General features: G+C 70.0%; 163 protein-coding genes and 17 pseudogenes. 96 read left to right on the forward strand and 84 right to left on the reverse strand.

Annotated features, from left to right (window positions below; genetic code table 11):
• Positions 1-613 precede the first annotated feature (613 nt).
• A complete protein-coding gene (locus ABKA17_RS42975; protein ID WP_353697865.1) occupies positions 614-868 on the reverse strand; it encodes a helix-turn-helix domain-containing protein in 255 nt (84 codons plus the stop codon).
• Positions 869-952: 84 nt separating this feature from the next.
• Here ABKA17_RS42975 and ABKA17_RS42980 point away from each other — a divergent pair, with 84 nt between their 5' ends.
• The 5 genes from ABKA17_RS42980 to ABKA17_RS43000 all read left to right on the forward strand — a co-directional run bounded on the left by ABKA17_RS42980 (position 953) and on the right by ABKA17_RS43000 (position 7,392).
• Positions 953-1,831, forward strand: a complete 879-nt coding sequence (locus tag ABKA17_RS42980) for an AAA family ATPase (protein ID WP_353697866.1) — start codon at positions 953-955, stop codon at positions 1,829-1,831.
• Between the two features lie 302 nt (positions 1,832-2,133).
• Positions 2,134-3,894, forward strand: a complete 1,761-nt coding sequence (locus tag ABKA17_RS42985) for a S8 family peptidase (protein ID WP_353697867.1) — start codon at positions 2,134-2,136, stop codon at positions 3,892-3,894.
• A gap of 287 nt (positions 3,895-4,181) precedes the next feature.
• Positions 4,182-4,652 carry a hypothetical protein gene (locus ABKA17_RS42990; RefSeq protein WP_353697868.1) on the forward strand — a complete coding sequence of 157 codons (471 nt, stop codon included), beginning with the start codon at positions 4,182-4,184 and terminating at the stop codon, positions 4,650-4,652.
• Between the two features lie 229 nt (positions 4,653-4,881).
• Positions 4,882-5,643, forward strand: a complete 762-nt coding sequence (locus ABKA17_RS42995) for an SDR family NAD(P)-dependent oxidoreductase (RefSeq protein WP_353697869.1) — start codon at positions 4,882-4,884, stop codon at positions 5,641-5,643.
• Positions 5,644-5,826: 183 nt separating this feature from the next.
• Entirely contained in the window at positions 5,827-7,392 is a 1,566-nt protein-coding gene (locus ABKA17_RS43000; RefSeq protein WP_353697870.1) for a hypothetical protein, read from the forward strand.
• 76 nt (positions 7,393-7,468) lie between these two features.
• Here ABKA17_RS43000 and ABKA17_RS43005 read toward each other — a convergent pair whose 3' ends face one another.
• The 4 genes from ABKA17_RS43005 to ABKA17_RS43020 form a co-directional block, all read right to left on the reverse strand.
• The gene (locus ABKA17_RS43005; RefSeq protein ID WP_353697871.1) at positions 7,469-7,924 is read right to left on the reverse strand and encodes a hypothetical protein; all 456 of its coding nucleotides are present in this window, start codon (positions 7,922-7,924) and stop codon (positions 7,469-7,471) included.
• A 173-nt stretch (positions 7,925-8,097) separates the two neighbouring features.
• Positions 8,098-9,042, reverse strand: coding sequence for a tetratricopeptide repeat protein (locus ABKA17_RS43010; RefSeq protein WP_353697872.1), 945 nt, complete (start codon positions 9,040-9,042; stop codon positions 8,098-8,100).
• 106 nt (positions 9,043-9,148) lie between these two features.
• Positions 9,149-10,636, reverse strand: coding sequence for an APC family permease (locus ABKA17_RS43015; RefSeq protein ID WP_353697873.1), 1,488 nt, complete (start codon positions 10,634-10,636; stop codon positions 9,149-9,151).
• Between the two features lie 79 nt (positions 10,637-10,715).
• Positions 10,716-12,371, reverse strand: coding sequence for an amidohydrolase (locus tag ABKA17_RS43020; RefSeq protein ID WP_353697874.1), 1,656 nt, complete (start codon positions 12,369-12,371; stop codon positions 10,716-10,718).
• 152 nt (positions 12,372-12,523) lie between these two features.
• Here ABKA17_RS43020 and ABKA17_RS43025 point away from each other — a divergent pair, with 152 nt between their 5' ends.
• From ABKA17_RS43025 to ABKA17_RS43050, 6 genes and pseudogenes are all read left to right on the forward strand, one after another.
• Positions 12,524-13,135 (forward strand): TetR/AcrR family transcriptional regulator, encoded by a 612-nt coding sequence (locus ABKA17_RS43025; RefSeq protein ID WP_353697875.1) that lies wholly within the window; start codon positions 12,524-12,526, stop codon positions 13,133-13,135.
• A 324-nt stretch (positions 13,136-13,459) separates the two neighbouring features.
• A complete protein-coding gene (locus tag ABKA17_RS43030; protein WP_353697876.1) occupies positions 13,460-14,707 on the forward strand; it encodes an MFS transporter in 1,248 nt (415 codons plus the stop codon).
• Between the two features lie 177 nt (positions 14,708-14,884).
• Complete coding sequence (locus ABKA17_RS43035; RefSeq protein ID WP_353697877.1) at positions 14,885-15,217, forward strand: hypothetical protein; 333 nt, start codon at positions 14,885-14,887, stop codon at positions 15,215-15,217.
• A 223-nt stretch (positions 15,218-15,440) separates the two neighbouring features.
• A complete protein-coding gene (locus ABKA17_RS43040; RefSeq protein ID WP_353697878.1) occupies positions 15,441-15,866 on the forward strand; it encodes a hypothetical protein in 426 nt (141 codons plus the stop codon).
• 225 nt (positions 15,867-16,091) lie between these two features.
• Positions 16,092-16,292: pseudogene (locus tag ABKA17_RS43045) on the forward strand (MMPL family transporter); the annotation flags it as partial.
• Between the two features lie 443 nt (positions 16,293-16,735).
• Complete coding sequence (locus tag ABKA17_RS43050; RefSeq protein WP_353697879.1) at positions 16,736-17,791, forward strand: WD40 repeat domain-containing protein; 1,056 nt, start codon at positions 16,736-16,738, stop codon at positions 17,789-17,791.
• Positions 17,792-18,087: 296 nt separating this feature from the next.
• Here ABKA17_RS43050 and ABKA17_RS43055 read toward each other — a convergent pair whose 3' ends face one another.
• The 9 genes from ABKA17_RS43055 to ABKA17_RS43095 form a co-directional block, all read right to left on the reverse strand.
• Positions 18,088-19,107, reverse strand: coding sequence for an LLM class flavin-dependent oxidoreductase (locus ABKA17_RS43055; RefSeq protein ID WP_353697880.1), 1,020 nt, complete (start codon positions 19,105-19,107; stop codon positions 18,088-18,090).
• Positions 19,108-19,229: 122 nt separating this feature from the next.
• Positions 19,230-19,739 carry a flavin reductase family protein gene (locus ABKA17_RS43060; protein ID WP_353697881.1) on the reverse strand — a complete coding sequence of 170 codons (510 nt, stop codon included), beginning with the start codon at positions 19,737-19,739 and terminating at the stop codon, positions 19,230-19,232.
• Positions 19,736-21,076 (reverse strand): NtaA/DmoA family FMN-dependent monooxygenase, encoded by a 1,341-nt coding sequence (locus tag ABKA17_RS43065; RefSeq protein ID WP_353697882.1) that lies wholly within the window; start codon positions 21,074-21,076, stop codon positions 19,736-19,738. Before ABKA17_RS43065 ends, ABKA17_RS43060 begins: the two co-directional genes overlap by 4 nt.
• Positions 21,077-21,358: 282 nt before the next feature.
• Positions 21,359-22,102 carry an NADPH-dependent F420 reductase gene (locus ABKA17_RS43070; protein ID WP_353697883.1) on the reverse strand — a complete coding sequence of 248 codons (744 nt, stop codon included), beginning with the start codon at positions 22,100-22,102 and terminating at the stop codon, positions 21,359-21,361.
• A 139-nt stretch (positions 22,103-22,241) separates the two neighbouring features.
• Positions 22,242-22,835 carry a TetR/AcrR family transcriptional regulator gene (locus ABKA17_RS43075; RefSeq protein WP_353697884.1) on the reverse strand — a complete coding sequence of 198 codons (594 nt, stop codon included), beginning with the start codon at positions 22,833-22,835 and terminating at the stop codon, positions 22,242-22,244.
• Between the two features lie 154 nt (positions 22,836-22,989).
• Entirely contained in the window at positions 22,990-23,601 is a 612-nt protein-coding gene (locus ABKA17_RS43080) for a DUF998 domain-containing protein (protein WP_353697885.1), read from the reverse strand.
• 142 nt (positions 23,602-23,743) lie between these two features.
• Positions 23,744-24,727 carry a hypothetical protein gene (locus ABKA17_RS43085; protein ID WP_353697886.1) on the reverse strand — a complete coding sequence of 328 codons (984 nt, stop codon included), beginning with the start codon at positions 24,725-24,727 and terminating at the stop codon, positions 23,744-23,746.
• A gap of 274 nt (positions 24,728-25,001) precedes the next feature.
• Positions 25,002-25,529: a S1 RNA-binding domain-containing protein gene (locus ABKA17_RS43090; protein ID WP_353697887.1), complete on the reverse strand. Its 528-nt coding sequence runs from the start codon at positions 25,527-25,529 to the stop codon at positions 25,002-25,004.
• A gap of 64 nt (positions 25,530-25,593) precedes the next feature.
• Positions 25,594-25,887 (reverse strand): hypothetical protein, encoded by a 294-nt coding sequence (locus tag ABKA17_RS43095; RefSeq protein WP_353697888.1) that lies wholly within the window; start codon positions 25,885-25,887, stop codon positions 25,594-25,596.
• A gap of 96 nt (positions 25,888-25,983) precedes the next feature.
• On the opposite strand from ABKA17_RS43095, the gene ABKA17_RS43100 reads away from it, so the two are divergent.
• Together ABKA17_RS43100 and ABKA17_RS43105 are read left to right on the forward strand one after the other, a co-directional pair.
• Positions 25,984-26,223 (forward strand): hypothetical protein, encoded by a 240-nt coding sequence (locus ABKA17_RS43100; RefSeq protein ID WP_353697889.1) that lies wholly within the window; start codon positions 25,984-25,986, stop codon positions 26,221-26,223.
• 33 nt (positions 26,224-26,256) lie between these two features.
• Positions 26,257-26,694 (forward strand): annotated as a pseudogene (locus ABKA17_RS43105) (MmyB family transcriptional regulator); the annotation flags it as partial.
• 93 nt (positions 26,695-26,787) lie between these two features.
• Here the strand turns inward: ABKA17_RS43105 and ABKA17_RS43110 are convergent.
• From ABKA17_RS43110 to hisD, 4 genes are all read right to left on the reverse strand, one after another.
• Entirely contained in the window at positions 26,788-28,575 is a 1,788-nt protein-coding gene (locus ABKA17_RS43110) for a thiamine pyrophosphate-binding protein (RefSeq protein WP_353697890.1), read from the reverse strand.
• Between the two features lie 36 nt (positions 28,576-28,611).
• Positions 28,612-29,280 (reverse strand): ThuA domain-containing protein, encoded by a 669-nt coding sequence (locus ABKA17_RS43115; RefSeq protein ID WP_353697891.1) that lies wholly within the window; start codon positions 29,278-29,280, stop codon positions 28,612-28,614.
• Positions 29,277-30,887 (reverse strand): APC family permease, encoded by a 1,611-nt coding sequence (locus tag ABKA17_RS43120; RefSeq protein WP_353697892.1) that lies wholly within the window; start codon positions 30,885-30,887, stop codon positions 29,277-29,279. The genes ABKA17_RS43115 and ABKA17_RS43120 overlap by 4 nt, the downstream gene beginning before the upstream one ends.
• 95 nt (positions 30,888-30,982) lie before the next feature.
• Positions 30,983-32,308, reverse strand: a complete 1,326-nt coding sequence (gene hisD / locus ABKA17_RS43125; RefSeq protein WP_353697893.1) for a histidinol dehydrogenase — start codon at positions 32,306-32,308, stop codon at positions 30,983-30,985.
• An 82-nt stretch (positions 32,309-32,390) separates the two neighbouring features.
• On the opposite strand from hisD, the gene ABKA17_RS43130 reads away from it, so the two are divergent.
• Complete coding sequence (locus ABKA17_RS43130) at positions 32,391-34,043, forward strand: PucR family transcriptional regulator (RefSeq protein ID WP_353697894.1); 1,653 nt, start codon at positions 32,391-32,393, stop codon at positions 34,041-34,043.
• 20 nt (positions 34,044-34,063) lie between these two features.
• On the opposite strand, the gene ABKA17_RS43135 is transcribed toward ABKA17_RS43130, so the two are convergent.
• A complete protein-coding gene (locus ABKA17_RS43135) occupies positions 34,064-35,650 on the reverse strand; it encodes a GMC oxidoreductase (protein ID WP_353697895.1) in 1,587 nt (528 codons plus the stop codon).
• 172 nt (positions 35,651-35,822) lie between these two features.
• On the opposite strand from ABKA17_RS43135, the gene ABKA17_RS43140 reads away from it, so the two are divergent.
• Complete coding sequence (locus ABKA17_RS43140) at positions 35,823-37,403, forward strand: GMC family oxidoreductase (protein WP_353697896.1); 1,581 nt, start codon at positions 35,823-35,825, stop codon at positions 37,401-37,403.
• Positions 37,404-37,419: 16 nt separating this feature from the next.
• Here ABKA17_RS43140 and ABKA17_RS43145 read toward each other — a convergent pair whose 3' ends face one another.
• Positions 37,420-38,181, reverse strand: a complete 762-nt coding sequence (locus ABKA17_RS43145; protein WP_353697897.1) for a DeoR/GlpR family DNA-binding transcription regulator — start codon at positions 38,179-38,181, stop codon at positions 37,420-37,422.
• 90 nt (positions 38,182-38,271) lie between these two features.
• Here ABKA17_RS43145 and ABKA17_RS43150 point away from each other — a divergent pair, with 90 nt between their 5' ends.
• From ABKA17_RS43150 to ABKA17_RS43160, 3 genes are all read left to right on the forward strand, one after another.
• Complete coding sequence (locus ABKA17_RS43150) at positions 38,272-39,510, forward strand: MFS transporter (RefSeq protein WP_353697898.1); 1,239 nt, start codon at positions 38,272-38,274, stop codon at positions 39,508-39,510.
• Positions 39,511-39,616: 106 nt separating this feature from the next.
• Positions 39,617-40,603 (forward strand): LLM class flavin-dependent oxidoreductase, encoded by a 987-nt coding sequence (locus tag ABKA17_RS43155; protein ID WP_353697899.1) that lies wholly within the window; start codon positions 39,617-39,619, stop codon positions 40,601-40,603.
• Positions 40,604-40,639: 36 nt separating this feature from the next.
• Positions 40,640-41,251 carry an HAD family hydrolase gene (locus ABKA17_RS43160; RefSeq protein ID WP_353697900.1) on the forward strand — a complete coding sequence of 204 codons (612 nt, stop codon included), beginning with the start codon at positions 40,640-40,642 and terminating at the stop codon, positions 41,249-41,251.
• 307 nt (positions 41,252-41,558) lie between these two features.
• Here the strand turns inward: ABKA17_RS43160 and ABKA17_RS43165 are convergent, their stop codons facing one another.
• Positions 41,559-42,665 carry a ricin-type beta-trefoil lectin domain protein gene (locus tag ABKA17_RS43165; RefSeq protein WP_353697901.1) on the reverse strand — a complete coding sequence of 369 codons (1,107 nt, stop codon included), beginning with the start codon at positions 42,663-42,665 and terminating at the stop codon, positions 41,559-41,561.
• Positions 42,666-42,747: 82 nt separating this feature from the next.
• Positions 42,748-44,160 (reverse strand): non-reducing end alpha-L-arabinofuranosidase family hydrolase, encoded by a 1,413-nt coding sequence (locus ABKA17_RS43170; protein WP_353697902.1) that lies wholly within the window; start codon positions 44,158-44,160, stop codon positions 42,748-42,750.
• Positions 44,161-44,708: 548 nt separating this feature from the next.
• Between ABKA17_RS43170 and ABKA17_RS43175 the strand changes: the two genes are divergently transcribed.
• The 9 genes and pseudogenes from ABKA17_RS43175 (at position 44,709) to ABKA17_RS43215 (ending at position 54,147) form a co-directional block, all read left to right on the forward strand.
• A complete protein-coding gene (locus ABKA17_RS43175) occupies positions 44,709-44,891 on the forward strand; it encodes an RICIN domain-containing protein (RefSeq protein WP_353697903.1) in 183 nt (60 codons plus the stop codon).
• Positions 44,851-44,991, forward strand: a pseudogene (locus tag ABKA17_RS43180) (RICIN domain-containing protein); the annotation flags it as partial. The gene ABKA17_RS43175 and the pseudogene ABKA17_RS43180, both read left to right, overlap by 41 nt.
• Before the next feature lie 56 nt (positions 44,992-45,047).
• Positions 45,048-45,667 (forward strand): annotated as a pseudogene (locus ABKA17_RS43185) (WD40/YVTN/BNR-like repeat-containing protein); the annotation flags it as partial.
• Positions 45,668-46,124: 457 nt separating this feature from the next.
• A complete protein-coding gene (locus tag ABKA17_RS43190) occupies positions 46,125-46,265 on the forward strand; it encodes a hypothetical protein (RefSeq protein ID WP_353697904.1) in 141 nt (46 codons plus the stop codon).
• A gap of 471 nt (positions 46,266-46,736) precedes the next feature.
• Complete coding sequence (locus ABKA17_RS43195; RefSeq protein WP_353697905.1) at positions 46,737-47,588, forward strand: MBL fold metallo-hydrolase; 852 nt, start codon at positions 46,737-46,739, stop codon at positions 47,586-47,588.
• A gap of 383 nt (positions 47,589-47,971) precedes the next feature.
• A complete protein-coding gene (locus ABKA17_RS43200) occupies positions 47,972-48,208 on the forward strand; it encodes a hypothetical protein (RefSeq protein ID WP_353697906.1) in 237 nt (78 codons plus the stop codon).
• 241 nt (positions 48,209-48,449) lie between these two features.
• Positions 48,450-49,112 carry a DUF7019 family protein gene (locus ABKA17_RS43205; RefSeq protein WP_353697907.1) on the forward strand — a complete coding sequence of 221 codons (663 nt, stop codon included), beginning with the start codon at positions 48,450-48,452 and terminating at the stop codon, positions 49,110-49,112.
• A 5-nt stretch (positions 49,113-49,117) separates the two neighbouring features.
• Positions 49,118-53,434, forward strand: a complete 4,317-nt coding sequence (locus tag ABKA17_RS43210) for a WD40 repeat domain-containing serine/threonine protein kinase (RefSeq protein ID WP_353697908.1) — start codon at positions 49,118-49,120, stop codon at positions 53,432-53,434.
• Positions 53,431-54,147, forward strand: a complete 717-nt coding sequence (locus ABKA17_RS43215; RefSeq protein WP_353697909.1) for a hypothetical protein — start codon at positions 53,431-53,433, stop codon at positions 54,145-54,147. Before ABKA17_RS43210 ends, ABKA17_RS43215 begins: the two co-directional genes overlap by 4 nt.
• Before the next feature lie 273 nt (positions 54,148-54,420).
• Here the strand turns inward: ABKA17_RS43215 and ABKA17_RS43220 are convergent, their stop codons facing one another.
• Positions 54,421-55,635 carry an RNA-guided endonuclease InsQ/TnpB family protein gene (locus tag ABKA17_RS43220; RefSeq protein ID WP_353697910.1) on the reverse strand — a complete coding sequence of 405 codons (1,215 nt, stop codon included), beginning with the start codon at positions 55,633-55,635 and terminating at the stop codon, positions 54,421-54,423.
• Between the two features lie 51 nt (positions 55,636-55,686).
• On the opposite strand from ABKA17_RS43220, the gene tnpA reads away from it, so the two are divergent.
• Together tnpA and ABKA17_RS43230 are read left to right on the forward strand one after the other, a co-directional pair.
• Positions 55,687-56,115 (forward strand): IS200/IS605 family transposase, encoded by a 429-nt coding sequence (gene tnpA / locus ABKA17_RS43225; RefSeq protein ID WP_353697911.1) that lies wholly within the window; start codon positions 55,687-55,689, stop codon positions 56,113-56,115.
• 134 nt (positions 56,116-56,249) lie between these two features.
• A complete protein-coding gene (locus ABKA17_RS43230; protein WP_353697912.1) occupies positions 56,250-56,705 on the forward strand; it encodes a barstar family protein in 456 nt (151 codons plus the stop codon).
• 211 nt (positions 56,706-56,916) lie between these two features.
• On the opposite strand, the gene ABKA17_RS43235 is transcribed toward ABKA17_RS43230, so the two are convergent.
• Together ABKA17_RS43235 and ABKA17_RS43240 are read right to left on the reverse strand one after the other, a co-directional pair.
• Entirely contained in the window at positions 56,917-57,606 is a 690-nt protein-coding gene (locus tag ABKA17_RS43235; protein WP_353697913.1) for a response regulator, read from the reverse strand.
• 42 nt (positions 57,607-57,648) lie between these two features.
• On the reverse strand, positions 57,649-58,977 hold the full coding sequence (locus tag ABKA17_RS43240) for a sensor histidine kinase (protein WP_353697914.1): 1,329 nt from the start codon (positions 58,975-58,977) through the stop codon (positions 57,649-57,651).
• A 188-nt stretch (positions 58,978-59,165) separates the two neighbouring features.
• On the opposite strand from ABKA17_RS43240, the gene ABKA17_RS43245 reads away from it, so the two are divergent.
• From ABKA17_RS43245 to ABKA17_RS43270, 6 genes are all read left to right on the forward strand, one after another.
• Positions 59,166-59,372 (forward strand): hypothetical protein, encoded by a 207-nt coding sequence (locus tag ABKA17_RS43245; protein WP_353697915.1) that lies wholly within the window; start codon positions 59,166-59,168, stop codon positions 59,370-59,372.
• A complete protein-coding gene (locus tag ABKA17_RS43250; protein WP_353697916.1) occupies positions 59,369-60,088 on the forward strand; it encodes an ABC transporter ATP-binding protein in 720 nt (239 codons plus the stop codon). The genes ABKA17_RS43245 and ABKA17_RS43250 overlap by 4 nt, the downstream gene beginning before the upstream one ends.
• A 3-nt stretch (positions 60,089-60,091) precedes the next feature.
• On the forward strand, positions 60,092-62,632 hold the full coding sequence (locus ABKA17_RS43255; protein WP_353697917.1) for an FtsX-like permease family protein: 2,541 nt from the start codon (positions 60,092-60,094) through the stop codon (positions 62,630-62,632).
• A gap of 216 nt (positions 62,633-62,848) precedes the next feature.
• Entirely contained in the window at positions 62,849-63,610 is a 762-nt protein-coding gene (locus ABKA17_RS43260) for an isocitrate lyase/PEP mutase family protein (RefSeq protein ID WP_353697918.1), read from the forward strand.
• 879 nt (positions 63,611-64,489) lie between these two features.
• The gene (locus ABKA17_RS43265) at positions 64,490-65,149 is read left to right on the forward strand and encodes a hypothetical protein (RefSeq protein ID WP_353697919.1); all 660 of its coding nucleotides are present in this window, start codon (positions 64,490-64,492) and stop codon (positions 65,147-65,149) included.
• Positions 65,150-65,191: 42 nt separating this feature from the next.
• On the forward strand, positions 65,192-65,659 hold the full coding sequence (locus tag ABKA17_RS43270) for a hypothetical protein (protein WP_353697920.1): 468 nt from the start codon (positions 65,192-65,194) through the stop codon (positions 65,657-65,659).
• Positions 65,660-65,664: 5 nt separating this feature from the next.
• Here ABKA17_RS43270 and ABKA17_RS43275 read toward each other — a convergent pair whose 3' ends face one another.
• The 4 genes from ABKA17_RS43275 to ABKA17_RS43290 form a co-directional block, all read right to left on the reverse strand.
• The gene (locus ABKA17_RS43275) at positions 65,665-65,946 is read right to left on the reverse strand and encodes a hypothetical protein (RefSeq protein ID WP_353697921.1); all 282 of its coding nucleotides are present in this window, start codon (positions 65,944-65,946) and stop codon (positions 65,665-65,667) included.
• A 111-nt stretch (positions 65,947-66,057) separates the two neighbouring features.
• Positions 66,058-68,931, reverse strand: coding sequence for a LuxR C-terminal-related transcriptional regulator (locus tag ABKA17_RS43280; protein WP_353697922.1), 2,874 nt, complete (start codon positions 68,929-68,931; stop codon positions 66,058-66,060).
• 225 nt (positions 68,932-69,156) lie between these two features.
• A complete protein-coding gene (locus ABKA17_RS43285; RefSeq protein WP_353697923.1) occupies positions 69,157-71,073 on the reverse strand; it encodes a pentapeptide repeat-containing protein in 1,917 nt (638 codons plus the stop codon).
• A 79-nt stretch (positions 71,074-71,152) separates the two neighbouring features.
• The gene (locus ABKA17_RS43290; protein WP_353697924.1) at positions 71,153-71,329 is read right to left on the reverse strand and encodes a hypothetical protein; all 177 of its coding nucleotides are present in this window, start codon (positions 71,327-71,329) and stop codon (positions 71,153-71,155) included.
• Positions 71,330-71,503: 174 nt separating this feature from the next.
• Here ABKA17_RS43290 and ABKA17_RS43295 point away from each other — a divergent pair, with 174 nt between their 5' ends.
• The 6 genes and pseudogenes from ABKA17_RS43295 to ABKA17_RS43320 all read left to right on the forward strand — a co-directional run bounded on the left by ABKA17_RS43295 (position 71,504) and on the right by ABKA17_RS43320 (position 80,933).
• Positions 71,504-71,953: a hypothetical protein gene (locus ABKA17_RS43295; protein WP_353697925.1), complete on the forward strand. Its 450-nt coding sequence runs from the start codon at positions 71,504-71,506 to the stop codon at positions 71,951-71,953.
• A 237-nt stretch (positions 71,954-72,190) separates the two neighbouring features.
• The gene (locus ABKA17_RS43300) at positions 72,191-73,054 is read left to right on the forward strand and encodes a DUF4132 domain-containing protein (RefSeq protein ID WP_353697926.1); all 864 of its coding nucleotides are present in this window, start codon (positions 72,191-72,193) and stop codon (positions 73,052-73,054) included.
• On the forward strand, positions 73,051-78,033 hold the full coding sequence (locus ABKA17_RS43305; RefSeq protein ID WP_353697927.1) for a DNA-binding protein: 4,983 nt from the start codon (positions 73,051-73,053) through the stop codon (positions 78,031-78,033). Before ABKA17_RS43300 ends, ABKA17_RS43305 begins: the two co-directional genes overlap by 4 nt.
• Positions 78,034-78,075: 42 nt before the next feature.
• A pseudogene (locus ABKA17_RS43310) lies at positions 78,076-78,501 on the forward strand (hypothetical protein); the annotation flags it as partial.
• Between the two features lie 724 nt (positions 78,502-79,225).
• Positions 79,226-79,756 carry a hypothetical protein gene (locus ABKA17_RS43315; RefSeq protein ID WP_353697928.1) on the forward strand — a complete coding sequence of 177 codons (531 nt, stop codon included), beginning with the start codon at positions 79,226-79,228 and terminating at the stop codon, positions 79,754-79,756.
• 535 nt (positions 79,757-80,291) lie between these two features.
• Positions 80,292-80,933 carry a hypothetical protein gene (locus ABKA17_RS43320; protein ID WP_353697929.1) on the forward strand — a complete coding sequence of 214 codons (642 nt, stop codon included), beginning with the start codon at positions 80,292-80,294 and terminating at the stop codon, positions 80,931-80,933.
• A gap of 2 nt (positions 80,934-80,935) precedes the next feature.
• On the opposite strand, the gene ABKA17_RS43325 is transcribed toward ABKA17_RS43320, so the two are convergent.
• On the reverse strand, positions 80,936-81,691 hold the full coding sequence (locus ABKA17_RS43325; RefSeq protein ID WP_353697930.1) for a hypothetical protein: 756 nt from the start codon (positions 81,689-81,691) through the stop codon (positions 80,936-80,938).
• A gap of 397 nt (positions 81,692-82,088) precedes the next feature.
• On the opposite strand from ABKA17_RS43325, the gene ABKA17_RS43330 reads away from it, so the two are divergent.
• The gene (locus ABKA17_RS43330) at positions 82,089-82,658 is read left to right on the forward strand and encodes an SMI1/KNR4 family protein (RefSeq protein WP_353697931.1); all 570 of its coding nucleotides are present in this window, start codon (positions 82,089-82,091) and stop codon (positions 82,656-82,658) included.
• A gap of 757 nt (positions 82,659-83,415) precedes the next feature.
• Here the strand turns inward: ABKA17_RS43330 and ABKA17_RS43335 are convergent.
• The 9 genes and pseudogenes from ABKA17_RS43335 to ABKA17_RS43380 form a co-directional block, all read right to left on the reverse strand.
• Complete coding sequence (locus ABKA17_RS43335; protein ID WP_353697932.1) at positions 83,416-84,114, reverse strand: hypothetical protein; 699 nt, start codon at positions 84,112-84,114, stop codon at positions 83,416-83,418.
• Positions 84,115-84,191: 77 nt separating this feature from the next.
• A complete protein-coding gene (locus tag ABKA17_RS43340) occupies positions 84,192-84,968 on the reverse strand; it encodes a hypothetical protein (protein WP_353697933.1) in 777 nt (258 codons plus the stop codon).
• A gap of 179 nt (positions 84,969-85,147) precedes the next feature.
• Positions 85,148-85,639, reverse strand: a complete 492-nt coding sequence (ybiA, locus tag ABKA17_RS43345; RefSeq protein WP_353697934.1) for a riboflavin biosynthesis intermediates N-glycosidase — start codon at positions 85,637-85,639, stop codon at positions 85,148-85,150.
• Positions 85,640-85,768: 129 nt separating this feature from the next.
• Positions 85,769-86,623, reverse strand: a complete 855-nt coding sequence (locus ABKA17_RS43350; RefSeq protein ID WP_353697935.1) for a YwqG family protein — start codon at positions 86,621-86,623, stop codon at positions 85,769-85,771.
• 102 nt (positions 86,624-86,725) lie between these two features.
• A complete protein-coding gene (locus tag ABKA17_RS43355; protein ID WP_353697936.1) occupies positions 86,726-87,268 on the reverse strand; it encodes a hypothetical protein in 543 nt (180 codons plus the stop codon).
• A 388-nt stretch (positions 87,269-87,656) separates the two neighbouring features.
• On the reverse strand, positions 87,657-88,136 hold the full coding sequence (locus ABKA17_RS43360) for an HIT family protein (protein ID WP_353697937.1): 480 nt from the start codon (positions 88,134-88,136) through the stop codon (positions 87,657-87,659).
• A gap of 909 nt (positions 88,137-89,045) precedes the next feature.
• Positions 89,046-89,738, reverse strand: a complete 693-nt coding sequence (locus tag ABKA17_RS43370) for a hypothetical protein (protein ID WP_353697938.1) — start codon at positions 89,736-89,738, stop codon at positions 89,046-89,048.
• 354 nt (positions 89,739-90,092) lie between these two features.
• A pseudogene (locus ABKA17_RS43375) lies at positions 90,093-90,230 on the reverse strand (IS5/IS1182 family transposase); the annotation flags it as partial.
• 80 nt (positions 90,231-90,310) lie between these two features.
• Positions 90,311-90,688 (reverse strand): MerR family transcriptional regulator, encoded by a 378-nt coding sequence (locus ABKA17_RS43380; RefSeq protein ID WP_353697939.1) that lies wholly within the window; start codon positions 90,686-90,688, stop codon positions 90,311-90,313.
• Between the two features lie 75 nt (positions 90,689-90,763).
• Between ABKA17_RS43380 and ABKA17_RS43385 the strand changes: the two genes are divergently transcribed.
• Entirely contained in the window at positions 90,764-91,492 is a 729-nt protein-coding gene (locus tag ABKA17_RS43385; protein ID WP_353697940.1) for an SDR family oxidoreductase, read from the forward strand.
• 244 nt (positions 91,493-91,736) lie between these two features.
• A pseudogene (locus tag ABKA17_RS43390) lies at positions 91,737-92,132 on the forward strand (integrase core domain-containing protein); the annotation flags it as partial.
• 119 nt (positions 92,133-92,251) lie between these two features.
• Here the strand turns inward: ABKA17_RS43390 and ABKA17_RS43395 are convergent.
• Positions 92,252-92,596, reverse strand: coding sequence for a DUF2750 domain-containing protein (locus tag ABKA17_RS43395; RefSeq protein ID WP_353697941.1), 345 nt, complete (start codon positions 92,594-92,596; stop codon positions 92,252-92,254).
• Positions 92,597-92,784: 188 nt separating this feature from the next.
• Entirely contained in the window at positions 92,785-93,234 is a 450-nt protein-coding gene (locus tag ABKA17_RS43400; RefSeq protein ID WP_353697942.1) for a carboxymuconolactone decarboxylase family protein, read from the reverse strand.
• Between the two features lie 83 nt (positions 93,235-93,317).
• Here ABKA17_RS43400 and ABKA17_RS43405 point away from each other — a divergent pair, with 83 nt between their 5' ends.
• On the forward strand, positions 93,318-94,196 hold the full coding sequence (locus ABKA17_RS43405; protein ID WP_353697943.1) for a sigma-70 family RNA polymerase sigma factor: 879 nt from the start codon (positions 93,318-93,320) through the stop codon (positions 94,194-94,196).
• Between the two features lie 215 nt (positions 94,197-94,411).
• On the opposite strand, the gene ABKA17_RS43410 is transcribed toward ABKA17_RS43405, so the two are convergent.
• The 4 genes from ABKA17_RS43410 to ABKA17_RS43425 all read right to left on the reverse strand — a co-directional run bounded on the left by ABKA17_RS43410 (position 94,412) and on the right by ABKA17_RS43425 (position 97,438).
• Positions 94,412-94,615 carry a hypothetical protein gene (locus ABKA17_RS43410; RefSeq protein WP_353697944.1) on the reverse strand — a complete coding sequence of 68 codons (204 nt, stop codon included), beginning with the start codon at positions 94,613-94,615 and terminating at the stop codon, positions 94,412-94,414.
• Between the two features lie 75 nt (positions 94,616-94,690).
• The gene (locus ABKA17_RS43415; protein WP_353697945.1) at positions 94,691-95,020 is read right to left on the reverse strand and encodes a hypothetical protein; all 330 of its coding nucleotides are present in this window, start codon (positions 95,018-95,020) and stop codon (positions 94,691-94,693) included.
• Positions 95,017-96,273, reverse strand: a complete 1,257-nt coding sequence (locus ABKA17_RS43420) for an MFS transporter (protein ID WP_353697946.1) — start codon at positions 96,271-96,273, stop codon at positions 95,017-95,019. Before ABKA17_RS43420 ends, ABKA17_RS43415 begins: the two co-directional genes overlap by 4 nt.
• A gap of 52 nt (positions 96,274-96,325) precedes the next feature.
• On the reverse strand, positions 96,326-97,438 hold the full coding sequence (locus ABKA17_RS43425; RefSeq protein ID WP_353697947.1) for an ArsR/SmtB family transcription factor: 1,113 nt from the start codon (positions 97,436-97,438) through the stop codon (positions 96,326-96,328).
• 992 nt (positions 97,439-98,430) lie between these two features.
• On the opposite strand from ABKA17_RS43425, the gene ABKA17_RS43430 reads away from it, so the two are divergent.
• The gene (locus tag ABKA17_RS43430; protein ID WP_353698026.1) at positions 98,431-98,967 is read left to right on the forward strand and encodes a GNAT family N-acetyltransferase; all 537 of its coding nucleotides are present in this window, start codon (positions 98,431-98,433) and stop codon (positions 98,965-98,967) included.
• Between the two features lie 60 nt (positions 98,968-99,027).
• Positions 99,028-100,121 (forward strand): IS630 family transposase gene (locus tag ABKA17_RS48035; protein WP_502994537.1). Its coding sequence is split into 2 segments (ribosomal slippage): positions 99,028-99,489 and positions 99,492-100,121, totalling 1,092 coding nucleotides; the frame shifts between segments, so codons are not numbered across the junction.
• Between the two features lie 227 nt (positions 100,122-100,348).
• Here ABKA17_RS48035 and ABKA17_RS43445 read toward each other — a convergent pair.
• The 6 genes from ABKA17_RS43445 to ABKA17_RS43470 all read right to left on the reverse strand — a co-directional run bounded on the left by ABKA17_RS43445 (position 100,349) and on the right by ABKA17_RS43470 (position 107,024).
• Entirely contained in the window at positions 100,349-101,422 is a 1,074-nt protein-coding gene (locus ABKA17_RS43445; RefSeq protein WP_353697949.1) for a DUF6879 family protein, read from the reverse strand.
• A 16-nt stretch (positions 101,423-101,438) separates the two neighbouring features.
• Positions 101,439-102,404 (reverse strand): SCO2521 family protein, encoded by a 966-nt coding sequence (locus ABKA17_RS43450; protein ID WP_353697950.1) that lies wholly within the window; start codon positions 102,402-102,404, stop codon positions 101,439-101,441.
• Positions 102,401-103,366 (reverse strand): SCO2522 family protein, encoded by a 966-nt coding sequence (locus ABKA17_RS43455; protein WP_353697951.1) that lies wholly within the window; start codon positions 103,364-103,366, stop codon positions 102,401-102,403. Before ABKA17_RS43455 ends, ABKA17_RS43450 begins: the two co-directional genes overlap by 4 nt.
• Positions 103,363-104,280, reverse strand: a complete 918-nt coding sequence (locus tag ABKA17_RS43460; protein ID WP_353697952.1) for an SCO2523 family variant P-loop protein — start codon at positions 104,278-104,280, stop codon at positions 103,363-103,365. Before ABKA17_RS43460 ends, ABKA17_RS43455 begins: the two co-directional genes overlap by 4 nt.
• Positions 104,277-106,142: an SCO2524 family protein gene (locus ABKA17_RS43465; RefSeq protein WP_353697953.1), complete on the reverse strand. Its 1,866-nt coding sequence runs from the start codon at positions 106,140-106,142 to the stop codon at positions 104,277-104,279. Before ABKA17_RS43465 ends, ABKA17_RS43460 begins: the two co-directional genes overlap by 4 nt.
• Before the next feature lie 69 nt (positions 106,143-106,211).
• A complete protein-coding gene (locus ABKA17_RS43470; RefSeq protein ID WP_353697954.1) occupies positions 106,212-107,024 on the reverse strand; it encodes an SCO2525 family SAM-dependent methyltransferase in 813 nt (270 codons plus the stop codon).
• A 211-nt stretch (positions 107,025-107,235) separates the two neighbouring features.
• Between ABKA17_RS43470 and ABKA17_RS43475 the strand changes: the two genes are divergently transcribed.
• Positions 107,236-107,721, forward strand: coding sequence for a GNAT family N-acetyltransferase (locus ABKA17_RS43475; RefSeq protein ID WP_353697955.1), 486 nt, complete (start codon positions 107,236-107,238; stop codon positions 107,719-107,721).
• 1,390 nt (positions 107,722-109,111) lie between these two features.
• Here ABKA17_RS43475 and ABKA17_RS43480 read toward each other — a convergent pair.
• A pseudogene (locus ABKA17_RS43480) lies at positions 109,112-109,294 on the reverse strand (IS5/IS1182 family transposase); the annotation flags it as partial.
• Between the two features lie 88 nt (positions 109,295-109,382).
• Here ABKA17_RS43480 and ABKA17_RS43485 point away from each other — a divergent pair.
• A complete protein-coding gene (locus ABKA17_RS43485; protein WP_353697956.1) occupies positions 109,383-109,910 on the forward strand; it encodes a GNAT family N-acetyltransferase in 528 nt (175 codons plus the stop codon).
• A 211-nt stretch (positions 109,911-110,121) separates the two neighbouring features.
• Here ABKA17_RS43485 and ABKA17_RS43490 read toward each other — a convergent pair.
• Positions 110,122-110,430, reverse strand: a pseudogene (locus ABKA17_RS43490) (aromatic-ring hydroxylase C-terminal domain-containing protein); the annotation flags it as partial.
• 398 nt (positions 110,431-110,828) lie between these two features.
• Between ABKA17_RS43490 and ABKA17_RS43495 the strand changes: the two are divergent.
• The 3 genes from ABKA17_RS43495 to ABKA17_RS43505 all read left to right on the forward strand — a co-directional run bounded on the left by ABKA17_RS43495 (position 110,829) and on the right by ABKA17_RS43505 (position 113,355).
• A complete protein-coding gene (locus tag ABKA17_RS43495; RefSeq protein ID WP_353697957.1) occupies positions 110,829-111,440 on the forward strand; it encodes a TetR family transcriptional regulator in 612 nt (203 codons plus the stop codon).
• Between the two features lie 90 nt (positions 111,441-111,530).
• On the forward strand, positions 111,531-112,097 hold the full coding sequence (locus ABKA17_RS43500; protein WP_353697958.1) for an MFS transporter: 567 nt from the start codon (positions 111,531-111,533) through the stop codon (positions 112,095-112,097).
• Positions 112,098-112,116: 19 nt separating this feature from the next.
• Positions 112,117-113,355: an MFS transporter gene (locus ABKA17_RS43505; RefSeq protein WP_353697959.1), complete on the forward strand. Its 1,239-nt coding sequence runs from the start codon at positions 112,117-112,119 to the stop codon at positions 113,353-113,355.
• A 230-nt stretch (positions 113,356-113,585) separates the two neighbouring features.
• Here the strand turns inward: ABKA17_RS43505 and ABKA17_RS43510 are convergent.
• Positions 113,586-113,813 (reverse strand): annotated as a pseudogene (locus ABKA17_RS43510) (response regulator transcription factor); the annotation flags it as partial.
• 38 nt (positions 113,814-113,851) lie between these two features.
• Between ABKA17_RS43510 and ABKA17_RS43515 the strand changes: the two are divergent.
• Positions 113,852-114,085, forward strand: a pseudogene (locus ABKA17_RS43515) (DUF4265 domain-containing protein); the annotation flags it as partial.
• Here the strand turns inward: ABKA17_RS43515 and ABKA17_RS43520 are convergent.
• Positions 114,077-114,166, reverse strand: a pseudogene (locus tag ABKA17_RS43520) (IS5/IS1182 family transposase); the annotation flags it as partial. The pseudogenes ABKA17_RS43515 and ABKA17_RS43520 overlap by 9 nt on opposite strands.
• An 86-nt stretch (positions 114,167-114,252) precedes the next feature.
• Between ABKA17_RS43520 and ABKA17_RS43525 the strand changes: the two are divergent.
• Positions 114,253-114,765, forward strand: a complete 513-nt coding sequence (locus tag ABKA17_RS43525) for a hypothetical protein (protein WP_353697960.1) — start codon at positions 114,253-114,255, stop codon at positions 114,763-114,765.
• Positions 114,766-114,799: 34 nt separating this feature from the next.
• On the opposite strand, the pseudogene ABKA17_RS43530 reads toward ABKA17_RS43525, so the two are convergent.
• Positions 114,800-115,076 (reverse strand): annotated as a pseudogene (locus ABKA17_RS43530) (transposase family protein); the annotation flags it as partial.
• On the opposite strand from ABKA17_RS43530, the pseudogene ABKA17_RS43535 reads away from it, so the two are divergent.
• Positions 115,068-115,672, forward strand: a pseudogene (locus tag ABKA17_RS43535) (transposase); the annotation flags it as partial. The pseudogenes ABKA17_RS43530 and ABKA17_RS43535 sit on opposite strands and share 9 nt — an antisense overlap.
• 187 nt (positions 115,673-115,859) lie before the next feature.
• Positions 115,860-116,642, forward strand: a complete 783-nt coding sequence (locus tag ABKA17_RS43540; RefSeq protein WP_353697961.1) for an IS5 family transposase — start codon at positions 115,860-115,862, stop codon at positions 116,640-116,642.
• Here the strand turns inward: ABKA17_RS43540 and ABKA17_RS43545 are convergent.
• Positions 116,608-117,102 carry a hypothetical protein gene (locus ABKA17_RS43545; protein ID WP_353697962.1) on the reverse strand — a complete coding sequence of 165 codons (495 nt, stop codon included), beginning with the start codon at positions 117,100-117,102 and terminating at the stop codon, positions 116,608-116,610. The two genes, ABKA17_RS43540 and ABKA17_RS43545, sit on opposite strands and share 35 nt — an antisense overlap.
• A 280-nt stretch (positions 117,103-117,382) precedes the next feature.
• Here ABKA17_RS43545 and ABKA17_RS43550 point away from each other — a divergent pair, with 280 nt between their 5' ends.
• Together ABKA17_RS43550 and ABKA17_RS43555 are read left to right on the forward strand one after the other, a co-directional pair.
• Positions 117,383-117,826: a hypothetical protein gene (locus tag ABKA17_RS43550; RefSeq protein ID WP_353697963.1), complete on the forward strand. Its 444-nt coding sequence runs from the start codon at positions 117,383-117,385 to the stop codon at positions 117,824-117,826.
• 264 nt (positions 117,827-118,090) lie between these two features.
• Positions 118,091-118,882, forward strand: a complete 792-nt coding sequence (locus ABKA17_RS43555; protein WP_353697964.1) for an IS5 family transposase — start codon at positions 118,091-118,093, stop codon at positions 118,880-118,882.
• Here ABKA17_RS43555 and ABKA17_RS43560 read toward each other — a convergent pair.
• Positions 118,839-119,390: a hypothetical protein gene (locus ABKA17_RS43560; RefSeq protein ID WP_353697965.1), complete on the reverse strand. Its 552-nt coding sequence runs from the start codon at positions 119,388-119,390 to the stop codon at positions 118,839-118,841. The two genes, ABKA17_RS43555 and ABKA17_RS43560, sit on opposite strands and share 44 nt — an antisense overlap.
• 182 nt (positions 119,391-119,572) lie before the next feature.
• On the opposite strand from ABKA17_RS43560, the pseudogene ABKA17_RS48040 reads away from it, so the two are divergent.
• The 4 genes and pseudogenes from ABKA17_RS48040 to pflA all read left to right on the forward strand — a co-directional run.
• Positions 119,573-119,775, forward strand: a pseudogene (locus ABKA17_RS48040) (transposase); the annotation flags it as partial.
• 1 nt (position 119,776) lies between these two features.
• A pseudogene (locus ABKA17_RS43565) lies at positions 119,777-120,058 on the forward strand (pyridoxamine 5'-phosphate oxidase family protein); the annotation flags it as partial.
• 186 nt (positions 120,059-120,244) lie between these two features.
• On the forward strand, positions 120,245-122,521 hold the full coding sequence (gene pflB / locus ABKA17_RS43570) for a formate C-acetyltransferase (RefSeq protein WP_353697966.1): 2,277 nt from the start codon (positions 120,245-120,247) through the stop codon (positions 122,519-122,521).
• A complete protein-coding gene (gene pflA, locus ABKA17_RS43575; protein ID WP_353697967.1) occupies positions 122,518-123,264 on the forward strand; it encodes a pyruvate formate-lyase-activating protein in 747 nt (248 codons plus the stop codon). Before pflB ends, pflA begins: the two co-directional genes overlap by 4 nt.
• A gap of 694 nt (positions 123,265-123,958) precedes the next feature.
• Here the strand turns inward: pflA and ppdK are convergent.
• Entirely contained in the window at positions 123,959-126,655 is a 2,697-nt protein-coding gene (gene ppdK, locus ABKA17_RS43580; protein WP_353697968.1) for a pyruvate, phosphate dikinase, read from the reverse strand.
• A gap of 314 nt (positions 126,656-126,969) precedes the next feature.
• Here ppdK and ABKA17_RS43585 point away from each other — a divergent pair, with 314 nt between their 5' ends.
• The 3 genes from ABKA17_RS43585 (at position 126,970) to ABKA17_RS43595 (ending at position 130,713) form a co-directional block, all read left to right on the forward strand.
• Entirely contained in the window at positions 126,970-127,662 is a 693-nt protein-coding gene (locus tag ABKA17_RS43585; RefSeq protein WP_353697969.1) for a response regulator, read from the forward strand.
• A gap of 140 nt (positions 127,663-127,802) precedes the next feature.
• Complete coding sequence (gene gap, locus ABKA17_RS43590; protein ID WP_353697970.1) at positions 127,803-128,828, forward strand: type I glyceraldehyde-3-phosphate dehydrogenase; 1,026 nt, start codon at positions 127,803-127,805, stop codon at positions 128,826-128,828.
• Between the two features lie 115 nt (positions 128,829-128,943).
• Positions 128,944-130,713 (forward strand): GAF domain-containing sensor histidine kinase, encoded by a 1,770-nt coding sequence (locus ABKA17_RS43595; RefSeq protein WP_353697971.1) that lies wholly within the window; start codon positions 128,944-128,946, stop codon positions 130,711-130,713.
• Between the two features lie 105 nt (positions 130,714-130,818).
• Here ABKA17_RS43595 and ABKA17_RS43600 read toward each other — a convergent pair whose 3' ends face one another.
• A complete protein-coding gene (locus tag ABKA17_RS43600; RefSeq protein ID WP_353697972.1) occupies positions 130,819-131,028 on the reverse strand; it encodes a universal stress protein in 210 nt (69 codons plus the stop codon).
• Between the two features lie 264 nt (positions 131,029-131,292).
• Between ABKA17_RS43600 and ABKA17_RS43605 the strand changes: the two genes are divergently transcribed.
• The 6 genes from ABKA17_RS43605 (at position 131,293) to ABKA17_RS43630 (ending at position 135,173) form a co-directional block, all read left to right on the forward strand.
• Positions 131,293-131,652 (forward strand): zinc ribbon domain-containing protein YjdM, encoded by a 360-nt coding sequence (locus ABKA17_RS43605; RefSeq protein WP_353697973.1) that lies wholly within the window; start codon positions 131,293-131,295, stop codon positions 131,650-131,652.
• A 165-nt stretch (positions 131,653-131,817) separates the two neighbouring features.
• Positions 131,818-132,156: an ArsR/SmtB family transcription factor gene (locus ABKA17_RS43610; RefSeq protein ID WP_353697974.1), complete on the forward strand. Its 339-nt coding sequence runs from the start codon at positions 131,818-131,820 to the stop codon at positions 132,154-132,156.
• Positions 132,156-133,889: a SulP family inorganic anion transporter gene (locus tag ABKA17_RS43615; protein WP_353697975.1), complete on the forward strand. Its 1,734-nt coding sequence runs from the start codon at positions 132,156-132,158 to the stop codon at positions 133,887-133,889. Before ABKA17_RS43610 ends, ABKA17_RS43615 begins: the two co-directional genes overlap by 1 nt.
• Complete coding sequence (locus ABKA17_RS43620) at positions 133,886-134,293, forward strand: pyridoxamine 5'-phosphate oxidase family protein (RefSeq protein WP_353697976.1); 408 nt, start codon at positions 133,886-133,888, stop codon at positions 134,291-134,293. The genes ABKA17_RS43615 and ABKA17_RS43620 overlap by 4 nt, the downstream gene beginning before the upstream one ends.
• Positions 134,293-134,718, forward strand: coding sequence for an ATP-binding protein (locus ABKA17_RS43625; protein WP_353697977.1), 426 nt, complete (start codon positions 134,293-134,295; stop codon positions 134,716-134,718). The genes ABKA17_RS43620 and ABKA17_RS43625 overlap by 1 nt, the downstream gene beginning before the upstream one ends.
• Positions 134,719-134,765: 47 nt before the next feature.
• A complete protein-coding gene (locus ABKA17_RS43630) occupies positions 134,766-135,173 on the forward strand; it encodes an STAS domain-containing protein (RefSeq protein WP_353697978.1) in 408 nt (135 codons plus the stop codon).
• Positions 135,174-135,421: 248 nt separating this feature from the next.
• On the opposite strand, the gene ABKA17_RS43635 is transcribed toward ABKA17_RS43630, so the two are convergent.
• Positions 135,422-135,607 (reverse strand): hypothetical protein, encoded by a 186-nt coding sequence (locus ABKA17_RS43635; protein WP_353697979.1) that lies wholly within the window; start codon positions 135,605-135,607, stop codon positions 135,422-135,424.
• 214 nt (positions 135,608-135,821) lie between these two features.
• Here ABKA17_RS43635 and ABKA17_RS43640 point away from each other — a divergent pair, with 214 nt between their 5' ends.
• On the forward strand, positions 135,822-136,172 hold the full coding sequence (locus ABKA17_RS43640) for an ArsR/SmtB family transcription factor (RefSeq protein ID WP_353697980.1): 351 nt from the start codon (positions 135,822-135,824) through the stop codon (positions 136,170-136,172).
• Between the two features lie 159 nt (positions 136,173-136,331).
• Here the strand turns inward: ABKA17_RS43640 and ABKA17_RS43645 are convergent, their stop codons facing one another.
• From ABKA17_RS43645 to ABKA17_RS43665, 5 genes are all read right to left on the reverse strand, one after another.
• Positions 136,332-136,907, reverse strand: a complete 576-nt coding sequence (locus ABKA17_RS43645) for a hypothetical protein (protein ID WP_353697981.1) — start codon at positions 136,905-136,907, stop codon at positions 136,332-136,334.
• A gap of 171 nt (positions 136,908-137,078) precedes the next feature.
• Positions 137,079-137,417 carry an ArsR/SmtB family transcription factor gene (locus ABKA17_RS43650; protein WP_353697982.1) on the reverse strand — a complete coding sequence of 113 codons (339 nt, stop codon included), beginning with the start codon at positions 137,415-137,417 and terminating at the stop codon, positions 137,079-137,081.
• A gap of 5 nt (positions 137,418-137,422) precedes the next feature.
• Positions 137,423-137,608 carry a hypothetical protein gene (locus ABKA17_RS43655; RefSeq protein ID WP_353697983.1) on the reverse strand — a complete coding sequence of 62 codons (186 nt, stop codon included), beginning with the start codon at positions 137,606-137,608 and terminating at the stop codon, positions 137,423-137,425.
• 175 nt (positions 137,609-137,783) lie between these two features.
• Positions 137,784-140,447 carry a bifunctional acetaldehyde-CoA/alcohol dehydrogenase gene (gene adhE, locus ABKA17_RS43660; RefSeq protein ID WP_353697984.1) on the reverse strand — a complete coding sequence of 888 codons (2,664 nt, stop codon included), beginning with the start codon at positions 140,445-140,447 and terminating at the stop codon, positions 137,784-137,786.
• Between the two features lie 316 nt (positions 140,448-140,763).
• Positions 140,764-141,489, reverse strand: coding sequence for a CBS domain-containing protein (locus tag ABKA17_RS43665; RefSeq protein WP_353697985.1), 726 nt, complete (start codon positions 141,487-141,489; stop codon positions 140,764-140,766).
• 552 nt (positions 141,490-142,041) lie between these two features.
• Between ABKA17_RS43665 and ABKA17_RS43670 the strand changes: the two genes are divergently transcribed.
• The 7 genes from ABKA17_RS43670 (at position 142,042) to ABKA17_RS43700 (ending at position 152,176) form a co-directional block, all read left to right on the forward strand.
• Positions 142,042-145,737, forward strand: coding sequence for a nitrate reductase subunit alpha (locus ABKA17_RS43670; protein WP_353697986.1), 3,696 nt, complete (start codon positions 142,042-142,044; stop codon positions 145,735-145,737).
• Between the two features lies 1 nt (position 145,738).
• A complete protein-coding gene (gene narH / locus ABKA17_RS43675) occupies positions 145,739-147,265 on the forward strand; it encodes a nitrate reductase subunit beta (protein ID WP_353697987.1) in 1,527 nt (508 codons plus the stop codon).
• Complete coding sequence (gene narJ / locus ABKA17_RS43680; protein WP_353697988.1) at positions 147,262-148,077, forward strand: nitrate reductase molybdenum cofactor assembly chaperone; 816 nt, start codon at positions 147,262-147,264, stop codon at positions 148,075-148,077. Before narH ends, narJ begins: the two co-directional genes overlap by 4 nt.
• Entirely contained in the window at positions 148,074-148,847 is a 774-nt protein-coding gene (narI, locus tag ABKA17_RS43685; RefSeq protein WP_353697989.1) for a respiratory nitrate reductase subunit gamma, read from the forward strand. The genes narJ and narI overlap by 4 nt, the downstream gene beginning before the upstream one ends.
• 152 nt (positions 148,848-148,999) lie before the next feature.
• The gene (locus ABKA17_RS43690) at positions 149,000-149,464 is read left to right on the forward strand and encodes a Crp/Fnr family transcriptional regulator (protein WP_353697990.1); all 465 of its coding nucleotides are present in this window, start codon (positions 149,000-149,002) and stop codon (positions 149,462-149,464) included.
• Positions 149,465-149,523: 59 nt separating this feature from the next.
• Entirely contained in the window at positions 149,524-150,222 is a 699-nt protein-coding gene (locus ABKA17_RS43695; RefSeq protein WP_353698029.1) for a CBS domain-containing protein, read from the forward strand.
• Positions 150,223-150,946: 724 nt separating this feature from the next.
• Positions 150,947-152,176 carry a PP2C family protein-serine/threonine phosphatase gene (locus tag ABKA17_RS43700; protein ID WP_353697991.1) on the forward strand — a complete coding sequence of 410 codons (1,230 nt, stop codon included), beginning with the start codon at positions 150,947-150,949 and terminating at the stop codon, positions 152,174-152,176.
• Between the two features lie 424 nt (positions 152,177-152,600).
• On the opposite strand, the gene ABKA17_RS43705 is transcribed toward ABKA17_RS43700, so the two are convergent.
• Genes ABKA17_RS43705 through ABKA17_RS43725 form a run of 5 tightly spaced genes read right to left on the reverse strand, consistent with a single transcriptional unit; the run spans position 152,601 to position 156,848 of the window.
• Complete coding sequence (locus ABKA17_RS43705; protein WP_353697992.1) at positions 152,601-153,764, reverse strand: PAS domain-containing sensor histidine kinase; 1,164 nt, start codon at positions 153,762-153,764, stop codon at positions 152,601-152,603.
• Positions 153,765-153,777: 13 nt separating this feature from the next.
• Positions 153,778-154,809: a SpoIIE family protein phosphatase gene (locus ABKA17_RS43710; protein WP_353697993.1), complete on the reverse strand. Its 1,032-nt coding sequence runs from the start codon at positions 154,807-154,809 to the stop codon at positions 153,778-153,780.
• A 13-nt stretch (positions 154,810-154,822) separates the two neighbouring features.
• Positions 154,823-155,251 carry an anti-sigma regulatory factor gene (locus ABKA17_RS43715; protein WP_353697994.1) on the reverse strand — a complete coding sequence of 143 codons (429 nt, stop codon included), beginning with the start codon at positions 155,249-155,251 and terminating at the stop codon, positions 154,823-154,825.
• On the reverse strand, positions 155,248-155,610 hold the full coding sequence (locus ABKA17_RS43720; RefSeq protein WP_502994539.1) for an STAS domain-containing protein: 363 nt from the start codon (positions 155,608-155,610) through the stop codon (positions 155,248-155,250). The genes ABKA17_RS43715 and ABKA17_RS43720 overlap by 4 nt, the downstream gene beginning before the upstream one ends.
• Before the next feature lie 20 nt (positions 155,611-155,630).
• Positions 155,631-156,848: a PAS domain S-box protein gene (locus tag ABKA17_RS43725; RefSeq protein WP_353697996.1), complete on the reverse strand. Its 1,218-nt coding sequence runs from the start codon at positions 156,846-156,848 to the stop codon at positions 155,631-155,633.
• Positions 156,849-158,126: 1,278 nt separating this feature from the next.
• Here ABKA17_RS43725 and ABKA17_RS43730 point away from each other — a divergent pair.
• Both ABKA17_RS43730 and ABKA17_RS43735 read left to right on the forward strand, forming a co-directional pair.
• Positions 158,127-158,465: a cupredoxin domain-containing protein gene (locus ABKA17_RS43730; RefSeq protein WP_353697997.1), complete on the forward strand. Its 339-nt coding sequence runs from the start codon at positions 158,127-158,129 to the stop codon at positions 158,463-158,465.
• A complete protein-coding gene (locus ABKA17_RS43735; protein ID WP_353697998.1) occupies positions 158,465-158,911 on the forward strand; it encodes a hypothetical protein in 447 nt (148 codons plus the stop codon). The genes ABKA17_RS43730 and ABKA17_RS43735 overlap by 1 nt, the downstream gene beginning before the upstream one ends.
• Positions 158,912-159,153: 242 nt before the next feature.
• Here the strand turns inward: ABKA17_RS43735 and ABKA17_RS43740 are convergent, their stop codons facing one another.
• On the reverse strand, positions 159,154-159,597 hold the full coding sequence (locus ABKA17_RS43740; RefSeq protein ID WP_353697999.1) for a hypothetical protein: 444 nt from the start codon (positions 159,595-159,597) through the stop codon (positions 159,154-159,156).
• On the opposite strand from ABKA17_RS43740, the gene ABKA17_RS43745 reads away from it, so the two are divergent.
• A complete protein-coding gene (locus ABKA17_RS43745) occupies positions 159,578-159,865 on the forward strand; it encodes a hypothetical protein (protein ID WP_353698000.1) in 288 nt (95 codons plus the stop codon). The genes ABKA17_RS43740 and ABKA17_RS43745 overlap by 20 nt on opposite strands.
• Before the next feature lie 59 nt (positions 159,866-159,924).
• Here ABKA17_RS43745 and ABKA17_RS43750 read toward each other — a convergent pair whose 3' ends face one another.
• Entirely contained in the window at positions 159,925-160,347 is a 423-nt protein-coding gene (locus tag ABKA17_RS43750; protein ID WP_353698001.1) for a pyridoxamine 5'-phosphate oxidase family protein, read from the reverse strand.
• A gap of 583 nt (positions 160,348-160,930) precedes the next feature.
• Here ABKA17_RS43750 and ABKA17_RS43755 point away from each other — a divergent pair.
• Positions 160,931-162,178 carry a nitrate/nitrite transporter gene (locus ABKA17_RS43755; protein ID WP_353698002.1) on the forward strand — a complete coding sequence of 416 codons (1,248 nt, stop codon included), beginning with the start codon at positions 160,931-160,933 and terminating at the stop codon, positions 162,176-162,178.
• Positions 162,179-162,195: 17 nt separating this feature from the next.
• On the forward strand, positions 162,196-162,747 hold the full coding sequence (locus tag ABKA17_RS43760) for a hemerythrin domain-containing protein (protein WP_353698003.1): 552 nt from the start codon (positions 162,196-162,198) through the stop codon (positions 162,745-162,747).
• 115 nt (positions 162,748-162,862) lie between these two features.
• Here the strand turns inward: ABKA17_RS43760 and ABKA17_RS43765 are convergent, their stop codons facing one another.
• From ABKA17_RS43765 to ABKA17_RS43785, 5 genes are read right to left on the reverse strand one after another with little or no spacing between them, the layout of a single operon-like run.
• Positions 162,863-164,038 (reverse strand): ABC transporter permease, encoded by a 1,176-nt coding sequence (locus ABKA17_RS43765; protein ID WP_353698004.1) that lies wholly within the window; start codon positions 164,036-164,038, stop codon positions 162,863-162,865.
• Positions 164,035-165,204 (reverse strand): ABC transporter permease, encoded by a 1,170-nt coding sequence (locus tag ABKA17_RS43770; RefSeq protein ID WP_353698005.1) that lies wholly within the window; start codon positions 165,202-165,204, stop codon positions 164,035-164,037. The genes ABKA17_RS43765 and ABKA17_RS43770 overlap by 4 nt, the downstream gene beginning before the upstream one ends.
• Positions 165,205-165,210: 6 nt before the next feature.
• Positions 165,211-166,179, reverse strand: coding sequence for an ABC transporter ATP-binding protein (locus ABKA17_RS43775; protein ID WP_353698006.1), 969 nt, complete (start codon positions 166,177-166,179; stop codon positions 165,211-165,213).
• A gap of 9 nt (positions 166,180-166,188) precedes the next feature.
• Complete coding sequence (locus ABKA17_RS43780) at positions 166,189-168,522, reverse strand: heavy metal translocating P-type ATPase (RefSeq protein WP_353698007.1); 2,334 nt, start codon at positions 168,520-168,522, stop codon at positions 166,189-166,191.
• 27 nt (positions 168,523-168,549) lie between these two features.
• Positions 168,550-169,437: a universal stress protein gene (locus ABKA17_RS43785; protein WP_353698008.1), complete on the reverse strand. Its 888-nt coding sequence runs from the start codon at positions 169,435-169,437 to the stop codon at positions 168,550-168,552.
• A gap of 307 nt (positions 169,438-169,744) precedes the next feature.
• On the opposite strand from ABKA17_RS43785, the gene ABKA17_RS43790 reads away from it, so the two are divergent.
• Together ABKA17_RS43790 and ABKA17_RS43795 are read left to right on the forward strand one after the other, a co-directional pair.
• Positions 169,745-170,623: a universal stress protein gene (locus ABKA17_RS43790; RefSeq protein ID WP_353698009.1), complete on the forward strand. Its 879-nt coding sequence runs from the start codon at positions 169,745-169,747 to the stop codon at positions 170,621-170,623.
• A 2-nt stretch (positions 170,624-170,625) separates the two neighbouring features.
• Positions 170,626-173,319: a cation-translocating P-type ATPase gene (locus ABKA17_RS43795; RefSeq protein ID WP_353698010.1), complete on the forward strand. Its 2,694-nt coding sequence runs from the start codon at positions 170,626-170,628 to the stop codon at positions 173,317-173,319.
• Between the two features lie 60 nt (positions 173,320-173,379).
• Here the strand turns inward: ABKA17_RS43795 and ABKA17_RS43800 are convergent, their stop codons facing one another.
• The 3 genes from ABKA17_RS43800 to ABKA17_RS43810 all read right to left on the reverse strand — a co-directional run bounded on the left by ABKA17_RS43800 (position 173,380) and on the right by ABKA17_RS43810 (position 175,105).
• Entirely contained in the window at positions 173,380-173,703 is a 324-nt protein-coding gene (locus ABKA17_RS43800) for a response regulator transcription factor (RefSeq protein ID WP_502994538.1), read from the reverse strand.
• 256 nt (positions 173,704-173,959) lie between these two features.
• The gene (locus ABKA17_RS43805; RefSeq protein WP_353698011.1) at positions 173,960-174,610 is read right to left on the reverse strand and encodes a CBS domain-containing protein; all 651 of its coding nucleotides are present in this window, start codon (positions 174,608-174,610) and stop codon (positions 173,960-173,962) included.
• 30 nt (positions 174,611-174,640) lie between these two features.
• Positions 174,641-175,105 carry a Crp/Fnr family transcriptional regulator gene (locus ABKA17_RS43810; RefSeq protein WP_353698012.1) on the reverse strand — a complete coding sequence of 155 codons (465 nt, stop codon included), beginning with the start codon at positions 175,103-175,105 and terminating at the stop codon, positions 174,641-174,643.
• 211 nt (positions 175,106-175,316) lie between these two features.
• On the opposite strand from ABKA17_RS43810, the gene ABKA17_RS43815 reads away from it, so the two are divergent.
• The gene (locus ABKA17_RS43815) at positions 175,317-176,240 is read left to right on the forward strand and encodes an amino acid kinase family protein (RefSeq protein WP_353698013.1); all 924 of its coding nucleotides are present in this window, start codon (positions 175,317-175,319) and stop codon (positions 176,238-176,240) included.
• Positions 176,241-176,250: 10 nt separating this feature from the next.
• Here the strand turns inward: ABKA17_RS43815 and ABKA17_RS43820 are convergent, their stop codons facing one another.
• Positions 176,251-177,963 carry a SulP family inorganic anion transporter gene (locus ABKA17_RS43820; RefSeq protein ID WP_353698014.1) on the reverse strand — a complete coding sequence of 571 codons (1,713 nt, stop codon included), beginning with the start codon at positions 177,961-177,963 and terminating at the stop codon, positions 176,251-176,253.
• 234 nt (positions 177,964-178,197) lie between these two features.
• Here ABKA17_RS43820 and ABKA17_RS43825 point away from each other — a divergent pair, with 234 nt between their 5' ends.
• Genes ABKA17_RS43825 through ABKA17_RS43835 form a run of 3 tightly spaced genes read left to right on the forward strand, consistent with a single transcriptional unit; the run spans position 178,198 to position 181,029 of the window.
• Positions 178,198-179,103, forward strand: a complete 906-nt coding sequence (locus ABKA17_RS43825) for a universal stress protein (protein ID WP_353698015.1) — start codon at positions 178,198-178,200, stop codon at positions 179,101-179,103.
• Positions 179,104-179,128: 25 nt separating this feature from the next.
• Positions 179,129-180,151, forward strand: coding sequence for a zinc-dependent alcohol dehydrogenase (locus ABKA17_RS43830; RefSeq protein ID WP_353698016.1), 1,023 nt, complete (start codon positions 179,129-179,131; stop codon positions 180,149-180,151).
• Positions 180,148-181,029, forward strand: a complete 882-nt coding sequence (locus tag ABKA17_RS43835) for a universal stress protein (protein ID WP_353698017.1) — start codon at positions 180,148-180,150, stop codon at positions 181,027-181,029. Before ABKA17_RS43830 ends, ABKA17_RS43835 begins: the two co-directional genes overlap by 4 nt.
• Before the next feature lies 1 nt (position 181,030).
• On the opposite strand, the pseudogene ppk2 reads toward ABKA17_RS43835, so the two are convergent.
• Together ppk2 and ABKA17_RS43845 are read right to left on the reverse strand one after the other, a co-directional pair.
• Positions 181,031-181,735 (reverse strand): annotated as a pseudogene (ppk2, locus tag ABKA17_RS43840) (polyphosphate kinase 2); the annotation flags it as partial.
• Positions 181,736-182,047: 312 nt separating this feature from the next.
• Entirely contained in the window at positions 182,048-182,617 is a 570-nt protein-coding gene (locus tag ABKA17_RS43845) for an Rv1733c family protein (protein WP_353698018.1), read from the reverse strand.
• Positions 182,618-182,907: 290 nt separating this feature from the next.
• On the opposite strand from ABKA17_RS43845, the gene ABKA17_RS43850 reads away from it, so the two are divergent.
• The 6 genes from ABKA17_RS43850 to ABKA17_RS43875 form a co-directional block, all read left to right on the forward strand.
• On the forward strand, positions 182,908-183,909 hold the full coding sequence (locus tag ABKA17_RS43850; protein ID WP_353698019.1) for an Acg family FMN-binding oxidoreductase: 1,002 nt from the start codon (positions 182,908-182,910) through the stop codon (positions 183,907-183,909).
• Positions 183,910-184,140: 231 nt separating this feature from the next.
• A complete protein-coding gene (locus ABKA17_RS43855; protein WP_353698020.1) occupies positions 184,141-185,211 on the forward strand; it encodes a zinc-dependent alcohol dehydrogenase family protein in 1,071 nt (356 codons plus the stop codon).
• Between the two features lie 22 nt (positions 185,212-185,233).
• A complete protein-coding gene (locus tag ABKA17_RS43860) occupies positions 185,234-185,914 on the forward strand; it encodes a helix-turn-helix domain-containing protein (RefSeq protein WP_353698021.1) in 681 nt (226 codons plus the stop codon).
• A gap of 178 nt (positions 185,915-186,092) precedes the next feature.
• Positions 186,093-186,530, forward strand: coding sequence for a pyridoxamine 5'-phosphate oxidase family protein (locus tag ABKA17_RS43865; protein WP_353698022.1), 438 nt, complete (start codon positions 186,093-186,095; stop codon positions 186,528-186,530).
• A gap of 22 nt (positions 186,531-186,552) precedes the next feature.
• Entirely contained in the window at positions 186,553-187,383 is an 831-nt protein-coding gene (locus ABKA17_RS43870; RefSeq protein WP_353698023.1) for a universal stress protein, read from the forward strand.
• Between the two features lie 317 nt (positions 187,384-187,700).
• Positions 187,701-189,980 (forward strand): phosphoketolase family protein (locus ABKA17_RS43875; RefSeq protein ID WP_353698024.1); only part of this gene is annotated, 2,280 nt, incomplete at its 3' end.

Genomic DNA, 189,980 nt, shown 5'->3' on the forward strand with positions numbered 1-189,980 from the left:
CCTGCGCTGCTCGGCGGTCAGCCCGCCGCCGTCCGGATACCGCATGCCTCCGGCGTAGCAACCCTGGCGGACCGTGTCACCGGTCCCGACATAAATCCAGACCCCGAAACGCAGAAGTCAGTAACGGAGCGACTCTGACCGGGAGCTGCTTTGGGGGAGGGATCATGGCCCCTTAAGCTTCCAGCGAGTCGGGCAGTCTGAGGCCCCGGGCGTGGGCTCGGTCCGGGTCACCGGCATTTGCTTCGATCTGCAGCTCTTCCAGGGCCCTGTGACTCTCGATCAGGTCGTTGCGGCCGGCGAAGTCGCCATGGCGTATGACTCGGCGGGGCAGGACGGAGAAGAACAGTTCGACCTGGTCGAGCCAGGAGACATGCGGAGGCGTCCAGTGGACGCGCCAACGCGTATGGGCGGCTGGCCACGCCTTGGTGTACCGGTCGGACCCCTGCCGACCTGGACCTGAAGCCACACAAGGTCCGTGGCTGGCTCACCCACCGGGACACCCCGAGGGGATCGCCCGCAATGACGCGGCAGCCTTCACCGCCTTCCTGAACCAACTCGACCGGGCGATCCTTCCCGGCAGGGAGATCCACGTCGTTCTGGACAGCGGTTCGTCTCACACCGCCATGCTGGTCGCGGTGGCCACGATCACCACGCGAACCTCGGGCCCGTAGGACCTCGGCGCCCCTGACCGTTTGGCGTCCCGCACGCCGTCCGGCCCCAGGGCGGCGAAGCATCCCCGGCACGTGCGCACCGTATTCACACTGACCTCCAGCTTCCTGGCGATCGCGCCGTTGGTGAGTCCGTCCGCCGCCGCGAGCACGATCCGTGTCCGCACCAGCCGTTCGCGGAGCCGCGAATCGATCGCCAACGCGACCGCTGTCCCCACCCACCGCTCACCACGCACAGACAACGATCATGGTGACCGCCGCCGCACCGGGGGCAGGATGGGCCTGTGCCGAAGAACCCTCCGGATTCGATGCAGCACCACCTGCGCCTGCGTCTGAACCGTCACGCCCGCGAACGCTGGCCGCACGTGGACACCATCACGGTCCGCTTCCGCACCGGATTCGCCTACGTGGCAGCACAGTTACCCAGTGGCGAGAACCTGCCGCTGTTTCGCCTGCGCTTCACCGGCGTGCTGCACACCTGCGGTTTCGCTCTCTACCTGGTCGGCAACGACAGCTACCGGGACACCATCCTGCCCAGCGGACTGCCGACCGGCTCCCCGGAGGAAGCGCTCGACTGCGCAGGCGACCTCTGCCTCAACGCTCTCGCACCGGCCATCCGGATACCGGCGGGACTCGTCGTCCTCGTCGGCCCACCAGCCTCGGGCAAGACCAGCTTCGTCCGGGCCCTGATCGCGCGTCGGCAGATCGACGCGGAAGCCGTGGTATCGAGCGACGAGATCCGCGCGGAGCTCTTCGGCGCCTCACCCGTTCAAGGGGAATCCGACGCAGCGGACGCCCGGATCTTCGAGGAACGCGACTGCAGGATCGTCGCCAGACTCACTGCCGGCCGCAGCGCAGTCGCCGAGTCGACGAACGTCACGTCGCAGGCGCGCGCACGACTCATCGCCATCGCCCGGCGCTTCAACGCCCCGGTGAGCATGCTGCGATTCAACCCGGACGTCACCGACCTCCTCCAGCAGTACACAGAGAGAGGCCGCGCCGACCTCACCGTCGCAGACGTCCGTGCCTATGCCGCGATCATGACCCGGGAGGCCAGTGCCGACCGACTCCGCTCCGAGGGCGCAACCACCGTCCACGATGTCCCGGGACGTCGCGAGGCAACCACGCCCGCCGAAGCCGCCGCGCTCTTCTCCTTCGCCTGACGCAACCGACGTGTCCGGACTCGCCCTCCGACGCCCCTCTACAAACGCTGTGCCCAGGTTCGGGAACGCCGGCCGCGTGGGTCCGGTGGATCTCTGCCTCCCGATGCCCGGAGTACGTCGCTTTTCAGCCATGCCTCTATAACGTCCCTGCACGGAAAGGTACTTCCGTAACGGGGCATGCACCTGACATCTTGCATCCACCACTCGTTTCGTACGGTCGGGCCGGTGCCACCAGCACAGCCGGGCCGTCTCCGGAGGACGCATTGATACCCCACATATCCAGCCGATCCAGACGCACGCTCGTGCTGGCGGCCACGCTCGGCGCCGGTCTCGTGCTCGGCGCCCCGGGCGCTCTCGCGGGCACACTCCCCGTCGGCCACTCCACCGCGCCGGCCGCCAAGGCCCCCGCCGCGGCTGCCGTGTCGGCATCCCAGAGTGCGTCGTGGGTTGCCGGCACGCGCGCCTACCTCGTGATCACCGCTCCGGGTGACAGTTCGGCGGTCCGCTCCGCGATCGAGGCCAACGGCGGCAGCGTCTTCTCGAACTTCGACGCCATCGGCGTGATCGTCGCGCACTCGGCGTCCAGCGGATTCGCCGCCACCATGCGGGGCGTCGCCGGCGTGCAGCAGGTCGGCGCCACGCGCACCTCGGACGTCCCGGCCGACGCCTACAACCCGGCGCTCCCGGCCAACCCGTCCCAGGCCTCCACCCCGGCCGGCGAACCGGTCCGCGCCGACATGAGCCAGATCAAGGCCGACCAGGCCTGGGCCGTGAACCCGGGCTCCGCCTCGGTCAAGGTCGGCATCCTGGACACCGGTGTGGACGACCAGCACCAGGACCTGGCGCCCAACTTCGACGCGGCCGACTCGGTCTCCTGCGCCTACGGCAAGCCCGACACCCGTGCCGGTGCCTGGCGCGACGTCGACACGCACGGCACCCACGTGGCGGGCACCGTCGCCGCGGCCAAGAACGGCAAGGGTGTCGTCGGCGTGGCCCCCGGGGTGAAGATCGCCGCGGTCCGGGTCGCCGAGCCGGGCAACGCCTTCTTCTTCGCCGAGAACACCATCTGCGGCTTCGTCTGGGCCGGTGACCACGGCTTCAAGGTCACCAACAACAGCTATTACACGGACCCGTGGCAGTTCAACTGCCCGGACAACATCGACCAGGCCGCCATCATCGAGGGCGTCAAGCGCGCCCAGGAGTACGCCGAGAGCAAGGGCTCCCTCCAGGTCGCCGCCGCGGGCAACGAGAACTACGACCTTGCCCACAAGACGACCGACTCCGCGAGCCCGAACGACTCGACGCCGGTCACCCGCACCATCACCAACGCCTGCCTCGACATCCCGACCGAACTGCCGGGCGTGGTCACGGTCGCGGCCAACGGCACGGGCGTCACCAAGGCCTCGTTCTCCAACTTCGGGCAGGGCGTCATCGACGTCGCGGCGCCGGGCAGCAACGTGTACTCCACCGTCCCCGGCGGCGGCTACGGCAGCAAGAGCGGCACCTCGATGGCCACCCCGCACGTGGCCGGCGTGGCGGCGCTCATCGCCAGCGCCGACCCGGGCATCACTCCGGCGCAGATCCGCGCCAAGCTGGCCACCCAGGCCAACGACATCGCCTGCCCCTCGGACAGCCGTTGCACGGGCACGACGGCCAACAACTCGTTCTTCGGCGAAGGACAGGTCGACGCCCTCAAGGCCGTCGGGGCCACCCCGCCGCCCGGCAAGTACTTCGAGAACCTCGCGGACTTCGCCGTCAACGACAACGCGACCGTGGAGAGCCCGATCGCCGTCACCGGCGTGACCGGCAACGCCCCGGCCACGCTCAAGGTGGGTGTGGACATCAAGCACACCTACATCGGTGACCTGAAGGTCGACCTGGTGGCGCCGGACGGCACCGTCTACACACTGCACAACCGCTCCGGCGGCAGCGCCGACAACATCGCCCAGACCTACACCGTCAACGCCTCCTCGGAGGTCGCGAACGGCACCTGGAAGCTGCGCGTCAACGACAACGCCGCCTCCGACACAGGCAAGATCGACGCCTGGAACCTGACCTTCTAGCGCAGAGCCCGGCAACGCCCGCGCACAGCACGCACAGCGTCGGCGACTCCTCCTCGCCCGCAGCCGCGGACAAGGCGAGGTGCGGTCTGTCCGGCCAGGACTGCGAACTGCTGGGCGGCAGAGGGCACATGGGCCCCGGCGGCGGTGTAAGCCGCAGCCGGGGCCACATGCCGGAGGCCTCCAGGAAAGCCGCGCGGAGGCGGCCTCAGGAGGCCGAACGTGGGGGAGGCCCGGCACCGAGTCGATGCTCGATGACGCGGTCCGGGCCGGCTTCATCCTGGTGTTGAATGACGGTCATGTTCAGTATCACCGTGTCTCGGTCGCTGACCGTTGACCATGTGGTCGGCTTCTTCGAGGAACTGATCCCGGCCGGCCTGCAGTTGGTGGTTCAGCCCGACGACGCTGACATTCCGGACGACACGGGTGACCTGTGGATACGCCTGGTGGGCAACGGAGATACGGCGTGGCCGCTTTCCTTGGACGTGGTGGGCGCATACGACTGTGGACTTGGGCCGCACCCTGACCTCCGTGTCGCAGAGCACATCGGAGAGCGACTTGGTGTCGATGTCCTGTGCGGCGTCGATCCGTCCGTAAGCGATGTCGACCCCTCGGATCCGTACTACAGGCTGGCGCTGATCGGTGGCCAGTGGTACCTGGCCAGCGTTGCTTTCACTCGGCTCATGGGACCGGACACCGACGGCTCGCTGCACGGCGAACCTGTAGAGCTCATCCGGCCGGTAGTGGTTGAGGCACGTTGACTGGCCTGCCAAAGCCCAGGCAGCTCTGACGCTGACCGGTTCGCGACCTTGTGATGTCAGCGTCGCAGAGTTCCGCGACTCAGGTCTTGATGCTGTCCGGCCACCCGCGTACTTTTGGATGAGATCGCCATTCTCCGATGCTGAGAATTGCAATCTCTTCATGTGGATGGGGTAGTTGCGGCAGGTGTCGGCGTCGCCCGAGGTGGCACAGGGAGCGGAGGCGGACAGTGTGGACAGGCTGAAGGGCAAGGTGGTCCTGGTGGCGGGTGCCGCCTCCGGGCTGGGTGCCGCCTCGGCGCGGCGGTTGGCGCAGGAGGGAGCCAAGGTCGTCGTCGGTGATCTGAATGCCGAGGGTGCGGAGAGGACTGCGGCCGGCATCCGTGCCGAGAGAGGTGAGGCGGTCGCAGTCGAGTTCGACATCTCCGACGACGCCTCTGTCGGGCATCTGGTCTCGGCTGCGGCGCGGACTTACGGAGGGCTGGACGCCGTTCATGTCAACGCAGGGGACATGAGTGCCGTACAGAAGGACACCGACGTGGTCGATATCGACCTCTCGATCTGGGACCGCACCATCGCCGTCAACCTGCGTGGCCACATGCTGGTCTCCCGTCATGCCGTGCCCGAGCTCCTCGCCCGCGGTGGCGGCGCGATCGTCTACACCTCCTCCATAGCCTCGTTCACCGGTGACGCCAAGCGGCCGGCATACGCCGCCACCAAGGCGGGCATCAACGCGCTCGCGAGGCACGTGGCTTCGCGCTGGGGCAAGGAGGGCATCAGGGCCAACGCGGTCGCGCCGGGACTGATCCTGACGCCCGAGATCGAGCGCGGTGCCCCTCCCGAGATGCTGCGGTCCATGCTCGGCCGGACCCGTAGTACTCGCCACGGCCGCGCCGAGGACGTGGCCGGGATGGTGTCCTATCTGATCTCCGATGAGGGAGCCTGGATCAACGGACAGGTCCTGAACGTCGATGGCGGCACCGTACTGCGGTGACGTGCACAGCTCGCGGAGCAGGCGCGGGAAGTAAGGCTGACACTTCCCGGAACGTCATTCTCCATTACCTCTGTTAGAGATCTCGTTCAGAGAGAGCCTCCCAATACTGAGCCTCGCCGTAGGCCACCCCCACCAACCCGCGGCAAGCGCGCCGCCATTGCTTCATGGAAGCGAGGTCCTTTCATGCATGCGAGTACGAGACTTCCCACCCGGCGAGGCCTGTTGGCCGGAGCGGCCGCCTCGCTGCTGGCGGTGACGTCAGTCCCGTCCGTCGCGGCTCAGGCGGCCGAACCCGCCGACCCCCTGTCCCAGGCTGTGGTCTCGGTTGACTTCGGTTCGCGCGAGGGCCAACTGCCGCGCCCGGAACGGCTGAACAACTTCGGCAATGTGACGGCGTGGCCCGACCAGCGCGCCGGCGACGTGAAGTTCCTGAACAAGCAGGGCTTGCACGGCGACGTCTACCGCATCTGGCTCAGCAGCCCGAACGCGGCGGACGGCCTGGACGTGTTCAACCTGTGCGACCTGAAGACTAGGCGGTGCGATCTGTCCCCGCTGGACGCCTACCTCACCGAGGCGAGCACGGTGTCCGACTCGGTGCTGATCAACCTCAACCCGACGGATTTCGTCGAGGGCAAGCGCCCCATGAAGGACCTCGAGCCGATGCTCGAACTGATCGTGCGGAGCGTCAAGGCGAAGTACCCGCGCGTCAAGTATGTGGAAGCCTTCAACGAGCCGGACTGGCAGTTCTACGGTCAGGAGCGCAGGCAGGGAATCCCGCCGGATAAGACGACCTTGCAGCCGGGTGACCTGTACCGCTTCTACGAGCCCTTCTACGAGGCAGTCGGCAAGGTCAACAAGGGCCTCGCACGCACGGACCGTATCGAGCTCGGTGGGCCGGCCCTGTCGTGGCTGGACCCGAAGTGGATGAAGCCCTTCCTCGACGACTTCGCCGCCGACGGCAATCCGCGCAAGCGGCTGGACTTCCTCGCCTACCATGCGTATCTCACCTGGGGTGACGACACGTATCAGGCCCCGACCATGTACAAGGGTGACCTGAGGGTGGTGGCGTCGCAGCGCGAGACCCTGCTCGGCTGGCTGAAGGAACGCCGCATCCACCAGCGCATCCCGAGTTATGTCACCGAGACGGGCATCTACCCCGGCCCGGCGTACGACGACCCCGACCCGAAGAAGGACTACGTCCGGCAGGCGGCCGGCATGGCCACCTACAGCTACTACTTCGCGAACCAGCCGGACACCTACATGTTCAACTGGTGCGTCCGGCACCGGGTCGAGGAGCGCAAGGACCAGTTGGTGACCCGCACCCCGAACGGGCCGCTCAAGGACACCTTCACCCCGTACGGCAACATGATGCTGATGCAGTCCAGGATGAAGGACACCAGGGTGTCCGCCGTCGCGGATGACGCTCTGGAGGGGGACAACGGCGTCTACGCGATGGCGTCGAAGGACCGGACCGGCGCGTCACTGATGGTGTGGAACTGGCAGCACGTGGGCGACCGCAGCTACCGGGCCACCATCGACATGTCCCGGATGCCGGCCGAACTCAGGAACCGTCCCGTCCGCCGGCTCATATACCGGATCGACCAGCACACCAGCAACTACTTCTCCGACCCGGCCAAGGCCGGACTGCAACTGGTGGACAAGAAGATCGTGAGGCCCGGTAGGGCCTACACAGCCACCGTCGATCTCGCGCCCAACGCCATCTATCTGATCGTGCTGGAACGCGCCTGAGCCCGAGGGCGGTGCCGCTGCGTGCCGACGGTCACGGGCCGGTGCCGCAACCACGGATTTCGCGAATCATCGGGAATCAGGAGTCGGTCTCTGAGTCGTGCGCCCATTCCTCTCGCGGTCGGAGCTTCGCCAGGCTCTGCAGGGCTTCATCGCGGACTCCGGGGTCTTCGTCCGTCGCCAGCGTGCGCAACTGCTTGATCAGCCGGTCCGCGCCTTCAGTTGTCATCCACTCGGGGTCGCAGTCCAGGGCGGCACCGAGATGATCCACCGCGTCGTGGGTGTCCGCCTGGCTGTAGGCCAGCAGGACACAGCGCAAGCCGATGGTGTCTTTGCGCTCGAGCAGAGCCTCCGCTGTTTCCTGGATGACCCAGGTGTCCTGGGCGTCCAGGAGAAGGCGGTGAAGGACATCCGCAACTTCCTCGATCTTGTCCGAACTCGCGAGCTGCCGACCGGCCGCCCCGCGGACAGACCAGCTCGGCGAGGCGGCACTCTCAATCGCTGTGCTCAGTTCTTGGTCACCGAGGGGTTCCATGCCCTCAGCCTGCCAGGGAACGTGCCGTGCGCCAGGCAATTTTTCGCGAGCCTCGTTGCCGCCGCGGTCAGGGCAGGCGTGAGCGAGACATCGCTCAGCACCAGCCATGCCTGTGCCGGGGGGCGGAGAGTGGGTTCAGCGGAGCCGGAGCGGATGTGGCTTCGTCCGACTGGTCAGTGGCTTCCCTCGGCTCGTCGCTGAGCGGCGGTGAATGCGAGGACCGGGTCCTGGCCGTCGTACCCCCAGGGGAAAGCGGTGACTACGCCGGCGACACGTCGGAAGACGAGGGCAGCGCGCGACTGCTCTCTGGCGACGCTGAGCGCGTAGGCCAGGAGGTTGAGGTCGGCGAGAGCCGCCGCATGGGTCGAGCGACCCGGCTCGGCCCAGTCGTGCTGGGCTCGGTCCAGGATGCGGGCGGCTTCAGGCCCGCTCCACAGGCGGTCCGCGGTGAGTGCCTGGACTCCGCCCTGGGACAGCGCGGCGTGGTAGCGGTCGATCAGGGCCAGCAGCGGTAGTCCTGCCGTCGGTGCGTTGTTCGGTGCTGTGGCCCTCACCTGGTCCACGAAGTCCATGGCCTGGGCGTGCGAGCCGCATTGCCGGGGTGAGAGGTAGCCGTACATCTGCACGTGCGCCTCGCGGTGCCAGGGGTCGCGTTCGACGATCTCCTTCCAGATGGGGAAAACCTCCGTGCGCGGCCTGCGCCATTGACGGAGAAGTCCGAGGCATGCCACCCAGGGGTTGGGGTCGTAGGGGTTCAGGCGGGCGGCCGTCGCGCAGGCCTCGACGGCTTGCTCGAACTCGGCGCCGGGCGGCGGGGTGTGGGAGCCGCGCGCCATGATTCCCCAGGCGAACAGTGTCTGTGCGTCGGGATGTCCGGGTTGTTGGTCCAGCCAGGAGCGCTGGGTGGCCGGGCGGGTCACGGCGGCGAGGACGGCCAGTCGATGGGCGCGACGGTCCCAGTCCTGGCCGGTGTCCTTCAGCAGCCGTTCGATGACCGCGGCCGCCAGGGTCCGTGCCGTGCCCCGGCCGGCCAACTGGCGGCACACCCTGCCCAGTTCGGTGTCGTCGAGCTCGGCCGCGAGGCGCGGGGCCGGCTTCCTGCTGCGACCGAGGATCATGGTCGTGCACCTTCTGCGTGGACCGTCTCGTGGTCGGGTGTACGGGCGCGGGGCGGTCCCGTGCCGGGGAGTCGGGCCGGGCACGGGACCGCCGTACGGCGGGGAATCAGGCGGCGTCAACGTCGGTGGTGGCGAGCCTGGCGTAGACGTCGGGCCGGGTGCGGCGGATGCGCGCGGCGAGGAGCATGCCGGCCAGGAACACTGCCGGAGTGAGCGCGACCAGTGACCAGTTGACGCTCGGGCCGGCGCCGGTGAACAGGTCCAGGCGCTTGCAGACCAGCACGGTGGCGGCGGTCAGGAGGACGCCGGCCGCGGCGGGCGCGAGGAGGGTGCGCAGGCGTCCCTCGCCGTGCTCGGCGGAGTTGCGGCGGAAGAAGGCGACCACCGCGAAGGCCGCCAGCGCCTGCAGGACGAGGATGCCGATCACACCGGGAGTGTTCACCCACAGGAAGAACTTGGTGTAGGGGTCGACTCCGATCACGGCGAAGACGGCGACGACCACGACCGCCAGAACACTCTGGGCGATGCCGGCCACCCACGGCGAGCCGTGCCGGGGGTGTACTCGGCCCAGCGCCGCGGGGGCGACACGCTCGACGGACAGGGCGTAGACGTACCGGGTGATGGCGTTGTGGAAGGCGAGCAGGGCGGCGAGCACGCTGGTGACGATCAGGACGCGTTGGACGTCGGTCGCCCAGCCGCCGACGTACTGGGTCATGGCGGTGAAGAACATCTCCGCCGGGTTCTTCGCGGCGGCGGCGACGGCCTGGTCGCTGCCGAAGGCCTGGACGATGACCCAGGATATGAAGGCGTAGAAGAGGCCGAGGAAGCCGATCGCGAGGTAGGTGGCACGGGGGACGGCGCGGTCGGGGTCGCGGGCCTCCTCGCGGTAGATGGCGGTGGCCTCGAAGCCGATGAACGCGGCGACGGCGAGACCCAGCGGTCCGCTCATCCCTGAGACGAAGACGTTCGAGGGGGCGAAGGAGTCGAAGGTCAGGCCGCTCGCGCCGCCCTTGACCAGGACGGCGCCGGCGAGCAGCACCAGGATGGCGGTCTCCGCGATCAGCAGCGCGGCGAGAACCTTGGCGCCGAGGTTGATGGAGCGGAAGCCCAGGAACCAGACGACGGCGATGCCGGCCAGGGCGTACACCGGCCAGGGCAGGTCGATGCCGAGGAGGTCGTTCGCCGTGGTGGAGGCGAAGAAGCCGAAGGCGCCGAACATGCCGATCTGGAGCGAGTTGTAGGAGAACACCGCTAGGAACGCCGCCCCGAGCCCGGCCGGACGTCCGAGCCCTCGGGCGATGTACGAGTAGAAGGCGCCGGCGTTGCGGATGTACGGCGTCATCGCGGTGAAGCCGACCGCGAAGAGGACCAGCACCACGCCGACGGCGAGGTAGGCGACCGGGGCGCCGATGCCGCCGAAGAGGATGGCGAGGGGAGCGACGCCGGCCATCACCGTGAGCGGGGCGGCCGCGGCGACGACGAAGAAGACGATGTCGGCGACGCCGAGGCTGCCGCGCTGGAGCTGAGGGCTCTGATCGGTCGCGGCGGCCGGTGGGGGCTGCTGGGGAGCGCTGGGGACGAGGGGCTCGGTCATGGAGGTCTCCGCGTGGTGTGAGTCGGGGAGCGGGCGGAACGTCCAGGAGACGCAGACCGGTCGTGAGGACGACGTGGGTCTATCGTCTCCCGGCACGCGAGCTGCGGGGGGTGGTGGCGTCGTGAGTACGCCGGCCGGCGAGCCAGGTGCCCAGGACGGGGAGATGCGCGAGGTCACCGGGGGCGGTCTCGGCCGGGTCGGCGGCGAGATGCACCAGGTCGGCGCGCATTCCGGGACGCAGCGCGCCCCATTCCTTCTCCTCGAACGCCTGGTGGGCGCATCCTGCGGAGTAGGCGGTGAGAGCGGTGTCGATGTCTATCCGCTCCTCGGGGAGCCAGCCGCCCTCGGGAATACCCTCGGGCGTCTGGCGGGTCACGGCGGTGGCGATGCCCCGCAGTGGTTCATGGGCGGTGACCGGCCAGTCGCTGCCGAACGAGAGCCGGGCGCCGGAGGCGAGCAGGGCGGCGATCTGGTACTGCCGCCCGCCGCGTTCCGGGCCGATCCTCGGCAACGTCAGCTCGGTCATCAGGGGGTCGGCCTGGGCCCACAGCGGCTGGAGGTTGGCGACCACGCCGAGTGCGGCGAACCGGGCCAGGTCGGCGGGGTCGATCAGCTGCGCGTGGGCGATGACCGGACGGCGGTCGCGGGCGCCGTTGGAGCGGGCAGCCGCCTCGATCGCGTCCAGGGCGGCTCGCACTCCGCCGTCGCCAATGGCGTGCACGTGCGCGCGGAAGCCGAGCGCGTCGACGGCGGTGACGGCCTCGGCGAGTTCCTCGGGGGTCCAGTTGGCGATGCCGTGGGAGTGCGGACAGTCGGTGTAGGGCTCCAGGAGGGCGGCGGTGCCGGCCTCGATGACGCCGTCGGCGAAGAACTTCACGCTCCGCGCGGTCAGCAGCCCGGGAGCGGAGCTCTCCACCTTCTCCCGGTCCGCCGTGAACCGGAGGACGCGCTCGCGCCAGCCGTCGGGTTCCAGGATGAAGGCGAGGTCGGCCCGTATCGGGAGCCCCGGCTCGGTGGTCGCGGCTGTGACCCAGACATCGGCCTGGTGCGGTTCGACCCAGGCGTCCTGCACCCAGGTCACGCCGCCCGCGGCGAACCGGGCGGCGGCTTCGCGCAGCGCCGCCACCTGTGCCTCGTGGGACGCCCGGGGGATGAGGGCGAGCACCGGGCCGAGTGCGCCGAACTCACGCAAGGTGCCCAGCGGCTCGGCGGATCCCTCCCGGCGCAGGATCTCGCCGCCGACCGGATCGGGGGTGCCGGTGGTGTAGCCGGCCCGGCGCAGGGCCTCGCTGTTCACCCAGGCGGTGTGGTGGTCCATGGTGCGCAGGACGACGGGACGGTCGGTTACGGCGGCGTCCAGCCACCGGGCGTCGAACCGGCCGTCGGGGGCGAGCCACGGGTCGAAGCCGTCACCGGTGATCCACTCCGTCTCCGGGTGTGCGGCGGCCCAGTCTCGTACGGCCGCGACGATCTCGTCGACGCTCTTAACGTCCCGGACCGGCACCCCGGCCAGCCCCAGTCCTCCCATGACCGGGTGCACGTGTCCGTCGCCGAAGGCCGGCAGCAGGGCCCCGCCGGCCAGGTCGACGACAGCGGTACGCGGTCCACGGGCGGCCAGCGCCTGCGCGCCGAGGGCGGTGATCCGGCCGTCGGTGACAGCGAGGGCGTCGTGGACGGGGGCATCTGCGGCCCCGGTCCGGACGGTCCCTCCAGTGAAGACGATGTCGGCGTGCATGGCGTGTGGCGGTGCCTTTCCTTCGGCCGACCACCTAACTGAAAGGTGTTCGGTTTCCGGTAATGTAGGCGCCGTCCGGACGGCTGGGAAGAGTTTTACTGAAAGCCATTCGGTAACTTCTGGGTTACGGCGCACGAAGAAGAGGAGCCACCGTGGGACGGCCGCGCACACCCCTGCTGGACCGCCGGCGCATCGGTGCCGCGGCACTGCGCCTGGCCGACGAGAAGGGCGCCTTCTCCATCCCTGCCCTGGCCAAAGCCCTGAGCGTCGCCCCGTCCGCGCTCTACCACCACGTCGCCGGGCGCGACGAGATCATCTCGCTGATGCGCGAGGAACTGGCCCTGACGACCGGGGACGACCAGGACTGGTCACAGCCCTGGGACAAGGCCCTGGAGGGCTGGGCCCGCTCCTACCTAGCCGCCTTCGCCGCTCACCCGGGGGCGGTACCCCTGCTCGCCACCGCCCCGCTGGCCGAACCCTTCATGCACGCGATGTACGAGAAGGTCGCGGAGCTGCTCCTGGACGCTGGCTTCGCCGCGAACGAGGTCATGCCGCTGATCACCGCACTGGAGAGCTTCGTCCTCGGCTCCGCCCTCGACCTGGTGGCGCCGCCCGTGATGGTCTCCGACGTCGCCCGCGACACGGCTCCACACCTCAGCGCCGTACTCGAACAGACCCCCGCCGACCGCAGCCGCGCCACCCTGGCCTTCGACCTCGGACTGCGCGCTCTGCTCACCGGATTCCGCGACTTGCTGAACCGCTGACGGCGGTCGTGCACGCCGCCAGGCCAGGCCGGTCAACGCGGCATCCTAGGGGCCGGCCGGAAGCGTCGGCCGCTACTGGACGCCGGAGTACGCTCGTACGGTCGCTGCCTATGGACCGAACCCCCACGGGTCGGAGAGCCACGTACACGCCTACCCGCGCTGGGAGCCGTCCACGGGAGAATCCGGCGGGTCCGCTTGGGGGCACCGCGTAACGGCGTGGAAGCGCTCTCTGTCGTAGTGAGATGGCATGTACATTTATCCAGGCCATGCGGCCGTGCACGACCCGTTGAGGGCCGACCCCACTCCGGACGGAGAAGTGTTCTGATGGACCAGCCCGTGCGTCGGCGGCGTCACGCGCTGTTCCTCCTCTTCCTTCTGGCCGGGATCACGATGTCCTCCTGGGTGACGCGCACACCCGCGATCCGGGACCGGCTGGAACTCTCCACCGCGCACATGGGGCTCGTACTGTTCGGGCTGTCGCTCGGCTCGATGGCGGGGATCTCCTGTTCGGGACGGCTGGTGTCCAGGTTCGGGACGCGGCCCGTCATCGTCTGGGGGACCTGGCTCCTCATCGCTGGGCTGGCCACGGTCTCCTGGGGAAGCGCTGCCGCCTCGGTGCCGATGGTGACCGCCGGACTGTGCGCCTTCGGTGCCGGGCTGGGCGTCGGTGACGTGGCGGTCAACGTCGACGGCACCGACGTCGAACGGATCGGGGGCAGGACCACCCTGCCCGCGCTGCACGGCTGCTTCAGTCTGGGTACCGTGCTGGGCGCCGGGGCGGGCATGGCGGCGACAGCCGCCGGCATACCGGTGTCCTGGCACCTCGCGGCGGTCTCCCTGCTCGCCGTCGGACTCCTCGTCCACGCGATGCGCGCCATCCCGGAGGGCACCGGTCGCACCGCGTTCGAACAGTCACACGAGGCCCAAGCCGACAAGCACCGCCCGGCGCTGTGGAAGGACCGACAGCTCGTGCTCATCGGCGCGATCGTCCTGGCGATGGCGTTGGCCGAGGGGTCGGCCAACGACTGGCTGCCGCTGTTGATGGTCGACGGCCACGGCATGGGCGCCACGGCCGGCTCCCTCGTGTACGCGGGCTTCGCCGCCGCGATGACACTGGGCCGCTTCGGCGGCACCTACTTCCTCGACCGCTTCGGCCGCACCGCCGTCGTACGCGCCAGTGCCGTCTCCGGTGCGCTCGGCCTGCTCGTCGTCATCGTCTCGGACAATGCCGTCATGGCCGGAGCGGCCGTACTGCTGTGGGGACTGGGTGCCTCACTCGGCTTTCCCCTCGCGCTGTCGGCCGCGGGGGAGTCCGGCCCGGACCAGACGGCCCGGGTCAGTCTGGTCGCCGTCATCGGCTACATCGCGTTTCTCGTCGGACCGCCCGGACTCGGTTTCCTCGGCGGCCAGGTCGGCCTGCGCCCGGCCATGCTGGTGGTGCTGGCCTGCGTCGTATGCGCCGCGTTCCTAGCCCCGGCGGTGGAGACCAGGGCGGGCCATAGCGGGCAGGACGTGAAGGGCACCGCCGATGCCGACGTACCGGCTACCGCCGACGACTCGGGCTCGGCGTAGACAGACAGCGACCGCTACGCATCTCCCGTCTCAACGGTGGCAGTTACACCCAGGAGCGGACGCACCGGACCTGGCAACGATGACCACGCGTGTCACTTCGACAACAGGGCTTCTTGCTTCTCGCTGGACCCACAACCGCGAGCTACCGAGAGGCCTTTCCCACCTACACGTAGACGCGTGATGAAGGACAAGGGCGGCCTGGACGATCACGGTGACTTGGTTGCTGCTGCAACAGGGATTCCGCAGGAGGCGCCAGCCCCTGAGCGTGGCCATGGCCAGGTCGCCGAGGCAGCGGATATTGACATGCGTGCTGTTGCGCCGGCGCTGTCACCGCTTGAGATGGCGGCACCGGAACGGCACCCGGAAGAAGCCGCCGGCACCCTGATACGCCTTGGCGGCCCAGAACTTGAGGCTTTTCCGGTTCTCCGACCGGCGGTGGACCGCCGCGCTGGCGGTCCGCGTCCGTTTGTCCGGTCCGTCGAGCGCGGGGCGTTCGGGACGGGAGCCTAGGCGTGTTGATGAGCATGCGCTACCGGTCCGCGGTTTCGGACGCGAGGGGTGAGGCGTCTGCGATGGTGAGGCGTCGGCGATGAGGAATGATCAGGAAAGGGCTCCTGCCCCTGGCCCAAGATCAACCTGTTCGCTAGCATCCGTTCGTCCCCAATTCACTTGCGGCGTCGCCGGTGCACTCGCCGACCGCAGGTGTGACACCGTCAAGCCGAGGACCGCCAGGATGAAGAAGCACTCCAAGCTCATAGGCGCCGCTGCCGCAGGCATGCTGGCCATAGTCGCGTCGGCCACTCCCGCTTCCGCTTCCACTCTCACCGTGACTTATCCCGGCACCCACACCGGCGACCTGTGCACCGATGAGCCGAACTACTGTGACGGGTCGGCGTCGTTCGTCCGTGACGGTGACCATCTGCTGGTCTGGGACAACAATTCCGATGGCCACTCGGTGATGGTCATGTACTACCGGTCCGACAGCGGCGACACGCTGATCAAGGACTGGAACCACTATGGATTGGGATCCCGGCTCGACATCAACATGGACCTCCCGGAGTCCGGTTGGGTCGAGTACCGGGTCTGCCTCGGTGAATACGGCCCCCGAACGCACGACATGAACTCGTGCTCGGGCTGGCTGCACGAGAACGCCGCCTGACCTTTTCGCCCGCCGGCCGTGGCGAGCGCCGGCTGCCGGTCCGTGTGACCGGCAGCCGGTCGCGGTCTGCACTGTCACAAGGTGCCGCCACCAGCGGGCTGAGGCCGAACTGGGCGGTGGACAGCCTTGGCGGGACTGCTGCAGGGCGAGCTGATCGAGGCCTGCGCCTCGGCGCGCGCCTGGCTCGCAAACCGCTTGGAGTGAAGAGGTAGTGAGCCTTTCCCGTTCGTCCTAAGCACCGACCGCATGCTCCAACAGTTCGGACTCGGCCTGGCCGTCGCCATCCTGCTCGACGCCGTGGTCGTCCGATGCCTCATCGTCGTCCCCGCCGCCATGCAGGTGCTCGGCAAATGGGCCTGGTGGCTCGCTGCCCCGCTGGCCCGAAAGCTGCCCAAGGTGTCCATCGAACGCCCTGAGCAGCACTGACCTCACCGCGACGTAGCCTCGGATCAGCGCAAGCCGAGGTGGCCTCCGCACCGAGCGGCAGTGGCGTTTGGGGGAGTACTGGCGCGGCAGGCAGTTGGTGTTCTCGTTCGTGCCCCGTTGCCAAGGGCTGTGCGCGTCGGCGAAGTAGATCTGCACAGCCCCTTGTCGATGCGGAGTTGGGCTGCTGCTCGCGGAACCGGCAGCGCACGCCCGGTGTGTAGGCAGGCGACCAGTTCGAGCTCTCGAGGGCCGCCTCTGTAGAGCAGCGCATGGGTTCTTCACGCAGTCATTGCGGACCAAGTAGCTGGCATTCCCCAAGGGTTCGCGTCAACGATCAGTGAGTTGGTCGCGGAGATGGACTGCGACCCGCTGGTGGGTCGGTCAGATCGTGGGGCGCGGTATTTGCGCTTCTTCTCGGGGGAGGGGCGGTTAATGTCCCGGTCATGACGGAGCCTGTGCGTGAGGGCGGTGCCTGCAGCGAGCCGGAGGGGACCTGGGTGGTGGGCCCGGGGTCGGGGTGGCGGCTGGAGTGGGCTACCGGTGGTCTGATGGCTGGGTCCGTCAAGGCCGTGGTGGGCCACGCTGATTGGGTGCGGTCGGCGGCGACCGCGGTGATCGACGGACGCGCGGTTGTCGTGACCGGTGCGGACGATGAGTTCGTGCTGGTGTGGGATCTGGCGACAGGTGAGCGGATCGGTGCGGTCCTGCCTGCTCGTGGCTCGGTGTGGGCTGTGGTGACGGAGATGGTGGACGGGCGCCCTGTTGCCGTCGTCGCCGACCCATCGGCGTTGGTGGAGGCCTGGGACCTGGCCGATGGCCGCCGCCTGGCGAGCTTGCCCGGTGGGGTGTGGGCGGCGGCGACCGGCAGGGTGAACGGCCGGGGCGTGGTCGTTATCGGCAGGCAGCGTGATCCGCGGTTGCTGTTGTGGGATCCGGCCACGGGCGAGACGGTGGGCGACCTCGTCACGGACTCGGCGGCGGGGCGCATCGGCTCCGTCGTGGCGGTGGCGACGGCTGTGGTGGACGGTCACACCAAGGCCGTCACCCTTCACGACGACAGCACCGTCGTCGCATGGTGCCTGACGGAGCGTCGATACCACGGTCAGGTCGCGCCCTCGACCGGGGGCAACAATCAGCGGGTGTCGCTGACCGCCGCCGTGACGTGCGGCCGCCTGGTCGCCGTCACCGGCAGCTGGGACGGGCAGGTGCAGGTGTGGGATGTGGCCGCGCGCAAGGAAGTGACGGAGTGTGCGCCGCTGACGGCTCACACCGGTCCGGTGTGGGCGCTGGCCACGGCCGTAGTTGGCGGCCGTCCTTTCGTTGTCACGGGCGGTGATGATCGCACGGTACGGGTGTGGGACCTGGCCACCCACCATCAGGTGGGCTCGGACCTGGTCTTTCCCTCGGAGGTGACCGCCGTGACCATGGCGTCCGACGGGCGGCTGGTGGTGGGGCTCGACGGCGACATCGCGGTGCTGGCACCGCAGCCAGGCGCCTGAGCAGGCCCTTCGCCAGCGGTGACCAGTCCATCCTCGGCCTCCGCTCGACCTGTCGAACCCCCGTCGCCGAAAGGAGCCCCTCTGCACGTCCCGGTGGGTGATCAGGCAGACGGCGAGCGCGAGCAAGGCACCGTGACACCCGTAGCCGGCGGACACACTCGTATCGATCCTGCACGCGGCAAGATCCGTCGTAACAACGGTCCCTGGGTAGTGCCCCTCACCCCCGGCAGGCGCTCCACGCTATGGAGACGTGGCCCCGTCACACGCTGGGCCCGACTTCGCCTGCAGGGGGGTCGTCAATGAGCGGCGACGCCGAGGGCTTGGGCCAGCAGGGCACGCGAGTGCACTCGGTCCGAGGGGTCCGCGATGATGTCCTGGATCATGACTTCATCGACGCCGGTGGCCTTCGTCATCTGCTCCAGCTGATCCCGTACGGTCTGCGGGCTGCCCGCGAGCTGGCGAGGCCAGCGGCCGTCTGTGATGACGGTAGGGGTGTCCTTCTGGTCCTGGCTGAGTTCCCGCTCGGCTTCCTCGACCGTGGGAACCTGGGCCGCAGGCCCCTGCCGGGCCAGGCGTGCCATCAAGGCGGTCCTGGACCAGTTCAGCCGCCTTGCCTCGGCGTCGGTGTCGGCGACCACGGCGCTGATGGAGAGGATGCCGCGACCTCCGGCCGGTCCGCCCGCCACGGGTGCGGAGAACGCGCCGTGGCGCAGCAGAGCGCGAGGGGCGCCGTCCGGATTGATGAAGCCAGCGAAGGCGTATCCGAGGCCGAGTTCGCCGGCCATTCGGGCGCTGGTGCCCGAGGAGCCGAGAATCCACACGTCGGGTCGTGAGGCGACACCCGCGGCGGGGTTCAGCCGTGCGAAGGGGTGGTCCGCGGGGAAGTGGCCGTGGAAGTAAGCGAGTACTTCCTGTACCTGCTCGGCGAAATCGTCGGCGGGCGGCACGTCGCGGTCGCGGCGCAGGGCGAGGTCGACCAGGGGGCCCGCGGTGGCGCGGCCGAGGCCGAGGTCGATGCGGCCCGGTGCGAGGGCTTCGAGCTGGAGGAAGGTCTCGGCGACTTTGTAGGGGCTGTAGTGGTTGAGCAGTACCGCGCCGGAGCCGACCCGGATACGGGAAGTGGCAACCGCGGCCAGGGCGATGAGGATCTCGGGTGCCGAGGAGGCGGTGCTGGCGGCGTCGTGGTGCTCGGCGTACCAGATGCGGTGGTAGCCGAGGTCCTCCGCCTGTTTCGCGGCGTCGACCGAGTCCTTGAGAGCTTGGGATTTGTCGCCGCCGGGGACGACGGTGGAGAGCTCGACGAGGGAGAGTTTCACGGTGTTTCTGTCCTTGCTGGCAGGCCAGTTGAGAGCCGCTGGGTAGAGGAGTTGGCTTGCGCGCACGACGTGAGAGGGGATGCCCGGCAGTCGCAGCGCGGGCCGCGGTAAGACCGGGCCGCTCAGGTGTTTAGCGGCGTGTGCGTGCCGAACGAACGGTGGTGGTAGGTAAGGGGCTTGAGGCCCTCCTTGCCGGGTTCCGCGGCGCGGACGTGGGCGAGCAGGACGGTGTGGTCGCCGGCGGTGATGTACTCGTCGACCTCGGCAGTGATCCACGCCGTCGTGCCGGGCAGGCGGGGCAGGTTCGCGCTGGGCGACCAGATGACGTCGTCGAACTTGTCCGCACCCGGCCGGGCGAAGGCGGTGGCGAGTCCGGCTTGGTGGATGCCGAGGATGTTGATGCCGAAGCAGCCGGTGCGGCGGATGATCGCCAGGAGTTGGGAGTGGTTGTCGAGGGACACCAGGACCATGGGCGGGGTCAGGGAGAGGGAGGCGAAGGCGCTGACCGTGGTGCCGTGCGGGCGGTCGCCGTCCATCGCCGTGACCACGGCGACGGGGGAGGCGACGGCCGCCATCGCGTCACGGAACTGGCGCATGGGCGCGGCGGTGGGGGACTGGGATGTGCTGGTCATGACCGGGCCGGTTCCGTGACGCGCGGGTCCAGGCCGTACTGCTCGCGGGCGCCCATGTTGTCGCGCAGGGTGGGGCCTTCGTAGTCGAGGTGGAACAGGCCGCGTTCCTGGAGGAGGGGGACGACCTGGTCGACGAAGGCGTCGACGCCGTCGTGGTATCCGTCGATGGCGAGGGAGAAGCCGTCGCAGGCGCCGGCCTCGAACCACTGCTGCATGTGGTCGGCGATGTCGGCGGCGGGGCCGCCCACGACCGGGTGGTAGTCGATGACGCCGTGGGCGAGGACGTCGCGCAGGCTCCAGCCCTCGCGGGCCACTTCCAGGGCACGGAAGGAGCGCCGGTCGTGCGGGCTGGGCTCGGCGTCGGCCAACTGGCGTGCGGTCAGCGGCTCGTCGATCTGGTCGTAGGAGAGTGGCAGCCCGATCATCGCGCCGAGGTACTGTACGCGCTGGCGCAGGTCGACGGACTCGTCCAGGAAGCGCCTGCGCTCCAGGGCGGCCTCGCGGGTGGCGGCGACGGCCGGCATGAAACCGGCGAACATCTTCACCTCGTCCGGGTCGCGTCCGGCGCGCTTGGCGGCATCCCGCAGTGCCTGGCGTTGGGCCTGGGCGTCCTCGAGCGTCATCGGGTTGGCGTAGACGCCGTCGGCGAAGCGGCCCGCGAGTTCCAGGCCGTAACTGCCGCCGCCCGCCTGGAAGATGACCGGCTGGCCCTGCTCGGACGGCGGAATGGGCAGCGGGCCACGGGACGCGACGTGGCGGCCCTGGACGTTGACCGGCTGGAGCTTGTCCATGTCGGCGAACCGCTTCGCCTCGACGTCGCGGACCCAGGCGTCCTTCTCCCAACTGCCCCACAGCGCCTGCACGACCTGGACGGTCTCGTGCGCGCGCTCGTACTTCTCCGCGCGCGGCGGGATGCGGCGGCCGAAGTTCGCCGCGGCCGCCGGGTGGGAGGTGGTGACGGCGTTCCAGCCGACCCGGCCGTGGCTGATCACGTCCAGGGCCTTGAACTGGCGGGCGATGGTGTAGGGCTCGTTGAAGGTGGTGGAGGCGGTGGCGACCAGGCCGATCCGCTCGGTTTCGCGGGCTATCACGGTGAGGACGAGGAGCGGGTCGATGGGGGTGTGTGGGTGCTCGGTCTCCAGGTCCACGTCCAGAACCGGGGTGTCCGCGATGAACAGCAGCTGGATCTTGCCGCGCTCGGCGGCCTGCGCGTAGCGCACGAACTGGTCCATGTCCGTGTAGCTGGACAGGTTCGCCCCGGGCAGCCGCCACGCCCCGGGCTCGGATCCGTAGCCGCTGGTGAACTGCATGGCCAGGAGCATCTGCGGGCTTGTCATGGGGACGCCTCCAAGCGGCCGGGAAGAAAGCGGAGGATGCCTCCGATTACCTTCCCGATAATACGGAGGCATCCTCCGTATTGCAAAAAGGGTGGTGCTCGATGGCCGGGAATGCCGGGTGCGGTCGGTACTTCTGGGCCGTTGCGCCTGCGTGTCCGACGGGCAGCCGTGCACCACAACCGCGCGGGGCCGCGGCGTCGGAGGCACCCGGACGTTGGTCACGTCCTGTCGTGTCTCCGGTGCCGCGGCCCCGCGCGAGTGCCGCTCTAGGGGTCGCGGGCGTCAGCGGTGCGCGGCGCGGTTCATCTCGACGATGTCGTCGAGGGTGGGGTTTTCGGGGTCGGGGAGGGCGGCCCTGCGCTCGAGCATGCTGTCGCGGACGGCCCTGTCCTTGACGAGGTCGGCCGCGGCCAGGGCGGCGGGCAGCTCGTCGAGGGTCAGCTCGGTGCAGTAGGCGGGGCCCATCGGCTGCTGGCGCCAGGAGTCGGCAAGGGGGCCGGCGTCGTAGGGGTCGAAGCCGGTGTCGTCGACCAGGCTCATGGCCACCTTCTTCGCCATCTCGGAATCGCCGGCCACCGGGATCGCGATGCGGCCCGGAGCGCCCGCCGGAAGGCCCCGGGTGCGCTGGGTCTCGGCCAGGGCGGCGTTCCACGCCTTGATGACGGGCCGGCCAAGAAGCTCGGAGGTGTACACGCTCTCTGTCTGACCGTTGTCCACCGCCTCGATCGGCCCGCTGAGGACGCCCGGGTAGTAGTTCGAGGTGTCGATGACCACGGCCTCGGCGGGAGCGGTGGCGATCAACTCCGCCAGCTGCCCGTGCACCCCGAACGGGATCGCCAGGATGATCGCGTCCCGGTCCTGGACCGACACGTCCAGGGCCACCGCGCGGGCGCCCGCCTCCAGTACCTCGGCCGAGACGACCTCCCGCCCCCGGGCGTCCGCGACCTGGACGTCATGACCTGCCAGGCTCAGCTTGCGGGCCAGGTTTCCGCCGATCGCCCCAGCACCAATAACGGTTATTTTCATGATTTGTCCCTTCAAGGATTGTGCCACCCCTGCGGGCAGCTCGATGTGATGACGGTGTGGTGTGATCGCCGGGCCGTCGCCCGGCCCGGTCGGGCGCGGGAGCGTTCCCGTGGCCCGGCCCTGAGTGAAGCGGCAACCGCTAGGCGCGGATCTCCGGCTCGCGGTAACCGTGCGCGATGAGCGCCCGCAGTCGGTCGACGGACTCCGCGGTGGCGCCGTTGCCGGTGATCCAGGCGACCGAGCAGGCCGCGAGGAACAGGTCGTAGCCCGTCACCGACGGGCGTACGTACCCTGCGCGCTGCGCGGCTCCCACGTACGCGTCGGTCGTCGCGATGAGCTCGTCGCAGGGGACGGTGAGCGGATTGTCCGGGTCCTGCGCCCGGGTCGCCGCCATGAGGGGTTCCGGCAGTCCGCTGTAGGCGCTGAGGTACTCCTCCATCGCCCGCAGCCACTGCGTCAGCGCCGCACCGGCGTCGTCGATGTCGGCGATGTCCTCGCGGCGGGCCACCAGTTCCGCGGTGCGGGCCTGGAGGAGGGCCGCCAACAGCGCCTCACGGGTGGGGAAGTGCCGGTACAGCGTTCCCGGCCCGACGCCCGCCTCCTTGGCCACCGCCTCCAGCGACGTACCGACCCCGTCCCGCAGGAAGTGGCGCTGGGCGGCCTCCAGGAGGGCTGCGCGATTGCGCTGGACGTCGGCGCGGGGCTTGCGCCCCCGTGGCTCCGTGGCGTTCATGCGCTCTCCTGTGCTCTCGATGCGGCGACCCCATAAAAACGGAGACTGTCTCCGAATTATCGCTACAGTAAACCGGAGACATCCTCCGGTCAATTCGGAGGCGGCTGCCCCGAACGAGGACGCGGGCCCTGCGTCAGTGGGCGTGGTGCCGGCGTCAGAAGCCAAGAACGCGCACGGCGAGCAGCGTCTGCCAGGTCCAGCCAATAGTGAGTGACACGCGCTGGACCAGCCCGCCCAGATCCACCCAGCGTCGATGCTGGCTGAACGCGGCGCTCGCCAGCGCCATCGTGATTGCGAAGAGCACACCGCTGGCGATCGAGTAGAGGGCCCATCCCCGCGAGTTGGACAGGGCGAACACGAAACAGGCCACGGCAAGAGCGAGGAATCCGATGAGAGAGAACAGATCATGCAGCGTCCCTGCACGGGTGGGGTGTTGGAGCTGATCGGGGGTGCCGACGGGGTAACCGCTCACCGGATCCGTGCGGCAGGCACCTGCGCCCAGCAGGCCGATCGCCCAGACGCCGATCAGCAGTGCGCCCCAGTGTGAAGGCCCAGCGCGCCACAGGCCCACGGCGAAGATGAGCGACAGCAAGCCCGTGGAGAGGAAGTTGACGGTCTGCGCCCACCCGGCGGGGCCAAGGGATAGCGAACTGACGGGATGACGAAACGGCTTGTAGCCCACACGGCCGGCGCCTTCCAGCAGGTACGCGACGGTGAAGAGAGGGCCGGCGGCCATCCCGCAGGCGAGCAGCGTTTGATTACCCACCCTGTCAACTTATGTTGACAGGGTGGGCGCGTCAACCCTCGTTGACATGAGGGTGGGTACCAGCCATCAGCCGAAGCGTGCATTCCCAGCCCTGACACCCACTCATGCCCTTGCTCTGGAAGATCGATTGCGGGGACAGTCCTTAGCCTTGCGGGACGTCCTCGCCGTTGAGACCACTCGTGTCGATCTCGGCATCGCTCAGGACCGGCCCGCCGAGGAAGCCGTTCATGAGGTCGTTCAGGTCCAGTGTCGTGGCGCCGGCCGGTGCACTGGGCAGGGTGCCCTCACGCATCCGCAGTGTCAGGCCGAGGTTCTTCACCTTGGCGTTCTCGGCGAGCTTGGCGAGGTCGATGTCCACCTGGGCCAGCTCGCCGTTCTTGAGCGTGAAGTCCGCCGTCACCTTGGCATTGGGAGCGTCCTTGAGATCCTTGGCAGTCGGCAGCTCCATGCCCGGCGGCAGGTCCTTCACCACGGGCCGGATCTCACCGAGCAGCTCGGTGATCAGCGTGCGGAAGGGGGCCGTGGCGGTCACATGCTCGGTGCCGTCCCCGCCACCCGTGGTCTTGAACTCCACCTCACGGGCGACGACCTTGCGAAGGGCATTCACGAGCTTCTTCTGCGTCTTGGAGTCCAGGGACGACGCGGGACCGTCCTCGGCGCCGGCCCTGTCCATCTCCTTGGTGTTGAACTTCACCCACTTGCCCTGCAGGACATCCTTCATCGCCCCGGCCTCCGGAGGCAGATCGTCCGCGTCCGGCAGAGGGCTGCCCGTCGTCTTGCCCAGGGCGTCCATGTCGGCACGGATGTAGGTGTAGTCGCCGATCACCCGGTACTCGACAAGGTCCCCGTCCGAGGTGCTGACCTTCATGGCCGTACCGACAAGGTCCTTCTCACCGGACTTCTCCAGCGGCTTCTTCGACTGCACGGTCACCGTGATCTTCGCCCCGCTGAGCAACTCGGCGACCTCGTCCGGGATCTCCTCACCGGGCTCAGGGTCGGACGCGGCATCCAGCGCCTTCAAGGACGCGACATCCGCGTCCAGATCGACCTCGAAGGAGAGCGTCTTCTTCTTGCCGACCTCCTCGAAGGCCTGGTCGAGCTTCCTGCCGGCGGACAGCTGCTCCACCGTTCCGCAGGCGGCGGAACCCGCGAGGACGGCACCGACGACGGCGGTGGCGGTCAGGGTCTTACGAATGGTGTTGATGATGGTCTCCTCGTGGGTCCGACCACAACGTGATCGATCAGAAGACTCACAACTCGCCCTGAGGGTTGTCCTGTCCGCCTCACGACCTGTTTCGACGGCTGAGCCCTGCACCGCGGTGGCCGCATGCCGCATGCTCAGGCTGCCGTCCATCCGCCCAGCAGCTCGCCGACCTCGCGGCGGCGCCGGGTCGCTGCGGTCAGCGCACGTCGCGCAGCAGTAGCTTGACGCGGCGCCTGTCCAGGTTGATCTCGGCGACCTCGACCACCAGCACATCCCCGACAGCAAAAGACTGGTCGTCACCCTCCCCCTGAGGCAGCTCCGAGGTCGGCAGCAGCCCTTCGACGTGGTCGTGGACACGAACGAAGACCCCGACCGAGGCGACCTTGGTCACCCTGCCCGAAACCACATGTCCAAGATGCGTCCGGGCGAACTCGCGGAACGGATCATCCCGCAGAGACTTCAAGGAAACGGTGAGCCAGTCCCGATCGGCGTCCACGTCCAGGACCGTGACGGTCACGTCCTGTCCCACGCGCAGCACCTGGTCCAGCGGCACCTCGCGACGCTTCCAGGACACCTCAGGGGTACGCAGCAGCCCGTCGAACCCGCCAAGATCGACGAGGGCATCGACATCACTGACCGAAGAGACCGTTCCTCTGCGGACCTGCCCCTTCTCGAGCGTTCTCAGAAACGCCTTGCGAGCCTCACCCGCGGAAACATCCGCCACCCCACCACCCCCTCATCAAGGATCACGCTCTCATGCCCCTGCCCCCAGGACCTTGTCGTTTTCCTCAGGCGTTCCGTGGGGACGCGGCAACGGTGACCTGTGCTGTCCATGACCCGGGATCCAGAGGCGGATCCCAGGTCACGTCGACGTCGACTTCGTGGAAGTCGTGTGCGAGCCCCACCACCATGGAGGCCACGGCGGCCTGGGCCTCGGCTGGGTCGGCGTTGGCCGGCACGTCGGCAAGACGCCCGCAAAGCATCGCGCCTTCCCCGGTGAGGACACTGTGACGCCAGCCTTCCGGCGTCGCCAGCAGGGCAATGCTCTTCGGCATGCCGAAGGAAGGCCGTCTCTTCTGCACGCGCTCTCGTCCCACCACGGAGCTATCCAACCTCGTCGGGTTCCTGGCGGTTCACGCGGGCGGAAGTTTGCTACGGCGGGGTTCGGTGCCGCCCTTGTGACGGACTGGTCGGACGTATGCCTCACCGGTGGCGAGGACCAGCCGACGCCCTGGTTCCACGCGGACCGTGTGACGTTGCATCGGTTGGCCCGGGAACACGGCGAGGGCAAGCACTTGTGCCAGGCGGTCACCGCACCGCCGGAGCGCACGGTGTGCCCTGGCTTGCGGGCACTCCTGCAGAGTCTGGAGCCCGAGCCGGCCGTCCTGCTCGACCGGATGGGAGACATCGTCGCCTGAACACAGGACTACGAGCGGTATGCCCGTCCCCTCGGCCTGCTCGACGGGGACCCTCCCAACATGGTGCGGTACCTGTTCACCGACGACCGCTCCCGCGCCGCCTTCCCGGGGTGGGACCGGCTGGCCGACGAGCAGGTCGCCCATCTGCGCAACGAGTCCTCGCTGCACGACCCTCATGTCGCCGTCCTGGCCGACGAGTTGACGGCGGCGGGGGAGCCGTTCAGCGACCGGCTGACCTTCGCTGGGGGATCCAGCGCTCTCGCCCCTGCCGCCTGGCCCGTACCCGTGCGGATCTGCGCAGTCTCGGCCATCAGGGTGTGCAGGAGGGGCCCGGATCGGCGTGCGAGCAATCGAAGGCTTTTCCACTCCCGGCAGACCACGGCCGACTACGCGTACGGTCGGCCCGATCCGTCAACGGCACTACCCGCCGTCGGCCGCCCGCCGACAGAAGCCGACTGCAGCCATCCGTAGGGCCTGGGGACTTCGTTGGCTCTGACAGAACCTGCCCGTGCGGCCGGGTCTCGGCTGCACGGGCGGTCATCTGCGGGCGGGCGCGGGGCCGTCTCAGAGGTGCTGTTCGGTGGCGCGGGTGCGGTGGTACTCGTCCTGGCGTTCGTCGGTGATGTACGCCGGGATCGGGAAGTCCCACCAGCCGGGGACCCAGGGGCCCGCGGCGTCGCGGTCCGTGGGGACCTCGATCACGGCGGGGGCCCCGGACTGGACCGCCTTGCGCAGCGTCGGCTCCAGGGACGCGGAGTCGTTGACCTTCCACGACTCGATCCCGAAGGCTCGGCCCATGGCCGCGAAGTCGGGGCTGTACGGCGAGCCGTCGGGGTGGGAGAACTCGGTGCCGATGTGCCGCGAGGTCTGCTTGCGCTGCCCGCCGCGGATCGACATGTAGCCCGCGTTGTTCTGGACCACGAAGATCACCGGTGCGCCGGCGGTGACGCTCAGGGCGATCTCCTGGGAGGTCATCAGGAAGTCGCCGTCGCCGAGGACGCACACCACCGGGCTGTCCGGCCGGGCCAGCTTGGCGCCGACGGCCGCCGGGATCGCCCAGCCCATGGAGGAGAAGCCACCGGAGGTGAGGTGAGTGCGCGGGGAGTAGACGGGGAAGGTCTGCTTCACCGCTCCCTGGGTGTTGCCCGAACCGGCGACGATGATCGCGTCGCGCGGGAGCACGTTGCGCAGGGCGCCGAGCGGGCGCTGCGAGGTGAACGGGAAGCGGTCGCTGTCGCGGCGGCCGGCGAGCTTCTCCTCCCAGTCCTGCTTGAGGCGGGCGAGTTCGGCGAGGTACTCGGAGCGGTCGACGCCCTTGGCGGGCAGGGAGTCGACGATGGCGGCCACGGCGCGCTGCGCGTCCGCGACGATGCCCACCTCGGCGGGATAGTTCTTGCCGATCTCGTGGGGGTCGATGTCGATGTGGATGAGCTTCGCGGGCGGGATGGAGAAGCTGATGCCCTTGGCGTAGCTGGAGGCGGACCAGTCCGTGAAGCGGCAGCCGACCGAGATGACGACGTCGGCGGAGCTCGCGATCGCGTTGCCGGTCATCGTGCCGGTCTGGCCGACGCTGCCGGCGAACAGCTCGTGGTCCTCGGGGAAGGCGCTCTTGCCGTTCCACGTGGTGACGACCGGGATCTGCCACCGCTCGGCGAGAGCGAGGACCTGGTCGGACGCCTCGGACGTGATCGCCCCGCCGCCGACCACGATGACCGGCCGGGTGGCCGCCCGCAGCACGTCGACCGCGCGGTCGACGGCCTCCGGGTCGGGGTGCTGGCGGCCGACCGGGATACGACGCTCCAGGTCGTGGAGTTCGACGTTCGCCGCCTCGGCCTGTACGTCCATGGGGACTTCGAGGTGTACCGGGCCGGGGCGGCCGGTCAGCATGGAGTTGAAACAGCGGTGCAGGACGAAGGGGAGCTCCTCGACCCGGGTGACGACCCAGTGCCGTTTGCTGACGGCCTCGGCCACCTTGGGGAAGTCGTTCGCCGTGTAGCGGTCGAGTTCCTGCAGCAGTCCGTGGCCGCGCATGTGGGTCGGCGGGCCGCCCGTGACGACGAGGACGCTGGTGGAGTCGGTGAACGCGGTGCCCATGCCGATGACGGTGTTGCTCGCGCCCGCGCCGATGGAGGTCACCGCGGCCTGCGGGCGGCCGGTGACGCGGTAGTAGCCGTCGGCGAGGTGGACGGCGCTCTGCTCGTGGAACGTCTGGATGAAGGGGATCCTGGACTCGTCGTCGAGGAAGGCGTCGGTCAGTGACCAGATGCCGTGGCCGGGGATGCCGGCGACGACGTCGACCCCGTAGTTGCGCAGGGTCCGCGCGACGATCTGGCCTCCGGTGAGGACGGGCATGGTGGGTTTCCGATCAGCTCGGGTCGGACGGTGGGGTCAGGCGTTCTGACGGGCGGCCCAGGCGAAGCCCTGGGTGCACAGGCGGGTGACGTCCGGGTTCTGGAGGTCGTCGAGGTCATGGCCGACCGCGCTGTAGAAGACGCGGCCCTCGCCCCAGCTGCGGGTCCACGCCTGAGGGATGGTCTTTCCCTCCAGCCAGGGCAGGTGTTCGCCGGTGAAGGTGGACTCGGCCAGGACGTGGTTGTTGGGGTCGACGGACATGTAGTACTGCTCCGAGGCGACCCGGAAGTCCTTCACTCCGGCGGTGATCGGGTGACCGGTGTCCGTGAGGGTGACCTCGTAGGGGTACTTCACGCCTTCGCCGGCGGGGTGTTCGAGGAAGCTGCCGCCGAGCAGCCAGTGGTATTTGAGGCTGGTGCGGAACGCGGCGGCCGCGCCGTGCCAGGCGGCGATCCCGGTGCCGTTCTCCACCGCCCCCAGCAGGTTCGACTCCTGGGCGGCGGTCAGCCCCTCGGACAGCAGGGCGTTGTTCCAGTTGAGCGCGATGAGGTCGTAGCCGGTGAGGTCGGCGTCGAGGGAGAAGATGTCGTTGGTCTCGTCGACGTCGAACCCGAGGTTCTTGAAGATCGGGAGGGCCCATTCCTCGGCCACCTGGTAAGGCTTGTGCCCCGGCCAGCCTCCGTACAGATACAGAACGCGAGTCATGCGGTGCTCCCTGAGGTCGTACGGGCAAGGGCTTCGGCGCGGCTGCGCAGGCGCTCGGCCACCTCTATGGCGTCACCCTCCGGCGCGGTGGACTTGCGCTCCGGCTTCGCGGTCAACAGGTAGACCAGACCCGCGGCCGAGACGACGAGGAACCCGATGAGTGCGATCCACCGGTCCACGAAGGGGGTTGCGGAGTCGCCGGTGGGCCAGGCGAGGAGAACCATCCCGAGCACGCCGTAGGTCAGGGCCGCCACGGTCACCGGGAAGCCCCAGCGGCCCAGCGTCCAGGCTCCGGCGGGGCGCCAGCCCTTCATGCGCATCCGCAGCGCGGCCAGTACGACCATCATGAAGGCCGCGTATCCGGCCAGCATCTGGAACGCAGCGATCTTGGTGAGGGAGTCGGGCGAGTAGTAGACGAACACGAAGAGCAGCAGCGGCAGGACGTTCACGGCCAGCAGCGCGTTCAAGGGGACGCGGTGCTTGCGGGTGATCTGCGAGAAGACGCGGGAGCCCGGGAACATGTCGTCGCGGGCGAAGGAGAAGACGATCCGGCTGGCGGCGGCCTGCTGGCTCATCACACCCGCGATGAAGGACGTCATGATCACCGTGAGCACTGCCTTGGTGCCGACGGTGCCGACCGAGCTCTGGAGGATCGAGGGGATCGGGTTGGTGTCCTTGCCGGAGAGGATCGAGGCGAGGTCGGGAGCCGCGAGTGCGTAACCGACGAAGGCGAAGAGCGCGGCCACCCCGCCGACGGCGACGGTCAGCTGCATGGCCCGCGGGATGCTGCGGGAGGGGTTGGGAACCTCTTCCGCGATCTCGCCGCACGCCTCGAAGCCGTAGAAGAGGAAGAGCCCGACGAGGGAGGCGGCGATGAAGGCCATGACGTAGTTGTCGTGGGTGGAGCTGCTGGTCTCGAAGAAGATCGAGACGGAGTTGTGCCGTTCGAAGATCAGCAGGTAGAAGCCCACGAGGACGATGCCGATCAGTTCCGCGGCGAGTCCGATCTTCGAGATCAGAGCCAGCGTCCTGGTGCCGAAGCAGTTGCAGATCAGGCAGACGACGGTCACGGCGATCGCGATCCACAGGCGCTGGGCGGGAGTGGAGCTGATGGCGGGTTCGGCGGCGGTTCCGGCGAAGAGGCTGGCCGCGAAGTCCGAGCTGAACAGTGCGGTACTGGTGATGCCGATGGTGATGCAACAGATGTATGTCCAGGCGTTGAACCAGGCATAGCGGCCGTTCCACAGTCGTCTGACCCACTGGTAGAGGCCGCCCGCGAGCGGGAACTGCGAGACGACCTCACCGAAGACCAGTGCGACCAGGAACTGCCCGGCCCCGACGATGCCGATCCAGAAGATGGACGGTCCGCCGGCGGTCGCCAGACCGACCGCGAACAGGGCCACGACACCCACGAGGGGCGAGAGGTACACGAAGCCCAGGGCGAAGTTCCCCCACAGGCTGACCTTGCGGTCGAATTTCTGCTCGTAGCCGAGTACGGCGAGCATTTCCGCGTCCGCGGCCGAGGAGACAGGGCTCTGGGCCCCGCCTGAGCGGCCTACGGGGGTGGATGTGGGCGCCGTGTGCGCCTCGTTGTCCGTAGCTGACATGACGATCTCCGTGAGTTGAGGGGGACGTGCTCCTTGTCGAACGGCTGCCGGGTTGCTTCAGTGGTCCGGCATAAGTCGCGATCCGTCATCGCGGATCAGCTCTGCTCGAAGGTGTGGTCGGTCCAGTTCAGCTGGGCCGATCCGTACCGCGCGGCGCGGACGTCGCCGGAGCGCGCGTGTCCCTCGAAGTTCTCGATGCGTGAGGCCCTGCCGCAGATCTCGCCGAGCCGGGCACTGGACCCGGCGTCCCTGATCTCCTGGTAGGTCATGGTCTTGAGGTACTTGCCGACCCAGAGACCGCCGGTGTAGCGGGCCGCCCCCAGGGTGGGCAGCACGTGGTTGGTGCCGATCACCTTGTCTCCGTACGCGACGCAGGTCTTGTCCCCGAGGAACAGTGCGCCGTAGTTGCGCATGCGGTGCAGCGCCTCGCGGGGCTGGGCCGTGAGGATCTGGACGTGCTCGCTGGCGTACTCGTCGGCGAGTGCGTAGGCGCTGTCCAGGGTGGGGACCACGATCACCTCGCCGTGGTCGCGCCAGGCAGGACCGGCGACCCCGCCGGTGGGCAGGCCGGGCAGGAGCTTGTCCACCCAGGCGATGGTCTGCCTGCCCACCTCCTCGGAGGTGGTGATGAGGACGGCTGGTGAGTCGGGTCCGTGCTCGGCCTGGGACAGCAGGTCCGTGGCCACCACGAACGGGTCCGCGGTCTCGTCGGCGACGATCAGCACCTCCGTCGGTCCGGCGAAGAGGTCGATCCCGACCTCGCCGAAGAGCTGGCGCTTGGCCTCAGCCACGTAGGCGTTGCCGGGCCCGGCGAGCATGTCGACCGCGTCGATCGTCTCGGTGCCCAGCGCTAGGGCGGCCACCGCCTGGACGCCGCCCATGACGTAGATCTCGTCGGCCCCGGCCAGGTGCATCGCGGCGATGCTGACGGGCGGCGGGGCGCCCCGGTCCGGCGGGGTCGTGGCGGCGACCCTTCCGACACCTGCGACCTTGGCCGTCAGGACGGTCATGTGGGCCGACGCGGTGAGGGGGTAGCGGCCGCCGGGGACATAGGCGCCGGCCGCGCCGATGGGGATGTTGCGCTGTCCCAGGAACACTCCGGGCAGCGTCTCCACCTCGAAGTCGGTGAGGGAGTCACGCTGCGCCTGGGCGAACCCGCGGACCTGCTTCTGGACGAAGCGCAGGTCGTCGAGGACTGTCTCGGGGACGCCGGAGACGACGGAGGCGATCTGGTCGGGACCGAGCCGGTAGGACTCCGGCCCCCAGTTGTCGAACTTCTGCGACCAGCGGCGCACGGCGGCGTCGCCGTTGGCCCGTACGTCGGCGATCACGTCCGCGACGGTCTCGACGATTTCCGGACGGCTGGTCCGTGCCGTCTTCACGGCGACAGGAGCCTTGATGGTCTTGTGTTGAGCTGACACTCTGCACTCCTTGCAGGGGTCGTGCGCTGCGGGCTTGCCCTGAAGTCTGGGGAAACACGGAGGGGGACGACAGGCACAGTGTGTGCAATATTGGCTGCCGAACCTGCACACACCGAGGTGGTCGCTCATCGCTGAAGTCCTGACGGTTCGCGCCGCCCTGGAACTGGAGGTGTTCACGCGCACGACCGTGCGTGTGTACGCCGGGGAGAGAAATCTCGACCGTCCCGTGCGCTGGGTGCACACCGGCGAGATCCCGGACATCCACCGCTTTCTCACGGGTCAGGAGATGCTGCTGACCGCCGGTCTCGGTATGGGCGCGACACCGCTCGAGCAACGGGCCTTCATCCGACGGCTCGCGGACGCCCACGCGGCCGTCCTCGTCATCGAACTGGCCGGGCGTGTGTTCGACTCCATGCCGGAGGCCGTGATCGAGGAGGCCGAGGAGGTCGGCCTGCCCCTGGTAGGACTCGCCGACGAGATCCCCTTCGTCGAGACCTCGGCCCAGGTCCACGAAATCCTGGTCGGGATGCGCGTCAAGCAGCTGATCGCCGAGGAGGCCACCAGCCAGGCGTTCATGGACCTGCTCCTGGCGGACGAGGACTACGTCGGCGTGGTCAGGGAACTGGCCCGCCGCACCGGGCACCCGGTGGTGCTGGAGGACGTCACTCATCAGATGCTGGCGTACGGGGGCGCGACACCGGAGGCCGACCGGGTCGTGGACGAGTGGACCGCGCACTCGCGGGCGATCCACGAACGCCATCCTTCGCTCCTGGCGCAGGACGCCGGCGTCCCCACCGCCCCGGCGGCCTCGTTCCGCGAGGTCGCGCCATGCGCCCGCCAGCCCGTGGTGCTCCGCGGCGAGTCATGGGGCTGGCTGCACCTGCTGCACGGCGGCCGGCGGCCGAGCCCGCCCGAACTGCGCACCCTGGAGCGGGCCGCCGCGGCCGTGGCGATCTCGCTGCTCAGCGAGCGGGAGAGCGGCGCCCGTGCCTCCCAGCGCCAGACGGCACTGCTCAACCGGCTGCTTCTCGGCGACATCACCGGAGAGCGGTTCGTCACCCTCAGCCTCGCCCTCGGTCAGGACCTACGCGGACGGGACCTGATCGTCGTCACGGCCTGGGCCGGGGGCGACGAGGCCACCAAGGACCACCTCCTCGCCCGCCTGCTGCAGGAGGTCGGCTGGCCCGCCGTCGTCGGCGACACCGGAGACTTCGACGTGGCGGTGGTGGGCCTGCCCGCCCGCGCCGACGCCACCCATGTGCAGACCCTGCTGACCGATCACGGGACACGGGCCGGCATCAGCCGGATCGTGGAGCCGACTGCCCTTCCGCTGGCTCTGCGTCAGAGCCGCAGCGCGGCCTCCGTCGCGGCCGCGGCGTCGACCACGGAGGTGCGTCATTTCGACGATCTGGGAGCGCTGCGCCTTCTCGTCGCGCTCTCCGAGGGCCCCGAGCTCAGACGGTACGTCGAGGACGAACTCGGTCCGCTCCTGGAGCACGACGCGCTGGTGAAGAACCCGCTGCTGCCCACGCTCCGCACGTTCCTCGACTGCGGTGGCAACAAGGCACGGGCGGCGGAGGAACTCTTCATCCAGCGACGCACCCTCTACCACCGCCTCGACAAGCTCTCCGAGATCCTCGGCCTCGATCTCACACAGGTCAGCAACCAGCAGCGGCTGCAACTGGCCGTGCGCGGGCATGACTTGCTGCGCAAGCCGACGCTGCGGCGGACCTGACCGCCCTCGCCGGCACAGCGTCAGCCCTTCGTGGCCCTGGCGAGGGACGGGGCGATCCGCAGGGCGTTCGCACCGATCGTCAACGCCGGGTTGAGCGCCGCCGAGGACGGGAAGAACGACGCGTCGGTCACCCAGAGGTTGTCGACGTCATGACTGCGGCACATGGGATCGAGCACGCTCTCCGACGGGTCGTGGCCCGCCACGGCCGTGCCGCACATGTGGGAGTTGGTCTCGATGCCCATGCGCTGGGTGAAGATCAGCGGATAGCCGGCCTTGCGAACCGCCCGGGTCACCCGGCGCACGAGTTCGTGGTGGGGCGCGAGGTTGGTCGGCGTCCAGTCGATGAGGATCCGGTCGCCGTCCACGCGGACCCGGTTGTCCCGGGACGGGAGGTCCTCGGTCGTCAGGTAGATGTCGAGGCTCCTGGCCGCCATGAGCTTCAGGGCCCACGTCGGTGCCCACGGACGCGCGGGCTTGAGCATGGGTGCCTGCAGCTTGCCCAGCATCTGGAGGTTCCCGAGCGGGAAGCGCGTTCCTGGGCCGGCTTCGTAGAAGTCGTTCAGGCCGAGCGTCTTCTGCCACTGTGTGGGATTGGTCCGCAGCGGGTTGACCCCGACGAAGAAGGTGCTGTTGTGGACCATGTAGTTGCGGCCCAGCAGTCCTGACGAGTTGCCGAGGCCCTGAGGGTGGTGTGCGTCGTCGGCCGAACGGAGCAGCAGCGCGGCCGAGTTGACGGCACCTCCGGCCAGGGCGAAGGACTTGGCGTTGATACGGATGATGCGGCCCTCGTGCCGTGCCTCGGCGGCGACGACCTTCCGGCCGTCGGGCGAGGTGATCAGGCGGGTGACCTCCGCACCGGTGAGGATCCTGACGCCGTCGCTCAGCGCGGGGAGCAGGAGCCGGTTCTCGGCGTCGGACTTCATGCCCGTCTCGTCCGGACAGCCGTCGGCGGTCGTCACGGCGGCGCGGTCGGCCTGCGTGCTGATGTTCAGGGCGTTCGGTGTGTGGAACGGGTGCAGGCCCTGCCCGCGCAGCGACCGGGCGAACCGCTCGATCTCCGGTTCGTGCTGGAGCGCCGGATACGGGTAGGGCTTGGAGCGGGGCGGCTCGGTCGGGTCCTCGCCGGTCTGCCCGTGCACCTGGAGCAGCTGCTCCATGGCGCTGTAGAAGGGCTCCAGGTCGTCGTACTCGAAGGGCCAGGCGCGCGAGACACCCTCGTGGTGTTGCACCTCGGTGAAGTCGCTGCGCCGGAAACGGGGCAGCATGGCGCCGTAGAAACGGGTGTTTCCGCCCACCCAGTAATAGACACCCGGTGCGAACGCCTTGCCGGTACTGCCGTCGTACCAATAGCCCGCGTTCTTGTACCGGCCCTTGAGATACATCTCGGCCGGCTGCGAGTTCTCGGGTTCACGTGGAAGGAAGTGGCCCCGCTCCACGACGAGTACGTCGAGACCGGAGTCCTTCAGCGCCCAGGCCAGCGAGGATCCGCCCATGCCGGAGCCGATGATCAGCACATCGGTGCTGATCTCCTCGGCGGATCCGGCTGGAACGAGGGCATCGGGCCGGAGCTCCGGGGGTGTGTAGTCATGACGGACCGGGTCGGACATGAGTCGGGGTCTCCTCTTTTCCACGGTATTTCGAAGAGAGCCTAAGCAGCGGCCCGAATACGGCACATGCACGGAATGGGTAAAGACTGCCGACCGAGTTGCTCACTTCGTGCATGTGCCGAGCATGTCCCGCGTCCCTAGCCTCTTCCGAGGACCAGCTTCTGGAGGCGAAATGGGCAGGGAATCGTACGACTACGTCGTCGTCGGGGCCGGATCGGCCGGCTGTGCGGTGGCGGCCCGGCTGTCCGAGGATCCGGAGGTCACGGTCGCGTTGATCGAGGCGGGGCCGCCGGCCCGGGGCCGCCTCTTCGAGATCCCCGCACTGTTCTCGCAGCAGCTGAAGACAGCGTACGACTGGGACTTCGAGACGGAACCCGAGCCGCAGCTCGGCGGGCGCCGCGCCTACCTGCCCCGCGGCCGGGCGATCGGCGGCACCAGCTCGATGAACACCATGCTGTACGTGCGCGGGCACCGCTACGACTACGACACATGGGAGCGGCTCGGCAACCCGGGCTGGGGGTACGACGACGTCCTGCCGTTCTTCAAGAAGTCCGAGGACAACGAGCGCGGGGCCGACGGCTTCCACGGCGTCGGCGGCCCTCTCACCGTCAGTGACCCCCGCTCCGTCCACCCGCTGCTGACAGCATGGGTCGAGGCCGCTCAGGACGCGGGGTACAAGCACAACCCGGACTTCAACGGAGCCGATCAGGAGGGCGTGGGCTACCACCAGGTCACGCAGCGGGGCGGCCTGAGGTGCAGCAGCGCGATCGCGTTCCTGGAGCCGGCCGCGGGCCGTCCGAACCTCTCCGTGCTTCCCTCGACGACCGCCCTGCGCCTGAGCTTCGACGGCTCGCGGGCAGCCGGACTGGAGGTCGACCACCTCGGAACCGTCCGGACCATCCATGTCGACCGCGAGATCGTGCTGTCCCTCGGGGCCTACAACTCGCCCCACCTGCTCCTGCAGTCCGGTGTAGGGCCGGCCGATGAACTGACCGCGGGCGGGATCACCCCGCTGCACGACCTGCCGGACGTCGGCAGGAACATGCAGGACCACACCGGGTGCTTCATCAGCTTCTTCAGCGACACCGAGCCACTCCTGGGACCGGACACCTCGGCGGAGGAGCAGCTGCTGCGCGGGCAGGGCACCGGCCCGATGGCCTGGAACGAGACCGGTGGCTTCTTCAGCTCCAGCGACGACGTCCCCGCCCCGGACATCCAGGTCCACGCCGCTCTGGGGATCGTCCGCGACGAGGGTCTCGCCGCGCCGCTGGAGCCGGGAATGTCGTTCGGGCCCTACGTGGCGCGGCCCGCGAGCCGCGGCTCGGTGCGGCTGCGGCACTCCCACCCGTACGCCAAGCCGCGCATCTTCCACAACTACCTCGACGACCCCGACGACCGCCGACGCCTGCGCGAGGGTGTCCGCCTGTGCATGCGCATCGCCCGTGAACAGCGGCTGACGTCCCTGCTGCAGTCGGACCTGCGCGGTGCCGCGGAGGCCGGACTCGCCCCGCTGTCGGACAGCGACCGGGACATCGACGACTTCATCCGCACCCAGTCGTTCTCCTTCTACCACCCGTCGGGGACCTGCATGATGGGCAAGGTCGTGGACCATGAACTGCGGGTGCGCGGGCTGGAGAACGTCCGTGTGGCGGACACGTCGATCATGCCGACCCTCGTCACCGGGAACACCAACGCCCCAGCCATCATGATCGGCGAGAGGGCCGCCTCGTTCATCCGTGCGTCAACGGGCTGACGTCCGGGGCGCAACGTCACACGGTCCGGACGACGGTTCCGCCGGCTTCGAGCGCGGTGACCTCGCCGGCGGCCGCAGAGGCGTCGGTGACCAGGGTGTGCACCAAAGCGGCGGGGCCGACGTGGGCGTAGGCGGTGTGGCCGAGCTTGCTGCCGTCGGCGGCGGCGATGACGCGGCGGGAGGAGGCGATGCCCGCCTTCTTCACCGCGGCGTCGTCCAGGTCGTAGGCGGTCAGGCCGTCGGCCGCGGTCAGTCCGCAGCAGCCGACGACGGCCGTGTCGAAGCGCAGGGCGGCCAGAGAGGCGAGGGTGAGGGGGCCGGTGAGGGCTCCTTCCGCGGCGCGGGGCTGGCCGCCGGGCACGACCAGGGTGGCCGGGCCGGGTGCCTCGCCGAGCAGGTGGATGGCCTGCAGGGACAAGGGCATCACGGTGACGGGCCGCTCGCGCAGGAGCCGGGCGACCTCCAGACAGGTGGTGCCGCTGTCCAGCAGGACGCTCTCACCGTCGGCGATGAGCGCGGAGATCTCGGCGGCGATCCGGCGTTTGGCGTCGACCGCCTCGTGGGCGCGCAACCCGAAGGGGGGCTCCTCGCCCCGGAGCAGCAGGGTGCGTGCCCCACCGCGGACGCGTTCGAGGACACCCTGGGCGGCGAGGGAGTCGAGGTCGCGCCGGATGGTCATCTCCGAGGCGCCGGTCAGCTCCGCGAGTTCCTGGACCGTGGCACCCCCGGAGTCCCTGACCACCTTCGCGATCAGCCCGTGCCGGTCTGCGTTGTTCATACCGCGATTGAACACCACCACGGAATGAACAACGAAACTGTTCGTTAGAGCGATTTCCGAACGCTGAAAATGTTCGTTACACTGTTCGGTATGGACCGTTCCCTGCGAGCCGCCCGCGTGGCGACCTACGTCTACTTCGTCCTGTGCGGCACCTTGATGGGCACCTGGGTGGTGCACATCCCCGCGATCGAGGAGCGCGTCGGCATCAGTCACGCCGCGCTCGGCGGCCTGCTGGTGGTGCTCGGCCTCGGGGCCTTCGTGGGCATGCAGGTGGCGGGCCCCCTGACCGACCGCCTCGGCACCCGCACCGTGGTGCCCGCCGGCGGCGCACTGTGCGGCACGACCCTGTTTCTGCCCGGGCTCGCCCAGGACCTGTGGACGCTCGCCGCCGCGCTGCTGGTCTTCGGGTTCTGCAACGGCTGCCTGGACGTGAGCATGAACGCCCATGCCGTACATGTGGAGAAGGCGTACGGCCGCCCCGTCATGTCCGGCTTCCACGCCACGTTCTCCGTCGGCGGTGTCCTGGCCGCACTCGCCGGAGCGGGGGCAGCGACCATCGGCCTGAACCCCGCCGCGACCATGGCCGCCATGGGGACCGCGGGCGTCGTGGTCGCCCTGGCCGCCAAACGTGCCCTGCTGCCTGCCGCTCCCGCCGTCGGGTGCCCCGGCTCCGTGAAGGAGAGCGGCACGTCACCGGCCGTCGAACGCCGCGGCAGCACGGGCCGGGTCTGGCTGCTGGCCGTCCTTGCGCTCATGGTCATGCTGTGCGAGGGCGCGGCCAACGACTGGAGTGCCCTGCACCTCAAGGACGTCCTGGGCGCCCCCGCCAGTACGGCGGCCTTCGCGTACGGCACCTTCGCCGCGGCCATGACCGTCGGCCGACTGCTCGCCGACCGCTTCGCCGCCCGGTTCGGTCCCACGGCGATCCTGCGGTACGGCGCGGCCACGGCCGCCGTCGGCATCACCCTCGTGATCCTCTGCCCCTGGATGACGGCCGTGTTCACCGGCTGGGCGCTCTTCGGCCTGGGGCTGTCCGGCTGCATCCCGCAGCTGTTCAGCGCGGCCGGGCATGTCGACCCCTCCGCAGCCGGGGCCAATGTCTCCCGCGTCGCCGGGCTCGGCTACGTCGGCATGCTCGCCGGCCCCGCCGCGATCGGCTGGCTGACCCACCTCGTCTCCCTCGACCACGCCTTCGTCCTGTTGACGCTGCTGTGTGTGACCACCGCCGTGGGCGCCGGCGTCCTGCGCACCGACCCCGTCGTCGTCCGCCGGGGCGAGAAGGCGGACGACCTCACCCGCGAGCGCGAGACGGCAGCCAACACCCACTGACCGCTTGTGCGGCACGGTCCCTGACAACCGTGCCGCACAAGCCCATGTCTCCCCGGTCATCACGGACCGGGGAGGGAAGACCTCAGCCGACCGAAGGAGTCACTCGATGTCCGAGTCCCCCGCAGCGCCCACCCGCGGCAACGTCGGTGTCATGCTGCCGCTCGATCTCCCTGTCGGCGAGGTACTGCCCTATGTGCGGCGTGCCGAGGAGCTGGGGTTCGACCAGGTCTGGGTCGTGGAGGACCTCGGCTGGCGCGGCGGCGTGGCCCAAGCGGCCACGGTCCTGGCCTCCACCACGAACCTCACCGTCGGGATCGGCATCATGCCCGCCGGCGCCCGCAACGTGGCCTTCGCCGCGATGGAGCTGGCCACCCTCGCCCAGCTCCACCCCGGCCGGCTCATCGCGGGCATCGGCCACGGCATGCCCGGCTGGATGCGCCAGGTCGGGTCCTGGCCCGAAAGCCCCCTGACGCTCATCAAGGAGTACGCGAGAGCACTCCGCCTGCTCATCGCCGGCAAGCCGGGTCCCGAGAACGGCCGGTACGTACGCTGCGAAGGCGTGGTCCTGACCGAGACCCCGGACATCGTCCCCCCGGTGATTCTCGGCGTCCGCGGCCCCAAGTCGCAGGCCGTCGCGGGCGAGGTCGCCGACGGACTCCTCCTGGCCGAGCCCGCCGCACCCGGTTACATCACAGCCTCACTGCGCAACCTGGGCTCCTCCGCGCACCCCCGGGAGATCGTCGTCTACGACGCCGCCGCCGTGGACGACGACGAGGAAGCCGCTCTGGCCCGTGTCCGCGCCGTCCTGGAGTCGGTCGGTGAACCGCAGTGGGCCGCGCACATCGACCCCCTGCCCTTCGCCGAGGAACTGCGCGCACACCGCGCCGCCAGCCGCGACGCCCGGCACTTCGCCCAGACGATGCCCGCCGACTGGGTCCGTGCGTTGAGCATCGCGGGCACCCCGGTCCAGGCCCGCGCGGCGATCAACGCCCGCCACGCGGCCGGCGCGACCAGTGTCGTTCTCGCCCCGGTGGGCCCCGACCGCCTGGCCGCACTGGACTCACTCACCCGCGCTCTGCCGCACCGGGACTGACCCGAACGCCCCCGTCCCCCAGGAGAACGGACCCGCATGTCCACCGACCGCAGCCGTATCGTGCTCTTCGACCTCTTCGGCGTCATAGCCCGCCACCAACGTCTGGGCGCCATGGAGAAGATGGCGGCCCGCTGCCACACCTCCACCGACGCCTTCACCACGGCCTACTGGACGCACCGCCCGCCCTACGACGCCGGCCGGCAGACCGCGTCCGCGTACTGGACCGACGTCCTGCACACGCTGTCCCGCGCCGCCGACGCCGACACGATCGAGGAGCTGCGGCTCACCGATATCGGCAGCTGGTCCCGCGTCGACGACCGCATGGTCACCTACGTACGGGATCTGCGGGACCGTGCCCGGGTCGCCCTGCTGTCCAACATCCCGGCGGACCACGCGGACGCCTTCCTCGCCGCCCAGCCCTGGCTCCATGACCTCGACCACCTCGCCTTCTCCGGAAAGATCGGTGCCGCCAAGCCCGACCCGGCCGCCTTCCGGCACTCCGTCGTCGCCCTGCAGTCCGCACCCGCTGACTTCCTCTTCGTCGACGACCGCGAGGAGAACGTCCGCGCGGCACAGGCGGTCGGCATGAACGGGCACGTCTTCCAGAGCCAGGACGGCCTCGCGGCCGCCGTCGATGCGTGGCTGTGAAACCGATGAGCGGCGCTCCCCGCCTCTCGTGAAACCCGGACATCCTTGCCACGAGCAGCACATACGGCGTGTCCCCGCAAGCTCCACCACCGGCCCTCCACCCGATTCGAGCCGGTCAGATGTACCGCTACCACTGCGCCAGAGAGTTCGTCGGCGACGGCCGCCGCCCGGCCCGCACGCCGCTGCGCGAGGTCCAGGAGCACGCCGGCGTCCCCGCCGGGCGGTGGCCGGGCTGCGACCTGGCCGTGCTCGGACTGACGCCGGCTCGCCAAGGGCGACTCCCCGAAGAAGGAGCCAAGGCCGTCGGTTATCCGGCGGTCAGAGTGGTCCACTTCTGGTTGGTGCCGCCGTGGCAGTCCCACAGCTGGAGCTGCGCGCCGTCGGCTGTGGATGAGCCCGGAACATCGAGGCAGCGGCCCGAGGCGGGATTGCGGTAGCCGCCGTTGTAGGGCTGCCAGACCTGGTTGGCGCCGCCGTGGCAGGTCCAGAGCTGCGTCTTGGTGCCGTTGGCGACGGCGCCGCCTGCGGCGTCGAGGCACTTGCCCATGGAGCGCAGGGTGCCGTCGGTGTAGGCGGACCAGTACTGGTTGGCGCTGTCGCCGCAGCTCCATGTCTGGACGGTGGTCCCGTTGGCGGTGCCGGCGCCGTTGACGTCCATGCACTTGCCGGCGATGCCGGACTGGATGTGTGCCGGGGAGGGGGCGGGGTTTTTCAGCCATCCCGCGCTGTCCGCGGCCTGGATGCCGCGGTGAAAGGCGTCGGCCATCTTCTGGTAGCCGGCGTCGTTGGGATGCAGGGGGTCGGCCAGGTCGGCTGTGGTCAGGCTGCTCATGTCGACGAAGGTGACTCGTTTGCCCGTGGCCTGTGCGTCGCCGGCGATTTGCCGGACGGCCTGGTTGTACGTGCCCCGCCACCGTTCCTCCGAGCTGCTGGTGGACACGACCAGGGAGGCGACGAGGACTGTCGCGTCGGGGACGTCGGCGGTGACCTGGTTGACCAGTGACCTGAGCCGGGTGATGGCGCTGTCGACCTCGGATGCCCCCTGGAGGTCGTTGGTACCGATGTGCAGCGTCACGACGTTGGGCCGGTAGCGGGTCAGCGAGGCGTCGGCGAGGGCGGCGATCTGGTCGATGCGGTATCCGGAGTGGCCTTCGTTGTCGGGGTCGGACATCGAACCGCCCCGTACCGTGCCGACGAAGTCCAGCGGGTGGCCGTCCGCGGCAAGCCGGTTCCACAACGGACCTCGGTAGCCGTCACCCGTGCTGCTCCCCACCCCCCAGGTGATCGAGTCGCCCAACGGCATGAGCCGTAAAGGGGTGTTGGGAGCGGCGGAGGCAGGGGCCGCACCTGCCGCTGTCACCCCGAGCGTGGCAGCGACAAGGGTGAGGAGGGGCAGGAGCCAGGGCTTTCTCATGCGGGCGTCCTCTTCTGCGAGTGGTGGCTGAATCAGCGGGCTTGGCGGGCACGGCACCAGCTTGTGATGCCGTGCCCGTGGGTCAGCGCTGCAGGGTGAGCAGGCCCGGTCGGTACGGCAGTTGGATGTAGGGGGTGCCCGGGGGTGTGTTGGGGGACAGGCCCTGGTAGAGGAACTGCAGGTTGCAGGGGTCGACGGTCATGGTCTGGTCGGGGTTGTTGCGGACCAGGTCGCCGTGGCTGATGTCGTTGGTCCAGGTGGCGCCGCTGTTGGCCTTGCCGGCGAAGGGGTTGGACTCGGTGGCGGCCTGCGGGGTCCACGGACCGTTCAGGCTGGTGGCCGTGAACGAGCGGAAGAAGCGTTGCTCACTCGCCCCCCGAGCCTCGACGATCATGAGGTACTGGTCTTGGCCCTGGACCTTGTAGACCTCTGGCGCCTCGAACAGGTTCTTCACGGTGTCGCTCATGATCGTCGTGTACGACGAGCCGAAGCTTGCAGGGAAGTTCCCGATCGGCATCGTCGACTTGTAGATCTTGCCGTTGTCACCGGCGAAGAACATGTGCATGTTCTGGCCGTCGGCGATCATGGTCGGGTCTATCGCGCTGCCGTCGGGCAGGACGCCGGTGAACAACGGCTGCGCCGCTGACCAGCCGTTGGGGTTGGTGGGGTCGCTCGACGTGCGGTAGACGAAGGGCCATTGGGTTCCCCACCCGTTGGAGGTGAGCACCCAGATGTTCTTGGGCGCGAAGTAGAACAGTTTGGGAGCCACCGCGCCCTGGGTCATCTGGGTCTGGCCGGCCGACGCCATGTCGGACCAGTTGGTGAAGGGACTGAACCCCATCGATTTCCACGACGATCCGTCGGAGGCGGTCGCGTAGACGAGGTGCTTGCCGTTGTACGTCACGGTGGTGAAGTCCTTCAGCGCGGCCCACCCGTTCGCCGGCTGCGCCAACGGGCCGGTCGAACTCCACCGGTACGCGGACGGAAGGGCACACGTGCCGCCCGGTACCGACAGACCGGTCCACTTCTGGTTGCTGCCGCCGGTGCAGTTCCAGAGCTGCACCGCCGTGCCGTTGGCCGTGGCGCCGCCCGACACGTCCAGGCACAGCCCGGACTCCACGGCGACGACCGTGCCGTCCGAGTTGACCCGCCACTGCTGGTTGGTCCCGCCGTTGCAGGACCAGATCACCGGCCGGGTCCCGGCCGTGGTGGCGTGGCCCGGTACGTCGAGGCACTTGTCGCCGTACACGGTCAGCTGGTTGTTGTCGGTCAGCGTCCACTGCTGGTTGGTCCCGCCATGGCAGTCCCAGACCTGCAGGTTCGTGCCGTCCGTTCGGCCGGCGTTCGGCACATCGAGACATCGGCCGGAACCAGTGCCGCGCAAGGCGCCGCTGGTGGCCGCCTGAGCGGGGTTGGCGACGAGCGTCGCCGCCGAGGCGACCAGGGCCGCGAGCACCACGGGCAGATGCTTGCGGCTGAACGTACGTCTGTGCATAGGGACCTCATTCCTTGAGTGAGCGGTTCCCTGGGCCCCGTCAGGGGGCTGCTGGACAGGCGTGCTGCGACGTTCCTTGATGTTCGATATATCGGGCATTGGTCGAAGGGCTGGGCGGACGAGGACTGAGACACAGGAGGCTCGGTCGGCAGCCCGCCTACGCAAGGGGACTTGGCGTGCACTGGGGTCTCAGGCCCGTCGTCCCGCTCCATCGACACATGGGATGGATTAACGGGCATGAACATTGCCTGTGTCTAGAGTCGCGACACAAAACACCGGCTGGGTCCGGAAGTATGGCCGGTCGATGCCTGGCATCGAGTCAGACATGGGATGTTGGGCGGCTGAGCTCGCCTGAAGAAATCTTGGATCCCACGGCAACCCTGTGCGGTTCCGTGGCCACTAGGCAGCGGGTTCGATCATCAGGGTGCTCGAATCCGCGCTTCATCTGCTGAACGGCTGCAAGGAGCACACCCCCCATGCCGTATCTGCTGTTCGCGCAGGAGGACTCGCAGGCGGCGACGGTCGACGACGACGCCTAATACCGGCTGGTGTCGGTGAGCAGTGGCAAGGTGCTGGATGTCGACGGGTACTCCACGGTTGACGGCACCCGGATCCAGCAGTGGACGGACCGGAACACCGCCAACCAGCAGTGGCGGATCAAGCCCGCAGGGGGGCGGCTACTACGAGCTGGTGAACCGCAACAGCGGCAAGGCGCTGGGCATCACGGATAATTCGACCGCCGAGTCGGCCACTGCCGAGCAGCAGACCGACAGTTCGGCCACCTCGCAGGAGTGGCGGATCGACGAGGTGGGCGGCTCGGGAGCCGTGACCCTCACCTCCTGCAGGAGCGCCCAGGTTCTGAGCGTCGCGGGTGGCTCGGCGGCCACGGCCGCATCGCACTCGCCCCGGACGGCTCCGCCATCGTGTGGATCGAGGACGGCCAGGCCCCATACCGCTCGACTGACACGGGGTCGAGCTGGTTGCGGGGCGGCGGTCTGGGCGCCGACGCCGTGGTGATCGCCGACCGTTCCTCGGCGAAGACCTTCTACTCGCTGTCCGGCGGCACGCTCCACGCCAGCGGCGATGGTGGCGCGACGTTCACCGCGCGGGCCGTCAGCCTGCCCGACGGCCCGCTGACGGCCGTCACCGGGTGTCGCCGGCGACCTGTGGATCGCCAGCAGTGCCAAGGGCTGCCGCACTCCACCGACGGTGGCCGTACCTTCACCACGCTGAGGTCCGTGCAGGGCGCCTCCGGCCTCGGCTTCGGCAAGGCCAAGCCGGGCACCGGTTACCAGGCCCTGTATCTGATCGGCACCGTCAAGAACGTCACCGGCGTATTCCGCTCCACCGGCAAGGGTGCCACTTGGGTTCGCGTCAACGACAAGGCCCACCAGCGGGGTGCCATCGGCGGTGTCGGCGTCAGCACCGGCGACCCGGACACCTACGGGGCCGGGTGTATGTCGGCACCAACGGCCGCGGCCTGCAGTACGGCACCCCGTCGTCTTGACGCATGACGGCCGTCTTCCGGCGCTGTCCTCAGCACGCTGACGGAATGAGGGTAGGCCGAAGGCCGAGAAGGAGGCAGTACGCGAGCTGTCGGACGGCTGTGCGGTGATTCTCATGTGCCGTCGGGCCGTCGGGCCGTCGGGCCGTCCGGTGGCACGGCTCCCGTCGTGGGCGCCGTGCGGCAAGGATGGCGGGTCATGACGATCGTGTTCCGGGTTGCTGCCGGCGGTGCGGAGCGGGGGTGTGCGCCTACTCGCCGACGATGGAAGCCGTACTGAGTGTTGATGTGCTGGTGGAGCCCGAGCGCCACCCCGTCTGGCACGGCTGGGTGCGGACGATGCTCGATTTCGCCGACGGGCTGGCCGCCTTGCGTCGGCGGATTCGGAGCTGGTTCGGCCAAGTTCGCCGTCCCGCTGCTCTCGCCCTGGCCGGGCGGCGGCACGGGCCAGGATCCGCGCGTGCTCGACGAACCGGCCGTACGTCGCCTGTTGCGGGAGCGCCCCGCCCGGGACAGTGGCAAAGCGACCGCCGCGGTGCTCCTCGACGAGCTCCGCGCCCTGCTCGAACTCCTGGCGGAGAGCTGCTCGTTGAGATGGTGACACTGATCTGTGAACTGGGGACATGCGGCGTTGCGTGTGTCCGGCGGTCGGCATGGCTGCAGCGCGTCGGCCGGAGGGGCTCTCATGGCGGCGGCACTCCTGCCCGTGGTCGCCACCCGTCGAACACTCAGAGTCACCAGGACGACAGCATGACCGGCTGCACGGAAAATCTCGGACGAGGCATTCACAGCGACCGTTGAACCCCGGACCGCCCCTGGAACGACAGGAGCACCCGTGCGATCGAGCAGCGCACTGCCGTGCCGACACGGGAAGGTGGAACGCGGCGCCGACCCGAGGTGACAAACGGGCCGTCGACCTGCCCCAGCGCCGAAAGGGGCCGCACGCCACCGACGTGGTGTCCCCGCAGCGGACCGACGGGGACACGTGAACGTTCTGCGTTTGACGATGGGCTTTCATGGGGCTGCACTGGATTTATAGATGCTGCGCGACTCCGTTCTAGGGAGAGCAGCGATGCACACCATGGAAACGTTCAACCTTCTGCAGCCTTACAAGATCGCCGAGGAGACGTTCGTCATCCCGTGGGCCCTTGAGGCGCCGCCGGTCGGCCACTTTCCGATGAACTCGATGGTGATCCGGGGAGCCGAGCCGGTCCTGGTGGACACCGGGGCGCCCGCGGTGCGCTCCCAGTGGCTGGAGGCAGCCTGGTCCATTGTGGACCCTCTGGACGTACGGTGGATCTTCCTCACCCACGACGACCGCGACCACGCCGGCAACCTCCTGGCGGTTCTCGCCGAATGCCCGAACGCGACCCTGCTGACCACGTGGTTCTCCATCGGCCGCATGGCCGAGGAGTGGGAGACTCCCATCAACCGGTGCCGCTTCATGACCGACGGCGACACGATCGACGTGGGCGACCGCACCCTGGTCGCCAAGCGACCGCCCCTGTACGACAACCCCACAACGCGTGCCCTTTTCGATTCGAAGACCAGCGTTTTGTGGGCTGTCGACACCTTCGCCACGAACGTACCCACCCCGATGCCGGATGTGGCGGCGTTGTCCCCGGACGAGTTCCGCGACGGCCAGTTCTTCGGCGGACGGCTGGTCTCTCCGTGGGTCGCATTGCTGGACGGCGAGAAGTTCGGGACGGTCGTGGACGACTTCCAACGCCTGAACGCCGAGGCCGTCGTCGGCTGTCATTGCCCGGTCCTCCAAGGCACCAGGATCTCCGAGGCCTATGCCTTCCTCCGTCGGCTTCCCGAGATCCCCCCGTGGACGGAGTTCACCCAGGCCGACCTGGACCAGTGGATGGCGATCGCCGAGAGCTCGGTACCACGGGAACAGCCGAGGCCGTCGGGGACGTGACTGCGGCCCTGAGGCGTGGCCTTACTCCGCGTGTGAAGCGCGAAGGTTGACGCCCTGGATTGGGCAGCCGACAAGTGAACCGCTTGCGACCCATGGCCGCTCCCGGCGCGTCAGGCGAGGTTTCGGCGTTTTTCCGGGCCTGCATCTCCTCGTCGGTCAGGATTCCTTCTGCCTTGAGGTCGGCGAGCTGCTTGAGCCGGCCGATCTCGCTGGTCATTGCGTCGCCCGCGCAGGACGGTGCCGCTGGCTGGGGCGGGCCGGTGGTCGGGCGGCAGCGGGCTGCTCGTACGCGAACCGCCGCTGCTGCTCTGCCCAGCGGCCGGACCGACGCCTGGAGACACGGTGGGACACCGCTGTGGCAGTCCCGGAGATCACGGCGGTCCGTGCGATGCCTCGAAGAAGTCCTGGCATGTCGGCCGTGGGCACCTGTCCGAGGTCGCGGCCGCGCATGTGGACGCCGGTGGGCCGGCTGCCGCAAGCCGTACGACCTCGGACTGCTCGCCACCGGCCGCTGCTTCGTCATCAGCGGCCTCATGCCGAACACCGTCGCCGGGTTCGGCGTGTTCCTCGTGCTGACCCTCGGCCACTCCAGCATCGGCGTCTTCAGCCTGAGCGGATGACGCACGATGACGCTCGGCATCGCGATCACTGCTCTTGCAGGCGCCCGGCCGGCTCGCCGGCGCGGTGTGTGAGGCCCACGATCTCGCCGTGCACGTGCCCCCACGCCCGCTCCGGCAACCGCCTGGGTGGCGAGGACGTCGTCGCGCCGCACCGCCCAACTCCCTACGCCCGCGCACCCCATGGCTCACGAAGGGTCGTGATCGATAGGCTGGGAAGGTCGAGGCCTGGGAGGATCCGGCAGTGTCGTTGAGCTACTACGTGTACATCTCCGACAGCAAGGTCGACATGCTGTTGCCGCAGATCGACCCCGGGTTCGGGGCCAAGCGGCAGACGGAGGTGGGCGTGAACCTCTCCGTGCTGTCGGCGAAGCGCACCACCGACGGCCCGCCGAACGACCGGATCACCCGTCTCGAGGCGGTCGTCCGCTACCTCCGCGACCACGGTGACCTCGGCACGGTGGACGCACCGGGCCAGTACTTCTGGGGCTCGCTGCGGATGCGCTGGGGCGCGTTCCGCGACGACCCCGCGTCCTCCCTGGTGTTCTTCGGCGGGCGCAGCGAGAACACCGTCCTCGCCCTGGGCGGCTCGTACCGGCACGTGTACGACTACGTGCCGAACGCCGAGGCCCACGGCGTGGGGCGCTCGATGATGTCCTCCATGCTCGACGGCCTCGGGATCACCTCCGACCTGGAGGACGAGTACGTCGCCGACGCGGTGGACGGTGACCTCGACCGCGTCGATCGCGCGGCGCTGGGCCGCGTCGAGCGGGCCGTCGCGCGACTGCGCTGGCCGGCGCAGAACGTCGAGTTCGTGGCGAAGCGGCTGCTGCACGGCGAAAGCCCGGACGGCACTGGCAGGTCGGTGCTGCTGGGAACACCCCTGTATGCCGCAGTGGTGGACTGACGACGATGGCCACTTGGCGCCGCGGGGACGTCATCCTGGACCTGTACGAGGTCCTGGACGTCGTGCGCACCGGGGGCCTGGGACTGGTGCACCGGGTCCACCACCGCGGCTGGGACATCGACTTGGCGGTGAAGACCCCGCGCCCGGCCGTCGTCCGCTCGCCGGACGGAATCGGGGACTTCGAGCGCGAGGCCGAGGTGTGGGTGGGGCTGGGCCTGCACCCGCACATCGCCAACTGCGTCTACGTGCGCACCCTGGAGGACGTGCCCAGGGTCTTCGCCGAGTGGGCCGACGGCGGCAGCCTCGCGGAAGCCGTCCGTAACCGGACCCTGTACGGCGACGACCCCCTCGCGGCGCTGCTGGACGTCGCGATCCAGTCCGCCTGGGGCCTGGACCACGCGCACGAGAACGGCGTCGTGCACCAGGACGTCAAGCCCGCCAACGTGATGCTGATGCGGGACGGCACGGTCAAGGTCACCGACTTCGGCCTGGCACGGGCCCGCTCGGCAGGGGACGCGGAGCCGTTCGTCAGCCGGGGCGGCCTGGACCCCGCGTACTGCTCGCCCGAGCAGGCACGGTCACCGTCCGGGCTCACCCCGGCCACGGACGTCTGGTCCTGGGCGGTCACCGTGTTCGAAATGCTCCTGGGCAGACCGCCGGTACGGGACGGGACCACCGCGGGCGCCGCCTTCGAGGGCTACACCCGATCCGGGACGCCGGGCGCGATCCAGCGGGTGCCGGTCGAGATGCTGGACGTACTGCGCGAGTGCTTCGCGGAGGACCCCGCCGCACGCCCCTCCCGGCTCGGCCCGCTCGCCGAGCGGCTGGTCGAGGTGCACCGGCGCGAGGTCGGCCCCTATCCCCGCCGCGCCCCGTCCGCGGCCACCCTGCTCGCCGACAGCCTCTCCAACCACGCGCTGTCGATGCTCGACCTCGGCCGCCGCGACAGCGCCGAGGAACTGTGGACCCGCGCCCTGCGGGCGGATCCCCACCACGCGCACGCCCGCTACAACCGCGGACTGCACCGCTGGCGCACGGGTGTGATCACCGACGCCGAACTGGTGGACGAGCTGGAATCCGTCCGCTTCGGCGATCCCGACAACGGCACCTACCTGCTGGCACTGGTGCACCGCGAGCGGGGCGACGCGCCTGCCGCGGCCGAACTACTGCGGGACGCGTCCGCGCGGATGCCCGACGACCCGCAGATCGCCGCCGCCCTCGCCTCGGTGCAGAACGCGCCCGCCCCGGCCCAGTCCGTACTGCCCGGGGAACACGACGACTGGATCACCGCCCTCGCCCTGACCCCGGACGGCACGAGGGGAATCTCGGCGGACGGTTCCGGCGGACTGCGGATCTGGGACCTCGCCGCGGGGGAGTGTCGCCAGGAACTGAACCTCGACACCTACCGCGCCTCCGCACTCGCGGTCAGCGACGACGGACGCGTCCTGGTCGTCGGCGGGGGCACCCGGCGCGCGCTGGTGCTCGACTTCGAAACCGCCACCGGGTTCGAACTCCCCGGCCACCCCGGCTGGGTGCTCGCAGTCGCGCTGACGGAGGATCAGCGGCACGCGGTCACCAGCGGGGACGAGGGAGAGGTCGTCACCTGGGACGTGGCGACCGGCGAACCCGTGGACGTGCGGCAGTTCGAGAGCAGGGTCGACTTCCTGGGCGCCCGGGGCACCCTGTGCTGCACCGTCGACCACACACGCCGGACGACCTCGGTGTACGACGTCCGCACGGGCGCACTGGTCCACCGGTTCGACCACGCCTGCCTGAACGTGGAGTTCACCGACGACGGCCGACTCGTCGCCGTCACCGGCGGGAGCGCCCACGTACGACTGGCCGACCTCGGCTCCGGTGATGCCTCACGGGTCCTCAAGACCGAATACGGCCGGACAGCCCTGAACTCGGACGGCACGGTCGGCTTCTCCAGCGGCGGACGCGCCGAGCCGTCACGGGTGTGGGAGATCGCCACGGGCCGCTGCCGTCTCTCCCTGGATGCCACACCCGCCGCCAAGGAGGTCGCGCTGAGCGCGACCGGGCACCGCGCCCTCACCGCCGAGGGCAAGACCGTGCGCGTATGGCACCTGCCGCCCGCCGGACCACCGGCCCCCTGGAGCTACGTCCGCCCCCACCAGGCCGGGGAGGTCACCGCCGCTGCCGCCCGAGCGGCCGAACTGCTGGACCACGCGGTGACGCACGGCGCAGCCGGACGGCTGGAGGACGCGGCCGAACTGATCCGCGCCGCCCGCGCACTGCCTGGGCACCGGCGCCACACCGAGCCCGTACGCCTGTGGCGCCGACTCGGTGCCCTCGGCCGCCGTACCGCACTCGTCGACGCCTGGTCCGCGGGCCGGATCACCCCCGACGGCGACCGGTCCTGGGCCCTGGCACTCAGCGGGCGCAGCCCCACCGCGCTCGCCCGGGCCGGGAACTCCGAAGCCTGGGTCTTCGACGTGGAGACCGGGCAGCTGCTGCACACGCTCAGCCTGCACACCGGACACCTCAGCGCCCTGGCGATGACCGCCGACGGCCGGCTCGCGGTGTCCGGCGGAGAGGACGGCCGGGTCGTCGCCTGGCAGCCCCGCGACCGGCGCATCGTCCAGCTGTTCACCAGCCCCCGCGACCACGTGTACTACGTCGCCGTCAGCGAGGACGGCCAGGTGGCCCTCTCCGGAACCGCCGACGGCGTCGTCGCCGCCTGGGACATCCCGAGCGGCCGGTCCCTCGGACGCTGGGAGGCCCACCCCGGAGCCGTGCTGGACGTGGCCGTCAGCGCCGACCACCGCTACGGGCTCTCCCGCGGCCAGGACGTCACCGTGAAGATCTGGGACCTGCGCACAGGCCAACTGCGGTGGGTGCTGGGCGGACACGAGGAGTGGATCGGCGCCGCACGGCTGAGCGAGGACGGCCGCTACGTCGTCACCGGCGGCGCCGACGCGACCGTACGCGTCTGGCGAACCGCCGACGGACAGTGCGAGGCCGTGCTGACCGGACACACGGACGCCGTGGTCGACGTCCTGCCCGGCGCCGACGGCCGGCACCTGCTGTCCTGCTCCGTCGACGGCACCGTCCGCCTGTGGGACGTCGCCGCCGCCCGCTGCGTCCATGTGCTCACCGGACACACCGCCGCCGTGCGCAGCCTCGCCGTCACACCGGACTTCCTCCTCGCGGCGTCAGGCGGCGAGGACCGCCAGGCACGCCTGTGGGACCTGAAGACCGGCAGGGAACTACGGGCCTTCACCGGCTTCTCGACCGCCGTCACCGACGTCGCCCTGGCCCCCGACGGTGCCCTGCTCCTGGCCGGCGACGAACGCGGCCGCCTGCTGACCTGGGCCCTGGACTGGGAGTACGACTTCGGCTCGGCGACCGGAGTGCTGCGCGCGGAGGCCGAGCCGGTGATCGAGGAACTGCGTGCCGAAGTCGCCGTCGAGCTGCCGTCCCGTGACGACACCCGCCCGGCGCTCATCGAGGCGATGGCCCGCATCGGCGAGCGGCAGCGGCACGCGGTCACCCGCACCCTGGAACTCGCCGCCGAACTGGACAAGGTCCCCTCGCGCAACGACACGGGCTACCGCCTCTACATGCACTCCGTGGCCGAGGACCTGGCGAGCCGGGAGCCCGACAGGACTCCGGGCACGGCCGAGGCGCTCACGCTGCTGCTGAGACCGGAGGAAGAACTCAACCGGTCCGAGACCTTCTGGGCCAACCACTTCGCCGGCCTGCTCCAGGACGACCTCGTCACGCTCGCCGAGGCCGCCCCCCTCCTGCACAGCGAGGGCGATCCGGTCGCGGCCGAGCGGACCTGGCAGCTCGTCGTCGACGTGCGCTCCCATCTGTGGGACGCCGGGCACGTCGACACCCAGCGCGCGATGCTCGGCTGGGCCGCGGTACTGATCGATCTGCGCCGGCAGACGGAAGCCCTCGCCCTGATCCGGGCGGTGACCGCGGAACGCGAACGGGACCTGGGACCGGACCATCCGGCCACCCTGGAGGCGATCACGTCACTCGCGTCCCTGCTCACCGACAAGGGCGAACTGGACGAGGCCGAGCGGCTGTACGACATGCTGCTGCCACAGCTCGTGAGGCGCCTCGGCCCCGACGACCTCCAGACCCTGGAGGTGCGGGTGGGGCTGGCCCGTGTGCACGGCCGGCGCGGACGGCACAGTGACGCGGCGCAGGCCCTGCGCAAAGTGCTGGCGAAACGGCGGCTGCGTCTGGGCGAGCACCACCCGGACACCCTCGCCGTCCAGGCCGAACTGGACAGTCTGCCCGGGCCGGTGCCGCCCAGGCCGCGGAGGGGATGGAGGAGACGGCGATGAATGCGGACGGGTCCAGCATCGGCGCCCTGATCACCGGCAAAGCCTTCATGGCGGAGGTCGGGGCGTACTTCCCCGTGAGCATGGCCCTGCGCGGGGATGTGTTCGAGGCCGTGTTCATGATGCGGGAGGGCGACCTCGGCCACCGCACCAGCGGGCCCTACTCGCCGGAGCGGCTTCCGTCCGACGCGATGGGCTGGGCCCAGCTGCGGACGGGGATGGGCATGGCGGGCTACTTCCCCTCCTTCCGGATCGAGGCCGGCGGACACTGGCCGCGTATCCACATCGCCCTGTCGGGCACCTCCGTGCGCGGACTGATCGTGATGCCTGAAGAGGTGACCGCGGAGGCGGTCAACGCGCCCTACCTCGGCAAGTGGCAGGACCAAGCCTCCTCCGACGTACGGATCGGGCTGGACTACCTCGCCGGCTGGCTGGGCTCCTGCCACCACGAGGCAGGCGGCCCGGCACCGTCGATCGACCTCGACCTGGTCTACCGGCCGTTCGACTACGAGGCGAGCCTCGCCAGGTACGACCAGCGGATGCGCGAACTCATCCCTCCGGTACGCCCGGTCCTCGAACTGCGATGGCGCTCGGCGACCCCGGCCCAGCGCAGGGCCTTCGTGAAGAACCTGAAGGGCGCCCGGAAGACCGGCTCCCGGCTCGACCGGCGCTGGAACTACCCTCTCGGCGGCATCGAGGTGGAAGTGCCGCGCTGACACGGCGCCACACCCTCCCGGCGCCCGCGTCGTACCTCCTCCCAGTCCGTGGCCCTGCCCTTGCGGGCGCCCTCGACGAACTCAAATCGCTCAGCTGAGCCGACGAACACGGAAGTGCCGTTCGCCGTCGTAGGGGAAGATCGAGGGCAGGTCTTGCGACCAAGAGAAACGGGTGCACCTGCGTTACGGCACCGACAGGTGGGCGTTGCCGAACGCCGGTCGGGGATCATGTGGGTCGTGACTCCTCCCCCGGCTGAAGCCGGGGGCTTCTCGCTATGCCGGGTTGGCGTTGCGACGGACCAGCCCGGCCCGTAGAACGTTGGTGGCACCCACGGTGTCGGCGTGCGCGTGGTGGCCGCAGGCCACGCAGTGGAATTTCTCTTGTGTGGGCCGGTTCTCCTTGGCGGTGTGCCCGCATGCGGGGCAGGTGCGGGAGGTGTTGCGGGGGTCCACGGCGATCACTTCTCGTCCGGCGCTTTCAGCCTTGGCGTGCAGGATCGTCAGGAACACCCCCCATCCGGCATCGTTGATCGACTTGTTGAGCCCGGCCTTCGCGGCGGCCCCGTTGGGCAGGAACAAGCCTGCCCGGTCGGGGTCGGGTTTCGGTACGGGGGCCTTGCTCATGTTGCGGATCTTGAGGTCTTCGTGCGCGATCACATCGTGTGCGCGGACCAGGCCGAGGGCTGTTTTGTGGGCGTGGTCAAGGCGCTGGCGGCGCACCTTGCCGTGCAGTTCGGCGACTTTCTCCACAGCGCGCTGGTGGTTGGCGGTGCGGTCCTTGGCCTTGCGGCGCGGGAAGCGGGACAGGGCCTGCTGTGCGGCTTCGAGTTTCGCGGCGGCCTTGCGTCCGTGTCGCGGGTTGGGGACGAACCCGCCGTCCGAGTCGGCGAGGAAGTTCGCGATGCCCAGGTCGATGCCGACCACGCTGCCGGTCGCGGGCAGCGGTTCGGGCTGGTCCTGTTCGGCGGTCAGTACGACGAACCACTTTCGGCCCTCGCGCTTGACCGACACGGTCTTCACCCGACCGGCCACCGGGCGGTGCTGGTTGACCTTGACATGTCCGACGCCCTGGAGGCGGACGCGGGTGGCCGCATCGTGCGGGGTGGAGTTGAACCGGCAGCCGTCGCCGTCCTTAGGAAAGTCCACCGTGTCGAACCAGTTCACCCCGCGAAAGCGCGGGTAGCCGGGCGTCTCACCGGACGTGACCCGGCGGAAGAACGCGGCGAACGCCTTGTCGAGGCGGCGCAGGGTGGCCTGCTGCGAGGAGAACGACCAGCGGCCCTGACGCTCAGGGTCGAACGCCCGGATGTCCTTGAGCTGCGCCGACTGCATCCCGTACCTGACGCTGGTCTTCGACGGATGCCGCCAGGCGTCACGCCGCTCCTGCAACGCCGCGTTGTACAGGGAGCAGTGATCCCGCAGCATCTCTGCGAGTGCCTGGGCCTGGCGGACGGTGGGCCGCAGGAGGAACTTGTACGCACGGATCATCTCAGCCCACCCCCTCCGGTCGAGTTCGCTTGATCCTACTACACTTGGTGTATGTCACCACGCTGGGAACCAGATCCCGATGTCCGACGAGGAAATCATGTCGTTTTCAACCTTCACGCACACTTGGTGTTTGTCACGAAGTACCGGCGGGAGGTCTTCAACGACGACATGCTGACGCGTTGCGAGGAGATCATGCGGGACGTGTGCCAGTCCTTCGAGGCCGAGCTGCGGGAGTTCAACGGAGAAGGCGATCACGTCCACCTGCTCGTCCACTACCCGCCGAAGACCGCCCTGTCCAAGCTCGTCAACAGCCTCAAGGGCGTCAGCTCCCGCTACCTCCGCGCGGAGTACACCGGCCGGATCAACCGGATCGGAACGGGCTCGGTGTTCTGGTCCCCGTCCTACTTCGCCGCGTCCTGCGGCGGCGCACCCCTGAGCATCGTCAAGGACTACATCGAGAGCCAGAAGCGCCCAGCCTGACCGTCACCACACACGCCGCAGAGAACTCCGGCGCTTCGCGCCTCCGGGCCGAGGATCGCATTCCCGCCCGGCCTGAAGGCCGGGATTCCCTGCGAAGAACAAGGGATGGATGAGCGTGGTGAGGGGCGGAATCAGTGACCGTTGAAGATGAGTTCCTGGACGCCTGGGTTGATGTGGAGGAGGCACTTCCCTGGCTGCCGGCGGCCCCGTACTTTGTCGCCGATGATCAGCGCGGCTCTCTGCTGAAGGCGTTGGCCGGGTCCGGCTTGTCGGTACTGGAGATCGATTTGGCGGACGTGCGGCGGGAGGCTGATCTGCAGGCTGCGCTCGGACGAGCCCTGGCAAAGCCCGACGAGTACGACGACAACTGGGACGCGCTCCGTGACCTTCTCCGGGAGCGCGGCGCGAATACGCCCTGGGCCATGGCCGTGGTGTTCTCCTCGGCTCCCGCGTTCCTCCGCGCCGATGTCCACGGATTTGTGCGTGCGGTGTCGATCCTTGAGAACCTGTCGCTCGAGCTGTCGGACGTTGACGAGCCCTACGGCCAGTTGGAGCTCTTCTACGTGGGGGAGTGGCCGTCGGCTCGGTGAGGCCGGAGTCGGGCTTCGGTCCTGCGGCGCAGAAGGGCCGAGTGGGGAGTGCGTCCCTATCCTGTGGATGGCGTCCACGTTGTCCTGGAGGCTGCTCCGGAACGTGGCCGGGGGCTGTGAGGCGCTTGCGGTGGGCACCGTGGGAGCGCGCCGGGCGAGGTTTCTCCGTACGCCCACCGCGCACCGCACGCCAGGCGACGTACGTCCGTACTCACGCCAGTCGGCGTACGTCCTCCAGATAGCGCAGGACGGCGGCGACCCGCCGGTCCACCTGGTCGGCGGGGGACAGGTCGAGCTTGGCGAAGATGCTGCGGATGTGTTTGTGGACGGCGCCCTCGGTGACGACGAGGCGTCCGGCGATGGCGGAGTTGCCCAACCCCTCGGCCATCAGGGCGAGTACGTCCCGTTCGCGGGGGCTGAGCCGCTCCAGGCGGGGGTCCTGGCGGGAGCGGGTGAAGAGCTGGGCGACGACTTCGGGGTCGATGGCGGTACCGCCGTCCGCCACCCGGTGCAGGGCGTCGAGGAACTCCTGGACGCGCCCGACGCGCTCCTTGAGCAGATACCCGAGGCCGGTGACACCGCCGGCCAGCAGTTCGGTGGCGAAGCTCTGCTCGACATAGGCGGACAGGACGAGGACAGCCAGGTCGGGCCGTCGGCGCCGTGCCTCGACCGCCGCGACGATGCCCTCGTCGGTGTGGGTCGGGGGCATTCGTACGTCGAGGATCGCCACGTCCGGTTTGTGTTCGTCGATGGCGTCCAGCACCCCGTCGGGGGTGCCCGCGGTGGCTGCCACGTCGAGGCCCTCCGCGCGCAGCAGCAGGGCCAGGCCCTCGCGCAGCAACGGGTCGTCCTCGGCTATGACGATGCGCAGTTCACGGTCCATCCGCAGTTCACGGTCCATCCGCAGGTCGGGGCCATCGGCAGCACGGGGCCCGTCGGCGGGTCACAATCCGCAGGGGAGATCCACTTCGAGGGTCGTGGGCCCGCCGGGCGGGCTGGCCAGGGTGAGGCTACCGTCCAGGGCCGCTGTCCGGCGGCGGATACCGGTGAGTCCGGAGCCGCTGTGCTCGTCGGCTCCGCCCCGGCCGTCGTCCTCGACGCGCAGGTGCAGTCGGCCGCCACGGCTGTGGGCCGTCACGGTGGCGCTGCGGGCGCCGCTGTGCTTGGCGATGTTGGTCAGCGCCTCGGCGACGACGAAGTAGGCGGTCGCCTCCACGGAGGCCGCGCAGCGGTCGGGGATGTCGACGTCGATTCGGCAGGGCACACCGCTGTGCGCCGCCAGTCCCGAGAGTGCTCCGGCCAGGCCGCGGTCGTCGAGTACCGGCGGCAGGATGCTGCGGGAGACCGTACGCAGTTCGGCGAGGGCCTGTTCGGCGGCGGACTGGGCGCGTTCGAGGAGTTCGTCGGCGCCGGCCGGGTCGCGGGCGACCATCCGGCGGGCCGCGCCGAGCAGGACGGTGACGCTGACGATGCGGTTCTGTGTACCGTCGTGCAACGAGCGCTCGATACGGCGCAGTTCGACGGCGTGCGCGTCGAGCGCGGCGGCGCGGGTGGCGGTCAGTTCCGCGACGCGCAGGGAGAGATCGGCGTCGGGTCCGGCCGCGAGGAGTTCCCGTCCGGGCCGGGCTTGCAGTCGGGCCATGCCGGGGGCGAGGCCGAGGATGATGATGACCCAACCGAGGCCCAGCAGACACACGGCGAGGGCTTCGGGCCAGGACCGTGCCAGGCCGACCCCCAGGGAGGTGGCGGTCGCTTCCTCGGGCAGGAGTTGCCAGTACAGCGGAAAGGCGCTGTCCCGCACGGCGAGGACCGGCAGCAGGACTCCGAGCACTCCCAGAAGCAGGCCCAGCGTCGCGTGCCGGACCAGCCAGCGCAGCTCTCGTCGGGTGGTGGGGTCGGCCAGTGCGAGCCGCAGCTGGGTCGGCGGGGGTTGTGGGGCGATGACCTCGTGGCCCCGGCGGGCGAGCCGCGCGCGTTCGTGTCCGGCCAGGGCGTGCAGCGCGCGCAGCAGGGCGGGCGTCATGAGCAGCCCCGCCCCGACCAGGCTCGTCACGGCGGTGACGGCCGTCCACAGCAGCACCAGCAGGGCGAGCAGGGCTGTGTTGAGGCCGGACGCCAGTTCTCCGAGCGCGGTGCCGGCGGCGCTCAGGGTGCGTACGACGGTGTCCTTGACCTCCGTGCTCCGGTCGGCGGCATCGGTGACAGTGCCTGCCGTGCTGACGGTGCCGGCCGTGCTGACGGTGCCGGCAGCGCGGTCTTCGTGTGGTGTCATCCAGCCTCCCTCGGTCGCGGACGACCTTATGCCGCACGCCGGTTCGCGGAGGGCGTCGGGGACCGGAAGTACAGCCTGCTGTACCTGGAGGGGGCGGGCTGCGGGATCGGCCGCGAAGGGTGCTGATCCATAGCGTCGGTGACGACAGCGCACGAGTGCGGACACGCACGGATCACAGGAGCGACGCCATGGGGAACACGACCACCGACGCCGACAGCCTCACCCGAGGGGAGGTCGCCCGCACGCTGCTGTGGTCCGTGGTGGTGATCAGCGCGGTGACCAATATGGCGGCCTCCCTCGGCGGGGCCGACACCTGGGTCCACTTCGTCTGCGGCATCGTCACGGTGCTGTGCGGCGGCGCCCTCGCCGTGCGCAGTCTGCGAGGCCGTCGATGACCTCCGCCATCGCGCTGACCCAGGTCAGCAAGGAGTACGCGGCAGGTGTACGCGCCCTCGACGACGTGTCGTTGACCGTGGAGCGCGGTGCGTTCGTCGCCGTGATGGGGCCTTCGGGCTCCGGCAAGAGCACACTGATGCACTGCGCCGCCGGGCTGGACTCGCCGACGTCCGGGAGCATCCGCATCGACGGCCACGAGATCGGCGGGTTGAACGAGACCCGCCGGACCGAACTGCGCCGGGAACGCGTCGGGTTCGTGTTCCAGGCGTACAACCTCATCCCCTCGCTCAGTGTCGAGGACAACATCACCCTGCCGCTGCGCCTCGCGGGACGGGCCCCGGATAGCGACTGGCTGCGCACACTGGTGGGACGGGTCGGTCTCGCCGACCGGCTGAGCCACCGGCCGGCCGAACTCTCCGGCGGCCAGCAGCAACGCGCCGCCGTCGTACGGGCGTTGGTGGCCAGACCGGCCGTCGTGTTCGCTGACGAGCCGACGGGCGCGCTGGATCTGCGCAGCGCCCACGAGGTGCTGGACCTGCTGAGGGACCTGGTCGACGAGTTGCAGCAGACGGTCGTGATGGTCACCCATGATCCGGCCGCAGCGGCCCGCGCACACCGGGTGCTGGTGATGGCCGATGGCCGCGTGGTCGAGTCCCTGGAGGCCCCTACCGCCGTTCAACTGGCCGATCGTCTCGTCGCGTTGGGAAAGGTGTGAGCCGTGTTCCGTCTCGCGCTGCACATGGCCGCCCACCGGATCACCGCCCTGATCGCTGTGGCGTGCGCGGTCCTGGGCGGGGCCGCTCTGATCACCGGCACCGGCGTCCTGGCCGAGTCCGGTGTCCGTTCCCACCTGCCGCCCGGCCGCCTCGCCGGCGCGGACGTCGTGGTCGCGGCCGACCAGGAGTTCCGGCCGGCCGGGGACCTGCCGATCGCCCTCCCGGAGCGCCGTAGGGTCCCGGCCGCCCTGGTCGCCGACCTGTCCGGGCTGCCGGGGGTGGAGGCGACGGTCGGTGACATCGCCTTCCCCGCCGCGCTCGTCGACTCCCGCGGCCGGGTCGTACCGACGAAGGATCCCGCGTCGGCGGGTCACGGCTGGTCGTCCACCGAGCTTCTGAAGGACCAGGCGGTGGACGGTGACGCGCCGGCCGGTTCCGGCGAGGTCGCCGTGGACAGCGCGACCGCAGCCGCCGCGGGGGTCAAGGCGGGCGACCGGGTGCGGGTTGTCGCGAACGGCCGTCCCGCCGCCGGTTACCGCGTCTCGGCGGTGGTCGACGCGCCGGACGCCGGTGTGCTCTTCGCCGACCGGACGGCCCTACGGCTGTCGGGCCGTGCGGACGGAGCGCTCGCCCGCACCGTCGACCTGATCGGTCTGCGCACCGCGCCGGGGGCCCAGGAACAAGTCGCCGCCGACGTCCGTACGAAGCTGAAGGACACCGGGCTCGAGGCAGTCACCGGCGTGGACCGCGGGGACCTCGTGTCGCCCGGCGCGGGTGCGAGCCGCTCCCTGCTCATCCTGCTCGCCGGGTCCCTCTCCGGGATCATCGTGCTGATCACCGGGTTCGTCATGGCGAGCGCGCTGGCCGTGTCGCTCGGCGGGCAGCGCCGCGACCTGGCGCTGATGCGGGCCGTCGGCGCGACCCCCCGGCAGATACGACGGCTCGCCGCGTCCCAGGCCACCCTCATCGCGGCCGGCGCGCTCGTTCCCGGAGTGGCGGTGGGCTACCTCCTGGCCGGACAGTTCCGCGGCCTGCTGGCGGACCGGGGCGTCATCCCCGCCGAACTCCCCCTCACCTACAGTCCGTTGCCCGCGGTCGCGACGATCCTCCTGACGGCCCTCGCCGTACAGCTCTCGGCGCGGGGCGCGGCGTGGCGCACCTCCCGCATGCCGGCGACGGAGGCGGTCGCCGAGTCGCGCAGCGAACCCCGTGACCCGTCCAGGATCCGTACGCGCTCCGGTCTGGTGGTCATCCTCGCCGCGACCGCCCTGTCGGCTCTTCCGCTCTTCTCCCGCACCGTCCTGGGCGCCACCGCCACCTCCATCGCGGGCATCCTCGGCGCGATCGGTCTGGCGCTGGCCGGGCCGGCCCTCGTCCGGGGCGTCGGCGCCGCCGCGAGCAGGCGCACCCGTTCCGGCGCCTCCGCGCCGACCTGGCTGGCGATGTCCAATCTCCGTGCCTACGCCCTGCGCAACGCGGGGATCGTCAGCACCCTGGCCATGGCGGTCGTGTTCGTACTGACGTACACCTTCGCCCAGACCACCCTGATGGCCGCCACCGACCAGGACACCCGCAACGGCACCCTCGCCCAGCAGCGGCTGAGCGCGCCCGGCCTGGGCGGACTGCCCGAGGGCACCCTGGCCGCCGTACGCAAGACGCCCGGGGTCCGGGCGGCGGCTCCGGTTGGCACCACGGCAGTGATCTGGACGTACAAGATGCTCGACGACACGGTGTCCGAGGCCGGCTCCGCGACGATCCTCCCCCCGGACGCCGCGGGCGTCCTCGACCTCGACGTACGGGACGGTGACATCGGCCGCCTCTCCGGCGCCACGGTCGCCGTCAGCGGCGACGTCGCCCGCTCGCGGTCGGCGGGCGTGGGGCGGCGGGTGCAGCTGGTCCTCGGCGACGGCACACCGGTCGACGCCAAGGTCGTCGCCGTCTACGACCGCGGTCTCGGTTTCGGCCCGGTCGTCCTCTCCCACGACCTGACGGCCGGACACACCACTACGGAGCTCGACCAGTCCGTCCTCGTACGCACCGACGGCACGGCCGCGGCCACGAAGAAACTCGCCGCCCTGGCCGCGTCCCGCCCCGGCCTGACCCTGGAGAAGGCGGACCCGGCCTCGACCGGCGGCCTGGAGGACGCCCCGCCCGAGGTGTGGATCAACCTGGCCACCATCGTGGTGCTGCTCGTCTACCTCCTGTTGAGCATCGCCAACAAGCTGGTCGCCGCGACAGCCCAGCGCCGGGTCGAGATGGCCGCGCTGCGCCTCAACGGCACGACCCCACGTCAGATCCGCGCGATGATGCGCCGTGAGGCCGCGGTCACCGCCGCCACCGCCCTCACCACGGCCCTGCTGCTGTCCGCGATCCCCCTCGCCCTTCTGGGCCAGGCCTTCCTCGGCCGCCCCTGGCCCGCGGGCCCGGTGTGGCTGCTCCCCGCCCTGGTGGTCACGGTCACCGTCACGGCGTTCCTCACCATCGAACTGCCCACCCGCCAGGCCCTGCGCACCTCACCTGCCGACGCGGTCCGCGCATCGTGATCCGACGCCTGAGCCGCTGTTCCGCCGCGCCGGCCACACCGGTGTGGCGGAGAGCGTCGATTCGCTTCCACGGGGCGGCGGTTCGAGGTTCGGTCGGGGATGGCCAGGACGTCGGCGCCGGCGGCAGAGGCCGATCGGCCCCGCACTCCGTCGGGCCGGCGGCCGCATGCCCGATGTCAGGCCGCTTCGCCCGGTGGTCCGGGTAGTGTTCCCGACATGGACTTCGATACCACCGTAGAGCGAGCTCAACGCCTCAAGCAGCTGCAGGCCCAAAGCAAGCCGCTCGTGCTGCCGACCGTGTGGGACGCCTGGTCCGCGCGTGCAGCAGTGGCCGCCGGGTTCCCCGCGCTGACGGTCGGCAGCCATCCCCTCGCGGACTCCCGAGGGGCAGCCGACCACGAGGGGCAGACCTTCGACGAGGTACTCGCCGCCGTCAGGCCGATCATCGCGGCGGTCGACGTCCCCGTGTCCGTGGACCTGGAGTCCGGATACGGGCAGAAGCCCGCTGATCTCGTCGCCGGGCTCATCGAGGTCGGCGGCGTCGGCCTCAACATCGAGGACACCGTCCACTCGGACGGCGGCCGGGTACGCAGCACCGAGGAGCATGCGAACTACGTCGCGGGCCTGCGTACGGCGGCGGACGAGTCAGGCGTCGCGGTCTGGGTGAACGGGCGCACCGACCTCTTCCTGCACGCGCAGGACGCTTCCGGCGTCCTCCGCGAGGCGATCGAGCGACTGCGAGCTCTGGAGGAGGCCGGAGCGGACAGCGTCTACCCGGTAGGAATCCAGGACAACGATGAACTGCTCACCGCGGTGATCGGGGCAGTGAACATCCCCGTCAACTCCACGGCCCACCCCGTCAAGCACGACCTCGAGCGTTTCCGCCGCCTCGGCGTAGGCCGGATCACCTACGGCCCGCTCCTGCAAATCGCCCTGACCGACACGATGAAGGATATGCTCAAGCCCTGGGCACCTTGAGACGCCGTATCTCAACCGACCATGGCGCGTGCGAGTCGAACAGGCTTCTCGCTGGGGGTGACCTTCTGAGGGTCGGCCTCCAGCACCGCAGCCTGTTCGACAAACCCCGCGTTCCCCACCGAACTCACCGCTGCGGCTGCGTGCCTGCCTTCGTGTGAGGCGAAGGCCCAGAGGTATCCGTGTGGTTGAGCCGGTCGTTCTTCACTCAGCGCCGGGTGACGGATGACTTCTTGCCGGAGGCCCTGGTGATGGGCGAGGCGCCCGAGTATGCCTTCAGACCGGGGGCGTCGGCGAAGCGGGTGCGGTCGTCCCCGATCCCCAGCCGGCCCGCGGTATCGGTGCTCCGAGTGAGGCTTGGCGTACCTGGCCGGGTTATCGCAGGTCACGGTGGTGGAAGGTGGGAGCAATTCGCGTCGGGAGAGGCGGACGGCTGTACGCCGCAACTGCTGATGTCCTCGCAGAAGTTGGCTGGGGCAGAAGGGCGGAGCAGGTTGCGGTGGTGAGGGTCGCCGTGGAGGGGTGCGTGAAGGCGTCGTAAGTCGGCGCAGCGTCAGTAGGACTACGTAACTCTCCACGGAAAAGTGGGGCAGCGGACCTGTGAAAGGTGGGCTGGCGTTCGCGGGTATCTACCATTTCGGTCATGTCTGATCACACTGTCCTGACTGGTCCGGCGCTGGGGACCGCTGCGCCGACCCTCACAACTGAGGCGTCCGGTGGGCTGCCCCCAACCGAGGACTTGCTTACCGCCGTGTCTGTACGGCGGGCCGACTGGATCGCTGCCTGCGAGGGCGGGCGACGGTCGCTCGACATCCACCGCACCCCACCGCCCGCGCCAGGAATCGACGGTGCGAATGACGTGAACTCGGATAGGGGCTTGTGGTGATCAAGGAGTTGCTCCAGGACCTCATGCAGACCGCGTTCGGTGCTTGGACTCTTGACGACGGATGCGCTGGTGGCGAGATCACGGCCGCCGAGGACCGCTTGGGGATCAGCCTGCCGGGCGCCTTGCGTGACTACTACGCCGCGGCGGGCAGGCATCCGGAGTTGATGGGTATGGGAGGTCACGAGCGAACCTTCCGGCTGAGCGCGCCCAGTCTTCTGAGCCTTGAGGACGGACTACTTGTCTTCCTGGGGGAGAATCAGTGGCCCGCGCAATGGGGCGTGCGCCCGGACGATGTCGACTGGTCCGACCCCAGGGTCCACGGACGGGCCGAGCCGGGCAAGAAGTGGTACAGCGAAGCCCGGCGGCTGTCGGCGTTCCTGATCAATGTCGCCGGCGTGCAGGCGGTCAGGGCGCTTCCGCACCAAGCCACGTGTCGGCTACGCCAGGATCAGTTGAAGGCTGTCGAGCCACTGCTGGAGTACATCGGGTCTCGCGAGATGCAGCAGGGCGGTGACTGGCTGAGCTTTATCGACCGATCGAGCCGCGTGGTGGCCCACTATTCCTACATCACCGACACTGTGCGCATCGGGGCAGTGGACCCCGGCGCACTGGAATCCCTGCGCGAACGTTCAGGACTTCCGCTCAGAGGTGTCTGACATGGCCAAAGGATGCCGTCGTGGAGTGAAAGGTCTGAACACATGGATTCCCTCAATGTCGAGCACGAGTGCGTGATCGACATCATGTTCACCGGCCCTGAGCGGCCCAGCTTCGGCGATGTCTTCCTTCTCTGCGGTGACGACAACCCGAACTTCCCGCCCACGGACCCCCGTTGGGGATCCCTGGACCACTTGCGATTCGAACAGGTCGACGACTATTTCGCGGTCCTTGACGAAAGCACGGACGAACCGGTCATCTGGCTGTATCCCCTGGTGCGGGGATCTGTTGTGCACCACCATCCGGGACCTTTCGAGGGCCTGCGACTGCACTACGACCCTGAACTGGACAGCTCGGGCCTGGTTGCCCACTTCGTCGACGTCATCGAATGCCTCGCAAACCTTCTGCCAGCACAAGCCCTGTGGGGACAACAACGCGAACCCATTGGGCCGCCCATCGCCACCGACGCCCTTGCGGCTCGCGTCCAGCAGTTCATCGACACCGCCGATTGACGGCATCAGGTGCAGGTTGAACCGCTCCGGGATCGGTACAGGCCCAGCCCGGTCAGGTCCCATACTCGTACGGTTTTGTCGTTGCCGCCGGTGACGGCGACGGGCCGGCCGTCCACCACGGCAGTCGCCGCTCCCCAGACCATGCCCTTGTGACCCTCCAGGACTTCACCGATCGGCCGGCCGGTGACCGGGTCCCAGATTTGTACCGTTCCGTCTCCACTGCCGATCAGGGCAACGAGACGGCCTCCTACCACCGCTGTCGTCACTGAGCCCACCGCGGAGTGCACTTGACCACCTCCCTGGGACGGTTGTTACGACACCTGAGCCGAGCGATGCGTGCTGCCGTCTGTCTCTGAGCAGGTGGTCACATCGGTTGCCCACTCGCGCGCGACCCCGTGCTACCCGCTCCGCCGCAGGAGGTCGGAGAGTGCGAGCCGGGACGGGACCTCGAGTTTGCGGTAGATGCGGGAGAGGTGTGTCTCCACGGTGCGGGGGCTCAGGAAGAGCCGCTCGGCGATCTCCCGGGTGCGCAGGGTCGTCGCCGCGAGTTCGGCGATCTCCCGTTCGCGGTCGCTGAGCAGGCCGAGGGGGTGTGTGCCGAGGGTGTTCCCCGACAGCTCGGCACGTGTGCTGGTCACCCGCTCCTGGACCAGCAGTGCGCCGTAGGCGCGGGCGACCGCCTCGGCCGCGTCGAGGTGGCCGAGGGCGGCGGCCGGGCCGTGGGCCTCGTGGAAAGAGCGGGCGCCGGTCGCCAGGGTCCAGGCGTACTGCACAGGCATGTCGGCCGACCGGAAGGCCTCCGCGGCGAGGTCGAAGAGCTTGGCCGCCGCGTCGTGCTCCCCGTCGGCCGTGTGGAGCTGGGCACGGGCGCAGTGAACGTAGGCCTCCTGGATGGGCAGTCCGAGGCGGTCGGACTCCGCCTCGGCGGCCCGGACCAGTCGGTGCGCCTCCTCGCGGTCCCCGCAGTCCAGTGTGGCCGTGGCCAGCAGGGTGAGCAGGAGGGGGCGGGAGAAGGGCCGGACCCGGGGGAGGCGTTTGCCGCCTCCGCCCTCCAGCAGGGTCCGTCGGGATCCGGCGGCGTCACCGGCGAGCAGCCGGGCCTGGGCCAGCAGGCCCGTTGCCGAGGCGCTCCACCAGCCGTGGCCGGGCGGGAGCGTGCTCGTGACCTCCTCGACGAGCGTGACGGCCTCGTCGGCACGCTCCCGGCCATGGGCCCAGACGAGTGCCGTCGCGCGGATTGCCTGCGCCAGGGTGACGGCGGGCTGGACGCCGAGGGGGCGGGCCAGGTTCTCCACTTCCCGGGCATGCCGCTGGGAGGCTTCCAGGCGTCCGGTCCACAGCTCGGCCGTGGCGAGTCCCAGGAGCCGGTGCAGCAGGATGGGCCGCTGAGGGCCCGAGTCGGCGGGCGCCAGCCCTCGGCTCAGGTGGCGGGCCGCGTCCGCGAACCGTTCCAGGTAGAGCTCGGCGCTGCCGAGCAGAGCCAGAGTCTCCGGCGTACGGCCCGCGAGCGGGTCCGGAAGGGCGTCCACGAGGCGGGCACAGCGGGTGACTTCGTCGGCGGCCTCGTCCAGATCTCCCGCGTGGGTGGCGCACAGGGCGTTGAGGACCCGCAGGACGGTGCGATCCGCTCCGTCCGCCTCACTCGGCGTCCGCGCGGCCTCCCGGAGCAGATCGCGTGCCTGGTCGTGCGCACCGCTGAGGACGTGGACCAGGCCGTACTCGATGATCAGTTCCACGGCCTCGGCCGGCAACGGATCGGGCAGCGGCCTGGGCAGCAGGCCGAGGGCGGCTCCTGCGATGGCCGCCGCCTCCGCGTACCGGCCGAGCTGCCGCTCTGCGTTCGCGCAGACGGCGTGGGCCTGGAGCGACTGCCGCTCGCCGAGAGCCGCGTGCCGATGCGCCAGCAGTTCGTGCGCGCGCGTGCGAGCCTCATGCAATCGGCCCGAGGCGATCAGCGCACGGCAGCAGGCGAGTTCCATCTCGGTCCGGGTAGGGGATTCCCCTTCCCCGTCGTGCCCTTCGGGGAGGGACTCCAGGGCCGAACGGAGCCAGCGCGCCGCGGTCTCCGGCTCCCGTACGGCGAGCTCCGCGGCGCCCTCGGCCAGCACCCGCGCGGCGAGAGCGGCGTCCGCGCCCAGCAGGTGCTCGGCGTGGCGGGCCCGTTCGCGAGCCCGGCCGCCACGGCCGGTGATCAGTTCCAGGGCGCGGCGGTGGGCGCGCAGCCGGAAGGACACGCCGGCCCTCTCGTGCGCGACATGGCCGATGACGGGATGGCGGAAGGCCAGACCGCCCTTCCAGTCGGCCGAACGCACCAGCTCCGCCCGCTCCAGTTCGGCGAGCGCGTCGAGGGTGCGGTCCAGCCCAAGCCCGGAGACCTGTGCGACGTCCTGCGGCCGGAACGGGCTGCCCAGCACGGCCGCTGCCGAGGCCGCGACGGCCGCCTGCGGCGTCAGCGCGTCGAGTTCGGCGATGAGCGGCTTCGCCTCGCGGAGCAGGCCGACGGCGTCGGTGCCGGGGAGGTCGGGCCAGTGCTCGGGCTGCCAGTTCGCCGCGGCGAGCAGACGCAAGTACCGCGGATTTCCTTCGGCCGCCGCGCACAACCGGGCCGCGAATTCCTGTAGTTCGGCGGAGTAGCGCAACGGGGCCGCGAGTTCTTCTAGTTCTGCCGGGGTGCGCGGTTCGCGAGCAACGGGCGTGCCCCAACGGGCGAGCAGCGCGGCCACGGCCTCCGCGTCGAGCGGGCCAGGTTCGATACGGGTGACGGTGTCGGCTCGTACGCCGTCCTCCAGCGCCTGACGCAACTCGGGCGCCGTCTGTCCAGGGCGGTGCGCCAGGGCGAGGAGGAAGGGTCTGGGCGCCACGGAACGGGCCAGCCGCACGAGCACGGCCGCCGAGTCCGGATCGCACCAGTGGATGTCGTCCAGCACCAGGACGCAGCCTGCCGCCCACTCGCCGGGCAGGTCACGGACCTCGTCGAACGGCTTCCCCTTGGCACCGCCGGCCCGCCGAGCCTCCCAGGCGTCCCGCAACACCTGGAACGGCGTGGTGTTTCCGCGTACGGCGTGGGCGCGGATGACCGGGACTCCCTGCTGTGTTGCCAGGTCGACGAGTGCCGTGGCCAGGTGGGTCTTGCCGATGCCCGGCTCTCCGGTGATTTCCACCACCGAGCCCCGGCCGTCCCGGAGCGCGGCCACAGTTCGCGCGAGCAAGGAGAGTTCGGTTTCCCGTCCGACGGGGTGCTCATGGGTAGCCGTTATGGGCACTGCGGTCATGGGTGCCGTTCTCCCTCACACAGGGCACTGTCATGGCAACCATACAGACGCAAAAATGGATGATCGACTTCGGATTGTGAAGCAGAGGGTGTGCTTGAGCATTGCTTCCGACGTTGCCGAGCAGCGCCATGACGGGCAGCCTCAGTTTTGGTGGGTCGATGGCCGCGGCGACACCCGCGTCATCCGCGCAGTACCCCGCGTTGCGTCAGCCGTGCGGTCCGTCGGTCAGTCCGCTTCGAGTGCGCCCAGGAGGAGGGTGATGACGCGGGTGGCGGCAGACCACTGCTCGGCGGTGAGTTCGGGATGGTCGTCGGCGACGGAGGCCGGGATGGGGGTGTCCTCGATACGCCACGCCAGGTCGGAGACGAGGATGTCGGTGCCGGTGATCTTCACTCCTGACCTCTCCCGCTCAGGGGCGTGCGGGGGTCCCGGCACCGTGCCGTACTCCAGGAGCTGGGCGCAGGCGAGATTGTCGGGGGTCTCCGAGCCGGCTGTCAGCAGCGCCTTCCGGAATCCGGTCGTGATGTCGGTGGGGGCCGTGGTGTCCCTGGCTCCCAGCAGCATCCGGACCAGGTCCTGAGCGGTTCCGGTCGCGCGTACGGAGTCGTCTGTGTGGAAGAGGCAGTGCCGCAGCGTCCAGCGGGAGAGTTGGGCGTCCGAGAAATCGACCGGGCCGTGGAAGGAGGCGCGACCCTCGCGCGCGTAGGGCAGGCTGAACGACACGTCGCCGAACGATGCGCCCGCGAACGTCGTGCGCCCGTGGAACTGCGTACCGGTGAAGTCCGCGTGGGCCAGGCGACATCCGCTCGCGTCGAAGTCGATCAGTGTGGCTCCGGAGAGCCGCAGCTGAATGTCCTCCCAGATCGGCCGGTCGGCGGCCGGGCGCGTGCGGTTCGTGAGCAGCCGCTGAGCCTCCCGCCGCGTTCGTACTTCGGCGAACTGGGAGGGGGTGAGCGCGAAGACGTCGGCAGAGATGTCGAAGGCCAGCGGCACCCGCAGATACGCGCAGACGGTGTCCACCACACGCTGCCTGAGCTCGGGCTCAGCGTCCCCGAGTTCTCCGAGGACGCGCAGCCCGGTGAGGCGTGCGTCGGGGTCGGGGTCGGCGAGCTGACCGTGATACGGCGTAACGGACTCGTCAGGAATCAGGCGCGCGTCGCTCCCGTCACCGGTTCCCGGCGTGGTCGCTGTCCAGCCGAGGGGCCAGACCTGCTCTTCGGGACGGGCGGTGGCGGAGAGTCTGGCGTCGGTGAGGTCGGCTGCGGGCTGCAAGAGGTGGACCCGTCCACCGAAGACGGCCTGCTTGAAGAGCGCCTCGCTGCCGAAGCGCGCCTTCCAGAACCAGGCGGCCCCCTCGAACCATGCGTCCGTGAACGACACGCGGCCGTTGAAGCGTGCTCCGTCGCCGCCCTCCTCCCAGTCCTGGTAGTCGCCCTCCAGTACGGCCAAGGGCCAGAGTGGGTCGTCCTCGTTGACTTCCTCCCAGGCGACGGGACGCCATGCCTCGGCCTCCTCCCACGCCGGTTCGTCCTCGGGGAGGTCCTCCTCGCCCCGGCCGAACCAGGCGATCCCCTGGAAGCGGGCGCCCGAGAAATCGGCGGCCGCCCGGAACCTCGTACGCCCGAACACGGCCGTTTCGCCGAACCGTGCGCCCGCGAAACGCGCGTCGTTGTCGAAGACTGCCCTCTGGAACAGTGCCTCCCTGCTGAAACGGGTGCCGTCGAACACGCACGCCCCGTGGAAGTGGGCGTCCGCGAAGCCGGCCCGGCCGAAACGGCAGCCGCTGAAGTCGACGTCCGGCAGTACGGCGCCGGTCAGGTCGATGTCGAGGCAGTCCTCGCAGTCGGCACCGCACCCGGCATCGGCCGCTGCGTCGGCCGGGACCTGATCGGTGTCCGGATGCCGACGTGCCAGGGCGGCGATCATCGCGGCCGCCGCCCGCACTCCCACGCAACCGTCGGCAGCCCGCACGACCGGGCTACGCAGATAGCGGCAGACGGCGTCGGCCACGTGTTGTCGCTGCGCGGGATGAGCCAGGGCCAGTGCCTCCAACTCCCGCAACGCGGCGCCGTGGAGACTGACGTCCGGTCCGGCCAGGCGGCCGGCGGCACGCTGAAACACCTCGGAGGCCTGCGGCCGCATCCTGGTTACCCCTGTCGCCGATCTACCTGATCAACGTACCGAACGCAGGTCCGACTGAATGTCTGCGTCGGATGCGGCATCAGGTGAGCGTGAGCGACAGCGGCACCACGGGCCGACCGCCGACATCCCGTCGCTGCCGCCACAGCACCGTCCCGTCCGACGCGCGCAGTGCCACCAGCTCACCGGAGTTGAAAGCGACGCAGACGGTGTCCTCGTACCCGTCCAGAGCGGTGGCCGGGAAATCGGCGGTGAACACCCAAGGTGGACGTAGCAGCGGAACTCCCTGATGGCTGAGGGTGATTCTCGGGTTCAACCGTATCCGGCGAGCCCGGCAGCACCGGTCGGCTCACGGAGGCCATACGCTCGGCTGAAGACGCGGGGCTGGGGCTATCGTTCGCGCACTCGAAGCCCGAGAGGAACGTACACGCCCATGTCCCTGTGGTTGACCTTGGCGAAGATCGCACCCCCTGTGCTGGCGGAAGCACGCCAGAGCCCCGCACTGATCGACGCGCTCTTCTCCGGCGGGAAGGGCGGCAACGACCCCGCGCTTGTCCCTCACGGCTTCCGTCCCGGGGCGGACTCCCACGGCGAGGACTTCCGCGCGCTCGGCGACACCGCCGAAGGCCGTGCGGAGGTCGAGGAGGGGGAGTCGGACTGGAGACCCGTCTACCCGTGGCTGGCGCGGGCGACCGGTCACGGTTGTGAGGTCGTCGAGGAGTACGAGGTCGGGTACGGCCCCGTGTTCGTCCTGGCCCCGGACGAGGTCCGCGAGGTCGCGAAGGGACTGGTGGCGGAGGGCTGGGCGCGCTTCGTGGAGCTGGGCCCGTTCTACGCCTCGGCAGCGGCGGAGGGCAAGGGCGTGATCGGCGGGGTGAACTGAACGAGCCCTGGGAGCGGATGGGGGTGCTGGTGACCGGTCGGTAGTACGTACCGCGATTACGTGGTTCCCCGGATGCGTCGCCCCAGGTCACAGGGCTTGACTCGATGTACGCCGGAGAGATTCGCCCGGGCGATTGTCAGTGGCTGCTCCTAGCGTTCCGCTCATCGTCACACCGAGTGTCGGATCCCGGCGCACGGTGTGACGATTCGAGCTCTTTTGAGGCGGAAGGCGGGGCCGGTGGGCTGGCTGGCGGCGGGCGACGCGTATGAAATCGCCCTGGTGGAAGGCCGGGTGGCGGCCAGGGCCACGTCCGGCCGGTCGGCGGGGCGGCAGTTGAAGTCGCTGCCCAAGGCGCTCAAGGACCATCCGGAGGTGGAGCGGCTGCGCCGGTTCGCCGAGTGGCTGGAACGGCACGCGGCCGCCTGCGTGGCGCAGGTGGACACATGGATGGTGTCGTCGCTGCCGGTACCCACGGAGCTGATCGCCCGCGTCTGGCCGGACGAGGCCTGGCGGTCGGTGCTGCGCGACCTGGTGGTCGTCGGCGACAACGCGGACGAGGTGGGTTTCCTAAGGGACGCCACTGAGGCCGGTGAGCTGCGCATGGTCGACCTCGATGGCGAGACCGTACGGCTGTCCCCGCAGACCGTGAGCCTTCCGCACCCGGTGCTGCTGCCGGACCTGGAGGACTTGCGCGAGTTCGCGGCCGAGGTGGGGATCGCGCAGCGCGTCGAGCAGCTCCATCGGGCGACCTGGCGCAGGCCGGCGGACCTGGATGCCAGGGTGACGGCGGTCTCGGAGTTCGCCGGAGGGCGGTTCCCGACGCGTTCCGCGCTGGCCGCGCGAGCTACCTCCCTCGGCTATCGGGTGTCCGGCGCCCGGGCCGTCTGCCGGGTGCGCGACGGGCAGCGCACCGTCGAGGCCGCGGTGTGGATCGGGGAGCCCTGGGACTACGAGGCGTCCACCGGCCCGCTGTCCTGGCACGACCCGGACGGCAGGACACTGCGGCCGACCGACGTCGGCCCGGTGGCCTGGTCGGAGGGCATGCGGATGGCGGCGGCGCTGTATGCCGGGCGCGTGATCGAAGAGGGGACGGGCGCGTGAGCGGGGGAGCGCAGGTGTCGTACGACGAACTGCTGGCGGCCGGAGCGGTGCTGCCGCGCGGCACGCGGAGTGCCGGTGAGCGCGCGGTACCGCTGACGGCACGGTCGTACACGCACCCGGGGCTGGACGACCGTGTGGTGGTGCGGCTGGTCGCCGGGGAACTGGGCGCGGCCGAGGACCAGGCGGCCGGTTACCTCGGTCTGGCACCGGCCGCGGAACCGGTCGAGGTCGGACTGGGGGCGCGGAAAGCGCTCGGCTTCCCGGCGTGGGTGCTCGTGCACCACCCCGAGGACGGGCAGCACGCGCTGGGCATCGTCGCCGAGTTGGAGAGGATCGCGCGCCAGGCGAAGACCAGGCCGAAGACCGCCCTGGACGCCTACCGGGAGACCGCCCGCCAACTGGCCGCCGCCGTACCGCACTTCCTGCCCACCTTCTACGAACAGGCCGGACGCGTCTTCCTGTCCGTGGACAACCCCACCTACGCGGCGCAGATGTTCGGCCGGGCCCGCGACGCCGAGGCCGAGTACGGGCTGATGGTCGACGAGGAGCGACTGGACGCCGTCTTCCTGGAGTTCGCCCTCGCCGGGGCGCTCACGGCGAGCGCGCTGTCGGGGTACGCCAAGGAACTGGCCGCACGGCTTCCGGCGGCCGAGGCCCTGGAGCGCTTCACCCGGTTGTGTGTACGGCGCACTGCGGGCGGACTCGTACCGTCCGCCCAACTGGCGACCGACGTGCGCAGATTGGCCCGCGCGGCCGCTGCGGCCGGTGCGGACGGCGGCGAGGTCGAGCAGGCCTATCTGGCCGACCTGCTCGTGCTGCCGGCCACGGCGAAGGCGGCGCCGGGCTGGTGGAAGAGCCACCGTGCGGCCGTCATCGCGCTGGCCCGGCGAGAGCCGGAGGTGCGCGGCACGCTGCTGAACGTCATGCCCGACTCCGGCGACCGCACCGTACTGCTGCTGTGGATGGACATCCTGGAAGAGTCCGGGGCGCTCGCGGGGCTCTGGGACGACACGCTGCCCGACGAGGAGCGGCCGCAGGACGGCACCGTCGGCTGGTTCGCCCGTTTCCTGGAGTTCCAGGCGCGGTCACAGGACTACTACGAGCCCACACAACTTCCCGCCCTGTACCGGATCACTGAACTCTCCGCTGCCCGTCTGCGCGCCGAACTCGCCGAGTCGGGAGGGGAGTTGCAGGCGGGGCACGATCTGGACCTGCTGGATCTGCTGCTCACCCTGGACGTGCCCGCCGGTGTCCACCACCGGATCGAACTACGGCGCTGGGCGAAGGGCGAGGACCGGCGCGACCTGCTCGCCTTCGCCGCCGACGAGCGGTTCCGGCCCGCCTTCCACGAAGCCGCCGACACCTTCGGCGACGACGAGGACGACCTGGACACGATCCGGGTCCTGGCCCAGTCGCCCGGCGGCCGGCCGATGCTGGCCGACTGGGTGCGCGAGGTGGCGCGCCGCTCGACCGCCACCGGGCTGCCCGACCTCCCCGAGGCGATGAGCCGGCTGAAGTGGCTCCCCGGCGAGGCCCTCAGGCTCGCCGGGGACGCGATGCGGGAGGTGGCCGCCACCGACCTCGCCCCGCTCCTCGCCCGCACGCTCAGGGCCGGGCTGATCGACGAACTCGGCTGGCCCGCCTGGGAGGAGGCGGCCCGCGACCTCGTACGCGGGCAGAACGTCGAGGATCTGTACGTCGCCGACGCGTGGCCGTATCTCATCACCGCCGGTGCCTCGCAGGTCCGCGTGATCGGTCCCGAGGGCACCGTGCTCACCCATGACCTGCGGCTGCCGGATCAGGGCACCTTCGGTCACCCCGGGTTCCACTTCGTGGACGGTGAACTGCTCGTGCACTGGCTCACCCACGACTACGGGCTGCGCGGGTACTGGCACCACAGCCCCGACCGGGTGCTGTCCCTACAGGGCACCCGTGTTGTTCGGGGCTCCCGGATTCACTGGTACCTGGAGGGTGTCGGTGTCCCCACCCTGCCCCTGCCGGGCGGCGGACGGAGCACCGGCGCCGGCGTCCTGCACCGAGGCGACACCACCGTGCCCGCCGAGGCGGGTCTGATCGGGGACGGCACCTCGTACTGGGCCTGGGGAGGGGAGTGGTTGGAGTACGACCCGGTCACCGGGCAGCTCGGCCGCCCGAGCGTGCCCGCCTTCCTCGCCGACCCCCGCGAGGACGGCTCCCGGCTGCCGGGCTTGCTGGCTCCCTACCCCTACGCCGAGGTCACTCCCGCCGGTGTGCCGGTGGACGGGCTGCTCGGCTGGCGTGCGGTGCGCCTGCCCGACGGTTCCTGGCGCGGCGAGGACCTGGCCGGCCGCCAGGTCACCGTGTCGGAGGAGCGGGACATGCCCTACGCCGCGCTGCGGTTCCCGGGTGCCGACCGGCTTGTGGCCGTCGTCGGGGACGGCTGGCGCGTCGAACTCGTCGACCCGGACGGAATCCTGAACGCCTCCGCGAGGGTGGACGGCCCTCCGGGCGACTTCGCGGCAGGCACTCCCATCCTTCCGCCACTGCGGTACTGGCACTGCCTGCGGCCCCGGGACACGCGGGGCTCCGAGGCACTGCGCCGGATCTCCGAGGAGACGGCGCGAGCACTGCTCAAGGCGCCTGAACCCAAGGCCGCCGTACGGGAGTTGCTGCCCGAGGTCACCGACGAGGTACTCCGCGCGGGTATCACTGGTGTGCTGCGGTACGCCGTGGAGCAGCAGAAGGCCCTTGAAGCGGCGGCGACGCGGCTGACCGAGGAACTCTCAGGCGTCCACGAGGAGGAGGGCCCCGCCGGACCGTCCGACCGGCTGCTGCGCGAGGCGCTCAGCGGCCTCGACGGCTCCCGTGGGAACTGGTACCACTACACGGCCGACCGGGACAACGTCTTCCGGCGGCTGCGGGTACTGCGGCGGGCGCTGCGCCCGGCCGACGTACCCGTGACGTCCGTACACGCCGCCGACGGCCTCACACGGGCATGGCTCGCGGCCGGTGACCCCGTTACGTCCGCGCTGCCGGACGGTGATTCCGCTACGGCCGCGGCGACGGCCGGTGGCCCCGTCGCACCGCCCGCAGGCGTGGCCCACGAGCCCGCCCAGGCCGTACGCCTGCTCATCGAGGGCCGTGAACTGCCCGGCGGCTACCTGGCCGAGGAACCCCTGGCCGACTTCTTCACGGCGACGGCGTTCCGGGTCGCGTCGCCCACCACCCCGTCGGAGCACCGACAGGCCCTGGTGATGCTGCTGCGTGAGTTCGATGCGCTCGGACTGAGCTCGGCCACAGGGCCCTGGCGCTTGGTCTCCCTTCACGTCGAGGCGCGTCATCTGCGCGCCCCGGACGGCGAGTGGCGCGAGGGAAGTTGGAGCGGCGTACTGCCGTTGGACGGCGGTGCGTTCCTCGCGGTGACCAAGTGCACCTCGCGCCACGAGAAGCACGGCTGCGACTTCGATGCGCTCTTCCACGACCCGTCCGGCCGTTTCGAGGCCCCCGCCCCCTTCACCGTCGAATCCACCTACATGGTCGGCGAGGACCGCCAGGCCGACTGGCTCACGGCGTTCCTCGCCGAAGTGGACGAGCGCGGACCGGCCCCATGGATCCCGGCGGCGGCTGAGGAGTTCGCCCGGCTGACCGGCGTCACCCCGACCATGGCCCGGCTGATCGTGGCCGGACTGCCGCAGGTGGACAGCGATGAACGGTCGTTCCTCGCCCCCGAGGCGCGAGCCGTGCTCCGCGTGACGGTGACGGACGCCGCTCTGGCCAAGGACGAACTGCGCAAGACCGGCTCCCCGGTCCTCAGGGCCGTCGTCGCCGCACTGCTGCCCACGGACCCGGCCCGGCTGTGGACGGACGGCCCCGACACGGCGGCCGCCGCGGAGGTCTGGAACAGCGAGGTCGGCAAGCGCAGAATCCTCCCCGAGGCACTGCTCGGTGAGGCGCAGCGCGTGCTGAACGCCGAGCACTCGACGCTGGCCGCGCTGCTCGACCCCGCCTCCGCGCCCTTGTTGAGCCGGGACTTGGAGTGGGCGGTCACCGGGGACCGGGTCAGACCGGTCGACGAGGACGCCGTCGGGTTCACCGCGGCCACCCTGATCGACTCGGTCGTCGTGGCCGCCTGGCTGGCACACCGGCTGCCCGCCGGCGACCCGATCCGCGCCGCGCTGCCCGCCGCCCTCGCCGCGATACGGGACCGCCTGGCCCACCCCGGCCTGCTGCTCGACCTCGTCCACTACGTCCACCTGCCCGACTTCCGCAAGGCGGCGGGTCAGCCCGCCGAGATCGCCACGGGATGCGAGCGGTACGGCGCGATCATCATGCCCACCCACGATGACCGACCCGCCCCCGCCCTGCACGTCGCCCTCCTCGACGCGGACGGCCAGGACCCGTACCTGCCCGCGCTGCGCCTCGCACACGACGGGGCCCTGTTCCCGGCCGAGGTGGCGCTGCGCCTCGCCCGCTCCCCGCGCTTCGCGGCCCTCCTCGCCGACCCGGGCGACCCGGTCGCGGGGGAGCGCGGCAAGGATGGCACCTGGTATCCGCAGGACCCCACCCGGTCCGTGCCGGAGCTGGTGAGCGAGGTGGCCAGTGCGTACGGCATCGGCGAGGACACCGCCGCCCTCTACTTGATGCTCCTCGCGATGCCCGACCCCACCGACCGCAACACGGCCCGCTGGACCGGCTGGAAGCCCGCGCGCCTCAAGGCCGCCCGCACCGAACTGGCCGCCACCGACCTGGTGGTGGAAGCGAGCCGCACCCGCGCCGGACGCTCGCTGTTCCTACCGGGCGCCTGGGAGGCCCTGCCGTCCCCGCGCCTGCCCCTGGAGAAGTGGAAACTGCCGCTCTACGGCGAACTGGCCGAGGTCCGCGTGGGTCAGCTCGTACCGACGGAACCGGCCCCCGACCTGTACCGCGGGGCCTGGCAGCGGGTCAGGGAGGGCGATGGGCCGCGCTTCGAGCAACTGAAGGTCAAGAGGGGCCGCCGCTGAAGACGGGGCTTCCACAGCTCCGACAGCTCCACAGCTCCAACAATGAGGGAATGCAAAGTGGTTGAGGTGCCTGTGTCCCGGCGGCCGCTGGACGGCGATCAGATCGACCGGCGGCCGGCCCGGATACGTGATCTGCTCGCGCGGTGGGACGCGTTGCGGCCGGGCGACGGTGAGGCGTGGCGCGGGGCGTTCGTGCCGTTTGCGGAGGCCGAGGCGGCCGGGTTCGAGGCCCGCAACGGGCTGCGGCTGCCGCAGAACTACCGCCGCTACCCGCTGGAGCTCGGCGATCCGGGGGACGGGCTGATGCGGTACGCCGCGCCACCGGTCCTTGGCGTCTGCCGGGAACTGGTGATCAGCGCCACCGGCTACGGCGGTGGCGTCACCCACCTGGTCGGCGAGGACGGCCGCTGTTACTCCGTCGCCGACGTCAAGCCCGGCGGCCCCGCCCGCGCCCGAGCCGCCGCCACGCTCGGCTCCAGCGGGCGTCGGTGAGGGCGACGTGGTGAAGCGCGCCCACCGGGTGGCGTCGCGGGCGACCCCGCAGCGACTACACCGCCAGAACGAGGGGTCCACAAAGGCAGGCTCGCGAGGCGTGTCCGTGTGGAAGTCGTGCTCGGACTCCGAGTCCCAGGCTTCCTCCTCCTCGCCCAGCCGCTCGACCATGTCGAAGTACCGGCTCTCGACCGGCCGCAGAGCGGCCACCGTGTCCGTCAGATCCCGCTCGGAGACGAACCGCGCCCCGTCCTCGCCGACCGACAGCACCGCGAGCCACCGCTCGTCGTCGGCGCCCCAGAGGCTGCCGCCGGTCTCGGCCCAGAACAACACCGGGTCTTCGGTTCCACTCTTTATAGCCGAAGTGGAACACATAAACCTCCGGCACTTTCTCGCGATACAACACAAGGCGGCGGTCCTGGGATTCACCGGAACAGGCGTCCTCGATTATCTTGGAGAAGAATTCCCGGGACGCGATCCCCCCTCGGTTCACAGAATCCCATTCCCGGTCCGCACGCTCACCGTTCCAGCCCCACCCGTCGAACATGCCGGCCGGGTTCGCGATCCTGCTGCTCACATCCGGTATCGGCGTGCTCAGTCACGCCTCGAAACCCTCTTGTGACATCGGTATTCGGGCAGCTACCAGAAAAGTGTCCGACACGGTTTCCCTGCCCTCCTTCTTCGCTCCCTCGGAGATCCAGTGCACATTACATACTCACCCGTCGAAGAACTCAACCTGCTCAAGGAATTCCAGGACGAGGTCGGCTACGAGAATTTCGCACGGGGATTCGGCCTGACCGAATACGGGGATATCTCCGGTCTGTCAGCCTGGTCGGAGGACCCGGAATTCACCGGCCGTCTGATCCCCTTCGCGCAGGCCACCGCTGGCGGCTCCTTCTACGCGTTGTGGCGCCTCGACGACCGGGAGGACCTGGCGAGCCTGCCCGTGGTCGTCTTCGGGGACGAGGGAGGAGAGCACGTCGTGGCGCGAGGAGTGCGGGAGCTGTTCCAACTCCTCGGCTTCGACGAGGAGATCAGCGTCGAACACGAGAAGGCCTACTTCTACCGCGACGAGGACGAAGGGCACACCGACTGCCACGACGCGTACGTGGCCTGGCTGGAGCGGCACTTCGGCCTGCCGGTGGCTCAGGACCCAGACGCAGTCCTCGCGGCGGCGCAGGCGGAGTGGGGACAGCGGTTCGCGGACTGGATCCGCCCCTTCCTCGACTGAAGCCGCCCCTGAACTCCCCTCCGAACACACGCAGGGAGGCCCCTGCGAGCTCCTGGAGTCGTCGTCCACGTCCCGCACACGCCACGCGTCCCTCAGCGCCGTGAACTCGGTCAACGCGGCGAGCGTTTCTCGACGTTCCCCGTAGTCGGGATGCTCGACCGGCGGGAAGCGGAAGGTGAAGCCCCGCCGGAGCAGTATGTCCATCACCCGGAAGTGCGTGAACGAGCAGTCGTACCGGCCCTGAACCCGGTGCAGAGCGCCGATCCAGTTCCGCACCCGCTGGTTCTCCACCGAGTGACGGGCGTCGAGGAGACGTGTGGGACTGCTCCACCACGTCCTCGACCCAATGATCCGACACGTGTGTACCTCCCGAGCCCGGGCCCCACGACCTCTTTACCGAACGGAATACGGTCTGCCGTACAAGGCACCCTCGCTCCGGACGCCCCCGCAGAAGCTTTCCCGGCAGGAAACTCAGTAGCGAATTACGTGGTTCCACCGACCCGCCGACAGCGGACCGGGTGACAGGCTTCGGTCTATGAACGAACGCACTCTTCACGACTGGGCCGAGACCGTGGCACTGTTCGAACGCCGGGCCCTGCCCGAGTCGTCGTACGAGAACCTGTACGACGAGTCCTACGACATACACACCGGCCCGCTCGTGATCCGGGGCCTGCTCGACTTGGACGAGGAGGGCTGGTCGTCCGCCACCGGTGTCGTCGTCGACGGTGACCTGACCGTCGAGGGCAACATCATCAACGTGGACGACGGTTGTCCGGCGCTCGTGGTCCTCGGCGACCTGAAGGCCGCCAACGTCTACCTCGAAGGGGATGTGAAGCTCATCGTGGCGGGCAATGTCACGGTGGATGCCTTCGTCGGGAACATGACCGACAAGCTGGTGATGATCCACGGCGATCTGAAGGCCGCCGTGACCGTCCTGTCAGCCGAGTTCAGCCCCGACCTCATCGGCGGCACCCTCCATGGCGCCGTCATCGCGCCCGGTTACCTCGACCTTGCCCAGGATGTCGACCCGGCGACCCTCCTCGTGGCCGAGGTGCTGTGCACCGACAGCGACGACGACCCCGACGACCTGCGCGGCTTCGACGCCCCGAAGGTGCACGGCGGCCGGCTGCTGCAGCGCGTGGAGGAAGGGCTCCCCATCGCCCTGGCCTCGCGCTGACGTCATCGCCGTGTCCTCATGCCGAACTCAGGGATGGCCGACCGTCCCACCCGCAGAGGCAGAGGATTGTGCAGCCTGCCTACATACCGCCGGTACGCCCGCGCCTCGGCCGAGGTGTCCTCGACGACGTCAAGACGGTCGGGGAACATCGCACTTCCCGCGTGCAGTACCGCGTTCGCCCCGAACTGGTTGCCCTGCAGGCGGCCGGTCAGCAGTCGGCCCCGGGCCCAGGGAAGTGGTTTGTTCCGGCCGGTTGTCACCGGGCCGCGGTTGACCTGGAACCAGACTTCGCGGTGGTTGCCGAACAGCACGACACTCTCGCGGAGATCGCGCACGTCGGTGTACACCTCGAAGTCCCAGTCACCAGGAGCGCCCGCCGAGGCGTAGTGCGTACGGAAGTGGTGCATGAACCGGGGCAGGTCGACGGCGGCGCCGAACGGAATCACCGCGTCGGCATAGGGCTCACCGGCGATGAAGTAGATTCTGAACTCCGCGCCGTACAGCCGTCCGTGGACCTTCTTCTTGACGCGCAGCGAGAACGTGTCGGCATCGTCATACGTCCAGTGGTCCCCGGCACGGACTCGCTGACTCAGATGCTTGAACGACAGCGTCTCCCGGTCAACCAACAGTCCAGGGATCCGCTCGACCGAGCCATGCAGCAGGTAGAGGCACATCAGGTCCACCGGTTGCGTGTCGTGCGCCATCCGCGTAAAAACGCCCCTCAGAAAAACCATCCCCTCAGTCTCATCACCAGACATGAACCACACGGTAGAAGCCACACACGCACTGCGTGTCCCTCGGTCGCTCGTCGCCGAGCACTTCCGTAGTCAATCAGCGTTTCGAGGCTCGCCGCTCCAGGGTGCGGACGGCCTTGGCGACTGACGTCAGGTGGTGGGGCTGATGCCTGCTCCGGCCCACTGGGCCGGAGCCTCAGAGGAACTCGGCAAGAAGGCGCGGGAACAGGGCCGTTGGGCCGGTGTACTCGACGGCCTCGCCAGGCTGGCTGGTGTAGCGCTTCGGGCCGGAAGGCGGTCTTGGGTGAGGGCAGGAAGCCTGCTCGGAGTACCATCCCGGCGAGGTTCTCCGGTCGGCGCTCCGCAATTCTCGTAGGGGCGCGGTCATTTGGAGGCATCCGCGTAGAGAGGGCAGATGAGAATGAGCGTGGCGGAGAGCTGGTCCCGCGTGATGAATCTCCTTCGGCAGCACGCGCCGGCCGATCACGCGGATCTGCCGGGGCCCGCTACGGAACAGATGCTCGCGGCCGCCGAGGAACGGATGGGTGTTCCCCTCCCTCAGGATCTGCGGGCGTGGCTGCTGCAGAACAGTCTTGATCTTCCTGAGGAAGATGTGGACGCCGATGTGGCATGTTGCGGCTTCGCGGGGTTCCCGGATGAAGCAAGCTTCTTTCTGGGGATACGGGCGATGGAGAAGCTCTACGCGAACCACTTCATGCCTGGTGGATTCGACCCTCCGGACCAGCCGGACAATCCGTTCTGGCGTAACGAGTGGATCCCGTTCCTGTCGGACCAGGACGGCTGGACGGGAAAGTTCATCGACGCGCGGGACGGGCGCGTCGGCAGGTGGGTCGTAGGTGAGCCCACGATCACGGGCGAGTACGGCTCGCTGGCTGACTATTTCGACTCCGTGGCGGAGATGCTGACGAAGATCGCCGATGGAAGATATTCGGTCTGTGAGGTCGCCGAAGGGCGACTCGTCTGGCTGTGAAACAAAAGACCCCTCGTCATTGGCAACTGGAGGACCGTCATCGCCGCAGCGATGGCCGTCACGCGGTTGGGGCTGACGCGGACTTTTACAGAAGACGTGCCAGGACTGCACTCTCGCGACGCTCCGTACAACTGGTGCTCGTGCCGCTGACAGAGCTTGGTTCACCGTCCGCTGGGTCGGGCTGAGGGGTGCCGACCGATATGCCGAAACTGGCGGCAATCTGCGCGAGCGTGTTGTGCCGGCGCAGGTCGTTCGCCGTCAGCGCGTGGCTGCGACGCACCGGGAGAAGGCCATCAGGCCCGATAGGTGAACCGGCCGAGGTAGTGCAGCGAGGTGCCGTGCGGGTTGGCGACCACGTTGGGGGCGAAGACGCAGATCGCAGCGTCGGCTGGCTCGGTCGACTGCACGTGTGGCAGCCACTGGTCAGCGTACGAGGCCCCTCGAAGGAGCACCTCAGGGGCAATCGGAACGAGGTGGCCGTCGTCCTGGGCATGGATGGCTTCGACACACGTCGGTCGAGCTCGGCGATCGCGGCCTCACCCATGAAAGCGGACGGCTCCGCATCCCCGTTCTCCGACCACGTCTCATCGACGTAGTCACGTATGTCTTCACACGAGGAGAACCGGCCGCGCGAGAGGAAAACGTGCACCACGTCCACTTCAGTCACCCCAGGATTGTCCCGTGACGGTCACGTTCCAGCAGTTCGTGATCCGGTATCGCAACAGCCTTTGATGGGCGACTTCAGGCCTGCGGAGAATCACTGGTCTGTCATGGGGAGTGAGGGCCGACACGCGTGCGCGGTGGACACGGCGCTCAAGTAGGCGTGGAACGCGGGGTCGAGCAGGCCCGGGGAGGGCTGGGCCGGAGGTTCGTCCTCGCCGTAGTCGGTCGCGGTGATGAAGTCGGTCTCGATGGGGGTCAGGTTCGCGATCAGGGTGTCGAGCGGGTAGGTGTCGACGAAGCGGGCTCGGGTGCGAGTGACGAGCATGATCGCCCGGGGCTCGTCGCCGGGCATCGGGAGGCCGGGGTGGATGTCGCCGCCCCAGTACATGACCGGCGCCTCGGCGCCGGGGTGCGCGAAGCGGCCCGCGCCGGCCAGCATCAGCAGGTCGGTCTGGGTGCTGGTCTCCTCGCCGTGGTAGTCGTACAGATAGGCCTCCAGCGCTTCGTCACGGTGGCGGAGCAGGCTGAAGCCCTGGGCGGCGCGGGCGGCGAACAGGTGCAGGGGGGTCTTGTCCCGGTCGGCCCGGATTGCGGCCACTGCCTGTGGGTAGTGGGCGGCGGTCTCGGTCAGGTCCCAGTTCGCGGCGGCGGCCCCATCGATGGCCCACCCCGCGTACATCGCGGACGGGTTCTCGATGATGTCGAGGCCTGGCAAGGGCGTGTGCAGCCACTCGTCGAAGCCGTCGCACGACATCGGTATCCGTGTCGCCAACATGAACGAACGAGCACCCATCAAGTGCCTCCTCGGGGCAACAGCAGCGGACCTGACCGGCATACGCCGACAACCCGGCCTGGAAACCACCCAGTTGCTCAGACGGTTGACGGCAGATGGCTGACAGTGGCCAGCAGCTGCGCCGTGTAGATGCTGCCGAGGTCGTCCCAGTCGTCATCGTTTGCAGGTTCCGGAATGGCGAGTGCATCCACTGCGGCGTCATAGTCGATTTCCTCGATGCCGCCGGTGACCCGTGTGGCGACGTCGACACGGTCGAATTGCGCCGGCCACATGAGTCGACGAGCACCCCACCGGTGTACAGGGGCGCGATCGAGTCGTGGTGGTCCGAACTGAGGAAGAACGTGCCGGGGGCAGCGGATCGACCGCAACGCCATGATGGTCCTGCCGGTCACCCCGTCGCGACACTCGATACTGCCCGCGGCCACCAGGGAATAGCTGTCTGTCGGAGCGATGAGGGACCCTGCGACGGTCAGCTTGCCCAGCACCATGACCCATGCTCCGTCCTCCAGGAGGAGGTCACCGTTGATCGTGACATCACCGTCGACGATGCGGACCTGCCTCTCGGGCACCACGATCCGGCCGGTCAGTTCGACCGAGTCTTTGCCGGGAAAGATCTCGGCCATCAGCCGAAGTCCCACCCCTTCAAGCGGCAGATGGCCCCCAGGCCATGCGTCAAAGGCATCGGCATCGGCCAGGTCCTCCGGGACGGGCCCCAGGGAGGTGTCCAGGCCATCCGCGTCGACACTGCCGACCTCGGCAGCCAGCGTTTTCCGCAACGTCCGATACGCCGTCTCCACCTGCTCGGATCGAAGCGGAAACGCTCTGGCCGGCCACATGACGACTTCGCCCGCCATTACCGCTTCCTCCTCCGGCCGACCCCGACCGATCAATCAGACATGGTCGAAATCGTATAGGCCCGCAAGCGGCGGCACGCTTTCCGCGGACGTGCTGCTGCTCAATTGCGTGGAGAGTTACGTGGTTCCACTGACTCCGACTACCGGGTGGTTACGACGGCTGCTCCACGCGGCACCGCTCATGTTCTCCGTTGTCGGCCGGGGCGGCCATCACCGTCGTCAGCTTCGGCGAGTTCGGCGCGGAGTCGGGTGCGAGTGCGCATCAGGATCTTCCCGAGCATGTTCTTGCCGGTCCCGGTCCTGCCACGACCCCAGTAATGATCGGCAGTGGTGTCCTCGACGATCTCTTCGTCACCGGTGGACAGCAGCACCTCGCAGATGTCGCCGTGAGCACGGAACTTGGCCGCCACCGCACGGCGCATCACGTCGTCCTTGACCCGCTCCCAGTCCCTCCGCAGAGGCCTGGACGCATCACGACCCAGCTCGGCCGCCCGCAATGGCGTACGAGCGCGCCGTACGAGATCGGCATGGCGGGTACCGGCAAACTTCTGCGCCTGGAAGTAGTGCTCCGAAGTTGGCCACCACACCCCGTCGAGGTCGAAGCCGTGATCGGAGAAGTTCGAGAAGCATCCGTACGGGACCTCGTCGGCGCCGTAGAAGTAGATCGTCATAAGGACCTCGAGGGAGTCACTGAAACCCCCACAGTGTCAGAGGCACTCCCGCCGCCCGCAACCAGGTTTCCTCGTCCGACCAGGCCCTCATCACACCGATCAGACCGGTGTACCCTCGCGGTCCTCGCACTAGCCCTGCACGGTGAGCCTGGCCTGGTCGAAGCGTAGGGCGGCGAGGTCCTCGGGGCGAATGAGCCAGTAGAGGGTGCCCTGTTCGCCCCACGCGGTCTTGGCGTCTTGGTCGCTGTCGAACTGGGCGAACAGGACCCAGCGTTCAGCTTCCTGGTCCAAGGGCTGATCGCCCCACGCGTGCACACCACCGAGCATCGCGTTGGCGATGTCGTACTCCACCGGTCCCTGGACGGGCACGGCGTGGCCGCCGACCTGGTGACCGATTCGGGTGCGCAGGCGGGCGAAGGCACGGCGAAACGACCTGAGTTCAGCCGGGGTCTCCCGGGGGTGAGGCCAGTGCCGGGAATCGCCGAGCAGGGACTGCCGGACCTGAGGCAGCCACAGGTCCGGGGCGCTCTGCTCCGTGTCCGCGGTCAGCTCCACCCGCGACAACGCCTCCAACTCCAGCGGCGTGGCTGCCGGGACGACGGGGATGCGCTCCGGGACGTACAACACCCGCGCCCCAGCCCGGGTTTCGGGGTCGTCAGCCGACACGAAGACGTCGTCGTCGACCTGACCGTCGAAAAAGAAGAAGAGCAGGGTCCCGTCCTTCGGGAACTGCTCGGCAAGTCCCTCGCGGGGGAGTGCGGCACAACGCACCGAGGCGACGAAGGACAGAGGCCCGCGTCCGGGCCACTCCGGCCAGCCGATCCCTGCCGGAAGTTCCGGGTCCCCACCGAGAACAGCCACGATCTGCTCGCCGTCCGCCGCCCGACGAAGGCGTATGCAAGGCCGTAGAAGCGCTGTCCAGCGCTGGGCAAGATCGCTGGGAAGGTGCTCGGCGGCAAGCCGGGAGTACTGCTCGTCAGTCATGCGGTCCATCATCTCCGCCCCCACTGACAACACGGACGACTGCCCGACGTGGCCGCCGTCGCCCCGGGAACCGGCACTGTCATGTCGCCGCCGTACCGGGTGTCACTTGCGGTCCTTGATCACAGCGAGCCGGGCAGCCCACTCGCGTTCGGCGATGGCGAGGCTGTGCTCCAGCGTCTCGACGAGCACCGTTCGACGCACCGACACCACCGTCGGCTCGTGCCGGGCCTCGGTACCCCAGGCAGGGCCGCCTCCATCGCGTACCCGACAGACGAGGTGCACCCGGTCCCCATCGGGGAACGCGAACGCCAGCACGCCATCGGTGCACTCGCCCCAATCCAGGAACCAGTACCTCCAGAGCTCCGACCCGGCCTCGGATGCCGCTCCCGTACCGGCGTCGTCGCGCATCGAGTCCTCGGCAAGGCGAAACGCCTCGAGCGGCGAGACGAAGCCCGTCGGCGGCGCAGTCGGCGTGCGAAAGCGGCTGAGCTCGTCCTTGAGCTTCTTGACCAGTAGGGGCGGATAGAACGCGTTGTCCCACGTGTTCACATGGAGTCCGCCGACGAAGATGTCGACGCACAGCAGTTGCGGATCGTGTGCAACGTGGAACTCCAAACCGAACCCGGTCCGCGACCCGAACAACACGACGCCCTCCCCGACGCTGGCGCTACGCCCGTCACGACTCAACCCTACTGATCCACTTTCGATACAAGCACCCGGCTCACGTGGGTAACGACAGGGTCAGCCCGGTAGGTCTTCATACGTGACGCGAGTGCAAATCACGGATGCGGATGGGGAGCTCACCAGGTGCTGCCTGTCGAATCAAGCATTCGGGCCTCACCTTGATCACCATCCAATATCACCCTAGTCCCACACGAGTGACAGGAAATGGTGCTGCTTTGGGATGGCAGGAATCACTGTGAACCATGGACCGGCTCTCACGAACCCGCAACCGCACCCCAGTCGCCCTGGGCATGCTGATCATCCACGGAGAAGGCCAGTGACCTCGGCGATCTCCTTCGTCGGCTCGCCGTCAGTGCGCCGAGCGCAGACGGTCCAACTCGTCCTCGATTGCCTTGCGCAGTGGGTCATGCTGCGGACCGAGTGCGAACTGATCGTCGGTCCATCTCTCACGGGGATAGAGCCACACCGGTTTGCTGACCAAGTCGGTTGGCTCCCACCCGAATCGCGGCCATACGTGCGCATGCAGGAACCCATCGGCGTTGCCCAGGATCTCCAGATTGACCCTCCGGAAGGCTGCGTCCATGCGACGGGATACTCGCTCGACTGCTTCTCCGAGAGTGTCCATGTCGGACAGAAACGACAGCCGCCTGGCCTTGGGCAGTTCCGACAGTCTCTCCACCTTCGGGTCGTCCACCAGGAGCACCGAGTAGCCCGGCAGGAACTGCACATCGCCGATCACTGCGAACCCTGCGTCCAAGCGCCGCAGCACGGCCGGGTTTTCACCTCGCAGAGCACTCCCGATCCGGTCCATTCGCCAGTCATCGACCATGACCAGAACCTATCTGATCGCGACCGCCCGCCCCTCGGTCAGCGTCTCGGAGAACCGCGCCGACCGGCACTTCGTCAGTACGGAAAAGCTCAATCAGTAGAAGAACCACGAGGCAATCACCGAAGGGGCCTGAAACGCTCCGGCATGACCGACGGTTACGATTCCCCTGGGTCGCTTCGCTTCCTGGCCGGAGCCAACTGCCATGCCCCCCGCTGTTCGCCCCGGCCCTGGACCGCCCCGACGACATCGGACCCTGCCCCAGTACATCACCATGCACCCGGGCTTCGGCTACGAGTCCGGCACCACCCGCGCCCTGCTCACCGGACGCGGGCTGCACGGTCAGATCGCGCACACGCGGGAAGGCGCCCTTCAGAGGTGGCACGTGGAGCACCCACGTCTGGCAGAACGCCTTCCACGCCTCATGAACGCTGGGACACCGCCGTCAGCGCGTTCTTCGACCTCGCCGACACCATCATCACTGTCCGCAGCACGATGTGCCGCGCATGGACGACTTACCGTTGGGACAATCGCCCGCACCGCCGCCGGTGGAAACGCACTCGCGCCCGTAGGCTGCCCAAGGTTGGCTTCTGCCCGGCACGCACTCCGGGTGCTGAGCCGTGACCTGACCAGCAGCGGGCAAACAAACATCGCCATTTCCCGGTCGAGCCCCACCATGAGTCGGCCATCTGCGGCGATGGCCACCGCCTCAACCCGCGCGGGGAACACCAACTCCGATCCATTTGCTGTCCGATGATCAGATCCCACACCCGCACGGTCATATCGTCGCTGCCAGAGGAGGCGACGAGTCGACCTCAGAGGGTGCGCGGCAGGTCGGTGCCTGAGCCGAGGGTCCTTGCGCCTCGTAGTACCGCCTCTGTGGCGGCGGACCCCACGGCCCCTTGGGAGGTGCTACTTCCGGTCGTCGTCGAAGAGTTCCGCTGTGGCCTGCGGCAGGTCGATGATGTCAGTCAAGGTCCACAGACCGTCGCCTGCCTGGGGATTGCCTCCGTGCGGGGCCTTGGAGTGCTGCGCGGCCAGTGCCACCACTTGATGGGCGGGATCGGGCAGGAAGGTCAGGCCCACGACCCCGAAGCGGGCCTGGCCTCCTGCTCGGGCCGCCGGTCGGTCTGCCAGCTGTTCCATGGTGGGCGGCTGGGCGAAGGAGCCGGCGTAGAACTCGATTACCGGGAACTCGTTCGCGTCGTGCAGCTCGTGGACGAAGGCGGCGTGGAAGCGGTCGCCGAGTTGGATGGTGACGACGTCGCCGGGGCGTAGGAAGGTGACCGTTCGGGGAATTCGTGGCCGGCGCGTCAGCGGTGTCGGCGCCGACTGCAGCAATGCCTTGATCGCCGGAGACTGCTCTTCGAATGCCACGGACAGGACGACCTGACGGTTGAGCTCGTCGACCGAGGCCAGGGCCCTCGCGGTGACGGCACCGTCGTGGAACCCGTACTCGTGCAGCAGAGTGGCCAGCGCCACCCGCCCGACGTGCTTGGCCGCCGCCGTCGCGTCAGCGGCGTCGAGCAGGCAACGCCAACGGGTGAGGAGCGGCGCCACCACTGCCTGCTCGACCTCGGCATGCGACCGGCCACGGTACGACATCTGGTGGGCGGTTCACCGGGCCACCTCCTCGTTCATCGCCTGGACGATTCCCCGGGCCGCGAGCTTGTCCAGGATGTGCTGGTGCTTCACTCCCAAAGCATGGCAGGCCGCATTGGTGCAGAGATTGGGTACCCCTCGGTCAGTGCGATCAGTTCGCTTCGCCTGCCGTATCGAGCCGGAGGGCTGGCCACTCCGTAGCGTCCGCCGCCTTTGAGGAGGTCGAAGGCGTGGCTCCGGTGTTCCGCGAAGAGCCGGAGAGCGCGCTCGGAGTGACTCCAGGACATCGGCCAGTTCTCGGTGTTCAACTTCGATCTGCTGGGCGTAGTCGTTCTCGCCGAGGCCCAGGCGTATCAAGCAAGGTGGCAGAGCGCGCCATGCGGAACTGCCGGCCGGCACGTAGCCGGACGCCGCGAACAGCGTCTCGTCAGGCGTGTCCTGTGTCCCGCCGCCCTGCGGACGCGCCTTCGACGGCGGGATCAGCGGCGTCGCGATCTCCTACAGGCCGTCCCGAACTATCCAACTCCACGTACCCCGGCCCATGAACGGACCAGCGTCCGCCTCACCGACCGCGCCTACGGGTGGGTGTCCGTGATCGCGATGACCTCGTCGAGGCGGTCCAGGGCACCCTGCAAGTCGTCGACCCTGGCCTTGATGCGGTCCCGCTCGGCGCGCAGCATGGCTCGTTGCTGTGCGTCGGTGTGCCCGGAGTCCCAGCACGGAAGGAGTTCCGTGATCCTTCGGCTGGTCAGGCCGGCGGCGAACATCTGCTGGAAGAAGCGCACCAGGGTGACGGCGTCCTGCCGGTAGAGGCGCTGGCCGGATGGGCTGCGCTCCGCGATGAGCAGCCCCTGCTGCTCGTAGTAGCGCACGGCGCGTACCGAGACGCCGGCCCCACGCGCGACCTCGCCGATACGGATGAGCCGCTCGGCGCCGGCCTCTGTGACGGTCATGGTGATTCTCCTCATCCCGGCCCTGACGATCAGCGCTTGCCTCTGACGTTAACGTCAGGTTTTAGCGTACGGGGCATGGACATCAACAACTCAGTTGCCCTGGTCACCGGAGCCAACCGCGGCCTGGGCCGCGCTTTCGCCCAGCGTCTGCTCGAGCGAGGCGCCCGCAAGGTCTACGCGACGGCTCGCCGGCCCGAGACCGTGGACCTGCCCGGGGTCGACGTGCTGCCCCTCGACATCGCTGATCCCGCATCCGTGAGGGCTGCAGCCGAGGCCGCCCAGGACGTCTCACTGCTCATCAACAACGCGGGAATCAGTACGGGCACCGACCTGGTGACCGGTTCGCTGGACGCCGTACGGCGCGAGCTGGAGACCAACATGTTCGGCCACCTGGGAATGATCCGGGAGTTCGCGCCGGCCCTCGCCGGGAACGGCGGCGGCGCGATCGTCAACGTCCTCTCCGCCATGTCGTGGTTCGGGGGCAAGGGCGCCAATGCCTACCACCTGACCAAAGCCGCCGCCTGGGCCATGACCAACGGCGTCCGCCTGGAACTCGCCGAGCAGGGCACGCTCGTGACAGCGGTGCACCTCGGGCTGGCCGACACCGACATGGCCGCGGGCTGGCCCGTGGCCAAGCTCGCACCGTCGGAACTGGCCGGCGCGGCGCTCGACGGTGTCGAGGCGGGCTCGGCCGAGGTCCTCGCCGACCAGTGGAGTCGGGACGTCAAGTCCCGCCTGCCGCTGGCGCCGGAAGAGTTCAACGCCGCGATGGACCGCGCCCTGGCGGCACTCACGGCGGCATGAGGAGCCCCTCGCTACTGGCGCTGCACCCGCCGGTCGCGTTTCCCTTCTTCCGTCGCCGGTCTCGTCGACGAGGAGAACCTGCTCAGCGCCGAGATGACCGACGACGTACTTGTGCAGATCATGGCGGACCGCGTCAGCGTCCCGCTCGGCTCGCTCCAACAGATGCGGTACGCCGTCCGGCATTGATCACTGGTGTCCGTACCCGTTGCCACCAGCTCATTGAGATCAAGAGGGCGCCGGGCCGCTGGACGACCACTCTCGGCTTGCGTATACCGAGACTCTGGAGGACGAACGCGCGGTCACGCCGCTGCCTTCTGGCACCGGGCGGCAGCCTTCTTCGCTACCTACGGCATCACGCCGATACGCCGCGTACTGACGGACAATGGCTCGTGCTACCGCTTTCACGACCTGGGCCAACGCGCTCGCCGCGACCGGTGTGAAGCACAAGCGCACCCGGCCCTACACGCCTCGTACGAACGGGAAGGTGGAGAGGTACCAAGGGACACTCACCCGCGAGTGGGCATATGTCCGCGACCACAGCTCCGAGCCTGAACGCGGCGGCGCGCTCGCCGAGTTTGTGAACTACGACAACCACGAGAGACCGCACGCCGCACTCGGCGGTCAACCGCCCATCCGTAAGCCGGACCGCCGGGGGCGCCTACCGCATCGCCTTCGACCAGCCACCCGAGCTGCTCGCGGACATCCCGCAGCAGCTCACCTTCGAGGACATCGTGCAACCAACCTGGTGAGACACGACATCTAGTCGGCTGCCGCCAGTCGGTAGACGACGTCCCTGGGGGTGAAGCTCCAACCGACCAGACGCGGTCCGCTCCAGTTGATGCCGATCATGATTCCGTCCCGGGCGGCATCGGGCAGTACGTGATCGCACCAGATATCCAGGGGCATGGAGGCGACGCGCAGCCCGGCCCCCCAGATCTTCGCGGCCCTCTGGGCGCGGGCCGAGGTCGACCAGAAGGGAAGACTGCGGGTCCCGTCCGCGGAAAGGTGAGTCGGACTTCCGTCATCATTCCGGACGAGCCAGATAACGCTGTTTCGGCGGACGTCTCGGAAGAAGGCCGCCGCTTGCGAACCGCTCTGACTCATGGTCACCGACCCTAACGTTCCCCGCCCGCCACTTCCGTACGAGCTCCCTTTCGCAGGAGAAATGGTCACGGCCTGTGTATCGGGGTGCCTGTCACGAATGCCTCGGACCCCGGAGTTTTGGTCTGTGGGGGCGTCATCCCTTGACGCGAGGCAGCGACGCGGCCGCGGGGGATGACGCCCCGCCCGGCTCACCAGGCCTTGCCGGCCTGCTCCCGGATCGTGCGGTTGATCCGGTTGAAGAAGTTGGTCATCGCGATCTCCAGGGTGATCGCGCCCAGTTGCTCCTCACTGAAGTGGTCGGCGGCCGCGTCCCAGATCTCGTCGGTCACACCCGGTGCGCCGTCCTGGAGCCGGGTGGCGGCCTCGGTCAGGGCGAGGGCAGCCCGTTCCTCACCGGTGTAGAAGGACGTCTCGCGCCATGCGACTACATTGTGCAGCCGCTCGTCCGTCTCACCGGCCTGCTTCGCCGACTCGATCGAGGCGAAGACGCACGGGCTGCAGCCGTTGATCTGGCTGACACGCAGATGGACCAGCGACAGCAGGTGCTTGTCCACGCCCCCGGCGTGAATCGCCTTGTAGAGGTGCTGGATTGCTGTGATCACGTCGGGATTGGCCGGGCTCTTCACACGTGCTTCCATCGGTCTGACTCCTTCATCGGTTACCTGCGCCCCTCCGGGCCCGTCATCACCCATGACGGAGCAGAGCCGAGGAAGGTAACAACATGTCCGACACCAGCCCGAGGGACCCGATAGCCGAGACGTTCGAGGCCCAGCGTGACCGGCTGCGCGCGGTTGCACACCGCATGCTCGGGTCGCACGCCGACGCCGAGGATGCGGTCCAGGAGGCCTGGCTGCGGCTCTCCCGCCAGGACACGGCCACCATCCACAACCTCGCCGGTTGGCTGACCACGGTGGTCGGACGGATCAGCCTCGATGTCCTGAGATCGCGCCAGGCCCGCCCGGAGGCGTCCTACGGCGACGATCTGTCCAAGCTTGTGGTGACGCTCGACGACAATCCTGATCCCGAGGACGACGCGGTGCTCGCCGACTCGGTCGGGCTCGCGCTTCTCGTCGTTCTGGAGTCGCTCGGGCCGAGCGAGCGGCTGGCGTTCGTGCTGCACGACCTGTTCGCGGTGCCGTTCGGCGAGATCGGTCAGATCCTCGGCAAGTCCACAGCCGCCACCAAGATGCTCGCCAGCCGCGCCCGCAGGAAGGTCCAGGCGAGCGAGCTGCCAACCGGCGTCGGACGGGAACAGCGAGATGTGGTCCAGGCCTTCCTGGCAGCGGCACGCCGCGGCGACTTCGAGGAACTGCTGCGGGTACTCGATCCGGAGGTGAAACTGACCGTCGACACCCCCTCCGGCGTGGTCGTCACTCTCGGCGCCACCCAGGTCGCAGCCGGCGCGCAACTGTCCGCCAGCGCAGCCACGCTGGGGCGGGCGGTGCTCGTCAACGGCCTCCCGGGGATCATTTCCTGGCGCGAAGACGGCACTCCGCTCTCGGTCCTCGCGTTCACCGTCATCGACGGCCGGATCACCGACATCACGGTCGTGATCGACCCGGCCAAGCTCGCGCTGATGGACCTGCCGGATCCAGGGTGAGAGCTGTCAGAACCGGTGAGAGGTTCCTGGAAGAGTTCCCGGAGGGCTTCGGGTTCATGGACGATGCATCCTGAACGATTCAGCTTGCCGTGCAGGGCAGGCGCCGAAGCACGTCACGGCGGTTGTAATCCTCCGCCCAGACTCGTCTCGCTGTCACCTTGATGGCGATGCTCGGCCTTTCGGCGGCTGCGGAAGCCACCTACCTTGCGCAGAGTTCAGGAGGATTGCCGCCGTGAGCTCTGCGCCACCGTGAAAACGATACCGAGGATTCCGCCTGCACCGCTGCCGAGCGTCAGGCCGATCGCCATGTTGGCGAAAACGGATACCCCGAGCACGACTCCGATGACGATGCCGATCAGCATGCCGACAACGAGCCCTGCGCTGAGGGACAACGATCGAACTTCCTCAGTGTTTGCCACGCGCTCATTGTGCTGGAGAGCGCTCAGAGGAGGCTCCACCGCCGATCAGATACGGCCAGCCGCAAAAGCCGGCAGTCAGCCCGGGGCTTCACATCGGCCAGTGATCCCAAACCGGGCTACATGCCTCGCCGTCAAGGCCCGCAGAGCCGGCGCCAGGCGCTCCAGCAACTGCCGGAGCCGTTCGGCCTCTTCGTCCGTGCCGAGGTACCGGGCATCGGCCTGGCTCAGGCATCCGGTGAGCAGTTCGCCGAACACGCCGCGCAGCTCAGTGAGTTCGCGGCGGCAGGCACTGAGCAGGGCGAGGTAGTCGTCGACGGGCCAGGAGGTGAGGACCCCGGGCGAGCCTTGCTCGCGGCGGGTCGTGCGGAATCGAGGCTGGCTGGACGACAGCTGGGGGTCAGTCATCGGGCGGATTCCGGCGCGACTGCCGGTTGTTCGGCCTCGGAACCGGACAGGCTGATGCGTACCTGTAGGGGCCGCTGTGTTCTGGCTGTGCGGGTCAGGGTGAGCGCGGCGGTCGTGGCCAGAACGACGAGGGCGGCGCCGGAGAGCAGGAAGGCGTCCTGGACTCCGGTGAGTGCGATGGTGGTCGAGGCGACGAAGGGGGATACGGCCAGGGCTCCTGCCACTCCGGCTTCCCACAGGCCCAGTGCCTTCGCGAGATGGTGGCTCGGTATGCGCTGCTGCACCAGTGCGATCAGCGGGATGTCCGTGAGGGCCGAGGCCAGCCCGGTGGCGATCAGGAGCACTGCGGCCCCGGTGGTGGAGGTGACGATTCCGAGCGGGGCACGGAAGATTCCGAGCAGGGCCCAGGCCAGCACCGCCGCCAGGGCGAGTCTGCGCATCCGCAGGCCGGCCAGCAGGAGTGCTCCCGCCACTTCCGCGACCCCGGCGATGCCGAGCAGCAGGCCGTAGCGGCCGCCCTGTCCCACGACGGCGATGAGCCCCACCGTCAGGAAGCCGCTGGTCAGAGCGAGGGCGAGCACAAAGGTCACGATGACTACCAGCACGTCGGGGGCGGCCCGCACGGCCCTGAGTCCGGCGGCGAGATCGGCCCACAGGCCCGCCTGGTCCGCGGCCGGGACGGGGCGGGTCACGCGGATGGCGGCCACGGCTGCCGCCGAACCGAGGAAGGTCAGGCCGTTGACCGCCAGCGCCGCCCGCATGGAGCCGTAGGCCAGCAGCGGCGCGAGCATGAGCGGGCCGACGAAGAAGGCGGCCCGGAAGGCGACTTGCAGCAGCCCGTTGGCCTGCTGCAGACGGTCGGCCGGGACGATCTGCGTGACGATGGCGTTGCGGGCCGGGGCGAACGGGGCGCCGATCAGGGCCAGCAACGCCGTCGTCACCACGAGCAGGGGCAGGTTCAGCAGGCCGAGGGACAGCAGCGCCGCGGCCACCGCCACCACGGCGACCCGGGCCAGATCGGTGGCGATCATCAGTTTGCGGCGGTCGTAACGGTCGGCGTACGAGGCGGACACGAACGTGGCCAGGAACGCGGGTGCGAACGCGGCCACGCTGACCACGGCAACGGCCGTCGGGTCCTTTGTCAGTGACCAGGCCAGCCAGGCGGTCGCGGCGGTGTACAGGCCGTCGCCGAAGCGTGAGATGGCCTGGCCGGCGAAGAGAAGCAGGAAATCGCGGTCCCTGAGCAGTGACATGCCGCCACTGTCGGATCCCCTGGCCCGCCTGATCCACTTATTAGGCAGATGGCTAATCAATGGGGTCGGTGGTGTGCAGAAAGCTCTCCAGGCTGGGAGCGAGACCCGCCACCTGTCCGGGAACGAGCCGGTACAGGACGTAGTAGCCCTCACGGCGGCGCTCGAGCAGGCCCACGTCCGCCAGGACCCGCAGATGTTTGGACAAGGCTGCCTCGCTGACACCGACGAGCGGGGCCAACTCCTGGGTGCTGCGCGGGCGTTCGGCGATCAGCCGGAGGGCCCGCAGTCGGGTGTCGTCGGCGAGCGCGCGCAGCATGCCGACGAGCTGCGCGGGAGGAATCCTGGGGCGGGCCTCCCGGGCGATCGACGAGACGGGAAAGACGAGGCCGAGTGGCCAGGGACCGTCGCAGTTGACCCGCACGTGCGGCCACACATAGGTACTCGGGGCGAGCAGCAAGGTGTCGTCCGGGCCGATGACGACCTCGTGGTCGTGCGGGCGCTCCAGCCAGAAGCGTTCGGCCTGCCGGTCGCTGCGCACCTCCGGCCACAGGCCGCGGAGCATCCCGTACAGTCCGCGCTGTTCGATCTGGTGCCCGGCCTCGGTCACCCCGGCGGCCAGTTCCGGTTCGATCCGGGCCCACTCCTCCTCGAACGCCTCCCGCCAGTAGCGTTCCAGCATGCTCAGAAACCGTTCGAGGAGCGCGCGGGGGTCGTCGAGGAGCATCGCGGCCATCGCCTTATCGCTCTCCCGTGTGACACGCTCCCGCAGCAGGGCGCGTACGTCCGGTTCCCGCAGCGCCTGAGGATCCCTGCCCTCGCCGCCGCCCGGCCACGGCGACAGCAGCGGGACGGCGAACTCCAGCCGGACCAGCTCCGGATCCGCCGTATGCAGCCCGGCCAGCTCGCTGCCGAAGTCCGCCAGCCCGCCGGTCGGCCGCGGAAAGAGGAACTCGGGAAAGTACGAGCGCACCGCGTAGGAGAACGCCTCGATCTCCCGCTTCAGCGCCGGCGACAGCTTGCGCATCGCACGCACCCAGCCGTGCTGGACGGGGTGGTGCTTGGGCTCCACCAGCACATGAAGACTCAGTACGGCTTCCATCGCCGGCGAGTAGGCGAACCCCACCCGCTCCGCACCACCGGCAGGCACCCGGAACACGATCGTCATGACTCGCCATCCTCGCCGTTCGACGTCCCGGGAGGGAGCGTGCCGCGCGAGACGGCGGCCGGTGAGGGTGACTCGACGGTGACCTGCGCGTCGTTCTCACCGCGGGCCCACCCCGCGGTTGTGAGCGTTGCACCACGTCTGACCAGTGGGCGCGTGCTCCTCGTCGAAGATCACCACCCTGGGTTTTTCAACACGGTTTTCAAGTCCCGCCGCCAAGAGGCCCATCTCAACGGCCGCTCATGCCATAAGGACAGAGCCCGTCACGGCTCAGCGGACTGATTACCGCGCGCTGGTCGAGGTGACCAGGAGGCCGCCGACGAAGGTGTGCACAGGGCGGGATCCTGGCCCCAGACGGTGAGGTCGGCGAGGCGGCCCGGAGTGAGGGTGCCGCGCAGGTGCGCCTCGCCGGTCAAGCGGGCGGGCGCCCGCGGTGTGCAGGGTGAGGGCTTCACCGTAGGTGATGGCGTGCTCGGGGCCCTTGATGCCGATGACGGTCTGCCGGGTGGATCGCCAGACCTACCTGGGAATGGGGCAGCTACTCGCTGACAACGCATCATCAGGGGGGAGCTCTCCGAAGTGGCTGTGACGTCGTTCGTCGGCCCCGGCATGTTGGCTTGGGTTCTATAGGTCGTTGCAACACCCGTCCTGAGGGATGTTGCGATGACCAAGTCGCGTCGGACCGGCGGATTCCAGCGAGCGTCGCAACACGTGATCATTCCAGTGTTGCGACGAGCCTAGCGAACAGTTCCGAGGGCGTCTGCCAGCTGAGGGTCTTGTGGGGGCGGTCGTTGAGTTCGGCTGGGTGCGTGGGCGGGCAGTGTTTGTCGATGGTTTCCGGCAGCGCTTGGCGATCATGTAGGTCGGAAGTGTCGATGAGGAGCTGACGACACCGGCGCGACCGGTGGTGGAGGCCGGCGGCAGAGCCTGTGGTGGTGTGGGTCACGAAGCCAAATGGCTCGCGGATCAACCGTTTGGTTCGTAGCCTGATCTCCGTGATCACCCTTGGGCTTTGTGACAGGGCGGGGCGGCGTGTGGTCCTGCATGAGGTGAATGACGAGAACTGGCGTGCTGTCGCGGACATCGCTCCGCTGGACGACCAGCGCCGGTACGTGCCCGCGTTGGCGGCTCGCTACCTGCTTTTGTCACTGCGGGAGGGTATCTGGCATTCGATGGCGGTCTGCGCCGATGACATGGTGGTGGGTCACATCATGTGGGGTCGTGATGAAGACGGCTCGTATTGGCTCGGGGGTATGGTGATCGATGGCGCCGAGCAGGGCCAGGGGGTCGGGCGGGCGGCGGTGCGGACCCTCATGAAGTGGCTGGCCCAACGTGAGGGCTGCCAGGAGCTTCGTCTGTCGTATCACCCGGACAACGCTGTGGCCGCGGGCCTGTACGCCTCGGTGGGCTTCCAGCCGACGGCAGTTTCTTCCGGTGACGAGGTCGTTGCCAGTCTGTCTTTGCTCGACGGCCATCCGAAAGCCCCGAACGACACCGCGTTCTCCGACACTGCAGCAAAGAACTCCTACTGACTTCTTCGGGGTGTTGTCGGGGGTGGTGACGGGTGGTGATCCCTGCGGTAGTCCGGTGGTATGCGGTACGCGCAGGGTGGCGGACTAGCTGCCGAGAGGCGGCGGTTACGCGAACGGATCCGGTACGAGGCGGGCGAGCGGTTTGGCCGCGGTGAGAGAAACGCGCTGATCGCGAAGGATCTGCGGGTGAGTGAGCGGTCGGTGGAACGCTGGCGGCGTGCCTGGCGGGAGGGCGGAGTGGAGGCGCTCGCCTCCTCGGGGCCGCCGATACTGCCCAAGCTGTCCGATGGCCAGTTCGCCGTACTGGAACAGGAACTGGCGCTGGGGCCGGCCGTGCATGGCTGGGAGGACCAGCGCTGGACCCTGGTCCGGATCAGAGAGTTGATCGCCCGGAAGTTCCGATTGGACTGCTCCTCGGCGGCGGTGTGGCGGCTGATGCACCGGCACGGCTGGTCCTGGCAGTCGCCGGCCCGCCGGGCACTTGAGCGTGGCGAGCAGGCGGTGGGCCTGTGGAAGGAGGATGTGTGGCCGCGGGCGGAATGACTGCGGCGGCGCTGGGCGCGTACATCGTCTTCGAGGACGAGGCCGGGTTCTCGATGACACCGCCGCGCGCTCGCACCTGGGGCCGGCGTGGGCACACGCCGGTGGTGCGGGTGCGGGGCCGCTCCTGGCGCCGCTGGTCGATTGCGGCGATGTGCTGTTACAAGCCGGGCGAGACGTCCCGGCTGATCTACCGGCCGCGCCGCCACCGCAAGCACCGGGGCAAAGGTCGCGACACCTTCGCCTGGAGCGACTACCGCGATCTGATCGTCCGCGCCCACATCCAACTCCAGGCCCCCATCGTGCTGATCTGGGATAGTCTCAACACCCATCGGGCCGCCGGGATGCGTGAGTACGCGGCCGCACACGACTGGCTCACGATCATCCAACTGCCCTCTTACGCACCGGACTTGAACCCGGTCGAGGGTGTCTGGTCGCTGTTACGGCGCGGGCCGCTCGCCAACGTTGCCTTCACCGACGACGAGCACCTCGAACGCACCCTTCGCCGGGGCTTACGCCAAATCCAGCTCCGGCCCGACCTCATCGATGGTTGCCTGGCCGGCACCAGACTGACCCTCACCCAACAGCCGACAACAACCCGAGGAAGTCAGTAGGTGTAGTGCCATCACCCCGGTGGGGTGACGGCACCTGTGCTGGCAGGGTTCCGCCTCGGTCCTTCCTGTGTCTGGCCGTCGTACGGGCAGGTCCACCGTGTGGCAGTCAGGCGAGCTACGCGAGCGCCGTATCCCGCCCGGACAAGTAGCCTCACTGGCACCTGTCGGGGGTCAGGAAGCGTGCAACAGCGCTCCGGATTCCGGATGGGTTCAGCCAGCTGACCGCGTCAGTCCGATCCTGCTGGGTCGGGCTGCGGAATGCCCTGGTCCGGCAGGCTCGTTGTGGCGTCCCACAGGCGGGTGAACTGCCTGAGTCGGTGTTCGACGTGGGCGGGGCGGGCGTTGAGTGTGGTCTTGGCGTTGACGTCCTTGGTGTCCTGGTCGATTTCGTAGCTCAGTTCCCGGTCGAAGATGATGAAGTCGCACTGGGTGCCGAGCCGTGCCCAGGGCGGCAGTTGGGAGAGGGCCACCACGCGGGCGTCGAGTCCGAGGGCTCGTTGGTTGGCGCACAGTGCCAGCACTTCCGCGTCGATCTGCTGTTCGTCGTCGACGAGGAACAGCCGGCGGACTTCCACACCTCGCGCCAGGGCGTCGCTCTGCGCCTCCAGATAGCGGGCGGCGGGCTCGCTGCCCCAGAAGTGCCGGTCGACGGAGGTGCTGGTTGCGTCGAGGCTGTGCTTGATGCAGCGGGTGAGATCGATCAGCCAGTCCTGGTTCTCTCCCAGGCAGTCCGCGCTGCGGTTGCTGAGGTTCTCCAGCAGCCCGGCCAGGCGCTCGATCTCCTCGCTGGCGAAGGTCTTCACGGTCTCGTTGTTGAGCTCGCCGCACTCTGTGGCCCGGCGGGCGAGTTTGATGACCGCGTCCGAGCGCAGCACTGAGCGGTCGACGTTGCTGAACAGTTCGGTCGCCGCGTTGATCTGCCGGAACCGGTCGTCGACCAGGGTGGTGAGGGAGACATGATGGCTGATCAGGTTGTTCTTGACGTCGCGGATCAGCTCGGCCTGGCTGCCCTCGATCTCCACCAGACGTTTCTCGAAGTCGACGAGGTACTGCACGATGAGGGCCGCGCCGCCGATGACGATGGAGGCGGTCAGGTTCCACACGTCGCCCGCACCTTGGTGCGCGTCGACCGCGTTGGTGACGAGCAGGGCGATGACGAAGACCACGGAGGTCACCAGGGTCTTCATAAGGACTGGCGGGATCCGCAGTCCCCTGTTGTCGGGCCGCTGGGGCGTCGGGTCGGGGGACGGTGGTGCCGGGTTCGCGGGTGTGGTGGTGGTGGTCGCTGGTGCTCCGTTCATGTCGTCTCCCCCGTCGTTAAGGGCCTATGGGTTGCCTCGTCAAGGCGTTGAGCAGGGCAAGGCGGTCCCGGATCCGCTGGACGAGGTTGTCCCACTGGCGGGTGAATCCGGGGTTTTGCTCGAGGACGTTCCACAGTCCCCGAAGCACGTGGTCGCCGCGGGCTGCGGGCATCCACAGGTGGATCAGGTGCTCGACGGCCGGTCGCAGTGCGGTGAGCGCGTCGGGGCCCTCGGCCGGGCCGAGTCTGCCGTCGAGGAGGCGCACGACGGTGGTGAGGAGCCAGTCGTGCAGCGCCAGGTCCTCGCACAGGGCGGCGACGGCGGCCGGGGCGGTGCTGGAGGGCACCCGTAGCCGGACCGTGCGCAGGTCGTCCTCGGCGAGGGTGAATTCCTCGATCACCGGTCCCTGTCCCGGTTCGGTCTGCCGGGCGGCCCAACGCAGCCTGGTGTGGCGGGACTTCAGGGGGGCCTTTTGGTCGAGCAGCGGGTGCCGGAGCAGGGGGGTGAGGATGCCGTCCGCGATCAGGCCGAGGTCGAGTTCGCCGCGTCCGGCACCGTCGAGGACACCTTGAGCCGCCTCGTGTTCGGGAAGCCGGCCCAGGGGTTCGAGCACTCCGGGATGGATGAGGTAGTGCCCCCAGGGGCGGCGCCGTTCGGGGCCTCGGGCGAGGGCCCGAACATGGGCGCTGCTTTGCAGGATCCGGCCCTCGGTGAGGGCGGCGCGGGTGGCGACCGTGCCGACGACGCGTACCTTGGCCCCGTTGGAGGTGGGCATCCGGCAGTCGACGCCGGTGAGGGTCTGCGGGGAGCGCACGTAGAGGTTGGGGCGTTCGGAGACCAGGACGCGTTCGTCCGGGCGCAGCCGCAACAGCTGGGCGGCGGCACGGGCGTCCAAGGGGTTCAGCGAGGGCAGCACGCAGGTGCGGATCTCCCCGCAGGCGAGGACCGGGAGGGCCGGGGGCGTGTCCGGCGGGGCCGTCACCTGGACGGCTCCGGACAAAAGACGTAGGACACCCGGTCGGCCACCGATTCCGGGGGTGTGATGCCGTCCGCGCGTGCACGGGCGGCGATCTGCTCGACGGATCCGGTGTCGACGTCGGTCTGGTCGAGGATGATCCTCACCGCGTGTTCGACAGGAAGGAACCGGGCGGGCAGCACGGAGCACGTGCGGTAGGCGCTGAAGGGGGCGGCGGCGGGGTTGAGCTGGGTGAGCGGCGGCAGTTCGTCCCAGCTCCGGGGGTGGCCGCGTGGGCTCGCGGAGCGCGGGAGCAGGACCGGTTCGCCTTCGTTGCGCAGGAGGCCGAGGCGGGCGAGCTGCCAGACGGCGGCGAGGAGGGGGCAGGACCAGGTGCGGTTGCCGTCCTTGTCGTCGTCCCAGAGTTCGACGTCCAGGAAGACGGAGTGGCGGCGGGCTGCGGTCTCGCTGGGCGGCTGCCAGGGGGCCGTCCTGCGCATGGCCTGGGATCGCCCGGAGGGGGTTCGCTGTCCGTTGGCGAGCCAGCCGGACTCACTGACGGGCGGGCGGGCGCCGTAGCTGCCCGGGGGCGGCGATTCGACGAGGCGGTGTGCGACGGACTGGGCGAGGGGGACCTTGTCGGCGACCGCGCAGGAGGATTCGCGGGCCAGATAGTCGATGACGAGGCCGGCCTGCTCGGCCGCGTCGACGACGAGGGGGAGGAGTTCGGCCGGAGTGGAGAACCGGCTGAAGTAGTCGTCGACGAGGAAGCAGGTGCTGATGCGTGGCCGGGCGACGCCGGTGCGGGCGGCGGTGTCGGCGCGGGCCGCGTCCGCCCAGGGCCGGACCCGGGTGAAGAGCTCACGCAGACGATCCGGGCCGCCTTCCAGGTCCTCCATGTACAAGTGGCCGAGTTCCAGGGAAAGATGGGAGAGCGGTACCGCCGTGGTGCGGCTTTGTGCGGTGGTCTCCCGGAAGACGTCGGTCACGGCTTCCCCCAGTGGGTGTCGTCGGTGAGGCGCCCGGCGATTGCTTCCAGCGCGTCCAGCGTCTCCTTGTTAGCGATCTTGGTGGCGACGACCTCTTCCTCGGTGATCAGCTGTTCCTGCCACAGCAGGATCGGCTCCAGCGGTACGGTGCCCAGCAACACCGTGTCACCGACGCCGAGTTCGGAGGCGAGACGGCGCAGTCGTTCGTCGTACATCTGCATCCAGGCGGACTGGGCGGGCGAGACGTGCGACCACAGTGAGGAGTCGGGGTCGGGTACGGCAGCCCGGACGAAGCGGATCACGGCCCGCAGCGCGTCCTTGTCGTGGCCGAGTTCCGCACCGCCCTCCAGGAGGCCGCGAGCGGCGTAGACCAGCCCTGCGGCGGCGATGACGTGTTGTCGGGTCCAGCGGTGGAAGACCACCCAGCGGTGCGGGACGTTGCGCAGTTCAGGCCGTGCGGTGGCTTCCAGGACCATGTCCATGGCATAGCTGCGTCCGGCACTCAGGTCGACCAGGATCACGTCAAACTCGCCGTGCAGGCGCAGGAAGAGGTCCACGCATCGCTGGACCGAGTCCTCGTCCGTGACGAACTCGCCGCCGCTGACGTCGCCGGGGAACAGCATCAGCCGTCCGGTTCCGATGGTGTTGCGTCGCAGTACGGGGTGTTCGGTGCGGCGCCAGACGTCGACCCGGGCCGGTTCGGGGGCGGTGCCCTCCAGATAGGAGTGCAGGCCGCCCTCGCCCGTGCCGCGCAAGATGTCGGGGACGTCGAAAACGGCGGGTGCGGTGGGTGAGCCGAAGTCGAAGTCGACGTAGGCCACATGGTCACCGGCGAGGGCTCGCTGGTAGGCGAGGTTCGCGCTGGTGACGGAACGGCCGGTGCCTCCCTTGTCGGAGGCGGCGAAGACGATCACCGCCACACCTCGCCCGCGGCGGCGCTGCGGGCCTGGGCGAGCGTGTCGAGTTCACCGAGCACGGACAGCGCGAGCGCGCCGGCGGTGCCGGGTTGGTCGCCGACGAGTTCACGTGCTCTGCGGAGCCGGATCTCGATGGTGCGCAAGGACTTGGCGTGGTCGCTGTCGGAGAGCACGGCGGACCGCATCTGCTCCCGCCCGAAGCGGTGGGTGGCCTCGCTGAGCAACGCGGTGGCGAAGGAGCCGAGTTCGGGGCTGCCGACGGGCTTGCGGTCGTAGAAGTTGTACGCGGCGACCATGCACTCGGTGAGGCGCTCGGTCATGCTCCAGGAGGGTGAGCCCTCGCGTTTGGGTGCGGTGGGGAAGACCGCCTGGGCGTCGTCCCACAGGTCAGTGCCCTCGCCGTCGGAGATGCGCCGCTGCCAGAGGTGGTCGAAGGTCTCCTCCGCCAGCGCCAGCAGTTTGTCCTGGATGGCGGCGCTGCGGGAGTAGGTGGCGAGTTGGACGGTGCGTTTGAGCAGGTGCGCGGAGAAATCGGTGACCGTCCACTCCAGCGGCGGGCCCAGCTGCTCGCTGCCCTGGAGGGGGAGGACGACTCCGGGGCTGTGCAGTTCCAGAGCGGAGTCGTCGCGGGTGAGCGGGCTGGTGATGCGGCCGCGCTCGGCGAGCCGGGTGAGGACCTCGGCGGTGCGGGCGAAGTCCTCGTCACCGGCCCGGCTGCGCACCAGGTCGTGGACGACGAGGGACGCCACGGAGAGGGAGAAGTACTCGGATTCGAGCTTTTGGTGGGTGACGCGCCAAGGGATGTCCTCCAGCGGCCACCGGTCGGTGCTGAATCGGGCGAGGGCGGACCAGTACTCCCGGGTGACGGTCCAGCGCAGCCGCAGGGCCTCGGCGAGTGTCTGCTGCTCCTGGTCGAGAAGGCCGAGGGCGAGGGTGCGGTCGGAGGACAGGTCCTGGATGCCGTCGAGGGCGACCACGGTGAAGTACAGATAGGGAATGGGGTCCGCCACGCCGACGCTCTGGCGGCCGATGTGCTGTTCCGTGCCGTCCTTGTCGGTGCGGGTGACGGGCGGGGCGTCCTTGACGACGCCCCAGGCCCAGCCGCATTCGAACATCATCCCGGGGTCCTTGAGGCCGTCTTCGACGTCCACGCCGAGCGTGATGCGGTTGCCGATGGTGGCGCGCAGGGTCTCGAAGCGCTCCTGGAACTGACGCAGGACCGCCCGCTCGGAGAGCCTGCGCTGGCCCAGGGTCCGGCTCAGCCGCCGTCCCGGGGTGGTGTCGGCGTCGAACACGCTGACGGTGAAGGACCGCAGTAGACCGACCATCGCTGCGGTGAGCCGTTTGCTCGTCGCTTCCCTGAGGTCCTTGACTGCTGCACGCAGGTCGGATCGGACGGTGGGGCCGCTGAACTTGTCGAGGAAGCCGAGTGTGGCGAGGCAGAGAGTGACGGACATGGAAAAGGAGTCGACTACGCCTAGGTCCCGCTGCTCTGTGGTGATCTCCGCGTCGGGGTCGGGGGTGCTGAAGTAGTAGCCGCCGCCGAAGGTGGGAGTGCCGTCCTCCTCCGCGTGGTTGCGCATGAACTCGCTGAGGGCCGCGATCAGGGCCGCGGGGATCTCGGTGCGCCCCCCTGCCAGGCGCAGGGCGCGCTGCACGTCCTTTTGCGTGGTGTCCGGCTCGTCGAGACGGAACTCGGGGATCTCGGTGGCCGGATACATGAGGCTCAGCAGCCGCTCGGCGTCCGCGACGCTGCTGCGCCCGCCGGAGTCGCCCCAGGCGAAACGCCCGTCGTCGAAGGAGTGCCGCGCGATCGCTTCCCAGATCTGGAGCAGATGAGCTCTCGGCTTGATCTCCATTCCCAGCCCTTCAACCAGGTCGTCCCGCACACCGGCCGTTCTTTGCCACCGGCGGACGGAAGGGGAGGTTCACTTCCCGGAACGCCGCACTCCACATGCGAGGATCATTCCCGTGTGACCGGGCCGCACCAGATGGTCCGCATCGCTCAGGCGCACCATCTCCGGCTTACGCGCGTAGGGGGCGAGCGCGTTCTCGACCTGCTCTTTGTCGACATCGCAGGCCGGGAAGTGCTCATCGCCCACGTCGTACCCGCGTGAACCTTCCATGAACGCGGCGGCGAAGGGGGCACCGGGCGCGAGAACGCTCATAAAGCAGTCGACAGCCTGCTGAAACTCGTCCAGCGAGGTGGAGATGGATTCGGCCACGAAGAACATCGTTCCGATCTGGTATTTGCCCGCCGATCTCCGAAACCCGAGCCGGTTCCGCCGTCCCATCTTGAACAAGTTTCCCTGCTCTACGCGGGCCACATCGCGGAAGTCATTCTTCCATTTCGAATCCAGATCGGCGTAGACCTTCTCATGGCACAGTACTTTCCAGAAGGCATCCCAGTTCTGGTCCATCCGGTCGCGCTGCTTGCGCAAATATTCGATGTTCTCCGGAGCCCGTTCAAAAAGGGTGATCCTTCTGCACCACGGAAGCATCGCCAGCGCCGGGTAGAGATTCCCGCCAGCGCCCATGTCAATGCCCAGAACCGGACTTCCCGCACCCTCACCCCTGTTCTCGAAGTGACGGCTGAAGTGACTGCCCACCATGGAAAGGATCTCTGCATCCGCAGGCAGGAGATCAAGATAGTTCTGTGCAACATAGGCCTTGTTGTCGAATTTATTCCAGGGCGCCTGATCATTTCGGACAGACGCGTCGACCGGGGCTGGGAAATGCATCGCACCAGCGTACATGGGGCAGCGCCAGGGAACAAAGGCAGAGTGTAAGCGGAGCAGTGGCATCCTGGCCGGAAAATACGCATATCGACAAGCAGACTTGGCCTTGAAGTCGCTTGTTGCATCGGCAACGTACCATCATCCTGATCGAACGCTGAGTCGATTCATTCTCAAGTGGTCAATGAGCACCTCATTTTTCACACCAGGGGGTGAAATGGCCGCGGTGCCCTCCCGTCGAACATCAAGGCGCCTCCGAATACGCCATGTCCGAGAAGAGGATCTCCAAGAGCTGTCCCTCCTCGACCGGGTGTCGTTTCCCGAGGAGCCCTACCCCTACTTCGTGCTCCGCCAGATGTTCGACGTCTACCCCGACCACCTGCTGGTTCTCGACGACGGCATCGCTCTCATGGGCTACGTCCTCTGCGGGACCGCACCCGACTTGAGCCGCAGCTGGGTCCTCGGCCTGGGGATCACCCCGGACGAGCGCGGCCAGGGCTTCGGACGCCTGCTGATGGAAGAAGTGCTGTGCAGACTCCGAGGCCTCGGGGTACGGGAAGTCGTCCTCACCGTCGCTCCCGCGAACAAACCGGCGATCCTCCTCTACGAGAACCTGGGCTTCGTCGGCGAACCCACCCTGCACGAGAACTACTTCGGCCCGGGGGCCGACCGCCTGCTGATGCGGCTGTGGCTGAGCGGCTGAGCCAACCGGTACTCGACTGACGGACGAGCACAGCTGGATCGGCAGCCCGCGACAGGAGCACTTCAGCGCAGAAGGGCTGCTTCGAGCGAGAACACGAGGACACCGAACCCCTGCCGGCAGCGCGCGCTGCTCATGACGCCGGCTCAGGATCCGCAGCGACCTCCTGAGCCCGCACCCACAGGGCGTTGAACCATCTGACCTGGCGGTTGACCCTCTCGCGCTGCGCGTCGAGTGTGGTCTTCACGTTGACTCCCAGCTGGTCCGGTTCGAACTCCAGATACAGATCCGTGTCGAAGATGACGACATCCCGCGAGGCCGGCCCGGGATGCGGCTGCTCCACGGGGGAGGGCGGGAGAACGAGGTAGCGCACGATGATGCCCACACTGAGCTGAGCCTGGCACAGCCGGGTGAACCGGTCCATGACCAGCGGGTCGTTCGCCTCGGACTCCTTGACCATGAAAAGACGGCGGATCGTGACCCGGCGCACCCCCATCGCCTCGGTCTGGGCGTCCAGGTACGGCCCCGCCGAGTCCGTGCCCCAAAAGCGCTGGTCGACGGAGCTGCTTGTGGCGTCGATGGTCCGCTGGGCGCACTGCGTGAGCCGGATGAGCCACTCGTTGTTGTCCCGTGGCCAGTGCGCGCTCATCCCGGTCAGGTCGGTGACGACGGAGGCGAGGCTCTCGACCTCAGAGCGGGCGAACGCCTTCACAATCTCCGGGCCCTGCTGACCGAGCCGCCTCAGGTTCTTGATCAGGCGTTTGGCGTCACTGGTGCTCATTCCTGCCTCGTCCAGATCGCTCAGCACGGCGGCTGCGTCACTGAGGTGGTCGAAGTGCTCCTCCAGCCGGCGACTGTGCTCCACATGACTGGTCTCGACCGCGCCCAGCCGCTGCTCGAAGTCGACCATGTACTGCACGATGAGAGCGGCCCCACCGATGACGACGGCCACCGCGATCTTCCACAGCTCGGCGCCGGACTGCTTCACCAGGTTGGTCAGAGCGTACGCGACCATGCTCACGACGACCGTGATGAGGATTTTGAGTACGAGCGGAGCGACGTGCATCCCGCTGGTGGCCGGTCCTGGTGTGCCAGGATCTCCCTGCATGTTTTCTCCCCCGTCAGACGCCCACCGGATGATGCCCGTTCGGCCCGACGCCGGCACCTCCCGCCCTGAACGAAATCCGAGAAACGCCAACCGGCCCTTCAGTCTTGCGAAGACACCCCGAAGCAGACGGCAACCGGCATCATCCCGGCCGACGGGGGCGGGCTGTTGGGCGCGGCCTACCCCGTCTACCCGGACGTCCGGGCCGTGCCGGCCGCGCGACGGGCCGCTCGCGAGCGGCCCGCCGCGCGAGAGACGGCTGGCGGCCCGGAAGATGGCGTGGGAGCCTCGCCAGTACGCGGTTACCAGCAGCACGCGGTCCTCCAGCGGCAGGCTCCACGGTCGGCCCTTGCACACCGGATCCGCATCCTCGCGCCGCAACGCGGTGATCAGCTTGCCGAACTGACGTGGGCTCAGCCCGGTGAACGGGGCTATCCAGGACGGATCCGACGCCGTGATCACACCAGCCACACCAAGATCATCCTCTGTGGTGGTGGCTCTGTGCGACCCCCGGCGGAATCCGATGGCGCGATGCAGCTCCGGTGTCAAGAATCGCCGGATGCATGAAGTGAAGCTGTCCGACGGGATCATTGCTCTGTCCCCGCTGCGCTTGGACGATGCGGAGGCGCACCTCGCGGGGGAGGATGAGCCGCTGGTTCGCTGGCTCAGCGGCGGTCCCGGCACACGCAACGGCGTCGAAGAGTACATCCGGCACTGCCGGGAACAGTGGGAGACCGCCGGGCCACTGCGCGCTTTCGGCATCCGGGTAGGCGCCGACGAGACGCTCGCGGGGACGATCGATCTACGGTTCGCAGCAGAGGGCTTGGCTCCCGGCCAGGTGAATGTCGCCTACGGCCTCTACCCGTCCTGGAGGGGGAGCGGCCTGGCCACCCGCGCGGTCCTCCTGGTCTCGCGGTACGCGGCAAGTGAGGGCGGGAAGGAGGCGGTGATCCGGGTAGAGCCGGAGAACGCCGCCTCTGCCGCAGTCGCCCGGCGGGCGGGGTTCATCCCCGGCAAGCACACACACGGCGAGGACGGGACACGTCTGGACTGGTACATCCGGGACCTGTGCATCAAGACCCAATGACGACCCCGCTGACCCCAGCCGGCATGAGGGCGTTTGGGTAACGCGTGACCAGCGATTACGGGGCAACTCTGAGGGACAGAGTTGGCCGCCTCCCACTTCGCGTCAGTACTGGTCAGTGGCCTGGAGCGGGTACAGCGTCCCCATTGCGAGTGACAGCTTTGCGTACCTGCTCTGTCCGGGCAGGCTCGGTGGACTTTCGTGCGCCGAGCGCTCAGTTGACCGCAGCGCCGAACCACTGGGGAAGCCGGTGGAGCAGATCCTGCTGATCCTCACTGACCCATGCCACGTGGCCGTCCGGCCGCAGCAGCACCGCGGGCGCGTCCAGTTCCTCGCTGATGTCGGCGACGTCGTCGACTCGATCTGTCCAGCCTGCCACTGAGAGGCGGCCGGTCTGGTCGAGTAGCAGCCCGCGGCCGCCGTGCATCAGCTGGTAGAGGCGACCCCGCTTCAGCCCCATGTCCCGCAGCCGTCGGCCGAGCAGTTCAGGCCCCACGCCGAAGTCGTAGCGGATCCCGATCGCTTGGGGTCAGCGACCCCAGCAGTCGGCGTCGATCGGCGGCGGCGCCTTCGCGAGGAATACCGCCCACCAACTCGGGTGCCCCTCACCGGGAGCGGGGCGATGCACGGACACCTACCTCCCTCGCCAGCGCGCTCAACTCCGCCAGCCTCGAGAGACGGGCCGTGCGGCTTCGCCTCCGGCAGCGCTTGGATCTCTACGCCACATGGCTCGGCGCCGCACGTGATCGAGGTCGCCGTCGCCATGCAGGAGGCCAAGCACCCTCTGATCGCGGTCAGCACGCGGGTGCGCGGGGCTTCTGCGCGTCCGTGACGCCCGCCCAGTGACGCCGCCCAAATTCATGCACGATGTGCAATTATTGCACGCTGGCTAAAGTTTGCACGTCATGCAAGAATGTCCTCATGGCTAAGAAGACCGAGAGCCTGCGCGAGCGCAGGAAGCGCGAGACGCTTCAGGAGATCCACGCCGCGGCCCTGCGCCTGGCCTCAGAACACGGCTTCGAGAAGATCACCGTCGAGATGATCAGCGAGGAAGCAGGCGTATCGACGCGGACCTTCTTCAACTACTTTCCCAACAAGGAATCCGCGGTCGTACGCGGTCTGCCGACGCTCAGCGCTGCAGGCGTGGACGCCTTCGTGGCCCCCGGGCCAGGCCATCCGCGCGAGGTGCTCGCAGACCTGACCGAGTTCCTTGTCACGGAACTGGCCCAGAATCCCCCCGAGCGCGCCGAGATGCATGCCGTGCGGCAGCTGGCACTGCAGAGCCCGGTCGTGCGCACCGCTCTCCTCGCCGGCATCGAGGCATTCCAGCAGGGGGTGACCGCCGCAGCCGCACAGCGCCTCGGCGTCGATGAACACGACGAGGTGCCGAAACTGATGTCCTCCCTCGCGATTGCGGCTGTGCGCACGGGACTTGAACGCTGGTCGGCCGCCGAACCGGGCCACGGCGACGACTCGATGGTGCCCTACATCCGCAGAGCCATGGACCTGATGCACACCCTGTTGACTCCCTGACCTTGGAACGCCTCAGGCCCCTGGTCGCCCACCCCACCCGTGCCCGGCACTTCCGTACGTTTCCTGAGAACCTTGGAGCACCCGATGCCCATGAGTGAAACCGTCACCCCGTCGCCGCCCTCCAAGGCCGCTTTGCCACCCCACTTCGGCCTCATATACGCGGGCCTGATGGTGGCCATGCTGCTCGCCGCGCTCGACCAGACGATCATCAGTACCGCGCTGCCGACCATCGTCGGCGAGCTCAACGGCGTCAGTGACATGGCCTGGGTCACCACCGCCTACATCCTCGCGGCCACTATCGTCATGCCGGTCTACGGCCGCCTCGGTGACCTGATCGGCCGACGGTCCCTCTTCCTCGGCGCCGTCGCGATCTTCATCTCGGGATCGGCGGGCACCGGCGTCGCGCAGGACATGACCACCCTCATCGTCGGCCGCAGCATCCAGGGTCTCGGCGCCGGCGGACTCATGATTCTGTGTCAGTCGATCATTGCGGACCTGGTGCCGACCAGGCAGCGCGCCAAGTACATGGCGCCGATGGGCGGCGTCTTCGGGCTCGCGTCGGTGGTGGGGCCGCTGCTCGGCGGCTGGTTCACCGACCACCGCCGTCTGCTTCTTCACCCTCAGGCTGCCGCGGCCGGCGACGAAGGTGTCCTTTGACTGGCTCGGCTTCGTTCTCATGGCCGCCGCTGTGACCTGCACCGTCCTGGTCGCCGATTTCGGCGGCACCGAGTACGAATGGACCGACCCGGTCATCCTCGGGCTCGGGGGCGGCGCGGTGCTCGCCTGGGTGCTGTTCATCCTCTCCCAGAGCCGCGCCACCGAGCCGATCATTCCGCTGCGCCTGTTCCGCAGCAAGATTTTCAACATCGCCACCCTGCTCGGCATGATCGGCATCGGAATCGGGATGTTCGCTCTGATCGTCTACATGCCGACGTACATGCAGATGGTGTACGGCAAGAGCGCCACCGAGTCAGGTCTGCTGCTCATCCCGATGATCGTCGGTCTGATTGCCACCGTGTTCCCCTCGGGGCAGTTGGTCAGCCGCACCGGCCGCTACAAGATCTACCCGATCCTCGGCTCCGCGGTCATCACCGTCGCGGCCTGGCTGATATCGACCCTCGAGGTCGACACCCCATTGGTGCAGCTCTGCGCCTACATCTTCGTACTCGGCGCCGGTATCGGTCTGACGGTGCAGAACCTCGTAGTCGCAGTGCAGAACGCCTTCCCGGCCTCCGATGTCGGCACGGCCACCTCGTCGAACAACTTCTTCCGCGAGATCGGCGCCACCATCGGCACCGCCGCGATCGGCGCGGTCTTCGCCGACCGCCTCGCCGACCAGCTCGCCGCAAACATCCCGGCCGCTGCCGAAGGCGCCGTGGGTGACACCGAATCGCTCACCCCCGCACTGGTCCACTCGCTGCCCGGCCCCGTGCAGGACGCCGTGATCGAGAGCTACCAGCACGCACTCACCCCGATCTTCGCGTACCTGGCGATCCTGTTCGCGGCCTGCTTCGTGCTCTCCTTCTTCCTCCCGGAGAAGCCACTGACCGACGCGATCCCGGACGCCGACTCCGACACCGACGTCGACTCCGAATTCGCCTCTGACAAGGGCCCCGTCGTACCGAAACCCGCACGCGAGCTCGAACTCGCCGCTGGCGCACGAGTCCATGGCACCGTACGTGCCGGCGCCGACGGGAGGCCGCTGGCCGACGCGCGAGTGGTCCTGTTCGACGCGGCGGGCAACGTGGTCGACACCTCCACGACCGGCGAGGACGGCGCCTACGGATTCGCCGATCTGAATTCGGGTGACTACACCGTCACCGCCAGTGGATTCCCGCCCAAGTCCGGTTCCCTGCGGATCGACGGAACCGGAACAGACGCCTTCGACATCGAACTGCACCACCCGGAGGAGTAATTCACCCACCGGCAGCACCCGGCCGGGATGCAGCGACCGGCGACGGACCTATCCCGTCGCCGGTCGTCGGCAATGGACGGCATGGACGGTGGCAGGGCTGTTCTCGCGGCCTGCCGCAGTAGTGCTCGTGGTCCTCGGGCCGTGCGGCGCCGGCCCCATCGCGCCTGCACGGCGCGCGGCGTGGGTCGGACGTTCTGTTGTCAGGCTGATCCCGCGATCATGGCCCCCGATCAGTGAGCGCCTGATGGTGGTCTAGGCAGACGCCGGGCGGACTTACCGACTTTCACCAGCCCGGTGTGGAACGCGACGATCACAGCCTGTACCCGGTCCCGGGCACCGATCTTGGACAGGACCTGGCCGATGCGCTTCTTCGCCGTGGACTCGGACAGAACGAGCCGTTCGGCGATCTCCGTGTTCGTCCAGCCGTTGCCGATGGCCACCAGGACCCCGTGTTCACGGCCGCTCGTGCAGTCGCTGCCACACGGACGGCACATGCACGGTGGCCTGTATCCCGTTCATGGCCTACGGCCTCGCTCTCGGAGATCGGGTGTGGCTCTCACCGGCAGCCCGGGTTCTCGAAGTTGCCCAGGCGAGCGGACACCGTGTCCTGCGCACATTACTCAGGCCGAGCGCGGACGCCGAACGCCTCGGCCGCAGCGTCCGTCTCATCAAGAACTCGATCAAGGAATCCAGGCTGCCAGTGAGTGAGCGTTTTCCCACCTCACGCTGACGCGTGGTGAAGGACGAGGACTGCCTTCACCACGTCGGTGATGCGGTTGGGGCAGCAGCGGAGCTTCCGCAGGAGGCGCCAGTCCGGAGGAGGCTCGGTTGTCCGTCGGCTACCGGATTTGCCGGATGAGTGCATGTGGCCTCGTAGCCTTGCCTCAGAATCAAGACATGGCGGCTGAGGCGGTTTTCGGGCTTGTCGGTGTCCTGCTCGGGTCGGTATCGACGTCCGTCGTCGCCGTGTACCAGGTAGAACTGGTGGGCAGACGTGAACGCGAGGCACGTGAGCATGAACGCGCCGAAGCAAGCCGGGCACGACGCGACGCCTTCCAGCGCGAGAGCATCACAGCCCTTCAGGACGCAGTGGCAGACATGATCAAGGCCGTGTACGCCGAGCAAGATCGACAGTTGGAGCGGATGGGTGAAACATCCGGCTGGCCGGCGCGGCTGTGGGAGACGCCAACCGCAGTCGGTTGGTCAGACGCCGAGATCCGGCTACAGGTCGCCCGCGCCCGAGTCTTCGACAACGATCTGCGGACACTTGCGCGTGAAACCCGCACTGTGGCGAGGGAGCTCGTCTGGGCTCCGACTCTGGATGCAGCCAAGCAGTCGAATCTGCTCCTCGACGAACTCTACGAGCAATTCAACGAACGGGTGGCTCAAGCACTCCGACAACTCGATTGACGCTTCGCCAACTTTGAACGAGCGTTTTCCCACCTCACGCTGACGGGTGGTGAAGGACGAGGACTGCCTTCACCACGTCGGTGATGCGGTTGGTGCTGCAGCGGAGCTTCCGCAGGGGCGCCGGCCCTTGAGAGCGGCCATGGCCTGCTCGCCGACGCAGCGGATCCTGGCGTGGGTGGTGTTGTGGCGACGCTTCCACCGCTTGAGGCGGCGGCCCCGAAACGGGACCTGACGAGCCTGCCGGCTCCTTGATACGCCTTGTCCGCCCAGCACTTGAGGCTCGCAGCGACAAGGGCGTCGATGATCCCGTGCTGCGCGAGGCACTGTCCGACCTCAGCAACACGGCCCAGATCGCCACGTGCGCCGATCTCCCAGACGCTGGCGACGCCGCCGTCTTCACGCTCCGGCTGCTGGCCCGGCGCATCCAGCAGCTGACCGCTGAGGTGAAGGAACTCGCCCGCCGGGTCACGAAGGCCGTTCGTCGGTGCCGGCCGGAGCTTCTGGACATCATCGGGGTTGGGCCCGACAGCGCCGCAGCCCTGTTGATCGCAGCCGGCGACAATCCGGAACGGCTGGCCAGCGAAGCATCGTTCGCCGCTCTCTGCGGCGTCAGCCCGGTCGAGCAGTCTTCCGGAAAGACGCAGCGACGGAGACTGAACCGCGGAGGAAACCGGCAGGTCAACGCTGCCCTCTACCGCATCGTCATCACTCGCCTTCGCCGTGACACCCGCACACGTCTTTACCTCGAAGACGCACCAAGCAAGGCATGTCGAAACGCGAGATCATCCGTTGCCTCAAATGCTACGTTGCTCGCGAGATCTACGAGGCTGTTGCTGTATCGATCTTGGTGGGCGTGAGTTCGAGGTCGTCGACTCGGTCGGGTGATCTCGTGGCCGACCGGGCATGAAAGCGGGGCCTCCCGCACAGCTCGTGGGTGTCGAATCCAAACGAGCAACAGGAGGCCCCTGGTGCTGCAGTCTTCCGTGCTGGCGTCGATGGCGTCCAACTCGGCGTCCCCGTCGTGTGATTGTCTCGCTCACCGGTTCGGGAACGCTGCGGACCGGCCGTACAGGCGACCGAGATATCCGTCCGACATGAGCGACGCGGAGTGGGCCGTCGTGCGCGACGCGATGCCGGTTCCCGGCTGGCTCGAGGGCCGCGGCGGGCAACCGGAGAGCTACTGCCACCGGCAGATGGTCGATGCGGTGCGGTATCTGGTCGCGGGCGGTATCACCTGGCGGGCGATGCCTGCGGACTTCCCCGCGTGGGACCGCGTCTACGCCTTCTTCCGGCGCTGGCGGGACAAGGGCCTGACCGCCGAGTTCCACGACCGGCTGCGCGACCGGGTGCGAGAAGCTGCGGGCCGGGACCCGGAGCCGACGGCCGGCATCATCGATGCGCAGTCGGTGAAGGCAGCCGCGTCGGTGCCGGGCGCGACCAGGGGCTTCGACGGCGGGAAAAAGGTCAACGGCCGCAAGCGGCACATCGTGGTGGACACCCTCGGACTGCTGCTGGCCGTGATGGTGACGGCGGCCTCGGTCACCGACCGGGACGCAGGGCAGACACTCCTGGCCCGGCTGCGTGAACGGCACTGGCGCGTCACGCGGGTGTGGGCCGACGGCGGCTACACCGGGCGCCTGGTGGACCTCGCCCGCGACGCCTGGCGGATCGCGCTGACCGTGGTCAGACGCAGCGACGACACCAGCGGGTTCACCGCGCTGCCGAAGAGGTGGCTGGTGGAGCGCACGTTCGCGTGGCTGATGCACTCACGCCGGCTGGCCCGCGACTACGAGACACGCACCGACACCTCGGAGGCAGTGATCAAGTGGGCGATGAGCACGGTCATGAGCCGCCGCCTCGCCCGACGGGCACGCTGAACAGCCCCGGACGTTCCTCCGCCAGCCAGCCCCGCGCGGCCAGCCGCTTGGCTTTCGACCGCACCCCCTCCACCTTCGCCGGGACCGGCTCCAGCCTGAGACCGGCCGCGAGTTGACGACAGTCCATCGCCTCCCCGCGCATCCCGTTCCCGCCAGCCAGGACGTCCATGATCTGCTGGTAGTCCGGCGCGAGAACCGCCGGGGCGAGCCCTGCCTCCCAGTGCGGCACCACTGAGCCGGGCACCGCCTGCCTGACCTGCACCGGCCGTTCGCCGGCCACCACGACCGGCACCACGTCCTCGCCTCCGCGAGGCTCCGCCAGAACCTCACCCACCGTCTCACGAGCAATCACGAACCGCTCCCACACCGCCTCCGCTTCCCGCAGCTCGGCCTGGAGAGCATCCACCCGCTGCCGAGCGACGCGTTCACGCTCCTCCAGCAGCCCCATCACCGACGGCATCCCGGCACCTCCACCCAAGAGACGACACAACAACCCGTCCCTCCCGCCGAAACACCACCCCTACAGCTGACCAGCGGAATCACACCCGCACTCTCGGAAAGGCAACGGCTTCTGCACACGCTCGCTGTCCCGAGCGTGTGTAGGGATGCGTCCGCCAAGTGGCGCTCGTCCACTCAGACAAAGCGGCCGTATCGAACAGATGCTTGATCAACGAATGCCTCATGCGTAGCCTTGACAGCTCGCCAACGCCTCGTTGGACACCACCCGCAGAAGGAACCCTGTGATTGACAACCGCTCGCTCAAACGTATAAGCACCGTCGCGGGCACCCTCTCCGCTGCCCTTCTCCTCACCGTCACCCAGGCAAACGCCGCCGCCGAAGTTGAGCGCGCAACCGCCACTGAGTCCGGCAATGATGTTTTTTGGGCGAAGTGCGTCAATAAATACTATGATGGCGCCAACAGGTACCAGGCTTGCTTCTCTCCCGCCGGTGACTGGTTCTCGGTTTCCGACTTTGACTCGGATGGCTCTTCGGCCGTCGTGGACTGGGAAGTGGGGAACAGATCGGGCTCCATTTTCAACGCTGACGGCTTTGGCGCCGTGCGCTACAAGAACAAGGACTTCCCCGAGGATGCCACAATCCGCTTCCGCATCTGCCTGGGCCACTGGTCGACCAAGACGATCACGGGAGGTTCATGCTCCGGCTGGGTCAGCAACCTCACCTGAGCAGCTGTTGTCTTTCCGATCTTGAGAGATGCGCTCGAACGGCAGTCCCGATCGGGTGGTAGCGGGGCGCTGGGCGCATACGAGCAGGGCCTCCTGACGGCTCGTTGGTGTCGAATCACCGAGCAGCAGGAGGCCCTGGTGCAGCAGTCTTGCGTGCCGATGGCCGGGCAGTCCAGTGCGGTCACCTGGGAGTGTGACTGTCTGGCTCACCGGTTCGGAAACGCCGCCGACAACGGGTTTCGGCAGTCGCGTTATCCGACGGACATGACGGACACGGAGTGGGCGGCGGTCCGGCCGTTGCTGCCGGTGCCTGGCTGGATGCGCGGCCGGGGCGGGCAGCCGGAGGCGTACTGCCACCGGGCGATACTCGATGCGATCCGCTACCTGGACGACAATGGCATCAAGTGGCGGGCGATGCGGGCCGACTTCCCGCCATGGGACCGGGTCTACGCATTTTTCCGCCGTTGGCGTGACCACGACCTGGTCAAGGAGTTCCACGACCGGTTGCGTGCGAGGATCCGCGAGAGGCTGGGGTGGGATGCGGAGCCGTCGGCCGGGGTGATCGACTCGCAGTCCGTCAAAGCGGACGCCGTCGTCGGCTCCGACAGCCGCGGCTTCGACGGCGGCAAATTCGTCAACGGGCGCAAGCGGCACGTCGTGGTCGACACCCTCGGCCTGCTGCTGGGCGTGATGGTCACCGCCGCGGATGTCGGCGACCGTGCCGCCGCCCAGGTCCTGCTGCGGCAAGTCACCGATGCACACCACCAGTTGGAGCTGGTCTGGGCCGACGGCGGCTACACTGGGCCCCTCGTCGCCCACTGCTTCACCGTGCTCGCCCTGGTCCTGGCGATCGTCAAACGCAGCGACGACACGCGCGGCTTCGTGGTCCTGCCCAAGCGGTGGATCGTCGAGCGCCTCTTCGCCCACCTGATGCGCACCCGCCGCCTCGCACGCGACTACGAACGCCGCACCACCAGCGCCGAGGCGATGATCTATTGGTCGATGGCGCTGCTCATGACCCGCCGCCTGGCCCGGCCACACCCGCAGCCAGCGTGAACCGGCCTGGCTGCTGCTCGGCCAGCCAGCCCCGCGCGACCAGGCGCTTCGCCTTCGACCGCAGCGCCTCCACCCGTGCCGGCACCACGTCCATGCCGAACGCCGCGGCCATCTCCTGGCAGGTCAGCGGCCCTTGATGGAGCCGGACCCGGTCCGCGAGCGCCCTCAGGATGCGCTGGTAGTCCACCGACAGCACCGACCAGGCCAGCCCCTCACGCCACATCGGAACCTGCGACTTCGTCTTCGCTGCCTCCGGCACCCGCGGCGTCTTTCCGGACTGCTCCCCCGCAACCAGCGCGGTCCCTTCGGCCCGGGCGGGATGCTGCCCACCCTCGTCCACGGGGGCCAGTACCTCGCCGACCCGCGAGCAGGCGATGGCCCACTCCCTCCATTCTCGCTCGGCCACGGCCAATTCGGCCTGGACGCGGTCAGCTTCCTCCCGCAGCTCGTCAACACGACGGCGAGCACCCAGCTCACGCTGTTCCAACAACCCAACCACCGACGGCATCCACGACCTCCCGGGCAGCGACAGCACGACAGGCCACAACTCCCACCAGATCGCCGACCCTATGCCGGACCAGCGGAAACGCAGTCCTCAAGCCCGGAAAGACAACAGCTTCTACGGTCAGATTCAGCGGACCCCAGCTGTTGGCGCCCCGTATGCTGCGCTTGACGCAACATAGGGGCATCCTGAACGTCCACCGAGACCGCCGGCTTCGAGGGTTCATCGACACCGATGACTGGATCACCTGCTACTTCCTGCCGGCCTACGGCCCGACCTCAACCCCGTCGAAAGCATTTGGTCACTGCTGCGCCGCAGCAGCCAGGCCAACACTGCCTTCACCGACGCCGACCACCTCATGAGCGCGCTTCGACGCGGCCTCCGACAGATCCACGTCGGCGGACTCGGAACCGGTCAGCGCGGTCTGTGGCGCGGTAGTCGCCTTCGAGGCAGACGAGGTGGACGCCCTCGCGCACTCCGGATGGAGCGTCGTCGGCACCGGACGGGCCACCGAGGTGAGAGATCCGGACGAACACGCGCGGCTGTGCCGGGTCGGGCCGTGCTCCTGGGCGCCCTCGCCCAGGGAGGTCTTCTTGCGTGTCGAGCCCGAACTGATCACCGGCCGCGAAGTCGTCGCCGGACGCACACGGCACGGGGTGGACCTGAGCGCCTGAGCGCAGACGTGCCCGGCGGGCTCCGGCGCTCGACCGCTCACCGCGACCGGGCCGAACGGCCCTGCCGGACAGGGGCCGTACGGCGGGACGCCGTGTTCCCGGTGGCCCTCCTGCCTGCCGCGGCCGGCGACAAGCATGGTCGGTGAAGCCGCCGCCGGCGGCGTCGTGAGAGTTGCGGAGGCAGTGATGACGATGGCACCCCACGCACAGGTGACCGAGGTCGGCGCGACCGCGCCGGCACAGGCGTGGCGCGGCTTCGACGGATCGCACTGGCGCGACGCCGTCGACGTACGCGACTTCATCCAGGCCAACTACACGCCGTACGAAGGTGGTCCCGAGTTCCTGACCGGACCGACCGAGCGCACGCTCGCCGTCTGGCGCAAGGTGAGCGCCCTGTTCCCCGAGGAGCGGCTCAACGGCATCCTCGACGTCGACACCGCCACCCCCTCGACGATCACCTCGCACGCGCCGGGCTACATCGACCGCGACCGCGAACTGATCGTCGGCCTCCAGACCGATGCCCCGCTCAAGCGCGCGATCATGCCGAACGGCGGTCTGCGCATGGTCGAGAACGGACTCACGGCGTACGGATACGACCCCGACCCCTTCGTCACACGCGTCTTCGGCACCTACCGCAAGACCCACAACGCCGGCGTCTTCGACGCCTACACCCCCGAGATGCGCGCCGCCCGCAAGGCCGGGATCATCACCGGGCTGCCGGACGCCTACGGCCGCGGCCGGATCATCGGCGACTACCGGCGCGTCGCGTTGTACGGCACCGACGGGCTGATCGAGGCCAAGCGGGCCGAGCGGGCGCTGCTGGACGGGCAGCCCTCGACGTCGGACGTCATCCGAGACCGCGAGGAACTGGCCGAGCAGGTTCGCGCGCTGGGGGAACTCGCCGAGATGGCCGCCTCCTACGGCTGCGACGTCACCCGCCCCGCCGCCACCGCGCACGAGGCCGTCCAGTGGCTTTACCTCGGCTTCCTGGCGGCGGTGAAGGAGCAGAACGGCGCCGCTATGTCGCTGGGCCGCACCTCCACCTTCCTCGACGTCTACCTCCAGCGAGACCTGGACGAGGGCCGCATCGACGAGACCCGCGCCCAGGAGCTTGTCGACGACTTCGTGATCAAGCTGCGCATCGTACGGTTCCTTCGCACCCCCGAGTACGACGAGTTGTTCTCCGGGGACCCGACCTGGGTGACCGAGTCCATCGGAGGCATCGGCACCGACGGGCGCCCGCTGGTCACCCGCACCTCCTTCCGTTTCCTGCAGACCCTCTACAACCTGGGCCCGGCCCCCGAGCCCAACCTGACCGTGCTGTGGTCGCCCCGGCTGCCGTCCGGCTTCAAGGAGTTCTGCGCCCAGGTCTCCATCGACACCAGCGCCATCCAGTACGAGTCCGACGACCTGATGCGCCCGCGTACCGGCGACGACACCGCGATCGCCTGCTGTGTGTCCGCGATGGCCGTGGGTAAGCAGATGCAGTTCTTCGGGGCGCGGGTCAACCTGGCCAAGACGCTGCTGTACGCGGTCAACGGCGGCCGGGACGAGATGACCGGCGAGCAGGTCGCGCCCCCGATGCCCCCGTTGACCGGCGAGTACCTGGACTACGACGAGCTGCGGACGGCGTACGACCGGATGCTGGACTGGCTGGCCAGGACCTACGTCGACGCGCTGAACGTCATCCACTACATGCATGACAAGTACGCCTACGAGCGCATCGAGATGGCCTTGCACGACCACCCGGTGCACCGGTTCATGGCGTGCGGCATCGCCGGCCTGTCCGTCGCGGCGGACAGCCTGTCCGCCGTCAAGCACGCGCGCGTGAAGGTCTTCCGGGATGCCACCGGACTCGCCGTCGACTTTCGCACGGAGGGGGAGTTCCCGGCGTACGGCAACGACGACGACCGCGCCGACGGCATCGCCGTGGACCTGGTGGAGTCGTTCATGGCCAAGGTCCGCGAGCACCCCACCTACCGCGATGCCGAGCACACCCAGTCCGTGCTGACCATCACCTCCAACGTCGTCTACGGCAAGCACACGGGCAACACCCCCGATGGTCGGCGGGCGGGCGCCCCCTTCGCCCCCGGGGCCAACCCGATGAACGGCCGCGACCGGCACGGCATGGCCGCCTCCGCGCTCTCGGTGGCCAAGATCCCGTACGAGGAGGCCCGGGACGGCATCTCCCTCACGTCGACCGTCACACCCGAGGGCCTCGGCCACGACCCGGCCGAGCGTGCCGGGAACCTGGCCGGCATCCTCGACGCCCACATGGGCGCCGGCGGCTTCCACATGAACGTCAACGTGCTGAACCGGACCACGCTCGAGGACGCCATGGAACACCCGGAGAAGTACCCGGAGCTGACGATCCGCGTCTCCGGATACGCCGTCAACTTCGTCCGCCTGACCCGCGAGCAGCAGCTCGACGTGATCAGCCGCACCTTCCACGGATCGCTGTGAACACCGCGACCGAGGCCGTGACCGGCCGGGTCCACTCCTGGGACCTGTCCACGGGAGTGGACGGCCCCGGGACCCGGTTCGTCCTCTTTCTCAGCGGCTGCCCGCTGCGCTGCCTGTACTGCGCGAACCCTGACACCTGGCACATGCGCGACGGCAAGGAGACGACCGTCGACGAAGTCGCGGCCCGCATCGAGCACTACCGGTCCTTCATCACCAGAGCGGGCGGGGGAGTGACACTCACCGGCGGCGAGGCCCTGCTGCAGCCGGCGTTCACGGCCGCGATCCTGCGCCGCTGCAAGCAGCTCGGTCTGCACACCGCGCTCGACACCTCCGGCTTCCTCGGAGCCCGCGCGACCGACGAACTGCTCGCCGACACCGACCTGGTCCTGCTGGACATCAAGTCCTTCGACGTACGGACCTACCGGAACCTGACCGGAGGCGAACTCTCCCCGACCCTCAACTTCGCCACCCGACTGGACCGGCTCGGCGTCCCGATGTGGATCCGCTACGTCCTCGTGCCCGGCTGGACCGACGACCCGGCAGCCGTCGACGGGCTGGGCGGGTTCCTGGCGGGCCTGGGCAACGTCGAGCGGGTGGACGTCCTGCCCTTCCACAAGCTTGGCGCCCACAAGTACGACGCCCTCGGTATCCCCTTCCCGCTGCGGGACGCCCCCGTGCCCGGCCCCGAGCTGGTCGACCGGGTGTGCGAGCAGTTCCGGGAGCACGGGCTGCGGGCGCTGTGAACGACAACGCGCTTCGAGTGCGGAAGCACAGTAGGGAAACACGACAATGACCACTCGATCCGTAGTCGTAGGAATGGACGGCTCATTGATCGGCGTACGGGCGCCGGACTGAGTGGCGGAGGAGGCGGTACGCCGGTACGGGCTCTGGCCCGGGAAGGCGAAGGCGCAGTTCTCACCGTCGTCGGGACCCGGGGGTTCGGCAGGCACCGGCATGCCGTTCGGCTCGGTGAGCCTGCGCCAGGCAGCCCGGACACGCAGCCCGCTGCTGGTCGTCCGCGGCGACCACTGCTGTGACGACGGCCGCGAGGTGCTGCTCGGTCTGGAGAGCGAAACCTCGACGCGGCGGCACACGCCTTCCAGGAGTCCGCACGTCGTGGTGTCCGGCTACCCCGAGGTCGCCGTGGAGACCAGACCGTACGTACTGGCTCTGTCGCCCACAACCGCCTGCACCGCTCCCACTGTCCCGTGGTCCTGGTATCGAGCGGCTGGGGATGGATCGTGGGTGTCCGATCGGCCGGGTGTGGAGGTCCTCGATGCCCTGTACTGGCGCCGTCGGCGTGGACGGCTCACCCAAGTGCCCTTTCCAGCTCGCGGGCCGTCGTTCACTGAGGGGCCTCAACGGTTGCCGGACGACTTTCTTGTGCGGGCAGCGGACAGCGGGCGGCCGTTCTCGGCGCGGCCCCTTCGGGCTACCTCACCTGCTGTCGCTTTCCTCCGTCTCCGAGAGAGCGGCACGGCCGGCCTCCAAGCGTGCGACCGGGACACCGAACGGTGAGCAGGAGACGTAGTCGAGCCCGGCGGTGTGGAAGAAGTGGACGGACTCCGGGTCTCCGCCGTGCTCGCCGCAGACGCCGATCTTGAGGTCCGGCCGGGTGGCGCGGCCCTCGGCGACGGCAAGCCCGACCAGACGGCCGACGCCCTCGCGGTCGAGCGTCTCGAACGGCGAGGCGGCGAAGACGCCCTTGTCGAGGTAGGCGGAGAAGAACGCCGCCTCGACGTCGTCGCGGGAGAAGCCCCACGTGGTCTGGGTCAGGTCGTTCGTGCCGAAGGAGAAGAACTCTGCCTCCTCGGCGATCCGCCCCGCTGTCAGGGCCGCCCGGGGCAGCTCGATCATGGTGCCGACCGGGCAGGACACGGGGATCCCGGACTCTTCGGAGACCACGGCGAGTACTCGCTCCACCTCGTCGCGCTCGATGCGCAGTTCCTCGACGGCGCCGACCAGCGGCACCATGATCTCCGCCTCGGGGGAGCCGCCGGCCCGGGTCCGTTCCACGACGGCTTCCGCGATGGCTCGTACCTGCATGGCCACCAGGCCCGGGACCACCAGGCCGAGGCGCACCCCGCGCAGGCCGAGCATCGGGTTCTCCTCGTGCATCCGGCTCACGGCGTCGAGGAGCTCGGTGTCGTGGGGATCCGGAGTGTCGCCCCTGGCCTCGGTGGCGGCGATGCGGACGGCGAGTTCGGTGCGGTCGGGCAGGAACTCGTGCAGTGGCGGGTCGAGGAGGCGGATGGTGACCGGCAGGCCGTTCATCGCCTCCAGGATGCTGATGAAGTCCTGCCGTTGCAGGGGCAGCAGCGCGTCCAGCGCCCGGTCACGGGCAGCGTCCGTGGTGGCGAGGATCATTTCCTCGACCAGCTTGCGGCGCTCGCCGAGGAACATGTGTTCCGTGCGGCACAGGCCGATGCCCTGGGCGCCGAACCGGCGGGCCCGGGCGGCGTCCTCGGGGGTGTCGGCGTTGGCCCGCACTTCCAGCCGTCGTATGCCGTCGGCCTGTCGCAGCGCGCCGGCCACGGCGTCGACCACCCCCGCCGCCCGCTCGCCCTGCTCGCCGGTCTCCAGATACCGCATGACCTCGGAGTCGACCAGCGGAGCCGCGCCCGGGTACACGGCACCCGCGGAGCCGTCCACGGAGATGACCGTGCCCTCCTCGACGACGGTGCCGTCCCGGGTGGTGAAGCGGCGCACCTCGATGTCGACGGTGAGTTCCTCGGCACCGCACACACAGACCTTGCCCATGCCGCGGGCGACGACGGCCGCGTGGCTGGTCTTGCCGCCCCGGCTGGTCAGCACGGCCTGTGCGGCGACCATGCCTGGCAGATCGTCGGGGGTGGTCTCCTGGCGTACGAGTACGACCTTCTCGCCGGCCGCGGCACGCCGTACCGCCTCGGCGGAGTCGAAGACCACCGCACCGACCGCTGCACCCGGCGAGGCCGGGAGACCGTGCGCTAGTGCCTCGCCGGTCGCGGAGGCGTCGAAGCGGGGGAACATCAGCCGGGCCAGACCATCTCCGCTCACCCGGGCCAGGCTCTCCGCCGGCGTGATGAGCTCCTCGTCGACCAACTCGGCGGCAATGGCGAACGAGGCCTCGGCGGTGCGCTTGCCGACCCGCGTCTGCAGCATCCACAGCCGTCCGCGCTCGATCGTGAACTCGATGTCGCACAGGTCCCGGTAGTGGCTCTCCAGGGTGCGCAGGTGGGCGCGCAGCTCGCGGTACGAGCGTGTGTCCAGGCGCTCCAGCTCGGCCAGCGGCACGGTGTTGCGGATGCCCGCGACCACGTCCTCGCCCTGTGCGTTGGACAGGTAGTCGCCGTACAGGCCGGCGCGGCCCGTGGCGGGGTCGCGGGTGAAGGCGACGCCGCTGCCGGAGTCGGGGCCGAGATTGCCGTACACCATGCGCTGGACGGTGACCGCGGTGCCCAGGTCGTCCGGGATGTGCTCGCGCCGCCGGTACAGGCGTGCCCGTTCGCCGTTCCAGGACTCGAAGACGGCCAGGATCGCCCGGCGCAGTTGCTCGGCGGGGGACTGCGGGAAGTACTCGCCGGTCTCCAGGTGGATCACGTTCTTGTACGTCTCCACGAGCTGGGCGAGATCATTCGCGTCGAGGTGGACGTCGTCCGGGACGTCGCGGGTCTCCTTGAGGAATGTCATGGCCTGCTCGAACAGGGCGGAGTCGACACCCATGACCGTGGTGCCGAACATCTGTACCAGTCGGCGGTAGGAGTCCCAGGCGAAGCGCTCGTTGCCGGAGGCCTTGGCCAGGCCCAGTACGGAGTCGTCGTTGAGGCCGATGTCGAGGACCGTCTCCATCATGCCGGGCATGGAGAAGCGCGCCCCGGAGCGTACGGACAGCAGCAGCGGATCGTCAGGCTGCCCCAGGCGGCGCCCGGCGGACTCCTCCAGTGCGGTGAGGTGCTGGGAGACCTCCCGGGACATCCCCTCCGGCTCGGCACCGGTGGTGAGGAAGGCACGGCAGGCTTCGGTGGTGACGATGAAACCGGGCGGCACCGGCAGACTCAGCCGGGTCATCTCGGCCAGGTTCGCCCCCTTGCCGCCGAGCAGGTCGGCCAGGTCACGGCCGCCCTCGTGGAAGTCGTACACGTAACGGACCATGACGCTGGGCTCCTCAGCTCTGCGTTGCGGCTCTGGCCGCTCTGTCGGCTGGTGCCCTTCCAGCGTCGAACGCCTGTCGGTGGGGCGGCAGGTGCTGGAGGTCCCGTCGGTCGGGCCGGTAGGCCCTCGGGGCGCTGCTGGAGCTCGGTCTGTGCACGCCCTCAGTGTGCTGGCCGTCGGTCGTGACGGCCCGCGGCAATCAGGGCCGACCGGCCCTGGCCTTTCGGCCCGGAAACGAGAAGGATCTCGAACAGGAATGCCAAGCGGGTCCGTTGAGTGGACTTCGGCGAAGAGTGCAGAACAAGGAGCTTCCGATGGCGGACGGTGTGCGGACCGGTACCGAAAGCCCGATCCGGGTCTTCCTGCTGGACGACCACGAGGTCGTACGGCGCGGCGTGCACGACCTGCTGAACGACGAACCGGACATCACCGTGGTCGGCGAGGCCGCCAATGTCGAGCAGGCACTGGTGCGCGTCCCCGCTCTGCGTCCGCAGGTCGCGGTGCTCGACGTGCGTCTGCCGGACGGCGACGGTGTGACCGTGTGCCGGGAGCTGCGTTCGCAGATGCCGGAGCTGGCCTGTCTGATGCTGACCTCGTTCGACGACGAGGAGGCCCTGCTGGACTCGATCATGGCGGGAGCGTCCGGCTATGTGCTCAAGCAGATCCAGGGCTCCGACCTGGTCTCCGCCGTGCGCACGGTCGCCGCGGGCCAGTCCCTGCTCGACCCCAGCGCCACCACGAAGCTGATGGCCCGGCTGCGCGGCGGGCAGCAGAAGGAGGAGGAGCCGGAGGCGTTGCCGGGCCTCACCGACCGGGAGCGGGAGATCCTGGCCCTGATCGGCGAAGGCCTGACCAACCGGCAGATCGGCCAACGCCTCTACCTCGCGGAGAAGACGGTCAAGAACCACATCTCCCGCCTGCTGGCCAAGCTCGGGGTCGAGCGCCGCATCCAGGCCGCCGTCATCGCCACCCAGGCCCAGGACCGGCTCAAGCAGCAAGGCCGCTGACCCCCACGTGCAGGCCGCGGCCCGTTGGGCCGAACGTCCCCCGGCTCGCTCCCGTGCGGCCCATACCCCGCCCGATCCGAGGCCAGCAGGCTGGCATCGAACCCGGACACAGCCGGGAACCGATCGGGAGGGCGAGGGACATGACCGTGCGGGTAGGCATCAACGGCTTCGGGCGCATCGGACGCAACTACGTGCGCTGCGTACTGGAGCGGGCCGAGACAGGGACCGGCACACCGGTCGAGGTGGTGGCCGTCAACGACATCACCTCGCCGGCCGCGCTGGCCCATCTGCTGGAGTTCGACTCGACGTACGGCCGCATCGGCCGCACCGTCGAGCACGACGACACCTCGCTCACCGTGGACGGCCACCACATCACGGTGACCGCGGAACGCGACCCCGCCGCCCTGGCCTGGGGCGAGCTGGGAGTGGACGTGGTGATCGAGTCCACGGGCCGGTTCCGCAGTCGCGAGGACGCCGGACTGCATCTCAAGGGCGGCGCCCGCAAGGTGCTGCTCTCCGTGCCCGGCAAGGCGGTCGACGTCACCGTCGTCATGGGCGTGAACGAGGGCACCTACGATCCGGACGAACACCACGTGATCTCGAACGCCTCGTGCACCACCAACTGCGTGGCCCCCATGGTGAAGGTCCTGGACGAGGCCTTCGGCATCGACAAGGGCCTCATGACCACCATCCACGGCTACACCAACGACCAGGTCGTCCTGGACGGCCCGCACAAGGACCTGCGCCGGGGCCGCAGCGCCGCCGTCAACATCATCCCCACGTCCACCGGTGCCGCCCGCGCGGTCGGGCTGGTGCTGCCGGAGCTGGCCGGAACCCTGGACGGCATCGCCGTACGGGTACCGGTGGAGGACGGCTCGCTGACCGACCTGGCCGTGGTGCTGGACCGCGCGGTGACCGCCGACGAGGTCAACGCCGCGTTCCGGGAGGCCGCCGACGGTCCGCTGAAGGGCATCCTGAGGGTGTCCGACGCCCCGATCGTCTCCCGCGACATCGTGGGCGACCCCGCCTCCTGCGTCCTGGACGCGCCGCTGACCCAGGCGCACGGCGAGCTGGTCAAGGTCTTCGGCTGGTACGACAACGAGTGGGGCTACACCAACCGGCTGCTCGACCTCACCGAGTACGTCGCCGCCCGGCTCACGGCGTAGGACTGGAGGCCGTACCGGCAGGTGATCCCGCTGCCGTTCTCCTTTCCCTGACCGATACCGTGGCATCAGGCCACAATGGTGGGCCGTCGGTGTGAAGGGACTTGGAGGATCATCGGTGGGACGCTCCGAGGACGCCCGGGAGGCCCGCGTACGGCTGCCCCAGCTGAGGCTGGACGAGTTGCTGGAGGAACTCCAGGCCCGTCTGGACGCGGCCCGCGGCACCCGCGACCGAGTGCACAGCCTCCTGGAGGCGGTGCTCTCGGTCGGCCGCGAACTCGACCTCGAACAGGCACTGCGGAGCATCGTCGAGGCCGCCGCGGCACTGGTGGATGCCCAGTACGCGGCCCTGGGCGTGATCGATCCGGACGGGAAGCTGCTCTCGGCCTTCCACACGGTCGGGGTCACCGACGAGCAGATCGCTGAGATCGGCCCCTTCCCGGAGGGGCACGGCATCCTCGGCGAGCTGATCCGGCATCCCGAACCGCTGCGCCTGGCGAAGCTCTCCGAGCACCCGGCTTCCTACGGCTTCCCGCCGAACCACCCGCCGATGAACACCTTCCTCGGCGTCCCCATCCGGGTACGCGACCAGGTCTTCGGCAACCTCTACCTCACCGAGAAGCGCGGTGGCGCGCAGTTCGACGAGGAGGACGAGTCGGTTCTGTCCACGCTCGCCGTCGCCGCCGGTGTCGCGATCGACAACGCCCGCCTGTACGAGGAGTCCAGACTGCGCGAGCGCTGGCTGCGGGCGAGCGCGGAGATCACCCACAGCCTGATGTCCGGCGGCGATCGTGGCATGGTCCTCGGCCTGATTGCCGACCGGGCCCGGGAGATCACGGGCGCGGCGCTGGCCGTGGTCGCGGTGCCGATGGAGGACACCGATTCGCTCACGGTGGAGCTGGCCATGGGGCTGGAGGCGGAGGCACACCGCGGGCTGGTCCTGCCCGTCGACGACAGTCTGATCGGCCGGGCCTTCGCCGACGCCGCTCCCGTCTCCAGCCCGGACGTCTCGCGCGAGGAGCGCGGTGAGAGAGCCGGCCGTCAGGATGACGCAGGAGCAAGGAACCCCGCCAATCCTGCGCGCTTCACGGGGCTGGGCCCGGCGGTGGCCGTTCCCGTCGGCTCCGGCGAGGACGGCGTACGAGGTGTCGTGCTGCTGGTCCGGGAAGCCGGTCAGAGGGTGTTCTCCGAGGACGAGACCGAGCCGCTGCAGGGCTTCGCCGCGCAGGCCGCGATCGCGATGGAACTGGCGGAGCGCCGCCGGGACGCCGAGGAGATCGCCGTCCTGCAGGATCGTGACCGCATCGCCCGTGACCTGCACGATCTGGCGATCCAGCGGCTGTTCGCCACGGGTATGACGCTGCAGAGCGCAGGGCGCTTCATCGAGCACGAGGAGGCCTCGGAGCGCGTCCTGCGGGCGGTGGACGACCTGGACGAGACCATCAAGATCATCAGATCGACGATCTTCGGGCTGCGCTCCCATGAGGGTGCCGTCGCCGGACCCGGTCTGCGGGCGCGGGTGGTGCGCATCGTCGGCGAGGCGGCGCAGGTGCTCGGTTTCGCACCCAGCGTGCGGATGGAGGGCCTGCTGGACACCCACGTGTCGAAGGGGATCGCCGACCATCTGGTGGCCGTCCTCTCCGAGGCCCTGACGAACATCGCGCGGCACGCCCACGCCGGCCGCGCGGACGTGGCGCTGGAGACCGACGGGCGTGAGGTGCGGCTGACCGTCTCCGACGACGGCGTGGGCATTCCGCCCGAGGGGCGCCGCAGCGGCCTGCGGAACATGGCGGAACGGGCTCAGCAGTTGGGTGGGGACCTGGAGTTGACCAGCTCATCCGACGGCGGCACCACGCTGGTGTGGGCAGTGCCGGTGGAGGAGCAGTAAGGACCGGTTCGGGGTCTGGCGCGGGGAGGCCCCCAAGCCCGTCCGTCGAGGCACGGGGAGGGGGTCGTGACCCTTGCCCGGGCCATCTGCCGGCGCAGGGGCGACTCACTCGTGGGGAACGATCGCGACCGGGCAGCGGACGTGATGCATCACCGCGTGCGCGACCGGACCGGTGTGCGTGCCGATCCTGGCAGGGCGGATCTTGCAGCCGACGGCCAGCAGACCGGCGTCCTTCGAGGCGTCGAGCAGCTGCTGTGCCGGACGCCCTTCCTCGTCAGCGCGCGGACGTCGACGGCGGGGTACTTCTCCCGCCACGGGGCGAGCACCGCGACCAGTGCCTTCTCGGCGGATGCCTGCACCGCCTTGCGCGCCTTCGCCTGGACCGCGTTCTGCATGTACGGCAGCCGCCACGCGACACCACCCGCAGCGGCACGGCACGCATGGCCGCTCCGACCGTCACAGCCGCATGTGCGAGTTCAGTCAGGGCTGTCCCGATGCCGGGCCGATCATCGATCCGCGGTGCTGGAGTTCTGCACCGCGTCTGCCGAAGAGGTGCGGTCGCTGATCTACCCTGACGGGATGATCGAGAATCTTCCTCCCTGCCCGAAGTGCTCCTGTGAGTACACCTACGAGATGAACGCCCTGGTGGTCTGTCCCGAGTGCGGCCACGAGTGGGTCCCCGTCGAGGGTGGCGCCGAGGACGGGGACGTCACCGGCGAGCGAGTCGTCAAGGACTCCGTCGGGAACGTGCTGCGGGACGGCGACTCCGTGGTCGTCGTCAAGGCGCTCAAGGTGAAGGGCAGCCCCTCCGGTATCAAGGCCGGTACCAAGGTGCGTGGCATCCGGCTCGTCGACGGGGTAGACGGCCACGACATCGACTGCAAGATCGAGGGCTTCGGGGCGATGCAGCTCAAGTCCAGCGTGGTCAAGAAGGCCTGAGCCTCCTCCCCCCTCAGGCGGCGGGAACGTCAGGGGAGTGATCCGATGCGGAATTGCAAAATTTCGCAATTGGTTAGATGCTGTGTTGGTTGCACTCGCAGATGGCAGCGAGCACAACCTTTCGCGTCCGCCCCCGCCGGGGCCCGCAGGGGAAGTCGAGGGGCCGTGTCCGTTCCGCTGTACCAGGCCAAGGCCGAGTTCTTCCGGATGCTCGGGCATCCCGTACGGATCCGCGTGCTGGAGCTGCTCCAGGAAGGGCCGCGACCGGTCCGGGAACTGCTCGCGGCGATCGAGGTGGAGCCGTCCGGCCTGTCCCAGCAGCTGGCGGTGCTCCGGCGCTCCGGGATCGTCACCGCGACCCGGGAGGGCTCGACCGTTGTCTACGAGCTGGCCGGCGGCGACGTCGCCGAGCTGATGAGGGCCGCCCGCCGGATCCTCACGGAGATGCTGGCCGGGCGGAACGAGCTGCTGGGCGAGCTGCGGGACGCGGCGGTCGCGGCGTGATGACCTCGCGGAGGGGCCGCGTCGGGGCGCGGATCGTCTCGTTGCTGCCTGCCCGGGCCGACCTCGCGGCGATGGGCCGTGCTCCCCGGCGGGATCTGCTGGCCGGGCTGACGGTGGCGATCGTGGCGCTGCCGCTCGCGCTCGGCTTCGGGGTGTCCTCCGGGCTGGGCGCGCAGGCGGGTCTGGCCACCGCCGTGGTGGCGGGCGCGCTCGCCGCCTTCTTCGGTGGATCGAACCTTCAGGTCTCGGGGCCGACCGGTGCGATGACCGTGGTCCTGGTACCCATCGTGGGCGAGTTCGGTCCGAGCGGTGTCCTCACGGTCGGGCTGATGGCCGGCGTGATGCTGGTCGCCCTCGCCGGGTTGCGGGCCGGGAAGTACATGCAGTACGTGCCGGCGCCCGTGGTCGAGGGGTTCTCGCTGGGTATCGCGTGCGTGATCGGGCTCCAGCAGGTCCCGAACGCGCTCGGTGTGCCCAAGCCGGAGAGCGACCGGGTGCTGGTCGTGACCTGGCGGGCGTTCGAGGAGTTCGCGCACACCCCGAACTGGACGGCGGTCGCGCTCGCGGTCGGCGTGGCCGTGGTCATGCTGGGCGGTGCCCGCCGGCTGCCGACCGTGCCGTTCTCCATCGTGGCGGTGATCGCCGCGACGATCGTCGCCCAGACCGCCGGGCTGGATGCGGCGAAGCCGATCGGTGACCTGCCGGCCGGACTGCCCACGCCTTCGCTGTCCTTCCTCGAACTCGGCTCTGTGGGCACGCTGCTCGCCCCCGCGGTGGCGGTCGCCGCGCTGGCCGCGCTGGAGTCCTTGCTGTCGGCCTCCGTCGCGGACGGCATGACGGTGGGTCAGAAACACGACCCGGACCGGGAGCTGTTCGGCCAAGGGCTGGCCAACCTCGCAGCTCCGCTGTTCGGCGGGGTGCCGGCGACCGGCGCGATCGCCCGCACCGCGGTCAACGTCCGAACCGGCGCGGCCTCGCGGCTCGCCGCCCTCACCCACGCCGCGATCCTGGCCGTGATCGTCTTCGCGGCGGCACCGCTGGTCTCGAAGATCCCCCTTGCCGCACTCGCGGGCGTGCTGCTGGCCACGGCGGTTCGCATGGTCGAGGTCGGCTCGCTGCGGGCGATGGCGAAGGCCACCCGGTCCGATGCGCTGATCCTCGTCCTGACCGCGCTCGCCACCCTGGCCCTCGACCTGGTCTACGCCGTCATCATCGGTCTCGCCGTCGCGGGCGCCCTCGCCCTGCGCGCGGTGGCCCAGCAGGCGCGCCTGGACCAGGTTCCGCTGGACCGGGGCGACCACAGCGCCGAGGAACACGCGCTGCTGGCCGAGCACATCGTGGCGTACCGCATCGACGGCCCGCTGTTCTTCGCCGCCGCCCACCGCTTCCTGCTGGAGCTGACCGAGGTCGCCGACGTACGCGTCGTGATCCTGCGCATGTCCCGTGTCTCGACGATGGACGCCACCGGCGCCCTGGTCCTCAAGGACGCCGTGGAGAAGCTGAAGCGGCGCGGCATCCTCGTTCTGGTCTCCGGGATCCGGCCCGGCCAGCGTCAGGTCCTCGACTCGGTCGGCGCTCTGGAGCTGCTGCGCCACGAGGGCCGGGAGTACGACACCACCCCCGAGGCGATCCGGGCTGCCCACAACCACCTGGAGGCGGCCGGCGTCCTCCCCGCCCTTCCGGCCCAGCAAATCCGCACTCCGAGCACCTCCGGCGAGGAAGCCCTCCGATGAGCACTCCCCCCGTCACTCATCGCATGGTCGAGGTCTCCGGAGCGGAGGCCCTGTGGCTGCTGGAAGGCAGCAGCCTGGGACGACTGGTGTACATGCAACGGGACCTGACAGTGGTGCGGCCCGCCCGCCACGCGTGGGAGTACGGCCGCCTGGTCGTGCGTACGCCGGTCGCGGCTGCGGCGGTGCCCGCGACGGCGTCGTACCAGGTGGACGAGATCCGTGCCGTGGCCGGTACCGGCTGGACGGTCACGGTCTCGGGGCCCTCCGAAGTGATCACCGATCCCGACGAGGCCGCTCACCACCGGCGCACCTTGACCGGCTGGAGCCACGGACCGCACGACACCCTCCTACGGATCCACCCCAAGACCGTCGTCGGCTTCCGCCTCGCCCGCGCGGAGGCGTGATGTCCGCGCAGCTCGAAGCCCTGCCGCACCGACATGTGCTCATCCTGCCCAGCGAACCGTCCGCCGTCCGCTTCGCCCGTGAGACAGCGGAGCTGTCCCTGGTCGAATGGGGGATCGGCCTGCGTCACTCGGCCGTGGGCCCGGCTCTGCTGATCCTGAGCGAGCTGGTCACCAACACCGTCCGGCACGCCGCCGTCCTCTCCCCGCAGCTCACGGTGATCTACGCGGCGGGCCCGGACTGCCTGGCTTTCGCCGTCCACGACCGTCACCCCTACCAGCCTCCTCTGTACGGATCGGTGACCGGCGCCGGTGCGGGCGGACTCGGCACCGTCATGGAGCTCGTCCTCGGCCTCGGTGGCACCGCGGTCGTCCGCGCGGACGCCGACGGCAGAGGCAAGAGCATCTGGATCACCCTCCCTCTCTGACCGGACGGTGCACCGACCCGGCCCTCGTCGCAAGGAAGTTCAGCCTCATGACCATCGACTGGCGCTATACCGTCGAGGAGAACCTCGGCATCCTCTCCGTCGCCGGATACCTCGGCCCGGACGCCGTCCGCCGTTTCACCGGCGCGGTCGGCTGGGCTCTGGCCCGCGGTACCGGACCGGTCATCGTGGACCTGACCGAGCTGCGCAGCTGGTCGACCGAAGGCCAGCTGGCCATCACCGAGGCCGCACGGCGTCTCGCGGAGGCCGGCCGCAGCCTGGAGCTGGCCGCGATCCCCGCCGACGGTTCCCTCGTCCCTGCCGCGGACTGCCCGCCCCTCCCGATTCACGCGGATCTGGCGGCCGCGCTCGCCGCACATCACACGGAACAGCAGCCGGTGCAGGGCCGTCACGAGTGGCGCACCACCGGGTGGCCGGCCGGAGGCCTGTTCTCATAAAGGGCAGTGCTCTGCGTCGACGAGAACGAGGTTGCCGGAGGCCGATGGCTGAGGCGTCTTCGTCTGTGGCGATCGCCAGTGCCACGGGAGTTCAGCTCCGACACCAGGGTGCCCGCCGGGATCACGGCGACGGGATGCTCGGGGTGCGCAACCAGGCGATGGCGACGCTCACGGCCGTGGTGAACGACAGCACGTCGACCACGACCAGGCGGGCCGCCTCCTTGGCCGGCCGGTCCGCTCCGCGCGGGTCAGCTCCGGTCGGGTTCTGCGGCCGACCGTACGGCACGGCCGCCGAAGGACAGCTTGAGCAGGCTTTCGTGGCCGCACCGCGGGCAGCGGCCGTCCGCGCCGACGGCGGTGGGGTGGCACTTGAGGCGGCAGTCGGGGCACTTCAGCCAGGGGACGCCGGTGCCGCGCAGCGGGGTGATCCTCACGCGCTCCTCCTCGCAAGACTTCAGGAGTTGCTAATGTTAGCAACTCATTAGGTCGTCATCGCTGGATTCGGATGGTCCGGTTCCCCGGTGCGGGTTCGGCGTGGCCGTTGCCACAGGCGAGGATGGGTCGTATGTGTGTGACGAGTGGGTGGATGCGATGCGCGAAGGCCAGGCCGGTGCGACCGTGCTGTTGGGTCGGGGAGGCGACGGCACGATGAGTACGCCGCTGTACCAACTGAAGGCCGAGTTCTTCAAGACGCTCGGCCATCCGGCGCGCATCCGGGTCCTTGAACTGCTGAGCGAGCGCGAGCACGCGGTCGCCGAGATGCTCCCCGAGGTCGGCATCGAGGCCGCTCACCTGTCCCAGCAGCTGGCTGTGCTGCGCAGGGCGAATCTGGTCGTGACCCGCAAGGAGGGTTCGGCCGTGTACTACTCGCTGACGAGCCCGCACGTCGCGGAGCTGCTCCGGGTGGCGCGGACCATCCTGTCCGGGGTGCTGGCCGGGCAGGCCGAACTGCTGGCCGACCTCCAGGCCGCGCAGGGGGAGGGGAAGCCGCCGTCATAGCGACGGCTCTCGATCGGCGGCCGCCTCCCGGGGAGTTGAAAGCGCTCCGTGGTGCCGGGAGGCGGCCGCCTTCATCGCCGGGTCAAGCCGAGCAAGGCATCGCAGAAGTGCCGTAACGCCACTCGCCGGACGGCCGATCGGGTCACTGCGAACCTGCCCTCACCGTCGCAGGGAGGGGCCATGGGGCTGTGGCGCAAGATCCGCACCACTGGGAGGGTGGTCGAGCCGGCTCACGGGTCGGCGCGGCGCCCGGCTGGCGTCTTCGCACTCGGCGCCGTGCGGCCAGAGCACTTCGACATCGACTCCGTGACTGCGTGCGAAGGCCACCAGGTGCGCCGTCGCGTCCCGGCTTGTCGACGGCGATCCGTCCCAGATCGCCAGCACGCGGGCGCAGGACCGGAGCAGACTCTCGTCGGCGGTCACGCACGAGCCGCGGCTGCCGGGATCGTATTCCAGCAGCCGCACCTGCTGTGACAGCAGCAACAGCTCACCGGTCGCCCTACGGTCGGGTTCGGTCAGGTGTGCGGGGACGCCGTTGTGTGAGGGCAGCACGGTCACCAGGGTCAGCCCCGCCGTGCGCGCGGCGCGGCCGAACGCGAGTGGGATCCCCTGACCGGCGCGGACGAGCCCTGCCCTGCCCGCCCGGGCGAAGTCGGCCAGGCGGGAACGCAGTTCCTCTTCCAGCAGCGCGAGTGTGGGCGCGGTGAGATCGGGATGCCCCACAACAGCGATCACTTCTGGTTGTCCTCTCTCCCCGGCAACGTGTACGGAGCAATGGCCTCCGGGGAGCTGAGGCTGCCGCGGAGCATGGTTGATCATCACCGGGCGTACGTACGATGCTCCAGAGCCACTTGGGGGCGAGATCGGGTCCGGTGGGCCCTGGCCGAGGGCCCTTCCTCGCAGTGCTCACCGCGTCGTTTCCGTCCGCCGCAGTTCGTCCAGGAGGTCCTGCTGCCCGGCCAGCAGGACGGACAGGATTCGCCGAGCGGCGCCGAGCAGTTCGGCGACGTCACCGCCGGCCAGTTCGTAGACGACCGTCGACCCGGTGCGGGTGGCGGTGACGATCCCGGAGCGGCGCAGCACCGCCAGCTGCTGGGAGAGGTTGGACGGCTCGACCTCGATGCCGGCCAGCAGGTCGCGCACCGGCTTCGGCCCGTCCTGGAGCAGCTCCAGCACGCGGATGCGCACCGGGTGCCCGAGCATCCTGAAGAACTCCGCCTTCGCTTCGTACAGCGGAACCGGCACGTCGATCACCCCTCGCCCGGTTCGAAGTCATCCACGTCGACGCCGTGCCACCGTGCCACGCGCAACGCGTCGTCCAGCTCGTCCTGCGCCACGGCCGCCGCATAGGCGTCCTCGTCCTCCATGGCAGCCGCGAGCGCGGCGCGTGCCGCGCGCACCCGCTCCCGTGCGGCCTCGACGAACTCGCCCACCACGGACCTCCCCCTGGGATCTGCCTGACAATGCAACTAGCCAATTGAAGAACTCTTCAAGTCTAGTTGACAGAGACTGGCCGGAAGGTGTCGCACGTCGGTAGGCGGCCGACCGGCTGGACGCGATGGGCGTCCTGGTGCGCCGACGGCGGCGAATCGCCTCGCGCGGAGGCCGCCCTCAGCGCTCGGCCGCGACGCCGGGCCGGCCGTAGTAGGCCGCGCGCATGAGCTGCTGCATGTCGTCGAGCATCGGCATGCGCGGGTTGGCGGGGGCGCACTGGTCCTCGTAGGCGTTGAGGGCCTGCTGAGGCAGCGCGTCCAGGAAGGCCTGCTCGTCGATGCCCAGGGCCTGGAAGGCGGGCTCGATGCCGACGGCGTCGCGCAGGCGTTCCACGGCGGCGGCGAGGGATTCGACCCCCTCGGCCGGGGTGGCGGCGGGCAGGCCCAGAGTGCGGGCGATGTCCTGGAAGCGCTCGGGGGCGCGGTAGTGCTCGTACTTGGGCCAGCCCGTGAGCTTCGTCGGGGTGGTGCCGTTGTAGCGGATGACGTGCGGGAGCAGGACCGCGTTGGTGCGGCCGTGCGCGATGTGGAACGTCGCGCCGAGGGTGTGGGACATGGCGTGGACGATGCCGAGGAAGGCGTTGCCGAAGGCCATGCCGGCGATGGTGGCCGCGTTGTGGACCTTCTCGCGGGCGTCGGGGCGGGCGGCCCGGTCGTTCACGGCGGCTTCGAGGTGGTCGAAGATGAGCCGGACGGCGTGCAGGGCGGGGCCGTCGGTGAAGTCGTTGGCGTAGACGGACACGTACGCCTCGATGGCGTGGGTGAGGGCGTCGAAGCCGCTGTCGGCGGCCAGGGCCGGCGGCAGGTCGTCGGTGAGCAGCGGGTCGACGATGGCCACGCTGGGGGTGAGGGCGTAGTCGGCCAGTGGGTACTTCTTGCCGGTGGCGGGGTCGGAGATGACGGCGAACGGGGTGACCTCGGCGCCCGTGCCGGAGGTGGTCGGGATGCACACCAGACGGGCGCGCTCGCCCAGGACGGGGAAGCGGAAGGCCCGCTTGCGGATGTCGGAGAACTTCTGCCGCATGTCCGCGAAGTCGATGTCGGGCTGTTCGTACAGCAGCCACATCACCTTGGCGGCGTCCATGGGCGAGCCGCCGCCGAGGGCGATGATGACGTCCGGGCGGAACTCCCGCATCAGGTCGGCGCCGCGCTGCACGGAGGCGATGCTCGGCTCGGGTTCGACGTTGTCGATGACCTGGACGGTGACCGGTTCGCGGCGGCGTTGCAGGACGCGGCTGACGCGGTCGACGAAGCCGAGGCGGGTCATGGTGGCGTCGGTGACGATCGTGACGCGGTGGACGTCCGGCATGGACTGCAGGTAGCGGATGGAGCCCGGCTCGAAGTAGATCTTCGGGGGGACCTTGAACCACTGCAGGTTGTTGTGGCGGCTGCTGACCCGCTTGATGTTCAGCAGGTTTACCGCCGAGACGTTGTTGGACACCGAGGTGCTGCCCCAGGAACCGCAGCCGAGGGTCAGCGAGGGCAGCAGGCTGTTGTAGATGCCGCCGATGGCGCCCTGGGAGGACGGGGCGTTGACGATGACCCGCACCGTCTTCATGCGCTTGCCGTATGCCTCGGCGAGGGCGCTGTCGCCGGTGTGGATGACGGCGCTGTGCCCCTGGCCGTGGAAGGCGACCATGTCGGCCGCCAGGTCGAAGCCCTGCCGCTGCGTGGCGGCGCGCAGCACGGTGAGCACCGGGCAGAGCTTCTCGCGGGTCAACGGCTCGTCCGGGCCGACCCGTTCGGCCTCGACGAGGATGAGCGAGGTGTCGGCGGGCACGGTGAAGCCGGCCTGCTCCGCTATCCAGGCCGGGCTCTGGCCGACGGCCTTGGCGTTGACCTTGGGTTCGCAGCCGCTGTGGGAGGCGTGGGCGGGAAAGAGGTACGTCTCCAGCTTCGCTTTCTCCTCGGCGGTGGTCAGGTAGGCGTGCAGGGTGCGGAACTCGGCGAGGGTGGCGTCGTAGATCTCGGTGTCCAGGATGACGGCTTGTTCGGAAGCACAGATCATGCCGTTGTCGAACGCCTTGGACAGGACGAGGTCGTTGACCGCTCGGCGCAGGTCGGCGCTCTGATGGACGTAGGCAGGCACGTTGCCGGCGCCGACGCCGAGCGCGGGCTTCCCGGCCGAGTAGGCGGCCTTGACCATGGCGTTGCCGCCGGTGGCGAGGATCAACGAGATGCCCGGGTGGTGCATGAGCACCCGGGTCGCCTCGATGGAGGGCCTCTCGATCCACTGCACGCAGTGCTCCGGCGCCCCCGCCGCGATCGCGGCGTCCCGCACGACGCGGGCCGCCTCGGCGCTGCAGCGCTGGGCGGAGGGGTGGAAGGCGAAGACGATGGGGTTGCGGGTCTTCAGCGCCATGAGCGCCTTGAAGACGGTGGTGGAGGTCGGGTTGGTGACCGGGGTGACGGCGCACAGGACGCCGACCGGTTCGGCGATCTCGACCATGTCCTCGATGTCGTCGCGGGCGATGACGCCGACCGTCCGCATCCTGCCCATGCTGTGGGTGACGTGCTCGCAGGCGAACATGTTCTTCGCGGCCTTGTCCTCGAAGACACCACGGCCGGTCTCCTGCACGGCGAGCAGGGCGAGTTCGGTGTGCCGGTCCAGGGCGGCGACGGAGGCCTTGTTGACGATCTGGTCGATCTGTTCCTGGTCGAAGTCCTCGTAGTCGGCGAGCGCCTTGAGCCCGTTGGTGACCAAACGGTCCACGGTGACGGCGATGTCCGACGGCGCGCCGTCCTGGCCGGTGGTTCGGGGCTGGTCGTCGTGTCGGGTCATGGGGATGCGCCTCCGTCGTCGAGATCGCTGCCGTGTGCGTCGGTCGGGAGCGGCACCGTGAGGGTTCGGCGGCGCTCCCGACACCACCGTCCCCCTGCCCCGGTCGGGACGCCCAGTGCCGACGGTCCCTGGGAGGGGCCTGACCAGTCCCTGTCCGGAGAGGGCCGAACGGGTCCGGAGCGAGAGGACGGAAACGTCTCGCGGGAGCTGGCGGCCGCCATGGTGAGACCGGCGCCGCCATCGGGAACCGTAGGCGCCACGGATGAGTGATACGGCGCCGGCGCCTCGGCCAGGAGCCCCGCTGGAGAGTCGGCGGTCATCGCTCCGGAATCCAGGTGCGCTCGATCCTGCCCGACGGATGCCTCTCGGGCGGGCGGCTGTCGTCGACGCGGTGGGTCAGGCTGTTCATCACGCCGACGACTCCGTCCACCCGCCAGGCCAGCTGGATCACCTGCGGGATGAGGCTGCGGTTCTCCAGTCGCCCTTCCAGGGTGACCATCCCGTCGCGGACGCTGACGATCACGGTGTGGGGCGGCAGCGACATGGCGCGGTCGAGGACCTCGTCGATCACCTCCTGCCGGATCTCGTCGTCCGTCCGCAGGAACACCCGCAGGAGGTCGCGGCGGGTGGCGATACCGATGAGGCGGTCCTCCTCGTCGACCACCGGAAGCCGTTCGACGTGATGGCGTTCCATCACCCGGGCCGCGTCCGCCACGCGCTGCTCCGGGTGCACGGTGATCGCAGGCGTGGACATCAGCTGCTCCGCGCTCGTGCCGCGCGCCTTGGCGGCCGCCGCACGGGAGGAGCGGCGCAGTGCCGGTATGCGGAACCGACGTCTGTCCTCCGGTTCGGCGTGGGCGGCCTGTCGGCGGATCAGGTCGGTCTCCGAGATGACGCCCAGGACTTTGTCGTCGTGGTCGACCACTGGCATGCCGCTGATCCGGTGCCCGTGAAGCAGCCGCGCCACTTCCTTGTACGACATCTCACGGCGGGCTTGGACGACCTCGCTGGTCATCACCTCGCCGACGGTGCGGGTCTTCACCGCTACTGCCTCCTCCACGGATACGAGAGCGTGGAAGAGTCCTGCCCTCCACGGCAGCAGGCCGCTTCGTGGCCTGCTGCGAACATCGGGAGGCCGGACCGCACGGGCGTGAGCGGCCGGACCGGCCGTTGTCGTCCCTTCGGACCGTCCCGGGGAGCCGGCCTCCGATGCCCCTCCAGGCTCTCTCCCGGTGCCATGGCGGGGGAGGGGCCGACCGTCCCATCACGGGGGCCGAAATGCCTTGCTTCCGGCCAGGCGGTCGCCGGTGCGGACGCGTCCGCGGGCCGTCCGCGGTGGCAGGCCCAGGCGGCTGGGCGTGTCTCGGCGTTGACCGTCGGGCGCCGCTGCTCGGCGGCGAGGCGGCTTGCCGCCCAGGCCGCCACAGAGCGGTAGTCCGTCAACTCCGAGTAGGGGAAGGACCCATGGCCCGCGGGTGCCGGGCACGAGCAGGGCCGATCGGCGTGGACACGGGGCGTTCACGGGCCGGTCGGATACGAGACCGGGACCTTTGGCCCCGCGAGGAAACGCAGGGGCCTGCCTAGCGTTCCTCCCATGGAGAACGACAAGACCGCGGGACCCGCCACTGACACGGGCCGGGCCTGGCCGCTGGCAGCGCGGCGGCTGCTGACCCGCCGTGAGGTGTCCGCCGACGGCCGTGCCGTGTTCGGCGAGAACGACGGCAAGTGGGAGGGCTTCTACCGGGAACGGTGGGCGCACGACAAGGTGGTGCGCTCCACGCATGGGGTCAACTGCACCGGCTCCTGCTCCTGGATGGTGTACGTCAAGGACGGCATCATCACCTGGGAGCACCAGGCCACCGACTATCCCTCGATCGGCGCGGACTGCCCCGAGTACGAGCCCCGCGGCTGCCCCCGCGGTGCCTCCTTCTCCTGGTACACGTACTCGCCCAGCCGGGTGCGCTACCCGTATGTGCGGGGCGCTCTGCTGAAGCTGTGGCGCGAGGCCCGTAAGCGGCTGGGTGACCCGGTGGCGGCCTGGGCCGAGATCACCTCGGATCCGGCGAAGGCCCGCGCCTACAAGCGGGCGCGCGGCAAGGGCGGCCTGGTGCGCGCCGACTGGGACGAGGTCAGCGAGCTGATCGCCGCCGCTCAGGTGCACACCGTCAAGACGTACGGCCCCGACCGCGTCGCCGGGTTCTCCCCGATCCCGGCGATGTCGATGGCGTCGTTCGCGGCCGGTGCGCGGTTCCACTCGCTGATCGGTGGCACGCTGCTGTCCTTCTATGACTGGTACGCGGACCTGCCGATCGCCTCTCCGCAGGTCTTCGGGGACCAGACCGACGTGCCGGAGGCGGCGGACTGGTGGAACGCCGGGTATCTGATCATGTGGGGTTCCAACATCCCCGTCACCCGGACGCCCGACGCGCACTTCCTTACCGAGACCCGCTACAACGGCACCAAGATCGTCGCGGTGAGCCCCGACTACGCCGACAACGTCAAGCACGCCGACGAGTGGCTCGCCCCGCACCCGGGCACCGACGGCGCGCTGGCGATGGCCATGGGACACGTGATCCTGCGCGAGTTCCTCGTCGACCGCGAAGTGCCGTACTTCCAGGACTACATGCGCAAGTTCACCGACGCCCCGTTCCTGGTGACCCTGCGCGAGCACGACGCCCACGGTCTCGTCCCGGACCGGTTCCTCACCGCCGCCGACCTCGGCCGCGATACGGAACACGCGGAGTCCAAGACCGTCGTCCTCGACTCGGCCACCGGCGAACCGGTCGTGCCGAACGGCTCGCTCGGCTTCCGTTGGGGGGAGGCCGAGCCGGGCCGCTGGAACCTGGACCTGGGTACCACCGTGCCCGAGCTGAGCCTGCTCGAGTGTGCGGAGGAGACCGTGGCCGTGGCCCTGCCCCGGTTCGACGAGGGCGCCACGGAGGGCGGCTCGGTCCTGGTGCGCGGTGTGCCCGTGCGACGAATCGGCGGGCGCGTCGTCACCACGGTGTTCGATCTGATGCTGGCGCAGTACGGGGTGCGGCGACCGGGGCTGCCGGGCCGTTGGCCGGCGTCGTACGAGGACGCCTCGCAGCCGTACACCCCGGCCTGGCAGGAGACGCTCACCTCCGTCCCTGCCGAGCAGGCGGCCCGGATCGCCCGGGAGTTCGCGCGCAACGCCGAGCGGACCAACGGCCGGTCCATGATCGCGCTGGGCGCCGGCACCAACCACTGGTTCCACTCCGACACCATCTACCGGGCCTTCCTGGCGCTGACCACGATGACCGGCTGCCAGGGCGTCAACGGCGGCGGCTGGGCGCACTACGTAGGACAGGAGAAGGTCCGCCCGGTCACCGGGCAGCAGCACCTGTCGTTCGCCTTCGACTGGCAGCGGCCCACCCGGCACATGGCGGGCACGTCCTACTGGTACCTGAACTCCGACCAGTGGCGCTACGAGGCCTTCGGCCCCGATGAGCTGGCTTCCCCGCTCGGGGAAGGGCGCTTCGTGGGCAAGGGGTTCGCCGACTGCCTCGCCCAGGCTGTGCGGCTGGGCTGGACGCCCGGTCACCCCGGATTCAACCGCAACCCGCTCGATCTGACCGACGAGGCGCATGCCCAGGGCAAGCAGGTCGCCGAGCACATCGTCGACGAGCTGAAGTCCGGGCGGCTGAGGTTCGCCGCCGAGGACCCGGACGACCCGGCCAACTTCCCGCGCGTGCTGACGGTCTGGCGGGCCAACCTGCTGGGTTCCTCCGGCAAGGGCAACGAGTACTTCCTGCGCCACCTGCTGGGCACGGACGCGGCTGTCCGCTCCGAGGAGACCCCGCCCGAGCACCGGCCGAAGGACGTGGTGTGGCGGGAGGAGGCGCCGGAAGGCAAGCTCGACCTGCTGGTCTGCATGGACTTCAGGATGACCTCCACCGGTCTGCTCGCCGACGTGGTCCTGCCGGCCGCGACCTGGTACGAGAAGGACGACCTGTCCAGCACGGACATGCACCCCTTCGTGCATGCCTTCACCCCGGCCATCGCCCCGCCCTGGCAGGCCCGCACCGACTACGACACCTTCCTGACGATCGCCGACCGGTTCAGCGACCTTGCCGCCGAGCACCTGGGCAACCGCACCGACGTCCTCGCGGTCCCGCTGCTGCATGACACACCGGACGAACTCGCCCAGCCCGGCGGGACGGTACGGGACTGGAAGGCCGGCGAGTGCGAACCGGTCCCCGGGAAGACCATGCCCAAGCTCGTCGTCATCGAACGCGACTACGCCGCGATCGCGCAGAAGATGCGCGCCGTCGGACCGCTCCTGGACACCCTGGGCACCACCACCAAGGGCATCACCGTCCACCCGAACCAGGAAATCGACGACCTCCGCCACCGTAACGGCACCGTCAGGGACGGAATCGCCGCCGGACGGCCCTCCCTCGCCACCGCGAGCGACATGTGCGAGGCGATCCTCGCCCTGTCCGGCACCACCAACGGTCGCCTCGCCACCGAGGGTTTCCGCGAGATGGAGCGGCAGACCGGCAGCGAGGGTCTGGTGGAACTGGCCTCCGAGCGTGAGGCCGAGCGGATCACCTTCGCCGACACCCGCACCCAGCCCCGCTCGGTGATGACGTCGTACGAATGGTCCGGCAGCGAGACCGGCGGCCGCCGTTACTCGCCCTTCGTCATCAACACCGAGCACAAGAAGCCCTGGCACACCCTCACCGGCCGCCAGCACTTCTTCGTCCAGCACGACTGGATCGCCGAACTCGGCGAACAACTCCCGGTCTACCGACCGCCGTTGAACACCCCTCGCCACTACGGGAACGAGCACCTCGGCGGCGACCGCGCCGAGGTGACGGTCCGCTACCTGACCCCGCACTCGAAGTGGTCCATCCACTCGAACTACCAGGACAACAAGTACATGCTCGACCTGTCCCGCGGCGGCCCCACCATCTGGATGTCCCTCGCGGACGCCGAGAAGATCGGCGTCAAGGACAACGAGTGGATCGAGGCCTACAACCGCAACGGCGTCGTCGCCGCCCGAGCGGTGGTCACCCACCGCATGCCCGAGGGCACGGTGTACATGTACCACGCCCAGGACCGCAACGTGAACGTGCCGAAGACCGAGGTCAGTGGCAAGCGGGGCGGCATCCACAACTCCCTGACCAGGCTGCTGCTCAAGCCCACCCACCTCGCGGGCGGCTACGCGCAGTTCACCTACGCCTTCAACTACTACGGGCCGACCGGCAACCAGCGCGACGAGGTCACCGTCATCCGCCGCCGCAGCCAGCAAGTGGAGTACTGACATGCGCGTCATGGCACAGATCGCGATGGTGATGAACCTCGACAAGTGCATCGGCTGCCACACCTGCTCGGTCACCTGCAAGCAGACATGGTCCAACCGGCCCGGCGTCGAGTACGCCTGGTTCAACAACGTCGAGACCAAGCCGGGTGTCGGCTATCCCCGTCGCTACGAGGACCAGGAGCAGTGGAAGGGCGGCTGGACGCTGGACAAGCGCGGACGTCTCGTCCTGCGCTCCGGCGGGAGGGTCAAGCGGCTCCTGTCGCTGTTCTCCAACCCCGACCTGCCCGCCATCGAGGACTACTACGAGCCGGTCACCTACGACTACGACAACCTCGTCAGCGCCCCCGCCGGCCAGGACATCCCCGTCGCCCGCCCCCGCTCCGTACTCACCGGCAAACCCACCGCCATCAGCTGGGGCGCCAACTGGGAGGACGGCCTTGGCGGCGCCCCGGAGCACGCCGGCGGCGACCCCAACCTGAGCGGGGCATGGGCTCAGAAGGTCAAGTTCGAGTTCGAGCAGACCTTCCTCTTCCATCTGCCCCGGCTGTGCGAGCACTGCCTCAACCCGGCCTGTGTCTCGGCCTGTCCGTCGGGCGCGATGTACAAGCGGGTCGAGGACGGCATCGTCCTGGTCGACCAGGACCGCTGCCGCGGCTGGCGGATGTGCGTCACGGCCTGCCCGTACAAGAAGGTCTACATCAACCACGCCACCGGCAAGGCCGAGAAGTGCACCTTCTGCTTCCCGCGCATCGAGGCCGGCCAGCCCACCGTCTGTTCCGAGACCTGCGTCGGCAGGCTCCGTTACCTGGGCCTGCTCCTCTACGATGCCGACCGCGTCGGCGAGGCCGCCGCAACCCCGGACGAGCACGACCTGCTCGATGCCCAGCGCGGCGTCTTCCTCGACCCGCACGACCCTGAAGTCCGCGCAGCCGCACGGGAGTCGGGCATCCCCGATGACTGGCTGGACGCCGCCCGCCGCTCTCCGGTGTACGACCTCGTCATGCGGTACAAGGTCGCGCTGCCGCTGCACCCGGAGTATCGGACGATGCCGATGGTCTGGTACGTGCCACCGCTGTCCCCCGTGCTGGACGCGGTCGACGCGGCGGGCGGCAACCAGGACGACCCCGACCACGTCTTCGCCGCCGTCACCCGACTGCGCATCCCCCTGGAGTACCTGGCGGAGCTGTTCACCGCGGGAGACACGGACGTGGTCGCCGGGGTGCTGATGAAGCTCACCGCGCTGCGCTCGTACATGCGCGAGCGCACCCTCGGTGAGGTGGGCGACGAGACCGTACTGAGCGCCGTAGGACTCTCCGCCCGGGAGGCGGAGGACCTGCACCGCCTCCTCGCCATCGCCAAGTACCAGGACCGCTACGTCGTACCGGCCGCCCACAAGGAGGATGCCGCCGCGCTCACCGCGATGGAGAACCGCTGCCCGGTCGAGACGTCCGGCGACCCCGAGCCCCGCAAGATCATGCTCGGCATCCCCACCCTGCGCCGCAACACCACCGCCGGAGGCCGTTCATGAGCCCGCTGCCCTCCCTCAGTGCTGAACGCCCGGGGGGATCCCCGTCGATTCCCGCGCTCGTCCGCACCCGCGTCCGGGCCGCCATACGCCGCCCGGCCCGTCTCACCGCCGAGGAGACGGCGGGCCGAGCGCTGACGCTGCGGCTCGTGTCGCTGCTCCTGCAGTACCCGGACTCCGAACTAGCCGCCGCCCGCTCGGAGTTGACCACCGTAGTGGCGGCTCTGCCGGCCACGCCCGGGTCGGAACACCTGGCCCGGTTCACCGAATGGTTCGCCGCACAGGATGCCGAGGCGCTGGAGCGGCACTACGTCGAGATGTTCGACCTGCGTCGCAAGAGCAGCCTCTACCTCACCTACTACCTGCACGGCGACACCCGCCGCCGTGGCATGGCCCTGCTCGCCCTCGCCCAGCGCTACCGCGCCGCCGGCTGGGACACCGACGGCGGGGAACTGCCCGACCACCTTCCGGTCGTCCTGGAGTTCGCCGCGCTCGCCGGACCGCGCACGGGCGAGTCGCCTCTGCGGCAGCACCGACGTGGACTGCAGCTCATCCATCGCGCACTGGCCGACGCCGACTCGCCCTACCACCACGTCGTGGCCGCCCTGCTCAGTCTGCTGCCACCGCCCACCGCGGCGGACCTGGAGGCCGTGGCGGAACTCGCGACCCAGGGACCGCCCGACGAAGAGGTCGGCCTCGACCCCTACGGCACCTATGGCGCGGGCGAGTTCGCCCCACCCGGCACCTTCGTCCAGCCCGAGCATGCCCCGCCCACCCTGATGCCGCCCCTCACGACCCCGGAAGGCCTGCGATGAGCGCCGTCAGTCCCTCCTCCTTCGCCGCCTCCTCGGTCGGTGGCGCCGACCTCCTTCTCTGGGTCGCCGTCCCCTACATCTGCCTCGCCGTGTTCGCCGTCGGTCACGTCTGGCGCTACCGGCAGGACCAGTTCGGCTGGACCTCCCGCACGTCTCAGCTCCTCGAACACCGCTGGCTGCGCTGGGGCAGCCCCTTGTTCCACCTCGGCGCCTTCATGGTGATCGCCGGGCATGTCGTGGGGCTCGCCGTTCCCGACTCGTGGACCGAGGCCGCCGGGATCACCGAACACGCCTACCACACCACGGCGGTCTGGGCAGGCTCGGTGGCCGGCGTGGCCATGGTCGCGGGGCTGGGCATGCTCTGCGCCCGCCGACTGCTGACCCGCCAGATCCGCCTCGGTACCGACCGTAGTGACAAACTCCTCTTCCCGCTGCTGTCCGCCACCGTCCTGCTCGGCATCACCGCCACGGCCGCCCACAACGTCTTCGGTGCCGGATACGACTACCGGTCGACCGTCTCGGTCTGGTTCCGCGGCCTGTTCGTTCTCCAGCCCGAGCCGGAGGCCATCGCCGGGGCACCGCTGCTGTTCCAGCTCCACGCACTGACTGCCTTCCTGCTCTTCGCGGCCTGGCCGTTCACCCGCCTGGTGCACGTGTGGAGCGCCCCGATCGGATACTTGGCCCGGCCGTACCTGGTGTACCGGCGGCGCGCGGTCACCACACGAACGAGCGCGGGACTGAGTGCCTCGGCAGCCAAGCCGCGTACCTGACAGGGCGCTGCTGGCCGACGGGCTCGACGAGAGCCCACCGGCGCCCGGGACAGGGCCACTCGGCCCATGTCCCGGGCAGGCTTGTGCCTCACCCTGAAGGTGTCGCGCGACGGCACGGGCGACATACCGGCCGACGGGCAGGAGGCTCAGCCATGACCACCGCGATCACGCCTCGCATGGCCACAACGATGCCCGCCGAGTACCGGGGCAGGCTCATGGCCGTCGCGCGCGAGGTGAGCTTCCCGCAAGGCATCCGCTTGTTCAACGAAGGCGGACGGGCCGACCGCTTCTGGATCATCCAGACCGGCAGGATCGCCCTCGACATGAAGGTGCCCGGGCGACGCCCGGCGGTGATCGAGACACTGGGCTCCGGCGAGCTCGTCGGCCGGTCCTGGCTGTTCCCGCCCCACGTGTGGCAGTTGGGCGCGGAGGCCGTGAGCCCGGTGCGCGCGTTCGAGTTCGACGCCGAGGCCGTGCGGACGATGTGCCGGGACGACAGCGCGATGGGGAACGCGGTCGCCCTCTGGGCCGGCCAGGTGATGGCCCACCGACTGCGCGCGGCCCGCACCCGCCTGCTCGACCTGTACGCCCCCTACGGCAGCGGACTTCCCCAGTGACCGCGCCGTACCTGCACGCCCTCACCGTCGTCCGTATGCGAGTACCACCGGAGGACACCATGCACAGCACTCCGCACATCGTGGACGATGTCATGACCCGCACCGTCGTCGCCCTCGGTCGCGGGGCGACGTTCAAGGACATCGTGAAGACCATGCAGCGGTGGAAGGTCAGCGCGCTCCCCGTACTCACGGACGGGAACCGGGTGGTCGGTGTCGTCTCGGAGGCCGACCTGCTGCCGAAGGAGGAGTTCCGCGACAGCGACCCCGATCGGTACACCCGGCTGCGCCGCCTGTCCGACCTGGAGAAGGCGGGTGCGGTGACCGCCGAGGAGCTGATGACCACCCCCGCTGTCACCGTCCCTGCGAACGCCACCCTCGCCCAGGCCGCACGGATCATGGCGCGCAGCAGGGTCAAGCGGCTTCCCGTGGTCGACGAGACGGGTGTGCTGGAGGGCATCGTCAGCCGCTCCGACCTGCTCAAGGTCTTCCTGCGGAACGATCAGGACATCGCCGAGGAGATCCGCCATGAGGTCGTCGTCCATCTCTCTCCCGACCCGATGCACCCGATCCGGGTGGACGTGCGCGACGGTGTCGTCACGTTGACCGGCCGTATCCCGGACACCGCTCTCGTGCCTGTCGCCGCGCGACTGGTGCGGGCCGTCGAGGGTGTGGTGGACGTGGACTGCCGACTCATGGGCCCGCACCGCCAACCTGACCTGGACCCGGATCTCCCGGACTCGCCCCAGGCGTCTCGGTGAGCAGGCCCAGGGCGCGCCGAACCAGGGTGCCCAGGGTGTGGTTCTGGCGGTGGCGGGGCCGGTTCGGCTCCACCCCGCACAGCTCCATCCGGTGCCGCTTGATCGCCCGCCGGGCCTGCGGGTGCCGGTCCGTGGAGATCGTCAGTGTGTGGCGGTGGTGTTCCTGAGGGCGGGGGACGGGCCTGCGCGTGCATGAAGACGCACTGGCCTGCGGCCGACGACCCACGTGCGGTCGCAGCCCTTTCCGGAGCCGCCCCCCTTGGCGCGGGCGCCCGCACGCTCCGGTGGGGACGGGGGAGCCCCTCACGGATGCCGTGGCCGACGTCCTGCGCCTGACTCAATGATTACTCGGTGGTAGCGGGTGCGAGAGGGGCGGACGGCCCTCTGTGGAGGCCACTGGGGTCCTTGCGCCCGTGGGCGGCAACGGATCCGTACGACGACGTGGTGTGCCGTGAGCGTCCGGCCGCCGGCACTGGACGGTGCCCACGGTCGAATTCGCGCGGCTGCGGTCAGGAGGGGGACAGGCGACGGCATCTTTGGACGTTGACGATGCCTGACACGTGTGGTCCGGTCAGGCGGCGCGGAGGCCGGTGAGTACGGGGTCGACGGTGTCCTCGGCCCATCCGGTGCCGCCGCCGCGGGCCCGCTCCATGAGCCGAGCTGGCTTGTTTCTCTCTATGGTGGAAAACCACACCATGACGTCTCGTACCGAGGCAGGCCGCACATGAGGGAACCGAAGATCGACTACGCGGCGGTCTTCCGGGCCCTGCCCGGCATGGTGGCGCTACTGACGCCCGAGCTGGTGTACGTCGACGCCAACGAGGACTTCGTACGACTTGCCGGCCGAACCCGCGAGCAGCTCCTGGGCCGCTATATCTTCGATGTCTTCCCCGAGAACCCCAATGATCCGGCCGCGGCCGGGATGCGGGAGACGCGGGACTCCATGCTGCGCGCGGTGGCCACCGGCGAGCGCGACACCATGGCGGTGCTCCGCTACGACATCGAGGATCCTCAGCGGCCCGGCCGGTGGCAGGAGCACTTCTGGAGCCCGGTCAACGCGCCCGTCCTCGGCCCTGACGGGCAGGTGGTGCTGCTCGTGCACCGAGTGGAGGAGGTGACCGAACTCCTTCGAGCCCGCGGCGGACCAGGTGGCGACAGCCGGGCACGTGTGCTGGAGGCCGAGCTCTACACCCGCGCTCGGGAACTCCAGGAGGTCAACGAACGCCTGCGCAAGGCCCACGCCCACGAGCGTGAGGTCGCCCTGGCTCTGCAGGAGGCGCTGCTGCCCGCCCCCGAACCCCTGAGGCACCAACAGGCAGCCGTACGCTACCGGCCCGCCGTCAGTGCCCTGAACGTGTGCGGAGACTGGTACGACCTGGTCGACCTGCCCGACGACTGCCTCGCGGTGGCCGTCGGTGACGTGGTCGGCCACGGCCTGGCGGCGGCCTGCGTCATGGGGCAGCTGCGCAGCGCGCTGAGTGCTGCCACCCGGGTCGCCGACGGCCCGGCTCAGGCTCTGGAAGCCCTCGGCCTGTATGCCCGCTCCGTCGACGGCGCCGAGTCGACCACGGCCGCAACGGCCTTCGTCGACTGGGACGACCTCACCATCACCTACAGCAGCGCCGGCCATCCACCGCCTGCTCTTCTGCACCCGGACGGCTCTGTGCGCTTCCTCGACGGGGCCACGGACCCGCCGCTCGGCGCCCACCCCGAACACGCCCGCCGTCCTCAGGCCACGACGCCGTTCGTCCGGGGAGCCTCCCTGGTCCTCTACACCGACGGCCTGATCGAACGCCGCACCGAGGACATCGACGCCGGCCTGGTCCGTCTCACCGACTCCCTCACCCGCCACCGCGACACCGACCCCGAGGCCCTGGCCGACGCCCTCCTGGCCGACCTCCTACCCTCCGGCGGCAACACCGACGACACCGCTCTTGTCGTCATCCGCCTGTGACACATCCCCCGCGCCTCCGCACCCACGGCCCTACAGACATGTCCTGGAGGGCACCACCGGCGGCCGGTGAAAGGCGTGGCCGATGTCGGACGCGTGCACACCGGCAGCAGCTGTCCGCCGCGTCCACCGACGTGGCGGCGGGCGCGGCACAGCGGGCGCGGGTTTGAGCAGTCGAGAATTCCACCCGCGGCAGGTCGATGACGGTGCATCCGTGAGCGCGGTGGGCGGAGGGCAGTGGTGGCTCGGAGAGCCTGAACAGGACGTATTGCGACGGGCAACCCCCGTTCTTCGAACCCCTGCTGGCCGATCCACCCACTCCGCGGAGGGCGGATACCACCCCCGTGCTTCGGCTGGGCCCGATCACTGCATACGCGCTCTTCCTCGCCGGTCGTTGAATCCGGCGAGACGCTCAGGTCAGGCGTGGCTACCGGGAGAGTGGGACGCGCCAGTCGAGGACGGTGCCGGCCGGCGTGTTCGGGGTGAGGGCGAAGGTGCCGCCCAGTTCCTCGGCACGCCCGCGGAGATTGCTGAGGCCGCTGCGACGGATGACGGCCGGGTCGATGCCGCGGCCGTTGTCCGCCACGCGCAGGCGCAGGTCTGTGGCGGTGACTTCGACGATGACGTCGACGGCGGTGGCGTGGGCGTGGCGGGCGGCGTTGGACAGGGCCTCGCCGAGGACGGCCAGCAGGTGTTCGGCGTGTTCGGCGGGGGTGTCGGTGTCCAGCAGACCGGTCATCCGCAGTGCGGGCGTGAAGCCGAGGATCTCGGCGGCCCGGTCGGTGGCCGCCACAAGGCGGGGGCGTAGACCGCTGCCGCGCAGATCCTGTCGCTGCTCGCGCAGGGCGTAGATGGTGGAGCGGATGACCTTGATGGTGTCGTCCAGATCGTTCACGACCCGCTGGATCCGCTCGGTCACCTGCGGCCGGTCGGTGATCCGGCCGAGTGTGGACTGCAGCGTCAGGGCGCCGGCGAAGAGCCGCTGGATGACCAGGTCGTGCATGTCGCGGGCGATCCGGTCGCGGTCTCCCTGTACCTCGCGATCGGCACGGGCGGTGGCCAACTCCGCCTGGGCGGCCAGCTGCTGGGTGATGTCGCGTGCCACTGTGGAGAAGCCGATCAGCATGCCGTCGACATCTCGCATGGCTGAGATGGTGACGGCCACGTCGACTTCGGAGCCGTCCGAGCGGCGCCATCGGCTCTGGTGCGGCTGTGCGTGTCCCTGAGTACGGATCTCCTCCACCGCCGCGCGGAAGGCGTCGAGCGCCGCGTCGGGGAGGAGCACCTCGACGGACTCCCCGACGATGTGCCGCTCGTTGCGGCCGAACAGTCGCCGCGCGCCTGGATTCCACGTCTGGACGCGGTGCCGGGGCGAGGGGTCTACCGACATCATCGCGTCATCGGAGGAGGTCACCATCGCCGCGAGCCGGGCCTCGGCCAGCCGCGCGGCCTCCAGTTCGGTGTGCAGAGCGATGAGACCGCGGTTGGTGTCATCGAGCTCTTGGCGCAGATCGGCGATCAGCTCCGCGCTCTCTGAGGAGAGGGGGTTCGGCACCTCCCCCATGGCCAACCGTCCTTCGTCGTCCGTCATATGACCTGCTCCATCATGGCATGCCGCCGCGCTTGCGAACCACGAGAACAGTGGCGTCGTCAGAGGGCCTGCCGTGGTCCCGGTGCACCACGGCGGCGACGATCGTCGGATGATGCTGCAGCAGTCGAGGGTGGCCTTCTAGGTTCCAACCGGAGCGGATCCCGTCGGAAACCAGGATGAGAGTCGAGCTGGGCTCCCACGGGCAGTGCTGAAGGTGAGTACGCGGCACGGGGAGATGGGTGCCCAGGGTGCCGGGCCGGTCCAGCAGGTGTGCGGACCGGGTTGCGGAGAGGACCCGGCCGGTGATGTTGCCGACCGCCCCATAGGTGAGCACGCCGTTGTCCGGATCGATCAGGCACAGGCCCAGGACCGCGCCCCGCGTGGCGCGCATCGCCTGGTGGGCGCGCTGGATAAAGCGGCCGGGATCGTCGACCGGCCCGTCCTCGAACATGGTGATCGCGGCTCGGGACGCGGCGGCGGCGGCGGGACCATGGCCGAGGCCGTCCACGGCCAGAGCGGCCAGCCGCCGACCGGGCACGACCGCCCAGGCGTCCCCGGACTCGCCTTCACCGCCGAGCGGGACGTTGACGCCGCCGAAGCACCAACCTCCCTCCAGTGGTGGCGACTTGGCCCCGAGCCGGGCGTAGACGACCGTGCCGTTCCGCGTGGAGTACCAGTCGAACTCGGCTGAGTTGCGTCGCACGACGCTCAGCCCCGCTTTGAGGCCCCGGCCGCGAGACGGCCGCGACAGCGGGCCCGGTGGTGGCGGCAGCCGGGTCGGTGGTGGGGCGAGGTCCGCCGCGGTCATGCCCGGGCCGCGGTCGACGGAGATCAACTCGATCCCGTCCCCGGCCCTGCGGACCAGCACGTGCCCGCCGGGGTGGGCGTGCCGCACCAGGTTGGTGCCCAACTCGGTGGCGACCAGCTCGGCCACACCCACACCGAGGCCGCGCTGTCCGGCGGCCATCCGGGCCACCGACCGGCGCAGGGCACCGACGTCCTCCTCGCCCCCGATCGCGTGGAGACGGTGTTCGCTCTCGCTCAACGCCGCCTCCTGGTCATCGCTGCCACTTCACGATCACCACGGTCGTACCCGATCCCGCCTCGGAGGTGAGGGTCAGATCGTCCACCAGCCGACGCGATCCCGGCAGCCCAAGGCCCATGCTGCCTTTGGTGCTGAAGCCGTCGGTCATGGCCGCTCCGATGTCGGCGATGCCCGGCCCGTCGTCGGCGAACGTGACGCGCACCCCCCGCCGGCCTCGTTCATAGACCCGCTCGATGCCGACCCGGCCGCGGCCGCCGTCGGCATAGTTGAGGATGTTGCGGGCCAACTCACTGCCGGCCGTGATGAGCTTGGTCGCGTCGACCAGGTTGAGTCCCACGGCCTCGGCCTCGGCGCGCAGGACCTTGCGGACCCGGATCAGATCGGCCTCATGGGCGATCGCGAAGTCGGCCGGCCCTTGCTCCGTCGTGGCGTTCGTGGTCACAGCCGGTCCGCACCGGCCTCGCCGCGGCGCAGACGCGCCAGCAGCGCCAGGCCCTGCTCGGCATTGAGCGCGGTGTCCAGATGTCCCATCGGGACACCCAGTTCCACCAGCGTGATGGCCACCGCAGGTTGGATCCCCACGATCGCCGCCTGCGCACCGAGCAGCCGGATCATCGCCACGATCCTGGCCAGCACCCGGGCGATGAAGGAGTCGACGACGCTCAGCCGGCTGACGTCGATGAGCATTCCGGACGCACCGGAGCGCGCGATCTCGCGGGTGAGCTGCTCCTCGATCTGCACCACCGTGGTGTCGTCCAAGTCGCCCTGCAGCGCCACCAGCAAGGTGTCTCCGATCCGCATGACCGGTACGACGTCGTCGCTCACCGGGGCTCTCCCAGAGACAGGGCCCGGGCGGCCGTCTCGGCGGTTCCGGCCCGCTCGGCCAGAACCGCCAAGGCCAGTTGCAGGGCGTCCTGCAGGGTGTTGCGGGAGCGCAGGCGCCCCATGTCGATGCCCAGGTGCACCATGGACTGCGCGGTCTCCGGCCGTACCCCGCTCATGATGCTGACCGTCCCCATCAGCGCGGCCGCCTGCACCGTCTTGAGCAGGTGTTGGGCGACCTGGGTGTCGATGGTGGGCACCCCGCTGATGTCCAGGATCGCCACCTCCGCCTGCGTCCGGGCGATCTTCTCCAGCAGGCCCTCGGTCAGCCGGGTGGCCCGCAGTGTGTCCAGCGTCCCGATGATCGGCAGCGCCAGCACCTTGTCCCATACCTGGATCACCGGCGTGGACAGCTCCAGGATCTCGTCGCGCTGCCGCTGCAGCCGCTGCTCGGTCTCCCGGCGCTCGGTGACGTCCCGGATCGCCGCGGCGACCAGTTGTCCCTCGGCGGTCTGAAGCGGGCTCAGGCTGATCTCCACGGGGAACTCGGTGCCGTTCCGGCGCATTCCCGACAGCTCAAGCCCCGCGCCCATCGGCCGCAGACGGGGGTCGGAGAGAAAGCCGTTGCGGTGGCCGACGTGCCGGTTACGGAACCGGGGCGGCACCAGGACCTCGATCTCGCGGCCGACCAACTCTCCCCGTTCGAAGCCGAAGAGCGCTTCCGTCTGCCGGTTGACCAGCACGATCCGCGCGTCGTTGTCAAGGATCAGCATGGCGTCGGGGGCCGACTCCAGGAGCCCGTGGAACAACGACTCGGCCCGTGCGCTCTCCGTGACGTCCCGCATGACCTCGACGAAACCACTCGTCGTGCCCTCCTTGCCCCGCACGGGTGTCACGGCGATCCGCGCCAGGAACCGCTCACCACCCTTGCGGACCCGCCAGCCCTGGAACTCCAGGCCCGCCTCCCAGGCCGAGGCCAGCTCCTGCTCCGCCAGCCCGGAGTCGCGGTCCTCATCGGTGAGCAGCATCGACACCGGCCGCCCCATGACCTCGTCCTCGGTGTAGCCCGTCATCATCTGGGCACCATGGCTCCAGCGGACCACCTCCCCGTCGGGCCCCAACTTGATCACCGCTTGGTCGGCGACCGCGTTCAGCATCGACTCGAGATCACGCAGGCGCCCCTGCGGGTCTCCCTCGTCTCCCGGTGGTGTCGTCATGACCGTGCCTCACCCGTCCCCATCGTCGCTCACCGGCCCAGGCCCTCTGACGGGCGGCCCCCCTGACCTCCGGCGCGCCCGATGCTACCGGTCCGTCGGCACCGTGCAACGGGTCGCCTGCCCTTCAACATCAGGGATCTGATGGGCCGTCACCACCCAAGGGATCGAGTCGAGATGGCACCCGACCGGATCGCATCGAGAACTGGCCGTCTCCTCACATTTCGACGGACACTGGAAGTGAACTCGTCGATGCGGAACAGGCGGTGAGGGGCTCTGGATCGCCCGGATCGTCGGCCGTGGCGGAAGGTGACCTGAACGGTCACCCGGATACCTGGTCCTTGGCACGACGACCGGTCGGCGAGTCGATGGGGCGCACGAGGAGGATGGGACGGCCCTGATGCAGCTCGATGAGCAGGCGGTGACCGTGCTGGTCGCCGAGGCCGCGGCGGCTCCGTCCATGCACAATGCGCAGCTGTGGTGTTTCCGCTTCGTCGCCGACGATCGTCTCCTTCGTGTCTTCGGCGAACCGACGCGGGCGTGTCCCGCTCCGGCCCCGGCAAGCGTGCGCTGCAGATCGGCTGCGGCGCGGCGTTGCTCAACCTGCGCGTCACCGACGCGCATGCGGGCCTGGTCCCGGAGGCTCGGCTGCTGCCCGAGTCGCATGGCCCACAGCTGCTCGCCTCTGTCCGACCGACCGCTCTCACCGGGACGTCAGGAAGGGATGACGACCTGGCGGAACTGCACCCCGCTATCTGGCAGTGGAACACCAGCCGCCACCCCCTCGCCGAGAAGGACCTCCCCGAGGCTCTGCGGGCAGCCTTGCGGCAGGCCTCGACACAAGAGGGAGCCACGCCCAGAAGCGCGACGACGGATCCGGATGCCAGTGACCTGATCCGCTGGACCCGGTTCGGTCTGGAAGCGGACACCGCCGTTGACGGAGCCCCGGAGTACGCCTTCAGGCCGTACCAGCGCGGTGGCGGGGCTCCGCTGCGGGACTCTGCCACGCGCCGACCAGTGGCCGACCACGGGCCGGCCACCTTCAAGCACACCCCGCACCTGGCCCTCCTGAGCACCCTCGGCGACCAACCGGTCGACTGGGTGCGGGCGGGGCAGGCCACTGGAACGGGTCTTGCTGGAGGCTGCCCTGGCCGATCTGGTGACCTCCTTGGCCTTCCGCCCGCTGGCGGGCGACGACCTGCGCCGACTGGTCCGGGGACACGTGCAGATGGTGCTGCGCCTGGGTCGCGGGGCCCCGCCACGCCCTCGGTGCCCTGTCCTTTGGACGCCTGGGTGTTCAACGGCATCGCCGCCCAGTACGCCAAGAAGCCACTGACGGCGAAAGCAGGGGAGCGGGCCCGTTTCTGGGTGGTGGCCGCCGGGTCGAGTGACGGGATCGCCTTCCACGTCGTGGGCACGGTCTTCGACACCGTGTACAAGGAGGGTGCCTACCTGCTGAAACCCGGTCAGTCCGGCGGCGCACAGGTGCTCGACCTGGCCCCGGCCCAGGGCGGCTTCGTCGAGACCACCTACCCCGAGGCCGGCCACTACTCCTTCGTCGACCACGACATGCGCCACGCCGAGACCGGTGCGTACGGCGTGGTGGAGGTGACGGGGTGATGGACACCGTAGGCCTGTGGTCCCTGGTGCGGTTCGCCCACGTGGCCGGAGCGGCCCTGTGGGTCGGCGGCCAACTGGCGCTGTCGCTGGTGATCCTGCCGCTGGCCCGCCGCGTCCTCGCTCCCGAGGACAAGGACCACTTCACCGCCCAGGCGGGCCGCCGCTTCGGGATGCTGACCGGGGCGGTGTTCCTGCCGGTGCAGCTGGCCACCGGCGGGGCCATGGCCTGGCACAAGGGCGTCACCTGGGCCTCGCTCGCCGAGCCCGGCTACGGCCGCACCCTGGCGACCAAACTGGGGCTGTTCGTCGTGGTGATGCTCGCCGCGGCAGCACATGGCATCGCACACGCCAAGGGCCGAGCCGAACTCGCCCGCGCCCTGGCGGTCGTGTCCCTGATCGGCTCCCTGGGCGTCGTCCTGCTCGCCACCGCCCTGCCCGCGACATGACCGACGGAGCGACGGCCCTCCCCGAGGGAGCCATACGCCCACGCGAGCGGAACCGGCACGAGCGACGTCCAGCCCGCAGAACCACCCGCACACGACAGGCAGAACCGATGCGAGCGCCGAAAACCCCTGGAACAACCGCTCTTGATGCCACGGTGGTGGAGGTTCTGCCGGCGGCGACCACGGCGGCCCCGTCGATCCACAACACGCAGCCCTGGCGATTCACCCCGGACCGTGCTGGTCGATCACTTCAGGTGTGGGTCGCGGCGGAGCGGACGCTCCCGCGGGCCGATCCGACGCGCCGCGCGCAGCATCTCTCGGTGGGCGCTGCGCTGTTCAACCTGCAGGTGGCGGCCGCCCACCTGGGCCTGCAACCCGAGGTGCGGCTGTTGACGGACCCCGGCGACTCCGATCTGGCGGCCGTCGTAGGGCTGGCTGACCCGCCGGTCCCGGACGGCCACGAGCCGCAGGACCCGGGCCTGCCACACCTCTACGGCGTCATCTCGCAGCGGCACACCAGCCGGATGCCGTTCACCGGCCGCCCGGTGCCGGAGCTGGTCGTGGCGCAGATGACGGACGGCGCGCACACCGAGGGCGCGCGGCTGTGGATACCGGACTTCCGCGCCATGCTGCGCCTGATCGCCCAGGCGGTTGGACACGGCCGGCCGCATGCCGATGCGCGACTTCATCGGCCCGCATCCCGCCGCGCGTCTGCTGCCCACCCTGGTTTTCGAACGCCGCATCCAGGTAGCCCTTTTGTGGACCGAGAACGACCGGCGCGAAGACTCCCTGCGGGACGAGATGCGGCTGTCGCAGCGGCGATGCCACCCCCAGCTCCTGATCCGCTTCGGCTACGGCCCCGAGGGCCGCCCGACCCCGCGCGCGTCAACGCACCACACGACCGACGCCGGCCCAGGGTCGGCAACACCCGGCACGAGCACGGACTCCGCGGACTGACCACTCGCCCGGCCGCAGGGGCCGACTTTCTCAGACGCCCCATCTGCGGCCGGTCTCGCTCACGCGATGTCGCGCACGCTCACGAGTTCCCGCCCACTCACCATCTCGGACTCGATCCGTACGAAGACTCCGTCCGCGACGACAGCCCAGGAGCGCGGACCGGTGCGCGTCAACCGCTGGTGCTCGGCTGGATCGGTCACCACAGAGGCCCGCCCCGTGACGATCACGCTCCAACCGGACTGAGCCGCGGCATCGAACTCGTCCGCCTCGAAGGCGACCACGACCCCGTCGATCGCGCGGACGAGGTCCGAGGACGCCGACGTGCACAACAGCACCGAGGAACCCGTGTCCAGGGAGAAGTTGACCGGGAGGACCGCGGGCAGCGCCTGCCGGGTGTACACGACACGGCCGACCGGTACTTTGGCCAGCAGCCGCAGACACTCCTGGCGGTCGAGTATGCGAAAGCCGTCGTTGTGAAACATCAGTCCATGGTCCCTCCCTCGGGCCGGGCGGTGTTAGGGCCGGTCGGCCCTTGTACGCGTGATCCGGGAGTGTCCGGAGCGGACGGTCGTCGTGGACCTCCGTTGGCCACTGTTGACCATGGTCGGCCGAACTCCTCGAACCCGCCCATGCGGCGGCCGAGCGCCGCGGTCGAACGCTGCGCGTCACAGCCAGTCGTCTCAACCGCCGGCTGATCGGGGGCCGCGCGGCCGAGACCTGCTCACCGGCACCGCGGTCGCCGACTTCCGGGTCGCCATATGCCGGCGCTGGGTCGCCGGTAGCGCGTCTGCCGTCGGACCGGGACGAGGCCGATCTGCCCACTGATGTACCTCGACGTCTGACGGACGCAGCCGGCGGAGCCGGGAAGGGCCGCGTCGTGGTGGGGCCGCTCGGCCGCGCGACGGGGCCTGCTCGGCGAGTCATGAGGGCCCATTGGCCCACCCCGTGATGGCACGAAATCACGGATTCTGACTGCGGGTCACCGCTGAGCCCGGCAGGCACAGCGCCCTGTTGACCTCACCGACGACTGCGGCCGGACCGCCGCGCACAGAGGGGAATGAGCCGATGCTCCAGCCTGCGAGGAAGAAGGACGACACACCGTCGCCGACCCCACCGGTGGCCCGCCAGGCGTGGCTGATGCTGGCGCTGGCCACGGTCGGCTTCGCCGTCAACTTCTGGGCATGGGCCCTGCTCAGCCCGCTCGGCCCCCGATTCAAGGACAGCCTGGAGCTCAGCTCCTTCCAGCAGTCGCTGCTGGTGGCGGTTCCGGTGGTCGTCGGCTCCCTGGGCCGCATACCGGTCGGTGCGCTGACCGACCGATTCGGCGGCCGGGTGATGTTCCCGCTGGTCTCCGCGGCCACGATCGTGCCCGTGCTGTATCTCGGTCTGTTCGGCCACTCCTCGCTCGGCTCGCTGCTGGCGGGCGGATTCTTCCTGGGCATCGGCGGTACCGCGTTCGCCGTCGGCGTGCCCTTCGTCAGCGCCTGGTTCCCACCCGAGCGCCGCGGCCTGGCCATCGGTATCTTCGGCGCGGGTATGGGCGGTACCGCCATCAGCGCGCTCACGACCGTGAAGCTGGTCGACGCATACGGCATGGCGAACCCGTTCCTGATCACGGCAGCGGTCCTGGCCGTCTACGGGGTGACCGCGGCGCTGCTGCTGCGGGACGCTCCTGGCCGCACGGTGCCCACCGAGCCGCTGACCCGACGACTGGCGGCAACGTTGAAGCTCGGCGTCACCTGGCAGGCATCCGCTCTGTACGCGGTCGCGTTCGGCGGCTACGTCGCCTTCTCCGTCTACCTGCCCACCTATCTCAAGACCGGCTACGGCCTCACCCAGGCCGACGCCGCCAACCGCATGGCCGGCTTCGTCCTGCTGGCGGTCGCCATGCGCCCCGTCGGCGGCTGGCTGTCCGACCGCATCGGTCCGGTGCGCGTGCTGAGTGTGGCCCTGACCGTGGTACTCGCCGGAGCCCTCACCCAGTCCTTGACACCGTCCCTGGCACCGGTCGGCACCCTCGCGTTCCTGGCCATGGCCGCGGCCCTCGGCGCGGGCAGCGGTGCGGTGTTCGCCCTGGTCGCCCTCCTCGCGCCGGCCAACAAGGTCGGCTCGGTCACCGGCATCGTCGGCGCCGCCGGCGGTCTGGGCGGCTTCCTGCCGCCACTGGTGATGGGCTCCCTGTACGGCACCTACGGCTCCTACGCCATCGGCCTGGTGCTGCTCGCCCTGGTGGCCGGTGCCGCACTGGCCTTCACCAGCACCGGCGTCCGCAGGGCCCTCACACGCCCTGCCCCCGCCGCACTGACCCACTGAGCCGGAGAGACCCCACCATGTGCGAATACTGCGGCTGCCAGGCGCTGGCGACGATCGACGAGCTGACCATGGAGCACGAGCGCGTCGTCACGCTCATCAGCCATGCGCGCGACGCCCACCGCGACGGCAGGACGACACGCATGGCGGAACTCGCCCGCGAGATCTCCGCCGTGCTGGGTCCGCACACCAAGGTCGAGGAGCAGGGCCTGTTCCCCGCCCTGGCCGCCGAGTTCCCGGAGAAGATCGCCGCGCTGGAGGACGAGCATCGCCGCGTCGAAGCCGTGCTGGCAGAGGCGGACGGACCGTTCCTGGCCGACCCCACCTGGCCGGACCGCTTGATCGAGACCCTCACCCTGCTCCGTGAGCACATCCTCAAGGAGCAGGACGGCGTCTTCCCCGCCGCCCTGGCCAACCTCAGCATCGAAGAGTGGGAAGCCGTCGAGGCGGTCCGTGTCGGTGTGAGTCCTCCCTCCCGACCCGCGGAAAAGCCGGTGGCGCCACTCGCCGGGCCCCGCGTTCGACAGCGGGAGAAGGTCATGCCGACTCCGAAGGGGGCGGGCGCCCCATAGCGAGGCCACCAAAGCGGTAATGAAGGGGCGCTGTACTGGCCGTGCGCCGAGACCGAGAGTGGATGGCGCCGCGGGGTCGGTGCCGCGTCTCCAGGAGTGTGTCCGCCCCGGCCGGTCAGATCCCGGGGCCGGCCGTCAGCCGGTGCCGCAGGGCCAGCGAGGCGAGCGTCACGAGCGCCACCGCGAACGCGGCCAGGACGGCCAGGTCACCCAGGATCGCCGACAGGTCCCCGCCCCGGGAGAGCAACGTCGTCCACGCGTCGACGGCCCAGGCGTGCGGCACCGCGTGCCCGGCGGCGCGCAGCCAGTCGGGGACCAGGGCCAGCGGCCACATGCAGCCACCCAGCATGCCCAGCCCGATGCCGAGCGCGGGACCGATCGCGTGCACCTGCTCCGGCGTGCGGAACAGGGCCCCGGCGAGCACCCCGGCGCCGGTCCCCACCAGCGCCCACACGGCGATCAGGGCACCGGCGGCCAGTGGGTCGCCCCAGGCCACGTCGAAGGCCAGGGCGCCGATACCGACGATCAGCAGGGACTGCAGGACGGCCAGCGCGAGATAGGCGACGGTCTCGCCGAGCACCAGCGTGCGGGCGGGGACGGGTGCCGCGAGCGCCCGCGCGTACACCCCCGTCCGCCGGGTCTGCACGATGGTCGCGCCGCCCGCCAGCGCGTTGATGAAGACGAACAGCACCAGCATGGTCGGGGTGCTGTAGCTGTAGCCGAGCGGCAGGAACTCGCTCTGCCCGTCCACCGTTTGAGCCTGTACGGCGATGGGGGCCGAGGCTTGTTCGGCGCCGCGGGCGAGGGCGAGGTTCTCGTCGAAGGTGCCGCCCGCCTCCGTCTTCGCGAAGTGGGCCGCCTGGAGCCGCGCGGCGTGCTCGGCCACCACGGCCGACACCGACGACACGGCCCCGTGCCCCGCGCTGCCCGAGGGCTCCACCAGCACCCGCACGGTGACGGTACGGCCCGCCCGGGCGTCCGTGTCGAGACCGGCGGGCACCACGACGACCGCGTCCAGTTCGGCGCGGCGCAGCGCGGTCCGGGCGTCGGCCACGGTGTCGTACGGACGGGTGCGCAGCCCCGGCGCGTTCTGGAGGCCGGTGGTCAGCTCCTGGGCCACCGGCCCCGCCTGGGCGGCGCGGACGAGCCCGATCCGGAACTGGTCGAAGCCACTGACGGTCACCCCGATGACGACGATGATGGCGACCGGCAGCAGCACCATGAAGAACAGGGCCGTGCGATCGCGCAGCACACGGGTGAGGGTCGCCCGGGTCACAGCGAGCGCGGTCATGTCGTCCTCCTCAGCCTGAGGAGCAGAGCGGTGAGTGCGGCCACGGCCAGCGAGAACGCGGCGATGCCCAGCAGCGGCATGCCGACCGCGGCCCAGCCGCGCACCCCGGTGCCCAGGTCGGTGAAGCCGCGCAGGGCCCAGCCGTTGGGCGTGAACAGGGCGAGGCGGCGGATCGTCGGGGTGGTGCCGGAGGCGAAGACGAAGTTGCCGCCGAGCAGCACGAGGGCGAAGACGAGGATCGACGCGAGCCCCTGCGCCTGCTGTTCGGTCCGCACCAGCGCGATGACCAGCGCCGTCAGACACACCACGCACACCGCCATGGCCACGCTCAGGGCCGCGACGCCCAGCGGATCCGCCCAGCGGGCGCCGAACGCCAGCCACGACACCAGCGTGATCGTGGCGAGCCCGGCCAGGCTGTACACGAACGTCGACAGCGACTTGCCGAGCAGCAGCGCACCCCGCCCGACGGGGGCCGCGGCGATCCGGTCGAGGGTGCCCTGCTGCCGCTCGATGAAGTAACCGCGAGCTCCGAAACCGACCGAGAAGAGCACGAAGAACATGCCCATGCTCGGCCCGAAGTAGCTGATCACCTTCAGCGGGTCGTCGGGCAGCCCTTGTGCCCGCACCTCTTCCGGCAGCCGCAACAGGGCGGCCTTCGCGGCGAGTTCGGACACCTCTCCGGGCGCGGCCCCCGCTGCGACGGCCGTGGCGACCGACAGCCGGTCGGCGTTGACCTGTGCGACGTAGGACTCGGTCACCGCGCGGGCGAGTTGGGCCTGGAGGCCGAAGTCGATGCTGTCCAGGACCTTCACCGGGGCGGTGGTGCCGCCGTGCAGAGCCTGGGTGAACCCTTCGGGGACCACGATCGCCGCGTGCACCGTGCCTGCGTCCACCGCGCGGCGGGCGGCGCTCTCGTCGGCGTAGGAGCGGATGTGGACCGTGCCGGAGAGCTCCGGGCTCTTGAGTACCTGGGTGAGCCCGGTGGCGGCCGGTCCCCGGTCCAGGTCGACCACGCCGATGTTCGCGCGGAACTCCGAGTTGTTGTTGAACGCCAGGGCCATCAGGGCGGAGATCAGCACCGGAGCCAGAAACACGATCACCCAGGCCGACCGGTCCCGCAGGCGTTGCCTGAGGTCCTTGGCGGCGATGGCGAATACGACACGCACGGTCGCTCACTCCCTCAGTGCGGTGCCGGTCAGATGCAGGAACACCGCTTCCAGGTCCGGTTCGTCGATCTCCACGGCGCGGATGTCCACCCGCTGTTCGCGGGCGAGGTCGAGCAGGTCCGGCAGCAGGCTGCGGGCGTCCTTGACGACCAGTTCCACCACGTCGCCGTGGTCACCGGTGCGAGCCGCGCCCTCCACGCGGGCCAGCGCGCGGCAGGCTTCCGCGTACCGCGTGAGATCGCCGACGGCGGTGAGCCGGACCCGGTCGCGTTCGGCCACCAGCGCCACCAGTTCGCGCGGGGTGCCCTCGGCGACGAGCCGGCCGCGGTCGATGATGCCGACGCGGTCGCAGAGCCGTTCGGCCTCCTCCATGTAGTGCGTGGTGTAGAGGACGGCCATGCCCTCCTCGCCGAACCGGCCGACGCTCTCCAGGATCGCGTGCCGGCTCTGCGGGTCCACGCCCACCGTCGGCTCGTCCAGGACCAGCAGCGTCGGTGAATGCACCAGCCCCGCACCGATGTTGAGGCGCCGCCGCATCCCGCCGGACAACGAGTCGACGCGGTCGCCGGCCCGGTCGCGCAGCTCGACGAGGTCAAGGACCTCGTCGACCCGCCGGTCCAGGTCGCGGCGGGAAAGCCGGTAGAGACGCCCGAAGAAGCGGAGGTTCTCGCGGACGCTGAGGTCCGGGTAGAGCGCCACGTCCTGCGGGACGAAGCCGACCAGCTGCTTTCCCGGACCGGCGGACGTGGTCATCGGCCGGCCCGCCACGCGGACCGTCCCGGCGTCAGGGGCCAGCAGCCCGCACACCATCCTGATCGTCGTGGTCTTGCCCGCGCCGTTCGGGCCCAGCAGACCGTAGGTCTCGCCCGGCGCGATGCGCAGGCTGACGTCGTCGACGGCGGTACGGTCGCCGAACCGCCGCACCAGGTGCGCGCAGTCGAGCACGGCGTCGGTCTTCCCCACCGGGGTGTTCATGGCATCACCTCATGGCGCGAGGGAGAAGTAGTTCTCCTCCTCCTGTGTGAAGTGCAGGCGCAGTACGGTGTGCAGTCCGTACAGGCAGGCGCGCAGGTCGTCGAGCTGCTCCGGGGCCGGTGTCCCGTCGGGGCCGGCCAGTGCGAGGTGGGTGGCGATGCGGCGGGCGAGCCGGTCGATCTCCGCGTGGGCGCGGCTCATCGGCGCGGTCGCCTCGGGGCCGCCGAGCGTGGGGGCGAGCGCCGGGTAGAGCTCGTGCTCCTCCGCGTGCTCGTGCGGCAGCAGCCGCTGGGTGAGCAGCCGGTGCACCTCGGTCACGGCCGCCAGAGACGCGGCGTCCGTGTCGTTCGAGAGCCGGTCGGCGGCGTCCCGCACGGCGTCCAGCACGTCCTGGAGGTCGTCGTGCTCGGCGGCGAAGCGGTGGATCAGCGTCTCGGCGGCAGGGGTGAGCGCGGGCCGGTCGGGGCGGTCGTCGCGCAGGGCGCGCAGCGCGTTGAGGATCACCGCGACGTCGATGCCCTCCTGGAGCAGCGCTCCGGCGGCGGGCGGGAGCAGCCCGAAGGCGGCCGTGGCCATCGCGGCGAGCGAGAGGACCATCCCGCCCAGGGCGCTCTGCACGGCGATGCGCCGCGACCGGGCGGCGATGAGGACCGCGTCGGCCAGCCGGTCCACCCGGTCGGTGGTCAGCACCACGTCAGCGGCCTCGGAGGAGGCGGTGGAGCCGTGCGCGCCCAGCGCCACTCCGATGTTGGCGGCGGCGAGGGCCGGGGCGTCGTTCACGCCGTCGCCGACCATGACGGTGACCGCCTGGTCGCGCTCGGCGCGGACCGCCCGCACCTTGTCCGCCGGAGAGAGTTCGGCGTGCACCTCGTCGAGGCCCAGTACGGCGCCGATCTCACGGGCGGGCTCGGCGCGGTCACCGGTGAGCATCACCAGCCGTCGGATGCCCGCGGCGCGCAGCTGGCGCAGGGTGCGCGGCGCGTCGGGGCGCAGCGGGTCGCGCAGCAGTACGGCGCCGACCGGATGGGCATCGACGGTGAGCCACACGACGGTCGCCCCGTCGAGGGCGGCCCGGTTGTTGACCGCGCCGGTCCAGCCGGGCCTCGCGGTATGAACGTCCAGGCGGCCCACGGCCATCCGGCGTCCCGCGACAGTGCCGAACGCCCCCCGGCCGGGCTCCTCCGACACATCGGCGGGCGTCGACAGACGCAGGCCGCGCTCGCGGGCCGCGTCGACCACGGCTCGGGCCAGGACGTGCGGCGAGTACTGGTCGAGGGAAGCGGCCAGGCGCAGCACCTGCGATGGCTGCCAGCCGGGCGCGGCGACCACGTCCAGGACCCGCGGGCGCCCGGCGGTGAGGGTGCCGGTCTTGTCCAGGAGCAGGGTGCGGGCCCGGCCGAGGCTCTCCAGCGCGCCGCCGTCACGGACGACGACACCGATCCGAGAGGCCCGCGACAGCCCGGAGACCACGGCCACCGGCGCCGCCAGCAGCAACGGACATGGCGTCGCGACGACCAGGACCGCGACCGCCCGCACGGCGGAACCGCTGACCAGCCAGGCCAGTCCGGCCGCCGCCACGGACAGCGGCAGGAACCAGGCGGCGTACCGGTCGGCCAGGCGCACCACCGGAGCGGACTCCGCCTGGGCCTGCCGGGCCAGCCGCACGATCGCGGCATACGTGCTGTCTTGCGCCGCCGCCGTGGTCCGCAGGTCGAACGCCCCGCCCGCGTTGACCACCCCGCTGCGCACCGCCTCGCCCGGCGAGCGGCGCACGGTCAATGGCTCGCCGGTGAGTACCGACTCGTCGAGCTCCGCCGGGGAGCCGACCACGCGGCCGTCCACGGGGACGACCTCGCCGGGCCCGACCACGAGCAGATCACCTACGGCGACCTCGTCCAGCGGCACTGTGTCGACGGTGCCCGCGGTGCGTCGACGGGCGGTACGGGGCGCGTGTTCCAGGAGGGCACGCAGATCGCGGGCGGCCCGCTGCTGCGCTGCGGCCTCCAGGGTGCGGCCGGTGGCCAGCATGAGGGCGATCAGAGAACCGGCCAGGTACTCACCCACGGCCAGCGTGCCGCCGAGCGCCAGGACCGCGATCAGGTCCACTCCCGCCCGGCCGCGCCGCAACGCCTCCAGCACCCAGCCCACCGCCGGCACGACGGCGACCACGGTGCCCAGTGCCCAGCACAGGTTCGCGAGGGATTCGGCGCCCGCCAGCCGGAAGACGCCGCCGACGGTCAACGCCACGGCGGTGTCGGCCAGTAGGAGCATTTCGAGCACCGGCAGGCGCAGCAGCGCGGTCGGCAGTCGGCGCAGCCGCCCGGTGGCACGCGTGAGGTCCATGACGCCCCTCTCGGAGCCGAAGGCTCGTCAGTCGTGCGGTACGACGGCGACGGGGCACGGCATGTGGTGCAGGGCCGCGTGTGCGACGGGGCCGAGCTTCCAGGTGGCTGGGGACGGGTGCCGGCGGCGGCCCACGACGGTCAGTCCGCCGTGCGTGGAGGCCGACAGCAGGGCCTGGGCCGCGGTGCCCCGGACGACCTGCCCCGTGAGCGGCACGTCGGGGAACTTCTCCCGCCAGGGACCTAGCGCGACGGCGAGCCGTCCGCTCTCCTCCGCCTCCCAGGCCTCGGCGCCCGCCTCCGTCATGGCGTGCGGATGCGTCATCAGCGAGGACGGGGGCAGCGCCCGCACGGCGAGCACGCGTCCACCGCGGGCCCGGGCGGTGCCGAGCGCGAACTCCAGCAGCGGAGCGGCGAAGGAGCCGTTCTCCTGCACACCGACGACGACGGTGCCCCGGTCGCCTGCCGTGGCGTGCCGCCACCCCTCCTCGACGGTGGGATCGCCGGCCCGGACGGTCACCGCGGGGCACCGGGCGAGGCCCAGCACATGCAGGCTGATCGAGCCGAGCAGGAAGCTCGCCACCGAGCCGTGGCCACGGGAGCCGAGCACGAGCATCGTCGCGGTCTCGCCCGCGGACAGCAACGCCTTGGCGGCGGGCTCGGACACCAGCTCCGTGGTGATCTTCAGTTCCGGGTGCCGATGGAGCAGTTCGGTCTCGGTCCGGTACAGCACCTGACCGCCGTAGCGCTGCTTGCTCAGGGCCTCCTGAGGGATCGGCACATTGAGCGGCTGGGTGGTCCAGGAGTGCAGCAGGAGCAGTGGCAGGTGCCGGTCCAGGGCCTCCTGGGCCGCCCACCACGCGGCTGTCACGCTCGCGGGCGATCCGTCCAGACCGACGACGACGGGTCCGGTCATGACACACCTCCGGTGTCGGCGCGGTACGCCCTGCCGAGCTGCCGCGCGGATGCTCCCCTGCGTCCAGCGTCGGCGCCGGGTGAGGGGTGCGGCGAGGGCCGGACGGGGCGGTCCGGGGGCCCGGACGGCCCTGTGCCAGAGACGGGCGGCGGCGCCAGGCTGGAAGCACAGGCGAGAGACGAGGTCCGTCGGGCCGGAGCAGCCGAGCGGGTGCCCGGTCGCGCGGTGGTGCCCTCGCCCCGTTCCGCGCGGACCGAGAGGTCGTGCCGCTCACAGTGGACCGCGCGACCCGGAGAAGGGGAGAGCGATGAACGGTCCGGTAGTCGTGGGAGTGGACGGTTCGCCGTCGAGTATGACGGCCGTCGAGGTCGCGGCTCGGGAGGCAGCGCTGCGCGGGGTGGGGCTGCGGCTCGTGCACGCCTTCGGCTGGCCCGCCGCGCATGTACCGCCCGGCGCGCCTTGGAACCCGACGGGTCCCGGCCTGCGCGAGCTGATCGACGGCCCCCTCACCGAGGCCGAGCGGCGGGCCCGTGCGGCCGCGCCCGGCATCGAGGTGAGCCGTGACGTCGTGGTCGGCGAACCGGTGATGGTGTTGGAGATCGAGTCGCGGACGGCGCCGCTGGTCGTGGTCGGCAGCCGGGGCCTGAGCCGGTTCGGCAGCCTGCTGCTCGGTTCCACGGCCGGTCATCTCGCCGCCCACGCCGCCTGTCCGGTGCTGGTGGTACGGGGCAGGACGCAGCCGGCGGGTCCGGTGCTCCTCGCCGTCGACGGTTCCCCCGCCTCGCGCGGGGCCGTCGAGTTCGCCTTCGCGCAGGCGTCCCTGCACGGCATGGACCTGATGGCGCTGCACGCCTGGCACACTCGCACCGAACGTGCCTACGACGGTCCCGCCGATCCGCCCTTCGTGACGTACGACGAGGACCGGCTGCGCGACGAGGAGGAGCGGGTGCTCACCGAGGCGCTCGGCGGGCTGGGCGAGAAGTACCCCGATGTCGCCGTGGACCGCAGGCTGGTGCGTGGCCGGATCCGGCACACCCTCGTCGAGGCCACCGCGGAGGCCGGGCTCGTCGTGGTCGGGGCGCGTGGTCTCGGCGGGTTCGGCGGGCTGCTCCTGGGCTCGGTCAGCCAGGCCGTGCTGCACCACGCGCACTGCCCGGTCGTCGTCGTCCGCTCGGGGGAGGAGTGACCATGGGCGCCCACCTGACGACGGACGCCGTCCCGGACATGCACCAACTGGAGCCCGCCAGGGCCGCCGAAAGCCTCGGCGTCGACCCGGCGACCGGGCTGAGCTCGCGGGAGGCTGCCGAGCGGGCGGAGACCTTCGGGGCCAACCGGCTGGCCGAACCGGCCCGGCGGCCCGAATGGCTGAAGTTCCTCGACCAGTTCCGCAACTGGCTCATCGGCATCCTGCTGATCGCCGCCGTCGTGGCCGGAGCCATCGGCGACATCAAGGACGCCCTGGTCATCACCGTGGTGCTCCAGATCAACGCCGTGCTCGGCTATCTCCAGGAACGACGTGCCGAGCGCAGCCTGGAGGCGCTGCGCAGGATGCTGGTGCCCACGGCCCGCGTCCGGCGTGACGGCGAGGAACGCGTCGTGGAGGCGGCCGGCCTGGTGCCCGGCGACGTGGTGGTGCTGGAGGCCGGGGACCGGGTGCCCGCCGACGGGCGGCTGGTCGTCGCGGAGTCGGTGGAGGTCGCCGAGGCGGCCCTGACCGGCGAGTCCCAACCCGTCGCCAAGAGCACCGCGGCGACCGGTGCGGTGCCGCTGGCCGAGCGCACCGGCATGCTGTTCATGAACACCGCGGTGACCCGGGGCCGGGCCGAGATGATCGTCACGGCCACCGGTATGCGCACCGAACTCGGCTCCATCGCCGAGGCGTTGCGCACCGGTGAGGAGCCGGCCAGCCCCCTTCAAATCCAACTGGACAGCCTGGGGCGCCGGTTGGCGCTGCTCAGCGGCATCGCCGTGGTCGCCTACGCGCTCGTCGCCCTGATCGAGGGGGAGTCGCTCGCCGACATCGCCCTGCGTGCCGTGGCGCTGGCCGTCGCCGCGATCCCCGAAGGGCTCCCGGCCGTCCTGGCGTTGACCCTCGCGCTCGGCGTCCACCGCATGGCGCGGCGCGGCGCCATCGTCAAACGCCTGGCCTCGGTGGAGGCGCTCGGCTCCGCGACAGTGGTGTGCAGCGACAAGACCGGCACGCTGACCATGAACGAGATGACCGCACGCGCCCTGTGGAGCGCCGGGAGGCTCCACGAGGTCACCGGCGAGGGCTACGGCACCGAAGGCGCCGTGCGCGGCGCCGAGGGCCGCTCCGCCCGACTCCTGGACGCCGTACTGCCGTTCGCGATGTGCAACGACGCGCACCTGACCGACGACGGGTTCGTCGGCGACCCGACCGAGGCTGCCCTGATCGTCCTGGCCGCGAAGGCCGGCATCGACGCCGACCTGCTGCGGACCGAGACGCCGAGGGTGGCCGAGCTGCCCTTCGACGGTGCCACGAAGTACATGGCCACCTTCCACGCCGAGCCCGACGGCCGTACCCGCGTGTACGTCAAGGGCGCGGTGGACGTGCTGCTGGACCTGTGCGCCGAGACGCTCACCGGGGACGGGGTGCGGGCGCTCGACGCCGGCCGCCGCGAGGAGATCCTTGCCGTGACCGCCGAACTGGGCGGCTCCGGGCTGCGGGTGCTCGGGGCGGCCACCGCTGTCGTCGAGGGCCGCCCCGACCCGAACGACCTGCCCCCGCTGACCCTGGTGGCGGTCGCCGGCATCGCCGACCCGCCGCGTCCGCAGGCCCGCGAGGCGATGGCGCTGTGCCGGTCGGCGGGCGTCGCCGTGAAGATGGTCACCGGCGACCACGCCGACACCGCCGCGGCGATCGCCCGCGAGCTGGACATCGACGGGGACGTGGTGACCGGCGCCGAGCTGGACCGGATGTCGGACGACGAACTCGCCGCCCGGATCGACGGCATCGGGGTGTTCGCGCGGGTCGCCCCGGAGCACAAGGTGGTGATCGTGCGCGCCCTGTCGAGCCGCGGCCACATCGTCGCCATGACCGGCGACGGGGTCAACGACGCGGCGGCGCTGCGGGCCGCGCACATCGGCGTGGCGATGGGGCGCGCGGGCACGGACGTGGCCAAGGAGGCCGCCGACGTGGTCCTCACCGACGACGACTTCTCCACGATCGTGCGGGCCGTCCGCGAGGGGCGGGCGATCTACGACAACATCGTGAAGTTCGTCCGCTTCCAGCTGGCGACCAACGTCGGCGCCATCCTGACGCTGCTCGGCGCGTCCCTGGCCGGTCTGCCCGCTCCGCTCACCGCGGCCCAGCTGCTGTGGATCAACATCATCATGGACGGGCCGCCCGCGATGGCCCTGGCCGTCGACCCGGCCCGCGACGATGTGATGCGCCATCCGCCGCGCGACCCGCGGGAGCGGATCCTGGACGCCCGCCGACTGACGGCGATCACCCGGGCCGGTGCGGTGATGGCCGTGGGCACGGTGGGGCTCCTTGCCCTGGCCCGCGAACAAGCGGGCACGGACACCGCGTTGACCATGGCGTTCACCACGTTCGTCCTGTTCCAGCTGTTCAACTCGCTGAGCGCCCGCGCGGACAACGGCCCGCTGCTGGGCCGGCACCAGTTCCGCAACCGGACCCTGTGGCTGTGCCTGGCCGGTGTGCTGGCCGTCCAGGTCGTCGCCGTCCATGTCTCCTGGGCGCGCACCGTGTTCGGCACCGTGCCGCTGACCGCGGGCCAGTGGGCCCTGTGCGCGGGCACCGCGGCGACGGTCCTGCTGGTGGAGCTGGCCGTACGGCTGGTCCGGCGACCGCGACCCGGCACGGGAGCCCGTGAGCTCACCCCCAAGCCCAAGGGGTGAACACGTGCGAGGCCACGCGCACCGTGTGCGCGTGGCCTCCAGCGGTCGGTGGCCCCGGCGTCACCGCGACGGGCGGTCCCCGGTCGTCGCGGGATGCTCCAGGTGGGTGGCCAGTACCGCGGCCTGGACGCGGCGTTGGACGCCCAGCTTGGCCAGGAGACGGGAGATGTGGTTCTTGATCGTCTTCTCGGACAGGTAGAGCCGCTTGCCGATCTCACGGTTGGTCAGGCCGTCGCCGATCAGGGCGAGGATCTCCCGCTCGCGCGGTGAGAGGCCGACCAGCTCGGGCGCCTCGGCCGGGGCTTCGCCGGGCTCGGTGCGCAGCGAGCGCATCAGCCGGGCCGTCGTCGCCGGGTCGAGCATCCAGCAGGTCGCACAGGCCACGCCGGACGACCTCGTGATCGTCCAGCAGGAAGACGCGGATCGGGTCCTGTGCCGAAAAGGTGCGTGCCTCGGTCATGTCGACCCCTTGTGCCCCGGTGGAGCGGCGGACTGCGGGCCGCCGTGTCAACGATCGTCACTCGCCGGCAACGAATGCACTAGGGCCGACCGGCCCCACTCACACACGGTGACCACGCGGCGAACCCAGTCGCCCGGGCGGCCGGGAGACTGGGTTACGGGTGAACGGGGAGGCCGGGGATCAGCCGCGGCCCTCGTCGAGCTCGAACTCGATGTCCACGACGCCCTCCACCGCACGCACCAGCCGCGCGGCCACCGGCACCAGGGACTTGTCCCGGACCCGGCCGCTCAGCCGGACGACGCCCTCGCCGACCTCGACCCGGACCGCGGAGGCCGCGGTGGGGAAGAGATAGGCGACGACCTCCCGCCGAACCTCCTCGGCGATGTCCTCGTCGGGCCTCAGGAACACCTTCAGCAGGTCCGCGCGGCTGACGATCCCCGTCGGCCGGCCGGTGTCGTCGACGACGGGCAGTCGCTTGACCTTGGCGCGTGCCATCGTCCGGGCGGCCTGCGCGAGTGTCATGCCGGGCTCGGCGGTGAGGGCGGGGGAGGTCATCAGCTCGCCCGCGGTGACCGAACCGGCCTTGGCGAGGTCGGACAGCCGGCGCAGCTGCGTGTAGCGGTCGGGGTCGCTGTCGCGGAACTCCTCCTTGGGCAGCAGATCGGCCTCGGACACGATCCCGACGACCCGGCCGCCGCCGTCCACCACGGGCAGGGCGCTGACCTTGCGGTCCTGCATGAGGCGCACGATGTCCTTGAAGGCGGCGTCGAGGCCGACGGTGGCCACATCGGAGGTCATGACGTCACTGACGATGTGCGGGGAACCGGACACGGGATGCTCCTTGGGTCGGAAAAGGTGAGGTCAGCCCCGGATTCCGCTGCCGTAGGGGCCGTACAGGTCGAGCAGCCGGGTGCGGGCGGCCTGGAGTCGGTGGGCGACGACCTCGCCCACCCAGCGGGCGATGCTCCGGCCGAACGCGGGGTCGTCCTGGCACAGCGCGCGGACCGCGTCGGCGTCGAACTCGTAGGCCCGCACCGGCGAGGCGGTTCCCGCGCCCAGGTGCCAGGCGTACGGGGCGTACAGCCAGGACCAGCCGATGAGGTCGTTGTGCCCGAGGGACTCGATGACGGCGGCCCGGCGGCCGGGGACGCGCATGTCGAGGTCGACCGTGCCGGTCCGGATGATCCAGAACCGGTCGGCGCGCGCACCCTCCTCGAAGAGCCGGACGCCCTCGGGGAACGACACCTCACGGGCGATCCCCATCAGGCGGTCCCGATGCTCGGCGGGCAGCGCCCGCGGCATGCTCGTCTTGGCGGGAGCGTTCATGACGTGCCTCCAGCGAATCGCGCCTCCGGGAAGGCGTAGGGAGCTGTCACCTCCAGCGTGGCCGCCCGGCACCCGGCCCGGCCATGGGCCACCCGGCCCCGGTGCGGGGCCGCCCGGCGGCCCGCCGATGCCGTTCAGCACCCTGCGACGGGCTGGCGGGACGCCGTTCGATGGGGGCGGGAGTCCACTTCTCGGGCACAAGGAGCCGAGCATGCGTATCGTCGTCGCCCTCGGGGGCAACGCCCTGCTGCGCCGCGGTGAACGGCCCGGCGCGGACGTCGAGCGGACGAACGTCGTCCGGGTCGCCACCGCCGTCGCCGCCCTCGCCCACGAGCACGACCTCGTCGTGACCCACGGCAACGGGGCCCAGCTCGCCCTGCTCGCCGCCGAGAGCACCGCCGACCCGTCGCCCGGCACCCCCTGTCCGCTGGATCTGCTCGGCGCCCAGACACAGGGCCTGATCGGCACCCTCCTGGTGCGCGGGCTGCGGGACGCGCTGCCCGGACGGCGGGTGGCCGCGCTGGTCACCCACACCCAGGTGCGGGCCGACGACCCCGCCTTCGGGCGCCCCACCGCGCTGGTCGGGCCGGCCTACCCGCCCGAGGTCGCCGACTTCCTGGCGTCGAAGCACGGCTGGCGGATGGCCGAGGCCCCGGGCGGCCGACGGTGGGTCGTCGCCGCTCCGAAGCCCGAGCGGATCCTGGAGTGCGACACGGTCCGGGTCCTGCTGGAGACGGGGACCGTGGTGGTCTGCGCGGGCGGCGGAGGCATACCCGTCGTCTCCGACCGGGCGACCGGCGCGCTGAGCGGTGCCGAGGCGGTCGTCGACCGGGACCTCGCCGCCGCCCAGCTGGCCGAGGACCTGAAGGCCGACTTCCTGCTCCTCCTCACCGACGTCCCCCACATCTACGCCCGGCACGGCACCCCCGACCGGCAGCCCGTCCTCGACGCCACGCCCGCCGAACTCCGCGCCGCGCACTACGCCGCCGACTCGATGGGCCCGAAGGCTGAGGCCGCCGCCCGGTTCGTCGAGAGGACAGGCCAGCTTGCCGCGATCGGGGCGCTGGACGCGGCGTACGAGATCGTCCACGGCCGCTCCGGCACCCTGGTACGGCCGGGCCTTCCCGTCGTCTGAACCTGATCGGTCAGTGCTCGCGGCACCAACTCCGGTACGCCGCCACGGCGGTCGGCAGGGTCGGGAAGATCCGCTCCCTGCCCACCGACTCCACCAGCCCGTACGCCTCCAGGTCGTCCAGCAGATCCTGCTTGACCCGGGCGAGGGCGAACACGATCCCGCGGTGGGTGAGTTCGCGGCGCAGGTCGTCGACCGCGTCCAGGGCGGTGATGTCGACCTCGACGTTCGCCTCGGTGTTGAGGACGAACCAGCGGACGGGGCCGGTCTGTTGGTCGACGGCGGCCAGGGCGCGGCGGTGGAAGTCCTGTGCGTTGGCGAAGAACAGCGGTGAGTCGTAGCGGTAGACCAGCAGCCCGGGGATCGTCCGGGCCTGCGGATAGTCGTCCACGTCGTGCATGCCGGCCACCCCGGGCACCACCCCCTCCACCGCGTCGTGCGGGCGGGCGACCCGGCTGAGCAGTTCGGCGACGGACAGGCCGACGGCGACCAGCACGCCGTACAGCAGATCCAGCGCGAGCACCCCGACCAGGCAGCCGACGGACAGCAGCAGTTCGCGGCGCCGGAAGGCGGCCAGCCGGGCGAAGCCCGTCAGGTCTATCATGCGGACCGCCGCGTAGACGACGAGCGCGCCGAGCACCGCCGACGGCATGCGGGTCAGCAGCGGGCTGAGGAACAGCAGGACGGCGAGCACGGCCGCCCCCGCGATCAGTGAGTACGCCGGGCTCTTGGCGCCTGCCGAGGCGGCCAGCGCGGTACGGCTGGCGCTGCTGCTGACCGGGAAGCCCTGGAGCCAGCCGGACCCGAGGTTCACCGCGCCCAGCGCCAGGAACTCCTGGTCGGCGTCGAGCGGACGGCTCCGCTCGTCCTGGCCGGCGAAGGCGCGTGCGGTGAGGATGACGTCCGTGTAGGCGACGAGGAGGACGCCCAGGGCGGGCAGCACCAGGGGCGGCAGTTCGGTGAGGTCCGGTGCCGCGACCGCGGGCAGACCGGAGGGGACCTCGCCGATGACCTTGATGCCGTATCGGTCGTCGAGGTCCAGGGCGGCCACGGCCGCGGTGCCGAGCACCACCAGCAGCATCGGGCCCGGCACTGTGCGGAACAGGCGCGCCACCGTGAACAGGAACGCCACCGCGATCGCGGAGAAGACCGTGGTGGCCGGGTGCGCCGACGGCAAGTCGGTGACGAACGACCACAGTTGAGGGAAGAAGCGCGAGCCCTCCGTGTCCACGCCCGTCAGTTTCGGTAGCTGGTCCACGATCATGATCAGGGCCACGCCCGCCAGATAACCGATCAGGACCGGCCGGGACAACAGATCGGCGACGAACCCGAGCCGCAGCAGCCGGGCCGCCAGACACAGCAGCCCCACGGTGACCGCGAGCGTGGCGGCCAGCGTGGCGTAACGGTCGGGATCGGCGCCGGCCAGGGGAGCCACCACGGCCGCCGTCATCAGCGCGGTCGTCGACTCGGGGCCGACCGACAGCAGCCGGGACGAGCCCAGCACGGCGTACAGGCCGAGCGCCGGCAGGATCGCCCACAGCCCGGCGACCGGCGGCAGCCCCGCCACGCCCGCGTACGCCATCACCTGCGGCACGAGATACGCGGCCACGGTCACCCCGGCCAGCAGATCGCCGCGCAGCCAGGAGCGGCGGTAGCCGATCAGCGCGGCGAGACCGGGTGCGTGGCGGCGCCACGCCGACCGGATGTCGCCCGAGCCGTGGGTCATGGGGCTCCTTTCCCTGCTGTCCTCAGCGTTTCCCGAGACGGCCGTGATCGCTTGGCCGAGGAGTACAGATTGGGCCGCGCGGGCCCGCGCGGGAAGAGGCCGACCAGCCCCGGGGGAACCGACGGGCACCACGGATTTTGGGCCGGTCGGCCCCGGTCGGGGACCTGCGGCCCCTGCACCTCGCGTGCCTGGCGGGACGAGGCTGAAGCCACACACCGATCAGGAGGCAGAACCATGGTGCGCACCGTTGTCGCAGGTCTCGACGGCTCCGCAGAGAGCCGGGCCGCCGCCGAATGGGCGGCCCGCGAGGCGAAGCTGCGCGGCCTGCCGTTGAAGATCGTCCAGGTCTGGGAGCCCGTGCCGGACCCCATCGCCCAGGCGCCCCTGCTCGGTGCCGAGACCCAGCAGCACTGGACCGAGCGCATCCCGCGCGAGGCCGCCCAGGGCATCCGGGCCCGGCACCCCGGCCTCGAGGTGACCATGGAGCAACTGACCGGCGGGCCCGCAGAGGTCCTCACCAAGGTGGCCGAGGACGCCGAACTCCTGGTGCTCGGCTCCCGCGGTCTGAGCGGCATCGGCGGGTTCATGATCGGCTCCGTCGGCCTGTCCGTCGTCGCGCACGCCGAACGGCCCGTTGTCCTGGTCCGCGCCGGGGAACAGGCCGCCGACGAGCACGAGAACGACCCGGCCGGCATCCCGTCGGCCGCCACGCCGTTCCGGCCTGTCGTCCTCGGCCTCGACGCGCACAAGCCCGACGAGACGGTGATCGGGTTCGCCTTCGAGGAGGCCGCCCGGCGCTCGACCGGACTGCGGGCCCTGTACGGGTGGAATCTGCCGCCGTACTACGTCTACGGACTCTCCGTCGACCTCGACCTGCACGCCGAGATCTCCCGGCAGCAGGCCGCGACGCTGACCGAGGCGCTGCGGCCCTGGCGGCAGAAGTACCCGGACGTCGAGGTCACAGAGGAGTCCCGGTCCGGCAGCCCCGGCAACCAGCTGGTGGACGCCGCCCGTGAGGCCTCCCTGGTCGTCGTCGGCCGCCGCGTCCGGCGCAGCCCGCTCGGCGCCCACATCGGCCCCGTCGCCCACGCCGTCCTGCACCACGCCGCGGCGCCGGTCGCGGTCGTCGCCCACAACTGACGTCAGTCACCGAGGAGTTGACCCCATGAAGGCAGCCGTCGTACGAGCATTCGGCAAGCCGCTCGTCATCGAGGAGCGCCCCGACCCCGAGCCCGGGCCCGGCCAGGTCCGTATCCGGGTCGAGGCCTCCGGGCTGTGCCACACCGACATCCACGCCGCCCACGGCGACTGGCCCGTCAAGCCGAATCCGCCGTTCGTACCGGGCCACGAGGGCGTCGGCCTCGTCGAGAAGCTCGGTGACGGCGTCACCCACCTCAGCCTCGGTCAGCGCGTCGCGGTGCCCTGGCTGGGCAAGGCCTGCGGGCGGTGCGAGCACTGCCTGTCCGGCTGGGAGACCCTGTGCGAGCAGCAGATCAACACCGGGTACGGCTGCGACGGCGGTTACGCCGAGAAGATGCTGGCCTGGGCCGACTTCGCGCAGCCGGTGCCCGAGGGCGTCAGCGCCGTCGACGCCGCCCCGCTCACCTGCGCCGGTGTCACCACGTACAAGGCACTGAAGGTCGCCGGAGTCCGGCCCGCACAGCTCGTCGCTGTCTCCGGTGTCGGCGGACTCGGTCACCTCGCCGTGCAGTACGCGAAGATCGCCGGTGCCACCGTCGCCGCGATCGACGTCACCGACGACAAGCTCGAACTCGCCGCCGAGCTCGGCGCCGACATCGTCATCGACGCCCGCAAGGAGGACGTGGGCGCGGTGCTCAAGAGCCACGGCGGCGCCCACGCGGCGATCGCCCTTGCCGTCAACGAGGACGCCTTCGCCGCCGTCAACTCCGGGCTGCGGCGCGGCGGGAAGCTCGTCATGGTCGCGCTTCCCGCGCACGGCACGATCCAGGTACCGATCTTCGACACCGTCCTGAACGGCACGAGCGTGATCGGTTCGATCGTCGGGACCCGGCAGGACCTCACCGAGGTCTTCGAACTCCACGCGGCCGGCCGGACCCGGGTCATCAGTGAGACCCGGCCGCTGGAATCCGTCAACCAGTCCATCGAGGACGTCCTGCGCGGCCAGGTCACGGCACGCGTCGTCTTCGACCTCGGAACAGGGAGGTGAGCACGGTGGAACTGCCCGTCGTCGTCGGTGTCGACGGCTCCGAACCGAGCCTGCGCGCCGCGGACTTCGCGGCCGACGAGGCCGCACTGCGCGGGGTGCCGCTGCGGGTGGTGTACGCCTGCCGGTGGGACCGCTACGAAGGCGCCGCCCTCGCCCACGAACTCGGCAAGCCGTCCGAGGAAGTGCTGCCCCAGGACGTGGTCGCCGGCGCCACCCGCCGCGTCCACGCCCGGCATCCCGATCTGAAGGTCAGCACCGACGTGGTGTTCGAGGAGCCCGAGTACGTCCTGGTCCACGAGGGTCGCAACGCGTCCGTCCTGGTGGTGGGCAGCCGCGGCCGGAGCGGCATGGCGGAACTCCTCCTGGGCTCGGTCAGCCTGACGGCCGCCGCCCACGCCGACTGCCCGGTGATCGTCTTGCGCGGCAACCACGACAACCGGGCCTCCCGAGGCCGCGAGGGACGCGTGGTCGTGGGGGTCGGCGAACACCCGCAGGAGCGGGTGGCGCTGCGCTTCGCCTACGAGGAGGCCCGGCGCCGCGGTGTCCCCGTGGAGGCCGTACGGGCCTGGCGGTGCCCCGCGCACGAGAGCACCGACCACCCGCTGCTGTCCGACGCCCCGGCCCGGCTCCACGAGGAGCAGGCCGAGAAGGTCCTCGCCGAGGCCCTGCGGGACGCCCCGCCGGACGTCGAGGTGCGCCGCCGTACCGTCGAGGGACCCGCCCGCCGGGTGCTGATGGACGCCGCGCACGGCGCCGACCTGCTGGTCGTCGGGGCCGAGCGGCGCAGCGGGCTCATCGGGCTGCAGCTGGGCCGCGTCACCCACACGGCACTGCACCACTCGCCCTGCGCGGTGGCCGTCGTACCGCACCGGGCGTGAGTCACAGGCCCGCCGCGTGATCCGGGACGTGCTTCTGGAGATCACGCGGCGGGCGCCCGTACCCGGTCGGCGGCGGCCGCTTCGGCAGTTCCGGGACCGGCGGCGGTACCTCGTGGTAGGGCACCGAGTCCAGCAGATGGGCGATCGTGTTCAGCCGGGCGCGCTTCTTGTCGTCGCTCTCCACGACGTACCAGGGCGCCTCGACGACGTCGGTGTGGACCAGCATCTCGTCCTTGGCGCGCGAGTACGCCTCCCAGCGGCTGATGGACTCCAGGTCCATCGGGGACAGCTTCCAGCGCCGCAGCGGATCCTCCAGGCGGCGCCGGAACCGCTCCTGCTGCTCGGTGTCGCTCACCGAGAACCAGTACTTGCGCAACAGGATCCCGTCCTCGACCAGCATCCGCTCGAAGACCGGGCACTGGCGCAGGAACAGCTGGTACTCCTCCTTGGTGCAGAAGCCCATCACGTGCTCGACGCCGGCCCGGTTGTACCAGGAGCGGTCGAACAGCACGATCTCCCCGGCGGCCGGCAGATGCTCGACGTAGCGCTGGAAGTACCACTGGGTGCGCTCGCGTTCGGTCGGCTCGGGCAGCGCGGCGATCCGGGCGACGCGCGGGTTGAGATGCTCGGCGACCCGCTTGATGGTGCCGCCCTTACCGCGCAGCAGCCGTCCGACCACGTTTCGGGCCCCGCGCGCCGGGGACCAACGGCTCTGTCGGTTCGGGCTGGTCGCCCCCGCGGGCGCCGTACGGAACGTGGCCGGACAGCACGGGGCGGGTCGCATGACGGCCGCTGTCCGGTGGGGTGGTTCTGGACGGGTGCCCAGCGGGAGGCGGCGGAGAAGGGTACGGCGGTCCGGGGCGGAAGCCCTGTTCGGCGGAAGGCACCCGCAGGTGGGGTCCGTCGGTCAGGGCACGCTCACGGGCGGGCACCCTATCGGCGGCGGCGTGCTCCCAGGGGCCGATTCACCGGTCAGGTGATCGTGGGCGAGGTGGGCGCCGTCTCGGGTGCGGGTCGGTCAGCCCGTCTTGTGGCCCCAGTTCGGGCCGACCAGGTCCCACTCCCTGCCCCACTGGTCGATGCGGCGCCGCTCCAGCCGCCAGCGGGCGAGGCCGCCGGCGCCGAACGCGAGGCCCGCCGTGGCGAGGGCCGCCAGGGCTCCCAGGAGGGCGGCCTCGATCGCCGCCTCCGTCGGGTCGGGTGGAGTGGTGGTCGGCTCGCCCTGTGCGTTCGTCCAGAGGGTGAGGCCGGCTCCGGCCTTCTTGCCGGGGGCCACCAGCGTCTTGTCCGTGTGGTCGGTGCCGCTCTGGTCGGTCCAGCGGACCTTCGCCAGGACTCGGTAGCTGTTCGCGGCGGCCTGCGGGGTGTCCGTGACGAGCACGGCGTGCACGGGTGTGCGCTCGGCGCGATGCTGGGCGAAGGACTTCTCCGCCGCGTGCGCCGTCACGGTCCCGGCGAGGGTGCCGCCCAGGACCACGAGCGCCCAGACGGCCAGGACGACCCAGGCCTCCAGCACGTCGTCGCGTCGGCGCAGAGGGTTGCTCCGCCACCGCCACAGTGTCTTCTTCGTATGCCTGCTGCCACGCATCGTCCTGCACCTCCTCGAAGTGGTCACCCTCAGGACGGTGACAGCCGGGAGCACGCGGTGACAGGGGCCGAACAGACGGCGCCGCGGGGCCGACCGGGACCAAGTCCGAGGCGGAGATGGGCCTTTCAGCCCTGGAGGGTGCGCCTGCCGGACGAGAGCCACGGCACGGGGCAGCCGTGCCCTGATCGGCCTCCCACGCGGGACCAACGGCCCCTCACCACGCCCGCGCCACGCTCCCATCCTCGAAGGACACCGGTATCCGTCCGACGCCCGCACGGAAGGAGGACACCATGCGAACGGCACCTCTCGACGCCTCCACCCTGGAGTCCTGCATGTCGGCCGCCGTGGCCGCTCCGTCGTTCTTCAACACCCAGCCGTGGCGCTTCCGGCTGGACCCGGAGACGAGCGCCTTCGAGGTGCGCGCCGCTACCGAACGGAGCCTGCGCCACGCCGACCCCGTCGCCCGCGCCCTGCATCTGTCGGTGGGCGCCTCCGTGTTCAACCTGCGCGTCGCCGTGGCCCACTTCGGCTGGTCACCCGTCGTACGGCTGCTGCCGCGGCCCGAGGACGCCGGCCTGCTCGCCACCGTGCGGCTGACGGGATCCCACAACCGGCACAGCGCGGAGTACCGCACCGACCTCTACCCCGCCATCTGGCGCCGGCACAGCAGCCGCTTCCCCTTCGCCGCGCGGCCCGTCCCGCAGAACGCGCGCGCCGAACTGACCGAGGCGGCGCACACGGAAGGCGCCGCGCTCATCTTCCCCGAGGCGGAGGAGACCGGGCGATTGCTGCGTGTGACCGCGGAGGCCGAGCGGCGCAACCGGGCCGACCCCGACCGCGGTGCGGAAAGCCGCCGCTGGGTGCACGTCGACCCCCACGACCCCTCCGACGTCGGTCTGCCGCAGACGGCGCTCGGTCCGCAGGACGCGCGAGAACGCATCCCCATGCGGGACTTCACCGCGCAACGACACCCCGAACGGTTGCCCGCCCAGGACTTCGAGACCGGCCCGGCCATCGCCCTGCTGACGACCGGCCACGACCGCCGCGCCGACTGGCTGCGCGCCGGACAGGCACTCGAACACGTCCTACTGGTGGCCACCGTGCACGGGCTGCGCGCCTCCCTGATGCACCAGCCGCTGGAGTGGCCCGACCTGCGCCGGGAACTGAGCCCCGACCCCGACCACACCGGCCACGCCCAGCTCCTGATCCGCCTCGGGTACGGCCCCGAGGGCCCCGCCACGCCACGGCGCGCCCCGGACGAGGTCCTCGACAGGGAGCCGCCGGCCCCGTGACAAGGCTTCCGGCCGCGATGCCCTCCAGGCCGAGCCGTACGACCGTGTGGGCCGGGTCGGCGGGGCCGGACGACCCGTTCTCCGCGCCTTCCGGGCCGACCGGCCCAAGCGGACGTGCGTGATCGGGGGAGAGGCTGGAGCTGCGAGGCAGGAGCGACAGCGCGCCCGCCGCCCGGCCGCGACGGTGCGGCGAAGGCCCACCGGCGGCCGGAGACCCGAGGGAGGTCGGTCATGAAGGGCTTCGTCTTCCACAGCCCCGGAAACTCCGCCTGGGAGGAGGTCCCGGACCCGGCTATCAAGGACCCCACCGACGCCATCGTGCGCGTCGACCAGGTCACCATCTGCGGCACGGACCTGCACATCCTCAAGGGCGACGTGCCCGAGGTACGGCCCGGCACGGTGCTCGGACACGAGGCGGTCGGCGAGATCGTCGAGGTCGGCTCCGACGTGCGCACTGTACGGCCCGGCGACCGGGTCCTGGTCTCCTGCATCACCGCCTGCGGCCGCTGCCGCTCCTGCCGGGAGGCCGCCTACGGCCAGTGCCAGGGAGGCGGCGGCTGGATCCTCGGCCACCTCGTCGACGGCACCCAGGCCGAGTACGTCCGCGTGCCCTACGCCGACCTGTCCGTGCACGCGCTGCCCAGCACCGTCCGCGGCCAGGACGCGGTCCTGCTCGCCGACATCTTCCCCACCGCCTACGAGGTGGGCGTCCTCAACGGCCGGGTACGCCCCGGGGACACGGTCGTGGTCGTCGGCGCCGGCCCCGTCGGACTCGCCGCGATCGCCACCGCCCGCCTCTACTCGCCCGAGCGGATCATCGCCGTCGACCTCGCCGCGTCCCGGCTGGAGGCCGCCCGGCGGATGGGCGCGGACGCCGTCGCGAGCGCCACGGAGGCGCCCGAGCAGCTGATCGCCGACCTCACGGACGGACACGGCGCCGACGTCGTCATCGAGGCCGTCGGGGTCCCCGAGAGCTTCGAGATGTGCACCCGCATGGTGCGCCCGGGCGGGCACGTCGCCAACGTCGGCGTGCACGGCAGGCCTGCCACCCTGCACCTGGAGGACCTGTGGATCAGGAACGTGACGATCACCACCGGGCTGGTCGACACCTCCTCCACACCGATGCTGCTGCGCATGGCGGCCGCCGACCGGCTGCCCACCGCGTCCCTGGTCACCCACACGTTCCCGCTGGAGCAGATGGAGGAGGCCTACGACGTCTTCGCCCGGGCCGCCGACACCGGCGCGCTCAAGGTGGTGCTCGGCGGACAGCGGCACGACACGCTGGCCGTTCCGACGGCCTGAGAGCGGGAGGAGGCGAGCGGCGATGAGTGAGCACACGGCATCCGGCACGGCGCACGCGCCGACAGCGGAGGGACGAGGCGACCTGGGACACCGGATCGTCCGGCGTCGCACCGAGCTCGGCCTGGCACGGCCGGAGACGGCCCGGCGGGCGGGGATGGCCGTCAGCTACCTCAGGTATCTGGAGGAGACCCCCGCCGCCACTCCCGGACGCAGCGTCCTGCTCCGGCTCGCGGGCGCTCTGGAGACCAGCGTGACCGCCCTCACCGGCGGCGACACGGACCGGCCGGCCGGCCTCGGACAGGCGGGCCGGCACCCCGAGTCGACGCCGCTCGGCCCCGAGGAGTGCCGGCACCGGCTGCACACCCACGGTGTGGGCCGACTGGCGGTGACCACCGACGAAGGGCCGACGGTCCTGCCCGTCAACTACAGCGTGATCGACGGCTCGATCGTGTTCCGGACCGCGGCGGGCTCCACCGCCGAGGCGGCGATCGGCAAGCAGGTCGCCTTCGAGGTCGACCACATCGACGAGGCACTCGGCCGGGGCTGGAGCGTGCTGGTGCGCGGCCGGGCCCGGGGCGTGACGGACCCACAGGCCGTACGCCGGCTTGCCGAGGGTGCGTACAGCGAACCCTGGGCGGGCGGGCAGCGTGAGGTGTGGGTGCGCATCGACCCCGACACCGTCTCCGGTCGCGCGATCGGCTGAGCGCTGAGGGCGTGCCCAACCGCCGTGGACGTCACGAGGTCCGCTCGGCGCGCCCCTGACGGTCCCGCCCGGCAGGGCCGCTCTCCGCACAGGGCGGGACCGATGGCCCCTCTCGCCGGACCGTCGCCCGGCCGACGATGGACCGCATACCGCTGCACCGGGTGAAAGGCGGTGGGGCATGTACCCCAACGACGGTTTCCGCGAACTGGGCCGACCGGAGTGTCTGCGTCGGCTGGCCCGGGTGTCGCTCGGCCGCATCGTCCACACGCACAAAGCCCTGCCCGCCGTCCTGCCGGTCAACTTCGCCCTGGACGGCGAGGCCGTGGTGGTGCGGACGTCGGCGGCCTCGGAGCTGGCCCGCGCCATCGAGGGCGCCGTCGTCGCCTTCGAGGCCGACGAGGTCGACCCCGTCGCGCACTCCGGCTGGAGCGTGGTCGTCACCGGCCGGGCCGCCGTCGTGACCGACCCCGCCGAGCACGAGCGGCTGCGCCGGGAGGGGCCGCGGTCCTGGGCGCCCTCGCCGGTGGAGGTCTTCGTACGCGTCGAGCCCGAACTGGTCACCGGACGTGAACTGGTCGGCGGCCGCACCATGTACGGCCTCGACCTCCCGGCTTGAAGGAAGAGAAGGGAACAGTGACATGACTGCCCAGCACGTGGTCGTCGGAGTCGACGGCTCACTGATCGCCGTACGCGCGCTGGACCGGGCCGCGGACGAAGCCGTGCGGCGCGGTGCCGCCCTGCGCGTCGTCTGCGCCGTGCCCGACAAGGACGAGGCCGGTCCGATCCTGGCCGCGGCCGTCTCTCGTACCAGCGCCCGCCATCCCGACCTGCCGGTCGAGACCCTGGCCCGTGAGGGCGGCGCGACAAAGGCGCTGCTGCGCGAGAGCGAGGGCGCGCTCCTCACCGTCGTCGGCAGCCGCGGCCTCGGCGGGGTCACCGGCCTGCTCCTGGGCTCGGTGAGCCTGCATGTCGCGGCCCACACCCGCACCCCGCTGCTGGTCGTCCGCGGCGACCACCGCTGCGACGACGGCCGCGAGGTCCTGCTGGGCCTGGCGGGCGACTCCGACGCGGACACCGCCGCCCACGCCTTCCAGGAGGCCGAGCGGCTCGGCGCCCCGCTGCGGGTCCTGCACTCCTGGGCCCACCGGCACGCCTCGCCCGAACTGCCCTCGCTGCTGCCCGCCACGAGCCCGGGCCAACGCGAGGAGGCCCGCGTGGACGCGGCCGAGGAGGCCGTGCCGCGCTTCAGCACGGCCGAGTTGGAGGAGCGGTACCCGGCGGTCGCGGTCGAGGCCCGCACGGTCCGTACCAGCCCCGCCCACGCCCTGGTCGAGGCCACCCGGCAGGCCGGTCTCGTGGTCATCGGCGTCCACCACCACGGCGGTCGGCTGCACCCGCGACTCGGCCCGGTGGCCCACACGCTGCTGCACCGCTCGCACTGCCCCGTGCTGCTCGTGCCGACCGGCTGACGGCCGACCGGGTGGATACCGACAGGGCGGAGGCCGGCGAGTCGGAAGGCTGATGGGTCGGCGGACTGATGGCCCAAGGGGCTGACCGGTCGGAGGCCGGCTCGGCGGCCCAGCACCTCGCCGATGGGTGCCTGGGCCGACCGGGCTGTCCGCCGACCGGCCGATGGCCTTCCCTCGGTCGACCGGCCAACGGCCCCCAGGGGATGGCCCGGTCGGCCCTGTCGGGTACTCGGTGGGCGGGCGCAGTGTGGAAAGGCGCACAACGCACCACGCCAAGCGTCTTCGACCCCCGACTCCCGCCCTGGAAGGGAATGGGCATGTCCGTCGATACACCGCAGGCGTCCACCGCCGATCTCACGGACGAGGAACTGAAGGCCCTCGACGCCCACTGGCGTGCCGCGAACTATCTGGCGGTCGGCCAGATCTACCTGATGGCCAACCCCTTGCTGGCCGAGCCGCTGCGCCCGGAGCACATCAAGCCGCGGCTGCTCGGCCACTGGGGCACCTCACCCGGCCTCAACCTGGTCCACACCCACCTCAATCGAGTCGTCAAGGCCCGTGACCTGGACGCCCTGTGCATCTGGGGCCCCGGTCACGGCGGGCCGGCCGTTCTTGCCAACTCCTGGCTGGAGGGCTCCTACAGCGAGACCTACCCGGACGTCACCCGGGACGCGGAGGGCATGGGCCGGCTGTTCAGGCAGTTCTCGTTCCCCGGTGGCGTGCCGAGCCATGTGGCTCCCGAGACGCCGGGTTCGATCCACGAGGGCGGCGAACTCGGCTACTCCCTCTCGCACGCCTACGGCGCAGCCCTGGACAACCCCGACCTGCTGGTCACCTGCGTCATCGGCGACGGCGAAGCCGAAACCGGCCCGCTGGCCGCGTCCTGGCATTCCAACAAGTTCCTCGACCCCGTCCACGACGGCGCGGTCCTGCCGATCCTGCACCTCAACGGCTACAAGATCGCCAACCCGACGGTGCTGGCCCGGCTGCCCGAGCCCGAACTCGACGCCCTGCTGCGGGGATACGGGCACAGCCCGATCCACGTCACCGGCGACGCCCCGATGACCGTCCACCGCGCCATGGCCGCCGCGATGGACGACGCCCTGGACCGCATCGCGTTCATCCAGCGCAGCGCGCGCGAGGACGGCGTCGCCGAACGCCCCCACTGGCCGGTGATCGTGCTGCGCACCCCCAAGGGCTGGACCGGCCCCGCCGAGGTCGACGGCCTCCCGGTGGAGGGCACCTGGCGCGCCCACCAGGTTCCGCTGGCCGCCGTACGCGACAACCCTGAGCATCTGCGGCAGCTGGAGCAGTGGCTGCGCTCGTACAAGCCGGAGGAGCTCTTCGACGAGCACGGGCGACCCCGCGCACACGTGCTGGGCTGTGTCCCCGAAGGAACCCGGCGGCTGGGCGCCACCCCGCACGCCAACGGCGGGCTGCTGCTGCGCGAACTGCCCCTGCCCGAACTGGAGCGCTACGCCGTCCCCGTGGACAAGCCCGGCACCTCGCTGCACGAACCCACCCGCGTCCTCGGGGACCTGCTGGAGCACGTCATGCGGGAGACCCGCACGCGCCGTGACTTCCGCCTGGTGGGTCCGGACGAGACCGCCTCGAACCGGCTGCAGGCCGTCTTCGACGCCAGCGGCAAGGCCTGGCAGGCCCAGACCCTGCCGGTGGACGAACACCTGGAACGGCACGGCAGGGTGATGGAGATCCTGTCCGAACACACCTGCCAGGGCTGGCTGGAGGGCTATCTGCTGACCGGCCGGCACGGACTGTTCTCCTGCTACGAGGCCTTCGTCCACATCGTCGACTCCATGGTCAACCAGCACATCAAGTGGCTGCGCGTGACCCGCGGGCTGCCCTGGCGAGCCCCCATCGCCTCCCTCAACTACCTGCTCACCTCGCACGTTTGGCGCCAGGACCACAACGGCTTCTCCCACCAGGACCCCGGCTTCGTCGACCACATCCTCAACAAGAGCCCCGAGGCGGTACGGGTCTACTTCCCGCCGGACGCCAACACCCTGCTGTCGGTGGCCGACCACGCGCTGCGCAGCCGCGACTACGTCAACGTGATCGTCGCCGGCAAGCAGCCCTGCTTCGACTGGCTGTCCATGGAACAGGCCAAGACCCACTGCGCCCGCGGCGCCGGGATCTGGGACTGGGCGGGCACCGAGGACGGCACCCGCGAACCCGACGTGGTGCTGGCCTGTGCCGGTGACGTCCCCACCCAGGAGGTGCTGGCCGCCGCCGGGTTGCTGCGCAGGCATCTGCCGGATCTCGCCGTGCGGGTGGTCAACGTCGTCGACATCGCCCGACTGCTGCCCGCCGAGGAACACCCGCACGGGATGAGCGACTTCGAGTACGACGGCCTGTTCACGACCGACCGGCCGGTGATCTTCGCCTACCACGGCTACCCCTGGCTGATCCACCGCCTGGCCTACCGCCGTGCCGGGCACCAGCACCTGCACGTACGCGGCTACAAGGAGTTCGGCACCACGACCACGCCGTTCGACATGGTCGTCCGCAACGACCTCGACCGCTACCGCCTCGTCATGGACGTCATCGACCGCGTCCCCGGCCTCGCGGTGCACGCG

Source organism: Streptomyces sp. RG80, from assembly GCF_040446465.1.
In the GTDB taxonomy this organism is placed as follows: Bacteria; Actinomycetota; Actinomycetes; order Streptomycetales; family Streptomycetaceae; genus Streptomyces.

Coding starts and splice junctions, on each gene's coding strand:
- ABKA17_RS42990 (WP_353697868.1), top strand. CDS start 4,182: ATGACGGTCATGTTCAGTATCACCGTGTCTCGGTCGCTGACCGTTGAC.
- ABKA17_RS43000 (WP_353697870.1), top strand. CDS start 5,827: ATGCATGCGAGTACGAGACTTCCCACCCGGCGAGGCCTGTTGGCCGGA.
- ABKA17_RS43005 (WP_353697871.1), bottom strand. CDS start 7,924: ATGGAACCCCTCGGTGACCAAGAACTGAGCACAGCGATTGAGAGTGCC.
- ABKA17_RS43010 (WP_353697872.1), bottom strand. CDS start 9,042: ATGATCCTCGGTCGCAGCAGGAAGCCGGCCCCGCGCCTCGCGGCCGAG.
- ABKA17_RS43015 (WP_353697873.1), bottom strand. CDS start 10,636: ATGACCGAGCCCCTCGTCCCCAGCGCTCCCCAGCAGCCCCCACCGGCC.
- ABKA17_RS43020 (WP_353697874.1), bottom strand. CDS start 12,371: ATGCACGCCGACATCGTCTTCACTGGAGGGACCGTCCGGACCGGGGCC.
- ABKA17_RS43030 (WP_353697876.1), top strand. CDS start 13,460: ATGGACCAGCCCGTGCGTCGGCGGCGTCACGCGCTGTTCCTCCTCTTC.
- ABKA17_RS43040 (WP_353697878.1), top strand. CDS start 15,441: ATGAAGAAGCACTCCAAGCTCATAGGCGCCGCTGCCGCAGGCATGCTG.
- ABKA17_RS43050 (WP_353697879.1), top strand. CDS start 16,736: ATGACGGAGCCTGTGCGTGAGGGCGGTGCCTGCAGCGAGCCGGAGGGG.
- ABKA17_RS43060 (WP_353697881.1), bottom strand. CDS start 19,739: ATGACCAGCACATCCCAGTCCCCCACCGCCGCGCCCATGCGCCAGTTC.
- ABKA17_RS43065 (WP_353697882.1), bottom strand. CDS start 21,076: ATGACAAGCCCGCAGATGCTCCTGGCCATGCAGTTCACCAGCGGCTAC.
- ABKA17_RS43070 (WP_353697883.1), bottom strand. CDS start 22,102: ATGAAAATAACCGTTATTGGTGCTGGGGCGATCGGCGGAAACCTGGCC.
- ABKA17_RS43075 (WP_353697884.1), bottom strand. CDS start 22,835: ATGAACGCCACGGAGCCACGGGGGCGCAAGCCCCGCGCCGACGTCCAG.
- ABKA17_RS43110 (WP_353697890.1), bottom strand. CDS start 28,575: ATGCCCGTCCTCACCGGAGGCCAGATCGTCGCGCGGACCCTGCGCAAC.
- ABKA17_RS43115 (WP_353697891.1), bottom strand. CDS start 29,280: ATGACTCGCGTTCTGTATCTGTACGGAGGCTGGCCGGGGCACAAGCCT.
- ABKA17_RS43120 (WP_353697892.1), bottom strand. CDS start 30,887: ATGTCAGCTACGGACAACGAGGCGCACACGGCGCCCACATCCACCCCC.
- ABKA17_RS43135 (WP_353697895.1), bottom strand. CDS start 35,650: ATGTCCGACCCGGTCCGTCATGACTACACACCCCCGGAGCTCCGGCCC.
- ABKA17_RS43140 (WP_353697896.1), top strand. CDS start 35,823: ATGGGCAGGGAATCGTACGACTACGTCGTCGTCGGGGCCGGATCGGCC.
- ABKA17_RS43145 (WP_353697897.1), bottom strand. CDS start 38,181: ATGAACAACGCAGACCGGCACGGGCTGATCGCGAAGGTGGTCAGGGAC.
- ABKA17_RS43150 (WP_353697898.1), top strand. CDS start 38,272: ATGGACCGTTCCCTGCGAGCCGCCCGCGTGGCGACCTACGTCTACTTC.
- ABKA17_RS43155 (WP_353697899.1), top strand. CDS start 39,617: ATGTCCGAGTCCCCCGCAGCGCCCACCCGCGGCAACGTCGGTGTCATG.
- ABKA17_RS43160 (WP_353697900.1), top strand. CDS start 40,640: ATGTCCACCGACCGCAGCCGTATCGTGCTCTTCGACCTCTTCGGCGTC.
- ABKA17_RS43165 (WP_353697901.1), bottom strand. CDS start 42,665: ATGAGAAAGCCCTGGCTCCTGCCCCTCCTCACCCTTGTCGCTGCCACG.
- ABKA17_RS43170 (WP_353697902.1), bottom strand. CDS start 44,160: ATGCACAGACGTACGTTCAGCCGCAAGCATCTGCCCGTGGTGCTCGCG.
- ABKA17_RS43195 (WP_353697905.1), top strand. CDS start 46,737: ATGCACACCATGGAAACGTTCAACCTTCTGCAGCCTTACAAGATCGCC.
- ABKA17_RS43210 (WP_353697908.1), top strand. CDS start 49,118: ATGGCCACTTGGCGCCGCGGGGACGTCATCCTGGACCTGTACGAGGTC.
- ABKA17_RS43215 (WP_353697909.1), top strand. CDS start 53,431: ATGAATGCGGACGGGTCCAGCATCGGCGCCCTGATCACCGGCAAAGCC.
- ABKA17_RS43220 (WP_353697910.1), bottom strand. CDS start 55,635: ATGATCCGTGCGTACAAGTTCCTCCTGCGGCCCACCGTCCGCCAGGCC.
- tnpA (WP_353697911.1), top strand. CDS start 55,687: ATGTCACCACGCTGGGAACCAGATCCCGATGTCCGACGAGGAAATCAT.
- ABKA17_RS43235 (WP_353697913.1), bottom strand. CDS start 57,606: ATGGACCGTGAACTGCGGATGGACCGTGAACTGCGCATCGTCATAGCC.
- ABKA17_RS43240 (WP_353697914.1), bottom strand. CDS start 58,977: ATGACACCACACGAAGACCGCGCTGCCGGCACCGTCAGCACGGCCGGC.
- ABKA17_RS43245 (WP_353697915.1), top strand. CDS start 59,166: ATGGGGAACACGACCACCGACGCCGACAGCCTCACCCGAGGGGAGGTC.
- ABKA17_RS43250 (WP_353697916.1), top strand. CDS start 59,369: ATGACCTCCGCCATCGCGCTGACCCAGGTCAGCAAGGAGTACGCGGCA.
- ABKA17_RS43260 (WP_353697918.1), top strand. CDS start 62,849: ATGGACTTCGATACCACCGTAGAGCGAGCTCAACGCCTCAAGCAGCTG.
- ABKA17_RS43270 (WP_353697920.1), top strand. CDS start 65,192: ATGGATTCCCTCAATGTCGAGCACGAGTGCGTGATCGACATCATGTTC.
- ABKA17_RS43280 (WP_353697922.1), bottom strand. CDS start 68,931: ATGACCGCAGTGCCCATAACGGCTACCCATGAGCACCCCGTCGGACGG.
- ABKA17_RS43285 (WP_353697923.1), bottom strand. CDS start 71,073: ATGCGGCCGCAGGCCTCCGAGGTGTTTCAGCGTGCCGCCGGCCGCCTG.
- ABKA17_RS43295 (WP_353697925.1), top strand. CDS start 71,504: ATGTCCCTGTGGTTGACCTTGGCGAAGATCGCACCCCCTGTGCTGGCG.
- ABKA17_RS43320 (WP_353697929.1), top strand. CDS start 80,292: ATGAACGAACGCACTCTTCACGACTGGGCCGAGACCGTGGCACTGTTC.
- ABKA17_RS43325 (WP_353697930.1), bottom strand. CDS start 81,691: ATGTCTGGTGATGAGACTGAGGGGATGGTTTTTCTGAGGGGCGTTTTT.
- ABKA17_RS43330 (WP_353697931.1), top strand. CDS start 82,089: ATGAGCGTGGCGGAGAGCTGGTCCCGCGTGATGAATCTCCTTCGGCAG.
- ABKA17_RS43335 (WP_353697932.1), bottom strand. CDS start 84,114: ATGGGTGCTCGTTCGTTCATGTTGGCGACACGGATACCGATGTCGTGC.
- ABKA17_RS43340 (WP_353697933.1), bottom strand. CDS start 84,968: ATGGCGGGCGAAGTCGTCATGTGGCCGGCCAGAGCGTTTCCGCTTCGA.
- ybiA (WP_353697934.1), bottom strand. CDS start 85,639: ATGACGATCTACTTCTACGGCGCCGACGAGGTCCCGTACGGATGCTTC.
- ABKA17_RS43350 (WP_353697935.1), bottom strand. CDS start 86,623: ATGACTGACGAGCAGTACTCCCGGCTTGCCGCCGAGCACCTTCCCAGC.
- ABKA17_RS43360 (WP_353697937.1), bottom strand. CDS start 88,136: ATGGTCGATGACTGGCGAATGGACCGGATCGGGAGTGCTCTGCGAGGT.
- ABKA17_RS43370 (WP_353697938.1), bottom strand. CDS start 89,738: ATGTCGTACCGTGGCCGGTCGCATGCCGAGGTCGAGCAGGCAGTGGTG.
- ABKA17_RS43380 (WP_353697939.1), bottom strand. CDS start 90,688: ATGACCGTCACAGAGGCCGGCGCCGAGCGGCTCATCCGTATCGGCGAG.
- ABKA17_RS43385 (WP_353697940.1), top strand. CDS start 90,764: ATGGACATCAACAACTCAGTTGCCCTGGTCACCGGAGCCAACCGCGGC.
- ABKA17_RS43395 (WP_353697941.1), bottom strand. CDS start 92,596: ATGAGTCAGAGCGGTTCGCAAGCGGCGGCCTTCTTCCGAGACGTCCGC.
- ABKA17_RS43400 (WP_353697942.1), bottom strand. CDS start 93,234: ATGGAAGCACGTGTGAAGAGCCCGGCCAATCCCGACGTGATCACAGCA.
- ABKA17_RS43405 (WP_353697943.1), top strand. CDS start 93,318: ATGTCCGACACCAGCCCGAGGGACCCGATAGCCGAGACGTTCGAGGCC.
- ABKA17_RS43415 (WP_353697945.1), bottom strand. CDS start 95,020: ATGACTGACCCCCAGCTGTCGTCCAGCCAGCCTCGATTCCGCACGACC.
- ABKA17_RS43420 (WP_353697946.1), bottom strand. CDS start 96,273: ATGTCACTGCTCAGGGACCGCGATTTCCTGCTTCTCTTCGCCGGCCAG.
- ABKA17_RS43425 (WP_353697947.1), bottom strand. CDS start 97,438: ATGACGATCGTGTTCCGGGTGCCTGCCGGTGGTGCGGAGCGGGTGGGG.
- ABKA17_RS43445 (WP_353697949.1), bottom strand. CDS start 101,422: ATGAACGGAGCACCAGCGACCACCACCACCACACCCGCGAACCCGGCA.
- ABKA17_RS43465 (WP_353697953.1), bottom strand. CDS start 106,142: ATGGAGATCAAGCCGAGAGCTCATCTGCTCCAGATCTGGGAAGCGATC.
- ABKA17_RS43470 (WP_353697954.1), bottom strand. CDS start 107,024: ATGCATTTCCCAGCCCCGGTCGACGCGTCTGTCCGAAATGATCAGGCG.
- ABKA17_RS43475 (WP_353697955.1), top strand. CDS start 107,236: ATGGCCGCGGTGCCCTCCCGTCGAACATCAAGGCGCCTCCGAATACGC.
- ABKA17_RS43485 (WP_353697956.1), top strand. CDS start 109,383: ATGCATGAAGTGAAGCTGTCCGACGGGATCATTGCTCTGTCCCCGCTG.
- ABKA17_RS43495 (WP_353697957.1), top strand. CDS start 110,829: ATGGCTAAGAAGACCGAGAGCCTGCGCGAGCGCAGGAAGCGCGAGACG.
- ABKA17_RS43500 (WP_353697958.1), top strand. CDS start 111,531: ATGAGTGAAACCGTCACCCCGTCGCCGCCCTCCAAGGCCGCTTTGCCA.
- ABKA17_RS43505 (WP_353697959.1), top strand. CDS start 112,117: ATGGCCGCCGCTGTGACCTGCACCGTCCTGGTCGCCGATTTCGGCGGC.
- ABKA17_RS43525 (WP_353697960.1), top strand. CDS start 114,253: ATGGCGGCTGAGGCGGTTTTCGGGCTTGTCGGTGTCCTGCTCGGGTCG.
- ABKA17_RS43540 (WP_353697961.1), top strand. CDS start 115,860: ATGAGCGACGCGGAGTGGGCCGTCGTGCGCGACGCGATGCCGGTTCCC.
- ABKA17_RS43545 (WP_353697962.1), bottom strand. CDS start 117,102: ATGCCGTCGGTGATGGGGCTGCTGGAGGAGCGTGAACGCGTCGCTCGG.
- ABKA17_RS43555 (WP_353697964.1), top strand. CDS start 118,091: ATGACGGACACGGAGTGGGCGGCGGTCCGGCCGTTGCTGCCGGTGCCT.
- ABKA17_RS43560 (WP_353697965.1), bottom strand. CDS start 119,390: ATGCCGTCGGTGGTTGGGTTGTTGGAACAGCGTGAGCTGGGTGCTCGC.
- pflB (WP_353697966.1), top strand. CDS start 120,245: ATGACGATGGCACCCCACGCACAGGTGACCGAGGTCGGCGCGACCGCG.
- ppdK (WP_353697968.1), bottom strand. CDS start 126,655: ATGGTCCGTTACGTGTACGACTTCCACGAGGGCGGCCGTGACCTGGCC.
- ABKA17_RS43585 (WP_353697969.1), top strand. CDS start 126,970: ATGGCGGACGGTGTGCGGACCGGTACCGAAAGCCCGATCCGGGTCTTC.
- gap (WP_353697970.1), top strand. CDS start 127,803: ATGACCGTGCGGGTAGGCATCAACGGCTTCGGGCGCATCGGACGCAAC.
- ABKA17_RS43605 (WP_353697973.1), top strand. CDS start 131,293: ATGATCGAGAATCTTCCTCCCTGCCCGAAGTGCTCCTGTGAGTACACC.
- ABKA17_RS43615 (WP_353697975.1), top strand. CDS start 132,156: ATGACCTCGCGGAGGGGCCGCGTCGGGGCGCGGATCGTCTCGTTGCTG.
- ABKA17_RS43620 (WP_353697976.1), top strand. CDS start 133,886: ATGAGCACTCCCCCCGTCACTCATCGCATGGTCGAGGTCTCCGGAGCG.
- ABKA17_RS43625 (WP_353697977.1), top strand. CDS start 134,293: ATGTCCGCGCAGCTCGAAGCCCTGCCGCACCGACATGTGCTCATCCTG.
- ABKA17_RS43630 (WP_353697978.1), top strand. CDS start 134,766: ATGACCATCGACTGGCGCTATACCGTCGAGGAGAACCTCGGCATCCTC.
- ABKA17_RS43640 (WP_353697980.1), top strand. CDS start 135,822: ATGAGTACGCCGCTGTACCAACTGAAGGCCGAGTTCTTCAAGACGCTC.
- adhE (WP_353697984.1), bottom strand. CDS start 140,447: ATGACCCGACACGACGACCAGCCCCGAACCACCGGCCAGGACGGCGCG.
- ABKA17_RS43670 (WP_353697986.1), top strand. CDS start 142,042: ATGGAGAACGACAAGACCGCGGGACCCGCCACTGACACGGGCCGGGCC.
- narH (WP_353697987.1), top strand. CDS start 145,739: ATGCGCGTCATGGCACAGATCGCGATGGTGATGAACCTCGACAAGTGC.
- narJ (WP_353697988.1), top strand. CDS start 147,262: ATGAGCCCGCTGCCCTCCCTCAGTGCTGAACGCCCGGGGGGATCCCCG.
- narI (WP_353697989.1), top strand. CDS start 148,074: ATGAGCGCCGTCAGTCCCTCCTCCTTCGCCGCCTCCTCGGTCGGTGGC.
- ABKA17_RS43690 (WP_353697990.1), top strand. CDS start 149,000: ATGACCACCGCGATCACGCCTCGCATGGCCACAACGATGCCCGCCGAG.
- ABKA17_RS43695 (WP_353698029.1), top strand. CDS start 149,524: ATGCACAGCACTCCGCACATCGTGGACGATGTCATGACCCGCACCGTC.
- ABKA17_RS43700 (WP_353697991.1), top strand. CDS start 150,947: ATGAGGGAACCGAAGATCGACTACGCGGCGGTCTTCCGGGCCCTGCCC.
- ABKA17_RS43705 (WP_353697992.1), bottom strand. CDS start 153,764: ATGACGGACGACGAAGGACGGTTGGCCATGGGGGAGGTGCCGAACCCC.
- ABKA17_RS43720 (WP_502994539.1), bottom strand. CDS start 155,610: ATGCGGATCGGAGACACCTTGCTGGTGGCGCTGCAGGGCGACTTGGAC.
- ABKA17_RS43725 (WP_353697996.1), bottom strand. CDS start 156,848: ATGACGACACCACCGGGAGACGAGGGAGACCCGCAGGGGCGCCTGCGT.
- ABKA17_RS43735 (WP_353697998.1), top strand. CDS start 158,465: ATGGACACCGTAGGCCTGTGGTCCCTGGTGCGGTTCGCCCACGTGGCC.
- ABKA17_RS43745 (WP_353698000.1), top strand. CDS start 159,578: ATGCCGATGCGCGACTTCATCGGCCCGCATCCCGCCGCGCGTCTGCTG.
- ABKA17_RS43740 (WP_353697999.1), bottom strand. CDS start 159,597: ATGAAGTCGCGCATCGGCATGCGGCCGGCCGTGTCCAACCGCCTGGGC.
- ABKA17_RS43750 (WP_353698001.1), bottom strand. CDS start 160,347: ATGTTTCACAACGACGGCTTTCGCATACTCGACCGCCAGGAGTGTCTG.
- ABKA17_RS43755 (WP_353698002.1), top strand. CDS start 160,931: ATGCTCCAGCCTGCGAGGAAGAAGGACGACACACCGTCGCCGACCCCA.
- ABKA17_RS43760 (WP_353698003.1), top strand. CDS start 162,196: ATGTGCGAATACTGCGGCTGCCAGGCGCTGGCGACGATCGACGAGCTG.
- ABKA17_RS43765 (WP_353698004.1), bottom strand. CDS start 164,038: ATGACCGCGCTCGCTGTGACCCGGGCGACCCTCACCCGTGTGCTGCGC.
- ABKA17_RS43775 (WP_353698006.1), bottom strand. CDS start 166,179: ATGAACACCCCGGTGGGGAAGACCGACGCCGTGCTCGACTGCGCGCAC.
- ABKA17_RS43780 (WP_353698007.1), bottom strand. CDS start 168,522: ATGGACCTCACGCGTGCCACCGGGCGGCTGCGCCGACTGCCGACCGCG.
- ABKA17_RS43785 (WP_353698008.1), bottom strand. CDS start 169,437: ATGACCGGACCCGTCGTCGTCGGTCTGGACGGATCGCCCGCGAGCGTG.
- ABKA17_RS43790 (WP_353698009.1), top strand. CDS start 169,745: ATGAACGGTCCGGTAGTCGTGGGAGTGGACGGTTCGCCGTCGAGTATG.
- ABKA17_RS43795 (WP_353698010.1), top strand. CDS start 170,626: ATGGGCGCCCACCTGACGACGGACGCCGTCCCGGACATGCACCAACTG.
- ABKA17_RS43810 (WP_353698012.1), bottom strand. CDS start 175,105: ATGAACGCTCCCGCCAAGACGAGCATGCCGCGGGCGCTGCCCGCCGAG.
- ABKA17_RS43815 (WP_353698013.1), top strand. CDS start 175,317: ATGCGTATCGTCGTCGCCCTCGGGGGCAACGCCCTGCTGCGCCGCGGT.
- ABKA17_RS43820 (WP_353698014.1), bottom strand. CDS start 177,963: ATGACCCACGGCTCGGGCGACATCCGGTCGGCGTGGCGCCGCCACGCA.
- ABKA17_RS43825 (WP_353698015.1), top strand. CDS start 178,198: ATGGTGCGCACCGTTGTCGCAGGTCTCGACGGCTCCGCAGAGAGCCGG.
- ABKA17_RS43830 (WP_353698016.1), top strand. CDS start 179,129: ATGAAGGCAGCCGTCGTACGAGCATTCGGCAAGCCGCTCGTCATCGAG.
- ABKA17_RS43845 (WP_353698018.1), bottom strand. CDS start 182,617: ATGCGTGGCAGCAGGCATACGAAGAAGACACTGTGGCGGTGGCGGAGC.
- ABKA17_RS43850 (WP_353698019.1), top strand. CDS start 182,908: ATGCGAACGGCACCTCTCGACGCCTCCACCCTGGAGTCCTGCATGTCG.
- ABKA17_RS43855 (WP_353698020.1), top strand. CDS start 184,141: ATGAAGGGCTTCGTCTTCCACAGCCCCGGAAACTCCGCCTGGGAGGAG.
- ABKA17_RS43860 (WP_353698021.1), top strand. CDS start 185,234: ATGAGTGAGCACACGGCATCCGGCACGGCGCACGCGCCGACAGCGGAG.
- ABKA17_RS43865 (WP_353698022.1), top strand. CDS start 186,093: ATGTACCCCAACGACGGTTTCCGCGAACTGGGCCGACCGGAGTGTCTG.
- ABKA17_RS43870 (WP_353698023.1), top strand. CDS start 186,553: ATGACTGCCCAGCACGTGGTCGTCGGAGTCGACGGCTCACTGATCGCC.